Below are 214,862 nucleotides of genomic sequence, written 5' to 3'. Positions count from 1 at the left end.
AGCCGGGGTCGTTCGAGCCGGCCGGTTCCCGGGTTCCCGCGGTAGCGCGTCGCGAAGACGAGCGCGTAGCCGGCGGCGAAGACGCCGATTGCCCAGAACCCCACCTGCCACGCCGCGACGACGGCGACGCCGGTGACGACGAGCGACGACGCCCCGCTACCGAGGGTGACGCCGACCTGTTTCAGCCCCATGGCGAGGTTCTTGCTCCCGGCGGGCGCGGCCGCGACGATGCCGCGGTTCGACGCCGGCATCGCGGTCGAGTACGCCGCCCCGAGGAGCGCCACCGTCACCAACAACAGGAGGTACGACGGCGGCGCGAACGTGACGCCGACGAGCGCGACCGCGAGCGCCAACAGCCCGACGACCATGACGGGCTTTTCGCCGTAGCCGTCGACGGCCGCACCGCTGGGGAACAGAAACACCGTGTAGCCGAGCAGGCCGGCGGTCAGAAAGAGACCGACCAGCGACTCGGAGACCGAAAACGCGTCGCGGACGAATCCGGTCGCCGCGAAGATGGCGTAGTAACAGAGGCTCGCGGCGGTCTGCCAGCCGGCGACCGAGCCGACGGCGCGCCACGAGCCGTCTCTCGTCTCGGCTTCCGTCACGCCGCTCCCTCGCTTCCCGTCACGTCACTCGTGGTACGTCGGCGCGGCCGTCTCGACCGCGGCCACCGCGAGCGCCTCGAACGTCGCCTCGTCGGGGACGACGGTCACGTCGATGCCGTGGGACGCCGCGGTGTCGCGGGTCGGCGGCCCGATTGCGCCGACCACGGCGTCGTTCAGGCCGGCGATGGCCTCCTCTCGGATACCCCGCTCCGCGGCGGCGTCGAGGAAGTGTTCGACCGTGAGCGACGAGGTGAAGAGGGCGGCTTCGAGGTCGCCGGCGGCGGCCAGTTCGGCCGATTTTCCGGCTCCCTCGGGGCGGACGAGTCGGTAGAGCACCGTCTCGTGGACGTCCGCACCCGCGTCGCGCAGGCCGTCGGTGAGGACGGGACTGCCGTGGTCGCTCCGGGCGACTTCGACCGTCGCGCCGTCCACGTCGGGCGCGAGGTGTTCGACCAGTCCGGCCGAGGTGTACTCGTCGGGGACGCGGTCGACCGTCCAACCCGCGTCGCGGGCGGCGTCGGCGGTCGCGGGGCCGATGCAGCACAGCACCGCGTCGCCGGGTTCCCAGCCGTCGGCGGCGAGGAGTTCGACGCCGGTCTTGCTCGTCAGGACGACGAAATCGCCGGCCTCGGGCGTCGCGCCCGTCGGCTCGATTGCGAGCATCGGGTCGGGGACCGGGGTCGCGCCGAGCGAGTCGAGGAGTTCGACGGCGCGCTCGATGCGGTCGTCGTCGGGGCGGAAGACGGCCGCGCGGACCTGCTGGCTCATTCGTCTCCTCCCGAACCTCCCGCGGTCGCGTCAGTCTCGGCGATGGCGTCCGCGCCGCCGCCCTGCAGGAACTGCTTCACGCGGTCGCGGGTCGCGGCGACCTCGCCGATGACGGTAATCGCGGGCGGTTCGATGTCGGCCTCGTCGCGCACGTCGACGATGGTGTCGAGCGTGCCGGTGGCGACGCGCATGTCGGGCCACGTGGCCCGCTCGATGAGGGCGACGGGCGTGTCGCCGTCCATCCCCGCCTCGCGGAGTTCGGCGGTGTACAGCGGGAGTTTGCCGACGCCCATGAGCACGACGAGCGTCCCGCCGGTCGCGGCGAGCGCGTCCCAGTCGACCGCGGACTCGTCTTTCGTCGGGTCCTCGTGGCCGGTGACGAACGACACCGACGAGACGTGGTCGCGGTGCGTGACGGGGATGCCCGCCGCGCCGGCCCCGGCGACCGCCGAGGTGATGCCCGGCACGACTTCGAAGGGAATCCCGTTGTCGGCGAGGTGTTCCATCTCCTCGCCGCCGCGGCCGAAGACGAACGGGTCGCCGCCCTTCAGGCGCACCACGTCCTTTCCCTCGCGGGCGAGTTCGACGAGTCGGTTGTTCGTGTACTCCTGTGGAGTCCACTCGCCGCCGGCGCGCTTGCCCACGTCCTCGCGCTTCTCGGCCGGAATCATCCCGAGAATCTCCGGTCCGGGGAGCTTGTCGTGGAGGACCACGTCCGCCTCGTCGATGAGGCGGGCGGCCTTCATCGTCAGCAGTTCCGGGTCGCCCGGTCCGCTGCCGACGAGGTGGACCGTGCCGACGCCGTCGCCGTCGGTCGCGTCGCCGTTCGACTGCGCTCCGGCCGACCGTTCCTCCGCCGTCCCGGGTTCCGCGTCGTCGGCCGTCATCTCACTCCTCGGCCTCCTCGCGGGCGGCGTCGACTAACTGGCCGGCACCGCGGTCGCGCAGGGCCGCCGCGAACTCGCGGGCGGCGTTAGCGTGGTTGCCGACGGGGAGGTCCCGGGAGGTCTTGATGGACTCCGAGCCGTCGGTCGCGAGCACCTGCACGTCGACGTGGACGTGCTCGCCCTGCAGGAGGGCGTGGACCCCGACCGGGGCGATACAGCCGCCGCCGAGTTCGGCGAGGATGGTCCGCTCGACGGTCGTCTCGACGCGGGTCCGCGGGTGGTCGAGCTTGTCGTGGATGAGGTCGATGACCTCCGAGTCCGCGGCGGTCACGGCGATGGCTCCCTGTCCGGGCGCGGGGACGAACGTCGTCCGCGGCAGGCGCTCGTAGTTCACCTTCTCCGAGAGCCCGCTGCGCTTGAGTCCCGCTTCCGCGAGGACGATGGCGTCGTACTCGGTTTCGACCTTCCGACCGAGCGCCTGCCGTTCGAGCTCGGTGAGCCCCTCGAACCACTCGTCTGCGGTCTCGTCGAACGCCTCCTCGTGGTCGGTCTTGCCCTTCTTGGCCTGTCGCTCTTCGTCGTTTTCGACGCGGGCCTCGTGTTCGCGCTGGAGGTGCGTCGCCAGCAGTTTCTCGATGCGGGTGTCGACGTTGCCCCGGAGCGGTTCGACTTCGAGGTCGTCGCGGTAGTTCAGCAGTTGGGCCTGCCGGCGGAGCGACGACGTGCCGACGACGGCTCCCTCCGGGAGGTCGTCGATGTCGTGGCCCTCGGCCGTGACGAGCACGTCGCCGGCGGGCGCGCGCTCGGGAACGCCCGCGACGACGAGGTCGGCGGGCTTCTCGGTCGGCATGTCCTTCATCGAGTGGACCGCGGCGTCGACCTCGCCGTCGAGGACGCGCTCGTCGAGCGCGCGGACGAACGCGCCGGTCTTGCCCAGTCGGTGGATGAGTTCGTCCTGAATCCGGTCGCCCGTGGTCTCGACTTCGACGAGTTCGACGTCGAGTCGGCGGCCCGCGAGCGCCCCCTGCACGCCCGCGGCCTGCGCGCGAGCGAGCGCCGACCCTCGCGTCGCCAAGCGAAGTGTTGTAGTCATACGCGTCAGTCCGGTCCCCGCGTTGAAAAGCCCACCAGTTCGCTCCCGCGCGCCGGGTCGAATCCGAACGGAAGACCGATACAGTCCCCGCGCGACGACCCGGACGATGCCCGCCCTCGATTCGGCCGTCCGGCAGGTCGGCGACTTCGTCGTCGTCGCGCTCCTCCTGTTCGGCCTGACCTCGGTCGTCGCGCCCCTCGACCTGCTCCTCTCGGCGCTCGGCGTCGAAGCTCCGCGGTTCGCCGGCCTCGCCGCGGCCGCGCTCGTCGCACTCGCGCTCCTCCTCGCGCGCCCGCTTCGCCTCCGCCTCGTCGCCCGCGTCTGGGGTATCGGCCTCGTCGTGACCGCGCTCTGGATTCCGCTGTTGGTCCTCCTCGAACTCCAGGGGAACCCGGTCGGCATCCTCGTCTCGTGGGCGGTCTGTCTCGGCGTCGGCGTCGCCCTGACCTACCCGCCGCTGTGGCGGGCGGCCGAGGCGCGACTGCGGGCCGAGTGAGTCGCGCTCGCGCCGGGTCGCAGTCGCGGCGAGCGACCCTCGTTCGCACGGCCGACTCGCGTTCGTGTCGAAGTGCCGAACAGTTATCCGCCTTCGCGGCGACGCCTCCGACGTGAACAGGCCCCTCCGTCTCGCGCTCACCTTCGGCGTCGCGTTCGTCGTCGCGCTCCCGCTCGGATTCATCTTCGCGCCGGACCCGACGGGGGTCGTCCCGCTTTTCCTCACCGTCGGACTGGCCGCCGTCTTCGGACTCCCGGCGTACCTCGGGCTCTCTCGGGCGATAGCGTCGTAAAAAATTCGTCGAGGTCGCAGGTCGGGACGCGCCTACAGCGCTCGCTTGTACGCTTCCAGCGTCTCCTCGATGTCCTCGTCGGTGTGGGCGTAGGAGACGAACTGCGATTCGAACTGGTTCGCCGTGAGGAACACGCCCTGGTCTTTCATCTCCTGCCAGAAGACGCGCTCCCAGCGGTCGGTCTCCGCCTTCGACACGTCCGCGCCGGTCTTCGGGCAGGCGTCGTAGTTGGGACACGATTCGACCTGCGCACAGCCGTCGGCGCAGGCGTCGGCGCGCTCGGCCGTCCCGTGGCGCGTGAACACCGTCTTGAACATCGAGTCCGTGCCGACGACGGTGTACTCGGGTGCCTGGTCTTCGAGGATGTCCGTGATGCCCGACCGAAGCTTCTCGCCGAGGCGGTCGACGTGTCCGTACACGTCGTTTTCGGCGGCGTACTTCAGGTACTCGTGGCCCGCGGCCATCGTGACCGGGTGGCCCGAGAAGGTGCCCGACTGGAACACGTCGCCGCCGGGGGTGAACTGCTCGACGAGCTCGGCCTTCCCGCCGACCGCGCCGACGGGGAAGCCGCCGCCGATAATCTTTCCGAACGTCGTGAGGTCGGGCGTGACGCCGAACTTGCCCTGGGCGCACTGGAGGCCGCCGACGCGGAAGCCGGTGATGACCTCGTCGAAGATGAGGAGCGCGCCGTGTTCTTCGGTCACGTCGCGGAGGGCTTCGAGGTAGCCGTCAACCGGGTGGACGATGCCCGTGTTCGCCAGAATCGGTTCTGTCAGCACCGCCGCGATGTCCTCGCCGTGTTCCTCGAACACCTCGCGGACCGTCTCCTCGTCGTTGAACGGGACGGGGATGGTGTGCTCGGCGAACGAGGAGGGGATGCCGGGGGTCGAGGGCTTCGCGTTCCCGGGGCCGCCCTCGACGAGCGTGGACTCCTGTGCGCCGTGGTAGCCGCCCTGCATGACGACGATTTTGTCGCGGCCGGTGACGCCGCGGGCGAGGCGGACCGCCGAGACGGTCGCCTCCGTGCCGGAGTTGACGAACCGCAGCATCTCGACGGAGGGGACGTGTCGCGCGACGAACTCGGCGTGTTCGACCTCGATTTCGGTCGGCGCGCCGTACATCGGCCCGGCCGCGGCGTGCTTCTGGACCGCCGACTGGACGGGTTCGGGGGCGTCGTGGCCGTAGAGGAGCGGCCCGTAGCCAAGCACGTAGTCGACGTAGCGGTTCCCGTCGGCGTCGATGACGTGCGCGCCGTCGCCGCGCTCGACGAAGAACGGGTACGGTTGCGTCGCCCGGACCGAGGAGTTCACGCCGCCCGCGAGCACGGACAGCGCGCGGTCGTACAGCGCCCTTGACTCGTCGTGGTTCATGCGCGCCGGTTCGACCGCTCGCGGGAAAGACCTTACTGGGTCGGCCGCACCTGCCACCGACGAACCAGTAGACGACACGGCCGGCATGAACTGTCCGGCGTCGGGACTGCGGCGACCTACCGAGACCTACCGCGCCGTCCCGTCGGCGGCGGCGTCAGCGCCGTCGGCGTCGCCGGCGTCCTCGACCGACCCGGCCAAGAGGAGTCCGACCGCGTCGTTGAGCGCGTGGATGCAGGCGAGCGCGACCACGTCGCGCACGAGGAGGTACATAATCGTCGTCAGGAGCGCGGGGACGGCGATTCTGGCGACCGCGCCGCGCTCCCAGCCGACGGCGTGGCTCGCGGTGAACGCGGCGAACGAGACGCCGCCCGCGAGAAGCGGGCTCCCGGTGAGTTCGAGGAGTCGCTCGACGGCGTAGCCGTGGAACAGCACCTGCTCCGTGACGCCGGCGGTCCCGGCCACGAAGAGTCGGTGTCTGACCGACAGCGAGGCCAGTCCGGTCATCCCCTCGTCGAGGCCGCCCACGCCGAGTCGGTCGAAGACGGGCGTCGTCACCGCGTTCGCGGCGAACAGGAGGAAGACGCCGCCGCCGACCACCGCGACGAACGCGAGGGGGTCCAGCGAGCGGCCGGTCATCGAGGACAGCGGTCGCCCCTCGACGACGAGGACGTAGCCGCACAGGAGGGCGAAGACGGCCCACTTGTTCGCGTCGCTGACGAGGAGGTCGGCGCGGAGGTCGTCGGGTTCGGAGAGGTACCGGTCGGAGAGCAGTCCGGCGACTGCCATTCCGAACAGCGCGACGGCGAGTCCGCCGAGGACCGCGACAGTCACCACGTGGAGCCACCGCTCATCGTCACGACGCTCGGTGCGGAGCGGAAAAACGGTTTCGCGTGGGTTCGGCTCTCGCCCCGCGAGGGGCCACCGGTACGTTCGACCGAACCGATATAACCCCGTCGCCGGTCGGAGCGACGGGCGAGGGGACGGTACGAGAACCGCCGACAGAGAACGAGCGGCTCAGACCGCGTCGCGTCCGGTCTTGCCGGTGCGGACTTGGACGGCGCTCTCGACGGGGAAGGTGAACACCTTCCCGTCGCCTTTCTCGCCCGTGTGGGCGGCGTCGGCGATGGCGTCGACCACGTCGTCGGCCGGGATGTCGGCGACGACGCACTCGACTTTGACCTTCTGGTGGAGGTCGACGGTGTACTCCTCGCCGCGCCACTGGCTCTTTTTCGCGGGCTGAGAGCCGCGGCCGGAGACGTTGGTGACGGTCAGCGACGGCGCGCCGATTTCGGCGAGCGCGGTCTTCACGTCGGAGAGCTTGTCGGGGCGGATGACGGCCATGACGAGCTTGATGTCGCCGTCGTTCGGAAGGTCGGAATCACTCATGACTCAGTCCTCCCGGCCCGTCGTCATGAATCCATCCCCGCTCGGGACGCCGGAGCCGTCGGTGCGGATGCCGGTGTCGGCGTCGGGCGACCCGAACTCGGGGTAGGTGTCGACGCCGTGTTCGGCCGTGTCGAGTCCCTCGCGCTCGTGGTCCGAGGAGACGCGGACCTGTCCGACGGCGCGGAAGCCGCCGAAGACGAGCGCGGTCGCAGCGAACGTCCAGACGGCGATGACGACCACGCCGACGACCTGCGGGACGGCGAGCGAGACGAAGGACGCGCCGTCGTGCCACAGCGGGACGGCGAATACGGGGTAGAGGAGCGCACCGAGGATGCCCGCGGAACCGTGAACGGGGAAGACCGCGCACACGTCGTCGATGCGGAGGCGCTTTTCGACGAACTCGAAGACGACCGGGAGCTGTGCGCCGGCGAGGAGGCCGACGACAAGCGCGCCCGGCCAGACGATGTCGTCCGCGATGGCGGTGACGCCGACGAGTCCGGCGAGGAGGCCGTTTGCGACGTAGAGCGTGTCGACCTTACCGGTCTTGTACATGGCGACGCCGCCAGCGCCGATTGCGCCGGCGGCCATGCCGAGGGTCGTCACGAGGGCGACGCGGCCAACGAAGGCGAACGAGCCGAGCGTGACCGCGCCGTCGGCGTACGCGAGGGGTGCGGCGGCGGTGCCGACGTTGAAGCCGTACCAGCCGAACGCGAGGATGAGCGTGCCGAGGACGGCGAACGTGATGGAGTGTCCGGGGATGACGTTCGCCGTGCCGTCGGGCTTGAAGCGGTTCATGCGCGGGCCGATAATCCACGCCGCGGTGAGGCCGGCGATGCCGCCCATGCCGTGGACGATCATGCCGCCCGCGAAGTCGTGGAAGCCGAGGGCGTCGAGGAAGCCGCCGCCCCAGGTGAAGCCGACGACGACGGGGTAGATGACGCCCGCGATGAGGATGGTGTACGTGAGGTACGCGCGGAGCCGGGCGCGGCCCGCCACGGCACCGGAGACGATGGTGGCGGCGGTCATGGCGAAGACGGCTCCGAACAGCCAGTCGACCCACGCCGTCGTCGCCGAGGCGTCGGGCGCGTAGAGGCTCATGAACGCGCCGGTGATGTCCAGCGCGGAGCCGCTGGTGAGGGCGGCGACGATGGACGACACCGCCGCGCCGAGCAGGAAGAACACGATGACGCCGATACTCCACGTCAGCAGGTTCTTGGTCAGTTGGTTGGCGACGTTCTTCGCGCGGACCTGCCCGGCTTCGAGCATGGCGAAGCCGGCGTGCATGAAGAAGATGAGGAACGTGACCGTGAGGACCCACACGAGGTTCACGCCCTCGACGACCGAAGCGAGGTCGGCCTGCAGGGGTGTCAACATACGATGCCTCCGGCGAACAGTTCGAGCTGTGAAGTTGGACAGTCGTTCATATTGGTGCTCGATTCGCGACCGAATGTCTCGCGAACCATGAGAGAGGCTATCTACAGACGATCATATAACGGTTCGCGTTGACAAATGCCCACAAAAAGGCGTTCTGAGAGACGTATGTCCGATATAGGATGAAGTATGTGTTGTATAAGGACGTAAGGCTAGCACTCAGTAAACAAATGTTGCCACGTAACCCTACGAACGTAGTGTAGGATTAGTAATAGGAATAGTTCGGGGCGTTCATCGAACCCCAGTCGGGTGCGCACTCACGCGGGCCGCGGCGGGAGTGGCAAACAGAGACGTCGAGCCGGTTTCGGTCGCAGGTGCGCGCTCAGACTGCCGGGTTGCCCTCCTTGCCGGTGCGGACTTGGACGGCGCTCTCGACGGGGAGGACGAACACCTTTCCGTCGCCTTTCTCGCCCGTGTGGGCGGACTCAGCGATGGCCTCGACCACGTCGTCGACGGGAATATCGGCGACGACGCACTCGACTTTGACCTTCTGGTGGAGGTCGACGGTGTACTCCTCGCCGCGCCACTGGCCCTTCTTCGCGGGCTGAGAGCCGCGGCCGGAGACGTTGGTGACGGTCAGCGACGGCGCGCCCGCCTCGGCGAGCGCGGTCTTCACGTCGGAGAGCTTGTCGGGGCGGATGATGGCCATCACCATCTTGATTCCCTGTTCTTCGTCGCTCATTGGCTGTCACCTCCGTTGGCTTCGACAGCTTCGTCTTCCTCGACGCCGCCGTCGGTGCGCACGTTGCTGCCGCCGTCGGTCGCCGTGGGCGAGCCGAGCGCGCCGTCGGGACCGGCGTCGCCGACGAATTCGGGGTAGACCGAGACGCCGTGTTCGCCGACGTCGAGGCCTTCGACTTCCTCTTCTTCCGAGACGCGGAGGCCGAAGGCGGCGTCCGCGATGGCGAAGACGACCGCCGAGGCGAGGATGGTCCACGCGGCGATGACGACCACGCCGATGACCTGCATCACGAGCTGCGTGCCGGAGAAGCCGCTCACCGCGAAGACGGGAATGAGTGCCGTGCCGACCGCGCCCGCGACGCCGTGGACGGCGAAGACGCCACACACGTCGTCGATTTTGAGCGAGTCGACGGTCCAGCGGTACGCCGGCAGGACGATTGCGCCGCCGAGCGCGCCGAGGATGAGGCCGCCCCACCACGTGACGTGGGGGACGGCGCCGGTGACTGCGACGAGACCGGCGAGCAGGCCGTTGGCCATCCAGAGGGGGTCGGGCTTGCCCTGGTAGCTCGTCGAGACGATCATCGCGGCGACCGCGCCGGCGCCCATGCCGAGGGTCGTCACGAGGGCGACGCGACCGAGCGCGGCACCCATGAACTCCAGACCGCCGCTTTCGGTGGTCGCGAGGACCGTCGCCTGCGTGCCGACGTTGAAGCCGTACCAGCCGAACGCGAGGATGAGCGTGCCGAGGACGGCGAGCAGCATCGAGTGGCCCGGGATGGGCTGGCTGTCGCCGTTGGCGTCGAAGCGGCCCTTACGCGGGCCGACCATCTTCGCGCCGACGAGGCCGGCGATGCCGCCGCACATGTGGACGACGGTCGCACCGGCGAAGTCGAGGTAGCCGACGCCGAGGGCGGCACCGATGTAACCGCTCCCCGAGAGGAGGCCACCGGACCACGTCATGCCCTGCACGACGGGGTAGATGAACCCGGTGATGGTGGCCGCGAAGACGATGTACGCGCGGAAGTCCATGCGTTCTGCGACCGCGCCGGAGACGATGGTGGCGGCGGTCATGGCGAAGACGGCCCCGAAGAGCCAGTCAATCCACGCGCCGGAGTCGCCGATGTACGAGAACGCGGCGGCGACGTCGAAGCCGCCGGGCGACGTGAGGCCGCCGACGATTGTCGCGACCCCCGCGCCGACGAGGAAGTAGACGAGCACGCCGAGCGCCCAGTCGGTCATGTTCTTCATCAGTACGTTGCCCACGTTCTTCGCGCGTACCTGCCCTGCCTCTAAGAGCGCGAAGCCCGGCTGCATGAAGAAGATGAGGAACGAGACGACGAGGATCCAGACGTAGTTGACCCCCTGTGCGATAACGCTCGGGTCGACCTGCAGTGGAATCACGACTGCCCACCCCATGCGGCCACGAGTGACCGTTCAGCTACTTTTGCTCCGTATCCGTGTGGATTCTGGTGCTTCATCACGGTTCGGCTTCATGGTGAGTTAGTACATAAAGTGTGGGGTTGATTTTGTCAAATTTAGTGGGGTGTAATACCACAACTGCACAAAATAGGCTAGAATATTACGCATATAAGGTTGTATATCGTCCAAGGATTTTGAGATTCTCGGAACTTCTGTGGACGAACGTTCAGGAAAATGTTGCCTGACAAGTGTGTTTTGGCCGTGCGCACCGCGGTATCGTGTCACGTAGTTCGGAGTTCGAATTGGCGGGTTCGGGGCGCTCGACTCGGTCGCCGACGCCTCAGTCGAGCTGCCGCGCCACGCGCTCTGCGAAGTACGTGATGATGAGGTCCGCGCCCGCCCGCTTCATCGACAGGAGCGACTCGTGAGCGACCCCGTCGAGGTCCAACCAGCCCTTCTCGGCGGCGGCGTGGAGCATCGCGTACTCGCCGGAGACGTTGTAGGCGGCGACCGGGTGGTCGTAGCCCTCGCGGATGGCGCGGACGATGTCGAGATACGGCAGGCCCGGTTTGACCATCAGCACGTCAGCGCCCTGTTCCACGTCGAGCGCGACCTCGCGCAGCGCCTCGCGGGCGTTCGCGGGGTCCATCTGGTAGTGCCGGCGGTCGCCGAAGGCCGGCGCGCCGTCGGCCGCGTCGCGGAAGGGTCCGTAGAAGGCGCTCTCGTACTTGGCGGCGTAGGACATGATGGGCACCTCGTCGCGGCCGGCGTCGTCGAGGGCGGCGCGAATCGCGCCGACCATCCCGTCCATCGAGGCCGAGGGGGCGACCATGTCAGCGCCCGCTTCGGCGTGGGAGACGGCCGTCTCCGCGAGCAGGTCGAGTGTCGGCCCGTTTTCGACCGTCAGCGTCGGGTCGTCCTCGGCGTGGTCCTCCAGCACTCCGCAGTGGCCGTGGTCGGTGTACTCGCAGAGACACACGTCGGTGATGACGTAGGCGTCGGTCTCGGCGGTGATGGCTCGGACTGCCTCCTGTACGACTCCGTCTCTCGCGTACGCGCGCGACCCCTCGGCGTCTTTCGACTCGGGGATGCCGAAGACGATGACGGCCTCGACGCCCGCCTCGCGGACCTCGGCGACGCGGTCGGCGGCCTCGTCGACCGGTACGCGCTCGTGTCCCGGCATGGACTCGATGGGGACGCGCTCGTCGGTCGTCGCGTCCACGAAGACTGGCGCGACGAGGTCCGTCGCGTCGAGGGTCGTCTCCGAGACGAGCGGGCGAATCCCGTCGGTTCGAAGCCTGCGGGGACGGTCGGTGAACTCCATACGCCGAGTTCGGCTGGCGGCGGCAAAATGCCGTCGCTCCCGTCGCTTCGCGCCGGGTTATCCAACCCATAATGAACACGGTATCGCTCGAACCGCGCACACGACATGAGCGCCTTCACCGCCCAACTCACGGACGTCCTTCGGGAGCTCCTCGCTTCCGACCTCGCTCTCGTCGCCCTCTTTTTCGTGTTCGTGCTGGAGGGTGCGATGCTCCTCTACGTCGCGCCGAGCGAACTCCTCGTGCCCGGGGCGCTGGTGCTGGTCGGGGAACGGCTGTTGGTCCCGATTCTCGCCGTCGCCGTTCTCGGCGCGACGGTCGGTCAGGTCGCGCTGTTCTCGGTCGCCAAGCGGGGCGGCCGCGAGTACCTCCTCTCGCGGTCGTGGTTCCGCGTCGGCGAGGACTCGCTCGACCGGTTCGACGGCTGGTTCGACCGCTGGGGGTCGGTCGTCGTCCCGCTGAGCAACGCGATGCTGTTCACGCGCGGGATGCTCACCGTTCCGGCCGGTCTCTCGGGTATGTCGACGAAGCGGTTCGTCGTCCTCTCGGCAACCGGAACCGTCGCGTTCGAGAGCGCGCTCGCGGCGCTGTACGTGTTCGGCGGACAGGTCCTCGCGTGACGGTCTCTCCGGCGCGGGCAACGCCCGGCGTCGCGGGGTAGGAAGGCGTTAGTGGAGGGACACCTGCTGACCGGCCGCTACTTTGTTCGATTAATGTCGAGTTTTTCCTTTAGGGCGGCGAGTTCCTCGGATTCGGCGAGTTCCTCGACCCGCTTGCGGAAGTGTCGCTCGCAGAGACCGACCTTAATGTGGTCCTTCTCCGCGGCGTATGCGGCCTCACGGTCGCAGTAGTGACACTGCATATCCCCCCTTCAGTTCCGATAGGATTTAACTCTACGCCCCACGGCACGTTCGGCGTTATTCACGGACTAACACGGTTAGAGGCCGTCTACCGCGGCGGCGAATCGGGCGAAGTCCGCCTCCGGCGGCCCGGCGCGGCCGAGGGTTTCGTCGTGGGCGTCGCTCCCGCCCGTGGCGAGCAGGTCGTAGCGTTCGATGGCCTCGTCAACGAGGGCGCGGTCGACCGCGAAGCCGTAGGGGTAGTAGCGTTCGACGGCGTCGAGGTCGGCACAGAGTTCGAGCGCGCCCGCCGGGTCGCGGTAGCGGAACGGGTGCGCGAGGCCGACCACGTCGCAGGCGTCTCGGAGGGCCGCCACGCCGTCGTCGAACGTCGGGAGTTCGCGCGGGACGTAACAGGGACCGTCCGCGCCGATGAGTTCGTCGAACGCACCTTGGTAGTCGTAGGGAGCGTCGCTGGCGTCGATAGCGCGGGCGACGTGCGGCCGACCGACTCCGTCGTGGATGTCGATGTCGAGGCGGACTCCGGTCTCGGCTTCGACCGCCGCGACGATTTCGCGGGCGCGCTCCACGCGGTTTCGCTGGAGGCGCTCGACCGTCTCGACGAGGGCGGGTCGCTCCCTGAGCCCGTAGCCGAGGAGGTCGACCCGACGGTCACCCGCGTCGACGCGCAGCTCGATGCCCCGAACGATAGTCACGCCGTCGCGTTCGGTAACCGGGGCGTCGAGGTCCGGGTGGTAGCGGTCGTGGTCCGTCACGGCCACCACCTCGACCCCGCCCGCGCGGGCCGCGTCGGGAAGCGCGTCGATAGTGAGCCGGCCGTCCGAGGCGGTCGTGTGGAGATGGAGGTCCGCGACCGGCGGGCTGTCGTCCATGCCACGTGGTCGGGGCGAGGGAGAGACAAACGTTGCGCCCAGTATATCATTAAGGACGATTAAGGACTGCAAGGGCACTAATCAAATACATGGAAAATCATTAAGAATGATGACGACACAGCTGTGGGTGTAATGCGCCTGAACGGACTCGGCGACGCCATCGATCGCCACGAATACCCGATTAGCTCGACCGACTTCGCCCAACGCCACGGCGACGAAGTAATCGAGCTCCAGAACGGTCAGGAGACCGTCGCACAGATCCTGGCCCGTCTCGGCGACGAGACGTACACGTGCCCGCAGGACGTGCGGGACGCCCTCTTCACCGGCGTCGGCCACGAGGCAATCGGTCGTCGATACTACAGCGACCGCGACCCGTCCCCGCTCGGTGAGAACGGGCCCGAGATGGTCTCGTTCTGAGGCCGGCTCTCGTCCCGTCTCGATTTTTTCCTTTCTGACTGCGACCCGCGAGCCGTCGGCTCGGGGTCGGATTCGGATTCGGCGTACTCGACCGCGCGCCCGCGATGGGCTCGGTCCACGACCGGTCAGAACGAACGTCAGTCAGCGAGCCACGGCAGGTCCACCGGGACCGACCCCTTCGAGTAGCCTTCGACCTGTCCCGACGGGCGGAGCCGGAAGACCACCGCGGGTCGGTGCCGCACGTCGGGCTTCTCGCCCATGATGGCGGACCAGTCGTCGTCGGGGAACGACGAGCAGTCGACGAACAGCGTCACGCCGCCGCCGTGTTCGGCGAGTTGGCCCTCGCCGTTGGTCTTGGTCTGTGCCGTGTCGCGAATCGCGGCGATTGGGTTGCTCACGGAGCGCCGGTTCGGCGGGAGCGGCCGCGTCACCTCGATGAGCGCGCCGCCCGCGGGGGTGTTCTCCGCGCGGAAGTCGATGGAGTGACCGGTCGTCACGGCGATTTCGGGCGTGATGTCGTACCCCGCGTCGTCGAGGAGGTACGCCACGTCGAACTCGCCCATCGCCGCGGCCATCCGTATCGGGTCGAAGTACTCCGAGGTGCCGAGCTTTCCGGCCATGACCTCGCGGTACTCGTCGAGGACGCCCGTGGCGAAGAACGACTCGTAGAACTCCAGGGCCTCCTCGCGGGTCGCGTCCGGGAAGCCCGCCGCGTGGTCGTAGAAGAACTCGCGGGTCGTCTCGCGGCCGTCCTTCGAGAGGAACACCGGGAGGAAGAACCACGAGAGGTGCGGATAGGGCTTCAGCCACGGCGACTGGTCGAACAGCTCGGCGATGAGTTCGCGCTGGGCCCACCGAGAGACCTCGAAGGGAGCCTCGTCGAAGCCCTCCTTGTCGGTCCGCCACAGCGAACTCGGCGTCTCGGTGTTGCCTATCCAGTAGGCGTGGTCGTCGGTCCACGCGAAGAGGGCGGTGTCGCCGTTGTCCATGTCGAACCGACGGGCCTCGTACCCCTCGGGCGGTGCGTACCACGGTGCACCCATCTCTGCGCCGAGGTTGGCGTCGAGCGGCTGGAAGATGTCGCGGGTGATGCGCGAGTCGTCCCAGCGTCCGGGGGCGTAACGAAAGCGAAGCGGGCGTGCCACACACGGTGTAGTTCGGCGATTGTTTTTACCCTTTCCTGCCGCGGGGCCCGTTTTCACCGGTGCCCTCCCCCTTCTGTCCCCGGTTCCGCCGAGTATCACGATTGTGAATCTCTCCGATAGCTATATGTGGCACACACCCACATGGTAAGTCGAACCATGTCAATGGGGGCATACGACGAAGCCGAACACGAACGCCGCGAGCGGATGACGAGCCAGGTCGAACCCGGGACCGACGACGACCGGAAGACCTACCGCGGGAGTGTCGAGTACGACTCCGGCGACTCGACCGATGCGCTACTCGAACAGTTCAAGCGGATGAAGTCCGACGACTGACCCGTAACCTCTCCTGTTCCTGCGTACCTCACGTCCTCGTCAGCGCCGCGGCCGTCACCGACACGACGGTCACGGCGACGACGTGCCCGCCGACCGCGAAGAGGAGCACCGGCTGGTCGGCGATGAACGGGAGCAACAGCATCTGCGCGACCGCGAAGCCGACGTTCAGGAGGTTCACCCGCCTGACCGTCCCGGCGGTCGGGCCGTCGAACCGGTAGCGGACCGCACCCCAGAGACCCACGACGGCCGCCCACCACGACGTGCCGATTCGGTAACAGAGGTCCCAGAGGACGAGCAGCGTCAGGTAGACGACCACGACCGGCGGTTCGGGGCCGAACAGCGTCGTCATGAGCGGCGTCCCCGGCTGTTGCGGGTCGAAGACGAACAGGTGCGTCACGAGCGCGACGAACGCGAGCACGCCGAGGACGACCTCGATGCTCGACCCGAAAAGCAGGCGTCGATAGGGCGCGGGCACCCTCGCGGCGCGGGTCCACTCGCCCATGCGGAGCATCACGACGCTCCCCGCGGCCGCGACGACGATGGCCGCGGTGCCCGCGACCGCCGCGGCCCACAGGTCGTACACCCACGCGAAGACGAGCACGGCGACCTCGAAGACGGCGATTTGGAGGGCGATAGCGCCCGCCTCGCCGATTCTCACGCCCGGGAGCGCGCCGACGATGCTCTCGTACACCCACGTCTCGCCGTACTCCGGGGCGTCGTTCATATCCCGGCCCTACGGCCCCGCGGTATATCAATCGCCGCCGCGCTCAGGGCGCGCGGGTGGGCGGTTCGAGTCCCGCTCACGTCGGGCTTGTCGACGTCGGTTCGACGGCTCGCTCCCGAATCTCGCGCTCCTCGCGGAGCGCCCGCTCGACCGCGGCGTCGAACGGCGTCTCGTCCACCTCGACGATGTCGCGGATGCGGTCGTCGCCGACGACGACGGGGTTTTTCAGCCCCTCGATGAGCGGTCGGGCGACGCCCGTGTCCACGTCGGTCACGAGGCCGATCCAGTACGACGAGAGCCGCGGCGTCAACACGGGCACGGCGACGATTCGGGGCGCGTGGCCCAACTGCGCGCCGACGCGCTGGAGCATCTCCCGGTAGGTGAGCACGTCCGGGCCGCCGATTTCGTAGGTCTCGCCCGTCGTCTCGGGGTGGTCGAGGACGCCCGCGAGGTAGGCGACAACGTCGGTGATGGCGATGGGTTGACACCGCGTTTCGACCCACTGCGGCGTCACCATGACCGGGAGGCGCTTGGCGAGTTGGCGCACCATCTCGAAGCTCGCGCTCCCCGCGCCGACGATGATGGCCGCCCGGAGGGTCGTCAGTTCGGGCGACCCCGACGCGAGGATGTGTTCGACCTCGCGGCGCGACCGAAGGTGCGGCGAGAGCTGGTCGCGGTCCTCGCCGAGACCGCCGAGGTAGACGATTCGTCCGACTCCGGCGGACTCGGCGGCGTCGACGAAGTTGCGGGCGGCGAGGCGGTCGCGCGCCTCGAAGTCGCCGCCGGAGTGCATCGAGTGGATGAGGTAGTACGCCGCGTCGACGCCCGCCATCGCGGGGGCGACCGTCGCCGGTTCGAAGATGTCGCCTTCGACCACGTCCACGCCCGGCGGACCGTCGTAGCGCGCCGCGTCGCGGACGAAGACGACCACGTCGTGGCCGGCGTCGAGGAGGAGGGGAACGAGGTGCCGGCCGACGAACCCGGTCGCACCGGTCACGAGCACTTTCATGCTGTTCGATAACGCCGCGCACGATGTTAACGTATCGCCCGTCGACCCGACCGCGGTCCGTCCGCCCCCGTCGCTCGCCACCCGCGGTTCAGTCGTCGCGGCGAACCGCGTCCCAGCCGGGGGTTTCCGGCGCGCCGCGAGCGACTTCGACCTCGTCGGGGTCGGGTGCCTCGTCGGCCGCGCTCCCGAGACGACCGGCGACCGCGTCCCACGCCGCGACGGCTTCGCCCGCCCACGACTCGCTTTCGAGCGTCTTCGCACGCGCTCGCGAGGCGCGGTCGTCGTCGACCTCGGTCGACCCGGGGTGCGACCCGACCGCGACGCCGACGAACTCCGCGCGGTCCTCCGGGGTCAGGTCGCGGGTTTTGAGGTGCTCGATGGTCCCCGCCAACCGCTCGGGCTCCGGGTGGACGAACACCTTCGCGCCGAGGGCGTGTGGGCCGAGGAGCAGGCCGTGGAGGTCGTCCGGGGGCGCGTCGTCGAGCAGACGCTCGCCGCCGTGGTGTCGCTCGACGCGCTCGCACTCGGTCTCCTGTCCGAGGACGAGGTTGTGGCCCGGATACTCGGAGCACTCGTCGGGATAGAACTCGGTGTCGTGGATGCGGCACTGGAGGGTTTCGGGGTCGAGAAACGCGCAGGCGCGGAGCCACGTCCGCTCCAGTCCGAACGGCGCGACGGGCTTCGGCGGCTTGCGCATGCCGACGAAGAACGCCGGCTTCCCGGCGATTGCGGCGACTTCGACGCCGTCGATTTCGACGCCCTCGCCCGGCGACGCCTCCCACAGCCGCGGGGTGAGGACGTCACCCAGTCCGGCCTCGACGAAGTCCCGAATCTCGTCGCGGGTCAGCGGGACGAGGTTGTAGGTGTCGTCGAGCGGCGCGCGCGGCCCGCGGCGCTCGTGGTCGAGCGCGACCGGCGCGACCGGTCGCCAGTCGATACAGCAGCCCGCACAGCCTTCGCAGTCGACGCGCATGCCACGAAAGTTATACGCCAGCCGACAAGAAGCTCCCGGCGGGTCGGTCGTGTCGGCCGATTACGCGCCCGGCGTCGCGGCGCGTCGCTTTTGCCGCCTCGGGCCCTCGGTTCTCCCATGACCTCCGAACCGTGCGACGCCTGCGGGAAGGGCGTCCGCATCGCCGGCGGCATCGGCGACCTCTGGAACTTCCCCACCTCCTCGTCCGGTGGAATGACGCTGGAACTCGTCGACGGCTCCGAGCACTTCCTCTGTTTCGACTGCATGGAGCGACTGCCGGGCGACCGCGAACCGACCGCTGAGGACGTGGCGGCGCTTTAGACCCGCGTTTCGTCGAGCCGCCACCGCCGCGACCGCACCCCGGAGCGGTGGATTTAGGCCCGTCCGAGGACTCCATCGACCGTGGACCCGTCGCGCATCATCGACTCGTTTCCGGCCCCCAGTTTCCGCGGCGCGCAGGAACAGGCCCTGCGCGATATCCGCGACGCCTTCGCCGACGGCAACGACGTGGTCTTGGTCCGCGCGCCGACCGGGAGCGGCAAGTCGCTGCTCGCTCGCGCCATCGCGGGGTCGGCGGCGACCGTGGACGAGACGTCGCCCGCGCAGGCGACCGACGCCTACTACACGACCCCGCAGGTGTCGCAACTTGACGACGTGGCCGAGGACGACCTGCTTTCGGACCTCAAGATAATCCGCGGCAAGTCCAACTACAACTGCATCATCCGCGGCGAGGAAGACACCCCGGTCGACCGCGCTCCCTGCGCCCGCAAGCGCGGCTTCGACTGCTCGGTCCGGCACCGCTGTCCGTACTTCTCCGACCGCGCCATCGCCTCGAACCGCCAAATCGCGGCGATGACGCTCGCGTACTTCATGCAGACCGCCGGCTCCGACGTGTTCAGAAAGCGCGACGTGGTCGTCGTCGACGAGGCCCACGGGCTGGCCGAGTGGGCCGAGATGTACGCGACCATCGACCTGAAGCCCCGGACCGTGCCGGTGTGGGACGACATCGGCGTGCCGGACGTCGCGGCCGCGGGCGACCCCGTCGAACGTGCCTCGCGCTTCGCGGAGACGCTCGTCGGCGTCTGCAAGCGCGAGAAAGACGAACTGCTCACGCAGTCCGAACTGACGCCCGAGGAGGCCGCCCGCCGCGACCGTCTGCAGGAACTCATCGGCGAGCTGAAGTGGTTCGTCGAGGACTACCGCGACCCCCAGAGCCCGACGACGTGGGTGGTCGACCAGCACGACGGCGAGGGTTCGCCCATCGCCATCAAGCCGCTCGACCCCGCGAAGTACCTCCAACACACCGTCTGGGACCGCGGGAACAAGTTCGCGCTCCTGTCGGCGACCATCCTCAACAAGGCGGCGTTCTGCCGGTCGGTCGGCCTCGACCCCTCGAAGGTCGCGCTCGTGGACGTCGAACACACCTTCCCCGTCGAGAACCGGCCGCTGTACGACGTGACGCAGGGGAAGATGACCTACGAGCACCGCGACGAGACGCTGCCGAAAATCGCTCGCCTCGCCGTCCGCCTGATGGCGAAACACCCCGACGAGAAGGGCCTGATTCACTGTCACTCCTACGCGATTCAGGCGGAGCTTCGCCGCCGCCTCGCCGAGATGGGCCTCGGCAACCGCGTCCGCGGCCACGACCGCGACGACCGAAACGTGGAACTGGAGACGTGGAAGGCGACCGACCGACCGGAGGTGTTCCTCTCCGTGAAGATGGAGGAGGCGCTGGACCTGAAAGGCGACCTCTGTCGCTGGCAGGTGCTCTGCAAAGCGCCCTACCTCAACACGAACGACTCCAGGGTCGCCCGTCGCCTCGAAGACGGCCAGTGGGCGTGGTACCGCCGCGCAGCCCTCCGGACCGTGATTCAGGCGTGCGGCCGGGTCGTGCGCGCGCCAGACGACTACGGCGACACCTACGTCGCCGACAGCAGTCTGCTCCAACTGTTCGACAAGACGCGAACCGACATGCCCGACTGGTTCGCGGCGCAGGTCGACCGCATGACGAAACCCGACCTCCCCGAGTTCGACCCCGTCGCGGCGGGCGGTCGCGGGGGAAACGCGGACAACGCGCTTGGTGGGACCGCGAACCTCGGCGGCTCGACGAGTCGGTCGTCCGGAGCGTCGGGTGGTAGCTCTGGCTCGCGGGGCGGTTCGACTCGCGGTTCGGGTTCTTCGGGAAGTCGCGCGGGCGGCTCCGGTGGCGCGTCGGCCGGCGGTTCCGGCGGTCGCAAGAGCGGCGGCTCGTCCGGCGGTTCGGACGACGGCGGCCGGAGCAATCACCCGCTTTCGGACGTGTGGGGCGAGTGATTACAGGAGGAGGCTGGCCCCAGAGAACAGCGCCGACCCAATCATGAGCGCGACGAGCGTCAGCGCGATAACCTGCTGTCGGTCCATGGCTGTGGGTTGGACGGCCGGTAATTAACGCTTCTGCACCGGTTCGCACGAGTGATAACATCGTCCCCGAGACCGCGCCGTCCCGGCGGTGTCATGTCATCTCGTCCCGTTCGAGCGGCAAAAATCGCCATAGTGTCCAAGAGAGTCGCCGCCTCCGACACATTTCCTCAATGATTGTTAATGTGTTTGGCCGTTTGGCGAACGAGATGCGGAAATAGGGTAAGGTTTGTAAAGCTATAGTTCTCCTAACTTTGTCTTTGACACGCTTTCTCACGAAATAGTTAACACCAATGCCACTGAATGATGGAGTATCGGCCATGCACACCAACGCACTCGCCACGGCGATGACACTGTATCGTAGTGGGACACTCACACTCTCGCAGGCGGCCGCCCGCTCCGGCTACTCCGAGGACGACCTGCTCCTCGCCCTCCAGCGCCACGGTGTGCCCGTGCACGAAGACGACGCTCCGGCCGCGTCCCTCTCGACGGACCGGCCGGCCAGCGCCGACTGATTCTGCTCCGTCGTTCGATTATCTCCCGTTCCTGAGCGACCGCTTTTCCTGTTCAGTTGTCGGTCGACCCACGATTCGTAAAAGCACAAACGTCGTCGCCGCGTTCCGTCTCTCTTCGCTGCGGTCTGCTTACTCTTCGTCCTCGTCTTCGACGACCTCGTCCGGGAGGATGTGCAGTCCCGACTGGCTCTTGAGGACCGGCACCATCGCGGCGTCGGCGTCGAAGTAGTCCGGCCGGGGGATGGTCTTCGCCTCGTACGTCTCGGGGTCGAGCACCTGCACGGCGTGTTCGTCCTCGACGGTGACGACGGTGGTCTCCGCCGCGTCCTCGACGGAGCCGAGGTCCTCGGCCTCGGGCCGCTCGCCCTCCTCGAACTCCGACTCGTAGGGGTCGCCCGAGGTGAGACGCGTCCCCTTGAGCCGGCCGCGGTTGCTCCGCACGAGAACCGGCCCGTCGCCGTCTTCGGGGTCGATGGCGTCGCCGGCGGTGAACCGCGGCAGGCGGGCGACGAACGTGACGCGGTAGACCTCGTTGCCGTCGCCGTCCTCCGTGACGAGCGTCGGGTGCTCCTCGATGGTGCCGCCGAAGCGCTCGCGAATCTGCTTCGCGACGCCGCTTCCCATCTTGTTGGTCGAAATCTTGATGTTCGGGCCGTTGGGCGTCCGCTTGATACTCGAGATGAACGCGTCTCGGTCGCCCTTCTCCTCGCGTTCGGCGATGTAGGACTCGGCGATTTCGATGGCCGTCTCGGCCTCGTCCGTCGTCGGCGTCCGGTCGTCGGCGCGGACCTGCACGAGGCTGGCGAAGTAGCCGCCTGCGATGCGGCCGCAGCGCTGGCAGGTCTCGCGGGCGATGCTCACCGGGACGACGACGGACTCCTCCAGCGGCGTGCCGCGGACGACGCCCGAAAAGTGGCAGTGCATCCGGATGTTGTTCTCGTCGATCTGCTCGGGTTCGACGCCCCAGCGGACCTCCTCGGCGTTGAGGTGGACGCCGAGGGAGTTCGACACCTCCTCGATGGCGATGTCGGTGTAGTCGCGCGCGCCGACGTCGACCCACCGGTTGCCCCGGTGAATCGCGCCGCACTGCGCGCAGACGCGGACCTGCACCTTGTCGGGTGCATCCACGAGGTCGAAGTCCTCGAAGTAACACGAGTCGCAGAGCACGTCGTCGCGCTCGCGCGGCATCCCGGGGAGCGGTTCCGGTCGCTCCGGAACCGGGTCGCCGCACCGAGGGCAGAAGTCGCGGGATTCGCTCATTGACGGCTCTAGTCCGCTCGACCGCTTAAGTTCGGCGTCACGGCCGCGCCGGTGAGTCCCGACTGTCGTCGATGCGTGCCTCAGTAGCCGTGCGTCGGCTCAGTACTCGCCCGCCTCGTCGCGCAGGTACGACGCGGCCTCCTCGTCGGAGACCTGCGCGAAATCACGGTAGAACACGCCGACGGCTCCGAACGCCTCCGGCGACTCGACCGCGACGACGGCGTCGCACTCGGCTTCGAGGTCCGAGAGGGTGTGCGGCGGCCCGACCGGGACCGCGAGGACGACGCGCTCCGCGCCGCCCGCGACGACCTGCCGCAGGCACGCCCGGGCGGTCGCGCCGGTTGCGACGCCGTCGTCGACGACGACGACGCGCTTTCCGTCCACGTCGGGAAGCGGGTCGCCGCCGCGATACAGCGACACCTTCTCTCTGGCCGCTCCGGCCTCGCGCTCGCGCTCGCGGTCGAGGTAGTCGTCGCCCACGTCGAGGTACGAGAGCAGGTCGTCGTTCCACCACGCGCTCCCGTCGCCCGCGACCGCCCCCACGGCGAGTTCGGGGTTGTCGGGCGCGCCGACCTTGGACGCGACCACCACGTCGAGCGGCGCTCTGAGGCGGTCTGCGACCTCCCTGCCGACCGGGAGCCCGCCCCGCGGGATGGCCAACACGAGGTCGGCCGCCTCTTCTCGCTCGTCGAGCAGGTCCGCCAGTCGGCGGCCCGCGTCTTCCCTATCGGCGAACATGTCACCCGGAACTACGCGCTCCCGCGGCAAAACGATATGTCCCGATTCTTCACGCCTCGGGCGCTCCCGTGCGACACCTTCGCACTCCAACAGCGTTTATTAGCCGGATTACTAATCACGTGGTATGAACTGGAAACCGGACTGGGGACTTCGCGGGCGGATGGCGCTCACGATGTTCCTCCTGTTCGCCCTCTACATCGTCTTCGCGGGGGTGTTGTTCGCCTACTTCCAGAGCCTCGCCGTCATGGCCGGGTTCATGGGCGTCTTCCTCTTCGCGCAGTTCTTCTTCAGCGACAAAATCGCGCTGTACAGCATGGGCGCGAGCGTCGTCGACGAGGACGACGGCCCGCAGGCGCGGAAGCTCCACGCGATGGTCGGTCGCCTCTCTCAGCAGGCTGACCTCCCGAAGCCGAAGGTCGCCATCGCAGACACGCGCGTCCCGAACGCCTTCGCGACGGGGCGCTCCCAGAAGAGCTCGGCCGTCTGCGTGACGACCGGCCTGATGGACACCCTCGACGACGACGAGTTAGAGGGCGTCATCGCCCACGAGCTCGCGCACGTGAAGAACCGCGACGTGATGGTCATGACCATCGCGTCGTTCCTCTCCAGCATCGCCTTCCTCATCGTCCGCTGGGGCTGGTTCTTCGGCGGCGACGACAACCGACAGAACGCCCCGGTCATCGTCGCCATCCTCGCGTCGCTCGCCGTCTGGATAATCTCGTACCTCCTGATTCGGGCGCTCTCGCGGTACCGCGAGTACGCCGCCGACCGCGGGGCCGCCGTCATCACCGGCCGCCCCTCGGCGCTGGCGTCCGCGCTGCTCAAGATTTCGGGCCGGATGGACAACGTCCCGAAGCGCGACATGCGCGACACCTCGGAGATGAACGCGTTCTTCATCATCCCCATCAAGTCGGACTTCATCGGTCGCCTGTTCAGCACCCACCCCTCCACCGAGAACCGCGTCGAGCGCCTCCGCGACCTGGAGCGCGAGATGGAGACCGCTTGAGTTCCGATGGGACTGTTCGATTCATTCCGCGCCATGCTCGGCATCAGCGCCGAGTCCGACGCGACCACCAAGGCGGACCCCGAGGACCTCTTCGGGATGAGCACCGCCTACCTGACGATGGAGGCCGACCTCCGGTTCGACTCGGCCGACGAGGCGGCGCTGTGTTTCTCCTCCGTCGACAGCACCGACTTCGCGGACACCGTCGACGCCGTGGAGGACATCCTCACCGCCGGGAGCGAGGAGACCGGCACCGAGTTCCGCCGGCACACTGACGGCCACGGCTACAACTGGGTCGTCCTCGCCGACGACGACCCCGAGGACCTCGTGACGAGCGTCCACTTCGCCGCCGACGAGTTCATCGAGCGCGGCTACGGCTCGCGCCTGCTCGCCGCCCTGTTCGGCTTCGAGCGCGACGGCGACCGCGCCTACTGGATTTACTCGTTCCGCCGCGGGGCGTACTACCCCTTCGCCCCGCAGGGCTCCTCGACGCGGAATCAGAGTCTGGAGTTCAAGCTCGAATCGGTCCTCGACGGCGAACTGTCGATAGAGGACGACGAGAGCTACTGGTACCCGCTGTGGCCGTCGACGCCGAACGGCCACCCGTGGGACTGACCGCGCGCTTTCGACGTTCCTGACTCGCTCGCGGCCGCCACCTCTCCCCCAATTTCACTTTCGCGCTAGCTAACGCTCCCGGCCGCTTCGGACTCCGTCCCAGTTCTCCCACCTGTCCGTCCTAACTCCGCGACATCGCCCTTGAACCTCCGTGGTGACCCGACAGCCGACCCCGGCGCGTCTTCCGATTTCACTTTCACCTTGCTGTTAACGAGGGTTTATGAGGGTATAGGCGGAACGACTGGGTATGGCAGAAGACGACCTCGAAAGTCTCCCCGGCGTCGGCCCGGCGACGGCCGACAAACTCGTCGAGAGCGGTTACGACAGCTATCAGTCCATCGCGGTCGCCAGCCCCGGCGAACTGTCGAACAAGGCCGACATCGGCTCCAGCACGGCCTCCGACATCATCAACGCGGCCCGCGACGCGGCCGACGTGGGCGGCTTCGAGACCGGTTCCATGGTCCTCGAACGACGCCAGCAGATCGGCAAGCTGAGCTGGCAGATAGACGAGGTGGACGAACTCCTCGGCGGCGGTCTCGAAACACAGTCCATCACCGAAGTCTACGGTGAGTTCGGTGCCGGTAAGTCCCAGATCACGCACCAACTGGCCGTCAACGTCCAGCTTCCGCCCGAACAGGGCGGCCTCGGCGGCGGGTGTATCTTCATCGACTCCGAAGACACGTTCCGCCCGGAGCGTATCGACGACATGGTTCGCGGCCTCGAAGACGACGTGCTCGAAGCCACGCTCGCCGACCGCGAAATCGAAGGCTCCGTCGACGACGAAGAGACGATGCAGGCACTCGTCGACGACGTCCTCGACAAGATTCACGTCGCGAAGGCGTTCAACTCCAACCACCAGATTCTCCTCGCCGAGAAGGCCAAGGAACTCGCCGGCGAGCACGAGGACACCGAGTGGCCGGTCCGCCTCCTCTGTGTCGACTCGCTTACCGCCCACTTCCGCGCCGAGTACGTCGGCCGCGGCGAACTCGCGGAGCGCCAGCAGAAGCTCAACAAGCACCTCCACGACCTGATGCGCATCGGCGACCTGTTCAACACGGGCATCCTCGTCACCAACCAGGTCGCGTCGAACCCCGACTCCTACTTCGGCGACCCGACCCAGCCCATCGGTGGCAACATCCTCGGCCACACCTCGACGTTCCGTATCTACCTCCGCAAGTCCAAGGGCGACAAGCGTATCGTCCGCCTCGTGGACGCGCCGAACCTCGCCGACGGCGAGGCCATCATGCGCGTGCAGGACGCGGGTCTCAAGCCCGAGTAAGCCGACGTTAGCCCGCGAAGTCAGCCGGGCGACGTTACGCGACTCCCCGAACCCCGTTCCCCACACGCCCTCGGTTTTCACCACATTCTCCCTTCCTCCTCACCGCCCCGAGCGGCCGCGCCGTCCCTCGGTTCCCACAATGTTGGAAACAGCTCGCAATACTATCCCGTCGGCGGCCCACCGTTTAGGTAGGTGAACTCCATGACGAACCGAATCGTAGTCGTTGGCGGTGGCACGGGTGGGACGGTGGTTTCGAACCGTCTCGCCGAGGAACTCGCGTCGGAGATAGACGACGGCGACGTGGAGGTGTCGCTGGTCTCCGACGACACGAAACACGTCTACAAGCCGGTGTTCTTGTACGTCCCGTTCGGAGTCGCGGAACCGGAGGACGGTGTCCGCGACCTGCGGGACCTCGTCGACGAGCGGGTGAACATCGTCACCAACCGCGTCCGCCGGGTCGACACCGACGAAAAGCGCCTCTACTGTCAAGACGGCGACGAGGTGCTCGACTACGACACGCTCGTCCTCGCGACCGGCGCGAAGCTCGACCCCGACGCAGTGCCCGGCTTCCGGGAGGGCGCGCACCACTTCTACAGCGCCGAGGGGGCCGAACGGCTCCGCGACGCCCTCGCCGAGTTCGACGGCGGCCGCCTCGTGTTGAGCGTCGTCGGGACGCCCCACATGTGTCCGGCCGCGCCGCTCGAATTCACGTTCATCGTGGACGACTGGCTCCGAAGCCGGGGACTGCGCGAGGACACCGACCTCGTCTACACGTACCCGATGGCGCGGAGCCACGGGAAGCCCGAGGTCGCCGAGTGGGCCGACCCCATTCTGGCCGAGCGGGGCGTCCGCGTCGAGACCGACTTCGTCGTCGACGCCGTCGACCCGGACGAACGGGTCGTCTCGGCGAAGAACGGCGCGGAGGTGGACTACGACCTGCTCGTCGGTATCCCGCCGCACCGCGGCGATGAGCTAATCATCGACTCCGGCCTCGGCGACGCCGGCTGGGTCGACGTCGACCAGCGGACTCTCCGCGCGACCGCCGCCGAGGACGTGTACGCCATCGGCGACACGGCGGCGCTCCCCATCCCGAAAGCCGGGAGTGCGGCGCACTTCCAGGCGTTCACGGTCGCGGAGCGAATCGCCGCGGAAGTCCGGGGGCGCACCCCGACGAAGCGGTACGACGGCAAGACCGTCTGCTTCGTCGAGACCGGCCTCGACGAGGCGTCGTTCGTCTCGTTCGACTACGAGACGCCCGCGACGATGCGCCAGCCGTCGAAGCCCATCCACTGGGCGAAACACGCGTACAACGAATCGTACTGGCTGACCGCCAGGGGGATGCTCTGAGGTGAGACCAATGCAGGACCACGAATCAACCACAGCGACCGAACAGACGGTGCCCGACGAACTCGTGCGGGCCATCGAGAACAACCCCGAGGAGGTCGCCCTCCTCGTCGAGCGACTCGGCCTCGTCAACGACCTCATCGACGTGCTCGAACTCGGCGTCGGCGCGCTCGACGACGAGATGGTGCGCTCGCTCGCGCGGACCGGGACCTCACTCGCCGAGGTCGCCGACGACGCCTCCGACCCCGACACCGTCGCGGGGATGAAGCGCCTGCTTCGCGCCGTCGGCGACGCGGAGGAGGCGGAGGCGACGCCCGTGGGAGCGGTCGGCCTCCTGCGGGCCACCCGCGACCCCGAGGTCAAAGCGGGGCTCGGCTACCTCGTCGCGCTGGCGGCGGCGCTCGGCGCGGGGACGGAAGAAGAATAACTCGCGCTCGGTTCGGGGAGTCGCCGATTCGCCGCCGAGGGGAGGCGGCTCAGTCGTCGTCGCCTTCGGTCTTCGTCTGCTCGATTTCTATCTCGCCGTCGTGAATCTTCGCGCCGTCCTGTGCGACCTGTCGCGCGAGGACGGCGCACTTGATGCGCATCGGCGAGATGTCGACGCCGAGCATCTCGGTGATGTCGTCGGTGTCCATCTCCGCCAGCTCCGAGAGCGTCGTGCCCGGCAGTCGCTGGGTGAGCATACTCGCGGACGCCTGACTGATGGCGCAGCCATCGCCGGAGAACGCGACGCGCTCTATGGTCTCGCCGTCGTCGGCGAGCTGCACGTCCATCGTAATCGTATCGCCGCAGGAGGGGTTCTCCCCGGTGTGGGTGAACGTCGGCGACTCCAGCCGGCCGTGGTTCCGGGGGTTCTTGTAGTGGTCCATTATCTGCTGACGATACATGTCTGAGCCAATGCCCATTGGTGTTCGTCGGGGCTACGCCCGAGCGCCGTAAAAGGATTCCGGGGCCGGCGATTCGGCCGAATTCGTCGCTTACGTCGGACCCGACGCCGACGCGTCCGCGGCCGCCTCCGCGTCGTACTTCGTCCACTTCTTTTCGACGTCGCGGTTCGCCACGACGACGGTGTCGCCCTCGTCGTTCTCGAAGCGCGTCTTGCGGAGTTCGATGGAGCTGACCGTCCCCGTCACCGGGTCCGACTTCACCCGGTCGCCGGGGTTGAAATCGGGGTCTCGAAGCAGGTAGACGCCCGCCACCGTGTCGGCTATCATGTTCGACAGCGCGTAGGAGACGCCCAGCGCGATGAAGCCGGTCGCGGTGCCGAGGCTCGCCGCGATTTCCGTCATCCCGACGATGTTCAACAGCGCGAGCGCCGCGCCGAACCAGAGGAACACGCCCGCGACGGCGACCCCGAGTTCGACCACGAGGTCCTGCTCTTCGGGGTACAGCCCGTCGAGCACGCCCCGGACGACGAACAGTATCGCCTTGATGCCGACGTAGGCGAGCGCGAGGAAGACGACCGCGGTGAGCACCTTCGGCGCGGCGTCCTGCACCGCGGTCCCGAACTCCGCGACGGTTTCGCGGAGCGTCTCGACGAGGAAGCCGGTCAGCGATTGGAGCATACGCTCCGACGACGTGTCAGCGGGACAAATGTATTGGGGCGGTCGCGCCCCGACACCACGAAAAATCGGGTACTCAGGCGAACAGTTCGCGAGCGGCGTCGATGGCGTCGACCAGTTTGTCGACTTCCTCGCGCGTGTCGTGAGACCACCTTTTGCGCTGCGCTCGTTTCACTCGCTCGGCAAAAGCTGGACCAAAAACGCTCCTCACTCGGTTCGGCACCCCGTGCCTCCCCTCGCTCGTCGGTCCGCTCACTACGTTCGCGGAACGGGTCTGCGTTAGGCGAACAGTTCGCGAGCGGCGTCGATGGCGTCGACAAGTTTGTCGACTTCCTCGCGCGTGTTGTAGATGTAGAACGACGCCCGCGTCGAGGCCGCCACCCCGAGCTTGTCGTGCAGCGGCTGGGTACAGTGGTCGCCGGCGCGGATGGCGACGCCCTGCTCGTTGAGGATGCTCGAGAGGTCGTGGGCGTGGACGCTGTCGAGGTTGAACGCGACGAGGCCGCCGCGGTCGTCGCCCGGCGGGCCGTACATCTCGATGTCGTCGAACTCTCCGAGGCGGTCGTAGGCGTACTCCGCGAGCAGTTCCTCGTGGGCCTGGACGTTCTCCATGCCGATGTCGTCGAGGTAGTCGACGGCCGCGGCGAAGCCGACGCCCTGCGCGATGGGCGGCGTGCCGGCCTCGAACTTCCACGGGAGGTCCTCCCACGTGGAGTCCTCGTAGGTGACGCTCCGAATCATCTCGCCGCCGTAGAGATACGGCTGCATCTCGTCGAGGATGTCGCGCTTGCCGTAGAGCGCGCCGATGCCGGTCGGCCCGCACATCTTGTGACCCGAGAAGGCGAAGAAGTCGGCGTCGATGTCCTCCACGTCGACCGGGCGGGTCGGGACCGACTGCGCGCCGTCGACGAAGGCGTACGCCCCGACTTCGTGGGCCATGTCGGCGAGTTCGGAGACCGGGTTGACGGTCCCGAGGGTGTTCGAGACGTGGACGACCGAGACCATCTTCGTGGAGTCGTCGATGAGTTCCTTCGCGTGCTCCATGTCGAGGCGGCCGTCGTCGTCGACGCGGATGTAGCGAACTTCGGCACCGGTCTTCTTGGCAATCTGTTGCCACGTGACCAGCGAGGCGTGGTGTTCCATCTCGGTCATGACGACCGAGTCGCCCGGTCCGAGTTCGTCGAGGCCCCACGCGTAGGCGACGAGGTTCATCGACTCGGTGGTGTTCTTCGTGAAGACGACCTCCTCGCGGCCGCCGGACGCGCCGATGAACTCCGCGACGCGGTCGTGGGCGTTCTCGTAGGCGACGGAGGCCTCCTGGCTCAGGTGGTGGATGCCGCGGTGGACGTTCGAGTTGTAGCCGTGGTAGTAGTCGACGATGGCGTCGACGACCTGCTCCGGCGTGTGGCTCGTCGCGGCGTTGTCGAGGTAGACGAGCGGCGTGTCGTCGTCGTCGTGCTCACCCGGCGTCGAGATGTCGCCGCCGACCTTCCGCTGGAGGATGGGGAAATCCGCTCGGATGGCGTCGACGTCGACGGGGTACGACTCCTGCACTCTCATTGAGTGTGAGTTGCCCCCGTAGGCACAACACGTCTTCGGTCCGCACGCGGCTCTGCAACCGATTTCGGTTTCGTCAGCCGGCAACTGTGGCCGGTGGCGGTGACGCAATCGCGATGCGGTGGCGACGTGTCGCTCACTCACCCAAACGAATCAAGTAGCTCACGCCCGTCCATTCACCAATGTCAAACGTCACCTCGTCCTCGCTCGCGTTTTCGAGCCTCGACGCGCTCCCGACGCAGCTCGCGATTCTGGACGAGGACGGCGTCATCCTCTACACCAACCGCGCGTGGCGGGAGTTCGGAACCGAACACGACTATCAGGGCGACAGCAGTTCGGTCGGCACGAACTACCTCGGGGTCTGCGACCTCAGCACCACCGACGACGCGACGACGGCCAGCCAGGGCATCCGCGCCGTCATCGACGGCGAGAGAGACGAGTTCTCCTTCGAATATCCCTGCGAAACGCCCGACGAGCGCCTCTGGTTCACGATGCGAGCGACCCGATTCGTCGACGACGGCGACACCTACGTCCAGATTGCGCACCTCGACATCACCGACCGAAAGCGCGCGGAACTGGAGGCCGAAGAGAAGGCCGAACGCCTCCAGAACCTCGCCCGGATGCTCTCGCACGACCTCAGAAACCCGCTTTCGGTCGCGGCGGGCTACGTCGAATCGCTCCTCGACGAAGCGGTCGCCGCCGACCGACTCGAACCGGTCGCGGGCGCGCTCGACCGGATGGACGACATCATCACCGACGCGCTGGTGTTGGCCCGCCACGACGCGGTCGAGGAACTGTCGACCGTCGACCTCGAAACGCGCGCGTCGGCCGCGTGGGAGCACGTCGAGACCGGCTCGGCCGAACTCGTCGTCGCCGACTCGTTCGAGTTCCGGGCGGACCCGAACCTGCTGGGACACGTGTTCGAGAACCTGTTTCGGAACGGGGTCGAGCACGGCGGGACCGACCATCTGACCGTGACGGTCGGCGTCCTCGATGGCGATAGCGACGGCGACGCTACGGGCTTCTACGTCGAGGACGACGGCGTCGGCATCCCCGCGGAGACGCGCGACGAGGTGTTCGAGGCGGGTTACTCCACGGGCGAGGAGGGGACCGGCCTCGGCCTGTCCATCGTCGCGCAGGCGGCTCACGCGCACGGCTGGGACATCGGCGTCACCGAGGCCGACCGCGGCGGCGCTCGTTTCGAGATTACGGGTGTCGAGCGGCCGGCGTAGCGTTGTAGCGGCCGGAGGCCGGAAAACTAGTTTTCGACGGCGGCTCAGCGGAGCCAGAGCAGTTGCGCGTGGAGCGTGCCGCCGACTTCGAGGACGGTCTCCTCGTCCACGAGGCCGGCGTCGATGGCGACCGAGACGGACTCCTCGCCGACGATGTTGGCGACGGTCGCGCGGGTGAGGCTGTCCACGACGGCGTCTTCGTCGGCGGTCTCGGCCTCGTCGCCGCCGTAGAAGTCCTCCGTCACGTCGAGCGAGACGCCGTCGTCGGTGTAGGTCTCGCCGATGCAGTCGGGGTCGCAGACCGAGACGAGGAGCCCCTCGGGGGTCTCCCGCTCGCGGAGGAGCATCCTAGTACTCCTCGACGAGCTCCGCTTCGGCCTGCTCGCGGAGGTCGTCGGCCTGCTGCTGAGCCTGTTCTGCTTCCTCGTCGCGGCCGAGCTCTTCGAGCGCGCGCGCCTTCTCCTCGTGGACGCCCGGAGTGCGCATCCCGAGGCGGATGGCGTTGTCGAAGGCGTTGACGGCGTCCTCGTTGAGGCCGCGCTCGTGGAGGAAGAAGCCGCGGTTGTACCACGCCTGCGGGAAGCGCGGGTCGAGTTCGACGGCGCGCTCCGCGTGGTCGAGCGCGTCGGCCGTCTGGCCGGCCTCCCAGAGCGCGTACGCGAGGTTGGTGTGAGCCGTCGCGGCGTGCTCGCTGTCGTCGTCGAGTTTGAGCGCCTCTCGGTAGGAGCCGATTGCCTCGTCCCACTCTTCGAGTTGGCCGTGCGCCGCGCCCTTGTTGACCCACGCCTCCTGGGCGATGTTGTCGTCGTCGCCGGCGAACCGGGCGACGCGCTCGAACGCCTCCGTGGCCTCCTCGAAGCGGTTTATCTGCATGTACGAGAGCGCCACGTCGAGCAGTTTCTCGATGTCGACGTCCTCGGGGTCGATGTTCCGCTGGTCGAGGATGTCGGTCAGGACGCGCGAGTCGACCGGGTCGACCTTCGTCGGGTCCACCGAGAGTTCGGGCGGGTCGAGCGAGAAGTCGGAGTAGTCCTCGTCGAACCCCTGCCCTTCCGAGAAGCGGTGGGGTCGCTTGCCGTCGTCGGTCATATAGCCGCGCTTGGGCGTCACGGCGGTTAAACGCTGCGTCAGCGGGACGACACCGACCGCTTTTTAGCCTCCCGCGGGCGAGCGTCTCCGAATGTCCGCGCCCCCGACGACGGTCGTGTCGTTCGTCCGGCACGCCCACGCACCGTACGTCCCCGACGCCGAGCGCACCCGCGGCCTCTCGCGTCGCGGCCGCCGCGACGCCGCCCGCGTCACGGCCCGCCTCGCCGACCTCGCGGACGTGGTCGCGACCAGCCCGTACGAGCGCGCCCGCGCCACGGTCGAGGGCGTCGCCGACGCGGCGGACGCCCCGCTCATCGTCGACGAGGACCTCAGAGAGCGCGAACTCGCGGGGTCGCACGTCGACGACTTCGAACAGGCGGTCGAACACCTCTGGGCGAACCCGAACGCGTCGCACCCCGGCGGCGAGTCCCACGCCGAGGCGCAGGCGCGGGGCGTCGCCGCCGTGGACCGACTCGTCGAGGCCTACCCCGACCGCCACGTCGTCGTCGGCACCCACGGGACGCTCATGGCGCTCGTGTTCAACGCCTACGACCCGCGCTACGGGCGCGAGTTCTGGTCGGGCCTGACGATGCCCGACGTGTACGAGGTGACGTTCGTCGACGGCGAGGCGTTCAGCATCGCCCGGACGTGGACGCCCGAGGAGGACGACCGCGCGGGCGACGCCGACCGCGACCCGGCGGAACGTTAACATCCGACTCGGGTCAACTATCTGCCATGCGTTGTTTTCTCGCGGTCGACCTCCCGGACTCGCTCGCGGCGGGCGTCGCCGCGGTGCAGGACCGGCTTTCGGACGCGGACGGGCTTCGGTTCACCGACCCCGCGGGGGCGCACGTCACCCTGAAGTTCCTCGGAGAGCTGCCGCCGGACCGCGTCGACGAGGTGGGAGACGCGGTCGAATCGGCCGTCGACGCCGCCGGGGTCGCCCCCTTCGACGCCTCGCTCGGCGGACTCGGCGTCTTTCCCTCGCTGGACTACATTCGGGTCGTCTGGGTCGGCGTCGACGACGGCGCGGCCGAGCTGACGCGACTGCACGAGGCTATCGAGCGCGAGACGACGGCAATCGGCTTCGACCCCGAAGGCCACGACTTCACGCCGCACGTCACGCTCGCCCGCATGGACGACGCCCGCGGGAAGGACCTCGTCCGGCGCGTCGTCGAGGACGAGTCGCCGACGGTCGGAACGTTTCGGGTGCGCGAGGTGCGACTGAAGAAGAGCGAACGCGGCCCCGACGGTCCCGAGTACGAGACGGTGACGCGGTTCTCGCTGTGAGGCGCGTCAGTCGTCGGTCGACCGCCGCCCGCGACGGCGGTCCACGATACGCCGGAGTTCGCCCCGAATCACCTCGCGTTTGAACAGCAGGAAGCCGGCGAAGATGAGCGCGAAGCCGGCGACGGTGGCGCGCGTCGGCACGCGCCCGAGGACGGTCCAGTCGGCGAGGGCGGCGAAAATCGGGATGACGTATTCGAGGAGGCTCACCTCGATTGGGCCGACCCGGTCGAGGAGCCAGAAGTACAGCAGGAAGCCGCCCGCGCCGGCGACGACCGCGAGGTAGCCGGTGGCGACGAGCGTCGTCTGGGTCCACGCCGCGTCGGCGGCGGACTCCCACGGGAGGGCGACGCTCGTGACGTGCAGCGTGACCGCGCCGACGAGCATCATCCACGCCTGCACGGAGAGCAGCGACATCTCCGTCTCGCTGTCGTGGGTCAGCACCGCGCCGAGGGCGAAGGCGACGGCCGACCCGAACACGAGCGCCGCGCCGACGAGATTCGACGACAGCAGGTTCTCCGGGTCCGGGTTGGCGATGACGACGAGCCCCAGAAAGCCGAGGACGAGCCCGACGATTCGGTGCGCCGAGAGCCGCTCGCGGGCGGCCGTCAGGCGGGTGAGCGTCGGCGTCGTGAGCGGGATGATGCCGAGGAGGACCGACGCGACCGACCCGGGGACGTACACCTGCCCCGAAAACAGGAGGGCGTGGTGCGCGCCGATGCTGAACGCGCCGCCGGCGAGAATCGGTCGCCACTCGTCGCGGGCGGCGGGGAGGACCCGGTCGCCGCGGGCGACGGCGACGGCGAACAACAGGAGCGCGGCCACGTCGAAGCGGACCGCGCCGAGGAACGCCGGCGGGACCGTCCGGAGGGCGATGTCGGTGGCGAGGAAGGCGCTCCCCCAGACGGCGGAGAGCGCGAGGAAGGCGACGGCGGTTCTGGCCCGACTCATTCGATTCGGATTTCGCGCCGCCGGTACTGAATGAGTCGGTTCGGTCGCCCGCCCGCGTCGTCGCCCCGGGAGAACGCCGGGTTATCGCCGATTCGGGCGTGCGGACGCCCCTCACACGCCTGAAACGCGAAGGAACAAGATTTTATGCGGAGGATGGAAAGTGTAGCCCACTATGGGTAAGAAGTCGAAGTCTAAGAAGAAGCGTCTGGCGAAGCTCGAACGCCAGAACAGTCGCGTCCCCGCGTGGGTCATGCTCAAGACGGACATGGAAGTCACGCGAAACCCCAAGCGTCGCAACTGGCGGCGAAGCAACACGGACGAGTAAGCAATGAGCGCAAACGACTTCGAGGAGCGCGTCGTCACCGTCCCGCTCCGAGACGTGAAGGCGGTCCCGGCACACGAACGCGCGGGCCGCTCGATGACGCTCATCCGCGAGCACCTCGCGAAGCACTTCAAGGTCGACGCCGAGAACGTGCGTCTCGACACGCAGATCAACGAGGACATCTGGGCGCACGGTCGGCAGAGCCCGCCGAGCAAGTTCCGCGTCCGCGCCGCGCGTTTCGACGAGGACGGCGAGTCAGTCGTCGAAGCCGAACCGGCCGAGTAAACGGTGCTTCGCGCCTCCTTCGCCGGTTCGTCCTACATCGGCGTCTTCGCTCGCGCGACCGACGACGCGCTGTTGGTCCGCCCGGACGCCGACGACTCGCTCGCCGAGCAGATGGCCGAAGAACTCGACGTGCCGCTGGTCAAGACGACCGTCGGCGGGTCGGGCACGGTCGGTGCGTTAGCGACGGGTAACGAGAACGGACTTCTCGTGTCGAGCCGCGCGACGTCCCGCGAGAAGGAGGCCCTCACCGACGCCGTGGACCTCCCGCTCTACGAGCTTCCCGGTCGTATCAACGCCGCCGGCAACGTCGTTCTCGCGAACGACTACGGCGCGTACGTCCACGCGGACCTCTCCGACGAGGCCGTCTCGGCCGTCGAGGAGGCCCTGGAGGTCCCCGTCGAACGCGGCGACCTCGCGGACGTTCGAACCGTCGGCATGGCGGCCGTCGCCAACAACCGCGGCGTCCTCTGCCACCCGAAGTCGCGCGAACCCGAACTCGAAGCGCTCGAAGCGCTCCTCGACGTTCGCGCCGACATCGGGACGATAAACTACGGTGGACCGCTCGTCGGCTCCGGTCTCGTCGCCAACGAGGAAGGCTACATCGTCGGCGAGGACACGACCGGCCCCGAACTGGGTCGCATCGAAGACGCCCTCGACTACATCGACTGAGGGCCTCGCGTCCCCCCGTTTCTCGCTTCAGTTTCGCTCCGAGTAGGAAGACCTTTCCCGCTCGCCACCCGACCGACGTGCATGAGCCAGTTCATTATCGCGGGCAGCTTCACGAGCCGTGGCGTCGTCCACGAGTTCACGAAGACTGTGGAAGCACCGAACGAGAACGTCGCACAGGAACGCGCCTTTTCGCTCATCGGGAGCGAGCACGGAATCAAGCGTACGAAGGTCGAACTCAACGAGGTGTCCGCGGCATGATGGGTGGCGGTCAGCAGCAACTTCAGCAGCTCTCCCAGGAACTGCAGGCCCTCGACGAGGAAATCGAATCCCTCGAAGGCGAGGTCTCGGACCTGAACGACGAGAAGGACGAGATCGACGAGGCCGTCGAGGCCATCGAGACGCTCGAGACGGGTTCGACGGTGCAGGTCCCCCTCGGCGGCGACGCGTATCTCCGCGCCGAAGTCCAGGACATCGACGAAATCGTCGTCTCCCTCGGCGCGAGCTACGCCGCCGAACAGGAACAGGGCACGGCCATCGAGACCCTGCGACGCAAGCAGGACGCGCTCGACGAGGAAATCGCGAGCATCCGCGGCCAGATCGAAGAGCTCGAAGAGGAGAGCGACGAGATCGAAGAGCAGGCGATGCAGGCCCAACAGCAGATGCAGCAACAGCAGATGCAGCAGATGCAGCAGATGCAGGGCGAGGGCGGCGACGGCGACGACGAGTAAGGTAACCCCCACCTCCTACTATTCAGATGTTCGACGGACTGAAGAAGAAACTCAACCGCTTCCGTAACGACGTTGAAGAGACCGCCGAAGAGAAGGCCGAAGCGGCGGCCGACGAGGCCGAGACCGAGGCCGACGCGGAAGCGGAATCAGCACCAGCAGACGCGGCGGTCGAACCCGAGGCGTCCGAACCCGCTGACACCGACTCCGTCGGCGACGCGGACGTCGATTCCGAAGCCGACGCGGTCGACGACGCTCCCGCGGACGCCGAGTCGGTGACCGACGCGGACTCCGCGCCCGAACAGGCCGCGGCGACCGCGGAGGGAGAACCCGAGCCCGAACCGGCGACGGCGGCGGCCGACGAGCAGATGGTCGACGAACCTGCGGCCGACGTGGACGAACCCGCGCCCGACGAGGCCGAGCCGCGCGAGTCGCTCGCCTCCGACGCCGCGAAAGCCGCGCTGGCGGAGGAAGACGAAGACGGGTCGTCCGGTCCGGGTCGGCTCCGACGCGCCGCCGCGTTCGCCACGGGGAAGGTCGTCATCGAGGAAGAAGACCTCGAAGACCCCCTCTGGGAACTCGAGATGGCGCTCCTCCAGAGCGACGTCGAGATGCAGGTCGCAGAGGAGATTCTCGAAACTATCCGCGAGAAGCTCATCGGCGAGACGCGAAAGCAGGTCCAGAGCACGGGGCAACTCGTCTCCGAGGCGCTCCACGACGCGCTCTACGAGGTCATCAGCGTCGGGCAGTTCGACTTCGACCAGCGCATCGCCGAGGCGGACAAGCCGGTCACGCTCATCTTCACCGGCATCAACGGCGTCGGGAAGACGACGACCATCGCCAAACTCGCCCGCTACTTCGAAAAGCAGGGCTACTCGACGGTGCTCGCCAACGGCGACACCTACCGCGCCGGCGCGAACGAGCAAATCCGCGAGCACGCGGAGGCGCTCGGCAAGAAGCTCATCGCCCACGAGCAGGGCGGCGACCCGGCGGCGGTCATCTACGACGGCGTCGAGTACGCCGAGGCTCACGACATCGACATCGTCCTCGGCGACACGGCGGGTCGGCTCCACACCTCGAACGACCTGATGGCGCAGTTGGAGAAGATAGACCGCGTCGTCGGCCCCGACCTCACCCTCTTCGTGGACGAGGCCGTCGCCGGGCAGGACGCGGTCGAACGCGCCCGGCAGTTCAACGACGCGGCCGCCATCGACGGCGCGATTCTGACGAAGGCCGACGCCGACTCCAACGGCGGCGCGGCCATCTCCATCGCGTACGTGACGGGCAAGCCCATCCTGTTCCTCGGTGTGGGACAGGGCTACGACCACATCGAGAAGTTCGACCCCGAACGGATGGTCGAGCGCCTGCTCGGCGAAGACGAGTAATCGGTCCGTCGTTCTTTTCCGTCACTCCAGTACGAGGACGACCCCGAGCAGCAGCATCGTCCCCGCGCCGACGTAGTTCAGCGCGCTCGCGACCCGCGTCTCCGCGAGTCTCGACCCGAGTCGGTTCGCGCCGAGCGCGACGACCGAGAGGTACAGCGCCGTGAGGACGGCGTAGGTCGCGCCCAGACTCGCCATCCGTATCCCGGTTCCCGCGCCGCGTCCGGCGAAGCCGGGGAGGAACGCGAGGAAGAACAGCGCGACTTTCGGATTGAGCGCGTTGACGAGGACGCCCCGCCGAAAGCTCGCCCCGGCGTCGGTCTCGACCGAGGGGTCGAACTCGCCGTTCCGCAGGGCGGTGACGCCGAGGTACACGAGGTACGCCGCGCCGACGTACTTGAGCGCCGCGGCGGCCTCGGGGACGGTTCGAAAGAGCGCCGCCGCGCCGACCGTCGCGAGGAGCGTGTGAAAGAGGACGCCCGTGGCGATGCCGAACGCCGACCGGACGCCCGGCCCGCGCCCGTCGAGGCCGCGAGCGAGGACGTACATCGTGTCGGGTCCGGGCGCGAGGATGAGCGCGACCGCCGCGCCGCAGAAGGCGAGATAGGTCGCGGCGTCGAGGCCGAACGCGAGCGTCGTCATCGCCCGGGCCTACGATTCGTCGCGGGAAGTAGCTCAGGGGTTCGCGTCGGGGTTCGACGGCGAGTCCGGTCCGGGGCCCGATTCCGGACTCGGAAGCACCTGATTGCGGAGCGTTGGCGTTTCGCCTTCCGACGCCGACGCCAGTCGCTCGACGTTCTCGGCGAGGATGTCGGCGACCCGCGTCCAGTAGTGCGGCGTGTGGCCGGAGACGTGCGGGGTGATGTAGACGTTCTCGAAGCTCCAAAGCGGGTGGTCTTCGGGCAACGGCTCCGGGTCGGTCACGTCGAGGGCGGCGGCGCGGAGCCGGTTGCTTCGGAGGTGCGAGACGAGGGCGTCGGTGTCGACGATACCGCCGCGCGCGACGTTGACGAAGACGGCGTGTTCGGGGAGCGCGCTCAGCGCCCGTCGGTCGATGAGGTCGCGCGTCTCGTCGGTCAGCGGGCACGCGACCACGAGGAAGTCGGTGCGGACGAGCGCCGATTCGAGGTCGTCGAACCCGAGTACCTCGTCGGCCGGGCCGCCCTTCTCCGGCGTGTAGCGGACGCCGACGGTCTCGACGCCGAACGCGTCGAGTCGCTCGACGACCGCCTGTCCGATGGCACCGAGGCCGACCACGGTGGCCGTCGAGCCGTGCAATTCGCCATACGACTGGAAGTGTCGCCACTCGCGGCGTCGCTGGCGGCGGCGCCCCTCGTCGAGTCGGCGGGTAATCATGAGCAGGGAGCCGAGGACGTGTTCGGCGATGTTGGGGCCGTGGACGCCGGAGGCGTTGGTGACGAGGACGCCGCGCTCGCGGAGTGTCTCCAGCGGGAGGTGGTCGTAGCCGGCGGCCGCGCCGGCGAACAGTCGGAGTTCGTCGGCGGCGGCGAGCACGTCGTCGGGGAGCGACGTGCTGGTGATAACGGTCGCGTCGCGCGCGGCGTCGAGCGTCTCCGCGGTCGTCTTCGGATGGCGGACGGTCGCGTCGGGCAGGCGCTCGCGGAGGGCCGCGGCGTACTCCGACGCCGGGATTCCGTGCGTGGGGCGGTCGAGGACGAGAATCGTGGTCATCGAGTGCGTTGTCGGTGCCTCGCGCGAAAGGTCTTCGGCCCGCTCGCGCTCAACGCGACGGATAAAGCCTTTACCGACGCGACGGCGTAGGAAGGGACAATGGTACTCGACAATCTCGGGAGTTCCCTCCGCGGCAGTCTCGATAAACTGCGAGGGAAGTCCCGCCTCGACGAGGACGACGTTCAGGAGATCGTCAAGGAGATACAGCGCTCCTTGCTCTCCGCCGACGTCGACGTCAGCCTCGTCATGGACCTCTCGGACTCTATCAAGACCCGCGCGCTGGAAGAAGAGCCGCCGGGCGGCACGAGCGCGCGCGACCACGTCCTGAAAATCGTCTACGAGGAGCTCGTCGGCCTCATCGGCGAATCGACGGAGATTCCGCTCGAATCGCAGACCATCATGCTCGCCGGTCTCCAGGGGTCGGGGAAGACGACCACCTCAGCCAAGATGGCGTGGTGGTTCTCGAAGAAGGGGCTTCGCCCCGCGGTCATCCAGACCGACACCTTCCGCCCCGGCGCGTACGACCAGGCCAAGCAGATGTGCGAGCGCGCCGAGGTCGACTTCTACGGCGACCCCGACTGCGACGACCCGGTCCAAATCGCCCGCGACGGTCTCGAAGCGACCGAGGACGCCGACGTGCACATCGTCGACACGGCCGGTCGCCACGCGCTCGAAGACGACCTCATCGCCGAAATCGAGGAGATTGAGGGCGTCGTTCAGCCCGACCTGAACCTGCTCGTCCTCGACGCGGCAATCGGGCAGGGCGCGAAAGAACAGGCCCAGCAGTTCGACGAGTCCATCGGCATCGGCGGCGTCGTCATCACCAAACTCGACGGGACGGCGAAGGGCGGCGGCGCGCTGACCGCCGTCAACGAGACCGACTCGTCTATCGCCTTCCTCGGCATGGGCGAGACGGTTCAGGACATCGAGCGCTTCGAGCCGAACGGCTTCATCTCCCGCCTGCTCGGCATGGGCGACCTGAAACAGCTCTCCGAGCGCGTCGAACGCGCCATGTCCGAGACCCAGGCCGAAGACGAGGACTGGGACCCCGAGGAGATGATGAAGGGGAACTTCACCCTCAAGGACATGCAAAAGCAGATGGAGGCGATGAACAAGATGGGGCCGCTCGACCAGGTGCTCGACATGATTCCGGGCTTCGGCGGCGGCATCAAAGACCAGCTACCGGACGACGCGATGGACGTGACGAAAGACCGGATGCGCGCGTTCGAGGTCGTCATGGACTCGATGACCGAAGAGGAACTGGAGAACCCGCGTAAGGTCGGTGCCTCCCGCGTCAAGCGCATCGCGCAGGGGTCGGGACAGGACGAGGAGACGATTCAGGAGCTCCTCGAACAGCACCGCATGATGGAACAGACCATCAAGCAGTTCCAGAACATGGGCGACGGCGACATGCAGCGCATGATGAAGAAGCTCCAGAATCAGGACGGCGGCGGCGGCATGGGCGGCCTCGGCGGCATGGGTCCGTTCTAACTTCGCAGTTCCCGTTCTATTCCTCGTTTTCTGCGCTTCTACTTCCACGACGCCACAGCCCGCAGTTTTCGCGGCTCGCCGGGATACCGCCGACTTTTAACGCTCGGGGCCGTCGCACCCCACAATGACCGTGCGAGACGTGGCGGTCGAGGCCTACAAGGAAGCCTTGCCCGCGCTCGCGGCCAGCCTCGTCGGCGGCCTCATCGCCGGTGTCGTCCTCGGCGGGATGCGGGCCGAACTCCGGGCCGTGCCGGGGCTTCTCGTGCTCGTCCCCGCGCTCTTGGCGACCCGCGGGAACGTCTACGGCTCGCTCGGCGCTCGCATCGCCACCGCGCTCCACCAGGGGCTCATCGAACCCCGCGTCACCGGCGGCGACGAGCGCCTCCGGGCGGCCGCGACGGCCGCGCTCGCCAACGGCGTGCTCACGAGCACGTTCGCCGCCGTCGTGGCGTACTTCCTCCTCACGTTTCTCGGCAGTCGGGTCGCGCCCCTCCCGATTCTCGTCGGCGTCGCCATCGTCGCCGGGTTGCTCTCCGGCATCGTCCTGACCGTCGTCGTCGTCAGCGTCGTCTTCGCGGGTTATCGCCGCGGGCGCAACCCCGACACCATCGTCGGCCCGGTCGTGACGACCACCGGCGACGTGTTCGGCATCCTCTTTTTGCTCATCGCCGTCAGAACCGTCCTCGCCGTCGCGGGGGTGTTCTGAGTGCCGACGGAGTGGACCGTTCGCGCCATCACGCGGGCGATGCTCCCGGTGCTCCTCGTGCTCACGCTCGTCGAACTCGGCAGCGGTCTCGTCCTCGGGAGCTTCGAGGCGCAGCTACTCCGATACCCGTCGCTTCTCGTGCTCGTCCCCGTCACCATCGGGACCGCGGGCAACCTCGGGAGCGTTCTCGCGGCGCGACTCTCCACGTCGTTCCACCTCGGGACGCTCTCGTTTTCGCCCCGCGACGACGAACTCGCGGGGAACGCCGTCGCCACGCTCGCCCTCGCGGTGACGGTCTTCCCCGTCATCGGCGCGGGCGCGTGGGTCGCCACGTTCCTCGTCTCCGGCGACACGTCGCTGGCCCTGCGGACGGTCGTCATCGTCGCCCTGTCGAGCGGGATTTCGCTCGCGGTCCTCGCGGTTCTGGTGACGTTCTCGGCGACCTACGTCGCCTACCGGTTCGGCCTCGACCCCGACGACGTGGTCATCCCCGTCGTCACCAACGTCTGCGACGTGCTGGGCGTCGTCGTCCTGTTCGGGGTGGCGCAGGTGCTCGTCTGACCCCGACGCTCGAACCGCCTCCCGCCGACCGACGCCGATTAGTTCGCTCGGAACCGACCCTCGCTCGTGCAGTCGTCGGCCGTCCTCCCGGTGCTGTTTGAGGTGCTCCCGCGAGTCGCGCGCATCGCCGCCTACATCGCCGTGGGCGTCTTCGCCGCGAACCTCGTCGTCGCCTTCGGCCTCGTCGAGCGCATCGCCGGGCTCTCGCGGTATCTGACGAGCCCCGCGAACCTCCCGGACGAGGTCGGGACGGCCATCGTCACCACCGCCGCCTCGACGACGGCGGGCTACGGCATGCTCGCGGAGTTCCGCGAGTCGGGCGTCCTCGACGACCGGGCGACCCTCGTCGCCGTCACCATCAACACGTTCTTCGGGTTCGTCCAGCACATCTTCACCTTCTACTGGCCGGTGCTCATCCCCATCCTCGGCCGCGAGGTCGGCTTCATGTACGTCGGCGCGCGGGCGGCCATCGCGCTCGCCATCACCGCGACCGGCGTCGTCGCCGGCGCGGTGCTCCTTTCTGACCGCAACACGACTCCGGTCGCCGTCGCCGAGACCGATGGCTCGGGCGGCGCGGTCGACGCGGTTGACGCGGCGGCCACTTCGGACGGCGAGACGACCGACTCAGTCGACGCGGACGCCGCAGACGCGGACGACACCGACGACTCCCTCCGAGAGATGCTCGAAGACGCCGCTCGGAGCACGTGGAAGAAACTGCGGCGCATCGTCCCGCGACTCGCGGTCGTCTACGTGGCCGTCACGCTCCTCCTGCGGACGACCGACCTCGAATCGTTCGCGGCGCTCGCCAGCCCGCTGACGAACCTCGTCGGCCTGCCGGGCGCGGCGGTTCCCGTCGTCGTCGCCTTCGCGTTCGACACGACGACAGGCGCGGCGACCATCGCGCCGGCCATCGGCGAGACGTTCACGCCGAAGCAGGCCGTGGCGACGATGCTCATCGGCGGCATCATCTCCTTCGCCGTCTCGACGTTCAAGCGGTCGATTCCCTTCCAGTACGGCATCTGGGGCCCCGAGTTCGGGTCGAAGGTCATCGCCGTCAACACGGGGCTGAAAATCGTCTTCATCGCCGTCGCGGTGGCGCTGCTGGTCGCCTGAGCGGCCGAGAAGACGTCGTCTGCGACTCAGCGGTCGTTCGGGTCGACCGGTCGCCCGTCTTCGGTCGGCGGCGCGATGTAGTCGATGACCTCGTCGACGGAGGGGTCGCGGACGGTCACGTGGACCTCGATGTCGCCGAGTTCGTCGGGGTTGCCGACGGAGAAGTTGACGACGCCCTTGAACGCGGCCTGCTTTTTCAGCGCGAACGAAAAGCCATCGTCGTCGCGGCGCTTCGCGAACTCGCGGCGGGCGGTGTCGAGGATGGCCTGCTCGTGGAGGCGCTCCGAGAAGCGCTCCAGTTCGTGGGTCTCTCCGACGAGCGTTCCGGGTTCGTGTTCGAGTTCGACGCCGGGGAAGATGTTCTCGACGGCGTCGCCGACGCGGTCGGTGACCTCGGTGTCGCGGACGGGCACCTCGATGCGAACGTCGACGCTGTAAATCATGCTCACGCGTCGGCCTCCGCGACCGCCTCGGGCCCCTCTTCGAACAGTTTCGCGATGGTCTCGCGGTATTCCGCCAGCGTGCTGGTGTTCTGAATGACCACGTCGGCGCGGTCCATCGCGTCGCCCATGCCGAAGTCGAGTTCGCGGCGCTCGCGCTGTTTCAGCGCCTCCACGTCGGTGTCGCTGTCGTCGCGGTCGCGGTCGAGCAGGCGCGCGGCGCGCGTCTCGAACGGCGCTTCGACGCTCACGAGGACGAACTCGTCGCCGAACGCTTCCCGGAAGCGGTCGAGTTCGACGCCCGACCGGAGCCCGTCGACGAGCACCACGTCGTTCGATTCGAGGTGCTCTTCGACCATCGGCAGGGACCGCGCGGCGATGGCGTCGTCGCCCTCTTCCTCGCGGAGCGCGGTCGCTATCTTCCCGTGGTCCGTCGCGGGGTCGAGCCCGCGGCGGCGACACTCCTCGCGGATGACGTCGCCCATCGTCACCACGGGCACGCCCGCTTCGCGGGCCACCTCGGCGAGTTCGCCCTTGCCGCTTCCCGGCAGGCCGACCGTCCCGATGACTCTCATAGCCGGTGTTACCGCGTTGGCGCTGTTAAAGCCTCCCTTCACGTCGCTCCGGGTGGCGGGTTTCGCCGCTCTCTCGTCGCCGGCCCGGCGGACTCCGCCACCCCGTCGCTTTTCGCCTCGGCCCGCGTACTACGCGTATGTCTCAGCGCTCGTTCGTCGTCCGCGCCATCTGGTTCGTCTTCGTCGGCTGGTGGGCGACGCCCGCCGTCGTCAACGTCGCGTGGTTCCTGAACGCGACCGTCATCGGTATCCCGCTCGGCGTCGCGCTCATCAACCTCGTGCCGACGGTGCTGTCGTTGAAAGAGCCGAAAACACGACTCGACCCCGACTCGGGCCGCGGCCAGCGGTCGGTCGTCGTTCGAGCCGTCTACTTCGTCTTCGTCGGCTGGTGGCTGAGTTGGGTCTGGGCGAACGTGGCGGTGCTGTTCACGCTCACCATCATCGGCCTCCCGGTCGGCATCTGGATGCTCAACCGGCTCCCTGCGGTCACGTCGCTGTACCGGTTCGACGGGTAGGTCGGGACGGGTAGAACCCGATTCGTTTTTCTTGCAGGGCCGGTTTGTGGGCATCGAGGGCGCGTAGCTCAGTCGGACAGAGCGTCGGACTTCTAATCCGATGGTCGCGGGTTCGAATCCCGTCGCGCTCGCTCGTCGCCTTCGGCTCCTCGCTCGCGCGACGGACATCGCAAACGCTTCGCGTTTGCTCAATCCCGTCGCGCTCTTTTGGTTGGTCGTCGCGCTCTTTTGCTGTCTGCTCCGTCGCGCTCTTTTTGTTGTGACAGACCGCCGAGCGACAGCGTCGGCGGTCTCGCCTTCTCCAGCCCTAAACTGTCTCTGTTCTCGACGACTATCGGAGCCTGCTCCCGGGTAGTCGTTAGCCAGTCGAGTTAGAAAGACAACACTTTCTTGGTCGGGAGGTACGATACACTTCCCATGGACGTTCTCGGCATCGTCGCCGCGGCGGTCGTCTTCGGCGTCGCCGCCTACAATTTCGCGACGAGCCTCGGCGGCCGATTCGCGAGACCCCTGTTCGGTAGTCTGGGACTCGTCGCCGCGACGCTCTACGTCATCGACAGATTCGGCATCGCGGCGTCGCTCGGACTGGACGTCTCCCGCGGCCTCCAACTCGTCGCGGCCCTGCTCGTGGTGTCGGCGCTAGTCGATTTCCTCGCTCGTCGCGCGGGTGCAGACGCTTCCGAATCGTCGTGAACGCCGGGATTCGCCGTTATTCTCAATACGTGACGGCGAGTTGTCTCTTGTATGGTTTTCGCGTCCGACTCCCCGTTCGGAGGTCGGTTCGAACAGACGATAGACGACGCGGTCGTCTACGGCGACGCCGAGATGGAGTCCGTGCTGCACGAGGGGCCGGTTCGCGTGCTCGTCAACGGCTGGGTCGAGGTCCCGGGCGGCCGGTATCTCTCTCCGCACGCGGTCCACCACATCGACGCGCGAGTGTCCGAGTGACGCCGCCGCCGTCTCTCAGACGAGCGCCAGTTCCCGCCCGCACTCGGGACACTCGTCGTCGACGATAGTCACCGGCGCGTCGCAGTCCGGACAGAACTCGCGGTAACACGCCCTGTCTCCCATACGTACCGCTACCACGGGAACGGTGGTGAACGTTGGGGCGAACCGGAGGAACGAGCGTCGGCCCGACGGTCACTCGTCGTCGACGTCTTTTCCCGGCCCGGCGAAGTTCGCGCCGAGTTCGGTACCGTAGCGCCGGGCGTAGACGCCGGGGACCGCGAGGAGGTCGTCCGGCGCGCCAGACTCCACGACGACGCCGCCGTCGGCGACGTGGACGCGGTCGGCGTCGCGGACGGCGGCCGCGCTGTCTGTCGCCACGACGAGCGGGGCGTCGGCCCGCCGCATCGCGGCGAGGGTAGCGCGGAGGTTCGACGGGGAGGCACTACGGGGCGCGCGGACTACGAGGCCGACACCGGGCAGGAGCGTCGTCGCGAGCGCCGTCGCCTCGGAGATGCGGGGCGCGACGACGGCCAGAAACGGCGGTCGACTCGCGGGCGTGGTCGCGTCCGAGGCGGCGGCGTCCGCCGAGGGCTCGGGAGGGGACATACATCCTGACAGATGCTGCCACGGGTGATAAGTATAGAGACGAACACCGACGGTTCACGAACCGTACCGGACGTTTTATAGAGATTTGTCAACTTCCGCAACGAATCAGTTGCCGATACACCGTCCGTTTCGTGGTGTCGGATGACGATGCGATGCGGGCGCTCGATTAACGGCGTCCCAACCGACGCGCGAGCGGACAAAGCAGACGCTAACGGGCGTGAATCCGCAAAAAACGGGATGAATTCGGCCGACGATTCGAGTCGATGCGAGGTCAGGGGGTGGGTGTGTGGTGGCCTACTGGGGCGCTCACATTGCGCCGCCCATGCCGCCCATACCGCCCATGCCACCCATGCCGCCGCCCATACCGCCGGGCGCGCCGCCCTCGTCGTCGTCGCCGCCCGTCTGGCCACCGGAGAGGTCGCCAGCGGCGATGACGTCGTCGATGCGGAGAATCATGACGGCGGCTTCGGTCGCGGACTCGATAGCCTGGGTCTTGACGCGGAGGGGCTCCACGACGCCCTCTTCTTCCATGTCGATGACCTCGCCCGTGTAGGCGTCGAGGCCGGCTGCGAACTCGCCGCCGTCGTGGCGCGAGCGCAGGTCGACGAGGGAGTCGATGGGGTCGAGACCGGCGTTCTCGGCGAGGGTGCGCGGGATGATGTCCAGCGCCTCGGCGAACGCCTCGACGGCGAGCTGCTCGCGGCCGCCGACGGAGTCGGCGAACTCGCGGAGCTGCAGGGAGAGCTCCGTCTCGGGAGCGCCGCCGCCGGGGAGGACCTTGCCGTCTTCGAGCGTCGTGCGGACGACGCCGAGGGAGTCCTCGATGGCGCGCTCGAGCTCGTCGACGACGTGTTCCGTGCCGCCGCGGAGGATGAGCGTGACGGACTTCGCGTCCTCGACGTCCTCGACGAAGATGCGCTCGTCGCCGCCGACGTCCTTCTGTCCGACGGAGCCGGCGAAGCCGAGGTCGTCGGCCTCGATGTCGTCGAGGCTGCTGACGACGCGGCCGCCCGTCGCGCGGGCGAGACGCTTGAGGTCGGAGGACTTCGTGCGGCGGACCGCGAGGATGCCCTCCTTCGCGAGGTAGTGCTGCGCCATGTCGTCGATGCCGTCACCGACGAAGACGGCGTCGGCGCCGACCTCGACGAGCTGGTCGACCATCTCTTTCAGCTGCTTTTCTTCCTGGTCGAGGAACTGCTGAAGCTGGTCGGGGTCAGTGACGTTGACTTCCGCGTCGATTTCGGTCTCGCGGACTTCCAGCGCGTCGTCGAGGATGGCGATGTTCGCGTCCTCGACGGCGTAGGGCATGTTCTCGTCGACGCGCTCCTTGTCGACGATGACGCCCTCGACGAGTTCGGAGTTATCGATGGTGCCGCCGACGACCTTCTCGATGGAGACGTTGTTCGTGTCGATGCCGTCGTCGTCCTTGACGGCCAGCACGGCGTCGACGACGAGTTCGGAGAGCAGGTCCTTCGCGGACTCCGCGCCCTTACCGGTCATCGCCGTCGCGGCGATCTTCGTGAGGGTCTCGCGGTCGTCCTCGGTGACCTCGATGGCGTTGTCCTCGAGGACTTCCTTGGCCTTCTCGGCGGCCTGGCGGTAACCCTGCGCGATGGTCGTCGCGTGGACGTCCGATTCGAGGAGTTCCTCGGCCTGGTCGAGGAGTTCGCCGGCGATGATGACGGCCGTCGTCGTGCCGTCTCCGACCTCGTCCTCCTGGGTCTCGGAGACTTCGACGATCATGTTGGCCGCGGGGTGGTCGATGTCCATCTCCTTGAGGATGGTGACGCCGTCGTTCGTGACGACGACCTGCCCGCCGGAGTCGACGAGCATCTTGTCCATCCCTTTGGGGCCGAGCGTGGTGCGTACGGCCTCTGCGACGGCCTTCCCGGCCGTGATGTTCATCGACTGCGCATCCTGACCGGATGTGCGCTGCGAGTCTTCGCCCAGAATGATCATGGGCTGACCCTGCTGCATTCGCTGGCTCATAGTCATCGCCTGATTGTTTGTGATTCTATAAAAAAGCTTCGTTTATTGGTATGCCAAAACGCAACACGGTGGGGTGGTCGAGACCCGGTGACGGCGGTCGATTACGCGGGTTTATCCGTGGTTCTCGGCGGGCGGTCTCGCCACTCTCGGAGCGAGTGCGGTGAAAAGACGATGCGGGCGAGTGCCGTGTCGGCGGTGGACTCGTCGGCGGTGGCGTCTCAGTTGTTCTGCCGGACGTTGAAGCCCTGGGTCAGGTCGTTGTGCTTCCGTTCGAGGAAGGAGTACACCGCGCCGTGGGGCGCGCCGTCGAGAATCATCTCGACGGCCCGGCGGACGACTTCGACCTCCTCGGGTTGGCCGATGATGCCGAGCGTCGAGCCGTAGATGACCACGTCCGCGCCGGTCAGCTCTTCCATGAGTTCGCGGGTGCGGCCGTTCTCGCCGATGAGGCGGCCCTTCTGCCGCCGCATGTCGTTTTTGTTTCGGGTGTGCCGGTCTATCTCGATGAGTTCGAACATCATCATGTCGTCGTCGAGGAGCGCCATCGCGTCCTCCGGGGCGAAGCCGCGGCCGACCGCTCGAACCACGTCGGGGGCGACCATGCCGAGTACGGGGTCGCCGACGCTGTCGATGGCGACGCTGCCGTTCTCCGAGTCAACGTCGAGTCGGACTTCCGCGCGACTCTCTATCTCTCGGAGCGTCGAGCCACCTTCGCCGATGAGAACACCGATACGGTCCTGCGGCACCTTGACGTGCTGCATATCTCCCGATACCCGTCGGAGTGGTTTAAGCGTTCGCTCGGCGGGTCGCCGCGTGTGTGGGTCTCACACCCGCCTCGTGGCGGGTCTACGTTTCTACTCGTCTTCGCTCTCGTCGGCCGTGACGAACTCGAACAGCGAGTCGCCGTCGGCGTCGGCACCCTGTCGGCGGAAGAAGTTGGCCACGTTGCGGCAGTCCCGCCGGAGGAACTCCTCGGCGTTGGGGTGGTGGACCGTGACGGCCTGCCCGAGGTCGATGACGACGAGTTCGCCCTCGTGGATGATGAGGTTGTACTCCGAGAGGTCGCCGTGGACGAGGCCGGCGCGGTGGAGTCGGCGCATGTACTCGCGGACGACCTCGTAGGCGGTCTGGGGGTTCTCGACGCGAACCTCCGAGAGCCGCCGCGCCCGGTCGTCGACGACGCCGACGAGTTCCATGACGAGGACGTTCCGCTGGACCGCGATGGGCTTCGGCACCCGGACGCCGGCGCGCTGGGCGCGTTCGAGGTTGGCGAACTCCTTTCTGACCCACGCGCGGACGACCTGCCCCTTGTCGTGGCCGATGTTCTCGAAGCGCGGGTCGCCTTCGAGGTAGTCGCGCATGTGCCGGAAGTCGGAGGCGTTGATGCGGTATATCTTGACCGCCACGTCCGAGTCGTCGCCGCCGAGCGCCTCGAAGACGTTGGCCTCCTTCCCGGTCGAAATCGGCCCGCCGAACGCGTCGATGTACCCGTCTTGGACGAGTTTGTAGATGGCGGCGAAGGTCGCGTCGTCGAACACCGACTGCTCGACTTTGAACTGGTCGGCGTCCTTCAACCGCATCCGGAACTCGTCGAAGTCGCGGTCCTTGCGGCGCGCGATGCGGTCCGCCTCGTCGTCGGAGACGTCTATCTCCTCCCACTCGTCGCCGAACGCCTCGCCCTCCTGGGGTTCGACCATGCCGAACTCGTCAGTCATTGGACTAGGGCTACGAGAGGCGAGATGAAAAGGGCACAGGCTCCGGCTTCGGTGTCGCTCGGCGAACAGTCGGCGCTGTCTCGAACGCGTTACTGGATGTGGCCTTCGCGGCGGAGTTGGTCGGCTTCGGACTTCTCGTAGCGCCAGCTCACGTCGGCCTTCTCGTCCTGCCAGTCCCACGGTTCGACGAGCACCACGTCGTCCTCTCGAATCCAGATTCGCTTCTGCATCCGTCCGGGAATGCGAGCGGTCCGCTCGACGCCGTCGGCACAGCGGACGCGAATACGATTGGCCCCGAGCATGTTCGTCACGACGGCGAACACTTCGTCGTCGTTCGGCATTCGAAGGTCTCGGCGGCTCTCGTTCTCGTCGTCGCTCATGCGCGAGCGTTCGACGTGGTCATGGTTAAATCCGCCGACGTTCGGCCGGTAGGAAGCGTCGGACGGAACGACGCGTTTAGGGCGGTCCCGAAACGCCGTCGTGGTATGCTCGACAAACTCGGCACGAAGGGTATCGCCGGCGTCGTCTCCTTGCTCTTGGGTATCGGTATCGTCGCCTATCAGGCTCCCGTCGTCGCGGCGGGGCTCGCGTTCGTCGTCGCCGGCCTCGGCCTCGTCGCCAGCGGCCTCGCCGAGGGCGTCATGAAGATGTTCGGTATGGCCTGAGAACCCGCCGGAACCCCCTCCTCACAGGCGCTCGCGGAGGAACGAGAACACCCGCTTTCGGACCGCAGGATAGTGGTACGACGAGTGCAAGAAGACGTGGTCGGCCGCGCCGACGGCGTCGTACTCGACTTCGTTTCCCGCCGCGTCGAGGGCGTCCGCCAACCGGGCGCTCTGGTCCGGCGCGACGACCGAGTCATCGCTCCCGTGGAGCAACAGCGTCGGCGGCGCGTCGGCGTCGGGGCCGTTTTCCGAGTTGGCGTCAGCGTCGCCGCCGACGCGGGTAATCGGCGAACACCGACGCAACTCGGCGGCCGACGGCGGGCTATCGAACAGCGGCAGCGACTCCCCGGCGCGCTCGTGGTCGTCGGCTCGCAGGTCGTAGACGCCGGAGACGCCGACCGCGGCGTCGATTCCGGTCCGCCGCCCGAACTCGTCACCGTCCGAAAGCGCCGCCAACAACGCGAGGTGCGCCCCCGCGGAGTGGCCGACGACGGCGACGGCCTCGGAGTCGATGCCGAACTCGTCGGCGCGGTCGACGACCCAGTCGATACCCTCGCACACGTCCTCGATTTGCGCGGGAAACGGCGCTTCGTGACCCAGTCGATACGATACCTCGGCCGCGACGAACCCCTCGTCGGCGGCGTCGAGCGCCCAGCGGGCGAACTGGCCGGTCGAGCCGGTCTCCCACGCGCCGCCGTAGACGAAGACGACGAGCGGCCGGGGTGAGTCGGCTGTTTCGGTTTCCGTGGTCGCCGGCGCGTCGGGGCGGTACACGTCCGCGGTCAGCGTGCGCTCCTCGCGGTCTGCGACGGTTCGGTTTCGATGAACGAGAACGTCGGAAGAGCGGGGCATACCGACCCGTCGGGTCGGCGGATTCTATCGGTTTGGGAGACGGCGAGTAGCGGGTCGTCGAGAAGGTGAACTACGGGGGCGCGGCGATTACTCGGCTATCTTCGCGCGACCCGGCTCGATGAGTTCGTCGAGGTAGTTCGCGAGCGCGCCCTTCGCGTCGGCGGGGTGGAGTTCGCCGGATTCGAGGTCGGCCTCCAGCGTCTCGTAGTCGTCGTATTCGAGGTTCCCGCCGTACTGCTCGGGGCGCTCGACGACGACCCGCTGGAAGCGCGGGAAGACGTGGTACTCGAAGATTTGGAGGACGGGGTTCTCGCGCTCGTCGCCCTCGTCGGTCGGGTCGGGGTCGGCCGTCGGCGGGCAGAACGCGCCGTTGACCTTGTCTTCGATGTCCTCGGTGGTGTCCTCCATCGAGATGGTGACGCCCTCGGAGGAGGACATCTTGCCGATGCCCGTCCCGAGGTCCGCGATGAGCGGCGTGTGCATGCAGGTCGGCGACTCCTCGCCGATGCTCGGGAGCGTGTCGCGGGCGAGCATGTGGACCTTGCGCTGTTCCATCCCGCCGATGGCGAGGTCCACGTCGAGGTAGACGATGTCGAGCGCCTGCATGATGGGGTAGACCGCCTGCGCGACGGTGACGCCCTCGCCGCTCTTGATTTCGGCCATGGCGCGCTCGGCGCGCGAGAGGGTCGTCTCCAGTTCGAGCGCGTGCAGGTCGAGGACGTAGCTCTCGTCGAGCTGGTACTCCGAGCCGAGGACGAACTCCGTCTGACTCTCGTCGAGGCCGTAGGCGATGAACTGCGCTTTCATCCGCTCGGCCGTCTCGCGAATCTCCTCGAAGGTGCCCTTGCCGTTGAGGTAGGCGTGTACGTCGGCCAGAAGCACGACTACCTCGAAGCCCGCCTCTTGGAGGTCGATGAGCTTGTTGGCGGTGAGCATGTGACCGATGTGGAGGACGCCGGAGGGCTCGTAGCCCACGTACGCTCGCTTGCCCTCGGGGTCGTCGGCCAGCGCGCGCACTTCGTCCTCCGTGACCACTTCGGAGGCGTTCCGAGTGATCAGGTCGTATGCGTCCATACCTGTTCGGTGTCGGGGACGTGGCATATGACTTCTGATAGGGATTATCGTGAACCGCCTCGGGGTCATGCCCCGAGACACTCGCCTTGCCTATCTGTAGACGCTTGTGTCCCACCGCGCGCGGGCGAAACGGACAACACGCACCGGTCCCAACTCCGGGTGATGTCCGACTCAGGAAACACGACGCGTGCGCCCGTCATCATCTTCGCCGCGCTCATCCTCGTCGTCTTCGGTCTGCTCGCGGCCATGTGGGCGTCGGTCCGCGGCGGCGACCTCCTCCCGTACATCCTCGGCTTCGCGGTCTACTTCCTCGCGTTCCACATCTACCTCCCCTATCGGGTCCACAAGGACGCGACGTTCAAGGGGCGAAACGCGACGTTCTGGGCCGCCTTGGCCTTCTTCGTGCCGCTCGTCGGCGCGGCGCTGTACTTCGTGGTCGCCGTCGTCGTCGGCCACGACGCGACTGTGGAGTGACGACCCTCGGCGGCCGCGACTCTCGTCATCGTCTTCAGTGGTGCCAGAACCGATTTATGAACAGCCACGCACCCCGTCAGTATGCCCTCCGCCGACGCGAACCCAATCCGTCGATGGCTCATGGTCATCTCGCTGTTTCTCGCTCTCCTCACCTACCTCGTCTCGTCGAGTGGGACCGGCGTCTACCTCGACAATGTCATCCACCTCGTCTCGGGCGGTGCTGCGTTGGCTATCGGTCTCTTGTTAGCCGCCTCAGTCGTTAGAACGTGACCGCAGGGGCGCAACCGTGAGCGAGTCTCGACCTGTCCGAGTGCCGAACCTTCGGTCGGTCACCGCCGGTTCTCGGCGCGATGCTCGGAGATAATCTGGTCCACCATCTCCTCGCGCTGTTCCTTCTGTCGCTCCTCGGCGCGTTCCTCCCAGTCCTCGATGGCGGCGGCCACCTCGGACTCCTTCGCCACGGCGAGTTCGTCTATCTCCTGAATCGTCACGCCGTCGGCGGGCGCGACCGGAATATCGGCCTCGAACAGCACCTCGTCCGCGACCTCCGAGAGATTGCCCGACCGGAGGACGACCTTGGGGTCGAACTCGGCGAGTCGCTCGGCGGTCGTCCGCCCGGCCCCGCTGGCGTCGCGGAGGTAGACCACGTCGCCCGCGGCGATGCCGTACTCCTCGACGGTGTGGTCGAGCGCGCCGTTGGTGAACTGTTCGACGATTTTGACGGGCACGAGGCTTCCGTCGGTGTTCACGTCCGCGAAGTTCGAGTGGTCGAGCTTCCACAGCGACTTCAGTTGGTCGAGCTTGTCTGCGAGTTCCGCCTTGTCGGATTCGAGCGATTCGACGTTCCGCTCTAACCGGCCGTTCTCGCGTTCCAGTCGGGTGACTTCGCGGCGCTCGCGGGCCTCGCGGCGCTCCTCGCGGCGAGCGTCGGAGAGTTCCTGCTTGTACTCCTCGATGGTCTCGTCTTTCTCCTCGATGGTCGACTTCAGGTCCTCGACGTGCGATTCGAGGCGCTCGACCCGCGACCGCAACTCCCGAATCTCGCGTTCTTCGGGCGTGAGTTCGGGCTCCTCGTGAGCCTCCTCGTCGGCGTCGTCGGGGTCGCCCCCGTCGCCGTCGTCGGCCATCTCGCGGAGAACGGCCTCGACCGACTCCTCGCTGGCGAGGACGCGGGCGATGACCTCCTCGCGGTCCACGTCGGCGGGCACCTTCCGGGAGATGCGCTCGAACTGGTCTTCGTGGGCGTCGAAGGCGAACAGCGCCGCCGCGAGGGCGTCGCGCTCGTGGTCGTTGTCGTAGTCGATGTCGCGGGTCCGGTGGAGCTTTTCGTCGACGGGGATGTCGCTCGCGGGGGCCCAGCCGGCGGCGTCGAAGCTCCGCCGGAACTTCTCGACCGTCTCGGGCATCGGCTGCACGTCGGCGGCGACGAGACTGGGTCGCCCGCGCTCGATGAGCCACTCGATGACGGCGGCGGTGTCTGCGGTCCGCGTCGAGTGCACGTCGAGGACGCGCCCGTCGAGGCCGACGACGGCGACGGCCGTGGTCGTGCCGGGGTCGATGCCGACGATGACGCGGTCGCGGCGCTTCACGAGCGGTTCGAACTCGATGCCGTCGCGGCGCTCGCGCTCGATTTCGACGCGGGTGTCGCCCGAGCGGTGGGTCGATACGGGGATGTCCTCGGGGCGCGCTTCGACGGTGAAAAGCGCCTGCGAGTAGCCGCCGTACTTCTCGGTCACGTCCCGCTCGTAGTCGAGATTGGCCTCCTTCAGCGAGGACTCGACCTCGCGGGACTGCTGTTTGACCGACCCGTGGATGCGGCGCGTGTAGCGGTCCTGACTCCACCCGCCCTTGCCGGTCGAGCGGCCGCGAGAGACCTTCACGGTCGTCGTGTTCTCGAAGGCGGCGACCTCGTAGCCGACGTTGGCGAGGGCGAGCCGGGCCGCGGCCTCGGCCTCCTTCATCGGGTCTTTGCCGTAGGGGACGCCGTGACGCGAGGCGACCCGCGAGAGCGGTTCCGGTCGCTCCGCGCCGGTCACTTGCACCAACTGCGTCCCGTGGGGGAGCCACCGCAGGAAGCGGACCAAATCGTCCTTGTCGGTCGCCAACTCGTACATGTTGTCCGTGGCGACGACGCGCGGTTCGTCGCGCTCGATGAGGCGGCGTAACTTGCGGAAGGAGACCACGTCTCGTTCGATTCGGACCTCGTCTGACTCGGTGTCTCGGGTGTCCAACACGACCAGCGCGTACGACGGCGAGTCGCCGCGGATATCGCCGCTCTGGATGTCGACGCCGAAGACGACCGAGTCGAGCGCACTCGTCCGGTCGTTCACGACGGCGACTAGGGTCGCGCCGGATATATACTCCACGCCGGTTTCGAGCGTCGACTCGTCTCGGGTGTCGCGGTTGCGCGACTCGGCCGACGAGGCCGCTGGCACCGACAACGCCGGTGCCGCCGCGGATATCGCCGCCGCGACCCGCGATTGACACGAAACAAACAAGTCTCGGCTATTTGAAAGTAGAGTGATGAGTTCTGATATCCCCGACCCGCCGTCGGTGACCTCCCGGTCGCTGACGCGCATCGCCCTCATCGGTGTCGTCGCCCTCCTCCTTATCGCCGCCCCCATCGCCGGGCTCCTCGCGTGGGAACCCGTCGAGGAGGGGAACGTCAAGGTCGTCAAGAAGTGGGGCGCGACCACCGGCACCGTCTTCGAACCCGGTGCGCACTTCATCAACCCCGTCTCGCAGTCGACCTCGTCGCTGTCGGTGCGACCGCAGTCGTACACGATGTCGTCGTCGACGAGCGAAGGCGACAGGCGCGGCGACGACGCCATCACCGTCCTGACCGAGGACGGCCTCCGGACGGACATCGACGTGACCGTCCGCTACCGCATCGACGCCGGCCAGGCGGTCGAGTTCTACCGCAACTACCGGACGCTCGCCACCGCCGAAGAGCGCCTGATCCGCCCGTCGATTCGGTCGGTGCTCCGGACCGAAGCGGGTCGACTGCCCGTCACCGTCATCTACACCGGCGAGGGCCAGACCCAGTTGAAGGCCGCCGCCGAGCGGGAACTCGCAGAGGAGTTCGCCGACGACGGCCTCATCCTCGAAGCGGTGCAGGTCCGCAACGTCGAACTCCCCGCCGAGTACGCGCAGGCGGTCGAACAGAAGGAAATCACCGAACAGCGCCGCCAGCAGAAGCAGGACGAACTCGCCGTCGAGGAGTTGGAGGCCGAGCGCAAGCGCATCGAGGCGCAGGGACAGGCCGACGCCAACCGCATCCTCGCGGAGTCGCTGTCCGACGAGGTGCTGGCCCAGAAGTACATCGAGAAACTCGACGAGACGGACACCGTCTACATCCCGGTCGGCGACGGCGGCTACCCGCAGTTCGTCCGGTCGCTCGATAGCGACGGGTCGTCCTCGTCGGGTTCGTCCGCCGGTTCGTCGTCGGGTGATACCTCGGCGTCGTCGAGGTCGTCGACCTCGTCCGGCTCCGAAAACGAGACGAGCAACTGACGCCGTCGATGCGTCTCCTCCGTGAACTGGCCGTCGCGGTCATGTTGCTCGTCATCGTCGGCGTGCTCGCGCGCTCCGGCGCCGGCCGGTTCGTCCTGCCGGTCGTCGCCCTCGCGGTCGCCGCGGCGCTCGTCGCGCTCCTGTCCAAGCGCCCGGCGTATCCACGGACGGCCGTCGGCCCGCGGACGAGAATCATCGAGTCGGCCGCCGAGTCCGCGGACGTCGCCTGCGTCGAGTGCGGGTCACCCGCGACGACGCGCCGGCGCTACGTCCGCGAGTGGGTCGTCCTCGGGGTCCCCGTCGTCCTCCTCGACGACGGCGAGAACCCGGTCTGCGACGCCCACCGGGACTGAATCGGTCCCTTTTTCGACTCTGTTCCCCGCTCAGCGGCCGCTCAGACGAGTCTCCCCTTCGAGACGAACTCGACGCGCCCGCCGACGCGGACCGCCACCTCGCCGCCTCGGTCCTCGGCTTCGAGGTAGAGCTGCGACGGACGGCCCATCTCGTAGCCCTGCTCGACCGTGACCTCGATTTCGTCGTCGTCGAAGTAGCGATGACGGGCGAGATAGCCCGCCAAACAGCCGTTCGCGCTACCAGTCGCGGGGTCCTCGGCGACGCCGTGGCCGGGGGCGTACATCCGCGCCGCGAAGTCGTTCGCGTCGTCGCGGGGGTCCGGACAGAACAGAAAGAGGTTCTCGACGCCCACGTCGTCGAAGAACGAGCGGTACGCCGGAACGAACACCTCGCTCCGGGCGAGGGCGTCGCGGTCGCAGAGCGGAATCATCACCGCTGGCAGGCCGGTCGAGACGACCTGTATCGGCCAGTCCGCGTCGAAGTCGGCCGCATCGAGCGACAGCACCTCCGCGAGCGTCTCGCGGTCGAGTTCCGCGCCGAACTCCGGGGCGTTTTGCGTCATCCAGTACTGCTCGTCGTCGCTGCCGTCGGACCGAACTTCGACCGAGATGGGACCGACGCCGAGGTTCAGCGTCACCTCGTCGCCCGCCCCGAAGTGCTCGCGGAGGACGGCGGCCGTCCCGAGCGTCGGGTGTCCGGCGAACGGAATCTCGCCGTCCGGCGTGAAGATGCGAACGTCGTAGCCGTCGTCGGGCGACCCTCCCTCGATGAACGTCGTCTCCGAGTAGTTCATCTCGTTGGCGAGCGCGGCCATCTGCTCGGAACTGAGCGCGTCCGCTCCCTCGAAGACGGCGAGCTGGTTCCCGGCGTACCTCGCCGTGGCGAACACGTCGACGGTGTGGAAGGCGTTCTGCGGCACACCGACGGATGCGCCCGGCCGGGAGAAAAGCGTACCGCGGCCCGCGGGCTACTCGCCGGTCTCGGCTCCGCCGCCGTCGCTGTCGGCGTACGGAACCTCCAGTTTCTGGCCGTCCTCGGCGACGAACGCCTCGCCGTCGTAGACCTCGCGGGCCTGTTCGAGAAGCGGGCTCGGGTCGGCGGCGTACCGGGCGGAGATGTGCGTCAGCGCGAACCGGCGAACGTCGGCGTCGCGGGCGATTCGGGCGGCCTCGCGGGCGGTCGAGTGCGCGGTCTGTTTCGCCCGCTCCGCCTCCTCGTCGGTGAACGTCGCGTCGTGGACGAGCAGGTCGGCGTCGCGGGCGACTTCGACGGTCGAATCGAGCGGGCGGGTGTCGCCGGTGTAGACGACGGTTCGCCCGGGTCGGGGGTCGCCGACGACCTGCTCGGAGCGCACGACCGTGCCGTCTTCGAGTTCCACGTCCTCGCCGGCGTGGAGGCGACCGAACGCCGGGCCGACGGGAACGCCGAGTTCCTCGGCCTTCTCGCGGTCGAACCGCCCGGGGCGGTCGTCTTCGACGAGTGCGTAGCCGACCGAGGCGGTCCGGTGTTCGGTGTCGAACGCGCGGACCTCGTAGTCGTCGGCGCGGTAGGCGACGTTGCCGGGGCGGACCTCGTGGACGGAGACGTGGAAGCCGGGTTGATAGCCGCCCGCGTGGACGAGCTTTTCGAGGTGGCGCTTGCTCCCCGGCGGGCCGTGGATGGCCAGCGAGGCGTCGCGGTCGTTGAAGTCGAGCGTCTGAATCAGGCCGGGGATGCCGAGGATGTGGTCGCCGTGGAGGTGGGTGACGAACAGGTGGCTGACGCCGAACCCGGTCCCGTAGCGCATCATCTGGCGTTGGGTGCCCTCCCCGCAATCGAACAACAGGCGCTCGCCGTCGCGGTTCACGAGGAACGCGCTCGGCGCACGCGCCGTGGTGGGGACGGCCCCGCCGGTCCCGAGGAAGGTCGCGCGCATGGACATGCACCACAATGATAGCGGCGGGACTAAACGTGCGTCGAATCGGTCGCGGCTTCGGGGCTCGCCCGCAGGAAGCCCGAGTCCGTCCGACGGTCCGGACCGACCGATTCTTACCCGACCGTCTGCTACCGGAGTCCAATGGACGCGCCGCTGTGGACCGAGACGCACGCGCCGGGGCTCGAAGACCTCCCACAGCCGGAGGTCCGCGAACGCCTCCGACGCGCCGTGGACGAACCGATGAACCTCGTCGTGCAGGGCCCGCCGGGCGTCGGCAAGACCGCCGCCGTTCGCGCGCTGGCTCGCGAGGCGCATTCGGACCCCGAAAACGACCTCATCGAACTCAACGTCGCGGACTTCTTCAACCGGACGAAAAAGCAGATTCGCGCCGACCCGCGGTTCGAGCAGTTCCTCGACGGCCGCAGTCGCATGGCGAAACGCGACATGATAAACCGCGTGCTGAAGGAGTCTGCCAGCTACGCCCCGATGTCCGGCGAGTACAAGACCATCGTCCTCGACAACGCCGAATCCATCCGCGAGGACTTCCAGCAGGCGCTCCGCCGCGTGATGGAACAGCACCACCGGACCACGCAGTTCGTCATCACCACCCGCCAGCCCTCGAAGCTCATCCCGCCGATTCGCTCGCGGTGTTTCCCGGTTCCCATGCCCGCGCCGGACGACGACACCCTCGAAACCCTCCTCGCCGACATCCTCGACGCCGAGGGCGTCGACTACGACGACGGCGGCCTCCAGTTCCTCACCGACGCCTCTAACGGGAACGTCCGCAAGGCCATCCTCTCGGCCCAGCGGACGGCCACCGAAGCCGACGAGGTCACGATGTCCACGGTCCACGCCGCCCTCGGCGACGTGGGCTTCGACGACGAACTGAAGACGCTCCTCATCAACGCCCGCGAGGGCGACATCAAGGACGCCCGCAAGACCCTCACGACGCTCCTCGACGACGAGGGCTACGAGGGACAGGAGCTCCTCCGCGACATCCTCCGCGTCGCCGACTCGACCCCCGAGCGCTTCGCAGACGGCGAACTCGCCCGCCTGCACGTCCTCGCCGGGCAGGTCGACCTCGACATCTCGACGGGTATCGACGACCGCCTGCACATCACCCACCTCCTCACGAGTTGGGGCGCGGACGTCCGCGGCGAGGCATAATGAAGTTCGCACCAGGCTACCGACGGTTCGCGCTCCCCGCCTTCGTCGGCGCGGCGCTCGCGGCGTTCGTCTTCCCGCCGCTCGGGGCCGTTCTCCTCGCTGTGGGCGCGCTCGTCCTCTGGTTCTTCCGCGACCCCGAGCGCTCGCCGCCCGACGACTCGGGCGTCGTCGCCCCCGCCGACGGGCGCGTCTCCGTGATTCGCGTCGAGGACGGCCGCGTCCGCGTGGGCGTGTTCATGAACGTCACCGACGTGCACGTCAACCGCGCGCCCGTCTCCGGCGCGGTCCGAACCGTCACCCACCGCCCCGGCGCGCACAAACCGGCGTTCTCGAAGGACTCCGACCGCAACGAGCGCGTCGACATCGAACTCGACACCGACGAGGGCGACCACGAAGTGTCGCTCATCGCCGGGGCGTTCGCCCGCCGGATTCACTCGTACGTCGCACCCGGCGACGAACTCGTCCGCGGGCAGAGACTCGGCCACATCGACTTCGGCTCGCGGGCCGACGTGCTGTTGCCGCCGGAGTACGGCTCCGACGACGTGGTCGTCGAGAAGGGCGAGTCGGTGCGGGCGGGCGAGACGGTGTTGGCGCGGCGTTGATTCGGTAATTCGGTTATTTTTGTCATCTGGCCCCACAGCCTGAGACTCATCACGGCCTGTCGCCCTCTGCGGCTCAACTACTCATAAGAAAATAATATTATAGATTGCATTATTATGTGACGTATGGGTGTCGTGAGGAGAGAGGGCAGTTGGCGGCTCGAAAAGAAGCAAGACGGGGTGTACGAAGTTACTGACAACAAGCGTCTTAAGATGAAAGTTGTCACGTCGGATTACGTTCCCAGCGACTTCTCCGACGAACGAAATGACTTCTCGGTTCCGGTCCGAGAGGTAGAGTCTTTCTCTGAGGCTGAAGCGCTGTTCGAAACTGTCGCGAGTACCGAGAGCGGGAGCAGTTCGTCCTCATTCGCACAGCCGGATGCTGATTCTAGTGTTTGGTCCTCTTCGTCGGGGGGAACACCAGATTGGGAGCCACAACGACTACCTCCTGCGGGAATCGCTTTCGTCGGTTTTCTCAGCGGCTCTATTGTAGTCAACCAGAGCGGGTTCCAACCCCGGTCTACGACGTTCATTGTCGGAGTCGGTCTCCTGTTAGTCGGGGTTGTAGTGACTGCCGCTGCGATACTGAAGTATAGGGAGGGTGGACTCGATGCCGCACTCGAATTCTTACGGTCGTCAGAAAGTTGATGGCCGAACCTCGACCTGACACGGGGTTGTTCGCGACGGAAAACACGCTATTGGTGCCGTAGCTGTCTGTCCCGAGCTAATGACTGATAGACCACTACTGGGACAGCTGTTCAACTTCCCAGCTAACATCGTCTGCTTCATCGAGCCACAGCCAACCAGCAGTCACCTCGTATTTAGGGGCGAACCCGCTCATCTTGCTGTCACGAAGTTGGTGACAAACGAGCGCACAAGGCACTTAACATGATGTCTGAATTATGTCTCATGCAGCGCAGACGGATCCTCGCGTCGCTCGGTTCGCTCGCTCTCCTCTCCGGGTGTCTCGGTAGTCCATCCATATCCTCGTCTGAGACGACGACCGAAACGACGACCACAACCGCCCCCGACCCAGAGACGACCGAATCCGGACAGACCGCGACCACCACGGACGAGTGTGGCTGGCCGCAGTTCTGCGAGGGTTCGGAACTCGTTCGAGTGCGGGTCAGCGGCGACTTCTCCGGCGAAGTCGTGCTGAAGCCCGCGTGCCGCGAGGACGATATCGGACTCTCGCCGGGCGAGACGAAGACGCTCACCCGGGAGGTCGACGCCGAGACCTGCGACGTGACGCTCCTCGTCGACGGCGAGGTGGCGTACGACGAACGGATTCAGGACTACGAGTACGTGATGTTGCGCGTCGGCTCGGACGGGGAACTCACGCTTCAGAAGGAAGAGCTGTAGCGGCCTCGTCCACCACAACTACCGGAGCCCCTCGACGGCGAGCATCGCCAGCGAGCCGAGGAGCGAGAGGACCGCAACCACGAGCGCGAACAAGTAGTACGGACTCGACCCGTCCGGATACGTCAGGAGCGAAAACAGCAGAAACGACGACCCCATGGCGACGACGACCATCGCTCGCGGGTCGGGGTCGTACGCCTCGACGAGGATTTCTCGAACTGTCCTCAACATGCGTTCGCTTCGACGTACTCGCTGATAGTCCTGTCGAGCGATTGACCGGAGAACCGCCGGCCGCGACCGAACCCATCGACGCCGCCGATTCCGACTACCGGTGCAGCAGATGCACGTACCGCACCAGCGACCGGTGGACTCGGCGCTCGAACACGCGTTCGACCTCCCAGCCGGCGTCTTCCGCTTCCTCGGTCCACGACCGGTCGGCGACCATCACGCACTCGGGGGCGACTCGGCGGACCTCCGCCAGCGCCCCGCCGACGAGGTCCGAAAGCGAGTGGCGGGCAATTTTCGACTGCCGGCCGTAGGGAGCGTCGAACACCGCGCCGTCCATCGAGTCGTCGCGGAGGGGGAGCGCGGTGGCGTCGCCACGGATTACGTCGCCGTCGCCGACGTAGTGACGCAGGTTCTCGCGCGCGCCGCCGACCATCTTCGCTTGGGCGTCGACGCCGACCACGTCGGCGCCGACGAGGCCCGCTTCGAGGAGGACGCCGCCGGTGCCGCACATCGGGTCCAGAATCCGGGCGCCGGGCTCCGCGCCGGCCATGTTGACGAAGGCGCGGGCGTCCACGGGCGCCATGCTCCCCGGCTGGAAGAACGGTCGGTCGGTCGGCTTTCGGTCGGCGAAGTCGCGGACGGCCTTGACCGCGGTCCAGCCGACGAGACAGGCGTCCTCGGAGAAGTAGGCCCGAAGCTCGTGGTCGGGGTCGTCCAAATCGACGCCGAAGCCGCGGTCGACGAGCGCCGAGCCGAGTTCGCGCTCGGCGTCGGTCGTGCTGATATCCGTGAGACCCCGCACGTCTCGGGCGCGGACGGCGACGGTCCCCTCGCGGTCGACGTTCGCGGCCGCGACGACGGCGCGCGCGGCGTCGATATCGGGTTCGCAGCGACCGACCAGTTCGACGACGCGCCGGGTGTAGGCGAGTCGCCTCGCGCGCTCCGGTTCGACGCCGCGGGCGGTGGCGAGGCCGGGGGCGACGACCGTCACGCCCGTCGCGGCCGACTCGGCCTCGCGGGCGGCGAAGTCGTCTTCCTCGCCGGCGAGTTCCAATCCGTACACGCTCGGACCTGACGGGCCGCGGAAATGAGGGTATCGGTCGTCGTCGCTCCCGCGAGCGCGGTGACGCGCACCCCGACCGATGGCGACGCCGCCGAACGTGACAATCCGGCGACGGCGAGACTTATAGTGGCCGCTCCGAATCCACCCGCATGGCCTCTCTCGACGCCATCCTCTGGGGCGCGGCGGCGCTCGCCTACGGCCTCGGCGACTACGTCACGACCGTCCTCGGTGTCAGGATGGCCGGCGTGCAGGAAGGGAATCCAGTCGTGCGACTCATCTCGGGTGGCGACCCCGGACCCGGCTCGTTCGCGGTGTTAAAACTCGTCTCGGTCGCCCTGTTCTTCGCCACCTACTGGGTGCTCAGACCGGCGGTCGCACGACTCGCGGTTCCCATTTCCTTGACACTTCTCGGTGCGGTCGTCACCGTTCGGAACGTCCGGATTATTCGTCGCCGCGCGTAAGCTGTCAATTCCTTGCACCAATCTTTTTAAACCTTAAATACGTGCCTTAAATCGTTGCATGACCGACCCCAAGGACACAATCAACATCGAAAACGTCGTCGCCTCCACGGGAATCGGCCAAGAGCTCGACCTCCAGAGCGTGGCGATGGACCTCGAGGGCGCCGACTACGACCCCGAGCAGTTCCCGGGACTCGTCTACCGCACCCAAGAGCCGAAGTCCGCGGCGCTCATCTTCCGGTCCGGAAAAATCGTCTGTACCGGCGCGAAGTCGACGGATGACGTGCACGAGAGCCTCGAAATCGTCTTCGACAAGCTCCGCGAGCTTCAGATACCGGTCGACGACGACCCCGAAATCACCGTCCAGAACATCGTCACGAGCGCGGACCTCGGCGAGAACCTGAACCTCAACGCCATCGCCATCGGCCTCGGTCTCGAGAACATCGAGTACGAGCCCGAACAGTTCCCTGGACTCGTCTATCGTCTCGACGAACCGAGCGTCGTCGCGCTTCTCTTCGGGTCGGGCAAGCTCGTCATCACGGGCGGGAAGAAGCCGGAAGACGCCGAAGCGGCGGTCGACGTCATCATCTCGCGCCTCTCCGAACTCGGTCTCCTGAACGGGTCGTTCTAACCTCTCCGAGTCCCGCGACCGCGCCGCGTAACCGGGACCCGAATCGACCGAACCTAAGTCAGTCGCGTCCCTCGGACCGGTATGGACGCGCTCACCTTGCAGACGGCCGCCGGTGCGCCGGTTACGGCCGTCGCCGGAACGTTCGCGCTGTTCGCGCTGTTCCTTTCTCTCACCGCCCACATCGCCGCGCGGAACGTCCTCGGCGACGTGGAACTCAAGAAGGCGTTCGCCGTCGGGCCGGTTCCCGCGGCCATCGCCGTCGTCTTCACCACCTTCGGCTGGAACTCCTTCGTCGCGCTCGCGCTCGCAATCGGGCTCGACTTCGGCTTCGTCAAGTACCTCTACGGCCGGTCGAACCGCCTGTCGGCGTACGTGGTGACCATCCACTTCGTCGTCTCGGTACTCCTCGGCCTCGTCCTGTTCGGTCTCACCGTCATCCTGACGAGCGCGCCCATCTGAGGCTGCGCTCGCGTCCCTTCTCGCCGTACTTTCTTGCCCGCGGCCGCTGAATCACCCGTCGTGTCTCCCCGTCGCCTCCTCTGGAACGACATGGAACGCCGGCCGCGAGCCCCGTTTCGACTGCTCGCGACGCCCGTCGTCTTCGTCCTCGTCTCGCTCGTGGTCGCCGTCTCGCTCTCGGCCGCCCTCGGCGGTCTCGCCGAATCAAGTCGACTCGTCGCGCTCGTCGTCTCGCTCGTCTCTGTTGGGGCGAGCGGTCTCGCCGCCCTCGTCGTCGCGCGGTACGTCGACCGGCGGACCGTCGCGGACCTCGGTCTCCGGTTCGACCGCGAGTGGGCGGTCGACCTCGCGTTCGGCCTCGCGCTCGGAACTGGGTTGATGACCGCCGTCTTCGTCGTCGGCGTCGCGGCCGACTGGATTGCGGTCTCCTCCGTCCCGCTCGGCGTCGACCGACTACTCGGCGTCGGCTCGCTCCTCGCGTTCTTCGTCGTCGTCGGCATCGCCGAGGAACTCCTGCTCCGGGGCGTCGTCCTCACCGACGTCGCCGAGGGCCTCCGCTGGCGATTCGGCCCGGACGCGGCGGTCGCCGGCGGCCTCGTGGTCTCGTCGGCGGTGTTCGGCGTCGCTCACTACACGAACCCGAACGCGGGGTTCGCCAGCACGACCAGCATCACCCTCGCGGGCGTCATGCTCGGCCTCGGCTACGCGCTCACCGGTGACCTCGCCATCCCGACGGGAATCCACATCTCGTGGAACTTCGTGCAGGGCGGCGTCTTCGGCTTCGCGGTCAGCGGCCTCGACTTCGGCACGTCGCTCGTCGAGACGACGGAACGGGGCCCCGACGTGATTACCGGCGGCGCGTTCGGCCCGGAGGCCGGCCTGCTCGGCGTCGGCGCGATACTGCTCGGCGCGGTCTGTATCGCGGCCTACGTCCGGGCGCGCCGCGGCGAACTCGGGTTCGAGCCGTCGGTCACGGTGCCGGACCTGCGCTGGAAGAAATAACACGCACGACGGGTACGCGGCCGCGTCGCTTACTCGACTAACCGCTCGATTTCGGTGACGAGGATGCCGCTCGCGCCGACGTTCTTCAGGTCGCTGACGACCTCGAACACGTCGCGTTCGTTCACGACGGCGTGGACGGCGACCGTCGAGTCGCCGGCGACGTCCATCACGGTCGGACCGCCGAGGCCGGGGATGACCTCCTTCACCTCGTCGAGTTTCTCGCGCGGCGCGTTCATCATCAGGTAGCGCTTGCCCTCCGCGGAGCGGACCGATTCGAGCGCCATGAGCAACTGCTGGACCTTCGGGTCGTCGACCACGTCGGGGCGGGCGAACAGCCGGACCGACGACGACAGCACCTCGTCGATGACCGCGAGGCGGTTCACCCGCAGGGTCGTCCCGGTCGAGGTGATGTCGATGATTGCGTCGGCCATCTCGACGTGCGGCGTCAGTTCGGTCGCGCCCGTGACCTCCACGACCTCGGCGTCGATGCCCTCTTCCTCGAAGTAGGTCCGCGCGATGTGCGGGAACTCGGTGGCGACGACTTTGCCCGACACGTCTTCGACGGTCTCGATGTCGCCGTCCTCGGGCGCGGCGAGGACGAGCCGACACTTGCCGTACTCCAAATCGAGCAGGTCTTCGAGTTCGTGGCCCGACTCGCGGACCTGGTCGAGGCCCGTGATGCCGACCTCGGCGGCCCCGTCGCGGACGTACTCGGGGATGTCGGCGGCGCGGGCGAACAGCACGGTCACGTCGGGGTCGACGGTCCCGGCGTAGAGTTTGCGCTCGGCACCGTTGTCGAGGTGCAGCCCCGCACGCTCCAGGAGTTCAATCGTCGGTTCGTGCAGGCGGCCCTTGTTGGGCACGGCGATTCGCATACCTCTCCGTCTCGTCCCGGAGGTAATTGACTTTCGCAAGCCGGAACGGTTTTTGACACGTCGACGAACTGTCAGCCATGGCTCCCGTCACGTTCGCCGGCGCGGACGAGGTGTAGAACCGTCGGTCTGGTGACTGGGGATAAAACTAACCGACGAAGAGTGTCGGCAGACGACCCGCGGCTATCCTTCGACGAGGTGGTCGAGCAGGCGGTCGAACCGGTCGACGAACCGCTCGGGGAGCGACGGGGACACGTCGTCTAACAGTCGGGTCGTCCGCTCGGGGTGGGTGAGGACGAGCGTCACGCGGTTGTGCAGGTCGCGTTCCTTCCGGACCACGTCGCGTTCGACGAGGTGGTCGAGGTGCCACTCCAGCGTGCTGCGGGCGACGCCGATGTCGTCGGCCACGTCGTCGGGGCGGGCGTCGCCGTGTTCGAGGAGGTGGCCGAGGATGTCGCGGGCGGTCTCCCGGCGGACGAGCGCGAGCGCGCCGCGCTCCCACGCGTCGAACTCCGGGGGGAAGTAGTGCGTCCGACCGTAGAACTCGGAGCGGCGGACCGTCTCGTCGGAGAGCAGTCTGCGGACGTGGTGTTGTACCTGGCCGGGAGCGAGGTCGAGCGCGCGAACGAGCTCGTTGAAGTGGACTCCCGGGTTGTGCTTGATGTGGTCGGCGACGCGGGTTCGTGTCTCACTCATGGGTCGTTGACCCCCGCCTCGCGCTCGATGCTCCGGGCGTAGTAGATGGCCGCGAGGACGAGCCCGGCCATCACGAGGTCCAAGAGGTGTTCGACCACGTGGTGGTCGAAGTCCGAGAGGACGCCGCCGAGCGTCAACGCGGCGACGGCCGCCCGCGACGCGAACGCCAAGAGCGCCAGCGCGACGAGCAGGTGCGACCGCGTCCGCCGCCGGAGGAAGACGGCGACGCCGAGCGCGGCCAGCGTCACCGACGAGACTCCCGCCAGGACGACGACCGCGGTCATCCACGGACTGCCTTGGACGTGCCCCGGAACGAGCGCGAGGTTCCACGGGGGCTCCATATCCCCCCATACTGGGGGTCCGAACCTAAGGGGGCGTGCTCGTTCTCGATTTTCGGGAATCGGACTACCGCCGGTATTCGGCCCGCTCACCGGCGAAACCGACGGTCGGCTCTCGCGGCCGCGAGACGGTGGATTCACCACCCCGCCGACCCGAACGAGCGACATGAACACGCTCCGAATCGCGGGCGGACAGGTGCTCCGCCCCGACGCGACGGTCGAGGACGCGGACGTACTCGTGGACCGAGACGAGGGGACCATCCTCGACATCGGCGCGGACCTCGACGCCGACGCCGACGAGACGCTCGACGCCGAGGGCTGTCTCGTCACGCCCGGTCTGGTGAACGCCCACTGCCACGTGGCGATGACGCTCCTGCGCGGCTACGCCGACGACAAGCCGCTCGACGCGTGGCTCCGCGAGGACATCTGGCCCGCCGAGGCCGCGCTCACGCCCGAGGACGTGCGCGTCGGCGCGGAACTCGGCCTCGTGGAGATGATTAAGTCGGGGACCACCGCGTTCGCGGACATGTACTTCCACGTCCCCGAGGTCGCCGCCGCGGTCGACGAGGCCGGCCTCCGCGCCCGCCTCGGCCACGGCGTCGTCACGCTCGGGAAAGACGACGAGGACGCGCGGGCCGACATCGACGAGAGCCTCGACGTGGCCCGCGAGTTCGACGGCGCGGCCGACGGCCGGATTCGGACCGCCGCGATGCCGCACTCGCTGACGACGGTCGCGGAGGACTTCCTCCGCGAGTTCGTCGCCGACGCGCACGCCGAGGACATCCCGGTCCACTACCACGCCAACGAGACGACGGACGAGGTCGACCCCATCGTCGACGAGCGCGGCGAGCGCCCGCTGTCGTACGCGAAGGAACTCGGCATGCTCACCGCCGACGACTTCCTCGCCCACGGCGTCCACGTCGACGACGCGGAAATCGACCTCCTCGCCGACGCGGGCACCGGCGTCGTCCACTGCCCGGCGTCGAACATGAAACTCGCCTCCGGCATGGCTCCCGTCCAGAAACTGCTCGACGCGGGCGTCACGGTCGGTCTCGGAACCGACGGCGCGGCCTCGAACAACGACCTCGACATGTTCGACGAGATGCGCGACGCCGCGATGCTCGGGAAACTCGCCGCCGACGACGCGAGCGCCGTCGCGGCCGGCGACGTGGTGCGGATGGCGACCGCCGGCTCGGCCGACGCCATCGACCTCCCCGGCGGCGCGCTCGAAGTCGGCGGCGCGGCCGACCTCGCCGTCGTCGACCTCGACGCCCCGCACCTCACGCCCGCCAACGACCTCGTGAGTCACCTCGCGTACGCCGCCCGCGGCTCCGACGTTCGCCACACGGTCTGCGACGGCCGGGTGCTGATGCGGGACCGCGAGGTGCTGACGCTCGACGAGGACGCCGTGATGGCCCGCGCCGGCGAGGCGGTCGCGTCGCTCCGCGAGCGCGTCTGAATCGCCGCCGTCCGGTTCGCCGCCTCCGCCGCCGCACTGACCTCCGACCCCGCTACCCGGCCAACTCGATGCGCAGTCCGTCGTCGGTCACGCTGACCTCCATGCGCTCGAACGTCCGGTGGTACTGCGCGACGTGTCGTCCGTCGCTGTGGTCGACCATGATGGATTTCTCGAACAGCGACGCCTCGTGGAGCCGCTTGACCTCCCGATAGGCGGTCGACAGCGGCACGTCGGCCCGACAGCTCAGCTCCTTGACCGTCAGCGGCTCGTCGGCGACGCGCAAGAGGTCGGGAACCGCGGGGGCGCTCATCAGGGCGAACAGCTCCTGTTCGGCGACCGTCTTGCCGTTGTCTATGACGAGCATCGGCCCTCGGCGATACAATCTCCCCGTTGACACTTGTAGATTCGGGGGCGGCGACCGCCTTCGGTAGGGTTTTCGGACCCCTCTCCGAACCCACGGGTATGAGCGAACACTACGCTCCCGTCTCCGAGCACCTCGACGACGTCGAGGCCGCCCGGACCGAGGGACGACGCAAGATGGACTGGGCGCTCCAGCACATGCCCATCCTGCAGGAACTCCGCGAGCAGTTCGAGTCGGAACAGCCGCTCGACGGCGAGGTCGTCGGCATGGCGATGCACGTCGAGGCGAAGACGGCGAACCTCGTCGAACTGCTGGCGCTCGGCGGCGCGGAAGTCGCCATCACCGGCTGCAACCCGCTTTCGACCCACGACGACGTCTCGGCGGCGCTCGACGCCAACGACGACATCACCTCCTACGCCGTCCGCGGCGTCGACGAGGAGGACTACTACGCGGCCATCGACGCCGTCATCGCCCACGAGCCGACCGTCACGGTCGACGACGGCATGGACATGGTCTTCACCATCCACGAGGAGTACCCCGAACTCATCGAGACCATCGTCGGCGGGGCCGAAGAGACCACGACCGGCGTCCACCGCCTCTGCGCGATGGACGAGGACGGCGAACTGAACTACCCCGTCTTCGCCGTCAACGACACGCCGATGAAGCGCCTGTTCGACAACGTCCACGGCACGGGCGAGTCGTCGCTGGCGACCATCGCCATGACGACGAACCTCTCGTACGCCGGCAAGAACGTCGTCGTCGGCGGCTACGGCTACTGCGGCAAGGGCGTCGCCAAGAAGGCGTCCGGCCAGAACGCGAACGTCATCGTCACCGAGGTCGACCCCCGCCGCGCGCTCGAAGCCCACATGGAGGGCTACGACGTGATGCCGATGGAGGAGGCCGCGACGGTCGGCGACGTGTTCATCACGACCACCGGCAACCGCGACGTCATCACCCGCGAGGACTTCGAGAACATGAAAGACGGCGTCTTGCTGGCGAACGCCGGGCACTTCGACATCGAAATCGACCTCGACGCGCTGTCGGACCTCGCCGTCGACGAGTACGAGGCCCGTGACGGCGTCGACGCCTACGAACTCGAAGACGGCCGCCGGCTGAACGTCCTCGCCGAGGGCCGCCTCGTCAACCTCGCGTCGCCCATCGCGCTCGGCCACCCGGTCGAGGTCATGGACCAGTCGTTCGGCGTGCAGGCCGTCGTCGTCCGCGAACTCGTCGAGAACGGCGACGCCTACGACGCCGGCGTCCACGACGTGCCCGACGAACTGGACCGCGAGGTCGCCGAAATCAAGCTCGAAGCCGAGGGCATCGAGTTCGACTCGATGACCGACGAACAGCGCGAGTACATGGGTAGCTGGGCCCACGGAACGTAAGCCGGCTCGCTCGCCCACCACCCCGCACACTGACCGCTTTTTACTCTTCTCGACCGCGCTCGGTCCACTCGCCGGCCCGCCAGACGCACGCGACGCCGCCTATCCACGCCGCGAGCCGCATCGCGTCGATAGCCGCGTCGGACGGCGCTTTCCACCCCCAGCCGGTCGGGACGCGCTCGCTTTCGACCGGTTCGACGACGTAGTACTGGCCGTCGTGTCTGACGTAGTGAGACCGCGCCTCGTACGCGTGCTCTTCGGTCACGGTGCTACTGCCGTTCCGGACGGCCTCGCGGACGTGGTGTGGAACCTCGTCGAGGTCCTCCGAGAGGTCGCGTTTCACCGCCTCGGTCGAAACCGGGTGGAGCGAGAGCGTGAGGGTGCGCCCGTCGAGCGTCGCGTTGGGTTCGAAGTAGCGGCCGTCGGTCCGGACGTAGTCGAACGACCAGAACTCCGAGTAGACGTCGCGGTCCGGGTTCAACTCGAGTTCCACCGGGTCGCCGCGGGCCATGTCGATGATGCCGGCGCACTCCGCCGACTGGAGGGGGTTCCACCCGCACGATTTGACCCGATAGAACGCGTCCGCGGTGTGCGGGGGGTAGTCCACCGCCGACGCCTCGTAGGTGTACGTCTTCTCGTAGGAGACGCCGTCGGGATAGAGGTACAGCGGGTTCGCGAGGAGGGCGACCCCGAGGACGAGGAGGACGACGGCACGCCGGTTCTCGCGGTTCATACGGGGAACTGTCCGTCAGCCGACTCAAAGCTCTGGTGGCGCGTCCGCTTCGACGCCGGCGTCAGTGCGCGGCCATCTCCGAGAGGACGTTGACGCAGTAGACGCCCGCGAGGATGAGAAGCAGGCCGACGACGCCAGTCAGGTCGACCGGTTCGTCGAACACGACGACGCCGATGGCCGCGACGCCGACGATGCCCAGCGCGGCCCACGTCCCGTACACCACGCCGATGGGGAGCTCTTCAAGCGTCAGCGAGACGAGGTAGAACGCGAGCCCGTAGCCGACCACCACGCCGAGGCTCGGGAGGGGCTTGGAAAAGCCCGCGGACAGTTTGAGCGCGGTCGTTCCGACCAGCTCCGACGCGATTGCGCCGGCGAGTAACGCGTACGGGTTCATGCCCGTCGGTCCCGCCACGACCCCGATGAGCGTTCCGCAATCGCCCGCCACTTGCGGTCCGTTGCTCGCCGCCGAACAAGAAATATCAAACTACTAACTCGTGGACGAGAGAGTCCCGACCATGACTGAACTCGGGGAACTCGGCCTGTCGAACTACGAGGAGAAGGCGTACCGGACGCTCCTCGTCACGGGTGCCGCGACGGCCGCGACCGTCTCGGACGCGAGCGGCGTCCCGAACGGCCGTGTTTACGACGTGCTCAACGGGCTTCGGGCGCGCCGGTTGGTCCGAGCGCAGTCGACCCAGCCGACGCGGTACGCCGCCGTTGACCCGGCCGCGGCGGTCGAGCGACTGCTGGCCGAACGCGCCGCGGAACTGCGTGAGGAGTGGACGCGGTACCGCGACGTGGCCGACGCGGTCCGGTCGAACCTCCTGCCGACGCCACCGGCCGACGGGAGCGTCTGGCTCGGCCGTCTCGGCGGCGACGAGATGCGGACGGCGATGCACGAGCACGTGCGGGCGGCGACCGAGTCCGTCTCGGCCGCGGTCGGCCCGCCGTACGAGCGGGCCTCGTGGGAGACGCTCCGCACGGAGTTCGACGCGTTCTTCGAGGGCGCTCGCGACGACCTCGACGTGTCGCTGCTCCTCAGCGACCCCGTGCTCGACTCGCTCCCCGACGAGTTTCGGGAACTCGTGGCGTCGAAGCCGCAGACGGTCCGAGTCCGGTGCTTGCCGAGCCTGCCGGTCTCGTTCGACGTCGTCGACGGGACGGTCGCGTCGGTCGACATTCCGCACCCACAGTCCGCCGCCGACCGCCTCGGCGTCGTCGTGGTGACGGACGCGGGGGTCGTCGACGAGTTCGCTCGCCAGTTCCGAGCGCTGTGGCCCGACGCCGTCCCGCTTTTCGAGTGACGCCGGCGGTCCGGCGGCGCTCTCGAACGACGTTCGCCCCATTTATCACCGCCCGCGGCCGACTCCCGACCATGTCTTCGAACAGAAAGGGAGACCGACGCGAGCGCGAACTCGTCAACCGCCTCGACGAGGCCGGCTTCGCGGTCATGCGCGCGCCCGCCTCCGGGAGCGCGACGACGCGCGAACTCCCCGACGTGCTCGCGGGCAACGGCGAGGTGTTCTACGCCATCGAGGCGAAGGCCTCCAGCGGTCGCCCCATCTACCTCGACGGCGAGGAGGTCGAAGCGCTCATCTACTTCTCGCAGAACTTCGGCGCGAAGGCCCGCATCGCCGTCCGATTCGACCGCGAGGACTGGTACTTCTTCCACCCCGGCGACCTCTACGTGACCGACGGCGGGAACTACCGCGTCAAAAAGGAGACGGCGCTGGCGGAGGGCGAGGACTTCGAGTCCTTTACCGGCGGACCGACGCAGACCAAACTCGGCGACGACTGAGGTCGCGGCGCGGCGTCTCGTTCTCCGCGTTCGCTCACGCCCGAGCGAGTCGCTCGCCGAGCGTGCGAGCGCCGACGAAGCCGCGCTCGACGCGGCTGAGCCGCGAGGCGGGGAACCGATAGGCGTGCAGTCCGCCGAGGTCCGAGAGGCCGGCGTTCACCGGCAGCGAGTCCAGATAGACCGCCTCGAACACCGGTTCGTGGTCGCCGTAGTCGCGGTTGCTCTCGAACGCGGCGACGAGTTTCCCCGTCTCGGTCGGCGTCTCGTCGGCTCGGGTGCCGAGCGCCCGCGTGACGACGAGGAGGCCGCCGCTCTCGCGGTCGCGGACGAGGTCGCCGGCGCGGTGTTCGTGGTCGCGGCAGAGCTGGGGCCCCGTCGCGTCCATCGGGACGAACGTCTCGTCGCCGCAGACGGCGCAGGTGGCGCTCCGGCGGCCCGGCGGCGGGACCTCGCCGCGGGTGATTTCGATGGCGACCCGGCGGAGGTGCTTGCAGCGGGCGTGTCGGATGGCGTTGTCGGGGCAGGTGCAGGTGCGAGCCTCCACGTCGACGACGTAGGTGCCGCCGTCGGTCTCGACGACGTAGCGCCCGTCGCGGAGCGGCCGGACGGCCATCGGCTCGACGCGGGCGCGGCGGGCGCGACCGGCCAGTCCGTCGGACGGGAGCGTGGTCTTGCGGCGCACCGGGCGGCGAGTCGACGCGGGTGTGTGTGCGATGTGCGTCATGGTGGTGCGGGATTCCGACCCTACCAGCGGCTGTTCGGGGTCAGTTTCCGTCACCTGCGTATAGGTTCTCGAACGACCTAAACCCTCGTTTCACGTGGAAAATCGGGCGCGTGAGTGGCTCTCGTCGGGCATCCGCCCATCGAAGACCTTTTAGAACGGCCGCGGATACGTCGTCGCATGGCTATCGAAGCGGAGATGCGGCGGAAGATTGCCGTCTCCATCGTCGCGGTCGGGGTGTTTATCGCCCTCATCGTCGGCATCGGTGCGACCTACAACCAGAGTGGACTCATCTCCACCGGCGGGTTCGCACTCGTCGGCGCTATCACGGCGTTCGTGCTCGTGATGGCTGGTATCGGCGTTTGGCTGTCGCGTTCTTCCTAATCCTCTCGGTCGGTTTCGGCGACCCCGTCGCCGTCGCGCCAGCGCCCGACGCGTAGCGGCGGCGCTCGTGGGTTGGATACGTCGTCAGCACGGACTCCGTCAGTCGGCGGTCTCGTCCGCGGCGACCGCGTCCGCGTCGTTCGTCGCCGTCTCGAAGTACTTCATCGGGTGCTTGATGGTGTCACAGCGGTCGTCGCGGTTCACACAGAGGTCGTACGCCTGCATCGTCTCGCAGGTCGGAGGCGCGTACTGCGACCCGCTGGAGTCCGCGAGAACCGTCGCCCGCGTTTCGAGTTCCTCGGCGTTCGCGTCGCCGACGACGCCGCCGACCTCCTCGGGTTCGAGGCCGACGCCGACGAGGAACGCCGCGAGCGCGAACGCCGCCTCGTTCGGGAGGTCCTCGTCGTCCTGCGCCCGCGCCAACAGCGCCTCGACGCAGGGCGGGAAGTGGTCCGGGTCGACCGAGTCGACGTAGACGACGTTGACCGCGCCGCGGTCCGAAAGCAGGTTCCGCAGGCGCTCGACATGGGGTTTGAGCGCGTCGGCGAGTCGGTCGCCCGCGTCGCTCCCGCGGACGGCGAAGGGAAGCCCCTCTGCCACCCGGCGGCGGACCGCCTCGCGGAGCAGTTCCGAGAGCTCCTCGTGGGTGACGCGGACCGCGCCGTCGGCCAGCGAGCGGTTGACGAGTCGCCAGTCCGCGCCCCAGTCGGTGTCGGAGTAGGTGAGGTACGGTCCCACGTCGACCCAGTAGTGGTCGGGCGCGCGGCGGCTGTTCCGGTTCCGGTTCGACTCGGCCCGCACCGCGCCGTCGAGGTCGAACTCGCGGAGGAAGTCGTCGAGGCTCGCGCGGGCCTCGCCGTGGACGTCGTCGTCGCCGGCGTCGAAGTCGGCGAGCATGCGCTCGTAGGCCGTGTCGGCCTCGGCGCGGGCGTACTTGTCCACCGCCGCGGGCGTCTCGACGAGCGAGACGATGATGCGCGAGATGGGGTACGAAAGCAGTTCCGTCTGGGTGTCCCACCCGTAGGTCTCGTCGGGGTCGGGTTCGACGGTGCCCTCCATGAGGGCGCGTTCGACGCGCTCGACGCCACGCTCGACGGCCGGGGCGTCCTCGGCGACGAGCGTCGCGATGGCGACGTCGGCCGATTCGACCGCCTCTCTGGCCGCGGCGAAGAACGGGTATCGGGCGTGGAGCGGGCGCATCCGCATACCGCCACGTTCCGGGTGCCCACCGATAAACGCGACGGATTCGGCGGTGGCGGGCATGGGCCGTGCGGCCGAGTCTCGCGGCGGGGTGTCGCCGGCGACGGCGCATCACACAACCTATTACCGACCACTTCCTCAGGCTCTCACGTGCCGCACTTCGACTACCCGTGTCCGGACTGCCGCGCCACCACCAGTCTCCACGACGCCGACTGTCGCTTCGAGGGGACCCCGTGGGTCGAAGTCGAGCGCGCCTACGTCGACATCGTCTCGGTCCTCGCTGGCGGGCCGTGCGACGAGGAGACGCTTCGCCGCGAAGCGCCGGGCGAGTGGGGGCCGCTCCAGCAGGCCGCGCTCCGGCGACTCAAGCGCGACGAGCGGGTGTCGGAGGCGAACTCGGGCGTCCTCCGCCTTCTCACCGCCGAGGAGTTCAGAGAGGAGGTCTCCGAGCCGACCCGGGAGCCGATGCGGACGCTCCACCAGTACGGGAGCGTCCCCGGCTGTCACGACAACGCCGTCTTCGCCATGATCGCGTGGTACGAGATGGTCGGCCTGTCGTGGCCCGAGACGCGCGAGAACGTCGTCAACTGGCTCCGCGACACCGGCGCGTGGGACCGCGGCGGCTTCGAGGAGGCGACGCCCGCCGAACTCGTCGAGAAGAAGCGCCACGTCTACGACGCGGGCTACGGCTGGAAGGAAAAGGCCGTCTCGGCCAAGCGCGTCATCGACAGATACCGTTCCTGAGCGCTGACCCGGTTCGCCCTTCGACCCAACGTTCCCTTCGATTCTCCCGCGAACTCGGCGCAACCGTTAGGCGTTTCTCGCGCGTTTGTGGTGTCGTGAGTGCCCCCGAGTCCGCCGTCTCTTCCGACGCCGAGTTCCCCGAGGAGTCGCGCGGAACGCGACGCGCCCTCGCGGTCGTCATCGCCGTCGTCTTCATCGACCTCCTCGGGTTCGGCGTCGTCATCCCCATCCTCCCGTTCTACGTCCGAAGCTTCGGCGTCAGCGACGTGTACATCGGGTTCTTGGCGGCGTCGTACTCGCTCATGCAGTTCCTCTTCGCGCCCGTCCTCGGCCGCATCTCCGACCAGCGGGGCCGCCGGCCGGTCATCATGCTGTCGCTCGTCGGGAGCGTCCTCGCGTGGACGGTCTTCGGCGTCGCCGGCGAAATCGACCTGCTGTTCGGCACGACGCTCGCGGTGGCGACGCTGTTCGCCTCGCGGATGCTCGCGGGCGCGATGGGCGGCAACATCGCCACCGCGCAGGCGTACATCGCCGACATCACGCCCCCGGCGCGGCGGGCCGGCGCGCTCGGCCTCGTCGGCGCGTCGTTCAGCCTCGGGTTCATCTTCGGGCCGGCTCTGGGCGGTCTGATGGCCTCCGAGCCGGTCGTCACCACCGCCCGCGACCTGCTCCCGTGGTTCGTGCCCGCGACGCGGTTCTCGCTGCCGAGTTTCACCGCGGCGGCGTTGAGCCTCGTCAGCCTCGGCTTCGCGTTCGTCTTCCTGCGCGAACCCGAGCGCACCCGCGCGCCGGCCGGCACGCCCGCGACGACGCTCGTCTCGCAGTTCCGCACCGCCCTCGCCGACGACGACCTCCGGGGACTCGTCGTCTCCTTTTTCGTCGTCTCGGTCGCCTTCTCGGGGATTCAGGTCATGTTCATCCCCTTCGCGGCCGACGTGTACGGCTACGGCGAGACCGAGACGGCGCTGTTTCTGACCTACATCGGCCTGCTCGGCACGCTGAATCAGGGGGTCGTCGTCGGCCGACTCGCCCGGCGGTACTCGGAGGCGAAACTGGCGGTCGTCGGCGCGGTCGGGCTCCTGCTCTCGCTCGCGTTGCTCCCCTTTTCGCCCGACATCGGGGCGGTGCTCCCCGCGGTCGGCGGCCCGCCGTGGCTCACCCGCGAACTCGTGGCGCTCCTCCTCGTCGGGGCGCTCCTGTCGTTCGGAAACGGGATGTTGAACGTCTCGCTGTCGACGCTCGTCTCCACGTCGGCGTCGGCCGACCAGCAGGGCAACGCCTTCGGGGTCACGCAGGGCGCGGGAAGCCTCGGCCGAACGCTCGGTCCGCCGTCGATGGCGGCGCTGTACGTCCTCGCGTACTGGTCGCCGTTCGTCGTCGGGGCCGCGCTCATCGTGCCCGTGGTCTACGTCCTCGCGTCCGTGGCGCGCCGGCCGCGGGCGGAAGCGCCTTGAGTGCCTGAGTGTCGCGGCCGAGACACGACACCCGCGGCCGAGACGCGGCTGACCCGTCGCTCGAATTTCGCCGCGGCCCGCAAGTGTTACGAGCGCCGAGTCTGAGGTTTATGCGTGCCTTCGGTCGCCGCCGTCTCGCCGCTGGTCGTCCTCTGCCTCGTCGCGGCGCTCGTCTCCGTCTCCATCGCGGTCGTCGCCTGGCGCGAGGGCACCGAACCCGGTTCGAAATCGCTGTCGGTCCTCCTGTTTTCGGCGGCGCTCTGGGCCGGCTCCTACGGCGTCGCGCTCACGGTGTTCGACCCCTCGCTCCGATTCTGGTTCCAAATCCCCATCGACGTCGCGCAGGCCGTCATCGCGCCCGCGTGGTTCGCGTTCGCGCTTTCCTACACCGGCCGCGGCGAACTCCTCTCGCGGCGGCTCATCGCCGGGCTCCTCGTGTTTCCGGCCGTCACCGTCGTCGCGCTCGCCACGAACCCGAGCCACGGCTTGCTGTGGACGAACTACCACATCGACCCGGTGTTCGGCGCGGCCACGGTGCGGTTCGACCCGAACCTCTGGTACTACCTCCACGCGGTGTACGGCTACGTCATCATCGGCTCCGGGCTCGTCCTCATCATCGAGATGCTGGTCGAACGGCTCTCGCACTACCGCGAGCAGGCGGTCACCCTCGCCATCGGCTCGACCGCGCCGACGGTCGCCCACGTCGCCCACACCTTCGGCATCGGCCCGCTTCAGATGGTGAACTTCACGCCCATCGCCCTCGCGGTGACGGGCGCGACGTTCGGCCACGCGCTCTACCGGTTCCAGCTGTTCGGGCTCTCGCCGGCGACCGGTCGGCTCGGCCGCCGCGCCGCCATCGACGACGTGGCCGTCGGCATTCTCGTCCTCGACCGCGAGCACCGCGTGGTCGACGCCAACGAGACCGCCTCGTCGCTCCTCGACCTCGATCCGGCCTCGGCGTTCGACCCGCTGTCGTCGGTGCTTCCGGGCGTCGACCTCGACGAGGACCGACAGCTCGTGGACGTGACGGTCGACCGCCGCCGCCGGACCTACGAGGTGACGCTCTCGCCGGTGACGGACCAGCACGGCCGCCGCCTCGGCCGGACCGTCACCGTCTCCGACGTGACGGGGCGGGTCCGCCGCCGCCAGCGCCTCGAAGTCCTCAACCGCGTCCTCCGGCACAACCTCAGAAACGACATGACGGTCGTCATCGGCTACGCCGACATGCTCGCAGAGCGGCTCCCGGCGGACCAGCGCGACCCCACCGACACGATACGAGCGCGGTCGAACAAGCTCCTCTCGCTCGGCGAGAAGGCCCGGACCGTCGAGCGGGTCATGGCCGGCATCGACGGCGGCAGCCGCTTCGACGTCGCCGCGACGGTGCGAACCTGCGTCGCCGAGGTCCGCGCGGAGTTCGACGCCGGCTCGGTCGACGTGGACGCCCCCGAGTCGCTGCCGGTCTCCGGGAGCGAATCGGCGGCGAAGCTCCTCGTCAGCGAACTCGTCGAGAACGCGCTCGAACACGGCGGCGACGACCCGACCGTCTCCGTGTCGGTCCGGGCCGCCGACGCCGACCTCGTCCTCGTCGTCGAAGACGACGGCCCGGGCGTCCCGGACTACGAGCGCTCCGTGGTCGAGACCGGCGGCGAGTCGCCGCTCCAACACGGCAGCGGCCTCGGTCTCTGGGCGGTCCGGTGGACGGTCGACGCGCTCGGCGGCGACCTCACGTTCGACGTTCGGGGCGGGCGAGACGGGGCGGCCGACGGGGCCGGAGACGCGGCCGACGAGTCAGCGGGCCGCGGCGACACCGGCACGACGGCGACGGTTCGACTGCCGTACTGGTGTCGGGACGAGACGGCCGACGCCGTCGCTGACCGGTAGGAGTCGGGAGAAACGATGGGACGGCTCGGTGGTCGGTGAACGACGCGGTGGCCGAAACGTCCGCTCAGTCGCTCTGGATGCGCGGGGCGAGCATGTACGTGATGGTGCCCATCCCTTCCGCGATCTGGTAGTGAAGCTTGACCGGGAACTCCTCGCCGAGTTCGACGGTGACCTCGGCGTCGGTCGGAATCGCCTTGTTCATGTCCTTCAGGTAGTCCAGCGAGAACAGCGAGTCGGCCGCGCCGGCTTCGATGCTGATGAGGTCCGCGGGGGGAAGCGACAGGTCAACGTCGTCGGTGTCGCCTTCGGCCTCGATGTGGAACGTCTCTTCCGCGCCGTCGACGCGGAGGCGGATGTGGTCGGAGACCATGTCGGCCGCCTTGATACCGCGGTCGAGGTGCGTCCCTTCGAGGACGATGTTCGCGGCGAGGTCGAGGTCCGGAATGTCGGGTTCCTGGCGAATCGAGTCCGGGTCGATGAGCGCGAGCGTGTACGACAGCCCGTCGATGCGGATGTTGAGCTTGCGCGTCTCCTCGTCGAGCGTGAGGTGGATGAGGTCGCCCGAGCCCGCCATCCCGGCGACCTCTTCGAGGCGGGAGAGGTTGACGCCGATGACGCCGCCGTCGGCTTCGTAGGATTCGAACGCCGCCGCGTCGAGCGTGAGGTCCACCATGCCGACGTTCGCGGGGTCGACGGCGCGGATGGAGAGACTCTCCTCGTTGAGTCGAATCTTACACTCGTCGACGAGGACGCTCACGGAGTCGAGCGCGTCCCGGAGCGTCGCGGCGCTCACGATGGCCTTGAACATATGTGCCGTCGTACGACAGCGGTCTTAAAAATACTCCTGATTTGGACTCACCGCAATATGATGTTCGCACGCTCTCCCGCGTGCGCGCTCCCGCGAGCACCCCATCGCTCCCGTCGGCTCCCCATGGGTGTTGTTGTCACTGTTCGGCTATGCAGCTAACCTGCCGATTTCTGGGGTCTCGGGCTTCAAAGCACTCAAATAGCTGATTGTGCAACTCCCGGCTATGGCGAACGACGACACGAAGACAGCCGCCCGCCGACGAGGTGCCGAGAGATGAGCGACGCCGCCGACGCCGACGCGACTTCCACCCGCGTCGCCTTCGTCTGCGTCCAGAACGCCGGCCGGAGCCAGATGGCGACGGCCTTCGCCCGCCGGGAGCGCGACGAGCGCGGCGTCGGCGACCGAATCGAGGTCGTCACCGGCGGCACCGACCCCGCCGACCACGTCCACGACGAGGTCGTCGAGGTCATGGGCGAGCGGGGGTTCGACCTCGCAGACGAGACGCCGCGCGCAATCGAGCAGGACGAGATTATGGGCGTCGACATCGTCGTCACGATGGGCTGTTCGGCCGAGGGTATCTGTCCGATGACGTGGCGCGGTGACGCCCGCGACTGGGCCCTCGACGACCCCGACGGGCGGGACCTCGACGCGGTCCGGGCGATTCGCGACGACATCGAGGGGCGCGTCGCGGCGCTGTTCGACGAACTCGTCGGCGACGACTGAGCCAGACCGCCTCGACGCCGACGCCGTCGGATGTGGGACTGTTCCGCACGCTTCACGGCGCAAGCCGAAGCCGGTATACGGCCTGATACGCTACTGCTGTCAAGACCATGGCGCGCAAGGACCACTACTACAACAAGGCCAAACAGGAGGGCTACCGCGCCCGCTCGGCCTACAAGCTGAAACAACTCGACGGGGACGCGGGGCTGTTCGGCCCCGGCAACACCGTCGTCGACCTCGGTGCCGCCCCGGGTGGGTGGCTGCAGGTCGCCTCCGAGGCGGTCGGCGACCACGGCAAGGTCGTCGGCGTCGACCTCCAGCGAATCCGCGGCATCGACCGCGACAACGTTCAGACGATTCGCGGCGACATGACCGAAGACGAGACGAAAGAGGAGCTGACGGCCGTCATCGGCGAGCGCGGGGCCGACGCCGTCGTCTCCGACATGGCGCCGAACATGACCGGCGAGTACTCGCTGGACCACGCTCGCTCGGTCTACCTCGCCCGGCAGGCGTTCGAGGTCGCACAGGAACTGCTGGCGACCGGCGGCGACTTCGCCGTGAAGGTGTTCGACGGGCCGGACGTCGCGGACCTCCGCGCCGACATGGAACGGGAGTTCCAGTACGTCCGGTCGATGCGCCCCGACGCCTCCCGCGACAGCTCCTCCGAGCAGTACCTCGTCGGCAAGCACTTCCTCACCGCCCCGGTCCGCAAGGGCGACGAGCTCGAGGTCGAAATCGTCGACGTGGGCAGCGAGGGCGACGGCATCGCCAAGGTCGAGGACTTCACGCTCTTCGTCTCCGGGACGGAGGCGGGCGACACCCCGACGGTCCGCGTCACCGACGTGAAGCCCCGGTTCGCCTTTGCCGAGCCGATAGACGACTGAACGCGCTGATTTCACGCTCCCGCGCCTGCGCGCCCCCGCATCGACGGCTCCGCGTGTTCCCTTCGATTTGTGCCTCACTCCGGGCAAAAATTATTATCCATTGACACGACTCTGTTCGTGAGTCCCCATGTCAACAGACACCACGACCGCTGAATCGCGACCACTGTTCACCGGCCTCCCGTCGGGCATCGTCCCGTACGTCGCCATCGTCGGGGCGCTGACCTCGACGTACGTCCACCTGTCGATGGCTCCGATGTTGCTCCAGTTCGACCAGACGCAGGCGGTGCTGTTCGTCCTCGCGGGCGTCGGCTTCCTCGCGGGCATCGCCGTCTACCTGAGCAAGTTCTGGCGGCGCGAGTTCTACCTCGTCGCCATCGCGTTCGCGCTCGCCCAAATCGTCGCCTGGGTCGTCATGAGCGGGCGAGTCAGCGACATGGCGATTCTCTCGAAGGGCGGCGAGGCCGTCTTCGCCGTCGCGGCGGCGTACCTCTACCTGAACGACTCGCCGGACGCGTCCGCGGCGGCCTGAGCGCGCGCTGTCGCTCTCGCCGGCCCCGCGTCCCAGCGTCCCGTCGCCCCGCCGTCTTTCTCAGTCGTACACCACGAGGTCGAGTCGAAGCCCCGTCCGGCACCCCTTCCAGCCGCCGCGGCAGGCTCCGGTGGCGAGGATGTCGCCGAACGACGTGTACGTCCCGCAGTTCGGACAGCGAACCCCCATCTCCATCCCGTCTCGCTCGGTGAGCCTGTGGCGGTGCTCGTCGGCCATACGTCGTGTGGTATGCTACCAAAAGAGATAAGCCGTCCGTCGTCCTGGGAACGCCTCAGTCCGCGACCCAGCCGTCGGTCGAGGACTCGTCGTCGTCGCGCAGGAGTGCGACGGTCCCGTAGACGAACGGCGTGTCCACGACTGCGATGAGGAGCTTCAGGAGGTACTGGCCGATAGCGAGGCCGACGAGGACGTTCCACGGTAGCGCGTCGCCGATGCCGAGGACCGTCGGCGCGACGTAGAACGCGACGCCGACGAAGATGACCGTGTCGATGGCCTGACTCGTCGCCGTCGAGACGATGTTGCGGAGCCAGAGGAACGCGCCGTCGGTCATGTCGCGGATGCCGTGGAAGACGACGACATCCCAGTTCTGGCTCACGAGGTACGCCAGCAGGCTCCCGGCGACGACGTTCGTCCCCGACGACAGCACCGTGGCGAACTGCCCGGCGAACTCGGGGTTCGCGGCGGGCGCGGCGATGGTGCTCCAGACGAGTCCGAGGAGGACGAAGTTCATGACGAAGCCGACGTTCACCATGACCTGCGCCGCCCGGCGACCGTACAGTTCGGAGTAGCAGTCGGACGCGAAGAAGGTGAGCGCGTACGCCAGCGCCGCCCCCGGCATCAGGATGGCCGCGCCGACGTACGGGAGTTCGCCTATCGCGGCCGGCAGGGGAATCGCGAGCAGTTTCGACGCCGTCAACTGCGCCGTCGTCAGCGCGGTGACGAACAGGCCGACGAGCGCGACCTGCCCGACGGCCGACCGCCCCTCACTCATCTTCGACGAGGCGATTGTGTCGGTCGTCTATCTCGTCGAGGATGTCGAGCGTCTTCCGGATGGACGCCCGAACCGCATCGCTCCGGTTCACGAACTTCTTGTCGTCGCCGACGTGCTCGTCCAAGTCCGCGAGCAGTTCGTCGGGAATCTCGACGCTTATCTTGGCCATACTCTGCGATTCTCACGAGAATACTTAACGCCTTTTCAACGGTCTCAGCGGCGATATTTGGCGCGTTTTTCGGGTCGGCGAGTCGGCGCGGCGGTCGCTCCGAGGACCGCCCTCACTCCGCCGCGCCGCGGGCGGGCGAGAGGTCGCGTCGGCCGCCGACCGTCAGCACGAACAGGACGCCGAGACCGACGCCGTAGGCGGCCATCAGCGGGAGCGTCACCATGAACATCGTCGTGATGCTCGCGGGGGTGAACACCGCCGAGATGGCGAGGATGAACACCGTGACCTCGCGCCAGCGCTTCCGCATCATGCGGTAGCTGATGCCGGCGGTGTTGAGAAGCACCATCAGGATGGGGATGTCGGCGAGGAGGCCGATGCCCGCGGTGGTGAAGAAGATGAGCCAGAAGAAGTTGGTGATGCGGTAGGAGATTATCATGTTCGCCGCGATGGCGTCCTCGACGAGGAACGTGATGACCGTCGGCGCGACGTAGCTGTAGCCGAGCGCGAAGCCGCCGAGGAGGCCGCCGACGAGCGCGCCGGTCCACAGGAAGACGGTCCGGCGGCGCTTGCGGATGATGTTGCGCTCGCGGAGCGCGGGCCACGCGAAGTACGCGACGAGCGGGAGCGTCGCCAACACGGCCAGAATCGTCGAGAACTTCACCTCGAAGATGAGCGCCTCCATCGGGTGGAGCGCGACGACGTTGAGCACTTCTTCCGGCGTCACCGCGGCGGGTAGTCGGCCGAGGAAGTCCTCGTAGACGTCCCTGATGCCGCCCGTGTAGAGCCAGCCGAACGTCGACGCGAGGACGAGCATGAACCAGCCGACGACCCAGAACGCCCGCGAGGTGACGGAGTCGACGATGAACGCGATGTCGGTGTAGTAGCCGCCGATGTCGTCCTCGTCGGTCTCGCCCCCGGTCAGTTCGGAGAAGAACGCGCCGCCCGCGCGGGTCGTCCGGTCTTCGAGTTCGCCCGGCTCGTCTTCGGCGTCGGCCGCCTCGGCCTCGCGGTCCGCTTCGGCCTCGTCGAACCGGTCGATGAGGGCCTGCGCTTTGGCCTTGTCGCCGTCGTCGATGGCGGCGGACGCGAGGCTCATAATCTCGTCTTCGTCGCGGTCGGCGAAGACCTCGGGCGGCGCGGCGCGGACGCCCGCCACGTCGAGCGCGGAGAGGTCGAGCTTCGAGGGGTCGCCGACGCCGACCTCGGTCCGTTCGAGCCGCTCGATGTCGCGGTAGACGAGGTACGCGAGGCCGAACGCGAGGCCGACGACACCGCCGGCGACGACGAACGCGCCCAGCACGAGCCCCGAGCCGGGGTCGAGGAACACGTAGTCGCTTCCGACCGCGGCGAGTCCGTCGTTGACGAGACCGACGCCGCCGTACTCGTAGAAGGCGTAGACGAGGAGGCCGCCGACGACGCCGACGCCCGCGAGGAGGTTCCAGTGGTGGGTCGCCGTCGCCTTGACGTCCATCTTCTCGCTGCCGCGTTTGGCCGTGACGACCACGCGGGCGAGATAGAGGCTGAAGGCGTACAGCGTGATGACGGGCACCGCCCACATGATTTGGGTGAACGGGTCCGGCGGGGTGAACAGCGCGCCGAACGCGAAGATGCCGACGACGGCGTGCCGCCACTTGTCGCGGAACAGTTCGTAGGGGACGATTTCGGCGTAGGAGAGCGCGGTCATCGCGAGCGGAAGCTGGCTCGCGAGACCGAACGAGAGCGTGAGCAGGAAGATGAACTGCGCCCACTTCACGATGGAGTAACTCGGCGTGAAGCCGGCCGACAGCGCGTTCTGCGCGAGGAACGCGAACGTGAACGGGAAGAAGACGAAGTAGCCGTAGGCGACGCCCGCGGCGAACAGCACGACCATCGTCAGCGCGATGAGCGCGAGTTTCCACGGCGCGACGGGCGATTTCGGCCACGCGCCCCGGGCTTTCAGCGCGTCCCGCGAGACGTAGATGAACGGCGGGAGCGCGAAGAGAACACCCACGACGAGACCGATTTTCGCCTGCAGGAGAATCACGTCGAACGGCGTCTGGGCGATGATGCTGACGTTGCCGGAGACGCTGGCGTCCATCTGTGCCTTGGTCACGCCCCGGAAGAACTCCCAGACGTAGAGTCGGAGCGCGTAGAACGTTCCGAGGAACCCGACGAGGAAGACGATGAAGACCTTCTGGAGGTCTTTTTGCGCCGCTCGGAGCATCGCACCGGCGGTCTCGCGGCCCGCCGCGATGGTCTGTTGGGTGTCCTCGTCGAGGGCGCTGGACATACGTACGTGGCGAAAGCAGTCTGGCGGTTATCAATCTTTTTCACCGCGGGCGTGATTTCGGCTCCCTCGACGCACCTCCTCGGCGCGATGCGAAAAGACCTATAACTGGCCGGAAGCGTAGGACACCTGAATGGCGGACGAGGAGCGCGACACAGGGCTCTCTGCGGCCGACGACGAGACGGACGCCTCGGACGACGCCGACCAGCGCTCGTCCGACGAGTCTGACGACGACGGGGCTTCGTCGTCCGACGGTCCGGTTTACGGTCGAGTCACCCCGCGAGACGAGACCGTTACCGACGGGTCTGCCGACGACGCTTCCGACGACGCCGATACCGACGAGACGGAAGACGACGCCGGCGATGCCGACACTGATGCGGCCCCCGAAGAGGACGCGGAGGATTCCGACTCGGACGACGGCGTCGAGGACTCCGACGCTGATGCGGATTCTTCCGGAAGTACCGGTGATAGCGACGACTCCGACGATAGCGACGACTCCGACGACGAGCCGCGCCTCCTCGCCGACGACGAACACACCTCGCACGTGCCCGAGGGGACGTACGACGATTCGAGCGACGAGTCGGCCGACGACGCCGGACCGGACGCGGCGGCCGACGGCGCGAGCCCGGCGCTGACCGGCGAGGACGAGGTGGGCGGCGTGGCTCCGTCGTCCGTCTCAGTCGAGGACGCCGACTTCGACGACCCTGAGTTCGAGGGCGACGACTTCGACGACGAGGACGTTGGTGGCCTCGTCGGCGAGGCACCCGAGAGCGACCAGGAGATGCCGCTGACTGCGCACATCGAGGAGATGATTCGCCGGCTGGCGGTCGTCCTCGGCGTCGCCGGCGCGATTACGCTCGTGCTCTTCCCCGGCGCGGACATCCTCAACGCGCTCGTGGACACGCAGGCCGCCTTCGGCATCCACATTCCGAGCGCGACCGACGTTATCAACTTCCTCTGGAACTCCCACATCCCCGGCGCGGACACCATCGTGGACCGCCGGCCGCGGCTCTACGGTCCGCTCGAACTCATCCTCACCAAACTGAAGGTCGCCGGTCTCGCCGGCACCGTCATCGGCCTCCCCGTGTTCGTCTACGAGACGTACCTGTTCATGCGCCCCGGGCTCTACCCGAAAGAGCGCAAGTACTACCTCGCGGCCGTGCCGACGAGCCTCATCCTCGCGCTCGTCGGCGTCCTGTTCGCGCACTTCGTGGTGCTCCCGGCCATCTTCGCGTACTTCACCTCCTACACCGAGGGGACGGCGGTCGTCGCGTTCGGCCTCAAAGAGACGTTCAACCTCATCCTCATCCTGATGGGCTACATGGCGGTCGTCTTCCAGATTCCGCTGTTCGTGGAGTTAGCCATCATGATGAACCTCGTCACCCGGCAGTGGCTCGAAGACCGCCGCCTGCTGTTCTGGGGCGCGTTCCTCGGCCTCGCGTTCCTCGTCAGCCCCGACCCGACGGGGATGGCCCCCATCATCATCGGCGCGACGATGATCGTCCTGTTCGAGGGGACGCTCGCGGTCTTACGCTGGACCGGGAACTGACCGGCGTCTCGTTTCTTTCCCGTTTTCTGTCCAGCCGCTCCCGTTTTTCACCGACCGCCGACCGTTCAGAAGAGCTATTGCAGAATGGTTAGGATAATAACACGATGGCCGACCTCGTCGCCCTGTCGGTGGTCGCCCTCCCGCTCTGGTTCGTCGTGAGCGTCTGGGCCGGCATCGACGCGACCAGACACAGTTCGCACAACGCCTTCCTCTGGGGCCTCTCGGTGTTCGTCGGCGGGATTCTGGGCTTGGCGCTGTACCTCAACCTCGGGCGCGACGAACCCGGGGTGGGCCGCCGCGTGTCCGGTCATTCGGGGTCGCCGAACGGCGCCCCGTCCGCCCGCGCCGAGACCGTTACCTGTCCGAACTGCCACTCGCTGGAGGAAGCCGACCGGGACACCTGCCGTTTCTGCGGCGAGTCGCTGTAACGCGTCGAACCTCCCGGAGACCGCGGGGAATCACGCCGCGTCCGACGACTCCGCCGCCTCCCGCTTCTCGGCGGCGACCGTCCCCTCGACGCGCGTCTTCAGTCCCTCGTTCATGGCGACGAACCCAGCCTTCGTCTGCTCGCCGACGAACCGCAACAGGAGTCCGGCGAGGACGCCGGAGAACGTCTCCGCGTGCTCGAAGCGCGTGCGCTCGCCGCCGTCGAGGGGTTCGAGGCGGAACCGGTGTTCGCCGTCGAACAGCCCCGGGAAGACGAGGTGGCCGAGCCAGCGCAGTTCGCGGTGTTTCTCGCAGTGGACGACGTCGGGTTCGAACTCCGACTCGCGGCCGCCCGGCGGCCGCAGGTGGACGGTGAGCGTCGCGCCCTCGTTCGGCCGCCCGGCGATTCGCATGAACGGGTTCCACTCGGGGTAGCGGTCGAAGTCGACGAGGGTCTCCCACACCCGTTCGGGCGGGGCGTCTATATCGATGCTCGTCTCGATTTCGTGTGCCATACCCAACAGTTGGCGCGCCGAGACCGTGAATCTCGCGCGGAACACTCATTGCCGGTGGGGAGAGAGACGGACGTATGGCAACCCTCCTTCTCGCCAGACACGGCGAGACGACGTGGAACCGCGCCGGGCGCGTACAGGGGTGGGCCCCCGTGTCGCTCACCGAGCGCGGCCGCGCGCAGGCCGACGCCCTCGCGCACCACGTCGTGGACTCCTACGAGGTCGACCGCCTCGTCTCCTCCGACATCGAACGCGCCCAAGAGACCGCCCGCCCCATCGCCCGCGAACTCGGCCTCGAACCCGTCCTCGACTCCGCGTGGCGCGAGCGCGACGTGGGCTCGCTGCAGGGACTGGAGTTCGACGAACTCACCGACCGCTACCCGCAGTACGCCCTCTCGGCGGTCGGCACGCCCGCCGCCCGAGAGCGCCCGCCGAGCGGCGAGAGCCTCGTCGAGGTCCGCCGGCGCGTCCTCAACGCCCACGAGGGGCTGGCCGATTCGCTCGACTCCGACGAGACGGTACTCGTCGTCAGCCACGGCGCGCCGATTCGGCTGTCGCTCGGCGAGGTGAAGGGACTCGACATCGTCGAGGCGATGCTGTCGCAACCGCTCGACAACGGCGGGCTGTGCGAGTTCGAAGTCGAACTCAGCGACGACGGTGACGAACCGTCCATCGGCGTCGTCGCCGAGAACGAGACGCGGTTTCTGACGACGTAGGTCGGTTCGGCGGTCCGGTCCGAGTTTCTGACTGTCGTCTCTCAGCTACTTCCGCATCGGGTAGTCCTGCGCGAACACGTCGTCCACGAGGAGGTCGTCGCCCGAGTCGGCGTCCGCCTCGGCCGCGGGGCTGACGCTTCCCGTCCGATAGCCGTGGAGGTCGAGCGTGACGTGGTCGAAGCCGGCGTCCTTCAGGTGGTCGCGGGCGGCGCGGACGAAGTCGGTGTCGAGGGCGCGGTCGAGTTCCTCCGGCGCGACCTCGATGCGGGCGAGGCCGTCGTGGTCGCGGACGCGGAACTGCTCGAAGCCCCACGTGCGCAGAATCGTCTCGGCGCGTTCGACCCGCGAGAGTCGCTCTTCGGTGACTTCGAGGCCGGTCGGAATCCGCGAGGAGAGACAGGCCATGGAGGGCTTGTCGGCGACCGACAGGTCGTACTCGTCGGCGATGGCGCGGACTTCCTCTTTGGTGATGTCGTGGGCGAGAAGCGGCGACAGCACCTCTAACTCCTCGACGGCGCGGAGGCCGGGGCGGTGGCCCTCGCCGGGGTCCGAGGCGTTCGTCCCGTCGCAGACGGCCTCGATGCCGCGGTCGCGGGCGGCCTCGTACATCCGGCCGAGGCGCATCGTCCGGCAGTGGTAACACCGGTCGTCGTCGTTGGCGACGAAGTCGGGGTTGTCCAACTCGGAGAACTCGACGGTCAGGTGTTCGATGCCGATTTCCTCGGCGACGCGCTTCGCGTCGTCCAACTCGGCGTCCGGGAGGGTCTCGCTTTTCGCGGTGCAGGCCACCGCGTTCTCGCCGAGCGCGTCGTGGGCGAGTGCGGCGACCACGCTGGAGTCCACGCCGCCCGAAAAGGCGATGAGGACGCTCTCGCGCTCCGCGAGCGCCTCGCGTACTGCGTCGGCCTTCGCCGCGGTATCTCGCTCGCTCATGGCCTCCCTTCCCGGCCGACGGTCAAAAGCCCCTCGTCCCCGGCGCGAACGACCGCGAAGGGCGCACGCGCCCCCGAATCGGACGAAACGAGCGCTCCCGCGGCGGCGCGACCCGCGCGTCGTCCCCGAGTCACCACCCCGCGACTTTTTGTCCTATGCCGCGATAGGTCCGGCCGAATGGACTTCGAGACCATCCCGGGCGTCGGCGAGAAGACCGCCGCCGCGCTCGCGGAACTCGACGACGCCGAGCGAGCGCTCACCGACGGCGACGTGGCGGCGCTCGCGCGGGCACCGGGGCTCACGGAGGGCAGGGCGGCGGCCATCGCCCGCGGAGCGATTCGCCGCGACCACGACGACCCCGGCGGCTTCCTCGCCACCGACCGCGCCTCGGAAATCTACCGCGACGCGCTCGGTCTCCTGCAGGCGCGGACGGTCACGACGTACGCCGAGAAGCGACTGGAGACGCTGTTTCCCACCGGGTCGGCCTCGCGCATCGAGGAGGTCCGGGCGTTCGCGGCCGACGCGACCGACCTCGACCCCGACCCGGACGTGCTCGCCGCGCTGTCGGGCGTCGAACCCCTCGCGGACCCGAAGCCGCGTCGCGTCCGCGAGCGCTGTATCGCCACCGCCGACGCGGAGCGCTACGCCGCCGCCAAGGAGGCGTTCCCCGAACTCTCAATCGAGGTCGTCGAGGACGGCCGCGACATCGCCGAACTCGCGCGGTCGTACTCGACGGTGGTCGTCCTCGACGAGTCGTTCGCCGGCATCGACGTCGACGGCGACGTGCGCGTCCTCCCCGACGCCGCCGAGCGGACCGACGAGGTCGTCCCCGAGCGACTGCTCGCCTTCTTCGCCGTGAACCGCGAGGCGCTTTCGGCCGCCGCCGCGGTCCACGAGGCCGCCGGACTCTCCCCGCCCTGCGACCTCGCCGCTCTCCGCGACGCCCTGTCCCGACTGGCCGACGACGGGACCGTCCTCGGCGACGACGAACTCGAACGGCTCTCGAACGCGGTCGACGACCTCGACACGGCCGTCTCGACCGCCGAATCGGTCGCTAACGACCGCCTCCGCGACGTGATTCGCGAGCGCGACGTGACCATCGAGGGGACCGATTTCCTGTCTCTCGTCGAGCAGGGCGCGCGCGTCGACTCCCTGCTGTCGCGCGAACTCGAAGACGAGTTCGACGAGGCGCTTTCGGCCGCCCGCGACCACCTCGTGGAGTCGCTGTCGCTCCGCCCCGGCGAGGCCGACCTGACGGAGCGCGTCTTCCCCGAGGACCCGTCGTTCCCGCTCGGCCACGACGAGGAGGCGGTCGGCCGGCTCCGGACCGAACTGAAGGCCGCCCGCGACCGCCGCGCCGCGAAGCTGAAAGCCGACCTCGCCGCCGACCTCGGCGACCTGCGCGACCCCGTCGAGACGCTGGTCCGCGACGCGCTCGAACTCGACGTGCGCCTCGCCGTCTCGCGGTTCGCCCGCGACTTCGACTGCGTCTTCCCCGAGTTCACCGGCGCGGCCGGAAACGACGGCGCCGGCTCGTTCGCCATCGAGGCCGGCCGCTCGCCCCTCCTCGACGTGGACTTCGCGGACGTCGACCCCGTGGACTACGAGGTCTCGGGCGTCACGCTCCTCTCGGGCGTCAACAGCGGGGGTAAGACCTCGACGCTCGACCTCGTGGGGCTCGTCGTCGTCCTCGCGCACATGGGGCTTCCCGTGCCCGCCGAGTCGGTCCGACTCTCGCGTTTTTCCGAACTCCACTACTACGCCAAGTCGCAGGGCACCCTCGACGCCGGGGCCTTCGAGAGCACGCTCCGCGACTTCGCCGCGCTCACCGACGGCGCGGCCGACCGACTCGTCCTCGTGGACGAACTGGAGAGCATCACCGAACCCGGCGCGTCCGCCAAAATCATCGCCGGCATCCTCGAAGAACTCGCGGAACAGGGCGCGGCGGCCGTGTTCGTCTCGCACCTCGCCGGCGGCATCCGCGAGGCCGCCGACGTGTCGGTCGCGGTCGACGGCATCGAGGCGGTCGGGCTGGAAGACGGCGAACTCGTCGTCAACCGCTCGCCCGTGAAGGACCACCTCGCGCGGTCGACCCCGGAGCTCATCGTGGAGAAACTGGCCGGCGAGAACGAGACGAGTTTCTACGGGCGACTGCTGGAGAAGTTCGACTGAGGCGGTCACCCGCGGCGACACACGATTTATTTAGCCTCTCCGACAACTTCGTCCGTGCCCTCCGATTCGCTCTCCCCTGAAGAACGACAGCAGTACGACCTCGTCTACCACGCCACGAAGAACGCCGTCTGGGACGTGCTCGGGACCGCAGTCTACCTGTTATTTCTGGTGTTCGGCGGGTTCCTCGTGCTGTTCGGCTTCGTGCTTCCGGCGCTGGGTGCGCTCTCGCGGACCGGCGGGACGCCGGTCGTCCTCGGCGTCGGCGCGGTCGGACTGATTCTGCTCGTCGCCATCGGTTACCGAATCGTCCGGCTCCTTCAGTAAGTGACGTACCGTCTCGCGACCTCCCACCGGACCGCGGCGACGACACCGACCGCGCCGAGCAGTACGGCGACGAGTGAACCGACTGTCGTCGGGGCGGTGTAGTCGGTGGTCGCGTCGAACTCGAACGCGTGGTAGGTGCCGTCGCGCTCGACGAGTCCCGGGAGGTTCCCAGGGTCGTCTTCGAACCGAAGCACCTCGCCGGCGAGGGCGCGGTCCACGGCCCGCTGTTCCGACTGAGAGAGTTCGCTGTACAGCGGGGGAACCGTCTCCGGCGTCTCCGACAGTTGCCCCTCGTATCGATAGCTGTAGTCTTCGTCAGCGACGAAACCGAACCCGAGCACGCCGCCCCCGACGAGCGCAAGCGAGACGAGCAGCGCGGCGAGTTGTATGCGAGTTGCCATGACTGCGCATCCATTGTTGGAAAATTAACTATTGTGGCTCGGGTTCCGGTGGTTGGCGGTTGAACGCGTTCGGGACGCGTCGAGACAACGCGTCCGTCCGCCCCCCCGTCGGACGCCGCCGCGGTAAACGATTAAGTCCCCCGCGCGTGGTACTTCACTCGATGAGGGAGGACCCCGAAGAGGGGATGCTGTCGTGGGACGAGACCGTGTTCCGCGACGAACACGTCTTCGAAATCGACCACGTTCCGGAGACGTTCAACCACCGCGAGAGCCAACTGCGGAGCCTGAAGTACGCGCTCCGGCCCGCGGTCCGCGGCTCTCGCCCCCTGAACACGATGGTGCGTGGGCCGCCGGGGACGGGCAAGACCACCGCGGTCCAGAAACTGTTCGGCGAGTTGGGCACGCAGTCGGGCGTCCGGACCGTCCGGGTGAACTGCCAGGTCGACTCGACGCGCTACGCGGTGTTCTCGCGCGTCTTCGAGCACATCTTCGAGTACGAACCCCCGTCGTCGGGCATCTCGTTCAAGAAGCTGTTCGGCCAGATAACCGACCGCCTCGTCGAGGACGACGAGGTGCTCGTCGTCGCGCTCGACGACGTGAACTACCTGTTCTACGAGAACGAGGCGTCCGACACGCTCTACTCGCTGCTCCGCGCCCACGAGGCGCACTCCGGCGCGCGCATCGGCGTCATCATCATCTCGTCGGACCTCTCGCTCGACGTCATCGACGAACTCGACGGGCGCGTCCAGAGCGTCTTCCGGCCCGAGGAGGTGTTCTTCCCCCGCTACGACGTGGACGAAATCGTCGATATCCTCCGCGGGCGGTCGAAACGCGGCTTCCACGAGGACGTCATCGGCGCGCCCGAACTCGACCAGGTCGCGGAGTTCACCGCCGACAGCGGCGACCTCCGGGTCGGCATCGACCTGCTTCGGCGCGCCGGCCTCCACGCCGAGATGCGCGCCTCCCGCACGGTCGACATGGAGGACGTGGAGGCGGCCTACGACAAGTCGAAGTACGTCCACCTCTCGCGGTGTCTGCAGGGGCTTTCGGACCCCGAGCGCGAACTCGTCCGGGTCGTCGCCGAGTACGACGGCGAGCGCGCCGGCGCGGTGTACGACGCCTTCAACGAGGAGACCGGCCTCGGCTACACGCGCTACTCCGAACTCGTGAACAAACTGGACCAACTGGGCGTCATCGAGGCGCGATACACCGAAATCGAGGGGCGCGGCCGCACCCGCGCCATCTCGCTGGCCTACGACGCGGACGCGGTCTTGGACCGCCTCTGACGCCGCCGCTTTCGGGACCATTTTTACTCGCCGGCCGAGTCGGCTGAGCCATGAAGACTACCGGCGGAACCGACGCGCAGAAGCGCCGCGCCGCGGAGGCGGCGGTCGAAGCGGTCGAAGACGGAACCGTCGTCGGCCTCGGCACCGGCAGCACCACCGCCTTCGCCATCCGCGCCATCGGCGACCTCGTCGCCGACGGCCTCGACGTTCGGGGCGTCCCGACCTCCTTCGCGTCCCGCGAACTCGCCCGCGAGTGCGACATCCCCGTCGTCGACCTCGACGAAGTCGACGCCGTCGACCTCGCCATCGACGGGGCCGACCAGGTGGCGACGACCGACGGCGCGCTCGTCAAGGGCGGCGGCGCGGCCCACGCCCGCGAGAAGATGGTCGACGCCTTCGCCGACCGATTCCTCGTCGTCGCCGACCCGTCGAAGACCGCGGAAACGCTCTCGCGACCCGTCCCCATCGAGGTGCTCCCGTCGGCGCGGACGACCGTCGCCGCGAGCGTCTCCGACCTCGGCGGCGAGGCGACGCTCCGCCGCGCCGAGCGCAAGGACGGCCCCGTCGTCACCGACAACGGGAACCTCGTCCTCGACTGCGAGTTCGGTGCCATCGCCGACCCCGAGTCGCTCGCGGCCGACCTCGCGTCGCTCCCCGGCGCGGTCGAACACGGCATCTTCGTCGGCCTCGCGGACGCGGTCTACGTCGGCACCGACGACGGCGTCGAAGTCGACGAGTTCTGACTCGGTTGGTCCGGCGCTCGAACCGCTCTGCGGTGGACCGAGTGGTCCGGCGCTCGAACGGACGCCTTCGACCGGCGCGGCTCACGGGACGAGTCGACTCGCTTCGCGGGACACAACCGGGGCTCACCGGCCGGCGATAAAAGAACGAGAGGTCTAAAGACCGAGTTTACAGGTCGCGGGGCTGGACCGTCTTACGGTCGTTCTGCTCAGCGCGGCGAGCAGCGTCTTCGAGAAGCTCCTTGACTTCCTCGTCGAGAGCGTCGTAGAAGTCCGAGGCCACGTTCTTGTCCTTGAGCGCTTCCTTGACGGCTGCCTTGACAATGAGGTCTGCCATACAGAATGTCCTACCAATTCTCCTTTAATAAACTTTCCTATATTGGACGTTAATACCGCCGGATTTGGGGGTTATGGCGCTTCTATGAGGACGGATTTCCGAGGAACAATCTCCACTTATATATGCTTTATCCCCGCGAGGGCGGAACGACGGGTATGAGTACGCCTCGGGCCAACGTGCGGCCATATGCGCGACATCTTGGAGGCGGTCGCGGACGGTTCGCTCTCGCCCGCCGAGGCGGAGGTACGACTCTCCGGCTACGCGACGACCGACGCGGGACGGTTCGACGCCGCCCGAGAGACGCGGCGCGGCGTCCCCGAAGCGATTCTCGCGGAGGGGAAGACGCCCGACGAGACGGCGACGCTGGCCGTCGCGGCGGTCGAAACGAGCGGTCGGGCGCTCGTCACCCGGGCCGACACCGCTCACGCGGAGGCCGTCGCCGACGCCCTCCCGGACGCCGATATCGACCGCGACGCCCGGGCGAAGACCGTCGTCGCGGCCGCGCCGGACTTCGAGCGCCCCGACCTCGACGCGACCGTCGCCATCGCCACCGGCGGCACCTCCGACGCCGAGGCCGCGGGCGAGGCGGCCGCGGTCCTCCGCGAGATGGGCGTGGACGTCGAACGCATCGAGGACGTGGGGGTCGCCCACCTCGGTCGCGTGCTCGACAACCTCGACACGCTCCGCGAGGCCGACGTGGTCGTCGTCGCCGCCGGCCGTGAGGGCGCGCTGCCGACCGTCGTCGCCGGCCTCGTCGACACGCCCGTCATCGGACTGCCCGTCTCGACGGGCTACGGCCACGGCGGCGACGGCGAGGCGGCCGTTCTCGGGATGCTCCAGTCGTGTACCGTGCTCTCCGCGGTGAACGTCGACGCCGGCTACATCGCCGGCGCGCAGGCCGGACTCATCGCCCGCGCGGTCTCGGACGCCCGCGACGACGACGCCTGACTGGACGTTATTCTCCACCTCGTGGTCGTGCGCGATTTCGCGTGCGTACGCACACGCGCGAAGCCCTCATATGGGTGGGGTACTGTATGTCATACACCGGCTTGGTGGCTGCCGGACCGCAACAATGCCAGTCTGTGACCACTGCGGGTCACACGTCTCCGAGCGCTTCGCACGCGTGTTCGCCGACAAGGACGGTCAGGTTCTCGCCTGTCCCAACTGCTCGGCGAACGCGGGTATCGCGGAGGTCGCTCGGCAGCGTGCCCGCACCGCATGACCACTGAAGCGAGAAAAGACCACCACGCGAAGCCAACACCTCGTGCACGAGGTCGGGCGGTGGGTTCATACCCGCGCCCCTGAACCATTCTCTCGTGCACTTCGTCTACGTCATCGAGTGCAGCGACGGCTCGCTGTACACCGGGTACACGACCGACGTGGAGCGACGCGTCGCGGAACACGACGCTGGCGAGGGCGCGAAGTACACCCGCGGCCGGACGCCGGTCGAACTCGTCCACGTCGAGGAGTTCGACTCGAAGTCGGCGGCCATGTCCCGGGAGTACGAGATAAAACAGCTCCGCCGCCGGGAGAAACAGCGGCTCGTTGAGTCGTGAGCGAACCGGGGCCGCGTCGCGGTCGGCTGTGCCCTCGCCGGACCGCCGCGGCACGCCCCCGCACCCGTCGGCTCGTAACGTAGTTTTTTGCCCCGCCGCGGAGTGGTGCGCGTATGGACGAAATCTCATTCGGGACCGACGGGTGGCGCGCCACGCTGGACACCTTCACCGACGACCGCGTCCGCGTCGTCGGACAGGCCGTCGCCGACTACCTCGCCGACGAGGGCTTCACCGCCCCGGTGCTCGTCGGCTACGACGCCCGCGAGACCTCGCCCGGCTTCGCGGAGTCGCTCGCCGAGGTCGTCGCCGGCAACGGTTTCGACGTGCTCCTGCCCGAGCGGGACTGCCCGACCCCGCTCGTCGCCTACGCCATCGCCGAGCGCGGCCTCTCGGGGGCGCTCATGGTCACGGCCTCGCACAACCCGCCGGAGTACAACGGCGTGAAGTTCATCCCCTCGGACGGCGCGCCGGCGCTCCCCGACGTGACCGACGCGGTCGCCGAGCGACTCGCCGAACCGGACCTCCTACCCGAGTCCGAACGCGGGACCATCGAGCGCGTGGACGTGGTCTCCCCGCACGCCGACCACGCGATGGACCTCGTCGGCGACGACCTCTCGGACCTCACGGTCGTCTACGACGCCATGCACGGCAGCGGCCGCGGCGTCACCGACGCGCTGCTCGAAGCCGCCGGCGCGGAGGTCGTCCGCCTGCGCTGCGAGCGCGACGCCGACTTCGGCGGCATCTCGCCGGAGCCCTCCGCGGAGAACCTCGAAGGCCTCGCCGAGGCGATGGCCGAACACGACGCGGACCTCGGGGTCGCCAACGACGGCGACGCCGACCGCATCGGCATCGCCACGCCCGACCGCGGCGTCCTCGACGAGAACCTCTTTTTCGCCGCCGTCTACGACTACCTGCTCGAATCCGACTCCGGGCCGGCCATCCGGACCGTCTCGACCACGTTCCTCATCGACCGCATCGCCGAGGCCCACGGCGAGGAGGTGTTCGAGACCGCGGTCGGCTTCAAGTGGGTCGCCGACGGCATGCGCGAGCACGACGCGCTCATGGGCGGCGAGGAGTCCGGCGGCTTCTCCGTCCGCGGGCACGTCCGCGAGAAGGACGGCGTCCTCATGGGCCTGCTCGCGGCGGCCGCGACCGCCGAGGAGGACTTCGACGCCCGCCTCGACCGCATCGAGGCCGAACACGGCGAAATCGTCGCCGACAAGATAAGCGTCGCCTGCCCCGACTCCGAGAAGGCGCGCGTCATCGACGACCTCGAGGACGTGCTCCCCGAGACGGTCGCCGGCCGCGACATCGCCAAGGTCGTCACGCTCGACGGCTTCAAACTGCTCTTAGAAGACGGCTCGTGGCTCCTCGTCCGCCCCTCGGGCACGGAGCCGAAGATGCGCGTCTACGCCGAGGCCGGGAGCGAAGACGCGGTCTCGTCGCTCCTCGAAGCCGGCCGCGAACTCGTCGAACCGCTCGTCTGAGCGGCCGTTTTCAGGGCTCTCTCGTCTCTTCTTCGTCGCCGACGGGTCTGACGACCCCGCGGTACGCCGGCGTGAAAAGCGGGAGCGTCTCCGCGTGCTCGGTCAGAGAGACGCCGTCTCCCGCGGCCTCGACGAGGTCCGCGGCCTGAAGCTTCGGCAGGTGGACGTGGACGATTCCGACCTCGGCCTGCTGGACGACCTGCACGTCCACCTCGTCGGGCGGCAGGTCGGTCGTCCGAACCGCGAGGGCGACCGCGAGGTCCCAGACCGACGTCGGCTCCGCCCGGTCGTGGAGGTACTCCAACACGTAGCGGCGCGACGGGTCGGAGAGCGCGTCGAACACGCGGTCCCAGTCGGTCAGGATACGGTCGCTCCGGTCACGCTTTGCCATGGGCTTGACTCCCTAACCCTTGACGACCGGCGGCTAAATCTGTGTCGGTTGGTAACACTCAACAATCATGGGGCTGCTACTCGTCCCGCAGGACGCCGCGAAACCGGTCGTCGCCCGCGCCGGTGTCTGCGGCCGCTTCCGCGTCCTCACCTCCATCCCCATCCCGCGCCTCGATGTCGAACCCGAGCGACTCGTAGAACGGTCGGACGCCCCCGTCGAAGTCGGCGACGAGTCGCCCCCGACGGCCGAACGCCGCCCGGACGAGCGCGGTCCCGACGCCCCGCCCGCGGCGACTCGGGGAGGTTGCCACGGCCTCGATGTAGTCGCCGTCGAGCGCCAGCGCGCCGACGACGCGGCCGGACGCCTCGGCGACGAGACAGTCGCCCGCCGCCAGTCGGTCGCGGACGTCGCCCGCGTCGGCTTCGAGCAGTCCGGCGTCGAGGACGCGCATCACGGCCACCAGTTCCTCGGGGTCGCCCTCGCGGACGCGGACTCCGTCGTCGCTCCGGGTGGTGTCGTCGTCGGCCCCAGCGGTGTCGTCGTCAGCCCTAGCGGTGTCGTCCATGCCGCCGACTACCCGCCCTTGATGAGGCGGAGCACCTTCACGCGGTCGACTTCGACGGGCTGGTCTTCGGGGACGGGGCGGCCGTCGACGAGGACGGTCACCTCGTGGGGGCTGAGGTCCACCGCCCGCACAAGGTCCGCGTAGGTCCCGCCGTCGCCGACGGCGACCTCGCTGGTCTCCTCGCCGACGACCTCGACGGTCACGTTCATGGTCGCTCGTGGGTCGGGCGCGGGTTTCAGTCCGTCGGCTCGGCGTCGCCCGGGGGCGCTCTCCGTCTCGCACGGTTTATGTGCGGGGCGGTCGGTAGAACGGATATGAGCGAGGCCGCGGAGTCGGGCGACGCCCCGGCGGGTCGTGAGATCTGGATCGAGAAGTACCGACCGCAGACCTTCGACGACGTCTACGGACAGGACGACATCGTCGAGCGCCTGCGGAGCTACATCGAGCGCGACGACCTGCCGCACCTCCTGTTCGCGGGACCGGCGGGCGTCGGCAAGACCACCTCCGCGACCGCCATCGCCCGCGCCATCTACGGCGACGACTGGCGCGGCAACTTCCTCGAACTCAACGCCTCCGACGAGCGCGGCATCGACGTGGTCCGCGACCGCATCAAGAACTTCGCGCGCTCGTCGTTCGGCGGCCACGACTACCGCGTCATCTTCCTCGACGAGGCCGACTCGCTGACGAACGACGCCCAGTCGGCGCTCCGCCGGACGATGGAGCAGTTCTCCGACAACACGCGCTTCATCCTCTCGTGTAACTACTCCTCGAAGATTATCGACCCCATCCAGTCGCGCTGTGCGGTGTTCCGCTTTTCCCCCCTCGGTGACGACGCCGTCGCGGAGCAGGTCCGCGACATCGCCGCGGCCGAGGACATCGAACTCACCGAGGACGGCCTCGACGCGCTCGTCTACGCCGCCGGCGGCGACATGCGCCGCGCCATCAACTCCCTGCAGGCCGCCGCGACGACCGGCGAGGTCGTCGACGAGGAGGCCGTCTACATGATCACCTCGACGGCCCGCCCGGAGGACATCGAGGAGATGGTCCGGGCCGCCATCGACGGCGAGTTCACGACCGCGCGCAAGCAGTTAGAGACGCTCATCGTCGACACCGGGATGGCCGGCGGCGACATCATCGACCAGCTTCACCGTTCCGTCTGGGAGTTCGACCTCGACGAGCGCGAGGCCGTCCGCCTCATGGAGCGCATCGGCGAGGCCGACTACCGCATCTCCGAGGGCGCGAACGAGCAGGTCCAACTCGAAGCGCTCCTCGCGTCGCTCGCGCTCTCGCAGAACTGACCCGAACTGAACTGACCCGAACTAGACCGAACCGGCCGCGCCGGCCGCCGCGCTCCCCGGTCTCTCTTCGTTTTCGCCTCACGCCCGGAACTCGAAGCGCGCGCCGCCCGCCGTCCCCGAGGTCACGATAGCCGACCAGCCGTGGGCCTCGGCGATGGATTCGACGATTGCGAGCCCGTAGCCGATGCCGTCGTCGCCGGTCGTCTCGCCGGGCTCGAACACCTCGTCGCGGCGCTCGGGGTCGATGCCGGGGCCGTCGTCTTCGACGTAGAAGCCGCCGTCGACGCCGCCGACCTCGACGCGAACGTCGCTTCCGGCGTGTTCGACCGCGTTCCGAAAGAGGTTCGCGAGCAGTTCGGCGAGGCGGTCCTCGTCGGCGTCGACGACGACCGACTGGCAGGTGACTAACTCGGCGTCCGCGGTCTCGGTCGTCGCCCACGCCTGCCGGGCGACGCTCGCGAGGTCCACGCGTTCGGTCTCGTCGACCAGTTGGCCGCGGCGGGCGAGCGACAGGAGGTCGTCGATGAGCTCTTCCATCTGTTCGAGCGCCCGCTTGGCCGTATCGAACCGCGACTCCTCGCCGGTCTCGCGGGCGAGGTCGAGGTTCCCGCGGGCGACCGAAAGCGGGTTCCGCAGGTCGTGGCTCACGATGTTCGCGAACTCCTCCAATCGCTCGTTCTGTCGCTCTAGCTCGCTTTCGCGGGTCTTCCGCTCCGTGATGTCGGTGTAGATGGCGTACCCCGACCCGCGCTCTTCGCCGGGCGACAGCGGGACGACGTTCAGGATGAACTCGCGGACGCCGCCGTCGGTCCGACGGCGGACCTCGCCGCGGTAGCTTTCGCCGGCGGCGACGAGAAGTTCGGGGATGGTTTCGTCCGCGCCCGGTTCGGGAACCGGGTCCGGGTCGGGCTCCGGCGGGACGATTCGCCCGAGCAGGTCGCTTCCGACCACGTCGTCGGCGTCGTAGCCGAAAATCGACTGGAACGCCCGATTCACGTCGCGGACGGTGAGCGCGCCGCCCTCGACGTCGTAGGCGACGGCGGCGTCGGAGACGTGTTCGAACAGCGCGGTCGAGCGGTCGCGTTCCTCCCTGAGCCGCGATTCCGCGCGGATGCGCTCGGCAGTGACCGCGACGTGCGCCATGAGGAGTTCCGTCAGTTCCGCGTCTCGCTCGTCGAACGCGCCGGGCGTGAACGTCGTCGCCTGAAAGACGCCGAGGTCCCCGATGGGGACGCTCAGGACCGCGCGGTACATCCGCTTGACCGGCCGCGCCTCGGGGTGGTCGCGCACGTCGTCGGTGATGTCTGTCTCCCCCGACAGGTACACCTCGGCCGCGATGCCCCCGTCGTCGAGGGGGACGCGCTCCGCGCCGTCGGCCGGTGCGTCGGACGAGATGGCCGCCGGAACGATGTAGTCGCCCTCGACGACCCCCACGTAGCTGATGTCGAACTCGAGGATGTCGTCCGTGATTTCGACGGTCCGCTCGAACAGTTCGTCGAGGCTCGTCGCCGCGGCCAGTTCGGTGGCTCCCCGGTGGAGTCGCTCTATCTGCTCGCGGCTCTGTCGAAGCGCGGCCTCGGACTCGATTCGGCTCCGCGTCTCGGAGACGTAGGACACGAGGAGTTCGGCCAGCGTGAGGTCGGTCTCGTCGTACGCGCCGACCTCGTTGGAGATGGCCTGAAACACGCCGTCGTCGCCCAGCGGGACGCTCACCGCCGAGCGGTAGGCGGGGTCGTCGGGGTCGGCCTCGGGGTGGTCGCGAACGTCGTCCACGAGAAACGAGCGTTTGGTCCGGTGCGTCTCCCCGAGCAGGCCCGTGTCCGAGGGAATCGGCCCCGTCCCGGCCATGTCGTCGTTGTTGGCGGCGACGTAGAAGTCGTCCCCGTCGTGGACGAAAAACGAGGTGTTGTCGAACTCGAGGATGTGCTCCGTGAGGCCGATGGCGCGCTCGTAGAGTTCGTCGACCGTCTCGGCCGTGATGAGGTCCGTCGTCCCCTCGTAGAGCCGCTTGAGCCGGTCCCACTCGGCGTCGTTTCGGGCCGTCGCCACCGCTTCGGCGTCTCTGTCGGCGGTCGATGCGAGCACCCATCGAACCTGCGATTCGAGCCCGGAGCGGTCGCCGCGGCTGACGTAGGCGTCGAACCGCTCGGGCCGCTCGACAGTCGCTGGCGGGACGTCGGTGTACAGAATGGTCGGCACGTCGTCGGGGACCGGCGCGTCGGGGTCCGTGACGACGACGCAGGCGGCGTCGGACGGGTCGTTCTCGTCACTCGTTGACGCCACCGTGACCCCGTCGCCGAGGTCGATATCGTCGAAGTCGTCGTCCACGAAAACCGTTGGTTCCGTCGCGTGCACGGCAGTCTCCCTATCGAACGACAACGAGAACTATAATCGTTGCGGCATGTTTCCAATCACCAAGAACGCGCCGTGCGTCGTTCGCGTCGGGGCCGTGGCCGGAACGCCGTACCGGATTACTCAGTTTAGCGACCAGAAGCCGTAGTTGAGCGCGGTGGCGAAACACGTCCACAGGAGGTAGGGGACCAAGAGCGCGGCGGCGCGTCGGTCGACGGCGTCGAACTCGCGCATCGTCGCCAGAATCGCGAGGATGAGGACCGCGATGACCGCGAGGCCGAGCGCGGGCGACTGCAGTCCGAAGAACGCCGCCGACCACGCGACGTTGACGACGAGGTGACCGACGAAGACGGCGAGCGCCCGCTCGCGGCGGGGGTGGTCGCTCCGGGAGACGAGCCACGCGGCGACGCCCATCAGGGCGAACAGCGTCACCCAGACCGGGCCGAACACCCAGTTCGGCGGGGCGAACCACGGGCGGGCGAGCGTCGCGTACCACGACCCGATGGCGGTCACGGTGAAGACGCTCCCCACGGCGCCCGCGAGTTGCGCGAGGACGACCCACGCGAGCAGTTCGACCGCCGGTCGCCGACGGAGCGAGGCGAGTTCCATACTCCTCGTTGGCTCGGGAGGGAAAAGAACGACACGGCCCGTGCGGGCGAAATTGAGGGGAATCGGGCGTCTGCGCCCATTTCCCGGAACTGTTTTACCCGACGGTAGACCAGAGTTTGGCAATGAGCGAACTCGAAGCGGAGTACCGCCTCGACTACTTCGAGGAGGAGGGCTTCTACCGGAAGCAGTGCCCCGTGACGGGCGTCCACTTCTGGACACGAGACCCCGACCGCGAGACCTGCGGTGAACCGCCCGCCGACGACTACACCTTCATCGACAACCCCGGCTTCGACGAGGAGTACACTCTCGAAGAGATGCGCGAGAAGTTCCTCTCTTTCTTCGAGGAACACGACCACGAGCGCATCGACCCCTACCCGGTCGCCGCGAACCGCTGGCGCGACGACGTGCTCTTGACGCAGGCATCTATCTACGACTTCCAGCCGCTCGTCACGTCCGGCGAGACGCCGCCGCCGGCCAACCCGCTGACCGTCTCCCAGCCCTGCATCCGGATGCAGGACATCGACAACGTGGGCAAGACCGGCCGCCACACGATGGCGTTCGAGATGATGGCCCACCACGCGTTCAACGCCCGCGAGGAGGCCGGCGACAAGTACGCCTACGAGGGCGAGGTCTACTGGAAGGACGAGACGGTCCGCCTCTGCGACGAGTTCTTCGAGTCGCTCGGCGCGGACATCTCCGAAATCACCTACATCGAGGACCCGTGGGTCGGCGGCGGCAACGCCGGACCGGCCTTCGAAGTCCTCTACCGCGGCGCCGAACTCGCCACCCTCGTCTTCATGTCGATGAAGCAGGACCCGGACGGCGAGTACGAACTCAAGGACGGCAACACCTACTCGCCGATGGACACCTACATCGTCGACACCGGCTACGGGCTCGAACGGTGGACGTGGGTGTCCCAGGGGACGCCGACGGTGTACGAGGCCGTCTACCCCGACATGATAGAGTTCCTGAAGGACAACGTCGGCATCGAACACACCGACGAGGAGGAGGAACTCATCCACCGCGCGGCGAAGCTCTCGGGCCACCTCGACATCGACGAAATCGACGACCTCGCAACCGCGCGCGCCGGTGTCGCGGGCGAACTCGGCGTCGACGAGGCCGAACTCACGGCCCTGCTCCGCCCGCTCGAAGACATCTACGCCATCGCGGACCACTGCCGCACCCTCGCGTACATGTTCGGCGACGGCATCGTCCCCTCGAACGTCGGGACGGGCTACCTCGCCCGCATGGTCCTCCGGCGCACCAAGCGCCTCGTGGACAACCTCGGCGTGGACGCCCCGCTCGACGAGCTCGTGGACATGCAGGCCGAGCGCCTCGACTACCAGAACCGCGACACCATCCGCGACATCGTCCGCAGCGAGGAGCGCAAGTACAGAAAGACGCTCGAACGCGGCTCCCGGAAGGTCCAGCAGCTCGCCGACGAGTACGCCGACAAGGACGAGCCGATACCGCTCGACGAGCTCATCGAGCTGTACGACTCCCACGGCATCCAGCCCGACATGGTGCAGGAAATCGCCGAGGAGCGCGGCGCGACCGTCGACATCCCCGACGACTTCTACTCGCTCGTCGCCGACCGCCACGAGCAGGTCGACGGCGAGGACGAGGCCGCGGAGCGCGACGACCGCCTCGGCGACCTGCCGGCGACGGACAAGCTCTACTACGACGACCAGGAGCGCACCGAGTTCGAGGCCGTCGTCCTCGACGTGTTCGAGCGCGAGGAGGGCTACGACGTGGTCCTCGACCAGACGATGTTTTACCCCGAAGGCGGCGGCCAGCCCGCCGACCACGGCTCGCTCGCCACCGACGACGCGACGGTCGAGGTGACCGACGTGCAGATAGCGGGCGACGTGGTGCTCCACCGCACCGACGACGACCCCGGCAAGGGCGAGTTCGTCCGCGGTCAGCTCGACGCCGAACGCCGCCGTCGGCTCATGCGCCACCACACGGCGACCCACGTCATCGGCCACGCCATCCGGACGGTCCTCGGCGACCACATCCGGCAGGCCGGCGCGTCGAAGGGCGTCGACCGCTCGCGGCTCGACGTGACCCACTACGAGCGCATCACCCGCGAGGAGGTCAAGCAGATAGAGCGCGTCGCCAACGAACTCGTGATGCGGAACATCCCGGTCAAACAGGAGTGGCCGGACCGCCGCGACGCCGAGAAGAAGTACGGTTTCGACCTCTATCAGGGCGGTATCCCGCCGGGCGAGAAGATTCGCCTCATCCACGTCGGCACCGACGTGCAGGCCTGCGGCGGCACCCACGTCAAGCGCACCGGCGACATCGGGGTCATCAAGGTGCTGACGACGGAGCCCGTTCAGGACGGCGTCGAGCGCGTCGTCTTCGCGGCGGGCGACGCGGCCATCGAGGCCACCCAGCGCACCGAGGACGCGTTGTACGGCGCGGCCGACGTGCTCGACGTGAACCCCGCGGACGTGCCCGAGACGGCGGAGCGCTTCTTCACTGAGTGGAAAGAGCGCGGCAAGACCATCGACCGCCTGAAGACGGAACTCGCCGAGGCGCGCGCCGCGGCGGGGGCCGACGAAATCGACATCGACGGGACGCCCGCCGTCGTCCAGCGCCTCGACGGCGACGCGGACGAACTCCGCGCGACCGCCAACGCGCTGGTCGAGGAGGGCAAAGTCGCCGTCCTCGGCTCCGCCGCGGGCGGGAGCGCCCAGTTCGTCGTCGGCGTTCCCGACGGCGTCGGCGTCAACGCCGGGCAGGTCGTCGGCCAACTCGCCGGGAAGGTCGGCGGCGGCGGCGGCGGCCCCGCGGACTTCGCGCAGGGCGGCGGCCCCGACGTCGACGCGCTCGACGACGCGCTCGACGAGGCGCCCGACGTGCTTCGCGCGGTCCTGAACGCCTGAGTCGGTCACGCGACCTCCCCGAGTTCGCTTTCGATTTCGCTTCCGCGTTCCCCGCGTCCGCGAGACGGACGCCCTAAGTCGCTCGCCCGCCGAGCCCCCGGTATGCCCACGGCAGTCGCGGACGGGGTCGAACTGTACTACGACAGCGAGGGCGACGGCGAGACGGTCGCCTTCGTCGGCGACGCGGGCTACGGCGCGTGGCAGTGGGGCTGGCAGCACGCCGCCGTCGCCGGCCCCTACGAGAGCCTCGTGACCGACCTCCGCGGGGCCGGCCGCTCCGACGCCCCCGCGGGGCCGTACTCGGTCGAGACGCTCGTCTCCGACCTCGTTGCCGTCCTCGCGGACGCGAACGTCAGGAAGGCCCACCTCGTCGGGTTCGGCCTCGGCGGGCTGGTCGCGCTGGAGGCCGCGCGGACGACGAACCGCGTTCGGAGCCTCGTCCTCGTCGGCACCGCCGCCTCGGGCGCGGAAATCGACCCCGAACCGCTCTCCGCCGCGCCCGACGACCCGGCCGCGCTCCGCGAGTCGCTCGCGCCGGCGCTCTCCGAGGAGTTTCGGGCGGAACAGCCGGACGTGGTCGAGCAACTCGTCTCGTGGCGCGAACGGGAAGACGCCGACCCCGAGGCGTGGGCGGCGCAGGCCGCCGCCGTCGCCGACTACGACGCCGGTCCGCTCTACGAGGTGACGGTTCCGACGCTCGTTCTCCACGGCGGCGACGACCCGGTCTGGCCGGTCGAGGGGGGACGCGCGCTGGCCGAGGGACTCCCGCGCGGCGAGTTCGAGTCGTTCGCGGGCGCGCGACACCTCGTCACCGTCGAGCGGTCGCGGCTCGTCAACGACGCGCTCGTCTCCTTTCTCGAATCGCTCGACGACGACTGAGCGGCGCTCCGTCGCGTTCGCTCCGGGTTCGTCGCCGACGCCCCCCGTCCCAGGTGCCGGCAGAGAGCGTTCCGGGCGCAACTTCTTTAGAGCCGCACCGACTGTCTCTCCACGATGACCCGCCCGCGACTCGCGTTCTTGGACGCCTCCCACGGCGATTCGAGCACGTTCCGAAACTTCAGGCGCGAACTCGACGCCGACCTCGTCGAGTTCGACGTGACCGACGGCCGCCTCCCCGACCACTTCGACTACGACGGCGTCGTCATCACCGGCTCGTCGTCGTCGGTCTACTGGGACGAGGCGTGGATTCGGAACCTCGTGTCGTGGGTCGCCGACGCCGACGAGCGCGGCCTCCCCCTCTTGGGCGTCTGTTTCGGTCACCAGGTCGTCGCGGCGGCCCTCGGCGGCACCGTCGAGGACATGGGCGAGTTCGAACTCGGCTACAACGAAATCGAGCGTACCCGCGCCGACGACGAGGACGACATCCTCGCCGGTATCGGCGAGCGCTTCACCGTCTTCACCTCCCACGGCGACCGGGTGAGCGAACTCCCGCCGGGCGCGGAACTCCTCGCCCAAAACGAGTTCGGCGTCCACGCGTTCCGCCGGAGCCACGCCTTCGGCGTCCAGTTCCACCCCGAGTACGACACCGACACCGCCGAGGCTATCGCGAGGCAGAAGGACTTCCTCCCCGACGAGCGGCTTCGGTCGGTCATCGACGGCATCACGCCGGAGAACTACGCCGCCGCCTGCGAGGCCAAGCGCCTGTTCGACAACTTCGTCACCTACGTCAACCGGACGAACGCGGAGTCGGTCGAATCGGCGGCCTGAACGTTCCGACAGTCGCGGTCGCGAGCTGTTTTCGAGTCGTACCCGAGCCGCATCTGAGCCGCCGCCGAGTCGCATCCGAGCCGCCACCGAGCCGCGCCCGTCCCGCCGCCGAGCCGCGCCCGACCCGCTTTCGTCACCGACTTTTCGGTCGTCCGTCTCCCCCGAATATCGACCGAGCGAATCGCTTTTCACCGCGCCGGTCGCAGGGTCTATCATGCTCGATTATCTGGGATTGGAGGGCGACCTGACCGGCGAAGAGAAACTCGTCCGCGACGAGGCCCGCCGCTTCGTCGACGAGCAGGTCAAACCCGACATCGGCGAGCACTACGAGGCCGGGACGTTCCCGACCGAACTCATCCCGCAGATGGGCGAACTCGGCTTCTACGCGCCCAACCTCGACGGATACGGCCTCCCCGGCCTCGGCGAGCGCGCCTACGGCCTCCTGATGCAGGAACTCGAAGCCGGCGACTCCGGCCTCCGGTCGATGGCGAGCGTGCAGGGGTCGCTCGTCATCTTCCCCATCCACGCCTACGGCTCCGACGAGCAGAAACAGCGGTGGCTTCCGAAACTCGGGTCGGGCGAGGCGGTCGGCTGTTTCGGCCTGACCGAACCGCAACACGGCTCGGACCCGTCGGGGATGGAGACCCGCGCCGAGCGCGACGCCGACGGCTACGTCCTCAACGGCTCGAAGACGTGGATTACGAACTCGCCCATCGCGGACGTGGCGGTCGTCTGGGCGCGCGACGTGTCGGCCGAGGGGTCGCCGGTCCGCGGGTTCCTCGTCGAGACCGACCGCAACGGCGTGACGACGAACAAAATCGAGGGGAAACTCTCGATGCGCGCGTCGGTCACGGGCGAAATCGGCCTCGACGACGTGCGCGTTCCCGAGGAGGACGTACTCCCCGGCGTCGAGGGGATGAAGGGGCCGCTTTCGTGTCTCACGCAGGCGCGGTTCGGCATCGCGTGGGGCGTCGTCGGCGCGGCCCGCGACGCCTTCGAGGACGCCCGCCAGTACGCGAAGGACCGCGACCAGTTCGGCGGGCCGATCGCGCGGTTCCAACTCCAGCAGGGCAAACTCGCCGAGATGGCGACCCAGATAACGAACGCGCAGTTGATGGCCCACCGCCTCGCCGACCTCAAAGAGCGCGGCGACCTGCGACACCAGCAGGTGTCGATGGCGAAGCGCCACAACGTCCGCGTCGCCCGCGAGGTGACCCGAACCGCCCGCGAGATGCTCGGCGGCAACGGCATCACGACCGACTACTCGCCGATGCGACACATGGAGAACATCGAGACCGTCTACACCTACGAGGGGACCGACGACATCCACACGCTCGTCCTCGGCGCGGACCTGACGGGAATCGAAGCATTCCACTAGGGCTCGGGAGCGGACGCCCCCGTGGCTTTCGCTGTTGTGCGTGACGCATGACAACAGTACACATACATTTATATCTCCCCGCCCATAGGTTACGATAGAGGCCCCACAATGACCACATCGGCCCAGGACCGTCCGACGGCGCTCGACCTCTCTCGCGAAGAGACGTGGGTCGTCCACGCCGCCTTGCTCGACGCCATCGAGCGGGCGGTCGATGCAGACGAAGAGCCGACGCCGGCCCCAGGCCTGCTCGCGCGGGTCGAGGCCGGCGACGAAGATTTCGACAGCGCCGAACTCGACTATCTCGTAGACGCCCTCCGAACCTATCGGAAACAGGCGCCCGCTCGGGACGACCACCACATCTCGCGCGTTCTCGAGCACATCGAGGCCGCGCGGGCGTAGTCGCCCGACGGACGTCCGGCCCGCTGACTTCCTTTCGATTCCACCGAGGCCCCGAGCGGCCGCGCTCGCGTCTCGCCGTCCTCCCGCCCGCCCGCCCGCCCGATACCGATTATCGTTTGACATTAAGACATAGAAAGTAACTTACCTTCCCTCTGAAAAGAGGTGGTCGATGCGACCCTCCAACCGATCCGCGCTACTGACGACGACCCTCCTCGTCGCCGCCGTGCTCGCGGCGGCGGTGATGCCCGCGGCGGCCGCCTCGGGCCATTACGAGTTCACAGACGACGCGTACACGGCCGAACAGGGCGAGGTGGTTTCCATCACGCTCTCCGGCGCGGCGGACGCGAACAACACGTCCGCGGCGCTGGCCGGCGAGAACAACACCGTCCCGCTCCGCATCGGCGGCGAGGACGTGAACTTCGCCGTCAACGCGACGGTGGTCGACGAGGACCGCGACGGCAACGTCACCCTCGAACTGAACACCTCGACGGCGGGACAGGCGAACGCCTCGTCGTACCTCACCGCCGCCGGCGAGGACTCGGTGAACGCGACGCAGACGACCGAGACGCTCCCGGCGACGCTCGACGCGGGCGACTACTCGCTCGCGCTCGGCCCGGCGAACAACTCGACCGACACGGCGACGCTCTCGCTCCAAGCGGTGGAGACGACCGAGACGACCGAGACGACGACTGAATCGACCGACACCGAGACGACCACGACGGCGGGCGAGACGACCGAGACGACGACGGCAAACACGTCGGCGACCACCGCGACCGGCACCAGCGACACCGTCGTTCCCGGCTTCAGCGCCGTGCTCGCCGTGGTGGCGCTCCTCGCGGCCGCGTTCCTCGCGGTCCGCCGATAGCGCCCCCGGTCGTCGGTCGGAACCGACTCCGAAACCACCCGCAATCACGACTCCGTCCCCGATTTTTCTCGTCGCCGATGCGGACGTTTTAGTACCGGGTACGGCCAACGCCCGGCAATGGCTATCGACTCGAACTTCGACCAGAACCGGGAGCGAGCGGGCGAGGAAAACGGCGTCGCCGTCTGGGGCCCCGTCGACCCGCCGGAGAAACTCGGCATCCACGGCACCCACGTCGCCGTCGACTACGACATCTGTCTCGCGGACGGCGCGTGCCTCGAAAACTGCCCCGTGGACGTGTTCACGTGGGTCGACACGCCCGACCACCCGGTGAGCGAGCAGAAGGTCGAACCGACGAACGAAGACCAGTGCATCGACTGCATGCTCTGCGTCGACATCTGTCCCGTCGACGCCATCGACGTGGACGCCTCGCGGCAGGCCTGACACGAAGACCAGACGTTATCTCTCCCCGCCGCGTCGCGTCCGCCATGGGACTCATCCACACCGCCCTCGTCGTCTCGGACATCGACGCCACGCTCGCCTTCTACGCCGACCTCGGTCTCGAACAGACCAACGAGTTCGAACTCGACGGCGTCCGGAACGTCTACGTCGGCAGCGACGACACCGACATGGAACTGCAGTTCAAGTACGACCCGACCTCGTCGGCGCGCGTCGAACCCGCCGGCATCGACCACGTCGCCGTCGAGGTCGCGGACGCCGACCGCGCCTTCGAGGACATCGTCGAGGCGCAGTCGCCCGATATCGTGAAGCCGCCGGTGGACATCGACCCGGTGAACGCCCGCGCGGCGTTCGTGAAGGACCCCGACGGCTACGTCGTCGAAATCGTCTCCATCGAAGACTGAACTCACCCGCGGTACCGACTCGCCTCGACCGCTGATTTTCGCCGACGCCGACGCTTCACCCACCCGACGGGCTCGCCGCGGCGAACAGGTATTTGTTGCCAGAGCGTCAATACGAAGTCGCTATGTCTGAGGACGTAACCGCGCTGTTGAAGCGCGCCTATCAGGACGAGATCGAGACCGTGATGAACTACATGACGAACTCCATCGTCCTCGACGGCGTCCGGGCGGAGGAGATAAAGGAGTCCCTCCAGACCGACATTCAGGAGGAACTCACCCACGCGGAGCAGCTCGGGAACCGGCTGAAGCAGCTCGACGAGCAGCCGCCGGGCTCGGCGACCTTCGAGGCGCGCCAGCACGACCTCCAGCCGCCGGAGGACAGCACGGACGTGCTCGCGGTCATCAACGGCGTCCTCACCGCCGAGGAGGACGCCATCGAGACCTACCGCGCGCTCATCGACGCCGCTGAGGAGGCCAACGACCCCGTCACCGAGGACCTCGCCGTGACCATCCTCGCCGACGAGGAGGCCCACCGGACCGAGTTCCGCGGCTTCAAGAAAGAGTACGACCGCGAGTAACCCCGCACGCGGCGGCCGGCCGCGCTCGCGACGTTCGTGTAGTGCCTGCGGAACCTACGACTCCGAAATTCTTCATTTCAAAAAACGCGCCGGAACGGAGAGATATCTAACAAACAATCGTCTGTTACAAAAGTAGTACTCCCAGTTCTTCGAAACGGGGCTTTGTTTTTATCCACCGGTCGCTCGAACGACGGGTATGAGCACTGAACGCGGCAAGGGTACGGTCGCAATCGTCGGGGGTGCCGGCGCAGTCGGGTCGAGCACGGCGTTCGCGCTGATGGAGAGCAGTCTCGTCGGCGAAATCGTCCTCGTCGACGTCGCCAAAGAGCGCGTCGAGGGCGAGGCGATGGACCTCAACCACGGCTCGTACTTCACGTCGCCGGTCCGCGTCCGGACGGGCGACTACGAGGACTGCTGGGACGCCGACGTGGTCATCGTCACCGCCGGTGCCAGCCAGAAACCGGACGAGACCCGCCTCGACCTGATGGAGCGGAACGCCGACATCTTCGCCGACATGATTCCGCAGATTACCGAGGGGCTGAACGACGACGCCGTGATGCTCATCGTCACCAACCCCGTGGACGTGCTCTCGTACGTCACGTGGAAGGTGTCGGACCTGCCGGCCGAGCGCGTCATCGGCTCGGGAACCGTCCTCGACACGTCGCGGTTCCGCCACTCGCTCAGCCGCGAGTTCGACCTCGACCCGGCGAACGTCCACGCCTACGTCGTCGGCGAGCATGGCGACAGCGAGGTTCTCGTCTGGAGTTCGGCGAACCTCGGCGGCATCCCGTTCGAGTCGTACGCCACCAGCCACGGCGTCGACGACGTCGACGCACTCAAAGCCGGCGTCGAGACGGAGGTCCGCGAGGCCGCCTACGAGATTATCGACCGCAAGGAGCGGACGAACTACGGCGTCGCGCGCTCGGTGGCCGCGACCACCGAGCGCATCCTCGGCGGCGACAACTCCATTCTCACCGTCTCGACGCTCGTCTCGGGCGAACACGACATCGACGGCGTCTACATGAGCCTCCCGTGCACCGTCAACGAAACCGGCGTCCGCGACGTTCACGAGTTCGACCTCTCGGCGGACGAGACGGCGGCGCTCCGCGAGTCGGCCGATGTCATCCGCGAGTCCATCGACCGCTTGGACGTAGCATAGAAGAGCGGAAAACAGGACAGGACAGGACAGGACAGGACAGGACAGGACAGAACAGCCGCGCCGCCGACTCAGTCGGCCGACGCGGGGGTCGTATCCGCGCCCGCGTCCGCCGTCGCGGCGGCCTTCGCGTCGAGCGCCTCCACGACGAGTTCGGAGATATCAACGATGTCGATATCGTCCTCGTAGCTCCCGGTCTTGCGGCCGTCTTCGTACATCGTCGCGCACATCGGGCAGGCGACGACGAAGCGTTCGACGCCGCCGGTCGTGTCGTCGAGCGCCTCGCGCAGGCGCTCTTCGGACGGCTTCGACTCCTCTTCGTGGTCCATCCAGAGACCGCCGCCGCCGCCGCCGCAGCAGAACGACTGGTCGCGGTTGCGCGGCATCTCGGCGAGTTCGACGCCGGTCGCGCGGATGACCTCGCGGGGCGCTTCGTACTCGCCGTTGTAGCGTCCGAGGTGACACGGGTCGTGGTACGTCACCGTCTGGGCGGCGAGTTCGTCGCCCGCGAGGCCGAGGCGGTCGTCGCCGACGAGGCGCTCGACCAGTTGGGTGTAGTGGTACACCGGGTAGTCGAACGAGTCGTCCATCTCCGGGTACTCGTTTTTGAACGTGTTGTACGAGTGCGGGTCGGTGCAGACGATTTTGTCGAAGTCGCAGTCGGCCATCGCGGCGACGTTGTCCTCGACGAGCATCTCGTAGAGGCCCTCCTCGCCGACGCGGCGCACGTCGTTGCCGTCGTGCTGTTCGTCCTCGTAGAGGATGCCGTAGGAGACGCCCGCCTCCTCGAAGATGCGGGCCATCGAGCGGGCGACGGCGCGGTTGCGCTCGTCGTAGGAGGGGTAGTCGCCGACGTACCAGAGGAACTCGACCGATTCGTCGCGGGCGTCGGGCACCTCGAAGTCGAGGTCTTCGGTCCAGTCGGGCCGCTTGCGCTGGGGGTCGCCGAAGGCGTTGCCGTTCTGGAAGATGTTCATCATCGCCTCCTGCACCGGCTCTTGCTGTTGGCCCGTCTCGGTGAGTCGGCGGTTCATCTCGGTGAAGTGCGTCAGGTGCTCGATATCGACCGGACAGGCGTCCATGCAGGCCATACAGGCCATGCAGGACTCCATCGATTCGGCGTCGACGACGGAAGTGCCGCCGTCCGCGACGATGTCGATGGAGTCGCCGCCGGCGTCGACCGACTCGCGGTAGGTCTTCAGGTCGAGAATCACGTCCCGCGGGTCGAGGTTGCGGCCGGAGGCCTTCGCCGGGCAGGCGTCGGTACAGCGGCCGCACTTCGTGCAGGCGTCCATGTCGAGCATCGCCTTCCACGAGAAGTCGTCCTCGGAGACGTAGCCGATTTCGTCCGGCGGCGTGTCGGCCGGCACTTTCGGGAGGCGCGTGCCCGCCTTCTCGTCGGCGGTGACGATGTTGGCGAAGGAGGTGAGCATGTGCAGGGGCTTGGCGTAGGGGACGGCGGCGACGAACGCCAAGGCGAGGAGCGCGTGGGACCACCAGCCGAACCAGTAGAGCGTCTGTGCGAGGCCCTGGCTCATGCCCCCGGCGTCGAACACGAGGGCGACGAAGTAGCCGACGAAGCTCACCGTCTCGAACTCGGGGAACTCCGTGCCGACGATGCGGATGCCTTCGAGGACGTAGCCGCCGACGCCGAGGAGAAACAGCGTCCAGACGAACGCGGCGTCCTCGAAGCCGGTGTGTTTGCCCCACAGCCGCGGGTGTCGGACCCCGTAGCGCCGCCACAGCGCCATCCCGACGCCGACGACGAACAACAGGCCCATGAGGTCCATGACGAACGAGTACGAGAGGTAGAAGTCGCCGACGAAGAAGGAACTGCCCGTCACCCGCCGCCACACGTCGATGTCGATGGCGAGGATGGTCGTCCCGATGAGGAGCGTCAGGAAGCCCCACATGATGAAGGCGTGCATCACGCCGGCGAACCGGTCGCGCTTGAACTGCTTTTCGTTGGAGAACACCACTTTCGCCGCCCGGACCGTCCGTCCCGGCAGGTCCGACAGCCGGTCGAACGGGTCTTCACCACCCCGCGCGTATCGAGCGAACCGCTCGTACACCCCGTAGAGGAAGACGAGCGACGCGATGGCGGCGAGGCCGTAGAAGAGCGCCTCGCCGACCGGACTAATCGTCCAGAACGTCTCTCGCGTAACATCCGCCTGTGCCGCAAAGTCCATAATCAATCACCGGAGAACGGAGGGTTAAATCTTGCCACCCGAGGCGTGTCGGTCGGCGGATTACGAGCGCCCCGGCGACCTCAGAGCGCGAGGCTGGCGAGGAGCGCGACGGCGAGGACGAGCCCGGGCGCGTCGCGCCGGCCGAACCGAATCTCCGGGAGCGTCGGGTTCCAGGCGAAACACCGCGCGCGGAGGGCGAGCGCGAGCGCGTCGGCCCGCGCGAACGACCGCCGGAGGCCGCCGGCGGCGACGAGCGAGAGCCGCTCGTCCAGCCGTCGCTCGCTCCCGAGGCGGGCGGCCTGCGCCTCGCGGACGCGGAGCAGGTCGCGGCGGACCAAGGGAAGAAACCGGAAGACGAGGGCGACGCCGACGCCGAGCGCGACGCCGACGCGACCCGGGACGAGCCGCTGAATCGCCGCGCGGGACTCGCGCACGGGCGTCGTCCTGACGTACGCCGCCGCGACGAAGAAGACGAGCAGCACGCGGACGCTGGCGAGCGCCGGGTCCACGGCCGCCTCGGGGTCGAACCACGGCGCGCCGAGGCGGGCGGCCTCGACGACCGGACCGAGCGCGAGGAACGGAACCGCGTAGCGGAGGTCGCTGAGGGCCGAAACGGGTGACGTGTCGGCGGCGCGGAGACAGCCCGCGGCGACGACGCCGAGGGCGACGAGCCCGGTGGGTGTGGTATGCGCGAAGCCGGCCGCCGCGAAGCCGACCTGCACCCCGAGCTTGGTCCGCGGGTCGAGTCGGTGGGCGAGGCTGTCGCCCGGTTCGTAGGTCAACACGGCGGGCGAACGTCGAGGTCGGGGAGGCGGTCTGCGGCCTCGTCGGGCGCGGCGTCGAGGGCGACGTCGCCGTCGGCGAGGACGACCACGCGGTCGGCCAGTTCGGCCACGTCGCGCAGGTCGTGCGTGACGACGACGAGGCTCGTCCCCTCGGCGCGGAGGTCGCGGAGGCGCGCGAGCACGGAGCGACGGGCGGGTTCGTCGAGGCCGGTGAACGGTTCGTCCAAGACGAGGTGGTCGGGTCGCATCGCCAGCGCGCCGGCGATGGCGAGGCGTTCGACCTCGCCGCCGGAGAGGGCGTCGACGCGCTCGTCTTCCCGGCCGTCGAGGTTGACCGCGGCGAGCGATTCGCGGACGCGGCGGTCGATTTCGTCGCGGTCGAGCCCGAGGTTCTCCGGGCCGAACGCCACGTCAGCGCCGATAGTCGCCGCGACGAGCTGGTCCTCGGGGTGCTGGAACACCATCGCCACCGCGGTTCGGGCGGCGACGAGGTGGTCCGAGACGGAGCGGCCGTTGACCGAGACCGAGCCCTCGTCGGGGTCGAGCAGGCCGTTGAAGTGCCGGACGAGCGTGGTCTTGCCGGAGCCGTTCGCGCCCGCGACGATGACGCACTCGCCGTCGTCGATGGCGAGGTCGACCCCGTCGACCGCGACCGTGTCGCCGTACCGGTGGACGAGGCCCTCGACGCGAATCATCTACTGGGCGGCGATGGCGTCGGAGCGGACGATGCCGACCGCGGCGGCGATTTTGAACGCCTCAGCGGGGATGAACGCGGCGGAGGCCGTCCAGAAGGCGGATTCGAGGCCGACGCTCTGGACGTACGCGAAGCCGAGCGTCCCGAAGGCGTAGACGACGACGGTGCCCGCGACCATCGCGCCGACGAGCCGGGCGGTGCTCACGCGGTAGTCGCCGATGTCGACGCCGCCGTGGACGACGAGGCCGACGATGACCGCGGCGACCGGGTACGCCCAGAGGTAGCCCGCGGTCGGGCCGACGAGCGGCGCGAGCCCGGCCGAGCCGCCGGCGAACACCGGCGCGCCGAGGCCGCCGGCCGCGAGGTAGAGCGCGATGGAGCCGCCGCCCCAGACGGGGCCGAGGAAGATGCCCGCGAGGAAGACGACGAGCACCTGCATCGTCACCGGAATCGGCGAGACGGGGTTCGGGAACGAGACGTAACTGCCCGCGCCCATGAGCGCCGCGAACAGGGCGGCGCGGGCGATGTTGCCGACGAGTTCGTCGCCGACGAGTTCGACTGACTCGTGTTCAGTTGCCATGTCCATCGCTGTCTCGTAAACCCTGTTTAACTTATCGGTTTACAGAGTGCGTGGGCGGGGTCGGCCCTCGGTCTCGTCGGCCGATTCGAGTCGCCTCCCGGCGCTCGGCGGCTCCCGGGTCAGCATCATTAAAGACGCTGGGCGTGCCATTCTCCGGGTATGGACGAAAAGACCGCCGAGCTTCGCGACATCTTCATCGAGGCGACTGGGTCGGACACCGTGACCGAACAGCAGTCCGAGTCGCGCGGGTCGCTCGCCGACGTGGACGACCCCGAAGCGGTCCGCGAGCGCGTCCGCGACACCGTGGCGACGATGCGCGAGCGCTACGCGTTCGACACCGACTTCGACGACGACGCGCTCGTCGCGCTCGTCGTCGGCTACTTCGACGGCGACGCGGACGCCGACCTCGCGGTCGAACTCGACGCGTCGCCCGAGGCGATTCGCACCGCCCGGTTCGACCTCCACCTCGTCCGCGACGCCGACCGCGAGTTCCCGTTCGACGCCGACCGCTTCGACAACCTGCTCGTCGACGGCGCGGACGACGAGACCATCGCCGAGACGCTCGACGTGCCCGTCGAAGTCGTCGCCGAGTGCCGCCCCGCCGCCGAGGCCGACATCCGCTCGAGCCGGGCCAACTACCGCTTCCGCGACGACTTCGCGGAGCTGTTGACCGACGACGACCTCTCGAACCGGATGGCCGAGGACGCCCGCCGCGACGGACTCCGCGAGGCGACCGAGGACATCGAGACCGACGTGTCGCTGTAGCGGCGGCCGCTGTGACCCCTCGGGCCGCGCGAGTCCCGGCGCGCGGCCGACCCGTCGGGACGACGGAGGGTCGGCCGAACGACGAAGGTTCTTAACCGATTGGGGACATACCCTTGTGCGATGGCGCAGGCCCCCCAGAACCGAGACCTGACGGAGCGGTTCATCGAGTTCTACCGCAACTACTATCGAGAGGAGATCGGAAAACTCGCACAGCAGTATCCGAAGGAAAAGCGGTCGCTGTACATCGATTACGACGACCTCTATCGGTTCGACGCGGAGCTCGCCGACGACTACATCACGAAGCCCGGCCAGTTCCAGGAGTACGCCGAGGAGGCACTGCGCCTGTTCGACCTCCCCGCGGACGTGAAGCTCGGTCAGGCGCACGTCCGGATGCGCAACCTCCCCGAGACGGTCGATATCCGGAACATCCGGGTCAACGACGACCACATCGGGACGCTCATCTCGGTGCAGGGAATCGTCCGCAAGGCGACCGACGTGCGCCCGAAAATCACGGAGGCCGCCTTCGAGTGCCAGCGCTGCGGGACGATGAGCTACATCCCGCAGGGCGACGGCGGCTTTCAGGAACCACACGAGTGTCAGGGATGCGAGCGTCAGGGGCCGTTCCGCATCGACTTCGACCAGTCGAACTTCATCGACTCCCAGAAGCTGCGCGTCCAGGAGTCACCCGAGGGCCTGCGCGGGGGCGAGACGCCGCAGAGCATCGACATCAACCTCTCGGACGACGTGACCGGCAAAGTCACCGCCGGCGACCACGTCACCGCGGTCGGCATCCTCCACATCGAACAGCAGACCTCGGGCAACGAGAAGACGCCCGTCTTCGACTACTACATGGAGGGCATCTCGCTCACCATCGAGGACGAGGAGTTCGAGGACATGGAGATATCCGACGAGGACGTGGCCGAAATCGTCGAACTCTCGAACGACCCGGCCATCTACGAGAAGATGGTCGAGTCCGTCGCGCCCGCCATCTACGGCTACGAGCAGGAGAAGATGGCCATGATTCTCCAACTGTTCTCGGGCGTCACGAAACACCTGCCCGACGGGTCGCGGATTCGCGGCGACCTGCACATGCTGCTGATAGGGGACCCCGGAACTGGCAAATCGCAGATGTTGTCATACATTAGACATATCGCTCCCCGGTCGGTCTACACCTCCGGCAAGGGTTCGTCCTCGGCGGGTCTCACCGCCGCCGCCGTCCGCGACGACTTCGGCGATGGCCAGCAGTGGACGCTCGAAGCCGGCGCGCTCGTCCTCGCGGACAAGGGTATCGCGGCGGTCGACGAGCTGGACAAGATGCGGCCCGAGGACCGCTCCGCGATGCACGAGGGGCTCGAACAACAGCAGATTTCGGTCTCCAAGGCCGGCATCAACGCGACGCTGAAGTCGCGGTGTTCGCTCCTCGGCGCGGCGAACCCGAAGTACGGCCGCTTCGACCAGTACGAGCCAATCGGCGAGCAGATCGACCTCGAACCCGCGCTCATCTCCCGGTTCGACCTCATCTTCACGGTCACCGACGACCCCGACCCCGACGAGGACTCCAAGCTCGCGGACCACATCCTCAAGACCAACTACGCGGGCGAGCTGAACACCCAGCGGACGAACGTCGCCAACTCCGAGTTCACGGAACAGCAGGTCGACGCCGTCACCGACGAGGTCGCGCCCACCATCGACGCGGAGCTCCTCCGCAAGTACATCGCCTACTCGAAGCGCACCTGCTACCCGACGATGACCGACGAGGCGAAGCAGGTCATCCGCGACTTCTACGTGGACTTCCGCGCCCGCGGCGCCGACGAGGACGCGCCCGTCCCCGTGACCGCCCGGAAGCTCGAAGCGCTCGTCCGGCTCGGCGAGGCGTCCGCTCGCGTCCGCCTCTCGGACAAGGTGACCCGCGAGGACGCAGAGCGCGTCACGGGCATCGTCGAGTCCTGCCTGCGCGACATCGGCATGGACCCGGAAACCGGCGAGTTCGACGCCGACATCGTCGAGACCGGCCGCTCGAAGACCCAGCGCGACCGCATCAAGAACCTGCTCGAACTCATCCGCACCATGCAGGAGGAGTACGAGGAGGGCGCGCCCCACGAGGAGGTCCTCGAACGCGCCAACAGCGAGCTGAACATGGACGAGAAGACGGTCAACGACCAGCTGGACAAGCTCAAGATGAAAGGCGACATCTACGAGCCCCGCGGCGACGTCTACCGCGCGACCTGAGCGGCCGCCTTCGATTTCTCGACTGTCACGAACTCCGCACTGTACCGACTTCCACACTATCTTAGCGAGCGGACAGTCTCGAGCGCGTGTCGTTTATTTGCACCAACACTCCTATGTAATCTGAAAGTCATGTAGTACGTATGAATCGTCGAGCGTATCTGGCGACCGCGGGTGCACTCTTCCTCGCGGGATGTTCGTCAGCGGACGGTGGGGAGACGACGACGGAGGAGCCGACGACGACGACTGCCACGCCGACGGCGACGGAAACTCCGACTACGACCACGACTGAGGAGCCGACGACGACGACGGAGGAGCCGACGACCGAGACGACCACGGAAGAGCCGGACAGAGTGGACCGAATCCTCGGCCTCGCCGTGGAAGACCTCGACGCTGCGGTCGATGACTTCGCGTCCGTGGCGGGCGAAGACGGCGGCTTCCACGACCTGAACGCCACGACGCAGTTCTCGTTCGAGGACGACGCCGACTCGCTATACCTCGCGCGCGGCCACTTCAACACGCTCGACCAACTCGACAAGACCGACGCCCAGCGAGCGCGTCTCGGGCGTCTCCGACGCGCCTTCTGGTTCCTCTGGTGGACGGGTAAGACCCACGAGAACGCAAATCAGGCGTTCTACCGCACCAACAACGCGGTCTCCAGGCTGTACGGCGAGGAGTTCAACCGCATCGACACGCAGGTCCAACAGATAGCGGAGGCGCTCGAACCGACGCGAGACACGCTCAATAGCTTACGGAAGGAGTCGGAGGCCGACGCCCTCGACGAACTCACCGCCCTCGAACCGGCGGACTACGGGCGGAAGGTCGACTTTTTCGAGCGGGAGATCGGTCAGTTCGAGGCCTTCGCCGACGACATCGTCTCGTTCCGCGACGCGATTCGACGATTACAGGACGGGTTCGACGAGTACCTCGGCGAGAGCTACGGCGACGCCACCGGGTCGTTCTTCCGGGCGATGAGCGCATTCGAGGACGTGAACGCGCGGGTCTCGGAACGCGACCCCGTGGCGGCAATCGCCTCCCGCTCCGAGGAGTTCGCCTGCCTCACCGACGCGATGGCGCGGGCCAGCGAGGTGCTCGACGAGGCGGCGACCGCGGGCGACAACGACATCCCCGAAAAGCAGACCGCCCTCGAAAGCGAGGCGCGAGAGGCCTTCGCGGACTGCGACCTCGTGGCGGAGCACTTCACGTTCGTCGCCGACTTCTTCGAGGAGCTACCGGACGAACGCTCCTGAGACGGCCGTTCGACTCGCGACCGTCTGCGACCGACCCGCGCGGAACCGACGAACTTAGTGGAGCGTGCGGCGACGGGACAGACGACCGATGGACCGAATCTCCGCCATCCGCAACATCGAAGACGCCATCCGCGACCTCGAATCGGGCGACGCGGACCTCGCCAGCACCGAGCGGCGCGTCGTGACCGTCCTCCGGACGTTCGCGACGGAGTTCGAAGACGACGCCGGCGACGGAACGCTCGACGCGTGGACGGCCGTCGGCGACGACCGCGCGGAGGGTCTCGTCGTCCTCGCCGCCGACGAGGCCGACGCGCGGACGCGGGTCAGAGACCTCCTTGACGAGGCGGCCGGCGACGCCGACGACGTGACGTTCTCGGTCGAGCGCGTCTGAGGCGAGACGAGTCGCGCGGAGATTCGAACTCGGGTGAGACGCCGTAGTCTCCCCTGTCTGTGACAGTCGACTGACGCGAGAGCGCCGCTGTCGAACGATTTTTCTCCCGACTCCGTGACCGAGCGTGCGTGCTGTTGGTCGTGACTTACTCGCAGGCGGCGCGGACGACGCTTCGGAACATCTGTCGGACCCATGACGAGGTCGTGGTCCGTCGACTGGGTCGCGCCGCGCTCTTCGACGAGACGGAGTTGGCCGCCTTCCTCGCGCTTCGGCTTCGGGAGAAACACGACGAGGCCGTGCAAATCGAGCGAACCGAACCGTTCAACGAGTTCGCGGCGGTCCCGGACGCGGTCCGCGAGGCCGCGGCCGCTTACGAGGACCGCGAGTCCCCGGCGACGCCGTACAGCAAGTTCGCCTCGGGCACCGACCACCCGTCGGCCGCGGAGATGCAGCGCCGCGAGCTATGAGGCTTCGACTCCCCGACGGGACCGTCCGCGAAGGACCGGCTATCGACCTCGCCGACGGACCGTTCGACGTCGGTGCCGACGAGGTCGTCGCTGCCATACGGGTGGACGATGGGGGCGACGGGGACGACGGGAATGACGGGGACGACGGGACCGGCGCGCTCCGAATCGACTGTCCGCCGCCGGGTTCCGGGTACGACCGCCTCGGTCGGATTCCCGTCTCGAAGCCGACACCGTCCCGCGGCTGGCTCCTCGCGGCGGTCGGTCGGTCCCGCGGGCTTCGCTCTCCCGTCGCCGACGAGCTCGACCGACTCGAAGCGAAACTCGCCGAGCGCCGCGACGACGGGGTGGATGTGGAGGCGGACGAGCGCGAACCCATCGACACGTCCGCGGCCGCGCTCCGCGAGGCCCGCCGCCGCGTCGCCGCCGCCGGCGAGGACGAGTCCCGACTCAGAGAGCGCGTCGCAACCCTTCGCGGTCGGGTGAACGCTCACCGAGACGCCGGCGACGACGAGGCGACTGAGACGGCGCAATCGGAACTCGTGGCGGTCGCGACCGAACTCTCCGAGGTCGAAACCGAACGCGTCGCGGCCGAACAGCGGCTTTCGGCGCTCGAACGGGCGGCCCGAACCGAGCGAGACAGCCGCGAGGCGCGACTCAAACTCGAAGACGCGGTCGAGAACCGCCGTCGAGAGGCGCGGGCGTACTTCGCGGCCGAACTCGGCGATGCGTTCGAGGCGGCGCTCCGGAGCCTCGCGGCGGCCCCATCGCTGATGGCGACTACGGAGTCGCCCGCGTCGGTGGCCGACTTCGAATCGGACCCCGTCGCACGCGCGCTCGCCGCCGCCCGCCTCGCCGACCTGTCCGCCCCGGTCGTCATCTCGGGCGGCCGGGTTTCGGACGCCGACGCCGCGGCGAACTGGCTCGACGCGCCGGTCGTCAGATGCCGGCCGAACGACGGGTGAGCGAGCCACACCGGGCGTTGATTTATATACGAAGCGGCGGCCAGCCCCGCCATGCACTCCGATATCGACGTGACCGTGGACGACGGCGTCGCCCTCGTCTCGGTCCGAGTCCACAACGACGCGCCGGTCGACCGGCGCGTCAGGCTTCGCAACCGACTCGGCGGGTCGGTGCTCCCGCCGCGTCGCGCCGGCGTTCCCGAAGCCGGTTGGGACGACGAGGGGTTCGAAGGCGTCGTCCCCGCGGGCTCGACGGTCGCGCTCGGCTACGCCGTCTCCCCGTCGTCGACGGCCACCCGCGACACCGCGACCGCCGACCTCGACGCCCGCCCCGAACACGCGGTCGGCATCGACGTGCTCGGTCGCGCCGACGAGGCGGAGCGAGCCAGCGATTCGACGCCCGACGATGCGGTTCGAACGCTCGGTTCGGCGCGGCCGCCGGCCGATGCCGTCCCGGTCTCTTCTGACCTGCCGCCGACGACGCGGGAGTCGGAGACGCCCGAAACGACGCCCAGCACGACGAGCGACGCGTCAGATGGCGAGCGCCGCGAGCCGCTTCCGAGCCCCGAGCCACAGACCCGCTCCGAACGTCCCGAACCGTCCGAACAGCCCACGGACGCCGACGTGTCGGCGGCGGTCGGGACTTCCGAGGAACGCGGCCGCGGGACTGACCAGTCGCTCGGGTCGGAGCCGCCGGAGCCGCCGGAGTCGCCGGAGCCGCCGGAGTCGCCGGAGCCGCCGGAGCCGCCGGAGCCGCTAGAGTCGCTGGAGTCGCTCGCGGCGTTCGAGCGTCGCATCGACCTCGCCGAGCGACTGGACGGCGCGTCGGTCGCCGACGCCGCGGCGACGCTCTCGGAGGCCGATGTCTGCATCGACGCGCTCGACTCGCTCGACGCGGACCGGGAGCGTCTTCGCCGACTCGCGGCGCGCGCGACGGCGCTCGCGGACCGCGCCGCCGACGCCGACCCCGACGTGAACGCGCTCCGGAGGCTCGCGTGATTCTCGCGGTCGTCTCCGGGAAGGGCGGCGTCGGGAAGTCGACGCTGTCGTTCGAACTCGCGGCGGAACTGGGCGCGGTCGTCGTCGACGCCGACCTCGGGATGGCGAACCTCCCGTACGCGCCCGGCCCAGACCTCCACGACGTGCTCGCGGGGCGCGCGGACCCGCTCGAAGCCGTCCGCTCGGGCGGCCCGGTCTCGATTCTGCCGTGCGGTCGGACGCTCGCCGGCGCGCGGGCGGCCGACGTGCGTCTCCTCGCCGACGCGCTTCACGCGGTCGAAGCGGCCTACGGCGACGTGGTCGTGGACTGCCCCGCGGGGATGCGCGCCGACGCCGGCGTTCCGCTCACCGTCGCCGACGCCTGCCTCGTGGTCGCGTCCCCGAAGGGGTACGCGCTGGCCGACGCGGTGCGGACCCGCGAACTCGCGCGCGAACTCGACTGCGGGCTCGCCGCCGTCGCGGTCAACCGCGTCGTCGACGAGGTGCCGCTCGACGCCTTCGCCGACGTGCTCGGCGCGCCGGCGACGGCGGTCCCCGCGGACTCTCGACTGGCCGAGGCGGTCGAGCGGTTCGAGCCGGTCGTCGCGTCGTCGCCGAAGAGCCTTCCCAGTAGTCGCGTTCGAGAACTCGCGGACGCGGTTCGCGTAAGCGGTCGGTAGAAACGTCGTCTCGTCTTCGGTCCGTTCGTGCGGACGCAGTTCGATTCTCGCGTCTTCCTCGCCGTCGTCTCAGTTAGCGAGTCCCGTCGCCTGTCGGCGTCGGCTCACTCGCGGAGCGCCACGTACGTCTTGCGGAGCGTCACGGGCGTCACGTCGGCCACGTCGGCGGCCTCGGCCTGCGTGCAGTCCTCGCCGCGGTCGCGAGCCGCGGTGTAGAGACACGCCGCGGCGACGCCGCAGGGGTTCTTGCCGCCAACGACGCCCTCCTCGCGGGCTTCGGCGACGTACTCGCGCGCCCGGCGCTCGGTGTCGCTGTCGAGGTCGAGCTTGGTCGCGAACCGCGGCAGGTACTCGGTCGGGTCGGCGGGCGCGACGGGGAGACCGAGGTCGCGGTTGAGCGCGCCGTAGGCCGCTTGGTGTTCCGCCTCGGTGGCCTTCGACACGTCGCAGACTTCCTCGACGCTCCGGGAGACGCCGGCGACGCGGCAGGCGGCGTAGACGCAGGCCGCGGCGAACCCTTCGAGCGAGCGCCCGCGCAGGAGGTCCTCGTTCTGGGCGGACTCGAACAGCGAACACGCCTGGTCGCGGATGTGGTTCGGCAGCGACAGCGCGCTCGTCACGCGGCGAATCTCGGTGAAGGCGTACACCTGATTGCGCTCGCGCTTGGTCGAGATGCGAGCGCGGTTGTGCTGGCGGCGCATGCGGGCGAACTGCCGGCGCTTGCGACCCTTGATACGCGTCGAGCGGCCGATTTCGGTCGACAGGCCGCGGTCGTGGCGCGAGCGGGTGAGCGGCGCGCCGGTGCGGGCGGGGTTCCGGTCGTCGTCGGCGAACGAGCGCCACTCGGGGCCGTGGTCGATGCGGTACTCCGAGACGACGAGACCGCAGTCGGTACAGACCGTCTCGCCGGCTTCGAAACCGAGGTGTCCGTCGCATTCGGGGCAACCCTGGGGGGAACGTGCTTCGATCATCACAATTGAAAATCGGTCTCGAACGGGTATTTAAACACGGGTTGAAACGGGGGTAGAACCCCGATTACTGCCGTCAGAGCCTACCGGTAATCGGTGGGTTACAGACTCAATTTTGATACTGATTAGGAACGCTTTTAGTCGATAGGTGCGGACCACCGAGCGATGGGACTGTCGGATATCGCCGCCGCGTTAGAGACGACGACGACTGAACAGCGCTCGCGCTGCGTTCCGACTGTCGACGACACCGGTGTTTCCCTCCGCGAGCGCTTCGAGGCGCACGCAGACGCGCTCCCCTGTGCGCCTGCGGCCGCGGAGCGGGTTGTCGAAGCACACGGGTCGGGCACGTCAGTCGGCGAGAGCGCGAGCGACGCAGGCGTCGCTCCGGTCACGGCGGCGAAAGTCTTGCACCGTTGCGGCGAAGCGGGCGTGACTCCCCTCGCACCCGAGGCGCGACGCATCGTCCGCGATTGGATCGACGGACGAATCTCGCGCGCCGACGCGCTCGCGCTCACCGGCGCCGAGCCGTCGGAGTTCGCACTCGCGACGTACGTCGAGACGCACGACCCCATCGACCCCCTCGTCGAAGCCGTCGAGGGCGCGCTGACCGACCGCACCGACGCGGCCGTCGCGAAGCGCGACTCGCTGGCCGAGACCATGAGCTCGGTCACCGACATGCAGTTCTGACGCGGGACACGCCTCCCCACCTCCCGTTTTCACGCTCGCGAGCGGCGGCGCTCACCAGCCGTCCGTCTGCTCTCTCGAAACTCGCTCGGCGCGTCGCGCGATTCAGCGACGGACGTACTCGCCGACCGAGGTGAGCACGCCGCCGGCGGCCGTCACCGAATCGAGTTCCACGTCGAGAAGGACCTCCGCGACCGCGGCGACGCCCGCCGCGAGGTCGGCGTCGTCGCGGCACGCCGGCGCGTCGGCGATGTCGTTCGCCTCGGTCTCGGGAACGACCACGTCCGCGTCGCCGAGCGCGCCGAACGTGGAGACGACCGCGTCGATATCAGCCCCGATGTCGGCGGCCCGGGCGCTGAGACGACCGACGGCGTCGGCACCGCGGTCCGTGGCGGGCGCGACGAGCGCGACGCGGTCGCAGGCCGCGGCGGCGGCGACGGTCTGATTCGACGCGAGGAGCGGCGCGTCGACGAGCACGTGGTCGAAGCTGTCTGCGGCCTCGGCGATGCGACCCTCGAACGCCCGCGCGGCGTCGGGGGTCATCGCCCGCGCGAGTCGCTCGAACGGGGCCGCGGCGGGGCAGACGGCGACGCGTCCCTCGGCGTCGGTCTCGAAGTCTACCAGCCCCGACTCCAGCGGCACGTCCGCCGCGTCGGTGACGAGCGACGTCGCGTCGGGGTCGAGCGCTCCCGAGACGTAGTCCGAGAGCCCCTGCGTGGCAAACGCCGCGTCGAGGACCGCCACGTCGCGACCGTCGGTCGCGAGCGCCGCGGCGAGTTCGAGCGTCAGTCGGGTCGTCCCCGCGCCGCCGGCGACGCCGACGAGCGCGGTGGTTCTGGGGGGAATCGGCATACCGCGACTGGTCGGGTTCTCGAATTAATAGCTTCGGTCGGCCGGTATTGGTGTCGCCGGACGACACTATTCAGCTCGCAGAGGTGATTTCGACGGCCGGCGGTGGGGCTAGACCGACCACTCGTCGTCGGCCGCTTCGGGGTCTGAACCCGGCGTCTCGTCCGTGCAGGCCCGGTAGAAACAGACCTTGTAAGTTCGCCCGACGAGCGTGGTGACCGTCGAGCCGACGGCCACGACGGCGATATCGACCGCCGGCATCGGCGCTTGGAACGCCGTCACCGCGCCGGCGACGGTGGTCGCCCCGTCGAGGGTGACGAGCCAGAGGACCGGCAGGTCGACGACCGAGGTTGCGACGGTCGCCACGACCGCGTAGCCGACGACGTGCCGGAGGTTGCCGAAGACGAAGTCGACGCTGCGGCTGAGCGACCCGCCCGCGGTCTTCCCGTCGAGGACGACGGCGGTGTCGAAGAAGGTGAAGACGTAGACGATGGCCATCAGGGCGACGCCGGCCACGCCGAGCGCCCCGAGTTCGACGAGCGTGAGGCTCGCGGAGCCGTTCAGCACCGCGTTGAATCGGTCGAACCCGATGTAGCCGAGGACGCTGCCGCCGACGACCATTGCGACGACGACCACGACGAGGCCGGCGAGGAGCGTCGCGCCGAACAGGCTGACGTAGTAGCGCTGTGCCGCGGTAGTCGCGCGCAGGTCGGTGTCAGAACCGGGTCGCGCGCCGTCGGCGACAGTGTAGAACGCGCCGATGAGCGCCGGCACAGCGAGGAGTTGGAGGAGCGAGCCAACGGCACCGGTCGGACCGGAGGCGCTGTTCAATGCGCCGATGAGCCCGAACGCGAGGGCGAACGCGACGAGCACCGGCGTCTCGGTGACGATTCGGAGGGCCGTTCGAAACGATTGGAGGACTGTCACGACAGCCGGTACTCGCGGCGGCCGTATGTGTTTTTATATCGACACGATTTGCTGGTGAGCGCGGCGCCGGCAGGAGAGGTCGGCTCCGTCAGCCCGAGATGGCCGCCTCGATGTCGGCGAGTTCCTCGTCGGAGAGGTCGGGTCGCTCACCTGCGACGGCGTGGATGGGGCTGCCGCCGTCGCCTTCGAACCGGGGGACGATGTGGACGTGGACGTGGTCGACTTCCTGGCCGGCGGCGGGGCCGTTGTTGATGCCGACGTTCGTCGCGTCGGCGTCGACCGCCGCCTCGACGCGCGGGATGAGGTCGTTCACGGCGGCGAAGAGGTCGGCGGCCGCGTCGGCCGGCACCTCGTCGAGGCGGGCGTGATGCTCCTTCGGGACGACGAGCGTGTGGCCGGGCGCGAGCGGGTTGGCGTCGAGGAACGCAAGCGTGTGCTCCGTCTCGTGGACGATTCGGCCGGGGATGTCGCCGTCGACGATGGCGCAGAAGATGCAGTCGGACATACGTGGCACGTCGATTGGCGGGAAAAAGAAAGTTCGCACCGGTTCGGGGCCGGGGACGCGTCAGTTCCGCTCGGTGGACCGTTCGCGGTCGTCGGCGTCGTATCCGCGGCCGACTCCGGCGTTCCCGCTGTCGGCGGCCGCGCCGACATCGTCACCGCCGAACCGCGCCCGAATCCGCGCCAGTCGCTTCTTCACGCCGGCGACGAACGGGTCCATCGCTTTCACGAACGGGTGGAGAACGACGTCGATAATCAGGTCCGCGATGAGGTCGCCGAGCATCGGTGTGACCGAATAATGTCAACCCCCAGCCATGAATATGCGGGGTATCGAGCGGCACGGTCGGTGCAGTCGGCGGTCGTCGCGGTCCGCGTCGGCAACGTGGTGGCCTCAGGGGAGACGCGATTCCAAGTCGGCCAGATACTCGTCTAACTCGTAGCCGAGTCGGGAGAGCCACACGTCGCGGTACGAGGGGTGCAAAAGCGGGAGTACGGTGTAGCCGAACCGCTCGCTCTCGACGGGTTCGAGGACAGTATCGAGAAAGCCGTCCAGCGAGGTGTCGTCGAGCGCGAGGACGGTTTCGGTCGCGTGGCGGCCGGTCGGAACCACCACGTCGGGGTCGACGGCTTCGAGTTCGGAAACGAGGTGGTCGCGGCAGTGTTCCTTTTCGGCGGCCGTGGGCGCGCGGTTCGACCCCTCGCCGTCCGAGGGGAAGCACTTGACCGCGTTCGTGTAGAAGACGCCCGACTCGTAGCCGACGGCGGCCATCGTCTCGCGGATGCGGCGGCCCGAGTGCCGGGCCGTGTAGGACATCCCGGTCCAGTTGCCGCCCCGCCAGCGATCGGCGTCGGGGTTGCCCGCACCCGGCGCTTCGCCGACGACCATCACGGTCGCGTCGTCGGGGCCGACGCCCCACGAGATGCGGTTGCGGCACTCGACGAGCGCCGGACAGCGGTTGCAGTCGGGTTCGAGGACGAGCGTCTCGTCGTCGTCGGGGAACCGCGGGTCGGCGTCGGCCATCTACTCCGTCAGGGGGAGCACGATGCCGAAGATAATCGGCGAGAACAGGACCAGCGCGATGCCGAGCCACTCGGCGTCGAAAAACAGCGTGCGCTCCCAGCCCGGAAGTGCGCCGCCGTTCATCGCGAGCGCGACTTTCGCGCCGACAGCGCCGAACAGGAACAGCGCGAGCCCCAGTCCGAGGCCGGTCTTGGTCATCCGCGGGTAGTCGATGTCTCCGTAGCGTCCCATGTTACTCCGAGATACGGGGACTGGGAAAACCGTTTCGAGAGACTGTGTGATATGTTACCGTTCGAGCTCGTCGGCGAGAACGGGGGCCACGGACACCTCGCTCACGTCGCGCTCGATGGTGTCGGTGCCGACGACGCGCTCGATACCGGCGCGCGCGAGTTTCGTGCGGGCGTTGCGGGCGAGAAGCGGGTGGACGGTCGCACAGAAGACGCGCTTCGCGCCGCCGTCTGCGAGGACGGCGACGGCCTCGCTCATGGTCGACCCGGTGGCGATGATGTCGTCGGTGATGACCACGTCGCGGCCCTCGAAGTCGGCGTCGCTCGGCGTGATTTCGACGTCGGTCCCGGAGTGGCGCACCTTCTCGAAGTAGTCGGTCTCGCCCTCGCCGTAGGCGTCGCGGACGGTCTCGGCGATGCCGATGGCCCCCGAATCGGGCGACAGAAACAGCGGGTCGTCGAGCGCGGGGAGCGGTTCGGCGAGTCGCCCGGCGGCGTCGACGATGTCGACGGGCACGTCGAAGAACTCCGAGACGGCGTCCTCGTGGGGGTTGACGAGCACGACGCGGTCGGTCGTCGTGCTGACGGCGCGGGCGACCGCGCGGGCCGAAATCGGGTGGCCGGCCTCGAACGCCTTGTCCTGTCGGGCGTAGCCCATGTACGGGATGACCGTCGTGACCTCGGACGCGCCGGCCTCGCGGACCGCGTCCTGCAGTTGGAGGAGTTCGACGTAGGCGTCGTTGCTGGCGGTGCTGGCGACGATGGTGGCGGCGTCGGCGTCGAAGTCGGGAACGGCGGCCAGCGTCTCGCCGTCGGGGAAGCGGTCGTACTCGACGGCCGCGAGCGACTCGCCGAGTTCGGCGGCGAGCGCGGCCGCGAGTGCCTGGGAGGATGCGCCGGGTACGAGCATACCCGTTCGTCTCTCGTGGGGGGTAAAACCGCTTTTCGTTGCGTACAGCCGCGTCGCGTGTCAGCGAACCGCGACGCCGACGGTGTCCAATCCGAGCACTTGCGTCCGCCAGTCGCCCCCGGTCAGCCGAACGCAGAAGCCCCCCGCGTCGGTGACGGCGTAGGCGGCGCGGGCGTCGTGGGCGAGCGCGACGACCGTCTCGTCCAGCGGAATCGGGGCGGCGTTCCACTCGTCCGACTCGTCGTCTCGCGCGACGACGCCGTCCGGTCCGACCGCGTGGGCGCGGCCGTCCGGCATCGACGCGACCGCCGAAAACGCCCCGTCGAGTGCGTCCATCCAGCCGTTGCCGAGCGCGTACAGCCCCGAGTCGGTCGCGGCGAGCGGGGTTCCCGAGTCGCCGCCGAGACGGCCCGCGGGGTCGGACACGTCGTTCACGCCGTCCAAGCCGACGTGCGAGAGACCGTCGTCGCCGATGCGGTAGACGCCGTCTTCGGCCGCGACGAGGCTCCCGTCGAGGGCGCGGACCGATTCGACTTCGCCGAGGTCGGTCCACCCGGACTCGTCGAAGCGGGCGACACGACCCGAGTCGGCGGCGGCGACGACGCGATTCCGGTGGAAGCCGACGGCCGTCGCGGGCCCGAAGCCGAGTTCGTGGTAGTCGTCGCCCCGGACGAGCAGTACGTCCTCGTCGGTGGCGACGGCGACTTCCCCGGGCGACCCGGCGGCGTCCCGCGCGGCGCACCGGCGGTCGACGCGGAAGCCGCCGACGAGGTCGTCGGACACGTCGACGGTCACGACCCCGACGCCCGCGGCGACGTACACCGTCTGCTTGTCGGACTTGTCCGCGTACACCCGCTTTTCGTCGATAGAGAGGTCGAAATCAGCCATCCGTTGGCCCGAGGTTCGCGGCGGGGTTCGGAAAGGATTGTGGTCGTTCCCGCGGCGCGGCGACGGGTCGGACGGGCGCGCGGCCGAGAAGTGTGATTACAGAAATTCCCGCACGTCGGAGTACCACATGTCGTGGTGGTCGAGTTCGCCGAGCGCCTCGGCCACGTCGACCGCGAGGACGTGCCAGCAGCGCTCGCCCTCGTCGGGGTCGAGGTTGTACTGGGAGTCCTTGCAGGTACAGCCGCGGTCTTCGACCACGTACTCGTCGTCGTAGCCGACGACCACGTCGAAGTCGCGGTAGCGCTTCACCCGTCGCTCGGAGACGGCCTCGATGGCCGTGACGCCCCGGTCGCCGTGGGCGTCGACGATGGCCTGCACGATCTGCGGCGAGAGCCGCCCGGCCGCTTCGAGGGCCGCTCGCCAGTCGTCGGCCGAATCCACGCCCCCGATTTCGTCGGTGGCGGTGAAAACGCATTCGATGCCGCGGGGGAGGACGCCCGCCACAGCCGCGGCGCACAATCGCATCGCAACCGGTTTCCGCCCGCGCGGGCGACTGCGGGTATGCACGTGAGCGAGGGAGGCGTCGAAATCGAGGTTCCCGACGCCCGCGACGGGGCGTCAGCGGGAACCGGCGACGATGTCTTCTACAACCCCACACAGGAGTTGAACCGGGACATCACCGCGGCCGTCCTCCGCGCCTTCCGCGAGCGCGAACCCCGCGCCGAGAGCTACCTCGACGCGATGGCCGCCTCGGGAATCCGGGGCGTCCGCGCCGCCGCCGAGGGTTACGACGTGACCTGCGCCGACCTCGACACCGACGCCGTCGAACTCGCCCAGTCGAACCTCGACCGCGCCGGCAACGGCGGCGAGGCGGTCCACCGAAACGCCAACGCCCTCATGTACGACTCCGTTTTCGACGTGGTCGACCTCGACCCCTTCGGCACGCCGATGCCCTTCGCCGACCCCGCCTTCGCCAACACTCGCGACCTCGTCTGCGTCACCGCTACGGACACCGCCCCGCTGTGCGGCGCACACCAGAAAAGCGGCATCCGGAAGTACGGCTGTCTCCCGCAGAACACCGACTACCACCCCGAGATGGGCCTTCGGACGCTCCTCGGCGCGATGGTCCGCACCGCCGCCCGCTACGACAAGGCCGCCGTCCCGGTTCTCTCGCACGCGACGCGCCACTACGCGCGGGCGTACCTCGAACTCGACGAGCGGGCGACGAAGGCCGACGAACTCCTCGAATCGACCGGCTTCGTCTACCACTGCGAGGACTGCCTCCACCGCGAGGCCGAGCACTCGCTCATCGCCCACCCGCCCGAAGCGTGCGCCAACTGCGGTTCCACCCGCATTCTCGAAGCCGGCCCCATCTGGCTCGGCCCCGTCTCCGAACCGGCGTTCGCCGAGGCCGTCCGCGACGAGGTGACAGAGGATTTCGGCACCGCGAAACGCGCCCGCAAACTCCTCGACACGCTGGCGGTCGAACTCGACACGCCGACTCACTTCGACCAGCACCGCCTCTGTAAGCTCTGGGGGCGCTCGGCCTCGAAGATGGAGACCTTCCTCGAAACGCTCCGCGACGCCGGCTACGACGCCACCCCCGCGCACTACCACGGCACCGCGTTCAAGACCGACGCAACGGTCGCGGAGATACGCGAGGCGACCGCCGCGCTCGACCCCGAAGCCTGACCGACGGGTGCTCGTAACCGGCTCACGCCGCCGCGTCGGCGGGTAGCTTCTTTGTCTCCCGTGTCGTTTTGGTGATACGTGAGCGCCAAGATTCGAACCGTCGTTCCCGTCGCGCGGGCCGTCGTCGACACGATTCGGGAGAAGGAAATCTCGTTTCTCGCGGCCAGCATCTCGTACTACGCGCTCGTCTCGCTGATTCCGCTTCTCGTGCTCGGCGTCGTCGTCGCCACCGCGGTCGGCGGCGCGGAGTTGCAGGCGCAGCTCCAGACGCTCGTCGAACGGTACCTCGTCCCGACCGGGCAGGACCTCGTCGAGGAGGCCCTCACGGACCGAGCCGGACAGGGTAGCGTCGGAGCGGTGAGCCTCGCGCTGACGGTCTGGGGCGCGCTGAAGCTCTTTCGCGGCCTCGACATCGCGTTTTCGCGCATCTACGGCTCCGAGGCCGGCGGTCTCCTCGACCAACTTCGAGACGGCACCATCGCCCTCGCCAGCATCGGCGTCGGCACCATCGGCGTCGCGGTGCTGACCGCGCTGCTCGGCCTCCTCGACGTGCCGTTCCTCCAACTGCTCTCGCCGCTCCTGTTGCTGCTCACGCTCTGTGCGGCGTTCTTCCCGCTGTACTACGTCTTCCCCGACGCCGACCTCTCGCCGCGGCAGGTCGTTCCGGGAACCGTCTTCGCGGCCGTCGGCTGGACCGTTCTCGGAATCGGGTTCGGGGTGTACGCGTCGGTGGCCGGCGCGTCGGTCGCGGGCGCGCTCGGGACGCTCCTGTTGCTCGTGACGTGGTTCTACTTCTCGGGGCTCATCCTGCTTTCGGGCGCGGTCGTCAACGCGGTCCTCGCGGGGGTCGGCGGCGACGCGCTGCCCGCGGAACCGCGTGACCCGCCGGGGGGACCGCCCGGAGTGGACCGGCAGGTACAACATACGGGAGGCCGACATGACGCTCGTACGGATATGAGCGACGACCGAGGTGACACCGATGGGCCGCGGACGGAGGACGCCGGCGACGCGGAGACCGGCGCGTCCGTCTCCCCGCGCGGCGCTCCCGACATCGAGGAGCTGGAATCGCAGGTCGAGGAACTCCGCGCCGACCTCGACGCGTTCGAGGACGACGTGACGGACCGGACGGTCGAAAAGCCCAAGCTCGAAGCCGAGTTGAAGCGCTACGTCCGCCGTCGGATGCGCCGCGGCAAGGCTCGCGGTTGGGGACCCTACCTCGTGCTCGGCTACGGCGTCGTCCTCACGCTCGGCGCGTTCTACTACCTCCAGTCGGACCTCATCGCGGTCGTCGCCATGCTCATCATCTTCCTGTCGACGCTCGGGCTCTACGTCCTGTTCGTCATCTTCGGCATCGGCCTGAACGCGCTCGGCCTCCCCGGCCGCGCCGTCGACGCGGTCCGCGAACGCCGCGGCTGAGATGCTCCGGTCTGCACTCGCGCTTCAGACTCGCGGGTTCGGCGAGCTAGCGCTCGCGGACGCGCCGGATGCGCTCGTCTTCCTGTTCGGTCTCGTCACCCAACTCGGCGACCAGTGGTTCTTCTTCGTCGCGTTCACGTCGCTGTACTGGCTCTGTCGCCCACGAATCACGGCCCGTCCACGGCGAACCGCGGCCGCCTTCGTCGGCCTCGCGCTCGGGTCGCTGGCGCTCGTCACCGCGCTGAAAGTCGGCTTCGCCCTGCCGCGACCGCCGACCGCGGCCGTCGCCGATGCCCCCGCGTGGCCGTCGCCGCTCTCGGACCTGCTCGTGTCGTTTACCACCGACGACGGCTTCGGCTTCCCGAGCGGCCACGCCCTCGGGACGACCGTCGTCTACGGGGCCGCGGTCTCGCTTCTCGACGTGTGGGACCGCCGCCGCCGACTCGTCGCCGCGGCGGCCGTCGTCGGCACCGTCTCGCTCTCGCGGATTTTCCTCGGCGTCCACTACGGCGTCGACATCGTCGTCGGCGTCCTCCTCGGCCTGGTCTTTCTGAAGGCGGTCTTTTCGGTCGCCGCCGCGGACGACCCCGACGCGGCCGGCCACCTCGACCCGGCGCGGCTGTTCGCCATCGCGGCCGGCCTGAGCGTCCTCGCGCTCGCGGTGGTGTTCGCCACGGGCGTCCCCGGACACACGGAAAACGCCGCGGCGGCCCTCGGCGGGTCGCTCGGCGGCCTCGTCGGCTGGACGCGACTCGCCGACCACGAGTCGCTGCCGACGCTGTCGCCGCCGGTGGCGCTCGTCGCGTTCCTCGGCGCGGGCGGCCTCTGGGTCGGCGTCGACGTGGTCGACGCCCCGGTCCCGGTGACGGTGCTCGCCACCGGGGCGGTGGTCGCGTTCATCCTCGTCGCGCCGAAGTTACAGGGCCGAATCGGACTCGGCGACGGGGCGACCCAGCGCGCCGACTGACTCGGGCGACGCCGACGCCTGACGCGAGGCTGGCGCTTCTCTTTTCGGACTGCACCACTGCACCGGTTCCGCGACCGCTCAAACCCAGCGAGCTTCGCGAGTCGGTCGCGGCTCGGCTACCGCGGCGACGACGGCTCGCGCTCGGTCTCCGCGCGGCGCTCTGGCCGTCGCTCTCCGGCGAGCGGTCGCGAAAGAAAAATCGGTGTGAGGCGTGCGCGACGGTTAGAACGTCTCGAGGTACCGGTCGAGTTCCCACTGGGAGACGTCGACGAGGTAGTCCTTGAACTCGGAGCGCTTGGCTTCGACGAACTTCTCGTAGACGTGGTCGCCCAGGGCGTCCTGGATGACTTCGTCCTCTTCGAGGGCGTCGACGGCGCCGCCGAGGTCCTTCGGGAGCGTCTCGATACCGTACTCTTCGCGCTTCTCCTCGTCGAACTCGTAGATGTTCTCGCGGACCGGGTCGGGGCAGTCGAGGTCCTTCTCGACGCCGTCGAGACCGGCGTGGATGAGCGCGGCGAACGCGAGGTACGGGTTACAGGACGGGTCGGGGAAGCGGGCCTCGATGCGCGAGGCGGCCGGCGTGCGGGCGGCCGGCTTGCGGATGAGCGCCGAGCGGTTACGGTCGGACCACGCGATGTAGACCGGCGCTTCGTAGCCGGGGACGAGGCGCTTGTAGGAGTTGACCGTCGGGTCGGCGACAGCCGTGATGGCGGGCGCGTGGTCGAGGATGCCCGCGACGAAGCTCTTGGCCGTGTCGCTCAGGTCGAACTCGTCGTCGCCGTCGTGGAACGCGTTCTCGCCGTCCTGGAACAGCGAGATGTGGGTGTGCATGCCGGAGCCGTTGATGCGCGGGATGGGCTTGGGCATGAACGTCGCGTGGAGGTCGTGTTCGGACGCGATGGCGCGAACGACGGACCGGAACGTGGCGACGTTGTCGGCCGTCGAGAGGGCGTCGTCGTACGTGAAGTTAATCTCGTGCTGGCCCTCGGCGACCTCGTGGTGCGAGGCTTCGATGTCGAAGCCCATGCTCTCGAGGCCGTAGATGATGTCGCGGCGCACGTCGGACGCGAGGTCCTTCGGCGCGAGGTCGAAGTAGCCGCCGGCGTCGTTCGTGACGGTCGTCGCGCGGCCGTTCTCGTCTTCTTCGAACAGGAAGAACTCCGGTTCGGGTGCGACGTTCACGTCATAGCCGAGCTCCTCGGCGCGGGCGATGGCGCGCTTGAGGACGCCACGCGGGTCGCCGCTGAAGGGCTCGCCGGTGGACGTGTTGAACACGTCGCAGATGAGGCGACCTGCGGCGCTGTTTTCCTTCTTCCGCCACGGGAGGACGGCGAACGTCGACGGGTCGGGCTCGAGGCGCATGTCGGACTCCTGGATGCGCACGAAGCCGTCGATGGAGGAACCGTCGAAGTAGATGCCCTCAGTGAACGCCTTTTCGGCCTGCGAGGCCGGGATGGAGACGTTTTTGACCGTTCCGAGAATGTCGGTGAACTGGAGTCGGAGGAAGTCGACATTCTTCTCTTCGATCTCGTCGATGACTGCCTGTGCCTCGTCGCTCAGGCCGCCGTCGGTGAGTGCGTTGTCTTCCGTCATTTTCCTGAACACGCGATTCGAACACCCGCACTATAAAGACCTTTCCGCTTAATGCAATTCCCCGCACCTCGCCACAGAATTGGATATTCGTAAAATTCTAATGCCCCGGGACGGTGTGTAGATGTAATGACGTACGAAAACCTCGACGCGAAGCTCATCAACGCACTCCTCGGCGACGGCCGAGCGAGCCTGCGAAGCCTCGCCGAAGAACTCGACGTGTCGGTCACGACCGTCTCGAATCACCTGCGAGATCTCGAAGACGAAGGCGTCATCGAGGGGTACACGCCCCGCGTCAACTACGACGCGCTCGGCTACGACGTAACCGCCGTCATTCAGCTCAAAGTCGAGGGCTCCGCGCTCCCCGACATCACCGAGCGCCTCCGCGCCGAGAAACAGATGATTTCGGTGTACGAGGTCACCGGCGACTACGACATCATCGCCATCGGCAAGTTCCGCGACACCGACGGCATGAACACGCAGATCAAGAAACTGCTCACCGACGCGGACATCCGCGAGTCCAACACCTCGGTCGTGCTCAACTCGGTCACCGAAAACGAGCAGTTCGAACTCGACCTCGACCAGTAACGCCGTCAGACGATTCGCGTTTTCACGTCTCGCATCTCCGACTTACAGTAGGGACACCGATACCTCGTGTCGAAGCCGTCGGGCGTCGTCTTCGTCGTGGTCTCTATCTCGTGGACCGCCACGTCTCGTCCACACTCCCGGCACTGAACCGCTGGCATCGGTTCGTGTTCGTCGACTATTCGAAATAAACCTACTGGGGTCTGTGTATTGTTGTCACACGTCTGTCTATAGACCGAAGGGCACCGCTTCGACTGGAGACTCCGCTGACTCCGGCCGAGACAGACCGGACCCGTCCCCGCGTCTCGGTGCTGATTTCGGCGACTGTTCGAAGGCTACTGTTTCGACTGGAAAACCCGACGACGACGAGCGATTTTCCGGTCGATAAACTGGAGACGAAATGTTGCGAGTTGTCCGCGAGCAGGAAGGCGCGCGGCCGCCCCGGTCAGAACCCGTCTTCGAAGACGAACGTGCCGTCCCGTTGGACGACCTCGCCGTCGACCTCGATGACCGACTCCTCGGACATGTCGACGATCATGTCGACGTGCTCGGCGCTCTCGTTGATTTCGTTGTCCGCGCCGACCGTCTCGGGGTACGCCGAGCCGACGGCCATGTGGACGGTGTCGCCCATCTTCTCGTCGAACAGCATGTTGTAGGTGAACTGGTCGATGCTGCGGTTCATGCCGATGCCGAGTTCACCGAGGTAGCGCGCGCCCTCGTCGGTGTCGAACACGCCGTCTAAGACCTCCTCGTTCCCCTCGGCGGAGTAGTCGACGACCTCGCCGTCCTCGAAGCGGACGCGGACGCCGGAGACCTCGCGGCCCTGTCGGTACAGCGGCAGGTCGAAGTAGACCTCGCCGTTCACGGAGTCCTTCACGGGCGCGGTGAACACCTCGCCGCCGGGGAGGTTGTGTTCGGCCGTGTCGTTGATGGCCGTGTTGCCGGCGATGCTCATCGTCACGTCGGTCTCGTCGCCCGACTTGATGCGGACCTCGTCGCCGTCGTTGAGGATGTCGACCAACTGCTGTTGGAGTTCGCCCTGCGCGTCCCAGTCGAGGGTGACGGCGTCGTAGACGAAGTTCTCGTAGGCCTCTGTGCTCATGCCCGCGAGCTGGGCGCTCCCCTTCGCGGGGTACTGAGTGAGACACCAGCGCTTCGAGAGCATCTCGCCCTGCACGGGCTTGTACGCCCGCTTGTACGCGGCGTTCGTCTCCGGCGGCACGTCGCTCTGCTCGGTGGCGTTCGTCTCGCCGCGGACGCGGATGATGACGTCCGTCTCCTCGTAGAGCGCCAGCACGTGCTCGGGCGTCTCGTAGTCGTCGTCGCCGGCGCGGAGGAACGCGCGGGTAAAGCGGGGGTTCGCGTCCATCGCGACGACGTTCGCGCCGCGGTCGCCGAGCAGTTCGTGGACGGCCGTGACGAGGTCCTCGGCCACCGAGGGCGCGGAGACGACGACGTTGTCGCCGGCCTCGACGCTCGTGGAGTGGTCGACGATGGTCTGTGCGTGCTCGCGGATGCGCGGGTCCATACCGCGTCGTGTGTGTCCCCGGGGCAAACACCTTTCGAAGCGCAAATATTGCGGCCGCGGACGGGGAACGCCACGCGGACCACCGTTTATTTCTCCGTCGGCGCGGTCTCTCCGCGCATGATAGACCTCCGAAGCGACACCGTCACGCTCCCGTCCGACGAGATGCGCGACGCCGCCCGCGACGCCGACGTCGGCGACGACGTGTACGGCGACGACCCGACCGTGAACGAACTCGAAGCGCGCGCCGCCGAGTTGGTCGGCAAGGAGGCCGCGCTGTTCGTGCCCTCGGGGACGATGGGAAACCAAATCGCCGCCCGCGTCCACGCCGACCCCGGTCAGGAGGCGCTCGTGGACGCGAAGGCGCACGTCTACAAGTGGGAGGTCGGCGGTTTCGCCCAGCTTTCGGGGCTGCAGGTCCGCGCCTACGACGCCGGCGAGCGCGCCGCGCCGACCCCCGAGCAGGTCCGCGAGCACGCCCGCGAGGAGTCGCTGCACGTCGCCGGTACGGGCGTCCTGTGCCTCGAAAACACCCACAACGCCCGCGGCGGCGTCGCGGTTCCGAAAGCCGACGTCGACGCCGCGGCCGAGGCGGCTCACGACCTCGGAATCCCCGTTCACCTCGACGGTGCCCGCGTGTTCAACGCCTGCGTCGCCCTCGACGAGGACCCGACGGCGATGGTCGAGCGCGTGGACACGGTGATGTTCTGTCTCTCGAAGGGGCTCGGCGCGCCCGTCGGCTCGGTGCTCGCCGGTCCGGAGTCGTTCATCGAAGAGGCCCTCCGCGTCAGAAAGCAGTTCGGCGGCGGCATGCGACAGGCCGGGCTCATCGCCGCGCCGGGACTCGTCGCGCTCGACAATATCGACCGCCTCGCCGACGACCACGAGAACGCCCGCGTCCTCGCCGAGGGTCTCGACGCCGTCGCCGGGTTGTCGGTGCCGACGCCCGATACGAACATCGTCGTCGTCGACTCCGAAGACGCGGGGCTGACGGCCGAGGAGTTCGTCGAACTGTGCGAGGGCGTGGATGTCCTCGGCGGGACGTTCGGCGAGTATCACACGCGCTTTACGACGAACCTGAACGTCTCGCGGGAGGACGCGGAGACGGCGGTCGAACTCGTCGCCGACGCGGTCGAGTCGCGGGAGGTCGCCGAGAGCTAGTCCGGGCTACAACTCGGGTTCGATGTAGACGAAGTGGACCCGTTCGTCGGCCGCCTTGAGTTCGGCCTCGATTTCGCTGATGTGGTCGTCTATCTCCTCGGTGTCGAGTTCGGGGTCGAAGCTCACGTCGAGGGCGACGAGGAGTTTCTCGGGGCCGACGTAGCTCGCGCGGAAGCGGTCGATGTGGACGACCCGCGGGTCGTTTTTGACGATGTTGCGAAGGGTCTGTTCTTCGTCCATGGGGACGCTCTCGCCGATGAGGAGGCGCTTGTTCTCCCACGCGAGCGCGATTGCGAAGCCCATGAGCAGTATCCCGATGAGGAGCGCCGCACCGGCGTCGAACAGCTCGTTACCCGTGAGTTCGGTGAGGCCGATGCCGACGAGCGCGAGCATCGCGCCGACGAGGGCGACGGTGTCCTCCGTGAACGCCGTGAGCGTCGTCACGTCGCTCGTCTCCCGGAACGCCTCCACGAGACCGCTCCACTGGTACTCCTCCATCTGCCGGCGGAGTTCGGCGTTCGCCTTCAGGAACGCGTAGCTCTCGAAGGCGATTGCGCCGAGGAGGATGGCGACGTTGACCAACACGGGCTCGATTTCGAAGCCGGTTAGGACGAGCGCCTCTCCGCCCCCGCCGTGGCCGGGGTGCATCAGGGCATCGTAGCCGTGCTTGGCCGACTCCCAACCGGCGATACCGAACAGCATCACGGAGACGAGAAACGAGTAGAAGAACTGCGATTTCCCGTGGCCGAAGGGGTGTGACTGGGTCTCGCCGCGTTTGCTGTCACGGATGCCGATGAGGAGGAACACCTGATTGCCGGTGTCGGAGATGGAGTGATACGTTTCGGAGAGCATGGAGGGACTCCCGGTCGCGAGATAGCCGAGGAACTTGAGAATCGCAATCGCCCCGTTCGCGAAGAGCGCGGCGACGACGACGGACGTACTGCCTGCCATATCGTGGGCCACTCCCCGCGCTCGGATAGACCTACCGACGAGGAACCGGGACACCGCTCGCCGACCGCGGCGGCTCCGACCGGACCGACGCCGCAGCCGGTAGGTTTCAATCCCTCCGGCGCTTACCCCGGCGCATGCTCGTTGTCGTCTCCGACACCCACAGCACGGACGGCCATCGACTGACGAACCGAACCCTCGACGCGGTCCGCGAGGCAGACCTCGTCGTCCACGCGGGCGACTTCATGCGCGAGTCCGTCCTCGACGCGTTCATCGACGAGGCCGACACCTTCCTCGCGGTCTACGGCAACAACGACGGCCCCGAGATTCGCGACCGGATTCCGGTCGCGCGAAACGTCACCTACGGCGGCGTCGAGTTCGCGGTGACGCACACCCGACGCGGCGGGAACACCGCGCTTTCGATGTTCGGCCGCGAGCGCGGGGCCGACGCGGTCATCTTCGGCCACAGCCACCGGCCGGGCTTCGACGGCACCGGGCCGATTCCGCTCCTCAACCCGGGGAGTCACGCGCAACCGCGGGGCAACCGCAAGGCGCACGCGGAACTGGAGGAACTGCCGGACGGCGGGCTCCGCGGGCGACTCGTCACCGTCGACGGCGACACCTTCGAGACGTTCCGTATCGTCCCTGACGAGTAATGCAGTGGGGTCCGGCGGAGGGCCGGAAGAATCAGCGGGAACAGGCCGGGAAGCCTGTTGGGGACAGTCCGAGGCCACGCGAGACGACGGGGTGAGGGGCAGGGGCACGGATGGCAGTCCCGTCGCCGTTGGGGGGCCACGCGCGACCTCGTACTCACTCCTACGGGTGACGGTATCAAATACGCACCGTAAGCTCAAACAACCGTTTTAGTCACGCAGCACGCCCACCGCGACCCACGCGAGAAGCACGGTCAGCCCCCCGAGGAAGAACAGCGTCCCCGGCGAGAGCGACCCGATAGTCTCGGCGAGTCCGCCCGACCCGCTCGTGAGTTGCACCGCGGTCTCCGTGGCCGTCTGTGCGGCCGTCGTGTCCGGAACCGCCGTCGGCGTTGGCGTCGCGGTCGCGGTCTCAGCGGCGGTCTGCGTGGCTTCCGTCACCGTCCGCGTCGTCTCGGCCGCGGTCCGGGTCGCCTCCGCGGTCTGCGTCGTCGAATCCGCCGTCGTGGTCGCCTCGGCGATGCTGAACCCGCCGCCGCCGTCGGTCGTCGTCGCGGTCTCAGTCGCCGTCTGGGTCGTCGAGTCCGCCGCGGTCGTCGCGTCGGCCGACTCGGACTGATAGGTCGCGTTGAGGTCGCCGCCCGACCCGCCGCTTTGGCCGGCTTCGGAACCGCCAGCGTCGCTCGAACCGCCAGCGCCGTCCGCACCGCCGGCCGAGGTACCGAAGCCGAACGGGAGCACCGACTCGGTTCGAGCGAGCCGATTCACCACGGCCGCGCCGATGCCGAGGACGCCGACGCCGCCGATGAGGCGCGTGAGCGCGCCTTTCAGCCCCTTCGTCTCGTCCTCGCGCCCGGCGACGACGACGAGCGCCCGGTCCGCGGGGGTGTACACGTTCATCTCGCGTCCCTTCTCGGAGTACCTCGTGTCCGCGACCTCGATGAGCCCCGCTTCCGAGAGGTTCCCGAGGTGGTACTGGACGTTCTGGAGGGACGTGTCGACCTCGGTGGCGAGGTCGGAGGGCGTCGCCGGCGACTCGTGGAGCGACGCGAGGACCGACCGGGCGGTCGACGAGGAGATGGCTCCGAGCAGGTCGTCCGCCTCGTCGCTGTCGAGGCCGATAACCTTGGGGTCTCGGTCGTCCCGGTTGTCGTCCGGGTCGCCCGGGCTGGAGGGGATGAGGTCGGCCATCAAATCGGCGTTACTCGCGTTTTCCCATGAGTGTTCGTATTCTTTCACGACCCGTCGCCGAAATTGCTATACCTCGTGCCCGCCGAACCCATCCACATGACCGACCCTTTGGTCGTAGACGGCCTCGTCGACTTTCTCGCGGGGAATCCCGTGTTCGTCGGGCTGCTCGTCGCGTTGTTGCTCTTCGTCTTCTTCGGGTATCTCCTCGTCCGTCGGACGCTCCTCGGCCTGAGCGAGGGGTACGACGAGGCGCGCCGCCGCTGATGGACGGGACAACAGCCGACGCCGACGACCGCCGAGGTGTCGCCCCGTGGTAGCCGCCGCGACGCTCGCCACGTTCGTCGTCGCCGCCCTTGCCAGCCTGTTCATGGCGTGGGCCATCGGCGCGGGGTCGTCGGGTTCGACGCCCTTTGCGCCCGCGGTCGGAGCCAACGCCATCTCGGTGATGCGCGCGGGCTTCATCGTCGGCCTGCTCGGGTTCGCCGGGGCGTTCCTCCAGGGCGCGAACGTCACCAACGCCGTCGGCACCGAACTCATCGGCGGCGTCACGCTGACCGCGGGGGCCGCGGTCGTCGCGCTCATCACCGCGGCGGTGCTCGTCGCGCTCGGCGTCTTCGCCGGCTACCCAATCGCCACCGCTTTCACCGTCACCGGCGCGGTCGTCGGCGTCGGCCTCGCCATGGGCGGCGACCCCGCGTGGGCGAAGTACCAGCAAATCGTCTCGCTGTGGGTGCTCACCCCCTTCGTCGGCGGCGGGGCGTCGTACGCGACCGCCCGGCTCCTCCGCGCCGACGGCGTCTCCGAGCAGTGGACCGTCCCCGCGCTCGCCGGAATCGTCGGCCTGCTCGTCGCCAACATGGAGTTCGCGGGGCTGGGCGGCGCGGCGGGCTCGGCCTCGGTCGCCCGGGCCGCTGCAGTCGAGGCGACCGGCCTCGTCGGCCTCGGCGAGACGGTCTGGTTCGTCGCCGCCTCCCTCTTCGTCGCGCTCGTCGCGGCCGCGGTCGTCGGTCGCTGGGTGACGACCGACAAGACCCGCGGTCAGCGGCGATTCCTGCTCGTCCTCGGCGGCCTCGTCGCCTTCTCGGCGGGCGGCAGTCAGGTCGGTCTCGCTATCGGGCCGCTCGTTCCCCTGCTGGACGTGGTCGCGGTCCCGCTCCCGGCGCTCCTCGTCGGCGGCGGAGTGGGCCTCCTCGCCGGGTCGTGGACCGGCGCGCCGCGCATGATTAAGGCGCTCGCGCAGGACTACTCCTCGCTCGGGCCGCGGCGCTCCATCGCGGCGATGATTCCCTCGTTCGCCATCGCCCAGACCGCCGTCGCCCTCGGCGTTCCCGTGTCGTTCAACGAGATCATCGTCAGCGCCATCATTGGCTCCGGCTACGCCGCCGGCGGGTCGGGCGTCTCCCGGCGGAAGATGCTGTACACGGTGCTCGCGTGGGTCGGCTCGCTCGCGCTCGCGTTCGGGCTGGGCTACGGCGTCTTTACGCTCGTGTCGAGCGTACTCGGTCTGTGAACGTTCGTGGACTCCGCGTCGCGCTCGCCACCCTCGTTTCTGCCCTCTGGGCCGTCTTCGGCGTCTACCACGTCGCGATGGCGGTCGTGACCGGCATCTCGCTTCGCGGGTTCGCCTTCGGAGCCGTCGGACTCGGCGCGTTCGCGCTGGCGATTCGCTTCCGCGGGCGAGCGCGACGCCTCGGCGACGGCACCGCCGACGCGACCGGATTGGCGTTCCTCGCGCTGGCGTCGCTGGCGCTCGTGGTTCTCTCGTTTACGCTCCTCGGGTGAGTCACGGCGGACGACGGTTCGAAAACGAGTTCAGTCGGAGCGGGGACGAATCGGGTTCAGATGTCGAGACGAACGGGTTCTGTCGGGTCGGACCGGTCAGGTGTCGGGCTCGACTTCCGCTTCCTCGTCGCCGCCGTTCTCGTCGTCGCCGTTGCCGTCGGCGGCTTCGATGCCTGAGTTGGTCCGGATGCGCGCTTTCATGATGCGCGTGTTGTCGACCTGCTCGATGCGGATGACGATGTCGTTGTAGCTGATTTCCTCGCCTTCCTCGACGAGACGACCGGCGCGGTTGAAGATGAAGCCGGCGAGCGTCTCGAACTCCTCGCCCTCGGGGAGTTCGATGTCGAGCATCTCGTTGACCTCGTCGATGTTGACCTCGCCGCGGACGAGGTAGGTGTTCTCGTCGACCGCCTCGAAGGGCTCTTCCTCGTCGCCTTCGAGGATGTCGCCGACGATTTCCTCGACCATGTCTTCGAGGGTGATGAGCCCCTCCGTGGTCCCGAACTCGTCGATGACGACGACCATCTGCATCCGGGTGTCCTGCATCTCGGCCATGAGTTCGTCGACGTTCTTCGACTCGGGGACGTGGAGCGTCGGCGAGACGATGTCGGCGATGCCGACGCCGCGTTCGCCGTAGTACTTCTCGCGGACGAGGTTCCGGATGTTGACGATGCCGATGATGTTGTCGAGGTTACCGTCGTACACGGGGACTCGCTCGTGGTCGGCCTGCACGCACGTCTCGATGGCCTCGTCGATGGTCGCGTCCTTGGGGACGGCGGTCATGTCGAGGCGCGGGGTCATGACCTCCTTCGCGATAGTCGAATTGAACCGGAAGATGCGGTCGAGCATCTCGCGTTCTTCCTCCTCGATGACGCCCTCGCGCTCGCCCGTCTCGATGAGGTTCTGAATCTCGTCGCGGGTGACGTAGGTCGTCTCGATGGCGGTCTGACCGCCGGTGACCTTGTTGATGACGCGGGTCAGGTAGTCGAAGAAGACGACGAGCGGGAGCAACAGCAGCTCGGCGTATTTCAGGGGCCGCGCGATGCGGAGGGACCACGACTCGGTGTTTTCGACCGCGTAGGACTTCGGCGCGCTCTCGCCGAACAGCAGGACGATCGCCGTAATCCCGAACGTCGCGATTGCGACCGCCTCTCCCTGTTGGAAGCCGACGAAGACGAGCAGCCCGGTCGATATCGAGGACATCGCGATGTTCGCGATGTTGTTTCCGACCAGAATGGTCACGAGAAGCCGGTGCGGGTCTTCCTTGAGCGCTTTCACCCGCTCTGCGCCCGGCACACCGTCTTCGACCATCGAGTCGACGCGGTGTTTTGCGAGCGAGAACATCGCAATCTCGGACGAGGAGAAGAACGCCGAGAGGCCGATCAGGACGATGATTCCGATCACACCGAGGACCGTTATCGTCGTGTCGTCCAGCGGAATGTTCGAGACCTGTGCGGCCGCGAGTGTCGTGGCTGGTGGTAACTGTAGCGGCGGCAAACCCATGTAACTACACTGTCTTGCGCGGGACCGGAATTAAGAGTTGCCCTCGAACCCCTCTCGGTCGGCGTCTCGTCCGCCCTCGCTGGTCCGGTCGGCGAACCGACGCCGAACCGATATTGCGGCGCGGATGCCCGCGAGCGAAGGGCTTAGGCGACGCTCTTCCCAACAGCCGCCCATGGCAGACGAGCAACCGGCGATTACGCTGTACCGACTGCAGGCGTGCCCGTACTGCGAGCGGGTCGTCCGCACGCTCGACGACCAGGGCCTCGCCTACCAGTCGCGGTTCGTCGAGCCGATGCACTCCGACCGGAACGTCGTCAAGCGCGTCTCGGGCAAGCGTTCGGTCCCGGCCATCGTGGACGACAACACCGGCGTCACGATGTCCGAGTCGGCGAACATCGTCGAGTACCTCGAAAACACCTACGGGGAGGGAGCCTGATGGTCGACTTCGACGTCGTCGACCTCCCCGACCACGACGCGCCGGCGACGGGCGACACCGCTCCGGACTTCACCCGTCCGCTCGTCAACGACGAGTTCTGGGCGGACGCGTCCCTCTCGGACCTCACCGACGACGGCCCCGTCCTCCTCGTGTTCCACACGATGGCGGGCGCGTTCCCGGCGACGTACGTCTGGAACGAACTCCGCGACCGCGGCGTCCCGGCGGACGTGCAGGCGGTCGGCGTCTCAATCTCGTCGCCCTACGAGCACAAGGCGTTCCTCGAAGAACGCGACGTGGACGCCCGACTGTTCTCTGACCCCGCGGCCGACGTCGCGACCGACTACGACCTCGAACACGACCTCGACGGGATGGCCGGCGTCACCGAACACCGCCCCGCCGTGTTCCTCCTCGACGAGGAGCGGACGGTCCAGTACCGCTGGGTCGCCGACGAGTGGCCGGACTTCCCGGACTACGAGGAACTCGCTGACGCGCTCGCCGGCCTGTAAGTCGCCCCCGCCGCTCGGAGCGACGCACGCGGGCCGAGCCCTCGGCTCCGTCCGTGCCGACCCGCGTCTCCGCCCCGCACGGAATCGCCGTTTCGTCACGCTTTTTCGCCCGTTGCGCGTCCGTTCGTCCATGAGCGACGACGACGTACAGCGTGCCGCCGACGCCATCCGCCGCGGCGAGGCGGTCGTCTATCCGACCGAGACGGTCTACGGCATGGGCGCGGACGCGACGAACGCCGACGCGGTCGAACGCGTCTTCGACATCAAGGGCCGCGACCGAGACAAACCGCTTTCCGCCGGCTTCCCCGACGTGGACGCCGCGCTGGAGCACGTCGTCGCCGACGAGCGCGAGGAGGCGTTCATGCGCCGGTTCCTCCCCGGGCCGGTGACGGTCGTCGTGGAGCGACGCGACAGTCTGCCGGACGCGCTCGTCGCCGGGAAAGAGCGCGTCGGCGTCCGCGTTCCCGACCACGAACTCGCCTTGGACCTCTTCCGCGCGGCCGGGACGCCCGTCACGGCGACCAGCGCCAACCGCTCCGGAACCGGGAGCATCACGCACCCCTCGCAGCTCTCCGACGAGATTCGGGAGGCGGTCGCCGTCGTCCTCGACGGCGGGACGACGCCCGGCACCGAGAGCACCGTTGTCGACCCCGGCCGCGGCGTCGTCCACCGCCGCGGCGCGATGGCCGACGACATCGAGGCGTGGCTCGACGAGCACGACAGCGACGCGTAGCGGGCGGCGTCGGTCGCCGTCCCGCCGCCGGCGACGTGGCCCCCCCCCTCACCGACCGAGCAGCGACGCCAACGACCACGTTTTCACGCCGCACCGCTCCCGGTAGGCGCACGACTCGCACTTCGCGGAGTCCCGCAACCGCGACGGGACGAAGTCGAGGTCGCGGGCGACGCGGAGCGCCCGGTGGTAGGCCGCCTTGTTCCCCGTGGTGAGCCTGACCGTTCGCACGACGCCGACCGCCGGATACTCGACCAGCGCCCGCGGTATCGACGCCTCGCGCTCCCACGCGAGCGCCTTCGCCAGCGCGACGGCCCGGACGCGCTGGGGTTCCCAGACGCCGCGCTCGGGCGGTTCGCCCGGCGAGACGAGCGATGGAACCGTCGGTTGGTCGTGGTCGCCGTCGCCGGGCGACCGAACGAGTTTGTGCGCGACGCCGCGGCAGTCCTTCCCCGCGAGGAGCGCGTCGCGGGCGACGGGGTCGGTGAGGGCGCCCCAGTCGTCGCGCTCGCGGAGTCGAGCGAGGTTCTCGCGGTACGCCGCCGGCGACACCGAAATCGGGCGCGCCGCGAGTTCGTCGTCGGGAGCGTCGAGCAGGTCGGGGTACGCGAAGGCGAGCGCGCGAACTTCGCGGACCGCGGGCGGCGGCGCTCGGTCGTCGTCGCGGCGGGCGTAGTAGAGCTGTCGCGGACAGTACGCGGCGCGGGCGAGGTCGGACGCGGCGACGAGGGAGGACACGGGTCGGGCTGGCTCCGTTATCAGATAAGAAGGTTCGCGCGAGCGCGTCGCAGCGGCGGCGGGGTCGAACACCCGCACGCGTCGTCCGGCTCGCCGCCGTGCGTGAATTAATACGGCCGCGCCCCTTGGCATACTGACATGGCATCGACCGCCGCCGGCTCGTGGCTCCGGATGACGCGTCCCGAACTCGCCGTGTTCGTCTCCGGGGTCACGAGCATGGGCTTGGAGATTCTCGCCGGTCGGATGGTCGCCCCCGAGTTCGGCAGCAGCATCTACACGTGGGGGAGCATCATCGGCGTCTTCCTCGCGGCGCTGAGTCTCGGCTACCACCGCGGCGGGCAGCGGGCCGCGGAGGCCTCGAACGGCGCGCTCGTCCGCGTCTTCATCGGTACCGCGGCCTACATCGCGGGCGTCATCCTCCTCGGCGACCTGTTCATCCAGTCGACGACGAGCCTCCCCCTCCCGAGCCGATTCGCGTCGCTCCCGGCGATTACGCTCCTGTTCGGGCCGCCGACCTACTTCCTCGGCTTCATCAGCCCTTACGCGGCCGAACTCTCGGGGCGGTCCGACGTGGGCGCGGCGTCGGGCCACGTCTACGCCGTCGGCACCGTCGGAAGCATCATCGGCGCGTTCGCCACCACGTACTTCCTCATCCCTTCTCTGAGCGTCACCAACATCGGGCTCGTCTTCGGACTCGTCTCGGTCGTGACGGCGCTTGCGCTCGCCCGGCCAAACATCGGCCGCGACGAGGCGGTCTGGAGCGTCGGTATCGCCGCCGTCCTCGTCCTCGCGTCGCTGACCGGCGGCATCGGCCTCGACTCCCGCGGCACGACCGTCTACCACACCCAGACCGCCTATCAGGAGCTCCGCGTCGCTGATTCGGGCGGGACGCGGACGCTCTACCTCGACGGCCAGCCCCACAGCGCGATGGACCTCGACGACCCGACGCGGCACGTCTTCGACTACACCTCGTACTTCCACGTCCCCTTCCTCCTCTCGGACGACATCGACCGCGTGTTGTTCGTCGGCGGCGGCGGGTTCACCGGCCCGCGCGTGTTCTTGGAGCAGTACCCGAACGTGACGGTCGACGTGGTCGAACTCGACCCCGAAGTCGTCTCCGTCGCCGAGGAGTACTTCGGCGTCGAGGAGTCGCCGCGGCTCAACGTCCACACGATGGACGGCCGGCAGTACCTCCGGGAGACGAACCGGACGTACGACCTCATCGTCCTCGACGCCTACCGGAAGGACAAGGTCCCGTTCCAGCTGACGACCCGGGAGTTCATGCAGCTCACCGCGGACCGCCTCGACGAGGACGGCGTCCTGTTCGCCAACGTCATCTCCGCGCCGAGCGGCCCGGCTTCGCAGTTCTACCGCGCGGAGTACAAGACGATGCGGTCGGTCTACCCGCGGGTGTACAGCTTCCCCACCGCGGGGAGCGTCGTCGTCCAGAACATCGAGGTCGTGGCGACGAAAGACGAGACGCTCGTGACGGCCGAGGAGCTACAGGCGCGCAACCAGCGCCGCGACATCGGCATAGACCTCGCGGCCGAACTCACGTCCTACCGGAACGACGAACCAACCGGCGACGTGCCGCTTCTCACCGACGACCGCGCGCCCGTCGACAGCCTCTTGGACCCGATGGTCGGCCAGCGCTACGTTGTCCAGCGGACGAACGAGACCGAACAACGCGAGGCCGACAGGAACGCAACCACTCGGAGCGCGGTCACCGGTGCGGCCGTGAGGGCGGCGTAGCCGATGGTTCACGACAGAATCCACGCGAGGGAACCGACCCACGACCGCGACCGCTGGACCGAGGGCGTCGTCGAGTCGGTCGCCGAACGCGACGGTCACTGGGTGGTCCGCGCGCGCCCGGCCGAGAACGGACGCGAGGGAGACGATTCAGTCGAACTGGTCGTCACTCTCGCGGTCCGCGACCTGTTTCTCAGCCGGCTCGACATCGACGCCGGCGAGTCGCCCGTCGGCTGTCGGTTCTGGTACCGAAAGAAGCGGCGGTGACTCCGCGAGCGCGACCGCAAACTCGACCCGACGACCCGAAAACGGGTCGGCCGGGGGTCGATGCCGGTTAGTTCGTCGTTTCGAGGGCTTTTTGATACATACGCGGGCCGGCGACGGCGGCCGTTCCGAGCACCATGAGCGAGGCACCGACGCCGAGGCGCTGTCCCGGGGCGACCGCGGACGCGACCACGCCGGTCACGACCGCGAGACCGGCGAGGAACATGACCCCGCCGAGGACATCGAGCGGCTGGATTGACATCTCTGTCGAGAGATTCCTCGCTCGTCTCAAAAGTCTTCTCGCCGTCGTCCCGCGGTTCTCCGCCCGGATTTGAACCGTGCCGAGACCTCACTCCGTTCGGTCTCGTCGGGTTCAAATCCGAGGGTTGTCACTCTTTGGCTCATCACGTTGTTCTTCGCACAAAGAGTGGGACCGCCCGGATTTGAACCGGGGTCACGGGCACCCAAGGCCCGAAGTATACCAGGCTAACCCACGGTCCCGCACATACGACTCTCCCCGTCGCGGAGTAAAGGGTTTCGTTCCGCCCCGTCAGGTCAGGGGGAAGAAGTACGCGACGCCGAGCGTCGTCACGACCCCGAGAAGCAACTGTAGCGGGCCGCCGACGCGGATGTAGTCCGTGAACTTGTAGCCGCCGGGGCCGTAGACGAACAGGTTCGTCTGGTAGCCGACGGGAGTCATGAAGGCCGTCGACGCCGCGAACATGACCGCGAGGACGAACGAGAACGGGTCGGCTCCGAGGGTCGTCGCGGCCTCGATGGCGACCGGAATCATGAGCACGACGCTCGCGTTGTTCGAGATGACGTTCGTCAGGAGCGCCGTCACGAAGTAGAACACGCCGAGGACCGCGATAAGGGGGAGGTAGTCGCCGGTCATCACGACCAGTTCGGCGAGGAGTTCGGCGGCCCCGGAGTTCTCCATCGCGATGCCGAGCGGGATGACGCCCGCGAGGAGGAAGATGACGTCCCACTGAACGGCGTCGTACAACTCGGTCGGCCGGAGACACTTCGTGGCGACCATGGCGAGCGCGCCGAGGAGCGCGGCGACGACGATGGGGAGAAAGTCGAGCGCGGCGAGCGCGACGACGCCGGCGACGATGCCGACGGCGACCGGAATCTTCGATTCGCGGTAGTCGTGGCGCTCGATCTCCTGGGCGACGATGAAGTTGCGGTTGTTGTCGAGGCGCTCGATGCTCTCGACGGTCGCCTGCACGAGCAGCGTGTCGCCGACGCGGAGCGGGAGGTTGTCCATCCGCCGGCGGATGAGTTCGCCGCCGCGGCGGAGCGCGAGTACGGTCGCGTCGTACCGCTGTCTGAAACTCGCCGAGGCGAGCGACTCGCCGACCAGGGCCGACCCCGGTGCGACGACGACCTCGACGAGGTTCTGGCCGCGGTCGGCGAGTTCGAGCTCGTCTTCGGTGACGGTCGCCGGCACGAGGTCGAGTCCCTCCACGTCGAGCAGTTCGACGAGCGTGTTGCGGTCGGTCCGGAGGGTGAACACGTCGCCCGGTTGAATCTCCTTCGGGCCGAGCGGTTCGAGGAAGACGCTCTCGCCGCGGATGAGTTGGAGGAGGTCCACGTCGAACTCGGTCTCGACGAGCGCCCGCTGGACCTGCTGGCCGACGAGCGGGGAGTCCTCGCGGACGACGACCTCGGTCAGGTACTCCGCCATCTCGAACTCCTCTGTCAGGTCGCGTCGGGGCTCGATTCGCGCCGGCGTGAGCCGCCGGCCGATTGTCATGAGGTAGATGACGCCGACGACCATGACCACCGCGCCGAGCGCGGTGAACTCGAACATCGTGAAGGGCGCTTCGCCCGTGATGCGCGAGTAGACGTCGCTGGCGAGGATGTTGGTCGAGGTCCCGATGAGCGTCAGCATGCCGCCGAACATCGACGCGTACGACAGCGGTAAGAGGAGCTTCGAGGGCGAGGTCCGCCCGCGCTCTGCGAGGTCGGTCACCATCGGCAACAGGATGGCGACCGCGGCGGTGTTGTTGATGAACCCGGAGATGGGGCCGACGACGCCGACGGTAGCACCGAGTTGTCGGAGTTCGCTGTCGCCGGTGAACGTCGATATCTTCGCGCCCAGGAGCTGGATGATGCCGGTCCGCTGGACGCCCTCGCTGAGGATGAACATCGCGAGGACGGTCAGCGTCGCCGTGTTGGCGAACCCCGAGAGGGCGTCGCCGGGGTAGGACTCGAAGAGAACGATGGGCGCGCCGAGCATCCCCGCCGAGGCGAGCGCCTCCGAGGCGGGTTGAATCAGCATCAACGACACCATCACGCCGATTGCCGTCACGTCGACCGGCACGGGTTCGGTCGCGAAAAACGCCAGCGCGACGAGGATGACCGCGAAGACGACGAGGATGTCCGGCGTTATCGCTACCACGCGGTCACCGACGCGGCGGCGGCCAAAAAGCGTGCGGGATTCGGAATATCCGCCCCCGCTGAGGGCGTCCGGACGCTACCGGCCTTCCTCGTCGAGTTCGAGGTCGGCGACGATTTCGTACGGCGACGACCCCTTCCGGATACCGTCGAGGATGGCGAACGCCTCCCTCGGCGAGAGGAACTGCCGCGTCACGGCGAGTCCGAGCGGCGTCGGGTCGAGGCCGTCGATGAAGCCCCACTCAAGGAGCTTTCCCACCGCGTGGGTCGTCGGCACCTCGCCGAGCATCCGGCTGTTGAGCGCCTTCGCCTTCTTGCCGGCGACGACGATGTTCGCCAGCGTCTCTTCGACCGCCGAGGACTGGTCGTACACCGTCCGGACCTCCTCCATCTCGCCTTTGAGGAGCTTGAACGCGACCTCGTCTTCGGTCATCTCCATCGTGTTGTGATAGCTCGCGTCGGGTTCGACGAGCAGGTAGACGACGCCCTTGTCGTGGTAGTCGGGGCGGCCGGCGCGGCCGAGCATCTGGCTGAACTCCTGGACGGAGAGCCACTCGATGCCCATCGCCAGCGTGTCGAAGATGACCTGCGACGCCGGGAAGTCGACCCCGGCGGCGAGCGCGGCGGTCGTCACGACGGCCGCGAGGTCCTGATTGGCGAACTGTCGCTCCACCCGCTTTCGCTGGCCGTAGTCGAGGCCGGCGTGGTACGCCGCGGCGTTGTAGTCCATCTTCCGGGCGATTTCGTGACACCGTCGCCGCGAGTTGGTGAAGATGATGGTCTGACCGCGGTAGCCCTTCGAGGACTTCGAGTCGAACGCCTGCCGCACGAGGCGGTTTTCGATTCGCGGCTTCTCCTGCCCGTCGGCGAAGGTGACGTGGCGCTCGATGGGGACGGGGCGGTCCTCGTACTCGACGAGGTTCGCCCGGAGGTTCTGTGCGAGCCACTTCGGGTTGCCGACGGTCGCAGAGAGGTAAATCCACTGCGCGCCGCCGTAGCTCTCGCGGCGCTTCGCGCGGGCCTCGCAGTAGTGTTTCAGGCGGGCTATCATCCCGTCGAGGCGGTGGCCGCGCTCTTCTTCTTTCAGGGTGTGGACCTCGTCGATGACGACCGTGCCGATGTCGCCGAGGTCCTTGCCCGTCCGGAGCGCGTGGTCGATGCCCTCGTAGGTGCCGACGATGACATCGGCGTTCGGGTCGAATCGGTTGCCGTCGTCGTTGATTCGGCTCGCGCCGACGCGGATGGTCACCTTGCCGAGGTGGCCGTAGCGCTCCTTGAAGTCCTCGTGCTTCTGGTTCGCGAGCGCGACCAGCGGGACGAGAAACAGCATCTTTCCGTCGTCGTTCAGCATCCGGTTGATGCCGGCGAGCTCGCCGACGAGCGTCTTCCCGGTCGCCGTCGCGCTCACGACGAGCTGGTCGTCGCCGTCGAGCAGCCCGTTGTCGATGGCGAGGCTCTGGACGGGAAGCAGGGTGTCGAAGCGCTCGGTCAGCATCGACTTCAGGTTCGGGTGGAGGTCGAGCGTGCTCGTCTCGACCAACTCCACGTCCTCCGTCGTCGCGCTGATGGTGTCGAACTTCGTCAGGTCGGGGTCCAACTCGCCCTGCAGTAAGTTCGTGATGCGGGTCAGGTCGCCCGTCTCGTAGAGCAGTTCCTCCAGGCGCTCTTGGGCGGCCTGCGTGAGCCCGCCCGCGAAGGAGAGTTCGCCCTCCAGTTCTTGGACGGCGCAGTCGCGACAGATGTGCTCGTGTTCGGCCTTGATGGCCGTGTCGTCGGTGATGGGCGAGTACCGGCCGTTGACGGCGCAGCGGCGGCAGGTCCGCACCGTCAGCGCCTCCAACTGGTAGCCGTCGAGCATCTCTTTCAGCTCGTCGCGGCCGTCCTTCGGCGTCTGTTGTGAGATGCGGATGCGGGCGGCCGACCGGGCGAGCTCGACGAACTGACTCGGGTCGCGCGGCGAGTCGTCTCCCTTCCGAGTCACCAGAAAGCGCAGGGGTCGAGGCCCCGCGTTCGTCTCTTTGAGTTCGAGCTTGCCGCGGAGCACCCGCTTTCCGTCCCGGCGGGCGACGACGAGGTAGTCGTCTCCCGTCTGGTGGAGAAAGAGCGTGTCGACGCGGGTGACCTGTTTAGACACGGTGCCTGCTACGGCGACGTGGTATTTCAGCGATTCGCCTGCGAACGCTCAGGCTCGATAGCGACCCGCATGCGGCTTCGTACGCTGGCCGCCGCGGCCGCCGCGTCCCCGGCCACGCTCAGGCGTCGGCGTCGTCGGCGAGTTCGATGGCGTCGTCGCCGTTGGGGACCGCACAGAGGAATGACCCCTCCCCGTCGGACTCGTTTCGGTACCAGTGGACGACGCCGGCGGGAATCAAAAGCGAGTCGCCGGCTTCGACCTCGTACTCCTCGTCGCCGATGCCGACGACGTACCGCCCCGAGAGGACGTACTGCTCGTGTTCGACCTCGTTGGTGTGTTTCGGCACCGTCGCGCCGGGGTCGAGGACGAACCGCCGGATGGCGAAGTTCGGCGCGCCGTCGGCCTCGGAGACGAGGACGCCTTTCGACATCCCGTCGGCCGCGCCGACCCGCTCGTACTCGATGTCCGCGCTCCGCTTGACCACCGGCTCCGGTCGGGAATCGCTCATATCTCCCCGTCGATTGCCCGCCCGCGTAAGCATTTCCCCGTCTCTTCGCCCTGACTGCTTAAGGCCCCTCCGGGGTTACTACGGGTATGCGAGGAATCCGCATCGGTAGCGCCTTCGGCATCCCGATAAAGTTGGACCTCACGTTCCTCATCGTTCTCCCGCTTTTCGCGTGGCTCATCGGCTCGGACGTGACGAATCTCGCGCTCGTGGTCAACGACCTCTTCGGCGCGAACATCGACGGCGCGGCCATCTCCGCGGGGTCGATGCAGTGGATACTCGGAAGCGCGGCCGCCATCGGGCTGTTCGCCGGCGTCCTGCTGCACGAGTTCGGCCACTCGCTCGTCGCCATGCGCTACGGCTACGAAATCGAGTCCATCACGCTCTGGCTCTTCGGCGGCGTCGCCCGGTTCAAGGAGATTCCCGAGGACTGGAAACAGGAGTTCACCATCGCCGTCGCCGGCCCGCTCGTCTCGGTCGCCATCGGCGTCGTCTCCTACGCCGGCTTCGTCTTGCTCCCCGATTCGCAGGCTCCCGCGCAGTTCGTCCTCGGCTACCTCGCGCTGGTGAACGTCTCGCTCGCCGTGTTCAACATGCTCCCCGGCTTCCCGATGGACGGCGGCCGCGTCCTCCGGGCGCTTCTCGCGCGCAACCGCCCGCACGCGAAAGCGACGCAGATGGCCGCCGAGGTCGGCAAGGTGTTCGCGTTCCTGCTCGGCCTGTTCGGCCTCTTTTTCAACCTGTTTCTCGTCGCGCTCGCCTTCTTCATCTACATGGGGGCGTCCGGCGAGGCCCAACAGACCGTCCTCAAGGCGACGTTCCAGGACGTGGTCGTCCGCGACATCATGACCGGCCGCGAGAACCTCGACGTGGTCGACGAGCGGACCTCAGTCGCGGAACTCCTCGAACGCATGTTCGTCGAGCGCCACACGGGCTACCCGGTCCTCAGAAACGGCAACCTCGTCGGCATGGTCACCCTCGACGACGCCCGCGGCGTCAAGGAGGTCGAACGCGACGCCTTCCGCGTCGACGACATCATGAGCGACGAACTGGCGACCATCTCCCCCGACGCCGACGCGATGGACGCCATCGCGCTCATGCAGGAACGCGGCGTGGGTCGTCTCCCGGTCGTCGACGAGACGGGTGACCTCGTCGGCCTCGTCTCCCGTTCGGACCTCGTCACCGCCTTCAACATCATCCGCAGCCGCGGGTCGCTCGACGCCATGCCCCGGTCCGACGCTGGACTCGCCCAACTCCGCTGATTCGCCGACCGGCTCTCAGTTCTCGGGAGCGTCGCTCCCCGTTCTCTCCTCGCGCGCCGCCGTCACAGCCGCCTCGCTGTCGTAGAGGTCGACCGTCGCGTTCGCCCGGAACCACGCCACCGCCTCGTCGAGCACCGCCGAGTCGCCGCCGGTGAGTTTGATTCGGGTCGGCCCGCCGCTGTTTGGGTAGCTCCCGACCCCCACACCGAATCGCTCGGCGACCATCCCGAGTTCGCGGGCGACGGCACCCTCCGGTGCGTCGGCGTAGCACTCCCGCGACTCCACGTCGCCCGCGAACCGCTCGGCGATGCCCTCGAACATCGGCTTCATCTCCGAGGGGATGCCCGGCAGGACGTAGACGTTTCCCGCCCGACAGCCGGGTGCGAGGCCCTCCTCGTTCGGGAGCACCTCGGCGTCGGCGGGCATCGACGCGTACCACTCCGGTTCGAGGTCGAAGTCGATGTCCGGCCGGCGTTCGAGAATCGCCGCGATGGTCGCTTCGACCTGCGTTTCGGCCTCGTCGTTGACGACGAACGCCCGGTCGAGGCCGGCCGCGACGGCTTCCATCGTGATGTCGTCCGGCGTCCCGCCGAGGCCGCCGGTTACGAGGACCGCGTCGAAGGCGGCCGCCCAGTCGGCGACCGTCTCGGCGATGACCCCGTGGTCGTCGGGGACCGTCTGAATCCGCGCCACCGTCGCCCCGCCCTCGGTGAGTCGCCGGGCCAACCACGTCGCGTTCGTGTTCTCGATGTCCCCCGCGAGCAGTTCGTTGCCGACGGTGAGGATGGCGACCTGCATGGCCGGGTCGTAGGACGCCCGATAGAAAGACGTGCTCGTTTCCGGCGTTCCCTTCGGGTTGTCGGCGACGGCCGCGCTATCGACGGTTCGGGGCGGCTCGCGCTCGGTAGTTCGAGCGCGGAAAAGCGAGGTGGACCGGCGGCGACCTGCGGAACCGACCGGTCAGCCCGTCGGTACCGTTGGGCCGACGGGCGCTTCGTTGTCCTCCGGGTCGCCGCGGTTGAGTATCGCGTCGCGGATGCGGTCGAACACCGAGTTGTCCGCGCGGAGTTGGGTTCTCATCCCACGTGGTATGTTTGTTCATGACACACTTGGGTCTGGTGGGTGGTTCTGCGGACTCGTACACGCGACGCGGCGCTCACCGGTCGAAATGTAGAGAAGCGGTCCCGGTGCGAGAATTGAACGTCGTGAGGTTCCACCTCACGTACTCACGCTCGTTTCCACTCGCGTGAACCCCGGTCGCTCCCTTCAGTCGCTCCCCGGTTCAATTCTCTCGGTCCGACTTCGTACATTCTCGGTTGGTTCTCGCGGTGCTCACTAGCGTGAGCACACGCTCGAAAGAGTGAGAATGTGAAGAAGGTCCAGGTGCGAGAATTGAACCCGCGTCTCAGCCTCCACAAGGCTGAAGGATAGTCCACTACCCCAACCCGGACACGCTGCAATCATTCCTAATCCGCTACGACTAAAATACGTTACGCTACGGTCCCGGAATGACAGTACGTGACAGAGGTCGGGCCACCGCCCCCGCGACCCCGCCGACTACTGCACGACGCCGAACGCGTGCGACCACGTGTCTCTGTTTTCGCCCACGCGAACCCACAGGGGGACGAGCGCCTCCAGATATCGGGCGGACTCGATGCCGCCGGCGTCCTCGACGCCGGGCCAGCCGAGTTCGGTGAGTATCTCCTCGGCCCGAGCCTTGGCGTCGGCGTCGTCGCCGCAGACGAACATCGGCGGCGTCTCCGCCTCGAACTCCGGGTCGACCATCTGGTGGTGTGAGACCGTGTTGAAGCATTTCACGACCGATGCGTCGGGGAGCATCGCCTGCACTCGCTCGCCGAGGGAGTCCGTACCGCCGAACAGGAGCCGGGGTTCGCCGCCAGTGAAGTCGAGCGGGTTCGTGGCGTCGAGGACGAGTTTCCCCGCGAAGTTCGTCACTCCGGCGAGGTCGAGCGCCTCTTTCGCGACGTCGCCGCGGACCGCGAGCACCACCACGTCGCCGTGGGTCGCGGCCTCGGCGAAGCTGCCGACGTCCATGTCGTCGTCGGTTCCGGCGGTTTCGTCGGTCCACGCGCGCAGTTTGTCCGGGCTCCGAGTCCCGACCTTCACGTCCCAGCCGTGGCGGGCGAATCCCCGCCCGAGGGCTTTCGCCACGTCGCCGCTCCCGATGATTCCGATGCGTCTCGTCTCCATTCGTCCCTAGTGGCGCGCCGCGAGCAAGTACGTTCGCGGCCCGAGACGGCCGAACGCGGCTGGGGCTTCGCACGGGAGCGGGACGCTTTTGCCGCGGAGGCCCGAAGCTGCGGGTAGCAGTGGCTATCACGGACAAGATCTACCTCAAAAATCACCGCCAAATCGTCTCGCAACTGGATACGAACATCCCCAAGCGCGTCTTCAGCGGTGCGACCCTCGAAATCCTCTACTCCGGCGAGGGGCTCACCAAGGTGGACGACGCCACCCGCGACCGCCTGCTCGACTTCGCGCAGGACTTCCTCGACTGCGAAAATTCGGACGACATCTACACCGGCTACCCCGAACGCCAGTTCATCGAGTACCTGCTCGAACTCCGCGCGCAGGGGCTCGGCCCCGACGCCATCGTGGACGTGATGAGCGACGACTACATGGTGTACGCCTACCCCGGCGACGTGCTTTCGTTCCTCGACGACGCGGTCCGGACGCTCGAATCGGTCGAGGCGCTCGCGGACGTGGAAGGAGACAGAGAAATGCAGGACGACGCGCGACGGGCGAAGCAGGACCTCGTCGGTCCTCGCTGAATCGGACCCGCTACCGCGAATCGATAACGGCGTAGAGAGCGCCGGCGGTCGGTCGGCTTAGCCGAGGCGGAACGACGGCTCGTCGCCCGTGTCGAGGTCCTCCAGTTGGATGACCTCTTCGACGTCGTCGTGGTCGTTTTCGACCTGCTCGCGCAGGTAGTTCACGTAGCCCTTGTGCTCTTCGAGCTGCTCGCGGAGGTGTTCGGCCTCCAGTTCGAGGCGCTCGTGCTCGCGGATGAAGCTCTTGGGAACCTCGACGGTCGGGGGGAACGACTCGTCTTCGCCCTCGCGCAGTTTCTCGAGTTCGTGTTTGGGGACGACCTGCACCTGACCGTCGTGGGCAACTAACGTGTCCACGTAGTCGCGGAAGACGGCGGACAGGGAGATGTCCCGCTCCTCGGCTATCTCCCGAAGGGTCTCGAACGCGTCTTCGTTGACGCGAAACGAGATGGTCTTGTTCTTGTTGCCCATGATATTCGTCGGTCCGTGGTGAGGCCACTTAATGGTTCGTCAGACGAGGGGTCTCGGGCGTCGTGATTCGTCGCAAAAAGGGGCGTGTGACGGTGGAAATCGGCCGTCAGTCGGCGTTTGATACGTTCGGTGGTCGGCGACCGGTGCGCGTCTCGTTGACGCGCCGGGTCGCGCGGGCGGGGCGTTCGCTTACGCGCTCAGCTCGTCGGCCTGTTCGAGGCTTTCGAGCGCGGCGATGGCGGCGCGCTTGTACTCCTCGGGGTCGAGGTCGTAGTGCTCGCGGGCCATCCGCGCGTACTCGTTGCCCTCGTCGTCGAACGCCGCGATGCGGTCGAGCGTCTTGTCGGCGGTCTCCGTCACCCAGCGGTCGCGCGTGGCCGCGTCGACCTCGGTGATGGACTCGGGGCGGACGGAGACGTTGATGCTGCCGTCGTCGGTCTCGTACGTCCGCGGCTTGCCGACGACCGCGACGTAGGCGGGCGCGTCGAGGTCGCGCAGCGCGCTGGCGGCCTCGGGCTGGTACTGGCCGGCGTAGACGAAGAATGTCCCCGTCGGGTCGACGATGCGACCCCGCCAGTACTCGTTGTCCTCGCCGACGTCTTCCTTCTCGGTCAGCGTGCCGACGAGGAAGACGCGGTTCGCGCTCTCTCCCGTCGGGAGCAGCAGGTAGACGGGCGCGCGCTCGTCGTCGGACTCCTTGAACGTGTAACCGGCGTCGTTGAACTCCTGTGCGAAGACGCGCCGGGCGACCTCTCGGGTGGGGATTTCGTTGGAACTCATTTACATCGACCTCGCTTTGATGAGCAGTTCTTCTGCGTCCGCCGGCTCGCTCAGCCGCTCGACTTCGTTGGCGAGCACGTACCGGCCCAGCGTCGGGCCGGTGACGCGGTAGTAGAACCCCACGAGGTCACCGCGCATCTCCTCTTCGACGATGGTGGTGTCGAGGGCGTCCATGGCCATCTGCTTCGCCTCGTCCAGTTCGATACCGGTCAGCTCCTCCGTCATCTCGCGGTTGAAGATGACTTCGTGGACCTCGTCGCCGTCGTCGACGACGGCCTTGATGCGGAGGTCGAACTCGCCTTCGACGCTGCCGTGTTCCGAACAGCGCCCGTTCTGGAGGACGCGCGTGCAGCCCTCCTCGGGACAGCGCTTGATGAGGCCGCTCCCGGACTGGATGTCCACGAGCGCGCCCTCGACGCTGGTCGAGTCGTCGCCGACTTCGATCTCCTCGTCGAGTTCGGTGATGCTCGTCGTCCGGTTGAGCTTCACGGAGAAGTTGCCCTGGTACTCGTCGGTGACGACGTTGCCGAGCGCGTACGACTTCCCCTCTTCGAGTTCGGGGAGTTCGGACGTGGTGAACGAGACGAACTTCATCCGCCCGGAGTCGTCGCCGAGCAGGCCGACCTGCGCGATGGACTCGCTCCGGGGTTCCCAGAGTTCGACGACCTTCGCGCGCACGTCGACCCACTGCTCGTCTTCGTCGATGTCGTTGAGCAGGGTCTGTTCGTTTCCGCCGGAGCCGCCGGCGAGCTCGTCGCGCTCGATACCGGCCTCGTCGAGGTAACTGTTGACGACGCTCCGCCGCGCTTCGTCGACGGGGACGCGGTACTCGGTGACGAGACTCTCTAATCGTTCTTCGACTTCGTCCGCGGACACGTCTAGGTGGTCCGAGAACTGGTCGGCTATCTCAGCCGCATGGGTTCGCAAATCAGTCATGGTCTACCTCGCCTCCACCTTGGTTTCCATTGGGAGGCATACTGACCTTGGATGCGTACTCATATAAAAAGTTGCAAACGGCGCAGTGAAAGTGAACGTCGCGGCCGAGAGCGCGCCAGAACCGCCGCACCGAGCGAGGAATTGATAGCCTCGGGGCACGCACTCGACACCATGGACGACCGCCTCGAAAGCATCATCCGCAGCGCCGCCCGCACCGCCGGCAAGCGCTACGAGGAGGCCAAACGCGCCTATCGAGACGGTCGGGACTCGTCTCCGACGCACTCCCTCCCGCGGGACGCCGAGGGTCGCGCGAAAATCGTCTGCCGCCGCCACGCCGAGCGCCGCGCCGTCGCCGTCGACGCGAAGGGCCGTCCCGCCTGCTTCGACCCCGACCACCCCGACTGTCAGGGCTGTGTCGAGGACATCCGCGAGGGGATGGTCGAGACGTGGTAGGCGAGATGAGTAGTGACATGGTCGGCGACATCGGTAGCGACGCGGTTGGAGACGTGGTACGGTTTTGAGGCTGTAGCGCCACCCTCCGACATGGACCGACCACTCGTCGCGCTCGTCCTCGCCGGCGGCACCGGCACCCGCCTGTACCCCGCGAGCCGGAGCGACCGGCCCAAACAGTTCCTCCCGCTCGGCGGCGACCGCTCCCTCCTCGCCGAGACCGTCGCCCGCGCCGACTTCGCCGACCACGTCGTCGTCTCGACGCGGCCCGCGTTCGCGGACGACATCGCCGACCACGCGCCCGACGCCGAGGTCGTGGTCGAACCCGCGGCCAAGGACACCGGCCCGGCGCTCGTCTACGCGACCCACCGAATCGCCGAGTTGTACGACGACCCGGTCGTCGTCGTCCTCCCGAGCGACCACCACGTCGGCGACGGCTTCGCCGAGGCGATGACCCGCGGCGCGCGCGTCGCCGCCGACACCGGCGCGCTCGTCGCCTTCGGCGTCGACCCGACCCGTCCGGACACCGGCTACGGCTACATCGAACCCGGCGCGGACCGCGGCGGCTACCGCGACCTCGCCGCGTTCCACGAGAAACCGGACGCCGAGACGGCCGCCCGCTACGTCGACGAGGGCTACCTCTGGAACGCCGGGATGTTCGCGTGGACGCCCGAGGCGCTGTTTTCGGCCGTCCGCGACTCGCCGCTCGCGCCCCTCCTCGACGCCCTCGACGACGGGGAGACAGACGCCGGCTTCGAAGCGGTCGAGGGCGTCAGCATCGACTACGCGGTGATGGAGCGCGCCGCGGACGCGGCGGTCGTGCCGGTCCACTTCGAGTGGGACGACCTCGGTTCGTGGGACGCCCTCGAACGCATCGTCGACGCCGACGAGGACGGCAACGTCGCGCTCGGCGACGACCCGGTGTTCGTCGACGCCGCGGACAACGTCGTCGCCACCGACGGCGCGAACGTCTCGCTCGTCGGCGTCTCCGACCTCGCGGTCGTCGCGTGGGGCGACCGCGTGCTCGTCGTGCCGAAAGAAGACGCGCAGAAAGTGCGCGATGCGGTCTCTATCCTCCGCGACCGCGACGCGTTCTGAGACGGGTCGAGCGCCGCGTCAGGCGCTCCGCAGTCGTCCGCCGTCGACCGGGACACAGGCCCCAGTGACGAAGCTCGCGCGGTCGCTGGCGAGGAACGCGACCACGTCGCCGAGTTCGCGCGGGTCGCCGACGCGACCCAGCGGAATCCCGTCGGACCACGAGTCGAGGCCCTCCTCGTAGGTCTCGTGGTCGCCGCGCTCGACGGCCGCCTCGACCAGTTCCTCGATGCGACTCGTCTCGTGTGCGCCCGGCAGCACCGCGTTCACCCGCACGCCCGGCGCGAGTTCGCGCGACAGCGACTTCACGAGGCCGATGACGCCGCGGCGGACCGCGTTCGAGAGGATGAGGTCGTCGATGACCTCCCTGACAGAGGTGGAGGTGATGCAGGTCACCGTCCCCGCGTCGCTCGCTTCGAGGTGCGGCCGCGCCGCCCGCACGGTCCAGACAGCGCTCATGACGAGCATGTCGAACGCGCCGTACCACTCCTGTTCGGTCAGGTCGGCGAACCCGCCCGGCGGCACGCCCCCGGCCGAGGTGACGACGTGGTCGACGCCGCCGAACTCCTCGACGGCCGCCTCGACCAGCGCTTCGACGTCTCCTTTGCTCGTGATGTCGGTCTCGACGCCGAGCACGTCGCCGTCGAGGTCGCTCAGGTCCGATTCGGTCGCCGCGAGGCGCTCGGGGTCGCGCCCGCAGACGACGACGTTCGCTCCTTCGTCGGCCAGCGCCGCGGCGCTCGCGCGCCCGAGGCCGGCCGAACTCGCCGTGACGACGACCGTGTCGCCGTCGAGTCCGAGTTCCATGCGCGGGCCGACGAGCGCCGCGAGCAAAAGCGTGGGCCTCGCGGCACGACGTGGGGTGAACCGAGGACGCCGGCGGTGAGAGCGATTCCAGCGCGGGCGCGCGGTCAGACCCCGTCGGCGTGCCGGCGGACCCGGACGCGCCCGTCGCTCGTGACGCCGACGAAGAGCTGTTCTTTGATTTCTCGCCCCTCCACGGCGTCGCCGGCCGCGTCGGAGACGATTTTCATCAGGTCCGGCGCGGTCTGGTTCACTTTCACGCCCGCCTCGTCGCAGGCGTCGTACACCTGCTTGGGCACGTCGTAGAGGTCGCTTCCGGCGGGGACCTCGACGCGGACCGGCGCGGTGAGCGCGTCGACGAACGTCACCGTCTCGCGGGCCTTCTCGACGTTGGCGCGGGCGCTGGCTTCGATGCTGGAGACGTTCGCCCGCGAGGTGCCGAGGAAGTCGGCGATGGTCGACTGGCGGACGTCCCGCTCGCGCAGCGCGAGCACCTCTGCCTGCCTCCGGGTGAGGACGCTCGTCTCCGGGTCGAACCCGGCTCTATCGAGGAGTTCGTCTACGTCGGGGACCGTCTCGTCGTCGCGTCCGGCGTCGCTCATACCACGGGGTAGGTCTCGGGGGTGAAAAAAGATACAGCAGGCTGACTGTCCACGGGACGTCGCCGACGAGTCGGCGTTATTCGCCCCAGAAGTTGTCTCGGCTCCCGAGCGCCTCGGGGCGCTTCGGGCCGTCGCGACCGCTCGATTTGGATTTGGATTCGGTGTCGGCTCCGGTCGCCTCGCCCGTCTCGCCCGCCTCGCTGTCTTCGGCTTCGGGGTCCAGCGGCAGGCGCTCGACGATTTTCTTCGCGCGGGCGTGGCTCCCCTTCACCCGGTCGATGCGGACGACGGCGCGCGCATCCGGCAGCAGTCCGTCGACGAAGACGATGAAACCGTCTTCGGTCCGACCGACTCCCGCACCGCTCTCGTGGATGTCTTCGACGGTGACGATGACCTCCTCGCCCGGCTTGACGGGCTGCTGTTTGAGCTCGTAGATGGGGCGCTCGTAGTGGTCGCACCACTCCGCGCCGCCGCGGTCGCCGTAGTACTGGCACCCCATGCCCGCGATTCGTTCTGAGAAGCTCGGGCAGTCGTCCGCGAGTGGACAGTCGGACATGCGGGGAGGTACACTAGGGGCACTCTAAACGCTTGCGGGTAGCCCGCCGCCCGCCGAAACGCTTTCTGTCGCTCGCCCGAACCCCGCGGTATGGCAGAACGCGTCCCCGAGTTCGCACTCCTCATCGGCGTCTTCCTCGGCCTGTCCGCGACCGTCTCCGCGGCGGTCCTCTCGGGGACGCTGTTTCGCCCGCTCCTCTTCGGTGCCGTCGTCTGTTATCCCTTCGCCGCCTTCGGCGTCCTCCGGTCTGACGACCCCTCCGAGGCGCTCCCTCCGCGGGTCGTCCTCGGCCTCGGCGCGGCCATCGGGCTGTTGACCGCGACGACCGCCGTCCTCGAACGCGCCACGGTCGAACCGCTCGATGGCGTGTTCGCCGCGGTGGTGGTCACGCTTCCGCCCGTCGCCTACGCGGTTCGGTTCGGCGCGGACGTGAACCCCCTGTCTCCGGTCCAGTCGCTCGTCTGTTGTGCGGTCGTCGGCGCGGCGTTCCTCGCGCTCGCGCCCCGCCTCGGAACGGTGAGCGCGCTCCTCGGGTTCGTCCTCGGGCTTTCGGGGGCGCTCTACGCCGACGCCCGCGGGTTCCGCCCGACGCACCGTCAACAGCGCGTCGGTATCGCCGCGGGCGCGCTCGTCGGCGTCTCGGTCGCGGGTGCCGGCGTCGCGATGCGGCTTCCGCTCGGTCCGACGACGGCCGCGGCCGCGGCGCTCGCGCTCACGCCGAGTCTGTTCGTCGCGCTCACGAGAACTCGGGCGCGGCGGCACCACCGCTTCCGGTCGTGACGCTCGCACTCACTCCGCAAAAATCTGGACCAAAAACGTCCGAATTCAGGCCAGTGGCGTCCGCTCGACGACCGTGCCGTCGTAGGTCGGGTACTGCTCGACGATTTCGCCGTCGTCCACGTCGCCGTCTTCTATCATCTCTTCGAGGAGCCACCACGCGACCTCGACGTGGTTCGACTTGATGCTGTAGAACTCGTCGGGGACGCCGAGTTCGATGAAGCGCTCGGCGGGCGTGTAGGTCTTGCCGTAGACGAGCGTGCCGTCGTCCGTCACTTCGTCGAACGGCCGGCGGAGGTTGCGGGCCATGCGCTTCAGGCGGTTTCGGTGCTGGGCGGCGTCCTTGAACACGGAGGTACAGAAGTAGACGCGCTCGTGGTCGCCCATCTCGTCGAGGATGGCCTCCTTCGAGCCGTCGACCGCCGACATGTGACCGTCCTGCAGTTCGTAGCCCTTCTCCTGCATCCGGCGGTAGTTACCGTCGGACATCTCGAACTCGTTGATGTTGCAGAACTCGGCGGCCCCCTCGTCGAGGAAGTCGAGGAACTCCCGTTCCGCGCGGATGCCCGGAATCTCGAACGCCGGGGTGAGGCCCTCCTCGCGGGCGATGTAGAGGATGTCCTCCCACTCGGTGCCGTGCATGTCGCCCCAGAGTTCGAGCGGCGGGTGGAAGCGAATCTCGTCGAGGCCGGCCTCGGCGAGGCGGCGCATGTTCTCGCGACCGCCCGTGATACCCGTATAGAGGTGGATGTGGTGGTCCTCGCCGAACTCGTCTTTGAGAAGCGAGATGTAGCGGCAGGTCTTGTCGAGCGCCTCCTGTGGCTCGCCGCCGGTGATGGACGAGCCGAGCGCGTCCATGCGTTTCGCCTCTTCGATGACGTCCGCGTCGGACTCGACTTTCCGTTCGTTGGCGTACACGTCGGTGACGTTCTTGCGATTCTCGCCGAGCGGGCAGTAGAAACAATCGCGCTGGTCGCAGTACCCGTAGACGAACAGCACCATCTTGCCGCCCATGGCGCACTGTTCGCATCCCTTCGAGATCATTCGATTACGGAACCGTACTTGGCGCATCGTCAAAAGGCGTCCGACTTTGCCCGGGAACCGTTCCGCCCGCCGGTACGGTTATTGTTGTATATGACTGACAGTATGTCATGTCTCTCGGTCCCGTCGTCCACGCTGAAGGTCCGGTCCGGGTCCTTCTCGTCGACGACGACCCCGAAACCGTCGCAGACACGGTTCCGGCGCTCGAGGCGTGCGACCGTCTCGAGGTCTCGGCGGTCGACGACCCGGTCGCGGCGCTCGAGGCGCACGCCGAGTCGCCGTTCGACTGTATCGTCACCGAGTTCGAGTTCGGCGGCTCCACGGGCTTCGACGCGCTGCTCCGTCTCCGAGAGTTACCCAACCCGCCGCCGGTGATTCTGTTCACGAGGCTCGACTCTGTGGACGTCGTACGGGAGGCGTTCGACGCCGGTGTCGCCGACGTGGTCGAGAAACCGCCGACAGAGGCTCAACTCGCGGTGCTCGCCTACCGCATCTCGAAGGCGGCCGCCGCGGCCCGTCAGTCGACCGAACTCGACGAACTGCACGCGTGGGTCCGGGTCATCGCCGACCAGTCGCTCGTCGGCCTGTACGTGATACGCGACGGTCGAATCGAGTTCGTCAACGAGTACCTCTCGAACCTGCTCGGCTACGACACCGACGACGTGGTCGGCCGCCCAATCACCGACTTCATCGTCGAGCAGGACCGCGCCATCGTCGACGAGAGCCTGAAGAGCCGGGAACACGGAAGCGTCGAATCGATGTCGTACACCGTCCGCGTCAGCGACCGAACCGGCGGGCAGACGACGCTGGAAATCACCGGTCAGCGGACGGCGGTCGACGGCGAGTCCGTCGTCGTCGGGACCGCGATGGACGTCACGGCCCGACTGGAGTCCGAACGGCTCCTCAGGCGCTCCGAGCGCCTCACCAGGCAGATAATCTCGTCGCTCCCGGACATGGTGTTCATCTCGGAGCCGACCGAACTGGACATCGTCTACATCAACGACCAGTTCGAGAGCGTCTGGGGGCGAGACGTGTCGCTCCTCTACGAGGACCCGCGTTCGTTCCTCGAACTCGTCCACGTCGACGACCGCGACCAACTGAGGCGAGCCATCGACGAGATGTTCGCCGACATCCGAGACGGCGGCGTCGACAAGCAGTACGAGTACGAGTACGAGTTCCGGTTCATCCCCGAGGGGAGCGAGACCATCCGCTGGGCGAACGCCCGCGCGGTCCCACTCCTCGACGAGAACGGCGACGTGACGAACATCCTCGGCGTGATGTCGGACCTCACCGAGCGCATCAGTCACGAACGCGAACTCACCCAGCAGAACGCCCGACTCGACGCCTTCGCCCGGGTCCTCTCGCACGACATTCGCGGGCCGCTGGCGGTCGCTCAGGGCCGACTCGAACTCGCCCGCGAACTCGACGACGGCAGCCACCTCGACCACGTCGAACGCGCCCACCGGCGCATCACCGACGTGGTCGAAGACGTGCTCTCTCTCGCCCGCGACGGGCGTTCCGTCCTCGACGCGGAGGAAGTCTCGCTGGCGGACGCCGCGGCAACCGCGTGGGAGATGTGCTCGCCCAACGCCGGCCACGTGCGCTGCGAGGTCGGCGAACTCCCGGTGGTCGAAGCCGACGAGAGCCGGGCGACGCGGCTCTTCGAGAACCTGTTTCGGAACGCGCTCCAGCACGGCCGAAGCGACCCTGACGACGCGTCCACCGCGAGCGACGACTCGGAGCTCGTGATTCGCGTCGGTGCCCTCCCATCGCACCGCGGCTTCTTCGTCGAGGACAACGGCCCCGGCATCCCGGCGTCGATTCGCGACCACGTCTTCGACTCGGGATTTTCCACCAAAGACGGCGACGGAAACGGCCTCGGACTCGGCATCGTCCGGCAGATTGTCGACTCCCACGGCTGGGTAATTCGGGTCGTCGACGGCGGGTCCGGGGCGCGCTTCGAGGTGCTTTTCGACCCCGTCGGCGAGGCCGGCGCGACCGACTGACCGGGGCGAACCGAAGAGGACGACGACCGCGCCCCGGCGACCGCCCGCTCGCTCCGCGAGACCGACGGACCGCGCCACCGCGACCGCGCCCCCGAAAGCAGATATATCCCCGTGGCATAGGAGTCAACGATGCTCTTGGTCCTCTGTGTCGACCTCGACGACGACCTCGGCCGCAAGACGGGTCTCTCGACGCCCGTCGTCGGCCGACAGCGCGTCGAGGACGCCGCGGTGGCGCTGGCCACCGCGGACCCGGAGGACTCCGACGTGAACGTCCTCTTTCAGGGCATTCAGGTCCACGACGAACTCCTCGAATCGGAAGACGAGGAGGTCGAGGTCGCGGCGGTCACCGGGTTGGAAGGAAGCGACGTGAAAGCGAACCGCGCCATCGGCGACGAGATTGACACCGTCCTCGCGAGCCTCTCGACCGGCGAGCCAGTCCACGCCATCGTCATCACCGACGGCGCACAGGACGAGTCGGTCCTGCCGGTCATCCGCTCTCGCGTCCCCATCGACGGGGTCCGTCGGGTCGTCGTCAGACAGGCCCAGAACCTCGAATCGATGTACTACACGATGAAGCAGGTGCTCGCCGACCCCGAGACCCGCGGGACCATCCTCGTCCCGCTCGGCATCCTGCTTCTCATCTACCCCTTCGTCACCATCGCCAGCTTCTTCGACGTGCCCGGCGCGGTCGTCCTCGGTCTCATCTCGGCGCTCCTCGGCCTGTACACGCTGTTCCGCGGGCTCGGCCTCGAATCCGCCGTCGACGAGGCGGCCAACCGTGCGCGCAACGTCCTCTACGCCGGTCGCGTCACTATCATCACCTACGTCGCCGCCGCGGCGCTCCTCGTCGTCGGCGGCGTCCGCGGGGTCGAACTCCTCGAAACCGTCTCCGACAGCGTCGGCGGCGACCCCGCGCCGGGACTCATCCTCGCGACGCTCGTCCACGGCGCGGTCGAGTGGTTCGCCGCCGCCGGTATCACGAGCAGCCTCGGGCAGGTGACAGACGAGTACCTCCACGACCGGTTCAAGTGGCGCTACCTCAACGCGCCGTTCTACGTGTTCGCCATCGCCATCGTGCTGTACGCGCTCTCCGGCTTCTTCCTCCCCGAGGGCGTCGTCGGCGTCCAGAAGTTCTACCTCCCCGGCCTCGCCGTCGCGCTCACGGTCGGCACGCTCCTCGGCGTGCTGAGCACGCTCACGTTCGCGGTGGCGGAGTCGCGCTATCCGACCGGCTCGGACGGCGACGGCGAGCAACCCGCGTAATCAGTCGCGGGCGGTCGCTCCGCTCGGCGTTTTCTGTCGGTTTTCAGCGTCGTCGGTGCCGAACTCGAAGTCGCCCCGTCAGCTCTCGCGGACGATGACGAACTCCGCGAGGTCGCGGAGGTACTCCAGCGGCTCCGAGTCTTCGACGCCCGAGGAGTCGAGGGCCGAAAGCGCTTCGTCGGCCTGCTGTCGGGCCCGGCGGTTCGCTTCCTCGGGGGTCAGGTCCGTCACCTGTACGAGCGACGGCCGGCCCATCTCGGCGTCCTGTCCCGTCGGCTTCCCGAGTTCCTCGGCGTCGGCCGTGGCGTCCAGCACGTCGTCGCGAATCTGGAAGGCGACGCCGACGCGGGCCGCGTAGTCGCCGAACGCCTCGACGACGTGGGCGTCGCCGCCGGCGGCGACGGCGCCGAGTTCGGCGGCGGCGCGGAACAGCGCGCCCGTCTTGCGGTGGGCGAGCTGCATGTACTCGTCTTCGTTGGACGGGACCGCGACGAGTTCGGTCGCCTCGCCCTCGCCGAGTTCGACCATCGATTCGGCGACGATGCGGGTGGCGCGGTCTGACGACGAGAGGAGGGCGAACGCCTCGCCGAGCAGGCCGTCGGAGGCGATGATTGCCGGGCCGTAGCCGTACTCGGCCCACGCGCTGGGCGTGCCGCGGCGGATGTCGGACCGGTCGATGATGTCGTCGACGACGAGCGAGGCGTTGTGGACGAGTTCGACGCCGACCGCGAAGTCGACGGCGTCCTCGGGGGTGCCACCGACGGCCTCGCAGGCGAGGATGGTCACGGCGGGGCGGACGCGCTTGCCCCCCGCGAGAGCGACGTGGTCGAGTTGGTCGGCGAGTTCCGACGGCTCGACCGCCGAGACGACCTCCTCGAGGCGGTCGTTTACCATCGTGACCCGGCGCTCCAGGTATTCCATTGTCGGTTCGTAGGGTTGGGTAGGGAAGTACGTACCGGATTTGGAGAAACCGCGCGACTGGGGTGCGGCGCTCAGAGAACACGTGCCCCGGAGACGTCGCTCACAGGTTCGCGTCCGCAAAAACCTGGACCAAAAAGATTGAACGTTTACTCGAACTGTTCGATAAGCTCCGGAACGACTTCGAAGAGGTCGCCGACGATGCCGTAGTCGGCGATGTCGAAGATGGGCGCGTCGGGGTCGGTGTTGATGGCGACGATGTTCTCGGCACCCTTCATCCCGGCGACGTGCTGGACGGCGCCGGAGATGCCGATTGCGATGTAGAACTTCGGCGTGACGACCTTCCCGGACTGGCCGACCTGCCGGTCCTTGGGGAGCCAGCCGTTGTCGACGATGGGCCGCGACGACGAGAGCGTCGCGCCGAGCGCGTCGGCGAGTTCCTGCACGAGCTCGATGTTCTCTTCTTCTTCGATGCCGCGGCCGACGGAGACGAGCACGTCGGCGTCGGTGATGTCCACGTCGCCGCTGCCGACTTCCTCGAAGCCAGTCACGCGCGAGCGCACGCGTGACTCGTCAAGGTCGAACGAGAAGGCCTCGACCGCGGGCTCGCCCGGCTCCTCGGCGGCGTCCCACTCGCCGGGGCGGACGGTGACCGCGGCGCGGTCGGCGTCGACCTCGACGGTCGATTCGACCTTCGAGGCGTACATCTCGCGGGTGACGACGAGGCCGCCGTCGTTCTGGAGGCCGATGGCGTCGGTCACGAGCGGGAGGTCGAGGCGCTCCGCGACCGCGGGGGCGTAGTCGAGGCCGTTGACCGTGTTGCCCATGAGGACGTACGTGGGGTCGAGCTCCTCGGAGAGGGCCTCGACGGCCTGCACGTACACGTCGTGGTTGAACTCGTCACCCTCGGCGACGGTGTGAATCGCGTCCACGCCGGCGAGCGAGAGCGCCTCGGCGAAGGCGTCCACGTCGCCGCCGATGACCGCGAGGTGGAGGTCGCCGCCGGTGTCGCCGACGAGGTCGGCGCCGGCCGTCACGAGTTCGAACGACACGTCGCGGAGGCTTCCGCGGCGGTGCTCGACGACGGCGAGCACGTCGCTCATTGCGCGCCCACCCCCTTCTCGCGGAGGACGGTCGCAAGGTCGGCGGCCTGCTCCCCGGCGTCACCCTCGAAGTAGGTCGCGTCGGACTCGGTCTCCGGCTCGTACACGTCGGTCAGGACGAGGTCGGACTCGACGGCCGCGGCGTCGAGGCCGAGGTCGGAGAGCGCGAGCGGCTTGATCTCCTTCGACTGGGCCTGCCGAATCCCGCGCAGGCTCGCGTAGCGGGGCTCGTTGATACCCGTCTGGATAGTGAGGACCGCGGGCAGGTCGACCTCGGTGAGCTCCTCCACGCCGCCTTCGAGTTCGCGGCGGACGTTCGCCACGCCGCCGTCGGCGTCGAGGTCGAGCGCGTTCACGACCGCGGCCCACTCGAAGTCGATGGCCGAGGCGAGCGAGACGCCGGTCGCGCCGAAGCTGTCGTCGTTCGCCTGCACGCCCGTCAGGACGAGGTCGGGGTCTTCCTCCTCGACGACCGCCGAGAGCAGGCGCGTCTTCGCGCCCACGTCGAGCAGGTCCACGCCGTCGAGCGCGTCGTCCCACACGCGGACCGCGCGGTCGACGCCCTTGGCGAGCGCCATGCGGATGGTCTCTTCGGACCGCTCGGGGCCGATGGTGACGGCGACGACCTCCACGTCGTCGTCGCTCTCCTCGGCGATTTGGACGGCTTCCTCGACCGCGTACTCGTCCCACTCGTTGAGGTCGTAGTCGAGGTACTGGTCCGCCACGCGGAGCCCGTCGAGCTCGAAGTCCTCTTCGACCTCGGCGACCTCCTTGACGGTTACGAGAACTTTCATCAACGTTCACTACCGACCGGGGAGAATAAACGTTTTCGCACCGCGGTCGTCGGCGACGCCGTCGCCCGATTACTCCTCGTCTTCGTCCTCGTCGGGGAGCGAGATGAGGTTCTCGCGGCCGAGGCGCAGTTTCTCGACGCGCCCCTCGTCGGCCATCGCCGACAGGAGCTGCGAGACTTTGGCGTCGGACCAGCCGGTCTCCTTGACGATGTTCGCCTGCTTCATCCGCCCGCCGCTCCGTTCCAAGAGGAGTTCGACCCGCTCTTCGTCCGAGAGTAAGTCGAGGTCGACATCGTCGGGCGCTTCGCCTGCTTCGCCGTCGTCGTCAACCTCTCCGTCGGTGCCGAGTTCGTCGGATGGTTCCGGCGTCGGCTCCTGACGCCGCGTGGGCGTCGATGCCGACGGTTCGACCGCGTCCGCGTCGCCCGGTCGCCGCCGGGTGAACAGGACGACACCCGCCACGAGCACCAAGAAGACGATGGCACCGCCACCGACGAGCGTCCACGGGATGGCTCCGTCCGACCCTGTGGAAACGTAACTCACGCTTAGTTGCTCGGTCGACTCGAACGTCCGCGGTCCCTCGGCGACGACGGCGTTGTTCTCCAGCGGGATGTCCGTGTCGCTGACGGCGTAGCCCGGGGGCGTCTGAATCGTGAGGTTCTGGTTCGACTGCAGGGAGGTGACCCACGTCTCGCCGCCGCCGGCCGAGAAGGCGTCACCGACGCGCAGCCCTTCGTCGGTCTGTTCCGCGAAGTTCGTCCACGTGAACCTCAACACGAGGACGCCGGTCCCGTTTTCGACGTACCCCGTCGTCGTCGCGTTCTGGACGGTCATCGACCGACCGGTCTGCTCGGCGGCCGTCTGGCTGACGCGCTGAAAGAAGGCGGCGTCGGGGCCGACGTCGGTGGTTCCCTGCTCGTACTCCTGTGCGAACTCTTCGAACGCCGCGGTCTCGTTTCGCGTCTCGAGCTCGTAGCGCATCTCGATGCGCCAGTCCGCCGAGCGGTCGTCGCGAACTCGAATCGATATCTCCGTCCGCGGCGACCGTTCGAGACTCGTCTGCTGGGTGACGAGCGGTGCGCGGCCGAGGGCGGCGGGCGCTTGCGAGCGAGAGTCGGTACCGAAATCGCCGACTCCGGAATCGTCGACTGCCGCGTCAACGCCGTGAGCGCCAACCGCAGTCATATCTGTGGCCGCCACCGGGACTGCGACGCCGGAGACGATGGTGAGGAGGGCAACGATGAGGGCGGCGCTCCGCATACGTAAATCCGTTTCATCCGGCGATGAAAACGCTTTCCATCGACTCAACAGCGTCATACGCCGCCGAGGCCGACTCCCGTGGCTCGTGGGGACGACGGCGTCAAGAGGGTCATTTTAGTACCGGCACCGTGTACCCTCACGGCGATGAAGGCCCTCCCGCTCGTCGTCGTCATGCTCTTGGTGGCGTCGCCGGTTCTCGGCGCGGTCGGTCCCGCGGACGGCTCGGCCCAAGCGACGGCTCTCGACGAGCCGGCCCCCGCGCAGGTCCAGTCCCCGTCCAACGAGACGATTCACGTCCTCGATATCCCGTCGTCGCAACTGGTTCGAGCGACCGTCGAGCCCGCCCATGTCGACCTCGGCCCGTCCCTCGGCTTCGCCGGCCTCGATGCCAGCGGCGAGGTTCAGTCGCGCGCGTCGATCGAGCGTATCGAGTCCGCGGGCGACGACAGCACCCGCCAACAGCTCATTCTCGACGAGATAAACAGCATCGAGCAACGCGCGATTGCGCTGCAAAGCGCACAGCGCTCCGCAGTCGAACAGTTCAACGCGGGGGAGCTCACCGCGCGCGAACTCCTCGTCGAACTCGCGCGAATCGACGCCGAGGCCCGCGGCCTCAACGAGCGACGCGTCGCCCTCCGGGAACTCGCCACCGAGACGCCGGACTTCTCTATCAACTCCGGCCGGCTCGCGGCGCTCGAACGCGAACTCGACACGTTCACGGGTCCCGTCCGAAAGTACGCCGTCTTGGTCATGACCGGGGAGTCCGATGCCGCGCGGTTCTCCGTCCGAACGAGCGAGACGGGCGTCGTCCTCGGCGTCGTAGCTGACGGAGAGTACGTCCGCGAGGCCTACCGCGCCGGGCTCCGCAACCGCGACCAGAGCACGGTCTCCTACGAGGAGGCGCTCGACATCGTCGCGGAGAGCTACCCCACCATCTACTCGAGCCGCGCCGCGCAGAACGGGACCAACGTCATCAGCGCCGGTGACAGCCACCGCGTGCGAATCAACTACGACCGCGGTCAGTTGACCGCCTACGTCGACGCCGGGAGCGGACGGGTGTTCAAGGAATCGCAGACCCGCCCCCTCGGTTCGATTGCGACCGGGGCCGTCGCGACCGAGGTCAAAGACGGCCTCGCGCTCACTGTCGACCGGACCTACCCCGGCGGACCGCTCCGAATCCAGCTGAACGAAAGCGGGAGCGACGACCCGGTAGACGCGAACGTCACCATCGGGCTCGAAGCCAGCCAAGAGAGCACGCTTCTCGGCCACACCGGTACCGACGGGACGCTCTGGACCGTCTCGCCGTCGTCCCCCTACACCATTACGGTGATTAAGGGCAACTCGGCGGTCGTGCTCACCACTTCACCGACGCCGATGCCCGACCTCGTCATGAACACGACCGCGGAGGCGAACGACAGCGCCGCGATGATCACCTCGACGCCGACCGAGTCGACGAGTTCCGCGTCGGTCGGTTCGGAGGGCGCACCGCCCGGTCCGCCGGCGGTCATCTGACCGGAGCTTCTTATCCCATGACGGGGCCACCCCGTCTCGATGTCCCGTCAGTTCCGCCGCTCGACTCGCGGCTCGTCCGTGCTCCTCGGGAGCGTGCTCCTCATCGGTCTCGTGGTCGTCGTCGCGGCCGCCGTCGGCGCGGCGGCGTTCGACGCGGCCGACTCCTCGCCGACGCCGACCCGGCCGACGGCGCTGTCGCTCGAGGTCTCGGGCGACACGCTGTCGCTGACCCACGAGGGGGGCGCGCCACTCGACGTGGAGTCACTCGCGATTCGAATCTCCGTGGACGGAGAGCCGCTCGCCCACCAACCGCCCGTGCCGTTCTTCTCGGCCAGCGGGTTCCGTCCCGGACCGACCGGTCCGTTCAACGCCGCGGCCGACTCCCGGTGGACCGCGGGCGAGACGGCGACGCTCGAACTCGCGGGGACGAACGACCCGGACATCGAACTCGGCGCGACGGTAACCGTCCGCGTCTTCGACGGGGAGACGCCGGTCGCGGTGCTCGAAGCGAGCGCGTCGTGAGTCAGGGGTGACGAAAACGAGCGTCCGAGTCGAACGCGGCGGTCGCGATTTATTCCTCTGGTGCGCGCGCGATGGTCACGATGGCCCGCGGACTGCCGGGCTGGCGCTGGAGGATGTGGTGTTCGATGTCGACGAAGCCGGCGGCCTCGAACATTCGGTCGGCCTCCTCCTCGTCGTAGAACAGCATGATGGCGTCCGCCAACTTCTGGAAGACGCCGGATTTCGGGTCGTCGGGACCGACGACGAGGACTTTGCTCCCCGGCTTCACCACGCGTCGGAACTCCTCGAGCGCGGTGACCGGGTTCGGCCAGTACTCGATGGAGCCGGACGACCAGATGACGTCGAAGGAGTCGTCGGCGAAGGGGAGCCGCTCTGCGTCCCCGCGATAGAACCTGACCTCGTCGTTCTTGCCGAACTTCTCCCACGCCTTCTGCATCTGGTGGATGCTCTGGTCGAGGCCGTGGACGTCGTCGGTGTAGCGGAGCAGTCCCTCGGTTCCGAAGCCGGTGCCACAGCCCACGTCGAGGACGCGGTCGCCCTGCTGGATGTCGAGCATCTCCAGCGCCTCGTCGCGCATCTCCTCGTTCCAGATGAACGGGTTCACCCGGTCGTACACCTTCGAGAGGTACTTGTAGAACAGGCGGGCCCGCGCTTTGTTTTCGAGGACTCCCATCGCGCCGGGATTAGGACTCACCGATGATAACGGTGCGGATTCGCCGCGCCGGTCGGCGTTCACGGGGGGTAAACCGCCGCGTTCCCCGAGCGTCTGTCACAGACTTTCCGCAAACACCTTATACAGCGCTTGTGCAACGTTCCTGTGATACGAGTATGCCGAGACAAGAGGTTCTCGAACGAATCAAAACGGCCGAGCAGGAGGCCGACGACATCGTTGAAGAGGCCGAGGCCAAACGTGAGGAGCTCGTCGCGGAGGCGCGTCGCGAAGCCGATGAGATTCGCTCCGAGGCCGAAGAAGAGGCCGCAGAGCTCGAATCCGAGCGTCTACAGGAGGGACGCGCGGAAATAGAGACGGAGCGGGAACGCATCCTCGAAGAAGGCGAGGACGCCCGCGACGAATTGGTTGCCGAGGCGGAAGACCACATCGACGACGCGGTCGAATTCGCCATCGGCAAATTCGAGGAGGCGGTTGATGCTCAGACCTGAGCAGATGAGCAAGGTCTCGGTGACCGGTTCCAAGGGCGTCATGCCCGAGGTCATCGAGGCTGTCCACGACCTCCGACTGCTGCACGTCACCGAATACGACGGCTCGTGGCAGGAGGAGTTCGGATTCGAGACGGGGTCGCCCATCGAAGGCGCCGAGAGCGCGTCCGACAAGCTCGTCACCGTCCGCTCGCTCAAGAGCATCCTCGGGGTCGAAGACACCGACTCCGGCCGGCAGCGCATCGTCCCCGACGACGCGCTCGGCGAGCCCCTCGAAGAGATTCGAGCCGAGGTCAACGAACTGGACGACCGCCGCTCAGAGCTCGAAAACGAGCTCCGCGCGGTGGACGAAGAAATCGACGCGATGGAGCCGTTCGTCGACCTCGGGCTCGACCTCGACCTGCTTTCGGGGTACGAGACGCTGCAGGTCGTCGTCGGACAGGGGAAGGTCGAACCCGTCGAGCGCGCCGTCGTCGACGCCGACGAGATCAACGCTTACGAGATCTTCTCGGGCGAGCGAACGCACGCCATCTTCGGCCGCCCGGTCGACGGTGCCGACGAGATGGCGCTCGCCGACGCGCTCGTCGGCGTCGAGTTCGCCACGCTCGAAGTCCCGGACGCCTCGGGAAGCCCCGAAGAGCACATCCGCAACCTCGAACAGCAGAAGCGCGAAATCGAGTCGAAGCTCGAGACCGTCGAGTCCGAGCTTCACGACATCGCCGTCGAGGAGGGCGAGTTCCTCCTCGCCGCCGAAGAGCGCCTCGCAATCGACGTCCAGAAGACGGAAGCGCCGCTCTCGTTCGCGACGACGGAGAACGCCTTCGTCGCCGAGGGCTGGATTCCGAGCGAGCGGTACAACACGTTCGCGAGCACGCTCAAAGACGAGGTCGGCGAGCACGTCGCGGTCGAGGAGCTCGAACGCGCCGAGTTCTCGCGTGACGGGCACGACCACGCGCGCGAGGATGTCGCCGAGAGTGGTGGCACGGTCGCCGCCACCGACGGCGGAACCGTCTCGATGTCCAGCGACGACCCGCCGGTCGTCCAGAAGAACAGCGGCGCAGTCAAGCCGTTCGAAATCCTCGTTCAGGCGGTCAATCGCCCGAGCTACTACGAGTTCGACCCGACCATCATCCTGTTCCTGACGTTCCCGACGTTCTTCGGGTTCATGATCGGTGACCTCGGGTACGGTGTCATCTACACCGCCATCGGCTTCTTCCTCTACTCGAAGTTCGATGACGGCGCGATCAAGAGCATGGGTGGCGTCACCATCGCCGCGGGGCTGTTCACGACGTTGTTCGGCATCCTCTACGGCGAGATATTCGGCTTCCACCTCATCACCGAGTACTTCTGGGAAGGCGTGCTCGGGATGTCGCACCCGCCCATCGAGAAGGGACTGTCGCCGGCCACCTCTGAGTGGGCCCTCGGTTGGCTCACTGTGAGCGTCGCCGTCGGTATCTTCCACATCAACGTGGGGTACATCCTCGACTTCTTCGAGAACTACGAACTCCACGGCGCGAAGGACGCAGTCCTCGAAAGCGGTTCGTGGATCCTCATGCTGAACGGCCTGTGGATCTGGATCTTCAGCGACGCGCTCGGTGGCGTGCCGCCGGAGTTCCTGTTCACCACGTTCGCGGCTGACGGGCTCATCCCGCTCGGCTTCTCCGGCTTCTCGTTCATCGTCGGCTGGGCCGGCTTCGGGATGTACATCCTCGGCGCGGTGCTCCTCGGGATGGCCGAACTGGCCGAACTCGTCGAGTTCGCCGCCCCGCTTTCGAACGTCCTGTCGTACACGCGTCTCGGCGCGGTCCTCATCGCGAAGGCGTCGATGGCGTTCGCCGTCAACCTGCTCGTCTTCGGCGTGTACGTCGACGACCACGGCGGCTGGCACTTCGGGCTCGGCGGGATGCCCGACTCCGCCGCGGTGGCGGCACTCGGCGCGGGTGAAACGCTGAGTTACCACGGCTACGAAGTGACCGAGGTCCTGTTCGGCGGCATCTTCCACACGGGTGCCGCGGGCGTCGTGGGCGGACTGCTCGTCCTCGTCGTCGGTCACCTGGTCGTCCTCGCGCTCGGCGTCACGAGCGCCGGCCTACAGGCCGTGCGTCTCGAGTACGTCGAGTTCTTCAACAAGTTCTTCGAGGGCGGCGGCCGCGAGTACAATCCGTTCGGGTACGACCGCGAGTTCACGACCGAAGACTAACCCTCTCCGGCGATTCTTTTTTGACTTCGTTCGCTCGGAGCGGCCGCTTTTGCAATGACGACGATTCCGCCGTCGTAGACAGACCGCTCCAGACGTTTTGGGAACCTTTATGATACGGCTGACGCCACATGCAGACGTTCGGAGACGACAATCCGGTACTCAGGAACACACAATGATTGAAGCACTTGAACCCCTCATGACTGCACTGCAGAATGAAACCGCTTCCTCGCCTGCGATCACCGAAGGCGCTGCAGCGGCCCTCTCCGTCGGTATCGCCGCCTTCGCCGCAGGCTACGCGGAGCGTGGCATCGGTTCCGCTGCGATGGGCGCCATCGCGGAAGACGAGGACCTCTTCGTTAACGGGCTGGTCCTTACGGTTCTCCCCGAGACCCTCGTTATCCTCGCACTGGTCGTTGTCTTCGCGGCCTAAGCACCCCCTCTCTTTCCCATTATGAGTTTGGACAACGTCGTTGAGGACATCCGAGACGAAGCCCGCGCACGCGCAGAGGACATCAGGCAGGACGGCCAGGACCAGGCGGACGAAATCGTCGCCGAGGCCGAGGCCGACGCCGAAGAACTCCTCGAGTCGCGGAAGGCGGACGTCGAGCAACAACTCGAACGGGAGCGCGAACAGGCGCTCTCCAGCGCGAAACTCGAAGCCAAGCAGGCTCGACTCAGCGCCCGTCGTGACGTGCTCCAGCGCGTCCGCGAGCAGGTCGAAAGCGAGCTCGCCGAGCTGGAAGGCGACCGTCGCGAAGAGCTCACCCGCTCGCTGCTCGACGCGGCGTCGGTCGAGTTCGAAGACGAAGACGAAGTCTCCGTCTACGGCCGTGCCGACGACGAGGACCTGCTTTCGAGCATCCTCGAAGACTACGACGGCTACGAGTTCGCCGGCGAGCGCGACTGCCTCGGTGGCGTCGTGGTCGAGGGCTCGAACTCGCGCGTCCGGGTGAACAACACCTTCGACTCGGTCCTCGACACAGTCTGGGAGGACAATCTGAAGGAAGTGAGTGCGCGACTGTTCGACGACCAATGAGCACTACAGGCGGCTCGAATCCCGAATACGTCATCGCTCGCGTTCGAGCGCGACGTAGTGCCCTGTTCGGCGACGAGGAGTACCGCAAACTGGTCCGTATGGGACCGGCCGAAATCGCTCGGTTCATGGAGGAATCGGAGTACGAGACCGAGGTCAACGCGCTCGGGAGCCGTTTTTCCGGCGTCGACCTCATCGAGTACGCGCTGAACCAGAATCTGGCGAAGCAGTTCAACGATATCCTCGACTGGGCAGACGGCCGCCTCTACGACCTCATCGCGCGGTACCTCCGCAAGTTCGACGCGTGGAACGTGAAGACGATTATCCGCGGCATTTACTCCGGCGCATCTCGCGAGGAGGTCGAATCCGACCTCATCCGCGCCGGCGAGTTCGACGACCGACTCTTTTCGCGACTGCTCGACGCAGGCGAGATGGAAGAAGTCGTCAGTATCCTCTCCGGCACCATCTTCGGTGACGGCCTCGCGGCCGCCTACGAGGAGTACGAGGAAGTCGGCGTCCTCGTCCCGCTGGAGAACGCGGTCGACCGCGCCTTCTACGAGCAGCTGCTCGAGGGTCTGGTCGTCGGCGAAGAGGCAAAGAAGTACCGCGAGTTCCTCGAAGCCGAAATCGACTTCCGAAACGCTCGCAACGCGCTCCGCATCGCTCGCAGCGGTGCCGACCTCGACCCCGTCGACTACTTCATCGAGGGCGGCACGCTGTTCCGCGCGTCGGAGCTCGCGTCGCTGGCGACCAGCCCGGACGAGCTGGTGTCGAAGATTCGTGACAGCCGGTACGGCGACCGCCTCTCGACGGCCCTTTCGGACCTCGAGGAGGCCGACAGCCTCATCGGCTTCGAGCGCGCCCTCGACGCGGCGCTCTTGGAGTACGCGGACACGCTCGGTTACGTGTTCCCGCTTTCCGTCACGCCAATCGTCTCGTACATCCTCGCCAAGGAGCGCGAGGTCGACAACATCCGGGCCATCGCCCGCGGCCGCGAGGCCGGGCTGGACCCCGATGCAATAGAAGAGGAGCTGGTCATCCTATGAGCCAGGAAATCGCAGTTATCGGCAGTCCGGACTTCACCACGGGCTTTCGGCTTGCGGGCGTCCGCAAGTTCGAGAACGTCCCGGACGAAGCGAAGGACGACGAACTCGACGAAGCCGTGACGCGAACGCTGGAGGACGAGGACGTCGGCATCATCGTGATGCACGAAGACGACCTCGACCACCTCTCGCGCAACGCCCGGCAGTCGGTCGAGCGCAGCATCGAGCCGACGCTCGTGACGCTCGGCGGTTCCGGCGGCGCGAGCGGCCTCCGTGACCAGATCAAGAGAGCAATCGGTATCGATCTGATGGACGAATAACCAAACATGAGTCAGGCAACACAAGATTCCGTTCGCGAGGACGGAGTCATCGCAAGCGTGAGTGGTCCGGTCGTGACCGCCCGTGGCCTCGACGCCCGCATGAACGACGTCGTCTACGTCGGCGACGAAGGCCTAATGGGCGAGGTCATCGAAATCGAGGGCGACCTCACGACTATTCAGGTGTACGAAGAGACCTCCGGTGTCGGTCCCGGCGAACCCGTCGAGAGTACGGGCGAACCGCTGACCGTCGACCTCGGTCCGGGGATGATGGACGCCATCTACGACGGCGTGCAGCGCCCCCTGGACGTGCTGGAGGAGAAGATGAACTCGGCGTTCCTCGACCGCGGTGTCGACGCGCCGGGTATCGACCTCGAAAAGAAGTGGGAGTTCGAACCCACCGTCTCCGAGGGCGACGAGGTCGCCTCCGGCGACGTCGTGGGAACGGTCCCCGAGACCGTGACCATCGAACACAAGGTCATGGTCCCGCCGGACTTCGAGGGCGGCGAGGTCGTCGCCGTCGAGGAAGGCGAGTTCTCCGTCACCGAGACGGTCGTCGAACTCGACAACGGCGAGGAGATCACGATGCACCAGGAGTGGCCGGTGCGTCAGGCGCGTCCCGCCGCGGAGAAGAAGACCCCGCGCGAACCGCTCGTCTCTGGGCAGCGCATCCTCGACGGTCTGTTCCCCATCGCGAAGGGCGGAACGGCCGCGATTCCGGGTCCGTTCGGGTCCGGGAAGACGGTCACCCAGCACCAGCTCGCCAAGTGGGCCGACGCGGACATCGTCGTCTACGTCGGCTGTGGCGAGCGCGGTAACGAGATGACCGAGGTTATCGAGGACTTCCCGGAACTCGACGACCCGAAGACCGGCAACCCGCTCATGGCTCGGACGTGTCTCATCGCGAACACGTCCAACATGCCCGTGGCGGCCCGCGAGTCCTGTATCTACACCGGCATCACCATCGCGGAGTACTACCGCGACATGGGATACGACGTCGCGCTGATGGCCGACTCCACCTCCCGGTGGGCCGAGGCCATGCGCGAGATTTCCTCGCGTCTCGAAGAGATGCCCGGCGAAGAGGGGTACCCCGCGTACCTCGCCGCGCGTCTCTCCGAGTTCTACGAGCGCGCCGGCTACTTCACGACCGTCAACGGCGAGGAAGGTTCCGTCTCCGTCATCGGCGCGGTTTCGCCGCCGGGCGGCGACTTCTCCGAGCCGGTCACGCAGAACACCCTGCGTATCGTGAAGACGTTCTGGGCGCTCGACGCGGACCTCGCAGAGCGCCGTCACTTCCCGGCGATCAACTGGAACGAGTCGTACTCGCTCTACCAAGAGCAGCTCGACCCGTGGTTCGTCGAGAACGTCGAGGACGACTGGGCCGAAGAGCGCCAGTGGGCTGTCGACGTGCTCGACGAGGAGAACGAACTGCAGGAAATCGTTCAGCTCGTCGGTAAGGACGCCCTGCCGGAGGACCAGCAGCTGACCCTCGAAATCGCTCGCTACCTCCGCGAGGCGTACCTCCAGCAGAACGCGTTCCACCCGACGGACACGTACTGCTCCCCCGAGAAGACGTACGGTATCCTCACCGCCATCCACGCGTTCAACGACGAGGCGTTCAAGGCGCTCGAAGCCGGCGTCCCCGTCGAAGAGATTCAGGCCATCGAGGCGGCTCCCCGTCTGAACCGCATCGGTGTGCAGGAAGACTGGGAGGCGTACATCGAGGACCTCAAAGCAGAGATCACCGAGCAGCTCCGCGAGCTGTACTGAGACCATGAAGGAATACCAGACTATCACCGAAATCAGCGGCCCGCTGGTGTTCGCCGAGGTCGACGAGCCGATCGGTTACGACGAAATCGTCGAAATCGAGACGCCCCAAGGCGAAACCAAGCGCGGACAGGTTCTCGAATCCTCCGAGGGCCTCGTCGCGATTCAGGTGTTCGAAGGCACGACCGGTATCGACAGGAACGCGTCCGTCAGGTTCCTCGGCGAGACCCTCAAGATGCCCGTGACCGAGGACCTCCTCGGCCGCGTGCTCGACGGGTCCGGCCAGCCCATCGACGGCGGCCCCGAAATCGTCCCCGACGAGCGTCGGGACATCGTCGGCGCGGCAATCAACCCCTACTCCCGCGAGTACCCTGAGGAGTTCATCCAGACCGGCGTCTCCGCCATCGACGGCATGAACACCCTCGTCCGCGGCCAGAAGCTCCCAATCTTCTCCGCGTCGGGGCTTCCCCACAACAACCTCGCGCTCCAGATCGCCCGTCAGGCGACGGTGCCCGAGGACGAAGACAGCGGCGAGGAGTCCGAGTTCGCAGTCGTCTTCGGCGCGATGGGTATCACGCAGGAAGAGGCGAACGAGTTCATGGAGGACTTCGAGCGCACGGGCGCACTCGAGCGCTCCGTCGTCTTCACGAACCTCGCGGACGACCCCGCAGTCGAGCGGACGGTCACGCCGCGTCTCGCCCTCACCACCGCCGAGTACCTCGCGTTCGACAAGGACTACCACGTCCTCGTCATCCTGACCGACATGACCAACTACTGCGAGGCGCTCCGCGAGATCGGTGCGGCTCGCGAAGAGGTCCCCGGTCGCCGTGGTTACCCCGGTTACATGTACACCGACCTCGCACAGCTCTACGAGCGTGCAGGTCGCATCCAGGGTCGCGACGGGTCCGTCACGCAGATTCCCATCCTCACGATGCCGGGTGACGACGACACGCACCCGATTCCGGACCTGACCGGCTACATCACGGAAGGTCAGATCTACATCGACCGCGACCTCAACTCGCAGGGCATCCGCCCGCCGATCAACCCGCTTCCGTCCCTGTCGCGTCTCATGGACGACGGTATCGGTGAGGGCCTCACCCGCGAGGACCACGCCGACGTGTCCGACCAGATGTACGCGGCGTACGCGGAGGGTGAAGACCTGCGCGACCTCGTGAACATCGTCGGTCGCGAGGCGCTGTCCGAGCGCGACAACAAGTACCTCGACTTCGCCGAGCGCTTCGAAGCCGAGTTCGTCAACCAGGGCTTCGACACGGACCGGTCCATCGAGGACACCCTCGACATCGGCTGGGACCTCCTGTCGATGCTCCCGAAGTCCGAGCTCAACCGTATCGACGAAGAGCTCATCGAGGACTACTACCACGAAGACGCCGAGTCGGTCGAAGCGGAAGCCTAGACCGCGACGAACGCCGCGTTCGTCCCTCGGTTCGATTCTCCTCTTCTATTCGCGCCCCGAGCCGTGCGGCCGCGCGCCGTCCGCCGTCCGCCGTCCACCGTCCGCGAGAACTTCCTTATGGCTCGGCGACCACACCCCCGTATGGACGCCACTTCGTCTCGCGCGCACGTCCTCGCGGTCGTCGGTCCCGCCGTCGACCGGGAGCGACTCTTCGACGCGCTCTCGCCGCTTTCGGTGTCGTTCGCCGCGTCCGTCGATGCGGTGGCCCGGCGCGCCGAGGACGACCGGGTCGACTGCGTCGTGCTTGCGACCGACCGACTCGCGGACGTCGAAGCGGTCCACGGCGCGCTCGCGGTCCCGCTGGTCGTCGTCGTCCCGACCGACGGCGACCTCTCGGCGGCGGCCGCCCGCGACGCCGGCGCGGCCGACGTGGTGCCGGTCGTCGACTCGAACCTCTTCGAGCGGCTTCCCGAACGAGTCGAAAGCGTCGTCGCGTGGCGTCGCCGCGGCGCGACGGCCGCGAGCAAGATAACCGAGGACCTGAAGGAACAGGCGATAGACGAGGCACCGGTCGGCATCACCGTCGCCGACTGCTCGCTTCCCGACCGACCGCTCGTCTACGTCAACGAGGCGTTCGAGGCGATGACCGGCTACTCGGCCGACGCGGCGCTGGGGCGGAACTGCCGATACCTTCAGGGCCCGAACACCGACCCCGAGCGCGTTGCCGAACTCCGCCGCGCCATCGAGGCCGAAGAGTCGGCGTCGGTCGAACTGCTGAACTACCGCGAGAACGGCGAGACGTTCTGGAACCGGGTCGACGTCGCGCCGTTGAGCGGGCCGGACGGCGAGGTGACACACTACGTCGGCTTCCAGACCGACATCACGGAGCGCGTGCGCGCGGAGGCGGCCGCCGAGCGGTACGCCGAGAGAGTCGACGAAGAGCGCGAGCGTCTCCAGACGCTCGTGGAGCACATCGAGGGCTTGTTGGCGGACGTGACGAGCGCGCTCGTCCGCGCGGAGAGCAGACAGGAACTCGAAGCCGCCGTCTGCGACCGAGTCACCGCCACCGGGTCGTTCACCTGCGCGTGGGTCGGTCACTGCGACCTCGCACCGGCGGTCATCGTCCCGAACGAGCGGGCCGGAACCGACACCGAATTCCTCGACGGCCTCGAAATCGACCGGTCCGACCCCGACGACCCCACCGCTCGCGCCGCGGAGACGCGGACCGTCCAGTCGGCGACCGTCGGTGACGGGAGCGTCTCCGGGGAGGCGCTCGTCCCGTTCGACTCGGTCATCGCGGTTCCGCTGGCCCACCGCGGGACGCTCTACGGCGTGTTGACCGTCTACACCGACGCCGCGGAACTCGACGACCAGGTTCGGGTGGTCTTCGGGACGCTCGGTCGGGCGGTCGGCGCGGCCATCGACGCGTTCGAGAGCCGGCGGTCCCTGCTGTCCGACGAGCGGCTCGAACTCGAAATCGAGGTGCGCGACGAGACGCAGCCGCTGGTCCGACTCGCCGCCGCGGGGGACTGCGAACTCTCGTACCGCGGCTCGGCCCAGCACGACGACGGGACCGTGAGTCTGTTCGTCTCGACGGACCCCGCGACGGAGTTCGACGAGGCCGACACCGCGCTCGACGGCCTTCGGAGCGTCGACGTCCTCCCCCGCGGTGACGACGCCGAACTCTACGAACTCACCTTCGCCGACGGGTCGCTCGTCCACCTCGTCGCCGACGCGGGCGGGCGACTCGTCGACCTCGAAGTAGACCGCCTCGGCTGTCGACTCACGGTCGTCGTCCCCGACCGCGTGGCGGGGCGGGCGCTCCTCGACGACTTCAAGTCGGTCGCGGCGAACGCCGAACTCCGCTCCGTGACGAACCGCTCCGAACCGCCGGAGGCGCGCCGCGAGTTCGTCGCGAGCGTCAACGACGACCTGACCGACCGCCAGCAGTCGGCCCTCCAACTCGCCTATCTCGGCGGGTATTTCGAGTGGCCGCACGCCGTCACCGGCGACGAACTCGCGGAGACGATGGGTGTCTCGCGGGCGACGTTTCACCAGCACCTGCACGCGGCGGAGCGAAAACTCATCTCTCGATTCTTCGACGGGGAGCCATACTAACGGGTCTCTTCGTTTTTCGATAGCCGCTCGATGTCTACCGCTCTCGGTACGTCGACATCAGCACCGTGGCGACCCGCGAACTGAACCGCGGTCGTCGACCGACAGACGTGACATCACTCCGTCACGACGGATTTCGGGCGGTCCGGCCGGCCAGACAGTAAAAGATTAACACCCCAGGCGAACAACCCCCGCCAACGATGGCCGAAGACGTCAAGCCGACCCGCAAGAACTTGATGGCGATCGAAGATCGCATCGAACTCTCCGAGCGGGGCCACGACACGCTCGAACAGAAGCGTGACGGGCTCATCATGGAGTTCATGGATATCCTCGACCAGGCCCAGGACGTGCGGGCCAACCTCAACCAGGACTACGAGCGCGCGCAGAACAAAATCAACATGGCCCGCGCCATGGAGGGCGACGTGGCCGTCCGCGGCGCGGCCGCCGCGCTGAAGGAGTACCCGGAAATCACGACGCAGTCCAAGAACATCATGGGCGTCGTCGTCCCGCAGATCGAGTCCTCGCGCGTGAAAAAGACCCTCGACCAGCGCGGCTACGGGCTGCTCGGCTCTTCGGCCCGCATCGACGAGGCCGCCGACGCCTACGAGGAGCTCCTCGAATCCATCATCCTCGCCGCGGAGGTCGAGACGGCGATGAAGAAGATGCTCGAGGAAATCGAGACGACGAAGCGCCGCGTCAACGCGCTCGAGTTCAAACTCCTGCCGGAACTCTACGAGAACCAGGAGTACATCGAGCAGAAGCTCGAAGAACAGGAACGCGAGGAGATCTTCCGCCTGAAGAAGATCAAGGCGAAGAAGGAAGAAGAAGAGAAGGAAGAACGCGCCGCCGAGGAAGCCGCCGCCGAAGCGGAAGCGGCGACGGCCGACTGAGGCCGACCCCGCGCGACCGTTCTCTCTCCAGTTCTCTCTCGGTCGGGTCTCCGACCGTTTTTCACCGTCTCGGCGCGTAGTGACTTCCATGTCCTGTCCCGACTGCGACGGTGAACTCGCCGTCTTCGCAGTGCCCGAACCGCTCGAGTCTCACGCGCCCGAGGCGGCGCTGACCGTCGGCTTGTGTGCCGGCTGCCTCCGACTTCACCCGGCGGAGACGGCGCCGACCGACGGCGACTCGCGCCCGCTCGCGGACGTGCTCCCCGAGGGCGACGCGGGCGCTTCGGTCGCGCTCCTCGTCGGCATGCTCGACTCGCTGGCGCTCAACCGCGCCGGCATCGTCGACTGCGTCGAGTTCGCCGAACGGTCCGGCATCGACGTGCATCTCACGCTCGACCGACTCCAGCGGGAGGCGGCCGACCCTCACTTCGACGTCGCCCGTCGGCAGGCGCAGTTGGACGCGTTCCTCTGAGCGCCGCCGCTCCGTGCTGTCTGACACCGTGGCGCGCGAAGACGCCGAGGAGGAGTCGTTTAGACGCCGGTGGAGTACCGGAGGATGCCGGCGATACCGCCGAACGCGTCGTAGAGCTGTTCGCCTTTCTCGAAGTCCGTGCTGATGAACTTCGTCTCGGTGCCGCGCTGGTCGGCGAGGTCCATGAGCCACTCGATGACGTCCTCGCGCTCTTTCAGTTCGGCCTCCGAGCCGCCTTCGCACTCGTGGGTCGGCGTGTTGTGACGGTGGTCGACGAGTTCATACTCCTCTTGGCCGTCGCAGTCGTAGATGGCGATGTCCTTCCGCAGGTCCTCGGAGATGAGGAGGCGGTCGACCGACCCCATCACGAGGTTCTTCCGGGTCGCCTCGAACCCGTAGGTGGACTCGTTGCCGCGGTGGAGCTTCTCGAAGAACTCCTCCATCTGCTTTTTGTCCTTGATGACCTCTTGGTCGGCCAGCGCGTCCTGGCCGGCGTCGACGAGGTCGTACAGTCCGGACTCGTCGGTGTAGGCCACGTCGAACTTCCCGACGACGAGGTCCTGCAGTTCGTGGTGGAGGTAGTCGCCGTCGAGGAACTCGTCTTTCGTCGGCGAGGGACCTCCCACGAGGATGCCGTCCATCTCGTGTCGCTTGGGGACGAACAGGTCGTTGGCCATCCCGGCGACCTCCTGATAGAAGTTGTCGATGGCTTCGAGGCGGAGGCGGGCGAAACGCTGGGCGGACTGGCCACCTTTGCGCTGCTTACCGGGGACGAGCGACGAGGCGCTCTTGACCGGCTCGACGCGCTTGCCCTTGAGCCAGCCGACGTTGGCCTCGCGGCGGTCGAGGACGATGAGCCCGAACAGGCCCTTGTCCATGAGCATGTCCTCGAGCGGTCCGGTGAGGAAGTTCGAGTCGCAGTGGTACCGGAACGACTGAATCGGCTCCGGCGGGCTCTCCAGCACCTTCGTAACCATGTCCGTCTGGCCGCCGCCGGAGTTGACCGCTCCGGAGAACATGACGATACCGCGGTCCGGTGGGAAGGTGTCGTAGTACCGGAGTCGGTCCTTGATGCTCGTCAGGGCGTCTTGGACGTTCGTTCGCGTCTGCTTCGATTTGATGTTAGACGCTTCGCTGTGCTCCGTGATGACGTGTTCGACCACGTCGGAAATCTGCTTGTCTTCGGGGATGTAGATGGTGACGAGCTGCGTTCCTGACCCTTCGTACTCTCGCAGGTCCTCGATGACCTTCTTGAATTCGTACTTTCGGCGGTCCTCGCTCGCCTCCTCGGCGTCGCTACTCATCACTCCACCTAGTCCCTCCAGCGGCTAAGTAACCTTTGACTGGGCACGTCCCGCGGTATCTCGCCGCATGAGCGGCCCTACGAACTGATTGTGGAGACCAGCGCGGTCGGAGAACATTTATGTGGCTGTCATGGGTGGACTTCGACGTTGGAATTATGGCCCGGGTGTACGCAGTTGCCAGCGCGAAAGGCGGGGTTGGAAAGACGACGACCACGGCCAACCTCGGGACGACGCTCGCGATGGCCGGTCACGACGTCGTCGTCGTCGACGGTGACCTCGGGATGCCGAACCTCGCCGGCGCGCTCGGCGTCGACCCGGACGGGGCGACGCTTCACGACGTATTGACAGGCGAGGCGGCGGTCGAGGCGGCCGTCTACGAGGGACCGGCGGGACTCTCGGTGCTCCCCGGCTCGAACGCCCTCGAAGCGTTCGCGACGGCGAACGCGAAGGAGCTCGAACCGGTCGTCTCGGCGCTCGAAGCGAGCTACGACATCGTCATCATCGACACCGGCGCGGGGCTGAGCGACGACACCTTCGTCCCGCTGAAGCTCGCCGACGAGGTCGTCTTGGTCTCCACGACGGAGCGCGAGTCGCTCGGCGACACCGAGAAGACCCGACAGCTCGCAGAGCGCATCGGCGCCGACGTGGTCGGCGTCGTCCTCACGCGCGTCAACCAGTCGAACCCGAACGCCGACGTGGTCGCCTCGCTCCTCGACGCCGGCGTCATCGCCGTCGTCCCCGAGGACCCGGCCATCCGCGAGGCGCTCAGCACGCAGATTCCGGTCGTCGCCCGCTCGCCCGACAGCATCGCGGCCGCGGGCTACCGCGCCCTCGCCGAAGCGCTCACCGGCAAGCCGGTGCCGATTCCGGACGACGCGGTCGACTCGGCCGACTCCGAGGTCGCGGCGGACGAGTCGGACACGGAACCCGAACCGGCGGCCACCGCGGAACCCGCTTCCGACGCGGCCAGCGACGACGGCCGAGTCGACGACGAAGCGGACACGCCGGAGGCGAGTGAGCACACGTCGGTCGTTCAGGTCGACGCGGACCCCGAAGCGGACCCCGAGCCGGAACCCGAAGTCGAAGCCGAGACCACTGACACGGACCCGGACCCGGCGGTCGAGGACACTGACGCCGACCCCGAACCGGATGACGACCTCGCGGCGTCGATTCCGTTCTCCGGTGGCTCCGTCGAGGCGTCGGACGACTCCACCGAACCCGACGCGGACCCCGCCGAGGACGCGGGCGAACCGGCGGTCGAAGCGGACGCAGTCGCCGACCCGATGGATGGTGACGACTCCGCCGAACCCGACGGTGTCGTCGAAGCCCCAGACGCTGGTGCGGCCGCCGTCGAAGCCGGTGATGACGACGCGCCGGCCGACCCGCTGGCCGCCGACGCGTCCGACGACTCGATGGTCGCCGACTCCGAATCGGTCGGCGACGAGGAACCGGAGAGCGACCCGCTGGCGGCGGACCTCGAAGCGGTCACTCGCGGCACCTCGACCGCCGACGACGAGGCCCTCGGTGACGCCGACGACGAGGCCGCCCTGGATGTCGACGCCGACGCCGGTGCGACGGGCGCGGACCCGCTCGCCGAAGGGGCGGTCGAAGAAGAGTCGGTCGGCGACCTGTCGCCCAGTTCACCGTCCGACGACCCCGCCGAGGCTTCCGAGACGCCGGCGGACGATGCTGACCCGGTGACTGCGGGTTCCGAATCTGAGGGTTCCGAATCCGCGGAGTCCGTCCCTGCGGACTTCGACCCCGCCGCCGAGGAGACGGACGCGCACGGCGCGGACGAACCCCTCGTCGCCGAGGCCGAGCCGAGTACCGCCGACGCTGATGCTGATGCGGACGCCGACGCCGGCGAATCGCCCGAAGCCGGCGGCGACGAGGAGGGCGTCTACACCACTTCGCTCGTCGAGGAGGTCGAGTCGTTCGACGACGACGAGCGCGACGAGAAGAAAAAGGGATTCTTCAGTCGTTTCCTCGGCTAAACGGGAAGGCCTTTTACTCGCGTCTGCGGAAAGCCCTCTATGGCAGACTCTGAGTCCGTTCCCTTCTGGTGGATAGTCCTGTTTCTCGTCCTCGCGCTCGGCAGCGGTGCCGCCGTCGTCTTCTCGGTCGGCGGGTCGCTCATCGCCGGGGCCGCGGCGCTCCCGCTTTTCTTCTGAACCGCCGGAAAAAAGCCGTCTCCGAAGAACTCGCTCAGCCCGCGGTCACATCGACTCGGGCGCTTCCACGCCCACGATAGCGAGTGCGTTCGCCACCGCGTTCCGCGAGGCCTCCACGAGCGCGAGGCGGGCCGCGCCGACCTCCTCGTCGGCGTCGAGCACGGGGCACTCGCGGTAGAAGGTGTTGAACACCTCGGCGAGTTCGCGGGCGAACGTCGCCACGGTGTGGGGTTCGAGGTCGTCGGCCGCGGCCTCGACGACGGCGGGGAACCGCGCGATGGTCGCCAGCAGGTCGCGCTCGGCGTCGGTCGTCAGCACGGTCGGGTCGACCTCGCTCGCGTCGAGGCCGGCGGCGGCCGCCTCGTCGGCGATGCCGCAACAGCGCGCGTGGACGTACTGGATGTACGGCGCGGACTGCGCCTCGAAGTTGAGCGCCTGGTCCCACTCGAAGGTGATGGTCTTCGTGGGCTGTTTGGAGACGATGTCGTAGCGGACCGCGCCGATGCCGACCTGCCGGGCGATGCGGTCGATGTCGGCCTCGCCGAGGTCGTCGTCGCGGGTGCGGCCTTCGAGGCGGGTCTCGACCTCGTCGCGGGCGCGGTCGATGGCCTCGTCGAGGAGGTCGTCGAGCATGACGCCCGTCCCCTTGCGGGTGGACATCGTCTCGCCGCCGGGGAGGTTGACCCACGAGTAGATGACGTTCTCCAGTTTGTCCACGTCGTTGCCGAGGACGTCCAGCGCGGCGCGGAGCTGTCCGGACTGGAGCTTGTGGTCCTCGCCGAGGACGGTCACGGCGCGGTCGTAGTTGTCGAACTTCCACTCGTGGTGGGCGAGGTCACGGGTCGTGTACAGCGAGGTGTCGTCCGACCGCAGGAACACGAGGTTCTTCTCGAAGCCGTAGTCGTCGAGTTCGAGCTGCCACGCGTCTTCCTCGTAGACGGCGTGGTCGGTCTCCTTGAGGCGCTCGGCGAGGTCGCGGGTGCTCCCGTCGAACATGAACCGCGTCTCCTTGACGAACTCGTCGAACTCCGCGGGGAGGCGTTCGAGACACTCGCGCATGCCGCCGAGCACCTGGTCGACCACGGTCTCGACGCGGGCGTAGGTCTCCTCGTCGCCCTCCTCGATGCCCTGGAGTATCTCGGTGATTTCCGCTTCGGCCTGTTCGACTTCCTCGGGGTCGGCCTCTTCGAGGAACGCGTTGCCCTTGCGGTAGTAGCGGACGAGGTCGTACTCGACGCGCTCGCGCGCGGGTTCGCTGTCGAGTTCCGCTTCGTCGAACGTCTCGTAGGCCCACGTGAAGACGGCCATCTGGCGGCCGGCGTCGTTCACGTAGTAGTGGCGGTCGACGTCGTTGCCGGCGAAGTCGAGCAGGTTGGCGACGGCGTCGCCGATGACCGGGTTGCGGGTGCGACCGACGTGGACCGGACCGGTCGGGTTCGCGCTCGTGTGCTCGACGACGACGCTGTCGCCGGTCGCGGGCAGGCGACCGTACTCCTCGTCGGCCGCGGCGGCTTCGAGGGTGTCGTCGTAGTAGGCGTCGGAGACGTGGAAGTTGACGTACGGGCCCTGCGTGTCGACCGCGGCGAGGTAGTCGTAGCCCTCGACGGAGAGTTCGTCTGCGATGTCGACGGCGATTTTCGGCGGCGGCGCGCCGACGACCCCGGCGAGTCTGAAGGCGACGCTGGAGGCGAGCGTCGCGGGTACGTCCTCCGGCGGTTCCTCGACCCCGAGGTCGTCGGTGGGCAGGTCGAGCGACGAGAGCGCCGCAGAGAGCGCCGTCTCGACCTCCTCACGGAACTGTCTGAACATGTACGCGGATTCTCGATAGGCGGCTAAAGGCCTTTCCGAACCGTCCGAGCGACCGCGCGCCGCATCGAACGGTGACGCTCGCTTCCCCGGTCGACGGGGTGGTCTCACCGCCGCTCGCTCCGATACCTTACTGGTTAGGTAATAGTGGTATATCGTAAGCGGACGACATTCAAATCACGGGCGGCGACCCGCCGCTCTCACCACCCCACCCATGAGTCAATGCAACCACTGCGATGCGTTCGTGTCGAACAACTTCGTCCGAGTCTTCGGCGACCAGGACGGCAACGTGTACGCGTGTCCCAGTTGCTCGGCGAACGCGGGTATCTCACAGGTCAGCACCGAGCGGAGAGCGTCCTCCCTCTGAAGTCGCCACCCGGCCGCAGACCTTGACAGGTCCGACGCACGCGGAAGCACGCGCTCGCCACACCACCCACCGCACTACCCACCACACACCCACGGCGCTTTCCGCGTCTCAACGCACCCCCACACCGACCACAGCGGCCGGCACCGGTTTCCCGAATCGCGAGGTTCGGCCGCGTTGCCCCCGGACAACACCCTTTTCGCCGCGATAGACTGACCGACGGACTTACCCGTCCGCGATTGGAACTGTCGCGTATCCACGGCGGTCGCGCCCCGCCGCTTCTCTCCCCGCAAGCCATCTCATTTTTGGAACGCATTCCACTTACGATACGCTTATGGGGCGCGCGTTCGAAGCCGAGGGTATGTCAGAATCGGCAGTCGCCGCGGCGGTCGGGTACGACGAGTTGGCCACGCTCAAACTCGTCGCGCTCGACGGTGGGCGCTCCGGCCCGGTCAAGCTCTCCTGTTCCGGCGTCGCGAACCGACTCGACGTGTCGAACCAGACGGCCTCTCGTCGCCTCCAGCGCCTCGAAGAAGCCGACTTCATCGACCGCGAGGTCGTCGCCGACGGCCAGTGGATAACCATCACCGACGCGGGCGAGTCCGCGCTCAGACAGGAGTACGCCGACTACCGACGCATCTTCGAGACGCCCTCGGTTGTCGTCCTCGACGGCGAGGTCACCGGCGGGATGGGCGAGGGTCGCCACTACATCTCGCTTTCGGGCTACATGGAGCAGTTCAAAGACCGGCTCGGCTACGAGCCGTTCCCCGGCACGCTGAACGTCCGCCTCGACGACGACGCGGTCCGCGCTCGCGCCGGCATGACCGCCCTCGACGCGGTCCCGATAGACGGTTGGGAAGACGACGAACGCACCTTCGGCCCGGCGACGTGTTACGCCGCCTCGGTCGCGGTCGGCGACGAGTCCTACGAGCCGGTCCACATCATCGTCCCCGAGCGAACCCACCACGACGAGTCGCAACTGGAGATAATCGCGCCCGATAAGCTCCGCGACGAACTCGACCTCGACGACGACGACGAGGTCACGGTCCGCGTCGAGGAGGCGGATTACGAATGAGCCGCACCGCCGAGTCGACCGGCGACTTCGACGCCGTCTCGCGCGTTCTCGACGCCTTCCGCGCCGGCGAACCGGTGCTCGTCCACGACTTCGACGACCGCGAGGGAGAGACCGACCTCGTCTACCCCGCGGGCGCGGTCGGCCCCGCCGACGTGGCCCGGATGCGAAACGACGCCGGCGGTCTCGTCTGCGTCGCTCTCCCGAACGACGTGTCAGAGTCCCTCGGCCTCCCGTTCATGGACGACGTGCTCGACCACCCGGCCGCGTCGTCTCACGACCTCGCCTACGACTCTCGGTCGTCGTTTTCCTTCACCGTGAACCACCGCGACTCGTTTACGGGCATCACCGACCGCGACCGCGCGATGACCATCTCTCGACTCGCGCCCGTCGCCCAAGCCGCCCGCGCCGGCGACTACGACGCCGACGACTTCGGCGGCGAGTTCCGCGCGCCCGGACACGTCCACCTGCTCCGCGGCGCGCCGAACCTGCTTTCTGACCGGCAGGGCCACACCGAACTCGGCCTCGCGATGGCCGACGAGGCGGGTATCCCGCCGGCGGTCGTCGTCTGCGAGATGCTCGACGACGAGACCGGCGCGGCCCTCTCGAAGGACGCCGCCCGCGACTACGCCGACCGACACGGCTTCGCCTTCGTCGACGGCGACGGCCTCATCGACGAACTCGTCTGAGCGGTCGAGGGGGGTCCGCCCCGGTTTACCTTCTCACGCGCGCCCGTCGCGCCACGACCACGTCGGTTCCCAGCCGAGCAGCCGCTCCGCCTTCTCGGTCGAGACGAGCGCCTCGTGGCCCGAAAGGGTCGTTCTCACCTCCGCGCCGGGGTAGACCTCGCGGGCGACCCTCGCCGACTCGACGGTCGTCGAGGTGTCGGCGGCCGCGGCCCAGAACACCTCGTGGCCCGCGAAGTCGGCTTCGAGCGCCCGACGGACGAGTCGCGCGGCGTCCTCTCTGCCGAGGTACGAAAAGAGCGTGTTGCGCGCGGTGTGGAAGTGCCCGGCGTCCCGCAGTCCCGACAGCGAGCGGTCGGCCTCGGCGAAGGTCCGGCGGGCCTCCTCTTCGCTCGGCATCCACGGGAACCGGAGGCTGGCGACCGTTTCGGGGGCGTCGTCGCGGCGGACGAACCCCGCGGCGGTCTGCTCGGCGACGTACTTCCCGAGGCCGTAGGGGTTCGAGGGCGTCGCGCGGTGGGTCTCGTCCACCGGGAGGAAGTCGACGCGGGCGGGGTCGGGTTCGAAGCTCCCGCCGATGGCGCTCATGCTGGAGGCGACGACCACGCGGTCGATGCCGAGCGCGGCGGCGACTTCGAGGACGACGTAGGTCGACTGGACGTTGCTCTCGAAGACGCGGTGGCCGGGGTCGTTCGTCGGCGTCGAGATGGTTCCGAGGTGGACGACCGCGTCGGCGTCGACGTCGCTGAGCGCCGCGGTGAGGTCGCCCGGTTCGAGCGCGCTCACGCGGTAGTCGCGGTCCGCGAGCGACGACTCGCTGTGCCGCGAGAGATTCGTGACGGTGTAGCCGCTCGCGCGGAGGTGGGCGACGACGGTCGGCCCGAGGTTTCCGGTCCCGCCCGTGACCGCGACGGATTCGAGGCTCATACCCCGTCATGGCGGCCCGCGGACAAAACCGCGGGGGACGCGGTGGTCGGGTCGTCATGATTTTAGAGGGGGGCCGCCGAAGGCCACTACATGGGATTTGACGAGATGGATGTCTCGACGATCTGGCAGAGTGGAGAGTACAAGGACTGGGAGGACGCGACGGTGCACGTCCTCACCCACGGTCTCCACTACGGGACGGGCGTCTTCGAGGGGGTTCGCGCCTACGACACCGACCGCGGCCCGGCTATCTTCCGCTGGGAGGAGCACCTCGAACGGCTCTATCAGTCCGCGAAGCCCTACGACATGGAGATTCCGTACACGCGCGAGGAACTCACCGAGGCGACCCTGGAGGTCATCCGGCGCAACGACCTCGACGGCGGATACATCCGCCCCATCGCGTTCTACGGCTACGACTCGCTCGGCGTCAGCCCCAAGGACAACCCGACTGAGGTCGCCATCGCGGCGTGGCCGTGGGGGACCTACCTCGGCGAGGACGCGCTCGAAAACGGCGTCGACGTGATGGTCTCGTCGTGGCGCAAGCACGCCTCCAGCCAGATTCCGACGAACGCGAAGACGACCGGGCTCTACGTGAACTCCATGCTCGCGGGCGAGGAAGCCCGCCGCAACGGCTACGTCGAAGCCATCGTCCTGAACAAGGAGGGCAACGTCGCAGAGGGCCCCGGCGAGAACATCTTCATGGTCCGCGACGGGAAGATTTACACCCCCGGTCTCTCCCAGAGCATCCTCGACGGCATCACCCGCGACACCGTCATCACGCTCGCCCGCGAGCGCGGCTACGAGGTCGACGACAGCGCGACCATCAGCCGCGGCGAACTCAACACGGCCGACGAGCTGTTCTTCACCGGCAGCGCCGCCGAAGTGACCCCCATCCGCAAGGTCGATAACGTCGTCATCGGCGAGGGCACCCGCGGCCCGGTCACGGAAGAACTGCAGACCGCCTTCTTCGACCTCGTGGAGCGCCGCACCGACGACCACGAAGAGTGGTTCACCTACGTCGACGAGCAGTAGACGCCCGCGAAAACGAGCTCCCTTTTCACGTCACTGTACCGCCGCGTCCCGATAGCGACGGCCGCCGCCGCCGAATCCTTACTCGTTGCTGGGGACGCGCCCGTCGCCGGACTCCTCGGTCACTTCGATGTTGAACTCGTCCACGTGGTCCTGTTCTGCGAACCCGGCCGAGAGGACGCGCGTGAGGGCCTCTTCGACCTTCTCGCCGGTCTCCTCGATGTCTTCGGGGTCGACTTCCATCACGAACCCGGTGGTGATGTTCGGCGCGGTCGGCATGAAGACGATCTCCTTGCCGTCTTTGGTCGTCTTCCCGGTCTTGAACGCGGTCATGCGGATGCCCGGCCACGTTTCGAGACGGACCGGCTTCTGGAGGTCTTCGGTACCAGTGAGAGCGGTTTCGACCGCGAGCTTAGAAGCGTTGTAGATGACGCGAACGAGCGGGACCTTGTTCATGGCGCCGTCGAGGCCGGATTCGAGCAGGCGACCGGCCGTCGTCCGCATCAGGTAGCCGACCGAGAGGACCAACAACAGGAAGATGATGATGGCGACGAAGAATCCGAACACCTCCGAGAGGTAGGTGTACGGCTCCGGAAACTCCAACAGGCGGTCGACTCCCGGTATGCGGACGATTGCGCCGTACAGAATGGAGAGGACGTACAGGATGACGATGAGCGGAACGAGAACCACGAGGCCGCTGGCGAAGTCGCGTCTCCACGAGGACATTGATATCGGGTACGTGAACCCGCGGGCATAAGGGGATTTCTAGTGCGGGACGGGGGCGTACCCGCACCCCACCGCCCTCTCAGACGCCGACGACGGCCCGGAGCGCGAACAGGGCGTTTTCCTTGCGCTCGCGGACCCGGCGGTAGAAGTAGGAGAACCACTTGTCGCCGTAGGGCGCGTACTGCCACACCTCGACGCCCTCGGCGGCGAGCTCGCGCTGTGCGTCCTCGCGCACGCCCATGAGCATCTGCACCTCGTAGTCGCGGTCGTACTCAGCGCCGAGGTCCCGGGCGTAGGCTATCATCTCGGGGTCGTGGCTGCCGACCGCGATACCGCCGTCGTACTCCCGAAACAGGTACGCGAGGAGTTCCTTGTACGCCTCGTTGACCGCCGATTTCTGCTTGTGGGCGACCGCCGCCGGCTCGTCGTACGCGCCCTTGACGAGGCGGATTTTCCCCGGCACGTCGGCGAGGCGTTCGAGGTCCTCGGGGGTGCGCTTGAGGTTCGCCTGCACGCACAGCCCCATCCCGCCGTCGAACTCGCGGGCGAGTTCCTCGAAGGCGTCGAGGGTCACGTCGGTCGTCTCGTGGTCCTCCATGTCGCACCACAGGAAGACGCCGTGTTCGTCCGCCGCCTCGGCGATGCGCCGGCAGTTCTCCTCGAACACGCGGTCGCCCGCGTCGAGGCCGATTTGGGAGGGCTTGACCGACACGCAGGCGTCGATGCCGGTCGAGGCGATGTCCTCGACGAGGCTGACGTACGCCGCCGCGTCCTCGTCCGCGGGGCCGCGTTCGCCGTAGTGCTCCCCGAGGAGGTTGAGGATGACCGCCACGCCGTCGTCGTTCATCCGTCGGGCGTGGTCGAGCGCTCCCGCCGCGGACTCTCCCGCGACGAACCTGCTCGCGATGGGCGGAATCATAACGAATGATTACGACCCTCAGCTATTGAGGGTTATCATCGGTTCGGACGCGAAATCGAACGACCCCGGCGCTTCGAACGGCGACGAACCGTCGGAACTTACATTCTTCGCCGCCGACGGGTCGGTATGGTCGTCTCTCTCGTCGCCACCGCCTTCTGGGCGATGCTGCCCGCGTACGTGCCGAACAACGCCGCCGTCCTCGCCGGCGGTGGCCGCCCCATCGACGGCGGGCGCACGTGGGGCGGCCGGCGCGTCCTCGGAGACGGAAAGACGTGGCGCGGCACCGCCGCCGGGACGCTGGCCGGGACGCTCCTCGCCGTCGTCCTCAACGCCGTCGGGCCCGCGGTCTCGGGCGCACTCGGCGTCTCGCTCCCGACGTTCCCGCTCGCCGCCGGGTTCGGCCTCGCGCTCGGCGCGATGCTCGGCGACATCGGCGCGTCGTTCCTCAAGCGTCGGTCGGGCCGCGAGCGCGGTGCCGCCTTCCCCGGCCTCGACCAGCTCGACTTCGTCGTCGGCGCGCTCGTCCTCGCGCTCGTCGCCGCGCCCGGCTGGTTCTCGGCGACGTTCACCCTCCCCGTGCTCGCGGTCGTGCTCGTGATGACGCCCGTGCTCCACGTCGTCACCAACGTCGGCGCGTACCTGCTCGGGCTGAAAAACGAGCCGTGGTAGGCGGCCGAGCGTCCGCGCGCCGGGTCGCCAACCGACGCGCGCGAGTCGACGAGGTCGGTCCCGCGGTCGCTCGCGCCGCCGCCCCTTCGGTCCCCGCTCGTTCCTGTTACGAAGCCGATATCACCGCGAGACACCGCGATTAACTCGGGATAATCCGGGTCAAACGTCCCGTACTGCGCTGGACGGACGCCTCGGTTCAAGTCCCTCCGACGGTTGCGACTCGGCCAGATGAAGACAGAACGAATCTCACTCATCGTCGGTGGACTCGTGGCCGTCCTCGCGGCCGTCGGGACGGCCGCGCCGTGGCTCGCACCCGGCGGGGTCGACTGGACCGCCGCGGGCGAACTGCTGGTCGTCGGAACGACGGCGCTTTTCACCCTCACGGCCCTCGTCTGGGTCGTCCTCACCTACGTCGTCGGCGCGGGCTACGAGCCCCCGGCCCCGGAGTACGGCCCCGACGAGATTCAGGTCCGCATCCTCACCGTCGACGCCGAGTCGGTCGTCCAATCGACCGTCGACTCGCTCCCGGCGTCGTTCGACGAGGTCCACGTCGTCGCCGAGACCGACATCGACGTCGCGGGCGCAGCGGTCCACGCCGTCCCTGACGAGTTCGACTGCGACGCCGTCCGGAAGGGCCGCGCAATCGAGTGGGCGCGGCGGAACCTCGAAACCGACCGCGAGTACGTCCTCTACCTGGACGAGGACAGCCTGCTGGAGTCGTTCGACGGGCTTCCCGGCTCCGACGTGGTCCAACTGCGCGAGCGGCCGCGTCGGACCGACTCGCTGTTTTCCTACCTCGCCGACGTCTACCGGATGGGCGTCCAGATAGAACAGCGCGCCTTCACGCGCCTCTCGATTCCGCTGTTCGCGTGGGGCGGCGGTATCGCCGTCCGCCGAGAGGTCGAAGAGGCGGTCACGTGGGACCGCGAGACGCTCGTCGAGGACACCGCGTTCGTCTGGGCGGCCGCACAGGAACTCGACGACTTCACGTTCGACCTCGCGACGGCGACCTGCGCCAACGAGGCCCCGCCGTCGCTCACCGAGATTCTCCAACAGCGCCGCCGCTGGGCCGCCGGTAACCTCGACGCCGCGACGGCGCTCCCCGCTCACTATCAGCTTCTCACTCGCGTCCGCAACTACGCGTGGGCGCTCTCGCCGGTGGTCACGGTCGTCGCCGTCCCCCTGTCGGTCCTCGGCGTCGGCCTCGTCGCCAGCGGCCTGTTCGCGCTCGCGTCGCTCGCGCTCGGCGCGCTCACGGCGTTCTGGTACCTCCGGGGCGTGGTCTACTACGGCCGCGACAAGTTCTCGTGGGCGCTCGCGGTCCCGCTCGCGCCGGTCGTCACCGTCGTCCACTCGATGGGGACGGTCGCGGGCATCCTCGACCCGCCCCGCGACTTCCGCGTGACGAAGAAGACCGGAAAGTAGGGGTCGCCCACAGTTCCGCGGTCGCGGGGGTCGCCGCGTCCGAACCACCCTGAGCATCGCGAACCGCCTCGAACCGCTCCGAACTTCCTCCGGACCGGTCCGAACCGCCCCCGAACCGTCCCGCTTAAGCGCCTCCCTGAACCCTCTCGAAACAAGATGGCGAACGCAGCACTCATCGAGGCGCTTCGAGCCGCCGACGCGGTCCAGTTCGGCGAGTTCGAACTCTCCCACGGCGGCACGTCGAGCTACTACGTGGACAAGTACCTCTTCGAGACCGACCCCCGGTGTCTGAAGCTCATCGCTGAGGCGTTCGCGGAGCGCGTCGCGGACGACGACAAGCTGGCGGGCGTCGCGCTCGGCGCGGTCCCGCTCGTGGCCGCGACCGCGGTCGAGACGAACAAGCCGTACGTCATCGCCCGCAAGAAGGCGAAGGAGTACGGGACCGCGAAGCGCATCGAGGGCGCGCTCGACGAGGGCGAGGAAGTCGTCGTCCTCGAAGACATCGCGACGACCGGCCAGAGCGCCGTCGACGCCGTGGAGGCGCTCCGCGAGGCCGGCGCGGTCGTCGACCGCGTCATCGTCGTCGTGGACCGACAGGAGGGCGCAGCGGAGCTGTTAGCCGAACACGACATCGAACTGGAGTCGCTTCTCACCGCCGAGGATCTGCTGGCTGACGCCGACCGCTAATACACGCTTGTGACTAATTCACTCGGAATCGGCAATCGAAGTATTCATTTTTGTGCAAGTACGAAGGCGGAGGCATGAACAGAGCAGAGAAGGCCGCACTCCAGTTGCAGGCTGTCTCCGTGCTCCGGATGCTCAAAGAGACCCGGACGTACGACGAGCTGGCCGAACTCACGGGACTGCCGGCCGGCGACCTCAACCGCTACGTCAACGGGCACGTCCTGCCCGGGGTCGAACGCGCCCGGGAGGTCGTCGAGGGCGTCGGCCGCGACGCGCTCGCCGACGAACTCGAAGCCCGCGTCCGATTCGACGACGAGGGCTACGTCGACAACTCCGGCGTCGTCTTCGACCAGTCGTTCCTCGACCTCGTCGCGCCCGTCGCGGCGAACACGCTGAACCTCGAACGCCCCGACGTGATTCTGACCGCGGCGACCGACGGCATCACTCTCGGCGCGGCGATGGCGAGCTACTTCGGCGCGCGACTCGCGTACGCGAAGAAGTCGAAAGAGACCGCCGTCGAGGACTTCATCGAGTCGCGCCAGCGCCTCGCGTCCGGCATCGAACTCACCTACTACCTCCCCGCCAGCGCCATCGACGACGGCGAGCGCGTCCTCGTCGTCGACGACCTCATCCGCTCGGGCGAGACGCAGGAACTCCTCTTGGACATCGCGCTGCAGGCCGACGCCGACATCGCCGGCGTCTTCGCGCTCATCGCCGTCGGCGACGAGGGGACGAACCGCGCCCGCGAACTCACCGACGCCCCGGTCGGCGCGCTGAGCAGTTTCGACTGAGGCTCCCCCGCGGCCGCTCGGATAAACGGCTCTAAACTCGTTAGTTCACTTACAACTGGTGGGAAAATAGGCACTTCTGTGCCGTTCTCACACGTCGAATGGGTCGTTTAACTCACGTTCGTGGGTAATTCTCCCCGGGAGGATGGTAATGCTTATGTGTGCAATCGTGGGTATGCTTAGTCGTGCATCATGGGGCTCTCTGAAACCCTCGCAAACTACTTCGACGTGCATAAACACGGGTCCACGGTCAGGACCGAGATTCTCGCGGGCATCACGACGTTCCTCACGATGTCGTACATCGTCGTGGTCAACCCGTCGCTTCTCACAGACCAACCGTACATCGAGGGCGTCGACGGCATCGCCATCGCCGGGTACACGCCGGGCGAGGTCCAGTCCATGCTCGCCGTCGTCACCATCCTCGCGGCCGCAATCGCGACCACGGTCATGGCGTTCTACGCCAACCGACCCTTCGCGCAAGCGCCGGGCCTCGGCCTGAACGCCTTCTTCGCGTTCACCGTCGTCGGTGCGTTGGGCGTCCCGTGGCAGACGGCGCTCGCGGCCGTCTTCGTCGAGGGCATCATCTTCATCGCGCTCACCGCGGCCGGCGCGCGGGAAGCTATCATCAAGGTGTTCCCCGAACCGGTCAAGATGGCCGTCGGAACCGGTATCGGGCTGTTCTTAGCGATTATCGGGTTGCAGGCGATGGGCATCGTCGTCGACGACACCGCGACGCTCATCACGATGGGTGACCTCGCGTCGAACCCCGTCGCCATCGTCTCCATCGTCGGCCTGTTCTTCACGTTCGCGCTCTACGCGGCGAACGTCCCCGGTTCCATCATCATCGGCATCGTCGGCACGTCGCTTCTCGGCTGGGGCCTCACCGTCTCGGGCGTCGTCTCGTCTGAGGCCAGTCTCGTCGCCGGTTCCTCGGCGGCCACCTACGACATCACGCCGCTGGCCGGTGCGTTCATCTCCGGCTTCGGCAACGTCGAGGCGTTCAGCTTCGCCCTCATCGTCATCACGTTCTTCTTCGTCGACTTCTTCGACACCGCCGGCACGCTCGTCGGCGTCGGCCAGGCCGGAGACTTCCTCGACGAGAACGGCGACCTCCCCGACATCGACAAGCCGCTCATGGCCGACGCGGTCGGTACCACCGCGGGCGCGATGCTCGGCACCTCGACGGTCACGACCTACATCGAGTCCGCCACGGGCGTCGAAGAGGGCGGCCGCACGGGCCTCACCGCGCTCGTCGTCGCCCTCCTGTTCCTCGGCTCGCTCGCCATCGTCCCGCTCGCGACGGCCATTCCGCAGTACGCCTCCCACATCGCGCTCGTCGTCATCGGCGTCGTGATGCTCCGCAACGTCGTCGACGTCGCGTGGGACGACATCACCGTCACCATCCCCGCCGGTATGACCATCCTCGTCATGCCCTTCACGTACTCCATCGCATACGGCATCGCGGCGGGCATCGTCTCGTACCCGCTCGTGAAGGTCGCCGCCGGCGAGTACGACGAGGTCAGCGCCGGCCAGTGGGGACTCGCCGTCGCGTTCTTCCTCTACTTCGTCATCCGCACCTCGGGCATGCTGCAAGCGCAGGTCTGAGACGCCGACCCGCGACCGCTCGGTTCCCCCGCGGGCGTGCGTTTCTCTCCGATGCGTCCGCGACACACACCACCGCCGCGTTTTTCCGCTCGGACTCCATACCTCCGAGCGATGTCTCAACTCGTCCTCTACGAACTGCAGGGCTGTCCGTACTGCGCGAAGGTGAAGAACAAGCTCGCCGAACTCGACCTCGAATACGAGTCGCGGATGGTTCCCAGCGCCCACGCCGAGCGCACGGAAGTCGAGGAGGTAAGCGACCAGACCGGCGTTCCCGTCCTCGTCGACGAGGAACACGGCGTCGAGGGGATGCCCGAGAGCGACGATATCGTCGACTACCTCGAAGAGACCTACGGCTCGGCGGCGTAACCCCCTCCCCTCTCGCGGCGGCCGTCGGGCTCCCGCTTACTGTTCTCGTTTTCGACCGCACGCGGTCTCGTAGCTCGCGCGGAGCGCGTCCGAGAGTTCGGCGATTCGGCTCGGCTCGATATCGACGGTCGCCCACGACCCGACGATGCGACCGTTCGCCTCGAACGGCAGGACGCGGTGTCGTTTCGCCACCGCCGCCCGCGACTCGGCCGACAGCGACGTGAGCGAGAGCCCCTGCTCGGAGACGACGGCGAAGAGCGTCCCGTTCGCCCGAAACGACGGGCAGCCGAAAAGCGCCGTCCGCTCGACCGCCGGCCACGAGGCGGCCTCGCGCCACACCGCGGCCGCGAGCGTTTCGACGGCGGCCCGCGATTCCTCACTCACGCCGTCGTTCCCGTTCGGCCCTCGCACGTTCGACATAGCAACCGCTACGCTGGCGACGATGATAACCATAGTAGCAACCGCACGAGAGCGTGCCGCGACCCTGCGGTTAGCTCTCTGCGGGGTCGCGGGTCCGCTCTCGAATCAGGTCGCGAATCTCGTCGGGGTCGTCGATGGCGGCGAGTTCCTCGCAGCTGACGATGCCGGTTCCGTCGACCGACTCGCGCTTCTGCTGTTCCTCGACGAAGTAGACCGAGCGCGTCCGCGTGATTTCGCCGAGCGAAGACATGATTTGGGCGCGCTTTTCGGCGCTTCTGGTGAACGACGAGTGGCCCGTGAGGACGTTCGTCTCCTTCTTGCGTCCGGCGTCCTCGCTGACGGCCTTGAACGGTGCGCGGGCGGTCGGGTGGACGGTGAAGCCGGCGCGCGTCAACACCGACAGAACGTGTTCGTCGTCGGGGTCCACGTCCGGGTCTTCGGGAGTCGGCTCGGCGTCGCGCACGTCCTCCGCGCCCGTGAGCACGTCGACCGGGCTCGAGAAGGGCCGGTCGAACAGCTCTTCGAGGTGAATCGCCACTTCGATGCTCGCGTTCATGCCGTTTTCGTACTTCGAGACGGTGCGCCGCGAGACGCCGAGCTCGGTCGCGAGCTGTCCGAGGCTCCACCCGCGTTCTTGCCGCTCTTCGGCGAGCACGTCGCCGTCGAGGCTCACGTACAGACCGCCGGGGGCGGCGTAGATGAGCGGGGGAACCTCCTCGACGAACAGGTCCATGGCGGTGTCGGGGTTCAACACCGGCACGCCGTGACGGAAGTAGACGACTCCGGGTTTGAGGTCCTCGTCTCGGGTCCGAAGCCCGACGACCAACGGCGTGGCGTCGAGGTACGAGCCGAGGCGTCGCATCTCGGAGCCGGTGACGCCGTCGAACGCGTCGATGTTCCCCAGTATCTTGAGGAGCAACAGGTCCTCACCTCTCCGGGCGGCGAGGTCGAAGCTCTTCGGCCGGATGGCGATGCGGTCGCTCACGACGAAGCCCGCGTCTTGGAGCATCGCGGCGACATTACCAACCAGCGCTGACCGGGACATAGGGGGCAATAAGCGATTCGGCCCATAAAGCGTTTTCCCCGGTATCGCCGCCCTCGCCGACGTGTATCCCTTCTCGATGCCGCATTTATATAGCCGCGACCGACCCGAAAGGCGTTACTGCGCCCTCCGGCAATCTCCGGCGATGACCGTCATCGGCCTCGACGACACCGACTCCCGCACCCTCGGGATGTGTACGACGTACTTGGCGACGCTCGTCGCAGAGGCAGTCGAGGCCCGCGGCGGGACCGTCGAGCGGCGACTCCTCGTCCGCTTGAACCCCGCGGTCGAACACAAGACCCGCGGGAACGCGGCGCTGGCGCTTCACACCGACCTCCCCGCGGGCGCGGCGCTCGACGTCGCCCGCGACGAGCTCGACCGCTGGGCCGTCCTCGACGACGACCGAACCAGTCCGGGCCTCGTCGTCGCGCCGGGGTCGCCCGACACGGTTTCGACCGCCGTCGCCGACTTCGCCCGCGACGCCGTCCGCGACTTCCACGACCTCGACGACGCGGTCGACCTCGCGGAGCGCTCCGGGTTTCTGACCGAGGGTTGGCACGGCGGGCGGGGGCGCATCGGCGCGCTCGCGGCCGTCGGCGCGTGGGCCGCTTTCGACGAGTGGACCTACGAACACATCTCCTACCGCGAGTTCCACCGCTGCGGGACGCCTCGCGAGGTCGATTTGGACTCCGTCTTCGGCGCGGCCGACGCGGCGTATCCCGACGCGTGGGACACCGTGGACCGCGAGGAGGGCGAGGCCGTCTGCGTGCCGAACGCGCCGGGACCGATTCTCCACGGCATCCGCGGCGACGACGCCGACACCGTCCGCGAGGTCGCCGCCGCCATCGACTCCGAGCCCGTCGACCGCTCGGCGACGTTCCTCACGAATCAGGGGACCGACGCGCACCTCCGCGACGGCGTCGTCTCGGACCTCCGCGACGGCCGCGCCTACCGCGTCGCCGGCACCGTCGCCTCCGACCCGGAGACGCGCGCCGGCGGCCACGTCTTTTTCGACCTCGAAGCCGGCGACTCGACGGTCTCCGTCGCCGCCTTCGAACCGACGAAGCGCTTCCGGAACCGGGTGCGGGCGCTCCGCGTCGGCGACGCCCTCACCGCCTGCGGCGAGGTCGGAGACGGGACGCTCAAACTGGAGAAGTTCGCGGTCCGCGACCTCGTGCGCACGGAGCCCGCGACGCCGGTCTGCCCCGACTGCGGGCGGACGATGAAAAGCGCCGGGCGGAATCAGGGCTACCGGTGTCGCGACTGCGGGACCGACGCGCCCGGCAAAGTCGAGCGGGCGGTCGACCGCGACCTCGAACTCGGCTGGTACGAGGTGCCGCCCTGCGCCCGCCGACACATCGCCAAACCGCTCGTTCGCGGCGGCTTCGACGCGGCGACGCACCCCGAACGCTGAGCCCGCGGCTCCCGGTTTCTGCGTTTCGGACTCCGGGTACCGAGCTCAGTCTTGAACGACGAGCACGTTCGTGTTCTCCCGGCGGTCGACGAAGGAACTCCCCGCGGGCGGCTTCACGTCCACGACGAGCGTCCCGTCCTCGCGGTTCGCCCCGAGTTCGGCGTCGACGTGAACAGTCGCTGCCCCGCCGCCGCCGGTCTTTGCCGTCTCAACGCCGTCGATTTCCGCGGTACCGGATTTCACGATGACCGTCGCCCCCTCGACGGGGTTTCCCTCGTGGTCGACGACGGTGAAGTCGAGGTCCTGTGCGCCCGGACCGACCACGTCTGGCGTCGGCTTCACGTCGAGTTCCGAGGTGGCGAGACCCTGCACTCCCGAGAGCATGTTGAGCATGACGCTCATGCTGGCGACGCCGACCACGAGGGCGACGACGAGGCGGACGGGGAGACCTTCGATAGCGCGCGTGTCTGACCGGAACGTATCGAGCATGGGCCGTCTGGCCGCGGGTTCGTATATAAACTCTCGCCCGGAGGTTCAAGTCGCATCGCGGGACCAGTCCGCGCCATGCACACCATCGGCCGCGACTCGGACGAAGAAGGCCCCGTCTGCCGGTTCGGGAACTACCGCGCCCGCGACGGGAGCGAGGGCGCGGCCGTCGGCCTCGACGTGAACCGCCCGCACGCGGCGGTCGTCGTCGGCAAGCGCGGAAGCGGGAAATCCCACACGCTCGGCGTCATGGCCGAGGGTCTGGCGCGCGCCGCGGGCGTCGCGCCGGTCGTCATCGACCCGATGGGCGTCTTCGGTGGCCTCGAAGCGTCGCCGATAGACGGGACGGTCCACGACGCGCCGAGCGTCCGCGCCGACGCGCTCCCGCCGAGCGCGTGGCCGGACCTGCTCGGTCTCGACCCGACCGCCCCCGCGGGGTCGCTCGTCTGGCGACTCGCGGCCGAGGAAGACTCGCTCCTTGCGATGCGCGGGGCGGTCGACGACGCCGACGCCGCGCCCGAGACGCGCAGAGCCGCGGCGAACCACCTCGCGCTCGCCGACTCGTGGGGCGTGTTCCACCCCGACGGGCTCGACCCGCGGTCGCTCTGCGGTCCCGCGCCCGACGTGCTCGACCTCTCGGGACTGGACGAGACCCCCGCGAGCGCCGTCGTCCGCGTCGTCGCCCGCGGTCTCTACGACGCCCGCGTCGCGGACGCTGTCTCTCGCATCCCGTGGGTGCTTCTCGACGAGGCCCACGCGTTCGTCGGCGGGCTCGCAGACTCCGCGCTTCGGACGCTTCTCACGCGCGGGCGAGCCCCCGGCGTCGGCGTCGTTCTCGCGACTCAGCGCCCCGCCGCGCTCCCCGAGGTCGCCGTCTCGCAGGCCGACCTCCGGGTCGTCCACCGACTCACCGCCGGTCCCGACGTGTCGGCGATGGCGGCCGCAGACCCGACGTACTTCGACGAATCGCTCCGCGCTCGGCTCCCGCGGGAACGCGGCTGCGCGCTCGTCGTCGACGACACCACGGAGACGGTCCACGACGTGCGGGTGCGTCCCCGAGAGACGCCGGACGGGGGCGCGACGCCGCGGGCGGTTCCAGACCGTGACCGTTCCGAAACCATCGAGTAGTCCGGCCGGAGAAGAGCCGTATGGACCGCTCGGAACTGGCACTGGTCGCCTTCGGCGGCTTCGCCGGGGCGCTACTGCGCTACGGCGTCTCCGTCGCGATTCCCGGCGCGGGCGGTACCCTCGCCGTGAACGTCCTCGGGAGCTTCGTCCTCGGGACGTTCATCACGTCGGTCTCCTCCCGCCGGGCGCAGTTGTTCTTCGGGACCGGGCTGCTCTCGTCGTTCACGACGTACAGCACGTTCGCCGTCCAGACCGCGTCGCTGTCGCCGATGGGCGGCGCGCTCAACGTCGGCGCGAACTACGCGCTCGGTTTCGCCGCCGCCGCGCTCGGCCTCGCGTTCGGAGGGCGGCGATGAGTCTCTCGCTTCTCTCGGCCGTCCTCGTCGGCGTCGGTGGGATGGCCGGCGCGGTCTCTCGGCACACCGTCGACCAGCGAGTCGTCGGCAAGTGGAGCACCGTCACCGTCAACGTCCTCGGGAGCGTCGCGCTGGGGGTTCTCGTCTCCGCGCCCGTCGGTGACGCGGCGGTGGCGCTCGCCGGAACCGGATTCTGCGGGGCCTTCACGACGTTCTCGTCGTTCGCGGTCGGCGTCGCGGAACTCGCGGACGCGGGCGACTACGACACGGCGGCTCGGTACGCGTTCGGGACGCTCGTGGCGGCGTTGGTCGGCGTGGCGATTGGCGGGGCTGTGGGCGGGACGGTCGGGTGAGTCCGGCGCTCACCGCCCGCCCGATTCGACGGCCGCCTTGCGCTCGTCGAGGAACCGTTTGGTCCCCCGCCTGACGATGAACGGGAAGCGGCGGGCGAGATACAGCCCGACTCTGGTCGTCAGGTCGGCGGTGACGACGAGACGGGTCGACTCGATTTTGTCGGCGAACTTCCGCCCCACGTCTTCGGGGTCACTCATCATCGACGACGGGAGTCCGAGTCGGGCCGCCGACCGGGTGGCGGTGTAAGGCGGGTGCATCACCGAACAGGAGACGTTCTCGCGTTGCAGTTCCATCCGAAGCGAACGGGTGAACGCCTCGATTGCGCCCTTCGTCGACGCGTACCCCGATAGTCCCGGCGTGCCGACGAGTCCGACGCCGGAACTCACGTTGTGGATGTGCCCCGAGTTTCGGGCCCGCATGTGCGGCAGGACGGCCCGTATCATCCGAAGGTAGCCGAAGTAGTTCACCTCGAACTCCTCGCGCGTGTCGTCGAGCGTTCGGTCGTCGAACAAGCCGAAGTTGAATATCGCCGCGTTGTTGAGGAGGATGTCGATGTGTCCCCACTCGTCCAGGAGTCCAGCCACCGCCGCCTCCACGTCGTCGTCGTTCGTCACGTCGCACTCGTAGACGCGGACGCGGTCGGGATACGCCTCCTGAAGCAGGCGAAGGGCGTCCACGTTGACGTCGAGCCCGGCGACTCGGTAGCCCTTCTTCAGGAGCGCCACTAGCGTGTGGTAACCGATTCCCTCGTTCGCGCCGGTCACCACGACGACCCGCCCGTCGGTTGTCCCACTCGTCATACTGTACCGACGTCACGCGAGAATATGGCGGTGTTGACGCTCCCTTACGGCGCTCTTCCGGTAAGGGTCGGGGATTTGAACCTCAGTCGCTCCGCTCGCTACCGCTCGCTTCGCTCCTTGGTTCAAATCCCGCCTGTCGTCGCTTACAGATTTCACTCACTGTCGCTCGGCGACGAGACGCCTCGCTGGAGGAGTTGAAATCAGAGAAGCGCCCGAGGCGGGATTTGAACCGTGCCGACGTCACTCGCTACACTCGCTCGTCGTCGGGTTCAATCCCTTTGGGGTATTCACGAGAATTACGCTCGCGCCGAGACGAGACTCGGCGCTCAGAGAGTAATTCATCGAAAAGTACGCCCGAGGCGGGATTTGAACCCGCGTCACGACCGTGACAGGGTCGTATGATGGGCCACTACACCACCCGGGCTTACTGAAGTGAGTTTTGCGGTACGGAGAGCGCCCGAGGCGGGATTTGAACCCGCGTCACGACCGTGACAGGGTCGTATGATGGGCCACTACACCACCCGGGCCCTCCGTCTGCACTCATCCGTAGCCGAGGTTTATAGATAAGACTTACCATCTGGGTTGCCCTTGGCCCGCGGTACCGCGATTCTTGCCCCGAAGACATTTATATCGCGATACCCCATGCCAACACGTGACGATTCGCGCATCTCCGGTGCGTGACCTCCGATAGCGTCGCCTTTCTTCGACGCAGTTGGCAAGTGTTAAATGGGTGCGTCCCAAAATCAGCCGTAGTATCCCGTGACAGCTTCTTCCAGCACCCAGCAGCACCATACATGGTAGACGTAAGCCAACACAAACTGGTTCCGGAACACACGAAACTCGACGACGAGGCCGTCGAGGACGTGTTACAGGAGTATAACGTCGAGAAGACGAACCTCCCGAAGATCAAGCTGAAGGACCCGGCGCTCCCCGAGGACGCAGAGCCCGGCGACGTCATCAAGATCGTTCGGAACTCTCGAACGACAGACAAAGCAGTCGTATACCGACTGGTGATCGAATGAACCGACAAGCGCGACGCGAGGTCTCTCGCAAGTACTTCTCCGAAGAACGGCTCGCTGAACACCACTTCCGCTCGTTTAACGCGTTCCTCGAACGCGGCATGATGGACGTCGTCGAGGAGAAGGCGACCATCGAGACCGACATCGGCGACAAGGAGGGCGAGGAACCCGTCTACG

245 protein-coding genes and 5 tRNA genes (2 of these 250 only partly in view) are annotated in these 214,862 nt (G+C 67.9%); 135 read left to right on the top strand and 115 right to left on the bottom strand.

The features are described 5' to 3' along the window. The 4 genes in view from DEQ92_RS08330 to hemC are tightly spaced (at most 24 nt apart) and all read right to left on the bottom strand, a layout consistent with a single transcriptional unit that may run on beyond the window. A protein-coding gene (locus DEQ92_RS08330; protein WP_050458434.1) for an MFS transporter crosses the window boundary here: on the bottom strand, positions 1-605 show its 5' portion. The gene continues 577 nt to the left of window position 1, outside the view; only the first 605 of its 1,182 coding nucleotides appear in the window; the start codon lies at positions 603-605; its stop codon lies beyond the left edge, outside the window. A gap of 24 nt (positions 606-629) precedes the next feature. Beyond that, positions 630-1,373 carry a uroporphyrinogen-III synthase gene (locus DEQ92_RS08325; RefSeq protein WP_115820650.1) on the bottom strand — a complete coding sequence of 248 codons (744 nt, stop codon included), beginning with the start codon at positions 1,371-1,373 and terminating at the stop codon, positions 630-632. Further along, the gene (gene cobA / locus DEQ92_RS08320) at positions 1,370-2,260 is read right to left on the bottom strand and encodes a uroporphyrinogen-III C-methyltransferase (RefSeq protein ID WP_115820649.1); all 891 of its coding nucleotides are present in this window, start codon (positions 2,258-2,260) and stop codon (positions 1,370-1,372) included. Before cobA ends, DEQ92_RS08325 begins: the two co-directional genes overlap by 4 nt. Before the next feature lies 1 nt (position 2,261). Next, entirely contained in the window at positions 2,262-3,335 is a 1,074-nt protein-coding gene (gene hemC / locus DEQ92_RS08315; RefSeq protein ID WP_004973965.1) for a hydroxymethylbilane synthase, read from the bottom strand. Between the two features lie 124 nt (positions 3,336-3,459). Here hemC and DEQ92_RS08310 point away from each other — a divergent pair, with 124 nt between their 5' ends. Together DEQ92_RS08310 and DEQ92_RS08305 are read left to right on the top strand one after the other, a co-directional pair. Beyond that, a complete protein-coding gene (locus DEQ92_RS08310; RefSeq protein ID WP_004973964.1) occupies positions 3,460-3,849 on the top strand; it encodes a hypothetical protein in 390 nt (129 codons plus the stop codon). Positions 3,850-3,961: 112 nt separating this feature from the next. Continuing rightward, on the top strand, positions 3,962-4,141 hold the full coding sequence (locus tag DEQ92_RS08305; protein ID WP_231608290.1) for a hypothetical protein: 180 nt from the start codon (positions 3,962-3,964) through the stop codon (positions 4,139-4,141). Positions 4,142-4,173: 32 nt separating this feature from the next. On the opposite strand, the gene DEQ92_RS08300 is transcribed toward DEQ92_RS08305, so the two are convergent. The 7 genes from DEQ92_RS08300 to hemB form a co-directional block, all read right to left on the bottom strand. After that, the gene (locus DEQ92_RS08300; protein WP_050458438.1) at positions 4,174-5,511 is read right to left on the bottom strand and encodes a glutamate-1-semialdehyde 2,1-aminomutase; all 1,338 of its coding nucleotides are present in this window, start codon (positions 5,509-5,511) and stop codon (positions 4,174-4,176) included. Between the two features lie 126 nt (positions 5,512-5,637). Next, positions 5,638-6,345 carry a type II CAAX prenyl endopeptidase Rce1 family protein gene (locus DEQ92_RS08295; protein ID WP_115820648.1) on the bottom strand — a complete coding sequence of 236 codons (708 nt, stop codon included), beginning with the start codon at positions 6,343-6,345 and terminating at the stop codon, positions 5,638-5,640. Between the two features lie 180 nt (positions 6,346-6,525). Further along, positions 6,526-6,897, bottom strand: a complete 372-nt coding sequence (locus tag DEQ92_RS08290) for a P-II family nitrogen regulator (RefSeq protein ID WP_004973960.1) — start codon at positions 6,895-6,897, stop codon at positions 6,526-6,528. Positions 6,898-6,900: 3 nt separating this feature from the next. Continuing rightward, complete coding sequence (locus DEQ92_RS08285; RefSeq protein ID WP_115820647.1) at positions 6,901-8,271, bottom strand: ammonium transporter; 1,371 nt, start codon at positions 8,269-8,271, stop codon at positions 6,901-6,903. A 379-nt stretch (positions 8,272-8,650) separates the two neighbouring features. Beyond that, a complete protein-coding gene (locus DEQ92_RS08280) occupies positions 8,651-9,010 on the bottom strand; it encodes a P-II family nitrogen regulator (protein WP_004973958.1) in 360 nt (119 codons plus the stop codon). After that, complete coding sequence (locus DEQ92_RS08275; RefSeq protein ID WP_004973957.1) at positions 9,007-10,425, bottom strand: ammonium transporter; 1,419 nt, start codon at positions 10,423-10,425, stop codon at positions 9,007-9,009. Before DEQ92_RS08275 ends, DEQ92_RS08280 begins: the two co-directional genes overlap by 4 nt. Before the next feature lie 343 nt (positions 10,426-10,768). After that, positions 10,769-11,752: a porphobilinogen synthase gene (gene hemB, locus DEQ92_RS08270; protein WP_008091086.1), complete on the bottom strand. Its 984-nt coding sequence runs from the start codon at positions 11,750-11,752 to the stop codon at positions 10,769-10,771. A gap of 105 nt (positions 11,753-11,857) precedes the next feature. Here hemB and DEQ92_RS08265 point away from each other — a divergent pair, with 105 nt between their 5' ends. Then, positions 11,858-12,370 carry a DedA family protein gene (locus tag DEQ92_RS08265; protein ID WP_115820646.1) on the top strand — a complete coding sequence of 171 codons (513 nt, stop codon included), beginning with the start codon at positions 11,858-11,860 and terminating at the stop codon, positions 12,368-12,370. 77 nt (positions 12,371-12,447) lie between these two features. On the opposite strand, the gene DEQ92_RS23835 is transcribed toward DEQ92_RS08265, so the two are convergent. Together DEQ92_RS23835 and DEQ92_RS08260 are read right to left on the bottom strand one after the other, a co-directional pair. Beyond that, a complete protein-coding gene (locus DEQ92_RS23835) occupies positions 12,448-12,612 on the bottom strand; it encodes a DUF6757 family protein (RefSeq protein ID WP_004045157.1) in 165 nt (54 codons plus the stop codon). A gap of 75 nt (positions 12,613-12,687) precedes the next feature. Then, positions 12,688-13,482, bottom strand: a complete 795-nt coding sequence (locus DEQ92_RS08260; RefSeq protein ID WP_050458440.1) for a PHP domain-containing protein — start codon at positions 13,480-13,482, stop codon at positions 12,688-12,690. A gap of 132 nt (positions 13,483-13,614) precedes the next feature. Here DEQ92_RS08260 and DEQ92_RS08255 point away from each other — a divergent pair, with 132 nt between their 5' ends. Then, positions 13,615-13,899 (top strand): hypothetical protein, encoded by a 285-nt coding sequence (locus DEQ92_RS08255; RefSeq protein ID WP_004973953.1) that lies wholly within the window; start codon positions 13,615-13,617, stop codon positions 13,897-13,899. Between the two features lie 137 nt (positions 13,900-14,036). Here the strand turns inward: DEQ92_RS08255 and DEQ92_RS08250 are convergent, their stop codons facing one another. Then, a complete protein-coding gene (locus tag DEQ92_RS08250; RefSeq protein ID WP_004973952.1) occupies positions 14,037-15,044 on the bottom strand; it encodes a DUF5784 family protein in 1,008 nt (335 codons plus the stop codon). A 156-nt stretch (positions 15,045-15,200) separates the two neighbouring features. Between DEQ92_RS08250 and DEQ92_RS23830 the strand changes: the two genes are divergently transcribed. Next, complete coding sequence (locus tag DEQ92_RS23830; protein WP_004968847.1) at positions 15,201-15,377, top strand: DUF5786 family protein; 177 nt, start codon at positions 15,201-15,203, stop codon at positions 15,375-15,377. Between the two features lie 28 nt (positions 15,378-15,405). Here the strand turns inward: DEQ92_RS23830 and DEQ92_RS08245 are convergent, their stop codons facing one another. The 3 genes from DEQ92_RS08245 to DEQ92_RS08235 all read right to left on the bottom strand — a co-directional run bounded on the left by DEQ92_RS08245 (position 15,406) and on the right by DEQ92_RS08235 (position 18,083). Continuing rightward, positions 15,406-16,101, bottom strand: a complete 696-nt coding sequence (locus tag DEQ92_RS08245) for a hypothetical protein (protein WP_004973951.1) — start codon at positions 16,099-16,101, stop codon at positions 15,406-15,408. 76 nt (positions 16,102-16,177) lie between these two features. Next, positions 16,178-17,110: an NAD(P)H-binding protein gene (locus DEQ92_RS08240; protein ID WP_115804383.1), complete on the bottom strand. Its 933-nt coding sequence runs from the start codon at positions 17,108-17,110 to the stop codon at positions 16,178-16,180. 88 nt (positions 17,111-17,198) lie between these two features. Beyond that, positions 17,199-18,083 carry a YkgJ family cysteine cluster protein gene (locus DEQ92_RS08235; RefSeq protein WP_115804384.1) on the bottom strand — a complete coding sequence of 295 codons (885 nt, stop codon included), beginning with the start codon at positions 18,081-18,083 and terminating at the stop codon, positions 17,199-17,201. 117 nt (positions 18,084-18,200) lie between these two features. Between DEQ92_RS08235 and DEQ92_RS08230 the strand changes: the two genes are divergently transcribed. The 3 genes from DEQ92_RS08230 (at position 18,201) to DEQ92_RS08220 (ending at position 20,995) form a co-directional block, all read left to right on the top strand. Next, positions 18,201-18,404 (top strand): hypothetical protein, encoded by a 204-nt coding sequence (locus tag DEQ92_RS08230; RefSeq protein ID WP_004045177.1) that lies wholly within the window; start codon positions 18,201-18,203, stop codon positions 18,402-18,404. An 81-nt stretch (positions 18,405-18,485) separates the two neighbouring features. Further along, positions 18,486-20,396 (top strand): helicase C-terminal domain-containing protein, encoded by a 1,911-nt coding sequence (locus tag DEQ92_RS08225; RefSeq protein WP_004973948.1) that lies wholly within the window; start codon positions 18,486-18,488, stop codon positions 20,394-20,396. 404 nt (positions 20,397-20,800) lie between these two features. After that, positions 20,801-20,995 (top strand): UPF0175 family protein, encoded by a 195-nt coding sequence (locus DEQ92_RS08220; protein WP_008091125.1) that lies wholly within the window; start codon positions 20,801-20,803, stop codon positions 20,993-20,995. A 129-nt stretch (positions 20,996-21,124) separates the two neighbouring features. On the opposite strand, the gene DEQ92_RS08215 is transcribed toward DEQ92_RS08220, so the two are convergent. Both DEQ92_RS08215 and DEQ92_RS08210 read right to left on the bottom strand, forming a co-directional pair. After that, positions 21,125-22,255 (bottom strand): 60S ribosomal export protein NMD3, encoded by a 1,131-nt coding sequence (locus DEQ92_RS08215; RefSeq protein ID WP_115820645.1) that lies wholly within the window; start codon positions 22,253-22,255, stop codon positions 21,125-21,127. Positions 22,256-22,354: 99 nt separating this feature from the next. After that, on the bottom strand, positions 22,355-22,993 hold the full coding sequence (locus DEQ92_RS08210) for a phosphoribosyltransferase (protein ID WP_004973945.1): 639 nt from the start codon (positions 22,991-22,993) through the stop codon (positions 22,355-22,357). A gap of 124 nt (positions 22,994-23,117) precedes the next feature. Between DEQ92_RS08210 and htpX the strand changes: the two genes are divergently transcribed. The 5 genes from htpX (at position 23,118) to DEQ92_RS08185 (ending at position 27,661) form a co-directional block, all read left to right on the top strand. After that, a complete protein-coding gene (htpX, locus tag DEQ92_RS08205) occupies positions 23,118-23,999 on the top strand; it encodes a zinc metalloprotease HtpX (protein WP_004973944.1) in 882 nt (293 codons plus the stop codon). Between the two features lie 6 nt (positions 24,000-24,005). Then, positions 24,006-24,611 (top strand): hypothetical protein, encoded by a 606-nt coding sequence (locus DEQ92_RS08200; protein ID WP_004973943.1) that lies wholly within the window; start codon positions 24,006-24,008, stop codon positions 24,609-24,611. 247 nt (positions 24,612-24,858) lie between these two features. After that, on the top strand, positions 24,859-25,890 hold the full coding sequence (gene radA / locus DEQ92_RS08195; RefSeq protein ID WP_004973942.1) for a DNA repair and recombination protein RadA: 1,032 nt from the start codon (positions 24,859-24,861) through the stop codon (positions 25,888-25,890). 201 nt (positions 25,891-26,091) lie between these two features. After that, positions 26,092-27,237 (top strand): NAD(P)/FAD-dependent oxidoreductase, encoded by a 1,146-nt coding sequence (locus DEQ92_RS08190; RefSeq protein ID WP_004973941.1) that lies wholly within the window; start codon positions 26,092-26,094, stop codon positions 27,235-27,237. A gap of 10 nt (positions 27,238-27,247) precedes the next feature. Further along, on the top strand, positions 27,248-27,661 hold the full coding sequence (locus DEQ92_RS08185; RefSeq protein WP_004973940.1) for a DUF1641 domain-containing protein: 414 nt from the start codon (positions 27,248-27,250) through the stop codon (positions 27,659-27,661). A 49-nt stretch (positions 27,662-27,710) separates the two neighbouring features. Here DEQ92_RS08185 and sufU read toward each other — a convergent pair whose 3' ends face one another. The 3 genes from sufU to sufS form a co-directional block, all read right to left on the bottom strand. Further along, positions 27,711-28,139, bottom strand: coding sequence for a Fe-S cluster assembly sulfur transfer protein SufU (gene sufU, locus DEQ92_RS08180; protein ID WP_004973939.1), 429 nt, complete (start codon positions 28,137-28,139; stop codon positions 27,711-27,713). 72 nt (positions 28,140-28,211) lie between these two features. Further along, on the bottom strand, positions 28,212-28,799 hold the full coding sequence (locus tag DEQ92_RS08175; protein ID WP_050458444.1) for a mechanosensitive ion channel domain-containing protein: 588 nt from the start codon (positions 28,797-28,799) through the stop codon (positions 28,212-28,214). Positions 28,800-29,075: 276 nt separating this feature from the next. After that, on the bottom strand, positions 29,076-30,350 hold the full coding sequence (gene sufS / locus DEQ92_RS08170; RefSeq protein ID WP_233510307.1) for a bifunctional cysteine desulfurase/selenocysteine lyase SufS: 1,275 nt from the start codon (positions 30,348-30,350) through the stop codon (positions 29,076-29,078). Between the two features lie 185 nt (positions 30,351-30,535). Here sufS and DEQ92_RS08165 point away from each other — a divergent pair, with 185 nt between their 5' ends. After that, positions 30,536-31,585 (top strand): PAS domain-containing sensor histidine kinase, encoded by a 1,050-nt coding sequence (locus DEQ92_RS08165; protein WP_004973936.1) that lies wholly within the window; start codon positions 30,536-30,538, stop codon positions 31,583-31,585. Between the two features lie 44 nt (positions 31,586-31,629). Here DEQ92_RS08165 and DEQ92_RS08160 read toward each other — a convergent pair whose 3' ends face one another. Continuing rightward, on the bottom strand, positions 31,630-31,932 hold the full coding sequence (locus DEQ92_RS08160) for a DUF424 domain-containing protein (protein WP_004968868.1): 303 nt from the start codon (positions 31,930-31,932) through the stop codon (positions 31,630-31,632). A gap of 1 nt (position 31,933) precedes the next feature. Next, positions 31,934-32,674: a tetratricopeptide repeat protein gene (locus tag DEQ92_RS08155; RefSeq protein WP_004973935.1), complete on the bottom strand. Its 741-nt coding sequence runs from the start codon at positions 32,672-32,674 to the stop codon at positions 31,934-31,936. A 91-nt stretch (positions 32,675-32,765) separates the two neighbouring features. On the opposite strand from DEQ92_RS08155, the gene DEQ92_RS08150 reads away from it, so the two are divergent. Together DEQ92_RS08150 and thpR are read left to right on the top strand one after the other, a co-directional pair. Then, complete coding sequence (locus DEQ92_RS08150) at positions 32,766-33,383, top strand: histidine phosphatase family protein (RefSeq protein WP_004973934.1); 618 nt, start codon at positions 32,766-32,768, stop codon at positions 33,381-33,383. 26 nt (positions 33,384-33,409) lie between these two features. Beyond that, positions 33,410-33,964: an RNA 2',3'-cyclic phosphodiesterase gene (gene thpR, locus DEQ92_RS08145; protein WP_115804387.1), complete on the top strand. Its 555-nt coding sequence runs from the start codon at positions 33,410-33,412 to the stop codon at positions 33,962-33,964. Positions 33,965-33,970: 6 nt separating this feature from the next. On the opposite strand, the gene DEQ92_RS08140 is transcribed toward thpR, so the two are convergent. Beyond that, positions 33,971-34,912 (bottom strand): DMT family transporter, encoded by a 942-nt coding sequence (locus DEQ92_RS08140; RefSeq protein WP_115820644.1) that lies wholly within the window; start codon positions 34,910-34,912, stop codon positions 33,971-33,973. A gap of 172 nt (positions 34,913-35,084) precedes the next feature. Between DEQ92_RS08140 and DEQ92_RS08135 the strand changes: the two genes are divergently transcribed. From DEQ92_RS08135 to ftsY, 6 genes are all read left to right on the top strand, one after another. Beyond that, positions 35,085-35,237: a 50S ribosomal protein L39e gene (locus DEQ92_RS08135; RefSeq protein ID WP_004045214.1), complete on the top strand. Its 153-nt coding sequence runs from the start codon at positions 35,085-35,087 to the stop codon at positions 35,235-35,237. A gap of 3 nt (positions 35,238-35,240) precedes the next feature. Continuing rightward, positions 35,241-35,519, top strand: a complete 279-nt coding sequence (locus tag DEQ92_RS08130; protein ID WP_004973931.1) for a 50S ribosomal protein L31e — start codon at positions 35,241-35,243, stop codon at positions 35,517-35,519. Between the two features lie 3 nt (positions 35,520-35,522). Beyond that, positions 35,523-36,188 (top strand): translation initiation factor IF-6, encoded by a 666-nt coding sequence (locus DEQ92_RS08125; protein WP_115820643.1) that lies wholly within the window; start codon positions 35,523-35,525, stop codon positions 36,186-36,188. A gap of 81 nt (positions 36,189-36,269) precedes the next feature. Further along, entirely contained in the window at positions 36,270-36,446 is a 177-nt protein-coding gene (gene rpl18a / locus DEQ92_RS08120) for a 50S ribosomal protein L18Ae (protein WP_004973929.1), read from the top strand. Then, positions 36,446-36,916 (top strand): prefoldin subunit alpha, encoded by a 471-nt coding sequence (pfdA, locus tag DEQ92_RS08115; RefSeq protein WP_008091152.1) that lies wholly within the window; start codon positions 36,446-36,448, stop codon positions 36,914-36,916. Before rpl18a ends, pfdA begins: the two co-directional genes overlap by 1 nt. A gap of 26 nt (positions 36,917-36,942) precedes the next feature. Further along, positions 36,943-38,298, top strand: a complete 1,356-nt coding sequence (ftsY, locus tag DEQ92_RS08110) for a signal recognition particle-docking protein FtsY (RefSeq protein WP_004973926.1) — start codon at positions 36,943-36,945, stop codon at positions 38,296-38,298. Between the two features lie 21 nt (positions 38,299-38,319). Here the strand turns inward: ftsY and DEQ92_RS08105 are convergent, their stop codons facing one another. Further along, positions 38,320-38,937, bottom strand: a complete 618-nt coding sequence (locus DEQ92_RS08105; RefSeq protein WP_115804388.1) for a LysE family translocator — start codon at positions 38,935-38,937, stop codon at positions 38,320-38,322. A gap of 33 nt (positions 38,938-38,970) precedes the next feature. Further along, entirely contained in the window at positions 38,971-39,987 is a 1,017-nt protein-coding gene (locus DEQ92_RS08100; RefSeq protein WP_115820642.1) for a D-2-hydroxyacid dehydrogenase, read from the bottom strand. A gap of 99 nt (positions 39,988-40,086) precedes the next feature. On the opposite strand from DEQ92_RS08100, the gene DEQ92_RS08095 reads away from it, so the two are divergent. From DEQ92_RS08095 to DEQ92_RS08080, 4 genes are all read left to right on the top strand, one after another. Beyond that, entirely contained in the window at positions 40,087-41,478 is a 1,392-nt protein-coding gene (locus DEQ92_RS08095; protein WP_004973923.1) for a signal recognition particle protein Srp54, read from the top strand. Positions 41,479-41,602: 124 nt separating this feature from the next. Continuing rightward, entirely contained in the window at positions 41,603-42,184 is a 582-nt protein-coding gene (locus tag DEQ92_RS08090; RefSeq protein ID WP_004973922.1) for a magnesium transporter, read from the top strand. Beyond that, positions 42,185-42,745, top strand: a complete 561-nt coding sequence (locus DEQ92_RS08085; RefSeq protein WP_004973921.1) for a magnesium transporter — start codon at positions 42,185-42,187, stop codon at positions 42,743-42,745. It begins immediately after the preceding gene. 66 nt (positions 42,746-42,811) lie between these two features. Beyond that, positions 42,812-43,858, top strand: coding sequence for a nucleoside recognition protein (locus tag DEQ92_RS08080; protein WP_115804390.1), 1,047 nt, complete (start codon positions 42,812-42,814; stop codon positions 43,856-43,858). A gap of 26 nt (positions 43,859-43,884) precedes the next feature. Here DEQ92_RS08080 and DEQ92_RS08075 read toward each other — a convergent pair whose 3' ends face one another. Both DEQ92_RS08075 and DEQ92_RS08070 read right to left on the bottom strand, forming a co-directional pair. Then, positions 43,885-44,301, bottom strand: coding sequence for an RNA-binding domain-containing protein (locus DEQ92_RS08075; protein ID WP_004973919.1), 417 nt, complete (start codon positions 44,299-44,301; stop codon positions 43,885-43,887). A 2-nt stretch (positions 44,302-44,303) separates the two neighbouring features. Next, positions 44,304-44,873, bottom strand: a complete 570-nt coding sequence (locus DEQ92_RS08070) for an AAA family ATPase (RefSeq protein ID WP_115820641.1) — start codon at positions 44,871-44,873, stop codon at positions 44,304-44,306. A gap of 137 nt (positions 44,874-45,010) precedes the next feature. Here DEQ92_RS08070 and DEQ92_RS08065 point away from each other — a divergent pair, with 137 nt between their 5' ends. The 4 genes from DEQ92_RS08065 to DEQ92_RS08050 all read left to right on the top strand — a co-directional run bounded on the left by DEQ92_RS08065 (position 45,011) and on the right by DEQ92_RS08050 (position 46,336). Beyond that, on the top strand, positions 45,011-45,388 hold the full coding sequence (locus DEQ92_RS08065) for a YccF domain-containing protein (RefSeq protein ID WP_004973917.1): 378 nt from the start codon (positions 45,011-45,013) through the stop codon (positions 45,386-45,388). A gap of 57 nt (positions 45,389-45,445) precedes the next feature. Beyond that, positions 45,446-45,519 (top strand) — tRNA-Arg (locus tag DEQ92_RS08060). A gap of 286 nt (positions 45,520-45,805) precedes the next feature. Then, positions 45,806-46,081 carry a hypothetical protein gene (locus DEQ92_RS08055; protein ID WP_004973916.1) on the top strand — a complete coding sequence of 92 codons (276 nt, stop codon included), beginning with the start codon at positions 45,806-45,808 and terminating at the stop codon, positions 46,079-46,081. Between the two features lie 51 nt (positions 46,082-46,132). Then, positions 46,133-46,336 (top strand): hypothetical protein, encoded by a 204-nt coding sequence (locus tag DEQ92_RS08050; RefSeq protein WP_004973915.1) that lies wholly within the window; start codon positions 46,133-46,135, stop codon positions 46,334-46,336. A 192-nt stretch (positions 46,337-46,528) separates the two neighbouring features. Here the strand turns inward: DEQ92_RS08050 and DEQ92_RS08045 are convergent, their stop codons facing one another. The 5 genes from DEQ92_RS08045 to eif1A form a co-directional block, all read right to left on the bottom strand. Next, positions 46,529-46,942, bottom strand: a complete 414-nt coding sequence (locus DEQ92_RS08045; protein ID WP_004973914.1) for an ABC transporter ATP-binding protein/permease — start codon at positions 46,940-46,942, stop codon at positions 46,529-46,531. 306 nt (positions 46,943-47,248) lie between these two features. Continuing rightward, the gene (thsA, locus tag DEQ92_RS08040) at positions 47,249-48,901 is read right to left on the bottom strand and encodes a thermosome subunit alpha (protein ID WP_004973912.1); all 1,653 of its coding nucleotides are present in this window, start codon (positions 48,899-48,901) and stop codon (positions 47,249-47,251) included. A 248-nt stretch (positions 48,902-49,149) separates the two neighbouring features. Beyond that, a complete protein-coding gene (locus DEQ92_RS08035; RefSeq protein WP_004973911.1) occupies positions 49,150-49,692 on the bottom strand; it encodes a KH domain-containing protein in 543 nt (180 codons plus the stop codon). Positions 49,693-49,785: 93 nt separating this feature from the next. Beyond that, a complete protein-coding gene (rio1, locus tag DEQ92_RS08030) occupies positions 49,786-50,646 on the bottom strand; it encodes a serine/threonine-protein kinase Rio1 (protein WP_004973909.1) in 861 nt (286 codons plus the stop codon). Positions 50,647-50,735: 89 nt separating this feature from the next. Next, positions 50,736-51,026: a translation initiation factor eIF-1A gene (gene eif1A, locus DEQ92_RS08025; protein WP_004045248.1), complete on the bottom strand. Its 291-nt coding sequence runs from the start codon at positions 51,024-51,026 to the stop codon at positions 50,736-50,738. 105 nt (positions 51,027-51,131) lie between these two features. Between eif1A and DEQ92_RS08020 the strand changes: the two genes are divergently transcribed. Next, complete coding sequence (locus DEQ92_RS08020) at positions 51,132-51,311, top strand: hypothetical protein (RefSeq protein WP_004973908.1); 180 nt, start codon at positions 51,132-51,134, stop codon at positions 51,309-51,311. A gap of 21 nt (positions 51,312-51,332) precedes the next feature. Here DEQ92_RS08020 and DEQ92_RS08015 read toward each other — a convergent pair whose 3' ends face one another. Beyond that, positions 51,333-52,163: an alpha/beta hydrolase gene (locus DEQ92_RS08015; protein ID WP_115820640.1), complete on the bottom strand. Its 831-nt coding sequence runs from the start codon at positions 52,161-52,163 to the stop codon at positions 51,333-51,335. Between the two features lie 87 nt (positions 52,164-52,250). Continuing rightward, entirely contained in the window at positions 52,251-53,237 is a 987-nt protein-coding gene (locus DEQ92_RS08010) for a tyrosine--tRNA ligase (protein WP_004973906.1), read from the bottom strand. A 162-nt stretch (positions 53,238-53,399) separates the two neighbouring features. Here DEQ92_RS08010 and DEQ92_RS08005 point away from each other — a divergent pair, with 162 nt between their 5' ends. Both DEQ92_RS08005 and DEQ92_RS08000 read left to right on the top strand, forming a co-directional pair. Further along, complete coding sequence (locus DEQ92_RS08005) at positions 53,400-53,711, top strand: hypothetical protein (RefSeq protein WP_004973905.1); 312 nt, start codon at positions 53,400-53,402, stop codon at positions 53,709-53,711. An 81-nt stretch (positions 53,712-53,792) separates the two neighbouring features. Beyond that, positions 53,793-53,981 carry a hypothetical protein gene (locus DEQ92_RS08000; protein WP_115804395.1) on the top strand — a complete coding sequence of 63 codons (189 nt, stop codon included), beginning with the start codon at positions 53,793-53,795 and terminating at the stop codon, positions 53,979-53,981. 59 nt (positions 53,982-54,040) lie between these two features. Here the strand turns inward: DEQ92_RS08000 and DEQ92_RS07995 are convergent, their stop codons facing one another. Continuing rightward, entirely contained in the window at positions 54,041-56,041 is a 2,001-nt protein-coding gene (locus DEQ92_RS07995; protein ID WP_115820686.1) for a DUF460 domain-containing protein, read from the bottom strand. Between the two features lie 193 nt (positions 56,042-56,234). Here DEQ92_RS07995 and DEQ92_RS07990 point away from each other — a divergent pair, with 193 nt between their 5' ends. Both DEQ92_RS07990 and DEQ92_RS07985 read left to right on the top strand, forming a co-directional pair. Continuing rightward, positions 56,235-57,224, top strand: coding sequence for a prohibitin family protein (locus DEQ92_RS07990; RefSeq protein WP_004973902.1), 990 nt, complete (start codon positions 56,235-56,237; stop codon positions 57,222-57,224). A gap of 8 nt (positions 57,225-57,232) precedes the next feature. Continuing rightward, positions 57,233-57,577, top strand: a complete 345-nt coding sequence (locus tag DEQ92_RS07985; protein WP_004973901.1) for a hypothetical protein — start codon at positions 57,233-57,235, stop codon at positions 57,575-57,577. 41 nt (positions 57,578-57,618) lie between these two features. On the opposite strand, the gene DEQ92_RS07980 is transcribed toward DEQ92_RS07985, so the two are convergent. Next, positions 57,619-58,497, bottom strand: a complete 879-nt coding sequence (locus tag DEQ92_RS07980) for a PhzF family phenazine biosynthesis protein (protein ID WP_004973900.1) — start codon at positions 58,495-58,497, stop codon at positions 57,619-57,621. Between the two features lie 48 nt (positions 58,498-58,545). Beyond that, positions 58,546-59,493 carry a ribonuclease Z gene (gene rnz, locus DEQ92_RS07975; protein WP_193363454.1) on the bottom strand — a complete coding sequence of 316 codons (948 nt, stop codon included), beginning with the start codon at positions 59,491-59,493 and terminating at the stop codon, positions 58,546-58,548. Positions 59,494-59,634: 141 nt separating this feature from the next. Here rnz and DEQ92_RS07970 point away from each other — a divergent pair, with 141 nt between their 5' ends. The 4 genes from DEQ92_RS07970 to DEQ92_RS07960 all read left to right on the top strand — a co-directional run bounded on the left by DEQ92_RS07970 (position 59,635) and on the right by DEQ92_RS07960 (position 62,621). Further along, positions 59,635-60,660 carry an AAA family ATPase gene (locus DEQ92_RS07970; protein ID WP_004973898.1) on the top strand — a complete coding sequence of 342 codons (1,026 nt, stop codon included), beginning with the start codon at positions 59,635-59,637 and terminating at the stop codon, positions 60,658-60,660. Continuing rightward, the gene (locus DEQ92_RS07965; protein WP_115804396.1) at positions 60,660-61,262 is read left to right on the top strand and encodes a protein sorting system archaetidylserine decarboxylase; all 603 of its coding nucleotides are present in this window, start codon (positions 60,660-60,662) and stop codon (positions 61,260-61,262) included. Before DEQ92_RS07970 ends, DEQ92_RS07965 begins: the two co-directional genes overlap by 1 nt. A gap of 123 nt (positions 61,263-61,385) precedes the next feature. Next, complete coding sequence (locus tag DEQ92_RS23190; protein ID WP_147299482.1) at positions 61,386-61,907, top strand: hypothetical protein; 522 nt, start codon at positions 61,386-61,388, stop codon at positions 61,905-61,907. Between the two features lie 261 nt (positions 61,908-62,168). Further along, positions 62,169-62,621, top strand: coding sequence for a hypothetical protein (locus tag DEQ92_RS07960; RefSeq protein WP_115804397.1), 453 nt, complete (start codon positions 62,169-62,171; stop codon positions 62,619-62,621). A gap of 18 nt (positions 62,622-62,639) precedes the next feature. On the opposite strand, the gene DEQ92_RS07955 is transcribed toward DEQ92_RS07960, so the two are convergent. Continuing rightward, entirely contained in the window at positions 62,640-62,849 is a 210-nt protein-coding gene (locus DEQ92_RS07955; RefSeq protein WP_115804398.1) for a hypothetical protein, read from the bottom strand. Between the two features lie 94 nt (positions 62,850-62,943). Further along, on the bottom strand, positions 62,944-63,900 hold the full coding sequence (locus DEQ92_RS07950; RefSeq protein ID WP_115804399.1) for a methyltransferase domain-containing protein: 957 nt from the start codon (positions 63,898-63,900) through the stop codon (positions 62,944-62,946). 158 nt (positions 63,901-64,058) lie between these two features. Here DEQ92_RS07950 and DEQ92_RS07945 point away from each other — a divergent pair, with 158 nt between their 5' ends. The 4 genes from DEQ92_RS07945 to DEQ92_RS07930 all read left to right on the top strand — a co-directional run bounded on the left by DEQ92_RS07945 (position 64,059) and on the right by DEQ92_RS07930 (position 66,459). Next, on the top strand, positions 64,059-64,370 hold the full coding sequence (locus DEQ92_RS07945; RefSeq protein ID WP_004973892.1) for a DUF5658 family protein: 312 nt from the start codon (positions 64,059-64,061) through the stop codon (positions 64,368-64,370). A 58-nt stretch (positions 64,371-64,428) separates the two neighbouring features. Beyond that, complete coding sequence (locus tag DEQ92_RS07940; RefSeq protein WP_004973891.1) at positions 64,429-64,998, top strand: TATA-box-binding protein; 570 nt, start codon at positions 64,429-64,431, stop codon at positions 64,996-64,998. An 81-nt stretch (positions 64,999-65,079) separates the two neighbouring features. After that, positions 65,080-65,457, top strand: coding sequence for a hypothetical protein (locus DEQ92_RS07935; protein WP_004973890.1), 378 nt, complete (start codon positions 65,080-65,082; stop codon positions 65,455-65,457). Between the two features lie 33 nt (positions 65,458-65,490). Next, positions 65,491-66,459 (top strand): CPBP family intramembrane glutamic endopeptidase, encoded by a 969-nt coding sequence (locus DEQ92_RS07930; RefSeq protein WP_115804400.1) that lies wholly within the window; start codon positions 65,491-65,493, stop codon positions 66,457-66,459. A gap of 29 nt (positions 66,460-66,488) precedes the next feature. Here the strand turns inward: DEQ92_RS07930 and hisG are convergent, their stop codons facing one another. From hisG to DEQ92_RS07915, 3 genes are all read right to left on the bottom strand, one after another. Continuing rightward, complete coding sequence (gene hisG / locus DEQ92_RS07925; protein ID WP_058826871.1) at positions 66,489-67,334, bottom strand: ATP phosphoribosyltransferase; 846 nt, start codon at positions 67,332-67,334, stop codon at positions 66,489-66,491. 180 nt (positions 67,335-67,514) lie between these two features. Continuing rightward, entirely contained in the window at positions 67,515-68,027 is a 513-nt protein-coding gene (locus DEQ92_RS07920) for a winged helix-turn-helix transcriptional regulator (protein WP_004045277.1), read from the bottom strand. Next, positions 68,024-68,368 (bottom strand): hypothetical protein, encoded by a 345-nt coding sequence (locus tag DEQ92_RS07915; protein ID WP_004973888.1) that lies wholly within the window; start codon positions 68,366-68,368, stop codon positions 68,024-68,026. The genes DEQ92_RS07920 and DEQ92_RS07915 overlap by 4 nt, the downstream gene beginning before the upstream one ends. A 163-nt stretch (positions 68,369-68,531) precedes the next feature. On the opposite strand from DEQ92_RS07915, the gene DEQ92_RS07910 reads away from it, so the two are divergent. After that, entirely contained in the window at positions 68,532-69,824 is a 1,293-nt protein-coding gene (locus DEQ92_RS07910; RefSeq protein ID WP_004973887.1) for an amidohydrolase, read from the top strand. Positions 69,825-69,876: 52 nt separating this feature from the next. Here the strand turns inward: DEQ92_RS07910 and DEQ92_RS07905 are convergent, their stop codons facing one another. Then, positions 69,877-70,188 carry a helix-turn-helix transcriptional regulator gene (locus DEQ92_RS07905; protein ID WP_004973886.1) on the bottom strand — a complete coding sequence of 104 codons (312 nt, stop codon included), beginning with the start codon at positions 70,186-70,188 and terminating at the stop codon, positions 69,877-69,879. A 98-nt stretch (positions 70,189-70,286) separates the two neighbouring features. On the opposite strand from DEQ92_RS07905, the gene DEQ92_RS07900 reads away from it, so the two are divergent. Then, entirely contained in the window at positions 70,287-71,573 is a 1,287-nt protein-coding gene (locus tag DEQ92_RS07900; RefSeq protein WP_115820639.1) for an adenosylhomocysteinase, read from the top strand. A gap of 40 nt (positions 71,574-71,613) precedes the next feature. On the opposite strand, the gene DEQ92_RS07895 is transcribed toward DEQ92_RS07900, so the two are convergent. Together DEQ92_RS07895 and DEQ92_RS07890 are read right to left on the bottom strand one after the other, a co-directional pair. Continuing rightward, on the bottom strand, positions 71,614-72,303 hold the full coding sequence (locus DEQ92_RS07895; protein ID WP_115820638.1) for a hypothetical protein: 690 nt from the start codon (positions 72,301-72,303) through the stop codon (positions 71,614-71,616). A 61-nt stretch (positions 72,304-72,364) separates the two neighbouring features. Continuing rightward, positions 72,365-72,697 carry a multidrug efflux SMR transporter gene (locus tag DEQ92_RS07890; RefSeq protein WP_004973876.1) on the bottom strand — a complete coding sequence of 111 codons (333 nt, stop codon included), beginning with the start codon at positions 72,695-72,697 and terminating at the stop codon, positions 72,365-72,367. Positions 72,698-72,818: 121 nt separating this feature from the next. Here DEQ92_RS07890 and DEQ92_RS07885 point away from each other — a divergent pair, with 121 nt between their 5' ends. Both DEQ92_RS07885 and hjc read left to right on the top strand, forming a co-directional pair. After that, positions 72,819-73,607, top strand: coding sequence for a TrmB family transcriptional regulator (locus DEQ92_RS07885; RefSeq protein WP_004973875.1), 789 nt, complete (start codon positions 72,819-72,821; stop codon positions 73,605-73,607). 71 nt (positions 73,608-73,678) lie between these two features. After that, on the top strand, positions 73,679-74,101 hold the full coding sequence (gene hjc, locus DEQ92_RS07880; RefSeq protein WP_004973874.1) for a Holliday junction resolvase Hjc: 423 nt from the start codon (positions 73,679-73,681) through the stop codon (positions 74,099-74,101). Positions 74,102-74,135: 34 nt separating this feature from the next. Here hjc and DEQ92_RS07875 read toward each other — a convergent pair whose 3' ends face one another. Further along, complete coding sequence (locus tag DEQ92_RS07875) at positions 74,136-74,783, bottom strand: SWIM zinc finger family protein (protein ID WP_050459872.1); 648 nt, start codon at positions 74,781-74,783, stop codon at positions 74,136-74,138. A 219-nt stretch (positions 74,784-75,002) separates the two neighbouring features. Here DEQ92_RS07875 and DEQ92_RS07870 point away from each other — a divergent pair, with 219 nt between their 5' ends. Then, complete coding sequence (locus DEQ92_RS07870; RefSeq protein WP_004973872.1) at positions 75,003-75,206, top strand: hypothetical protein; 204 nt, start codon at positions 75,003-75,005, stop codon at positions 75,204-75,206. 99 nt (positions 75,207-75,305) lie between these two features. Here the strand turns inward: DEQ92_RS07870 and DEQ92_RS07865 are convergent, their stop codons facing one another. After that, positions 75,306-76,406 carry a DNA primase gene (locus tag DEQ92_RS07865; RefSeq protein ID WP_115804924.1) on the bottom strand — a complete coding sequence of 367 codons (1,101 nt, stop codon included), beginning with the start codon at positions 76,404-76,406 and terminating at the stop codon, positions 75,306-75,308. A 150-nt stretch (positions 76,407-76,556) separates the two neighbouring features. Here DEQ92_RS07865 and DEQ92_RS07860 point away from each other — a divergent pair, with 150 nt between their 5' ends. The 3 genes from DEQ92_RS07860 (at position 76,557) to DEQ92_RS07850 (ending at position 80,485) form a co-directional block, all read left to right on the top strand. Next, positions 76,557-77,150 carry a hypothetical protein gene (locus DEQ92_RS07860; RefSeq protein ID WP_004973869.1) on the top strand — a complete coding sequence of 198 codons (594 nt, stop codon included), beginning with the start codon at positions 76,557-76,559 and terminating at the stop codon, positions 77,148-77,150. Positions 77,151-77,245: 95 nt separating this feature from the next. Continuing rightward, on the top strand, positions 77,246-78,604 hold the full coding sequence (locus tag DEQ92_RS07855) for an MFS transporter (RefSeq protein ID WP_115820637.1): 1,359 nt from the start codon (positions 77,246-77,248) through the stop codon (positions 78,602-78,604). A 114-nt stretch (positions 78,605-78,718) separates the two neighbouring features. After that, positions 78,719-80,485, top strand: coding sequence for a histidine kinase N-terminal 7TM domain-containing protein (locus tag DEQ92_RS07850; RefSeq protein ID WP_115820636.1), 1,767 nt, complete (start codon positions 78,719-78,721; stop codon positions 80,483-80,485). A gap of 64 nt (positions 80,486-80,549) precedes the next feature. Here the strand turns inward: DEQ92_RS07850 and DEQ92_RS07845 are convergent, their stop codons facing one another. After that, positions 80,550-81,293 (bottom strand): DNA polymerase sliding clamp, encoded by a 744-nt coding sequence (locus DEQ92_RS07845; RefSeq protein ID WP_004065599.1) that lies wholly within the window; start codon positions 81,291-81,293, stop codon positions 80,550-80,552. Between the two features lie 273 nt (positions 81,294-81,566). Between DEQ92_RS07845 and DEQ92_RS07840 the strand changes: the two genes are divergently transcribed. The 3 genes from DEQ92_RS07840 to DEQ92_RS07830 all read left to right on the top strand — a co-directional run bounded on the left by DEQ92_RS07840 (position 81,567) and on the right by DEQ92_RS07830 (position 83,426). Beyond that, positions 81,567-82,016, top strand: coding sequence for a low molecular weight phosphatase family protein (locus DEQ92_RS07840; RefSeq protein ID WP_004973866.1), 450 nt, complete (start codon positions 81,567-81,569; stop codon positions 82,014-82,016). Positions 82,017-82,123: 107 nt separating this feature from the next. Continuing rightward, positions 82,124-82,897, top strand: coding sequence for a 23S rRNA (uridine(2552)-2'-O)-methyltransferase (locus DEQ92_RS07835; protein ID WP_004973864.1), 774 nt, complete (start codon positions 82,124-82,126; stop codon positions 82,895-82,897). Positions 82,898-83,024: 127 nt separating this feature from the next. Beyond that, the gene (locus DEQ92_RS07830) at positions 83,025-83,426 is read left to right on the top strand and encodes a hypothetical protein (RefSeq protein WP_004973859.1); all 402 of its coding nucleotides are present in this window, start codon (positions 83,025-83,027) and stop codon (positions 83,424-83,426) included. 60 nt (positions 83,427-83,486) lie between these two features. Here the strand turns inward: DEQ92_RS07830 and DEQ92_RS23825 are convergent, their stop codons facing one another. The 4 genes from DEQ92_RS23825 to tatCt form a co-directional block, all read right to left on the bottom strand. Further along, positions 83,487-83,663, bottom strand: a complete 177-nt coding sequence (locus DEQ92_RS23825; protein ID WP_004968931.1) for a hypothetical protein — start codon at positions 83,661-83,663, stop codon at positions 83,487-83,489. A 55-nt stretch (positions 83,664-83,718) separates the two neighbouring features. Beyond that, the gene (locus DEQ92_RS07825; protein ID WP_004973857.1) at positions 83,719-84,438 is read right to left on the bottom strand and encodes a queuosine precursor transporter; all 720 of its coding nucleotides are present in this window, start codon (positions 84,436-84,438) and stop codon (positions 83,719-83,721) included. Further along, on the bottom strand, positions 84,431-84,607 hold the full coding sequence (locus DEQ92_RS07820) for a ribbon-helix-helix domain-containing protein (protein WP_004045298.1): 177 nt from the start codon (positions 84,605-84,607) through the stop codon (positions 84,431-84,433). The genes DEQ92_RS07825 and DEQ92_RS07820 overlap by 8 nt, the downstream gene beginning before the upstream one ends. Before the next feature lie 112 nt (positions 84,608-84,719). Then, positions 84,720-86,876: a Sec-independent protein translocase protein TatCt gene (gene tatCt, locus DEQ92_RS07815; RefSeq protein WP_004973855.1), complete on the bottom strand. Its 2,157-nt coding sequence runs from the start codon at positions 86,874-86,876 to the stop codon at positions 84,720-84,722. A gap of 130 nt (positions 86,877-87,006) precedes the next feature. Here tatCt and DEQ92_RS07810 point away from each other — a divergent pair, with 130 nt between their 5' ends. Further along, positions 87,007-88,422, top strand: coding sequence for a twin-arginine translocase subunit TatC (locus DEQ92_RS07810; protein ID WP_115820635.1), 1,416 nt, complete (start codon positions 87,007-87,009; stop codon positions 88,420-88,422). A gap of 104 nt (positions 88,423-88,526) precedes the next feature. Further along, a complete protein-coding gene (locus DEQ92_RS07805) occupies positions 88,527-88,850 on the top strand; it encodes a hypothetical protein (protein WP_115820634.1) in 324 nt (107 codons plus the stop codon). A 30-nt stretch (positions 88,851-88,880) separates the two neighbouring features. On the opposite strand, the gene DEQ92_RS07800 is transcribed toward DEQ92_RS07805, so the two are convergent. After that, the gene (locus tag DEQ92_RS07800) at positions 88,881-89,363 is read right to left on the bottom strand and encodes an SRPBCC domain-containing protein (protein ID WP_115820633.1); all 483 of its coding nucleotides are present in this window, start codon (positions 89,361-89,363) and stop codon (positions 88,881-88,883) included. Between the two features lie 74 nt (positions 89,364-89,437). Between DEQ92_RS07800 and DEQ92_RS07795 the strand changes: the two genes are divergently transcribed. After that, on the top strand, positions 89,438-90,076 hold the full coding sequence (locus DEQ92_RS07795) for a histidine phosphatase family protein (protein WP_004973847.1): 639 nt from the start codon (positions 89,438-89,440) through the stop codon (positions 90,074-90,076). Between the two features lie 45 nt (positions 90,077-90,121). Here the strand turns inward: DEQ92_RS07795 and larE are convergent, their stop codons facing one another. Further along, on the bottom strand, positions 90,122-91,009 hold the full coding sequence (gene larE, locus DEQ92_RS07790) for an ATP-dependent sacrificial sulfur transferase LarE (protein WP_115820632.1): 888 nt from the start codon (positions 91,007-91,009) through the stop codon (positions 90,122-90,124). A gap of 177 nt (positions 91,010-91,186) precedes the next feature. Here larE and DEQ92_RS07785 point away from each other — a divergent pair, with 177 nt between their 5' ends. Together DEQ92_RS07785 and DEQ92_RS07780 are read left to right on the top strand one after the other, a co-directional pair. After that, on the top strand, positions 91,187-93,181 hold the full coding sequence (locus tag DEQ92_RS07785) for a DNA mismatch repair protein MutS (protein ID WP_004973845.1): 1,995 nt from the start codon (positions 91,187-91,189) through the stop codon (positions 93,179-93,181). A 54-nt stretch (positions 93,182-93,235) separates the two neighbouring features. Beyond that, entirely contained in the window at positions 93,236-93,505 is a 270-nt protein-coding gene (locus DEQ92_RS07780) for a hypothetical protein (protein WP_115820631.1), read from the top strand. Here DEQ92_RS07780 and DEQ92_RS07775 read toward each other — a convergent pair. Further along, entirely contained in the window at positions 93,499-93,906 is a 408-nt protein-coding gene (locus DEQ92_RS07775; RefSeq protein WP_115820630.1) for a hypothetical protein, read from the bottom strand. The genes DEQ92_RS07780 and DEQ92_RS07775 overlap by 7 nt on opposite strands. Before the next feature lie 161 nt (positions 93,907-94,067). Between DEQ92_RS07775 and DEQ92_RS07770 the strand changes: the two genes are divergently transcribed. Together DEQ92_RS07770 and rpiA are read left to right on the top strand one after the other, a co-directional pair. Further along, positions 94,068-95,192 (top strand): ORC1-type DNA replication protein, encoded by a 1,125-nt coding sequence (locus tag DEQ92_RS07770; protein ID WP_004973842.1) that lies wholly within the window; start codon positions 94,068-94,070, stop codon positions 95,190-95,192. A gap of 50 nt (positions 95,193-95,242) precedes the next feature. Further along, the gene (gene rpiA / locus DEQ92_RS07765; protein WP_004973840.1) at positions 95,243-95,935 is read left to right on the top strand and encodes a ribose-5-phosphate isomerase RpiA; all 693 of its coding nucleotides are present in this window, start codon (positions 95,243-95,245) and stop codon (positions 95,933-95,935) included. A gap of 166 nt (positions 95,936-96,101) precedes the next feature. Here rpiA and DEQ92_RS07760 read toward each other — a convergent pair whose 3' ends face one another. Then, positions 96,102-96,269, bottom strand: coding sequence for a DUF1931 family protein (locus DEQ92_RS07760; RefSeq protein WP_004045310.1), 168 nt, complete (start codon positions 96,267-96,269; stop codon positions 96,102-96,104). Positions 96,270-96,455: 186 nt separating this feature from the next. Between DEQ92_RS07760 and larB the strand changes: the two genes are divergently transcribed. The 3 genes from larB (at position 96,456) to DEQ92_RS07745 (ending at position 99,312) form a co-directional block, all read left to right on the top strand. Next, positions 96,456-97,217: a nickel pincer cofactor biosynthesis protein LarB gene (gene larB, locus DEQ92_RS07755; protein WP_004973839.1), complete on the top strand. Its 762-nt coding sequence runs from the start codon at positions 96,456-96,458 to the stop codon at positions 97,215-97,217. Between the two features lie 368 nt (positions 97,218-97,585). Further along, positions 97,586-97,825, top strand: a complete 240-nt coding sequence (locus DEQ92_RS07750; protein WP_004973837.1) for a GIY-YIG nuclease family protein — start codon at positions 97,586-97,588, stop codon at positions 97,823-97,825. A gap of 113 nt (positions 97,826-97,938) precedes the next feature. Then, on the top strand, positions 97,939-99,312 hold the full coding sequence (locus tag DEQ92_RS07745; RefSeq protein ID WP_004973834.1) for a phosphoglucomutase/phosphomannomutase family protein: 1,374 nt from the start codon (positions 97,939-97,941) through the stop codon (positions 99,310-99,312). 10 nt (positions 99,313-99,322) lie between these two features. Here the strand turns inward: DEQ92_RS07745 and DEQ92_RS07740 are convergent, their stop codons facing one another. The 3 genes from DEQ92_RS07740 to samp2 all read right to left on the bottom strand — a co-directional run bounded on the left by DEQ92_RS07740 (position 99,323) and on the right by samp2 (position 100,477). Continuing rightward, positions 99,323-99,703, bottom strand: coding sequence for a helix-turn-helix transcriptional regulator (locus tag DEQ92_RS07740; RefSeq protein ID WP_004973832.1), 381 nt, complete (start codon positions 99,701-99,703; stop codon positions 99,323-99,325). A 76-nt stretch (positions 99,704-99,779) separates the two neighbouring features. After that, entirely contained in the window at positions 99,780-100,268 is a 489-nt protein-coding gene (locus DEQ92_RS07735) for a GNAT family N-acetyltransferase (RefSeq protein ID WP_115804408.1), read from the bottom strand. An 8-nt stretch (positions 100,269-100,276) separates the two neighbouring features. Then, positions 100,277-100,477 (bottom strand): ubiquitin-like modifier protein SAMP2, encoded by a 201-nt coding sequence (gene samp2 / locus DEQ92_RS07730; protein WP_004973827.1) that lies wholly within the window; start codon positions 100,475-100,477, stop codon positions 100,277-100,279. A gap of 105 nt (positions 100,478-100,582) precedes the next feature. Between samp2 and DEQ92_RS07725 the strand changes: the two genes are divergently transcribed. Beyond that, positions 100,583-101,566, top strand: a complete 984-nt coding sequence (locus DEQ92_RS07725; protein WP_058826837.1) for a replication factor C small subunit — start codon at positions 100,583-100,585, stop codon at positions 101,564-101,566. A gap of 78 nt (positions 101,567-101,644) precedes the next feature. Here DEQ92_RS07725 and DEQ92_RS07720 read toward each other — a convergent pair whose 3' ends face one another. Together DEQ92_RS07720 and DEQ92_RS07715 are read right to left on the bottom strand one after the other, a co-directional pair. After that, entirely contained in the window at positions 101,645-103,894 is a 2,250-nt protein-coding gene (locus tag DEQ92_RS07720; protein WP_193492841.1) for a GAF domain-containing protein, read from the bottom strand. 147 nt (positions 103,895-104,041) lie between these two features. Next, entirely contained in the window at positions 104,042-104,527 is a 486-nt protein-coding gene (locus DEQ92_RS07715; protein WP_004973820.1) for a TspO/MBR family protein, read from the bottom strand. Positions 104,528-104,649: 122 nt separating this feature from the next. On the opposite strand from DEQ92_RS07715, the gene alaS reads away from it, so the two are divergent. The 10 genes from alaS to DEQ92_RS07665 all read left to right on the top strand — a co-directional run bounded on the left by alaS (position 104,650) and on the right by DEQ92_RS07665 (position 114,361). After that, positions 104,650-107,418, top strand: coding sequence for an alanine--tRNA ligase (gene alaS, locus DEQ92_RS07710; protein WP_115804409.1), 2,769 nt, complete (start codon positions 104,650-104,652; stop codon positions 107,416-107,418). A 102-nt stretch (positions 107,419-107,520) separates the two neighbouring features. After that, positions 107,521-108,297: an alpha/beta fold hydrolase gene (locus DEQ92_RS07705; protein ID WP_004973817.1), complete on the top strand. Its 777-nt coding sequence runs from the start codon at positions 107,521-107,523 to the stop codon at positions 108,295-108,297. A 114-nt stretch (positions 108,298-108,411) separates the two neighbouring features. Beyond that, entirely contained in the window at positions 108,412-109,125 is a 714-nt protein-coding gene (locus tag DEQ92_RS07700; RefSeq protein WP_115804410.1) for a type 1 glutamine amidotransferase, read from the top strand. A gap of 214 nt (positions 109,126-109,339) precedes the next feature. Next, positions 109,340-110,503 carry an acyl-CoA dehydrogenase family protein gene (locus tag DEQ92_RS07695; RefSeq protein WP_115804411.1) on the top strand — a complete coding sequence of 388 codons (1,164 nt, stop codon included), beginning with the start codon at positions 109,340-109,342 and terminating at the stop codon, positions 110,501-110,503. A 108-nt stretch (positions 110,504-110,611) separates the two neighbouring features. Then, positions 110,612-110,902 carry a hypothetical protein gene (locus DEQ92_RS07690; RefSeq protein ID WP_004973808.1) on the top strand — a complete coding sequence of 97 codons (291 nt, stop codon included), beginning with the start codon at positions 110,612-110,614 and terminating at the stop codon, positions 110,900-110,902. A 169-nt stretch (positions 110,903-111,071) separates the two neighbouring features. Beyond that, positions 111,072-111,767 carry a PGF-CTERM sorting domain-containing protein gene (locus DEQ92_RS07685; RefSeq protein ID WP_115804412.1) on the top strand — a complete coding sequence of 232 codons (696 nt, stop codon included), beginning with the start codon at positions 111,072-111,074 and terminating at the stop codon, positions 111,765-111,767. 117 nt (positions 111,768-111,884) lie between these two features. Further along, complete coding sequence (locus tag DEQ92_RS07680) at positions 111,885-112,208, top strand: ferredoxin family protein (protein ID WP_004973806.1); 324 nt, start codon at positions 111,885-111,887, stop codon at positions 112,206-112,208. Between the two features lie 44 nt (positions 112,209-112,252). Further along, on the top strand, positions 112,253-112,627 hold the full coding sequence (locus DEQ92_RS07675) for a VOC family protein (RefSeq protein WP_115804413.1): 375 nt from the start codon (positions 112,253-112,255) through the stop codon (positions 112,625-112,627). A 122-nt stretch (positions 112,628-112,749) separates the two neighbouring features. Further along, a complete protein-coding gene (locus DEQ92_RS07670) occupies positions 112,750-113,202 on the top strand; it encodes a ferritin-like domain-containing protein (protein WP_004973804.1) in 453 nt (150 codons plus the stop codon). A 196-nt stretch (positions 113,203-113,398) separates the two neighbouring features. After that, positions 113,399-114,361, top strand: a complete 963-nt coding sequence (locus tag DEQ92_RS07665; protein ID WP_004973803.1) for an L-lactate dehydrogenase — start codon at positions 113,399-113,401, stop codon at positions 114,359-114,361. A gap of 68 nt (positions 114,362-114,429) precedes the next feature. On the opposite strand, the gene DEQ92_RS07660 is transcribed toward DEQ92_RS07665, so the two are convergent. The 4 genes from DEQ92_RS07660 to DEQ92_RS07645 form a co-directional block, all read right to left on the bottom strand. Further along, complete coding sequence (locus DEQ92_RS07660) at positions 114,430-116,547, bottom strand: (Fe-S)-binding protein (protein WP_115820628.1); 2,118 nt, start codon at positions 116,545-116,547, stop codon at positions 114,430-114,432. 80 nt (positions 116,548-116,627) lie between these two features. Further along, positions 116,628-117,332: an energy-coupling factor transporter transmembrane protein EcfT gene (locus tag DEQ92_RS07655; RefSeq protein ID WP_115804415.1), complete on the bottom strand. Its 705-nt coding sequence runs from the start codon at positions 117,330-117,332 to the stop codon at positions 116,628-116,630. Continuing rightward, a complete protein-coding gene (locus tag DEQ92_RS07650; RefSeq protein ID WP_004973797.1) occupies positions 117,326-118,027 on the bottom strand; it encodes an energy-coupling factor ABC transporter ATP-binding protein in 702 nt (233 codons plus the stop codon). The genes DEQ92_RS07655 and DEQ92_RS07650 overlap by 7 nt, the downstream gene beginning before the upstream one ends. Continuing rightward, a complete protein-coding gene (locus DEQ92_RS07645; RefSeq protein WP_050458483.1) occupies positions 118,028-118,606 on the bottom strand; it encodes a biotin transporter BioY in 579 nt (192 codons plus the stop codon). A 159-nt stretch (positions 118,607-118,765) separates the two neighbouring features. Between DEQ92_RS07645 and DEQ92_RS07640 the strand changes: the two genes are divergently transcribed. The 8 genes from DEQ92_RS07640 (at position 118,766) to DEQ92_RS07605 (ending at position 126,322) form a co-directional block, all read left to right on the top strand. After that, positions 118,766-119,371: a hypothetical protein gene (locus DEQ92_RS07640; protein ID WP_004973794.1), complete on the top strand. Its 606-nt coding sequence runs from the start codon at positions 118,766-118,768 to the stop codon at positions 119,369-119,371. Between the two features lie 120 nt (positions 119,372-119,491). Further along, positions 119,492-121,600, top strand: coding sequence for a minichromosome maintenance protein MCM (locus DEQ92_RS07635; RefSeq protein WP_004973790.1), 2,109 nt, complete (start codon positions 119,492-119,494; stop codon positions 121,598-121,600). Between the two features lie 140 nt (positions 121,601-121,740). Continuing rightward, positions 121,741-122,847 (top strand): hypothetical protein, encoded by a 1,107-nt coding sequence (locus tag DEQ92_RS07630; protein ID WP_115804416.1) that lies wholly within the window; start codon positions 121,741-121,743, stop codon positions 122,845-122,847. 88 nt (positions 122,848-122,935) lie between these two features. After that, positions 122,936-123,238, top strand: a complete 303-nt coding sequence (locus tag DEQ92_RS07625) for a hypothetical protein (RefSeq protein WP_004973786.1) — start codon at positions 122,936-122,938, stop codon at positions 123,236-123,238. A gap of 128 nt (positions 123,239-123,366) precedes the next feature. After that, a complete protein-coding gene (locus DEQ92_RS07620; protein ID WP_004973784.1) occupies positions 123,367-123,705 on the top strand; it encodes a hypothetical protein in 339 nt (112 codons plus the stop codon). After that, entirely contained in the window at positions 123,702-124,667 is a 966-nt protein-coding gene (locus tag DEQ92_RS07615) for a hypothetical protein (RefSeq protein ID WP_115804417.1), read from the top strand. Before DEQ92_RS07620 ends, DEQ92_RS07615 begins: the two co-directional genes overlap by 4 nt. Positions 124,668-124,718: 51 nt before the next feature. Next, entirely contained in the window at positions 124,719-125,663 is a 945-nt protein-coding gene (locus DEQ92_RS07610; protein WP_115820627.1) for a hypothetical protein, read from the top strand. Next, the gene (locus tag DEQ92_RS07605) at positions 125,660-126,322 is read left to right on the top strand and encodes a P-loop NTPase (protein ID WP_004973776.1); all 663 of its coding nucleotides are present in this window, start codon (positions 125,660-125,662) and stop codon (positions 126,320-126,322) included. The genes DEQ92_RS07610 and DEQ92_RS07605 overlap by 4 nt, the downstream gene beginning before the upstream one ends. A gap of 104 nt (positions 126,323-126,426) precedes the next feature. On the opposite strand, the gene DEQ92_RS07600 is transcribed toward DEQ92_RS07605, so the two are convergent. After that, positions 126,427-127,293: a transcription initiation factor IIB family protein gene (locus tag DEQ92_RS07600; RefSeq protein ID WP_115820626.1), complete on the bottom strand. Its 867-nt coding sequence runs from the start codon at positions 127,291-127,293 to the stop codon at positions 126,427-126,429. A gap of 162 nt (positions 127,294-127,455) precedes the next feature. Here DEQ92_RS07600 and DEQ92_RS07595 point away from each other — a divergent pair, with 162 nt between their 5' ends. Then, positions 127,456-127,977: a hypothetical protein gene (locus tag DEQ92_RS07595; RefSeq protein ID WP_004973771.1), complete on the top strand. Its 522-nt coding sequence runs from the start codon at positions 127,456-127,458 to the stop codon at positions 127,975-127,977. 102 nt (positions 127,978-128,079) lie between these two features. Here DEQ92_RS07595 and DEQ92_RS07590 read toward each other — a convergent pair whose 3' ends face one another. The 9 genes from DEQ92_RS07590 to DEQ92_RS07550 all read right to left on the bottom strand — a co-directional run bounded on the left by DEQ92_RS07590 (position 128,080) and on the right by DEQ92_RS07550 (position 133,738). Continuing rightward, positions 128,080-128,826, bottom strand: coding sequence for a cell division inhibitor (locus DEQ92_RS07590; RefSeq protein ID WP_050458487.1), 747 nt, complete (start codon positions 128,824-128,826; stop codon positions 128,080-128,082). Between the two features lie 108 nt (positions 128,827-128,934). Continuing rightward, positions 128,935-129,750, bottom strand: coding sequence for a hypothetical protein (locus DEQ92_RS07585; RefSeq protein ID WP_115820625.1), 816 nt, complete (start codon positions 129,748-129,750; stop codon positions 128,935-128,937). A gap of 88 nt (positions 129,751-129,838) precedes the next feature. Beyond that, on the bottom strand, positions 129,839-130,255 hold the full coding sequence (locus tag DEQ92_RS07580; RefSeq protein WP_115820624.1) for an HIT family protein: 417 nt from the start codon (positions 130,253-130,255) through the stop codon (positions 129,839-129,841). Between the two features lie 60 nt (positions 130,256-130,315). Further along, a complete protein-coding gene (locus DEQ92_RS07575) occupies positions 130,316-130,534 on the bottom strand; it encodes a hypothetical protein (RefSeq protein ID WP_115820623.1) in 219 nt (72 codons plus the stop codon). A gap of 108 nt (positions 130,535-130,642) precedes the next feature. Continuing rightward, positions 130,643-131,272 carry a uracil-DNA glycosylase family protein gene (locus DEQ92_RS07570; RefSeq protein ID WP_115820622.1) on the bottom strand — a complete coding sequence of 210 codons (630 nt, stop codon included), beginning with the start codon at positions 131,270-131,272 and terminating at the stop codon, positions 130,643-130,645. Beyond that, the gene (locus DEQ92_RS07565; RefSeq protein ID WP_004973761.1) at positions 131,273-131,503 is read right to left on the bottom strand and encodes a hypothetical protein; all 231 of its coding nucleotides are present in this window, start codon (positions 131,501-131,503) and stop codon (positions 131,273-131,275) included. Between the two features lie 54 nt (positions 131,504-131,557). Next, complete coding sequence (locus DEQ92_RS07560) at positions 131,558-132,409, bottom strand: ribose-phosphate diphosphokinase (protein WP_115820621.1); 852 nt, start codon at positions 132,407-132,409, stop codon at positions 131,558-131,560. A gap of 60 nt (positions 132,410-132,469) precedes the next feature. Next, on the bottom strand, positions 132,470-133,297 hold the full coding sequence (locus tag DEQ92_RS07555) for a hypothetical protein (RefSeq protein WP_049967972.1): 828 nt from the start codon (positions 133,295-133,297) through the stop codon (positions 132,470-132,472). Between the two features lie 96 nt (positions 133,298-133,393). Beyond that, positions 133,394-133,738: an SWIM zinc finger family protein gene (locus DEQ92_RS07550; protein WP_049905024.1), complete on the bottom strand. Its 345-nt coding sequence runs from the start codon at positions 133,736-133,738 to the stop codon at positions 133,394-133,396. Between the two features lie 120 nt (positions 133,739-133,858). Here DEQ92_RS07550 and DEQ92_RS07545 point away from each other — a divergent pair, with 120 nt between their 5' ends. The 3 genes from DEQ92_RS07545 (at position 133,859) to DEQ92_RS07535 (ending at position 137,372) form a co-directional block, all read left to right on the top strand. Then, the gene (locus tag DEQ92_RS07545; RefSeq protein ID WP_115820620.1) at positions 133,859-134,989 is read left to right on the top strand and encodes a tRNA (guanine(26)-N(2))-dimethyltransferase; all 1,131 of its coding nucleotides are present in this window, start codon (positions 133,859-133,861) and stop codon (positions 134,987-134,989) included. A gap of 78 nt (positions 134,990-135,067) precedes the next feature. Beyond that, positions 135,068-136,405 carry a YihY/virulence factor BrkB family protein gene (locus tag DEQ92_RS07540; protein WP_008091339.1) on the top strand — a complete coding sequence of 446 codons (1,338 nt, stop codon included), beginning with the start codon at positions 135,068-135,070 and terminating at the stop codon, positions 136,403-136,405. 1 nt (position 136,406) lies between these two features. Next, positions 136,407-137,372 (top strand): phosphatase PAP2 family protein, encoded by a 966-nt coding sequence (locus DEQ92_RS07535; RefSeq protein WP_115820619.1) that lies wholly within the window; start codon positions 136,407-136,409, stop codon positions 137,370-137,372. Positions 137,373-137,594: 222 nt separating this feature from the next. Here DEQ92_RS07535 and glnA read toward each other — a convergent pair whose 3' ends face one another. After that, a complete protein-coding gene (glnA, locus tag DEQ92_RS07530) occupies positions 137,595-138,965 on the bottom strand; it encodes a type I glutamate--ammonia ligase (protein ID WP_004973748.1) in 1,371 nt (456 codons plus the stop codon). Between the two features lie 126 nt (positions 138,966-139,091). On the opposite strand from glnA, the gene lrp reads away from it, so the two are divergent. Further along, on the top strand, positions 139,092-139,550 hold the full coding sequence (gene lrp / locus DEQ92_RS07525) for an HTH-type transcriptional regulator Lrp (protein ID WP_004973746.1): 459 nt from the start codon (positions 139,092-139,094) through the stop codon (positions 139,548-139,550). A 5-nt stretch (positions 139,551-139,555) separates the two neighbouring features. Here lrp and DEQ92_RS23820 read toward each other — a convergent pair whose 3' ends face one another. Together DEQ92_RS23820 and DEQ92_RS07520 are read right to left on the bottom strand one after the other, a co-directional pair. Next, positions 139,556-139,708: a hypothetical protein gene (locus DEQ92_RS23820; protein ID WP_004045356.1), complete on the bottom strand. Its 153-nt coding sequence runs from the start codon at positions 139,706-139,708 to the stop codon at positions 139,556-139,558. Between the two features lie 284 nt (positions 139,709-139,992). Next, positions 139,993-141,075, bottom strand: coding sequence for an aminopeptidase (locus DEQ92_RS07520; protein ID WP_115820618.1), 1,083 nt, complete (start codon positions 141,073-141,075; stop codon positions 139,993-139,995). A gap of 117 nt (positions 141,076-141,192) precedes the next feature. On the opposite strand from DEQ92_RS07520, the gene DEQ92_RS07515 reads away from it, so the two are divergent. Continuing rightward, entirely contained in the window at positions 141,193-142,233 is a 1,041-nt protein-coding gene (locus tag DEQ92_RS07515) for a low specificity L-threonine aldolase (protein WP_115804425.1), read from the top strand. 6 nt (positions 142,234-142,239) lie between these two features. On the opposite strand, the gene DEQ92_RS07510 is transcribed toward DEQ92_RS07515, so the two are convergent. Then, entirely contained in the window at positions 142,240-143,184 is a 945-nt protein-coding gene (locus tag DEQ92_RS07510; protein ID WP_115804426.1) for a cation diffusion facilitator family transporter, read from the bottom strand. Positions 143,185-143,318: 134 nt separating this feature from the next. On the opposite strand from DEQ92_RS07510, the gene DEQ92_RS07505 reads away from it, so the two are divergent. Continuing rightward, entirely contained in the window at positions 143,319-143,837 is a 519-nt protein-coding gene (locus DEQ92_RS07505) for a metallophosphoesterase (RefSeq protein WP_050458497.1), read from the top strand. Between the two features lie 207 nt (positions 143,838-144,044). Here DEQ92_RS07505 and DEQ92_RS07500 read toward each other — a convergent pair whose 3' ends face one another. After that, complete coding sequence (locus DEQ92_RS07500; RefSeq protein ID WP_115804427.1) at positions 144,045-145,025, bottom strand: winged helix-turn-helix domain-containing protein; 981 nt, start codon at positions 145,023-145,025, stop codon at positions 144,045-144,047. Between the two features lie 96 nt (positions 145,026-145,121). On the opposite strand from DEQ92_RS07500, the gene DEQ92_RS23815 reads away from it, so the two are divergent. From DEQ92_RS23815 to DEQ92_RS07485, 3 genes are read left to right on the top strand one after another with little or no spacing between them, the layout of a single operon-like run. After that, positions 145,122-145,289 carry a hypothetical protein gene (locus DEQ92_RS23815; protein ID WP_167321013.1) on the top strand — a complete coding sequence of 56 codons (168 nt, stop codon included), beginning with the start codon at positions 145,122-145,124 and terminating at the stop codon, positions 145,287-145,289. A gap of 46 nt (positions 145,290-145,335) precedes the next feature. Next, positions 145,336-146,535: an inorganic phosphate transporter gene (locus DEQ92_RS07490; RefSeq protein WP_004973730.1), complete on the top strand. Its 1,200-nt coding sequence runs from the start codon at positions 145,336-145,338 to the stop codon at positions 146,533-146,535. Then, positions 146,532-146,807 (top strand): hypothetical protein, encoded by a 276-nt coding sequence (locus DEQ92_RS07485; protein ID WP_004973728.1) that lies wholly within the window; start codon positions 146,532-146,534, stop codon positions 146,805-146,807. Before DEQ92_RS07490 ends, DEQ92_RS07485 begins: the two co-directional genes overlap by 4 nt. Positions 146,808-146,903: 96 nt before the next feature. Here DEQ92_RS07485 and DEQ92_RS07480 read toward each other — a convergent pair whose 3' ends face one another. Beyond that, positions 146,904-148,310: a hemolysin family protein gene (locus DEQ92_RS07480; protein ID WP_049904991.1), complete on the bottom strand. Its 1,407-nt coding sequence runs from the start codon at positions 148,308-148,310 to the stop codon at positions 146,904-146,906. Between the two features lie 172 nt (positions 148,311-148,482). Between DEQ92_RS07480 and DEQ92_RS07475 the strand changes: the two genes are divergently transcribed. The 3 genes from DEQ92_RS07475 to DEQ92_RS07465 all read left to right on the top strand — a co-directional run bounded on the left by DEQ92_RS07475 (position 148,483) and on the right by DEQ92_RS07465 (position 149,985). Next, complete coding sequence (locus DEQ92_RS07475) at positions 148,483-148,746, top strand: glutathione S-transferase N-terminal domain-containing protein (protein WP_004973724.1); 264 nt, start codon at positions 148,483-148,485, stop codon at positions 148,744-148,746. After that, entirely contained in the window at positions 148,746-149,252 is a 507-nt protein-coding gene (locus tag DEQ92_RS07470) for a redoxin domain-containing protein (protein ID WP_115804428.1), read from the top strand. The genes DEQ92_RS07475 and DEQ92_RS07470 overlap by 1 nt, the downstream gene beginning before the upstream one ends. Positions 149,253-149,382: 130 nt before the next feature. Beyond that, positions 149,383-149,985 (top strand): L-threonylcarbamoyladenylate synthase, encoded by a 603-nt coding sequence (locus tag DEQ92_RS07465; RefSeq protein WP_004973721.1) that lies wholly within the window; start codon positions 149,383-149,385, stop codon positions 149,983-149,985. A 48-nt stretch (positions 149,986-150,033) separates the two neighbouring features. Here the strand turns inward: DEQ92_RS07465 and DEQ92_RS07460 are convergent, their stop codons facing one another. After that, complete coding sequence (locus DEQ92_RS07460) at positions 150,034-150,720, bottom strand: hypothetical protein (RefSeq protein ID WP_115804429.1); 687 nt, start codon at positions 150,718-150,720, stop codon at positions 150,034-150,036. A gap of 138 nt (positions 150,721-150,858) precedes the next feature. Between DEQ92_RS07460 and DEQ92_RS07455 the strand changes: the two genes are divergently transcribed. Further along, a complete protein-coding gene (locus tag DEQ92_RS07455) occupies positions 150,859-152,472 on the top strand; it encodes a spermidine synthase (protein ID WP_050458501.1) in 1,614 nt (537 codons plus the stop codon). 3 nt (positions 152,473-152,475) lie between these two features. After that, the gene (locus tag DEQ92_RS07450; protein WP_004973705.1) at positions 152,476-152,736 is read left to right on the top strand and encodes a hypothetical protein; all 261 of its coding nucleotides are present in this window, start codon (positions 152,476-152,478) and stop codon (positions 152,734-152,736) included. Positions 152,737-152,803: 67 nt separating this feature from the next. Here the strand turns inward: DEQ92_RS07450 and DEQ92_RS07445 are convergent, their stop codons facing one another. The 5 genes from DEQ92_RS07445 to DEQ92_RS07425 form a co-directional block, all read right to left on the bottom strand. Beyond that, complete coding sequence (locus DEQ92_RS07445; RefSeq protein ID WP_004973703.1) at positions 152,804-152,995, bottom strand: hypothetical protein; 192 nt, start codon at positions 152,993-152,995, stop codon at positions 152,804-152,806. 166 nt (positions 152,996-153,161) lie between these two features. Continuing rightward, positions 153,162-153,234: transfer RNA gene (locus DEQ92_RS07440), tRNA-Pro, on the bottom strand. A gap of 49 nt (positions 153,235-153,283) precedes the next feature. After that, positions 153,284-155,140: an SLC13 family permease gene (locus tag DEQ92_RS07435; protein ID WP_004973701.1), complete on the bottom strand. Its 1,857-nt coding sequence runs from the start codon at positions 155,138-155,140 to the stop codon at positions 153,284-153,286. A gap of 75 nt (positions 155,141-155,215) precedes the next feature. After that, complete coding sequence (locus DEQ92_RS07430) at positions 155,216-157,270, bottom strand: DEAD/DEAH box helicase (protein ID WP_004973700.1); 2,055 nt, start codon at positions 157,268-157,270, stop codon at positions 155,216-155,218. Positions 157,271-157,388: 118 nt separating this feature from the next. Continuing rightward, entirely contained in the window at positions 157,389-157,778 is a 390-nt protein-coding gene (locus DEQ92_RS07425; RefSeq protein ID WP_050458503.1) for a cupin domain-containing protein, read from the bottom strand. Positions 157,779-157,864: 86 nt separating this feature from the next. Between DEQ92_RS07425 and DEQ92_RS07420 the strand changes: the two genes are divergently transcribed. After that, positions 157,865-159,037 (top strand): M50 family metallopeptidase, encoded by a 1,173-nt coding sequence (locus DEQ92_RS07420; RefSeq protein ID WP_115804430.1) that lies wholly within the window; start codon positions 157,865-157,867, stop codon positions 159,035-159,037. 15 nt (positions 159,038-159,052) lie between these two features. On the opposite strand, the gene DEQ92_RS07415 is transcribed toward DEQ92_RS07420, so the two are convergent. From DEQ92_RS07415 to DEQ92_RS07405, 3 genes are all read right to left on the bottom strand, one after another. Further along, positions 159,053-159,835: a molybdopterin-binding protein gene (locus DEQ92_RS07415; protein ID WP_115804431.1), complete on the bottom strand. Its 783-nt coding sequence runs from the start codon at positions 159,833-159,835 to the stop codon at positions 159,053-159,055. 579 nt (positions 159,836-160,414) lie between these two features. Further along, a tRNA-His gene (locus DEQ92_RS07410) sits at positions 160,415-160,487 on the bottom strand. A gap of 107 nt (positions 160,488-160,594) precedes the next feature. Continuing rightward, entirely contained in the window at positions 160,595-161,248 is a 654-nt protein-coding gene (locus DEQ92_RS07405) for an NADPH-dependent F420 reductase (protein WP_050458504.1), read from the bottom strand. A 119-nt stretch (positions 161,249-161,367) separates the two neighbouring features. On the opposite strand from DEQ92_RS07405, the gene DEQ92_RS07400 reads away from it, so the two are divergent. Next, the gene (locus DEQ92_RS07400) at positions 161,368-161,829 is read left to right on the top strand and encodes a DUF5814 domain-containing protein (RefSeq protein WP_004973684.1); all 462 of its coding nucleotides are present in this window, start codon (positions 161,368-161,370) and stop codon (positions 161,827-161,829) included. Positions 161,830-161,886: 57 nt separating this feature from the next. Here the strand turns inward: DEQ92_RS07400 and DEQ92_RS07395 are convergent, their stop codons facing one another. From DEQ92_RS07395 to DEQ92_RS07385, 3 genes are all read right to left on the bottom strand, one after another. Further along, positions 161,887-162,300 carry a ribbon-helix-helix protein, CopG family gene (locus tag DEQ92_RS07395; protein WP_004044633.1) on the bottom strand — a complete coding sequence of 138 codons (414 nt, stop codon included), beginning with the start codon at positions 162,298-162,300 and terminating at the stop codon, positions 161,887-161,889. Between the two features lie 189 nt (positions 162,301-162,489). Next, positions 162,490-163,080 (bottom strand): RPA family protein, encoded by a 591-nt coding sequence (locus DEQ92_RS07390; protein WP_004973682.1) that lies wholly within the window; start codon positions 163,078-163,080, stop codon positions 162,490-162,492. After that, on the bottom strand, positions 163,081-164,016 hold the full coding sequence (locus DEQ92_RS07385) for a replication factor A (RefSeq protein WP_004973680.1): 936 nt from the start codon (positions 164,014-164,016) through the stop codon (positions 163,081-163,083). A gap of 171 nt (positions 164,017-164,187) precedes the next feature. Here DEQ92_RS07385 and DEQ92_RS07380 point away from each other — a divergent pair, with 171 nt between their 5' ends. Next, positions 164,188-164,469, top strand: a complete 282-nt coding sequence (locus tag DEQ92_RS07380; protein WP_004973677.1) for a hypothetical protein — start codon at positions 164,188-164,190, stop codon at positions 164,467-164,469. 90 nt (positions 164,470-164,559) lie between these two features. Beyond that, complete coding sequence (locus tag DEQ92_RS07375) at positions 164,560-165,564, top strand: mannose-1-phosphate guanylyltransferase (protein ID WP_115804433.1); 1,005 nt, start codon at positions 164,560-164,562, stop codon at positions 165,562-165,564. 18 nt (positions 165,565-165,582) lie between these two features. Here DEQ92_RS07375 and DEQ92_RS07370 read toward each other — a convergent pair whose 3' ends face one another. The 3 genes from DEQ92_RS07370 to DEQ92_RS07360 all read right to left on the bottom strand — a co-directional run bounded on the left by DEQ92_RS07370 (position 165,583) and on the right by DEQ92_RS07360 (position 167,523). Beyond that, positions 165,583-166,368, bottom strand: a complete 786-nt coding sequence (locus tag DEQ92_RS07370) for an SDR family oxidoreductase (RefSeq protein ID WP_115820617.1) — start codon at positions 166,366-166,368, stop codon at positions 165,583-165,585. Between the two features lie 104 nt (positions 166,369-166,472). After that, positions 166,473-166,967 carry a Tfx family DNA-binding protein gene (locus DEQ92_RS07365; protein ID WP_004973672.1) on the bottom strand — a complete coding sequence of 165 codons (495 nt, stop codon included), beginning with the start codon at positions 166,965-166,967 and terminating at the stop codon, positions 166,473-166,475. 76 nt (positions 166,968-167,043) lie between these two features. After that, a complete protein-coding gene (locus tag DEQ92_RS07360; RefSeq protein ID WP_115820616.1) occupies positions 167,044-167,523 on the bottom strand; it encodes a TRAM domain-containing protein in 480 nt (159 codons plus the stop codon). Between the two features lie 90 nt (positions 167,524-167,613). Between DEQ92_RS07360 and DEQ92_RS07355 the strand changes: the two genes are divergently transcribed. Next, complete coding sequence (locus tag DEQ92_RS07355) at positions 167,614-168,303, top strand: hypothetical protein (RefSeq protein ID WP_050458507.1); 690 nt, start codon at positions 167,614-167,616, stop codon at positions 168,301-168,303. Between the two features lie 45 nt (positions 168,304-168,348). On the opposite strand, the gene DEQ92_RS07350 is transcribed toward DEQ92_RS07355, so the two are convergent. Then, the gene (locus DEQ92_RS07350) at positions 168,349-169,344 is read right to left on the bottom strand and encodes a radical SAM protein (protein ID WP_049904989.1); all 996 of its coding nucleotides are present in this window, start codon (positions 169,342-169,344) and stop codon (positions 168,349-168,351) included. 107 nt (positions 169,345-169,451) lie between these two features. On the opposite strand from DEQ92_RS07350, the gene DEQ92_RS07345 reads away from it, so the two are divergent. Beyond that, complete coding sequence (locus DEQ92_RS07345) at positions 169,452-171,347, top strand: PAS domain S-box protein (protein ID WP_115820615.1); 1,896 nt, start codon at positions 169,452-169,454, stop codon at positions 171,345-171,347. Positions 171,348-171,476: 129 nt separating this feature from the next. Continuing rightward, positions 171,477-172,610 (top strand): DUF373 family protein, encoded by a 1,134-nt coding sequence (locus tag DEQ92_RS07340; protein WP_004973664.1) that lies wholly within the window; start codon positions 171,477-171,479, stop codon positions 172,608-172,610. A 78-nt stretch (positions 172,611-172,688) separates the two neighbouring features. Here the strand turns inward: DEQ92_RS07340 and DEQ92_RS07335 are convergent, their stop codons facing one another. The 4 genes from DEQ92_RS07335 to DEQ92_RS07320 form a co-directional block, all read right to left on the bottom strand. Then, positions 172,689-173,531 (bottom strand): polyprenyl synthetase family protein, encoded by an 843-nt coding sequence (locus tag DEQ92_RS07335; protein WP_050458509.1) that lies wholly within the window; start codon positions 173,529-173,531, stop codon positions 172,689-172,691. 146 nt (positions 173,532-173,677) lie between these two features. Continuing rightward, positions 173,678-174,631, bottom strand: a complete 954-nt coding sequence (locus DEQ92_RS07330) for an electron transfer flavoprotein subunit alpha/FixB family protein (RefSeq protein ID WP_050458510.1) — start codon at positions 174,629-174,631, stop codon at positions 173,678-173,680. Then, entirely contained in the window at positions 174,628-175,425 is a 798-nt protein-coding gene (locus DEQ92_RS07325) for an electron transfer flavoprotein subunit beta/FixA family protein (RefSeq protein ID WP_004973659.1), read from the bottom strand. The genes DEQ92_RS07330 and DEQ92_RS07325 overlap by 4 nt, the downstream gene beginning before the upstream one ends. Before the next feature lie 69 nt (positions 175,426-175,494). After that, positions 175,495-176,685, bottom strand: coding sequence for a hypothetical protein (locus DEQ92_RS07320; protein WP_050458511.1), 1,191 nt, complete (start codon positions 176,683-176,685; stop codon positions 175,495-175,497). 144 nt (positions 176,686-176,829) lie between these two features. Here DEQ92_RS07320 and DEQ92_RS07315 point away from each other — a divergent pair, with 144 nt between their 5' ends. Continuing rightward, positions 176,830-178,197: a hypothetical protein gene (locus DEQ92_RS07315; RefSeq protein ID WP_115804437.1), complete on the top strand. Its 1,368-nt coding sequence runs from the start codon at positions 176,830-176,832 to the stop codon at positions 178,195-178,197. Positions 178,198-178,236: 39 nt separating this feature from the next. Then, positions 178,237-178,719 carry a type IV pilin gene (locus DEQ92_RS07310; RefSeq protein WP_115820614.1) on the top strand — a complete coding sequence of 161 codons (483 nt, stop codon included), beginning with the start codon at positions 178,237-178,239 and terminating at the stop codon, positions 178,717-178,719. A gap of 49 nt (positions 178,720-178,768) precedes the next feature. Here the strand turns inward: DEQ92_RS07310 and DEQ92_RS07305 are convergent, their stop codons facing one another. Further along, positions 178,769-179,392 carry a methyltransferase domain-containing protein gene (locus DEQ92_RS07305; RefSeq protein ID WP_004973651.1) on the bottom strand — a complete coding sequence of 208 codons (624 nt, stop codon included), beginning with the start codon at positions 179,390-179,392 and terminating at the stop codon, positions 178,769-178,771. A 155-nt stretch (positions 179,393-179,547) separates the two neighbouring features. Between DEQ92_RS07305 and ahaH the strand changes: the two genes are divergently transcribed. The 11 genes from ahaH (at position 179,548) to DEQ92_RS07250 (ending at position 191,128) form a co-directional block, all read left to right on the top strand. Beyond that, positions 179,548-179,880 (top strand): ATP synthase archaeal subunit H, encoded by a 333-nt coding sequence (ahaH, locus tag DEQ92_RS07300; RefSeq protein ID WP_004973649.1) that lies wholly within the window; start codon positions 179,548-179,550, stop codon positions 179,878-179,880. Beyond that, the gene (locus DEQ92_RS07295) at positions 179,867-182,077 is read left to right on the top strand and encodes a V-type ATP synthase subunit I (protein ID WP_115804439.1); all 2,211 of its coding nucleotides are present in this window, start codon (positions 179,867-179,869) and stop codon (positions 182,075-182,077) included. Before ahaH ends, DEQ92_RS07295 begins: the two co-directional genes overlap by 14 nt. A 172-nt stretch (positions 182,078-182,249) precedes the next feature. After that, positions 182,250-182,507 (top strand): ATP synthase subunit K, encoded by a 258-nt coding sequence (locus DEQ92_RS07290; RefSeq protein ID WP_049913345.1) that lies wholly within the window; start codon positions 182,250-182,252, stop codon positions 182,505-182,507. Positions 182,508-182,528: 21 nt separating this feature from the next. Next, the gene (locus tag DEQ92_RS07285) at positions 182,529-183,113 is read left to right on the top strand and encodes a V-type ATP synthase subunit E (RefSeq protein WP_004973643.1); all 585 of its coding nucleotides are present in this window, start codon (positions 182,529-182,531) and stop codon (positions 183,111-183,113) included. Beyond that, positions 183,110-184,156, top strand: coding sequence for a V-type ATP synthase subunit C (locus tag DEQ92_RS07280; RefSeq protein WP_115820613.1), 1,047 nt, complete (start codon positions 183,110-183,112; stop codon positions 184,154-184,156). The genes DEQ92_RS07285 and DEQ92_RS07280 overlap by 4 nt, the downstream gene beginning before the upstream one ends. Further along, positions 184,153-184,473: a V-type ATP synthase subunit F gene (locus tag DEQ92_RS07275; RefSeq protein ID WP_004044608.1), complete on the top strand. Its 321-nt coding sequence runs from the start codon at positions 184,153-184,155 to the stop codon at positions 184,471-184,473. The genes DEQ92_RS07280 and DEQ92_RS07275 overlap by 4 nt, the downstream gene beginning before the upstream one ends. A 6-nt stretch (positions 184,474-184,479) precedes the next feature. Next, on the top strand, positions 184,480-186,240 hold the full coding sequence (locus DEQ92_RS07270; RefSeq protein ID WP_004973639.1) for an ATP synthase subunit A: 1,761 nt from the start codon (positions 184,480-184,482) through the stop codon (positions 186,238-186,240). 4 nt (positions 186,241-186,244) lie between these two features. Beyond that, positions 186,245-187,651 (top strand): ATP synthase subunit B, encoded by a 1,407-nt coding sequence (locus tag DEQ92_RS07265; RefSeq protein WP_004973637.1) that lies wholly within the window; start codon positions 186,245-186,247, stop codon positions 187,649-187,651. Between the two features lie 141 nt (positions 187,652-187,792). Then, positions 187,793-189,769 carry a bacterio-opsin activator domain-containing protein gene (locus DEQ92_RS07260; RefSeq protein ID WP_115820612.1) on the top strand — a complete coding sequence of 659 codons (1,977 nt, stop codon included), beginning with the start codon at positions 187,793-187,795 and terminating at the stop codon, positions 189,767-189,769. A 197-nt stretch (positions 189,770-189,966) separates the two neighbouring features. Then, positions 189,967-190,656, top strand: coding sequence for a V-type ATP synthase subunit D (locus tag DEQ92_RS07255; protein ID WP_004973633.1), 690 nt, complete (start codon positions 189,967-189,969; stop codon positions 190,654-190,656). Positions 190,657-190,744: 88 nt separating this feature from the next. Then, entirely contained in the window at positions 190,745-191,128 is a 384-nt protein-coding gene (locus DEQ92_RS07250; protein ID WP_004973630.1) for a DUF6276 family protein, read from the top strand. Positions 191,129-191,187: 59 nt separating this feature from the next. Here DEQ92_RS07250 and prf1 read toward each other — a convergent pair whose 3' ends face one another. After that, on the bottom strand, positions 191,188-192,432 hold the full coding sequence (gene prf1 / locus DEQ92_RS07245; RefSeq protein WP_004973628.1) for a peptide chain release factor aRF-1: 1,245 nt from the start codon (positions 192,430-192,432) through the stop codon (positions 191,188-191,190). 155 nt (positions 192,433-192,587) lie between these two features. Here prf1 and minD point away from each other — a divergent pair, with 155 nt between their 5' ends. Beyond that, positions 192,588-194,426, top strand: coding sequence for a cell division ATPase MinD (gene minD, locus DEQ92_RS07240; RefSeq protein ID WP_115820611.1), 1,839 nt, complete (start codon positions 192,588-192,590; stop codon positions 194,424-194,426). A gap of 39 nt (positions 194,427-194,465) precedes the next feature. Further along, a complete protein-coding gene (locus DEQ92_RS23810; RefSeq protein ID WP_193492883.1) occupies positions 194,466-194,603 on the top strand; it encodes a hypothetical protein in 138 nt (45 codons plus the stop codon). Positions 194,604-194,648: 45 nt separating this feature from the next. Here DEQ92_RS23810 and argS read toward each other — a convergent pair whose 3' ends face one another. Then, entirely contained in the window at positions 194,649-196,412 is a 1,764-nt protein-coding gene (gene argS / locus DEQ92_RS07235) for an arginine--tRNA ligase (RefSeq protein ID WP_115804441.1), read from the bottom strand. Between the two features lie 695 nt (positions 196,413-197,107). Here argS and DEQ92_RS07230 point away from each other — a divergent pair. Together DEQ92_RS07230 and ribB are read left to right on the top strand one after the other, a co-directional pair. After that, positions 197,108-197,848, top strand: coding sequence for a DUF120 domain-containing protein (locus DEQ92_RS07230; RefSeq protein WP_004973619.1), 741 nt, complete (start codon positions 197,108-197,110; stop codon positions 197,846-197,848). After that, positions 197,845-198,534 (top strand): 3,4-dihydroxy-2-butanone-4-phosphate synthase, encoded by a 690-nt coding sequence (ribB, locus tag DEQ92_RS07225; RefSeq protein ID WP_004973617.1) that lies wholly within the window; start codon positions 197,845-197,847, stop codon positions 198,532-198,534. Before DEQ92_RS07230 ends, ribB begins: the two co-directional genes overlap by 4 nt. A 33-nt stretch (positions 198,535-198,567) precedes the next feature. Here the strand turns inward: ribB and DEQ92_RS07220 are convergent, their stop codons facing one another. Continuing rightward, positions 198,568-199,458: an NAD(P)-dependent oxidoreductase gene (locus DEQ92_RS07220; protein WP_115820610.1), complete on the bottom strand. Its 891-nt coding sequence runs from the start codon at positions 199,456-199,458 to the stop codon at positions 198,568-198,570. A gap of 90 nt (positions 199,459-199,548) precedes the next feature. Here DEQ92_RS07220 and DEQ92_RS07215 point away from each other — a divergent pair, with 90 nt between their 5' ends. After that, positions 199,549-200,487: a branched-chain amino acid transaminase gene (locus DEQ92_RS07215; protein WP_115804443.1), complete on the top strand. Its 939-nt coding sequence runs from the start codon at positions 199,549-199,551 to the stop codon at positions 200,485-200,487. 78 nt (positions 200,488-200,565) lie between these two features. Here the strand turns inward: DEQ92_RS07215 and DEQ92_RS07210 are convergent, their stop codons facing one another. Continuing rightward, on the bottom strand, positions 200,566-201,210 hold the full coding sequence (locus tag DEQ92_RS07210; protein ID WP_050458520.1) for a DUF502 domain-containing protein: 645 nt from the start codon (positions 201,208-201,210) through the stop codon (positions 200,566-200,568). Between the two features lie 79 nt (positions 201,211-201,289). After that, positions 201,290-202,129 carry a proline dehydrogenase family protein gene (locus DEQ92_RS07205; RefSeq protein ID WP_115804444.1) on the bottom strand — a complete coding sequence of 280 codons (840 nt, stop codon included), beginning with the start codon at positions 202,127-202,129 and terminating at the stop codon, positions 201,290-201,292. 126 nt (positions 202,130-202,255) lie between these two features. On the opposite strand from DEQ92_RS07205, the gene DEQ92_RS07200 reads away from it, so the two are divergent. From DEQ92_RS07200 to DEQ92_RS07175, 6 genes are all read left to right on the top strand, one after another. Next, the gene (locus tag DEQ92_RS07200; RefSeq protein WP_004973607.1) at positions 202,256-202,798 is read left to right on the top strand and encodes a CDP-2,3-bis-(O-geranylgeranyl)-sn-glycerol synthase; all 543 of its coding nucleotides are present in this window, start codon (positions 202,256-202,258) and stop codon (positions 202,796-202,798) included. Positions 202,799-203,026: 228 nt separating this feature from the next. Continuing rightward, the gene (locus tag DEQ92_RS07195) at positions 203,027-204,223 is read left to right on the top strand and encodes a glycosyltransferase family 2 protein (RefSeq protein ID WP_115820609.1); all 1,197 of its coding nucleotides are present in this window, start codon (positions 203,027-203,029) and stop codon (positions 204,221-204,223) included. A gap of 156 nt (positions 204,224-204,379) precedes the next feature. Continuing rightward, a complete protein-coding gene (pyrE, locus tag DEQ92_RS07190; RefSeq protein WP_004973603.1) occupies positions 204,380-204,910 on the top strand; it encodes an orotate phosphoribosyltransferase in 531 nt (176 codons plus the stop codon). Positions 204,911-204,984: 74 nt separating this feature from the next. Then, entirely contained in the window at positions 204,985-205,698 is a 714-nt protein-coding gene (locus tag DEQ92_RS07185) for a phosphoribosyltransferase family protein (RefSeq protein WP_004969046.1), read from the top strand. Between the two features lie 189 nt (positions 205,699-205,887). Next, positions 205,888-207,300, top strand: a complete 1,413-nt coding sequence (locus DEQ92_RS07180) for an NCS2 family permease (RefSeq protein ID WP_004973598.1) — start codon at positions 205,888-205,890, stop codon at positions 207,298-207,300. Between the two features lie 111 nt (positions 207,301-207,411). Next, a complete protein-coding gene (locus tag DEQ92_RS07175; protein WP_004973596.1) occupies positions 207,412-207,666 on the top strand; it encodes a glutathione S-transferase N-terminal domain-containing protein in 255 nt (84 codons plus the stop codon). 36 nt (positions 207,667-207,702) lie between these two features. Here DEQ92_RS07175 and DEQ92_RS07170 read toward each other — a convergent pair whose 3' ends face one another. Together DEQ92_RS07170 and DEQ92_RS07165 are read right to left on the bottom strand one after the other, a co-directional pair. Further along, positions 207,703-208,086, bottom strand: a complete 384-nt coding sequence (locus DEQ92_RS07170; protein ID WP_115804445.1) for a hypothetical protein — start codon at positions 208,084-208,086, stop codon at positions 207,703-207,705. 70 nt (positions 208,087-208,156) lie between these two features. After that, entirely contained in the window at positions 208,157-209,131 is a 975-nt protein-coding gene (locus DEQ92_RS07165; RefSeq protein ID WP_004973594.1) for a transcriptional regulator, read from the bottom strand. A gap of 142 nt (positions 209,132-209,273) precedes the next feature. Here DEQ92_RS07165 and DEQ92_RS07160 point away from each other — a divergent pair, with 142 nt between their 5' ends. Further along, positions 209,274-210,542, top strand: coding sequence for a tRNA(Ile)(2)-agmatinylcytidine synthase (locus DEQ92_RS07160; protein ID WP_050458523.1), 1,269 nt, complete (start codon positions 209,274-209,276; stop codon positions 210,540-210,542). Between the two features lie 45 nt (positions 210,543-210,587). Here the strand turns inward: DEQ92_RS07160 and DEQ92_RS07155 are convergent, their stop codons facing one another. Then, positions 210,588-211,031, bottom strand: a complete 444-nt coding sequence (locus DEQ92_RS07155; RefSeq protein WP_115804446.1) for a carboxypeptidase regulatory-like domain-containing protein — start codon at positions 211,029-211,031, stop codon at positions 210,588-210,590. A 75-nt stretch (positions 211,032-211,106) separates the two neighbouring features. Here DEQ92_RS07155 and DEQ92_RS07150 point away from each other — a divergent pair, with 75 nt between their 5' ends. The 3 genes from DEQ92_RS07150 to DEQ92_RS07140 are packed head-to-tail and all read left to right on the top strand — an operon-like array spanning position 211,107 to position 212,865. Beyond that, on the top strand, positions 211,107-212,156 hold the full coding sequence (locus tag DEQ92_RS07150) for an ATP-binding protein (RefSeq protein ID WP_115804447.1): 1,050 nt from the start codon (positions 211,107-211,109) through the stop codon (positions 212,154-212,156). A 20-nt stretch (positions 212,157-212,176) separates the two neighbouring features. Next, a complete protein-coding gene (locus tag DEQ92_RS07145; protein ID WP_050458525.1) occupies positions 212,177-212,512 on the top strand; it encodes a CrcB family protein in 336 nt (111 codons plus the stop codon). After that, positions 212,509-212,865, top strand: coding sequence for a CrcB family protein (locus DEQ92_RS07140; RefSeq protein WP_115804448.1), 357 nt, complete (start codon positions 212,509-212,511; stop codon positions 212,863-212,865). The genes DEQ92_RS07145 and DEQ92_RS07140 overlap by 4 nt, the downstream gene beginning before the upstream one ends. 9 nt (positions 212,866-212,874) lie before the next feature. Here DEQ92_RS07140 and DEQ92_RS07135 read toward each other — a convergent pair whose 3' ends face one another. The 3 genes from DEQ92_RS07135 to DEQ92_RS07125 all read right to left on the bottom strand — a co-directional run bounded on the left by DEQ92_RS07135 (position 212,875) and on the right by DEQ92_RS07125 (position 214,193). Continuing rightward, a complete protein-coding gene (locus DEQ92_RS07135; RefSeq protein ID WP_115804449.1) occupies positions 212,875-213,666 on the bottom strand; it encodes an SDR family oxidoreductase in 792 nt (263 codons plus the stop codon). Positions 213,667-214,017: 351 nt separating this feature from the next. Continuing rightward, a tRNA-Asp gene (locus tag DEQ92_RS07130) sits at positions 214,018-214,090 on the bottom strand. Between the two features lie 30 nt (positions 214,091-214,120). After that, a tRNA-Asp gene (locus DEQ92_RS07125) sits at positions 214,121-214,193 on the bottom strand. A 267-nt stretch (positions 214,194-214,460) separates the two neighbouring features. On the opposite strand from DEQ92_RS07125, the gene DEQ92_RS07120 reads away from it, so the two are divergent. Continuing rightward, positions 214,461-214,688, top strand: coding sequence for a DNA-directed RNA polymerase subunit H (locus DEQ92_RS07120; protein WP_004044577.1), 228 nt, complete (start codon positions 214,461-214,463; stop codon positions 214,686-214,688). Further along, a protein-coding gene (locus DEQ92_RS07115) for a DNA-directed RNA polymerase subunit B'' (protein WP_004969057.1) crosses the window boundary here: on the top strand, positions 214,685-214,862 show its beginning. It continues 1,388 nt past the right edge of the window; only the first 178 of its 1,566 coding nucleotides appear in the window; its start codon is at positions 214,685-214,687; its stop codon lies off the right edge, out of view. The genes DEQ92_RS07120 and DEQ92_RS07115 overlap by 4 nt, the downstream gene beginning before the upstream one ends.

The sequence above is a fragment of the Haloferax sp. Atlit-6N genome, assembly GCF_003383195.1.
In the GTDB taxonomy this organism is placed as follows: Archaea; Halobacteriota; Halobacteria; order Halobacteriales; family Haloferacaceae; genus Haloferax; species Haloferax gibbonsii.
The sequence above is the reverse complement of the archived record's forward strand: the minus strand, read 5'-3'. Positions and strand labels throughout refer to the sequence as shown.

Bases quoted from the DNA above. Each gene is read 5' to 3' on its own strand.
- DEQ92_RS08325 (WP_115820650.1), bottom strand. From the start codon at position 1,373: ATGAGCCAGCAGGTCCGCGCGGCCGTCTTCCGCCCCGACGACGACCGC.
- cobA (WP_115820649.1), bottom strand. From the start codon at position 2,260: ATGACGGCCGACGACGCGGAACCCGGGACGGCGGAGGAACGGTCGGCC.
- DEQ92_RS08310 (WP_004973964.1), top strand. From the start codon at position 3,460: ATGCCCGCCCTCGATTCGGCCGTCCGGCAGGTCGGCGACTTCGTCGTC.
- DEQ92_RS08300 (WP_050458438.1), bottom strand. From the start codon at position 5,511: ATGAACCACGACGAGTCAAGGGCGCTGTACGACCGCGCGCTGTCCGTG.
- DEQ92_RS08290 (WP_004973960.1), bottom strand. From the start codon at position 6,897: ATGAGTGATTCCGACCTTCCGAACGACGGCGACATCAAGCTCGTCATG.
- DEQ92_RS08285 (WP_115820647.1), bottom strand. From the start codon at position 8,271: ATGTTGACACCCCTGCAGGCCGACCTCGCTTCGGTCGTCGAGGGCGTG.
- DEQ92_RS08280 (WP_004973958.1), bottom strand. From the start codon at position 9,010: ATGAGCGACGAAGAACAGGGAATCAAGATGGTGATGGCCATCATCCGC.
- DEQ92_RS08275 (WP_004973957.1), bottom strand. From the start codon at position 10,425: ATGGGGTGGGCAGTCGTGATTCCACTGCAGGTCGACCCGAGCGTTATC.
- hemB (WP_008091086.1), bottom strand. From the start codon at position 11,752: ATGGAGTTCACCGACCGTCCCCGCAGGCTTCGAACCGACGGGATTCGC.
- DEQ92_RS08265 (WP_115820646.1), top strand. From the start codon at position 11,858: ATGAGCGCCTTCACCGCCCAACTCACGGACGTCCTTCGGGAGCTCCTC.
- DEQ92_RS23835 (WP_004045157.1), bottom strand. From the start codon at position 12,612: ATGCAGTGTCACTACTGCGACCGTGAGGCCGCATACGCCGCGGAGAAG.
- DEQ92_RS08260 (WP_050458440.1), bottom strand. From the start codon at position 13,482: ATGGACGACAGCCCGCCGGTCGCGGACCTCCATCTCCACACGACCGCC.
- DEQ92_RS08255 (WP_004973953.1), top strand. From the start codon at position 13,615: ATGCGCCTGAACGGACTCGGCGACGCCATCGATCGCCACGAATACCCG.
- DEQ92_RS23830 (WP_004968847.1), top strand. From the start codon at position 15,201: ATGTCAATGGGGGCATACGACGAAGCCGAACACGAACGCCGCGAGCGG.
- DEQ92_RS08245 (WP_004973951.1), bottom strand. From the start codon at position 16,101: ATGAACGACGCCCCGGAGTACGGCGAGACGTGGGTGTACGAGAGCATC.
- DEQ92_RS08240 (WP_115804383.1), bottom strand. From the start codon at position 17,110: ATGAAAGTGCTCGTGACCGGTGCGACCGGGTTCGTCGGCCGGCACCTC.
- DEQ92_RS08235 (WP_115804384.1), bottom strand. From the start codon at position 18,083: ATGCGCGTCGACTGCGAAGGCTGTGCGGGCTGCTGTATCGACTGGCGA.
- DEQ92_RS08230 (WP_004045177.1), top strand. From the start codon at position 18,201: ATGACCTCCGAACCGTGCGACGCCTGCGGGAAGGGCGTCCGCATCGCC.
- DEQ92_RS08220 (WP_008091125.1), top strand. From the start codon at position 20,801: ATGCACACCAACGCACTCGCCACGGCGATGACACTGTATCGTAGTGGG.
- DEQ92_RS08215 (WP_115820645.1), bottom strand. From the start codon at position 22,255: ATGAGCGAATCCCGCGACTTCTGCCCTCGGTGCGGCGACCCGGTTCCG.
- DEQ92_RS08210 (WP_004973945.1), bottom strand. From the start codon at position 22,993: ATGTTCGCCGATAGGGAAGACGCGGGCCGCCGACTGGCGGACCTGCTC.
- htpX (WP_004973944.1), top strand. From the start codon at position 23,118: ATGAACTGGAAACCGGACTGGGGACTTCGCGGGCGGATGGCGCTCACG.
- DEQ92_RS08200 (WP_004973943.1), top strand. From the start codon at position 24,006: ATGGGACTGTTCGATTCATTCCGCGCCATGCTCGGCATCAGCGCCGAG.
- radA (WP_004973942.1), top strand. From the start codon at position 24,859: ATGGCAGAAGACGACCTCGAAAGTCTCCCCGGCGTCGGCCCGGCGACG.
- DEQ92_RS08190 (WP_004973941.1), top strand. From the start codon at position 26,092: ATGACGAACCGAATCGTAGTCGTTGGCGGTGGCACGGGTGGGACGGTG.
- DEQ92_RS08185 (WP_004973940.1), top strand. From the start codon at position 27,248: ATGCAGGACCACGAATCAACCACAGCGACCGAACAGACGGTGCCCGAC.
- sufU (WP_004973939.1), bottom strand. From the start codon at position 28,139: ATGGGCATTGGCTCAGACATGTATCGTCAGCAGATAATGGACCACTAC.
- DEQ92_RS08175 (WP_050458444.1), bottom strand. From the start codon at position 28,799: ATGCTCCAATCGCTGACCGGCTTCCTCGTCGAGACGCTCCGCGAAACC.
- DEQ92_RS08165 (WP_004973936.1), top strand. From the start codon at position 30,536: ATGTCAAACGTCACCTCGTCCTCGCTCGCGTTTTCGAGCCTCGACGCG.
- DEQ92_RS08160 (WP_004968868.1), bottom strand. From the start codon at position 31,932: ATGCTCCTCCGCGAGCGGGAGACCCCCGAGGGGCTCCTCGTCTCGGTC.
- DEQ92_RS08155 (WP_004973935.1), bottom strand. From the start codon at position 32,674: ATGACCGACGACGGCAAGCGACCCCACCGCTTCTCGGAAGGGCAGGGG.
- DEQ92_RS08150 (WP_004973934.1), top strand. From the start codon at position 32,766: ATGTCCGCGCCCCCGACGACGGTCGTGTCGTTCGTCCGGCACGCCCAC.
- thpR (WP_115804387.1), top strand. From the start codon at position 33,410: ATGCGTTGTTTTCTCGCGGTCGACCTCCCGGACTCGCTCGCGGCGGGC.
- DEQ92_RS08140 (WP_115820644.1), bottom strand. From the start codon at position 34,912: ATGAGTCGGGCCAGAACCGCCGTCGCCTTCCTCGCGCTCTCCGCCGTC.
- DEQ92_RS08135 (WP_004045214.1), top strand. From the start codon at position 35,085: ATGGGTAAGAAGTCGAAGTCTAAGAAGAAGCGTCTGGCGAAGCTCGAA.
- DEQ92_RS08130 (WP_004973931.1), top strand. From the start codon at position 35,241: ATGAGCGCAAACGACTTCGAGGAGCGCGTCGTCACCGTCCCGCTCCGA.
- rpl18a (WP_004973929.1), top strand. From the start codon at position 36,270: ATGAGCCAGTTCATTATCGCGGGCAGCTTCACGAGCCGTGGCGTCGTC.
- pfdA (WP_008091152.1), top strand. From the start codon at position 36,446: ATGGGTGGCGGTCAGCAGCAACTTCAGCAGCTCTCCCAGGAACTGCAG.
- ftsY (WP_004973926.1), top strand. From the start codon at position 36,943: ATGTTCGACGGACTGAAGAAGAAACTCAACCGCTTCCGTAACGACGTT.
- DEQ92_RS08105 (WP_115804388.1), bottom strand. From the start codon at position 38,937: ATGACGACGCTCGCGTTCGGCCTCGACGCCGCGACCTATCTCGCCTTC.
- DEQ92_RS08100 (WP_115820642.1), bottom strand. From the start codon at position 39,987: ATGACCACGATTCTCGTCCTCGACCGCCCCACGCACGGAATCCCGGCG.
- DEQ92_RS08095 (WP_004973923.1), top strand. From the start codon at position 40,087: ATGGTACTCGACAATCTCGGGAGTTCCCTCCGCGGCAGTCTCGATAAA.
- DEQ92_RS08090 (WP_004973922.1), top strand. From the start codon at position 41,603: ATGACCGTGCGAGACGTGGCGGTCGAGGCCTACAAGGAAGCCTTGCCC.
- DEQ92_RS08075 (WP_004973919.1), bottom strand. From the start codon at position 44,301: ATGATTTACAGCGTCGACGTTCGCATCGAGGTGCCCGTCCGCGACACC.
- DEQ92_RS08070 (WP_115820641.1), bottom strand. From the start codon at position 44,873: ATGAGAGTCATCGGGACGGTCGGCCTGCCGGGAAGCGGCAAGGGCGAA.
- DEQ92_RS08065 (WP_004973917.1), top strand. From the start codon at position 45,011: ATGTCTCAGCGCTCGTTCGTCGTCCGCGCCATCTGGTTCGTCTTCGTC.
- DEQ92_RS08055 (WP_004973916.1), top strand. From the start codon at position 45,806: ATGGACGTTCTCGGCATCGTCGCCGCGGCGGTCGTCTTCGGCGTCGCC.
- DEQ92_RS08050 (WP_004973915.1), top strand. From the start codon at position 46,133: ATGGTTTTCGCGTCCGACTCCCCGTTCGGAGGTCGGTTCGAACAGACG.
- DEQ92_RS08045 (WP_004973914.1), bottom strand. From the start codon at position 46,942: ATGTCCCCTCCCGAGCCCTCGGCGGACGCCGCCGCCTCGGACGCGACC.
- thsA (WP_004973912.1), bottom strand. From the start codon at position 48,901: ATGATCATTCTGGGCGAAGACTCGCAGCGCACATCCGGTCAGGATGCG.
- DEQ92_RS08035 (WP_004973911.1), bottom strand. From the start codon at position 49,692: ATGCAGCACGTCAAGGTGCCGCAGGACCGTATCGGTGTTCTCATCGGC.
- rio1 (WP_004973909.1), bottom strand. From the start codon at position 50,646: ATGACTGACGAGTTCGGCATGGTCGAACCCCAGGAGGGCGAGGCGTTC.
- eif1A (WP_004045248.1), bottom strand. From the start codon at position 51,026: ATGAGCGACGACGAGAACGAGAGCCGCCGAGACCTTCGAATGCCGAAC.
- DEQ92_RS08020 (WP_004973908.1), top strand. From the start codon at position 51,132: ATGCTCGACAAACTCGGCACGAAGGGTATCGCCGGCGTCGTCTCCTTG.
- DEQ92_RS08015 (WP_115820640.1), bottom strand. From the start codon at position 52,163: ATGCCCCGCTCTTCCGACGTTCTCGTTCATCGAAACCGAACCGTCGCA.
- DEQ92_RS08010 (WP_004973906.1), bottom strand. From the start codon at position 53,237: ATGGACGCATACGACCTGATCACTCGGAACGCCTCCGAAGTGGTCACG.
- DEQ92_RS08005 (WP_004973905.1), top strand. From the start codon at position 53,400: ATGTCCGACTCAGGAAACACGACGCGTGCGCCCGTCATCATCTTCGCC.
- DEQ92_RS08000 (WP_115804395.1), top strand. From the start codon at position 53,793: ATGCCCTCCGCCGACGCGAACCCAATCCGTCGATGGCTCATGGTCATC.
- DEQ92_RS07990 (WP_004973902.1), top strand. From the start codon at position 56,235: ATGAGTTCTGATATCCCCGACCCGCCGTCGGTGACCTCCCGGTCGCTG.
- DEQ92_RS07985 (WP_004973901.1), top strand. From the start codon at position 57,233: ATGCGTCTCCTCCGTGAACTGGCCGTCGCGGTCATGTTGCTCGTCATC.
- rnz (WP_193363454.1), bottom strand. From the start codon at position 59,493: ATGCGCGCGACCTTCCTCGGGACCGGCGGGGCCGTCCCCACCACGGCG.
- DEQ92_RS07970 (WP_004973898.1), top strand. From the start codon at position 59,635: ATGGACGCGCCGCTGTGGACCGAGACGCACGCGCCGGGGCTCGAAGAC.
- DEQ92_RS07965 (WP_115804396.1), top strand. From the start codon at position 60,660: ATGAAGTTCGCACCAGGCTACCGACGGTTCGCGCTCCCCGCCTTCGTC.
- DEQ92_RS23190 (WP_147299482.1), top strand. From the start codon at position 61,386: ATGGGTGTCGTGAGGAGAGAGGGCAGTTGGCGGCTCGAAAAGAAGCAA.
- DEQ92_RS07960 (WP_115804397.1), top strand. From the start codon at position 62,169: ATGCAGCGCAGACGGATCCTCGCGTCGCTCGGTTCGCTCGCTCTCCTC.
- DEQ92_RS07955 (WP_115804398.1), bottom strand. From the start codon at position 62,849: ATGTTGAGGACAGTTCGAGAAATCCTCGTCGAGGCGTACGACCCCGAC.
- DEQ92_RS07945 (WP_004973892.1), top strand. From the start codon at position 64,059: ATGGCCTCTCTCGACGCCATCCTCTGGGGCGCGGCGGCGCTCGCCTAC.
- DEQ92_RS07940 (WP_004973891.1), top strand. From the start codon at position 64,429: ATGACCGACCCCAAGGACACAATCAACATCGAAAACGTCGTCGCCTCC.
- DEQ92_RS07935 (WP_004973890.1), top strand. From the start codon at position 65,080: ATGGACGCGCTCACCTTGCAGACGGCCGCCGGTGCGCCGGTTACGGCC.
- hisG (WP_058826871.1), bottom strand. From the start codon at position 67,334: ATGCGAATCGCCGTGCCCAACAAGGGCCGCCTGCACGAACCGACGATT.
- DEQ92_RS07920 (WP_004045277.1), bottom strand. From the start codon at position 68,027: ATGAGTGAGACACGAACCCGCGTCGCCGACCACATCAAGCACAACCCG.
- DEQ92_RS07915 (WP_004973888.1), bottom strand. From the start codon at position 68,368: ATGGAGCCCCCGTGGAACCTCGCGCTCGTTCCGGGGCACGTCCAAGGC.
- DEQ92_RS07910 (WP_004973887.1), top strand. From the start codon at position 68,532: ATGAACACGCTCCGAATCGCGGGCGGACAGGTGCTCCGCCCCGACGCG.
- DEQ92_RS07905 (WP_004973886.1), bottom strand. From the start codon at position 70,188: ATGCTCGTCATAGACAACGGCAAGACGGTCGCCGAACAGGAGCTGTTC.
- DEQ92_RS07900 (WP_115820639.1), top strand. From the start codon at position 70,287: ATGAGCGAACACTACGCTCCCGTCTCCGAGCACCTCGACGACGTCGAG.
- DEQ92_RS07895 (WP_115820638.1), bottom strand. From the start codon at position 72,303: ATGAACCGCGAGAACCGGCGTGCCGTCGTCCTCCTCGTCCTCGGGGTC.
- DEQ92_RS07890 (WP_004973876.1), bottom strand. From the start codon at position 72,697: ATGAACCCGTACGCGTTACTCGCCGGCGCAATCGCGTCGGAGCTGGTC.
- DEQ92_RS07885 (WP_004973875.1), top strand. From the start codon at position 72,819: ATGACTGAACTCGGGGAACTCGGCCTGTCGAACTACGAGGAGAAGGCG.
- hjc (WP_004973874.1), top strand. From the start codon at position 73,679: ATGTCTTCGAACAGAAAGGGAGACCGACGCGAGCGCGAACTCGTCAAC.
- DEQ92_RS07870 (WP_004973872.1), top strand. From the start codon at position 75,003: ATGGCTATCGAAGCGGAGATGCGGCGGAAGATTGCCGTCTCCATCGTC.
- DEQ92_RS07865 (WP_115804924.1), bottom strand. From the start codon at position 76,406: ATGCGCCCGCTCCACGCCCGATACCCGTTCTTCGCCGCGGCCAGAGAG.
- DEQ92_RS07845 (WP_004065599.1), bottom strand. From the start codon at position 81,293: ATGTTCAAGGCCATCGTGAGCGCCGCGACGCTCCGGGACGCGCTCGAC.
- DEQ92_RS07840 (WP_004973866.1), top strand. From the start codon at position 81,567: ATGAGCGACGCCGCCGACGCCGACGCGACTTCCACCCGCGTCGCCTTC.
- DEQ92_RS07835 (WP_004973864.1), top strand. From the start codon at position 82,124: ATGGCGCGCAAGGACCACTACTACAACAAGGCCAAACAGGAGGGCTAC.
- DEQ92_RS07830 (WP_004973859.1), top strand. From the start codon at position 83,025: ATGTCAACAGACACCACGACCGCTGAATCGCGACCACTGTTCACCGGC.
- DEQ92_RS23825 (WP_004968931.1), bottom strand. From the start codon at position 83,663: ATGGCCGACGAGCACCGCCACAGGCTCACCGAGCGAGACGGGATGGAG.
- DEQ92_RS07825 (WP_004973857.1), bottom strand. From the start codon at position 84,438: ATGAGTGAGGGGCGGTCGGCCGTCGGGCAGGTCGCGCTCGTCGGCCTG.
- DEQ92_RS07820 (WP_004045298.1), bottom strand. From the start codon at position 84,607: ATGGCCAAGATAAGCGTCGAGATTCCCGACGAACTGCTCGCGGACTTG.
- tatCt (WP_004973855.1), bottom strand. From the start codon at position 86,876: ATGTCCAGCGCCCTCGACGAGGACACCCAACAGACCATCGCGGCGGGC.
- DEQ92_RS07810 (WP_115820635.1), top strand. From the start codon at position 87,007: ATGGCGGACGAGGAGCGCGACACAGGGCTCTCTGCGGCCGACGACGAG.
- DEQ92_RS07805 (WP_115820634.1), top strand. From the start codon at position 88,527: ATGGCCGACCTCGTCGCCCTGTCGGTGGTCGCCCTCCCGCTCTGGTTC.
- DEQ92_RS07800 (WP_115820633.1), bottom strand. From the start codon at position 89,363: ATGGCACACGAAATCGAGACGAGCATCGATATAGACGCCCCGCCCGAA.
- DEQ92_RS07795 (WP_004973847.1), top strand. From the start codon at position 89,438: ATGGCAACCCTCCTTCTCGCCAGACACGGCGAGACGACGTGGAACCGC.
- larE (WP_115820632.1), bottom strand. From the start codon at position 91,009: ATGAGCGAGCGAGATACCGCGGCGAAGGCCGACGCAGTACGCGAGGCG.
- DEQ92_RS07785 (WP_004973845.1), top strand. From the start codon at position 91,187: ATGGACTTCGAGACCATCCCGGGCGTCGGCGAGAAGACCGCCGCCGCG.
- DEQ92_RS07775 (WP_115820630.1), bottom strand. From the start codon at position 93,906: ATGGCAACTCGCATACAACTCGCCGCGCTGCTCGTCTCGCTTGCGCTC.
- DEQ92_RS07770 (WP_004973842.1), top strand. From the start codon at position 94,068: ATGAGGGAGGACCCCGAAGAGGGGATGCTGTCGTGGGACGAGACCGTG.
- rpiA (WP_004973840.1), top strand. From the start codon at position 95,243: ATGAAGACTACCGGCGGAACCGACGCGCAGAAGCGCCGCGCCGCGGAG.
- DEQ92_RS07760 (WP_004045310.1), bottom strand. From the start codon at position 96,269: ATGGCAGACCTCATTGTCAAGGCAGCCGTCAAGGAAGCGCTCAAGGAC.
- larB (WP_004973839.1), top strand. From the start codon at position 96,456: ATGCGCGACATCTTGGAGGCGGTCGCGGACGGTTCGCTCTCGCCCGCC.
- DEQ92_RS07745 (WP_004973834.1), top strand. From the start codon at position 97,939: ATGGACGAAATCTCATTCGGGACCGACGGGTGGCGCGCCACGCTGGAC.
- DEQ92_RS07740 (WP_004973832.1), bottom strand. From the start codon at position 99,703: ATGGCAAAGCGTGACCGGAGCGACCGTATCCTGACCGACTGGGACCGC.
- DEQ92_RS07735 (WP_115804408.1), bottom strand. From the start codon at position 100,268: ATGGACGACACCGCTAGGGCTGACGACGACACCGCTGGGGCCGACGAC.
- samp2 (WP_004973827.1), bottom strand. From the start codon at position 100,477: ATGAACGTGACCGTCGAGGTCGTCGGCGAGGAGACCAGCGAGGTCGCC.
- DEQ92_RS07725 (WP_058826837.1), top strand. From the start codon at position 100,583: ATGAGCGAGGCCGCGGAGTCGGGCGACGCCCCGGCGGGTCGTGAGATC.
- DEQ92_RS07715 (WP_004973820.1), bottom strand. From the start codon at position 104,527: ATGGAACTCGCCTCGCTCCGTCGGCGACCGGCGGTCGAACTGCTCGCG.
- alaS (WP_115804409.1), top strand. From the start codon at position 104,650: ATGAGCGAACTCGAAGCGGAGTACCGCCTCGACTACTTCGAGGAGGAG.
- DEQ92_RS07705 (WP_004973817.1), top strand. From the start codon at position 107,521: ATGCCCACGGCAGTCGCGGACGGGGTCGAACTGTACTACGACAGCGAG.
- DEQ92_RS07700 (WP_115804410.1), top strand. From the start codon at position 108,412: ATGACCCGCCCGCGACTCGCGTTCTTGGACGCCTCCCACGGCGATTCG.
- DEQ92_RS07695 (WP_115804411.1), top strand. From the start codon at position 109,340: ATGCTCGATTATCTGGGATTGGAGGGCGACCTGACCGGCGAAGAGAAA.
- DEQ92_RS07690 (WP_004973808.1), top strand. From the start codon at position 110,612: ATGACCACATCGGCCCAGGACCGTCCGACGGCGCTCGACCTCTCTCGC.
- DEQ92_RS07685 (WP_115804412.1), top strand. From the start codon at position 111,072: ATGCGACCCTCCAACCGATCCGCGCTACTGACGACGACCCTCCTCGTC.
- DEQ92_RS07680 (WP_004973806.1), top strand. From the start codon at position 111,885: ATGGCTATCGACTCGAACTTCGACCAGAACCGGGAGCGAGCGGGCGAG.
- DEQ92_RS07675 (WP_115804413.1), top strand. From the start codon at position 112,253: ATGGGACTCATCCACACCGCCCTCGTCGTCTCGGACATCGACGCCACG.
- DEQ92_RS07670 (WP_004973804.1), top strand. From the start codon at position 112,750: ATGTCTGAGGACGTAACCGCGCTGTTGAAGCGCGCCTATCAGGACGAG.
- DEQ92_RS07665 (WP_004973803.1), top strand. From the start codon at position 113,399: ATGAGCACTGAACGCGGCAAGGGTACGGTCGCAATCGTCGGGGGTGCC.
- DEQ92_RS07660 (WP_115820628.1), bottom strand. From the start codon at position 116,547: ATGGACTTTGCGGCACAGGCGGATGTTACGCGAGAGACGTTCTGGACG.
- DEQ92_RS07650 (WP_004973797.1), bottom strand. From the start codon at position 118,027: ATGATTCGCGTCGAGGGCCTCGTCCACCGGTACGGCGACACGGTCGCG.
- DEQ92_RS07645 (WP_050458483.1), bottom strand. From the start codon at position 118,606: ATGGCAACTGAACACGAGTCAGTCGAACTCGTCGGCGACGAACTCGTC.
- DEQ92_RS07640 (WP_004973794.1), top strand. From the start codon at position 118,766: ATGGACGAAAAGACCGCCGAGCTTCGCGACATCTTCATCGAGGCGACT.
- DEQ92_RS07635 (WP_004973790.1), top strand. From the start codon at position 119,492: ATGGCGCAGGCCCCCCAGAACCGAGACCTGACGGAGCGGTTCATCGAG.
- DEQ92_RS07630 (WP_115804416.1), top strand. From the start codon at position 121,741: ATGAATCGTCGAGCGTATCTGGCGACCGCGGGTGCACTCTTCCTCGCG.
- DEQ92_RS07625 (WP_004973786.1), top strand. From the start codon at position 122,936: ATGGACCGAATCTCCGCCATCCGCAACATCGAAGACGCCATCCGCGAC.
- DEQ92_RS07615 (WP_115804417.1), top strand. From the start codon at position 123,702: ATGAGGCTTCGACTCCCCGACGGGACCGTCCGCGAAGGACCGGCTATC.
- DEQ92_RS07610 (WP_115820627.1), top strand. From the start codon at position 124,719: ATGCACTCCGATATCGACGTGACCGTGGACGACGGCGTCGCCCTCGTC.
- DEQ92_RS07600 (WP_115820626.1), bottom strand. From the start codon at position 127,293: ATGATCGAAGCACGTTCCCCCCAGGGTTGCCCCGAATGCGACGGACAC.
- DEQ92_RS07595 (WP_004973771.1), top strand. From the start codon at position 127,456: ATGGGACTGTCGGATATCGCCGCCGCGTTAGAGACGACGACGACTGAA.
- DEQ92_RS07590 (WP_050458487.1), bottom strand. From the start codon at position 128,826: ATGCCGATTCCCCCCAGAACCACCGCGCTCGTCGGCGTCGCCGGCGGC.
- DEQ92_RS07580 (WP_115820624.1), bottom strand. From the start codon at position 130,255: ATGTCCGACTGCATCTTCTGCGCCATCGTCGACGGCGACATCCCCGGC.
- DEQ92_RS07575 (WP_115820623.1), bottom strand. From the start codon at position 130,534: ATGCTCGGCGACCTCATCGCGGACCTGATTATCGACGTCGTTCTCCAC.
- DEQ92_RS07570 (WP_115820622.1), bottom strand. From the start codon at position 131,272: ATGGCCGACGCCGACCCGCGGTTCCCCGACGACGACGAGACGCTCGTC.
- DEQ92_RS07565 (WP_004973761.1), bottom strand. From the start codon at position 131,503: ATGGGACGCTACGGAGACATCGACTACCCGCGGATGACCAAGACCGGC.
- DEQ92_RS07560 (WP_115820621.1), bottom strand. From the start codon at position 132,409: ATGCTCGTACCCGGCGCATCCTCCCAGGCACTCGCGGCCGCGCTCGCC.
- DEQ92_RS07555 (WP_049967972.1), bottom strand. From the start codon at position 133,297: ATGGCTGATTTCGACCTCTCTATCGACGAAAAGCGGGTGTACGCGGAC.
- DEQ92_RS07545 (WP_115820620.1), top strand. From the start codon at position 133,859: ATGCACGTGAGCGAGGGAGGCGTCGAAATCGAGGTTCCCGACGCCCGC.
- DEQ92_RS07535 (WP_115820619.1), top strand. From the start codon at position 136,407: ATGCTCCGGTCTGCACTCGCGCTTCAGACTCGCGGGTTCGGCGAGCTA.
- glnA (WP_004973748.1), bottom strand. From the start codon at position 138,965: ATGACGGAAGACAACGCACTCACCGACGGCGGCCTGAGCGACGAGGCA.
- lrp (WP_004973746.1), top strand. From the start codon at position 139,092: ATGACGTACGAAAACCTCGACGCGAAGCTCATCAACGCACTCCTCGGC.
- DEQ92_RS23820 (WP_004045356.1), bottom strand. From the start codon at position 139,708: ATGCCAGCGGTTCAGTGCCGGGAGTGTGGACGAGACGTGGCGGTCCAC.
- DEQ92_RS07520 (WP_115820618.1), bottom strand. From the start codon at position 141,075: ATGGACCCGCGCATCCGCGAGCACGCACAGACCATCGTCGACCACTCC.
- DEQ92_RS07515 (WP_115804425.1), top strand. From the start codon at position 141,193: ATGATAGACCTCCGAAGCGACACCGTCACGCTCCCGTCCGACGAGATG.
- DEQ92_RS07510 (WP_115804426.1), bottom strand. From the start codon at position 143,184: ATGGCAGGCAGTACGTCCGTCGTCGTCGCCGCGCTCTTCGCGAACGGG.
- DEQ92_RS07505 (WP_050458497.1), top strand. From the start codon at position 143,319: ATGCTCGTTGTCGTCTCCGACACCCACAGCACGGACGGCCATCGACTG.
- DEQ92_RS07500 (WP_115804427.1), bottom strand. From the start codon at position 145,025: ATGGCCGACCTCATCCCCTCCAGCCCGGGCGACCCGGACGACAACCGG.
- DEQ92_RS23815 (WP_167321013.1), top strand. From the start codon at position 145,122: ATGACCGACCCTTTGGTCGTAGACGGCCTCGTCGACTTTCTCGCGGGG.
- DEQ92_RS07480 (WP_049904991.1), bottom strand. From the start codon at position 148,310: ATGGGTTTGCCGCCGCTACAGTTACCACCAGCCACGACACTCGCGGCC.
- DEQ92_RS07475 (WP_004973724.1), top strand. From the start codon at position 148,483: ATGGCAGACGAGCAACCGGCGATTACGCTGTACCGACTGCAGGCGTGC.
- DEQ92_RS07470 (WP_115804428.1), top strand. From the start codon at position 148,746: ATGGTCGACTTCGACGTCGTCGACCTCCCCGACCACGACGCGCCGGCG.
- DEQ92_RS07465 (WP_004973721.1), top strand. From the start codon at position 149,383: ATGAGCGACGACGACGTACAGCGTGCCGCCGACGCCATCCGCCGCGGC.
- DEQ92_RS07455 (WP_050458501.1), top strand. From the start codon at position 150,859: ATGGCATCGACCGCCGCCGGCTCGTGGCTCCGGATGACGCGTCCCGAA.
- DEQ92_RS07450 (WP_004973705.1), top strand. From the start codon at position 152,476: ATGGTTCACGACAGAATCCACGCGAGGGAACCGACCCACGACCGCGAC.
- DEQ92_RS07445 (WP_004973703.1), bottom strand. From the start codon at position 152,995: ATGTCAATCCAGCCGCTCGATGTCCTCGGCGGGGTCATGTTCCTCGCC.
- DEQ92_RS07425 (WP_050458503.1), bottom strand. From the start codon at position 157,778: ATGAGCGATTCCCGACCGGAGCCGGTGGTCAAGCGGAGCGCGGACATC.
- DEQ92_RS07420 (WP_115804430.1), top strand. From the start codon at position 157,865: ATGCGAGGAATCCGCATCGGTAGCGCCTTCGGCATCCCGATAAAGTTG.
- DEQ92_RS07415 (WP_115804431.1), bottom strand. From the start codon at position 159,835: ATGCAGGTCGCCATCCTCACCGTCGGCAACGAACTGCTCGCGGGGGAC.
- DEQ92_RS07405 (WP_050458504.1), bottom strand. From the start codon at position 161,248: ATGGAGACGAGACGCATCGGAATCATCGGGAGCGGCGACGTGGCGAAA.
- DEQ92_RS07395 (WP_004044633.1), bottom strand. From the start codon at position 162,300: ATGGGCAACAAGAACAAGACCATCTCGTTTCGCGTCAACGAAGACGCG.
- DEQ92_RS07390 (WP_004973682.1), bottom strand. From the start codon at position 163,080: ATGAGTTCCAACGAAATCCCCACCCGAGAGGTCGCCCGGCGCGTCTTC.
- DEQ92_RS07385 (WP_004973680.1), bottom strand. From the start codon at position 164,016: ATGACTGATTTGCGAACCCATGCGGCTGAGATAGCCGACCAGTTCTCG.
- DEQ92_RS07380 (WP_004973677.1), top strand. From the start codon at position 164,188: ATGGACGACCGCCTCGAAAGCATCATCCGCAGCGCCGCCCGCACCGCC.
- DEQ92_RS07375 (WP_115804433.1), top strand. From the start codon at position 164,560: ATGGACCGACCACTCGTCGCGCTCGTCCTCGCCGGCGGCACCGGCACC.
- DEQ92_RS07370 (WP_115820617.1), bottom strand. From the start codon at position 166,368: ATGGAACTCGGACTCGACGGCGACACGGTCGTCGTCACGGCGAGTTCG.
- DEQ92_RS07365 (WP_004973672.1), bottom strand. From the start codon at position 166,967: ATGAGCGACGCCGGACGCGACGACGAGACGGTCCCCGACGTAGACGAA.
- DEQ92_RS07360 (WP_115820616.1), bottom strand. From the start codon at position 167,523: ATGTCCGACTGTCCACTCGCGGACGACTGCCCGAGCTTCTCAGAACGA.
- DEQ92_RS07355 (WP_050458507.1), top strand. From the start codon at position 167,614: ATGGCAGAACGCGTCCCCGAGTTCGCACTCCTCATCGGCGTCTTCCTC.
- DEQ92_RS07350 (WP_049904989.1), bottom strand. From the start codon at position 169,344: ATGATCTCGAAGGGATGCGAACAGTGCGCCATGGGCGGCAAGATGGTG.
- DEQ92_RS07345 (WP_115820615.1), top strand. From the start codon at position 169,452: ATGTCTCTCGGTCCCGTCGTCCACGCTGAAGGTCCGGTCCGGGTCCTT.
- DEQ92_RS07340 (WP_004973664.1), top strand. From the start codon at position 171,477: ATGCTCTTGGTCCTCTGTGTCGACCTCGACGACGACCTCGGCCGCAAG.
- DEQ92_RS07335 (WP_050458509.1), bottom strand. From the start codon at position 173,531: ATGGAATACCTGGAGCGCCGGGTCACGATGGTAAACGACCGCCTCGAG.
- DEQ92_RS07330 (WP_050458510.1), bottom strand. From the start codon at position 174,631: ATGAGCGACGTGCTCGCCGTCGTCGAGCACCGCCGCGGAAGCCTCCGC.
- DEQ92_RS07325 (WP_004973659.1), bottom strand. From the start codon at position 175,425: ATGAAAGTTCTCGTAACCGTCAAGGAGGTCGCCGAGGTCGAAGAGGAC.
- DEQ92_RS07320 (WP_050458511.1), bottom strand. From the start codon at position 176,685: ATGCGGAGCGCCGCCCTCATCGTTGCCCTCCTCACCATCGTCTCCGGC.
- DEQ92_RS07315 (WP_115804437.1), top strand. From the start codon at position 176,830: ATGAAGGCCCTCCCGCTCGTCGTCGTCATGCTCTTGGTGGCGTCGCCG.
- DEQ92_RS07310 (WP_115820614.1), top strand. From the start codon at position 178,237: ATGTCCCGTCAGTTCCGCCGCTCGACTCGCGGCTCGTCCGTGCTCCTC.
- DEQ92_RS07305 (WP_004973651.1), bottom strand. From the start codon at position 179,392: ATGGGAGTCCTCGAAAACAAAGCGCGGGCCCGCCTGTTCTACAAGTAC.
- ahaH (WP_004973649.1), top strand. From the start codon at position 179,548: ATGCCGAGACAAGAGGTTCTCGAACGAATCAAAACGGCCGAGCAGGAG.
- DEQ92_RS07295 (WP_115804439.1), top strand. From the start codon at position 179,867: ATGCTCAGACCTGAGCAGATGAGCAAGGTCTCGGTGACCGGTTCCAAG.
- DEQ92_RS07290 (WP_049913345.1), top strand. From the start codon at position 182,250: ATGATTGAAGCACTTGAACCCCTCATGACTGCACTGCAGAATGAAACC.
- DEQ92_RS07285 (WP_004973643.1), top strand. From the start codon at position 182,529: ATGAGTTTGGACAACGTCGTTGAGGACATCCGAGACGAAGCCCGCGCA.
- DEQ92_RS07280 (WP_115820613.1), top strand. From the start codon at position 183,110: ATGAGCACTACAGGCGGCTCGAATCCCGAATACGTCATCGCTCGCGTT.
- DEQ92_RS07275 (WP_004044608.1), top strand. From the start codon at position 184,153: ATGAGCCAGGAAATCGCAGTTATCGGCAGTCCGGACTTCACCACGGGC.
- DEQ92_RS07270 (WP_004973639.1), top strand. From the start codon at position 184,480: ATGAGTCAGGCAACACAAGATTCCGTTCGCGAGGACGGAGTCATCGCA.
- DEQ92_RS07265 (WP_004973637.1), top strand. From the start codon at position 186,245: ATGAAGGAATACCAGACTATCACCGAAATCAGCGGCCCGCTGGTGTTC.
- DEQ92_RS07260 (WP_115820612.1), top strand. From the start codon at position 187,793: ATGGACGCCACTTCGTCTCGCGCGCACGTCCTCGCGGTCGTCGGTCCC.
- DEQ92_RS07255 (WP_004973633.1), top strand. From the start codon at position 189,967: ATGGCCGAAGACGTCAAGCCGACCCGCAAGAACTTGATGGCGATCGAA.
- DEQ92_RS07250 (WP_004973630.1), top strand. From the start codon at position 190,745: ATGTCCTGTCCCGACTGCGACGGTGAACTCGCCGTCTTCGCAGTGCCC.
- prf1 (WP_004973628.1), bottom strand. From the start codon at position 192,432: ATGAGTAGCGACGCCGAGGAGGCGAGCGAGGACCGCCGAAAGTACGAA.
- minD (WP_115820611.1), top strand. From the start codon at position 192,588: ATGGCCCGGGTGTACGCAGTTGCCAGCGCGAAAGGCGGGGTTGGAAAG.
- DEQ92_RS23810 (WP_193492883.1), top strand. From the start codon at position 194,466: ATGGCAGACTCTGAGTCCGTTCCCTTCTGGTGGATAGTCCTGTTTCTC.
- argS (WP_115804441.1), bottom strand. From the start codon at position 196,412: ATGTTCAGACAGTTCCGTGAGGAGGTCGAGACGGCGCTCTCTGCGGCG.
- DEQ92_RS07230 (WP_004973619.1), top strand. From the start codon at position 197,108: ATGGGGCGCGCGTTCGAAGCCGAGGGTATGTCAGAATCGGCAGTCGCC.
- ribB (WP_004973617.1), top strand. From the start codon at position 197,845: ATGAGCCGCACCGCCGAGTCGACCGGCGACTTCGACGCCGTCTCGCGC.
- DEQ92_RS07220 (WP_115820610.1), bottom strand. From the start codon at position 199,458: ATGAGCCTCGAATCCGTCGCGGTCACGGGCGGGACCGGAAACCTCGGG.
- DEQ92_RS07215 (WP_115804443.1), top strand. From the start codon at position 199,549: ATGGGATTTGACGAGATGGATGTCTCGACGATCTGGCAGAGTGGAGAG.
- DEQ92_RS07210 (WP_050458520.1), bottom strand. From the start codon at position 201,210: ATGTCCTCGTGGAGACGCGACTTCGCCAGCGGCCTCGTGGTTCTCGTT.
- DEQ92_RS07205 (WP_115804444.1), bottom strand. From the start codon at position 202,129: ATGATTCCGCCCATCGCGAGCAGGTTCGTCGCGGGAGAGTCCGCGGCG.
- DEQ92_RS07200 (WP_004973607.1), top strand. From the start codon at position 202,256: ATGGTCGTCTCTCTCGTCGCCACCGCCTTCTGGGCGATGCTGCCCGCG.
- DEQ92_RS07195 (WP_115820609.1), top strand. From the start codon at position 203,027: ATGAAGACAGAACGAATCTCACTCATCGTCGGTGGACTCGTGGCCGTC.
- pyrE (WP_004973603.1), top strand. From the start codon at position 204,380: ATGGCGAACGCAGCACTCATCGAGGCGCTTCGAGCCGCCGACGCGGTC.
- DEQ92_RS07185 (WP_004969046.1), top strand. From the start codon at position 204,985: ATGAACAGAGCAGAGAAGGCCGCACTCCAGTTGCAGGCTGTCTCCGTG.
- DEQ92_RS07180 (WP_004973598.1), top strand. From the start codon at position 205,888: ATGGGGCTCTCTGAAACCCTCGCAAACTACTTCGACGTGCATAAACAC.
- DEQ92_RS07175 (WP_004973596.1), top strand. From the start codon at position 207,412: ATGTCTCAACTCGTCCTCTACGAACTGCAGGGCTGTCCGTACTGCGCG.
- DEQ92_RS07170 (WP_115804445.1), bottom strand. From the start codon at position 208,086: ATGTCGAACGTGCGAGGGCCGAACGGGAACGACGGCGTGAGTGAGGAA.
- DEQ92_RS07165 (WP_004973594.1), bottom strand. From the start codon at position 209,131: ATGTCCCGGTCAGCGCTGGTTGGTAATGTCGCCGCGATGCTCCAAGAC.
- DEQ92_RS07160 (WP_050458523.1), top strand. From the start codon at position 209,274: ATGACCGTCATCGGCCTCGACGACACCGACTCCCGCACCCTCGGGATG.
- DEQ92_RS07155 (WP_115804446.1), bottom strand. From the start codon at position 211,031: ATGCTCGATACGTTCCGGTCAGACACGCGCGCTATCGAAGGTCTCCCC.
- DEQ92_RS07150 (WP_115804447.1), top strand. From the start codon at position 211,107: ATGCACACCATCGGCCGCGACTCGGACGAAGAAGGCCCCGTCTGCCGG.
- DEQ92_RS07145 (WP_050458525.1), top strand. From the start codon at position 212,177: ATGGACCGCTCGGAACTGGCACTGGTCGCCTTCGGCGGCTTCGCCGGG.
- DEQ92_RS07140 (WP_115804448.1), top strand. From the start codon at position 212,509: ATGAGTCTCTCGCTTCTCTCGGCCGTCCTCGTCGGCGTCGGTGGGATG.
- DEQ92_RS07135 (WP_115804449.1), bottom strand. From the start codon at position 213,666: ATGACGAGTGGGACAACCGACGGGCGGGTCGTCGTGGTGACCGGCGCG.
- DEQ92_RS07120 (WP_004044577.1), top strand. From the start codon at position 214,461: ATGGTAGACGTAAGCCAACACAAACTGGTTCCGGAACACACGAAACTC.